The sequence below is a fragment of the Actinopolymorpha pittospori genome (assembly GCF_014873875.1).
Lineage (GTDB): Bacteria > Actinomycetota > Actinomycetes > Propionibacteriales > Actinopolymorphaceae > Actinopolymorpha > Actinopolymorpha pittospori.
On sequence record NZ_JADBEM010000001.1, the window covers coordinates 4276307 to 4504421 of the forward strand.

Annotated in this window: 209 protein-coding genes, 3 tRNA genes, 4 pseudogenes and 2 riboswitches (2 of these 218 cut by a window edge); of the genes and pseudogenes, 136 read left to right on the forward strand and 80 right to left on the reverse strand. The window is 69.6% G+C overall.

Features of this window, described 5'->3' with window-relative positions; all coding sequences use genetic code 11:
- The 7 genes from HEB94_RS20235 to HEB94_RS20265 all read left to right on the forward strand — a co-directional run.
- Positions 1-1700 carry the 3' portion of a glycoside hydrolase family 127 protein gene (locus HEB94_RS20235; RefSeq protein ID WP_192751349.1) on the forward strand. Its footprint begins 295 nt before the window's first position, so the window shows 1700 of its 1995 coding nt (coding positions 296-1995); its start codon lies beyond the left edge, outside the window; its stop codon occupies positions 1698-1700.
- 19 nt (positions 1701-1719) lie between these two features.
- On the forward strand, positions 1720-3144 hold the full coding sequence (locus HEB94_RS20240; RefSeq protein WP_192751350.1) for an ABC transporter substrate-binding protein: 1425 nt from the start codon (positions 1720-1722) through the stop codon (positions 3142-3144).
- A gap of 23 nt (positions 3145-3167) precedes the next feature.
- Positions 3168-4121, forward strand: a complete 954-nt coding sequence (locus HEB94_RS20245; protein ID WP_192751351.1) for a carbohydrate ABC transporter permease — start codon at positions 3168-3170, stop codon at positions 4119-4121.
- Positions 4118-5041, forward strand: coding sequence for a carbohydrate ABC transporter permease (locus tag HEB94_RS20250; protein WP_192751352.1), 924 nt, complete (start codon positions 4118-4120; stop codon positions 5039-5041). The genes HEB94_RS20245 and HEB94_RS20250 overlap by 4 nt, the downstream gene beginning before the upstream one ends.
- 81 nt (positions 5042-5122) lie before the next feature.
- Positions 5123-7069, forward strand: coding sequence for a glycoside hydrolase family 127 protein (locus HEB94_RS20255; RefSeq protein ID WP_192751353.1), 1947 nt, complete (start codon positions 5123-5125; stop codon positions 7067-7069).
- On the forward strand, positions 7059-8168 hold the full coding sequence (locus tag HEB94_RS20260) for a Gfo/Idh/MocA family protein (RefSeq protein WP_192751354.1): 1110 nt from the start codon (positions 7059-7061) through the stop codon (positions 8166-8168). The genes HEB94_RS20255 and HEB94_RS20260 overlap by 11 nt, the downstream gene beginning before the upstream one ends.
- A 58-nt stretch (positions 8169-8226) precedes the next feature.
- Positions 8227-9618 carry an ABC transporter substrate-binding protein gene (locus HEB94_RS20265; protein WP_192751355.1) on the forward strand — a complete coding sequence of 464 codons (1392 nt, stop codon included), beginning with the start codon at positions 8227-8229 and terminating at the stop codon, positions 9616-9618.
- Between the two features lie 151 nt (positions 9619-9769).
- Here the strand turns inward: HEB94_RS20265 and HEB94_RS20270 are convergent, their stop codons facing one another.
- Genes HEB94_RS20270 through HEB94_RS20295 form a run of 6 tightly spaced genes read right to left on the reverse strand, consistent with a single transcriptional unit; the run spans position 9770 to position 15417 of the window.
- Positions 9770-10465, reverse strand: coding sequence for an FCD domain-containing protein (locus HEB94_RS20270; RefSeq protein ID WP_192751356.1), 696 nt, complete (start codon positions 10463-10465; stop codon positions 9770-9772).
- On the reverse strand, positions 10462-11463 hold the full coding sequence (locus HEB94_RS20275) for a proline racemase family protein (protein ID WP_192751357.1): 1002 nt from the start codon (positions 11461-11463) through the stop codon (positions 10462-10464). The genes HEB94_RS20270 and HEB94_RS20275 overlap by 4 nt, the downstream gene beginning before the upstream one ends.
- Positions 11463-12386 carry a dihydrodipicolinate synthase family protein gene (locus HEB94_RS20280; protein WP_192751358.1) on the reverse strand — a complete coding sequence of 308 codons (924 nt, stop codon included), beginning with the start codon at positions 12384-12386 and terminating at the stop codon, positions 11463-11465. Before HEB94_RS20280 ends, HEB94_RS20275 begins: the two co-directional genes overlap by 1 nt.
- 10 nt (positions 12387-12396) lie before the next feature.
- Positions 12397-13860 carry an NAD(P)/FAD-dependent oxidoreductase gene (locus tag HEB94_RS52590; protein WP_273376031.1) on the reverse strand — a complete coding sequence of 488 codons (1464 nt, stop codon included), beginning with the start codon at positions 13858-13860 and terminating at the stop codon, positions 12397-12399.
- Positions 13853-14239 (reverse strand): (2Fe-2S)-binding protein, encoded by a 387-nt coding sequence (locus HEB94_RS20290; RefSeq protein ID WP_192751360.1) that lies wholly within the window; start codon positions 14237-14239, stop codon positions 13853-13855. The genes HEB94_RS52590 and HEB94_RS20290 overlap by 8 nt, the downstream gene beginning before the upstream one ends.
- On the reverse strand, positions 14236-15417 hold the full coding sequence (locus tag HEB94_RS20295; RefSeq protein ID WP_192751361.1) for an FAD-dependent oxidoreductase: 1182 nt from the start codon (positions 15415-15417) through the stop codon (positions 14236-14238). Before HEB94_RS20295 ends, HEB94_RS20290 begins: the two co-directional genes overlap by 4 nt.
- A gap of 44 nt (positions 15418-15461) precedes the next feature.
- Here HEB94_RS20295 and HEB94_RS20300 point away from each other — a divergent pair, with 44 nt between their 5' ends.
- Both HEB94_RS20300 and HEB94_RS20305 read left to right on the forward strand, forming a co-directional pair.
- Entirely contained in the window at positions 15462-17618 is a 2157-nt protein-coding gene (locus HEB94_RS20300; RefSeq protein WP_192751362.1) for a S9 family peptidase, read from the forward strand.
- 140 nt (positions 17619-17758) lie between these two features.
- A complete protein-coding gene (locus tag HEB94_RS20305) occupies positions 17759-19537 on the forward strand; it encodes a gamma-glutamyltransferase family protein (protein WP_192751363.1) in 1779 nt (592 codons plus the stop codon).
- Positions 19538-19649: 112 nt separating this feature from the next.
- Here HEB94_RS20305 and HEB94_RS20310 read toward each other — a convergent pair whose 3' ends face one another.
- Positions 19650-21389 carry a GH39 family glycosyl hydrolase gene (locus HEB94_RS20310; protein WP_192751364.1) on the reverse strand — a complete coding sequence of 580 codons (1740 nt, stop codon included), beginning with the start codon at positions 21387-21389 and terminating at the stop codon, positions 19650-19652.
- Between the two features lie 181 nt (positions 21390-21570).
- Here HEB94_RS20310 and HEB94_RS20315 point away from each other — a divergent pair, with 181 nt between their 5' ends.
- Positions 21571-23298: an IlvD/Edd family dehydratase gene (locus tag HEB94_RS20315; protein ID WP_337917844.1), complete on the forward strand. Its 1728-nt coding sequence runs from the start codon at positions 21571-21573 to the stop codon at positions 23296-23298.
- Between the two features lie 41 nt (positions 23299-23339).
- Complete coding sequence (locus tag HEB94_RS20320; protein ID WP_192751365.1) at positions 23340-23918, forward strand: alpha/beta fold hydrolase; 579 nt, start codon at positions 23340-23342, stop codon at positions 23916-23918.
- Here the strand turns inward: HEB94_RS20320 and HEB94_RS20325 are convergent.
- The 4 genes from HEB94_RS20325 to HEB94_RS20340 form a co-directional block, all read right to left on the reverse strand.
- Positions 23869-24348, reverse strand: coding sequence for a DUF2269 family protein (locus HEB94_RS20325; RefSeq protein ID WP_192751366.1), 480 nt, complete (start codon positions 24346-24348; stop codon positions 23869-23871). The two genes, HEB94_RS20320 and HEB94_RS20325, sit on opposite strands and share 50 nt — an antisense overlap.
- 80 nt (positions 24349-24428) lie before the next feature.
- Positions 24429-25403 carry an ABC transporter permease gene (locus tag HEB94_RS20330; RefSeq protein ID WP_238361579.1) on the reverse strand — a complete coding sequence of 325 codons (975 nt, stop codon included), beginning with the start codon at positions 25401-25403 and terminating at the stop codon, positions 24429-24431.
- Positions 25400-26185, reverse strand: a complete 786-nt coding sequence (locus tag HEB94_RS20335; protein WP_192751368.1) for an ATP-binding cassette domain-containing protein — start codon at positions 26183-26185, stop codon at positions 25400-25402. The genes HEB94_RS20330 and HEB94_RS20335 overlap by 4 nt, the downstream gene beginning before the upstream one ends.
- A complete protein-coding gene (locus tag HEB94_RS20340; protein ID WP_192751369.1) occupies positions 26182-26772 on the reverse strand; it encodes a cupin domain-containing protein in 591 nt (196 codons plus the stop codon). The genes HEB94_RS20335 and HEB94_RS20340 overlap by 4 nt, the downstream gene beginning before the upstream one ends.
- Positions 26773-26984: 212 nt before the next feature.
- Between HEB94_RS20340 and HEB94_RS20345 the strand changes: the two genes are divergently transcribed.
- From HEB94_RS20345 to cobC, 8 genes are all read left to right on the forward strand, one after another.
- On the forward strand, positions 26985-28193 hold the full coding sequence (locus HEB94_RS20345) for an MGDG synthase family glycosyltransferase (RefSeq protein WP_192751370.1): 1209 nt from the start codon (positions 26985-26987) through the stop codon (positions 28191-28193).
- Positions 28190-29356, forward strand: a complete 1167-nt coding sequence (locus HEB94_RS20350; protein ID WP_192751371.1) for a glycoside hydrolase 5 family protein — start codon at positions 28190-28192, stop codon at positions 29354-29356. Before HEB94_RS20345 ends, HEB94_RS20350 begins: the two co-directional genes overlap by 4 nt.
- A 67-nt stretch (positions 29357-29423) precedes the next feature.
- Positions 29424-29608, forward strand: a riboswitch (cobalamin riboswitch).
- A gap of 117 nt (positions 29609-29725) precedes the next feature.
- The gene (locus HEB94_RS20355) at positions 29726-30739 is read left to right on the forward strand and encodes a cobalamin biosynthesis protein (protein WP_192751372.1); all 1014 of its coding nucleotides are present in this window, start codon (positions 29726-29728) and stop codon (positions 30737-30739) included.
- Positions 30736-32253: a cobyric acid synthase gene (locus HEB94_RS20360; protein ID WP_192751373.1), complete on the forward strand. Its 1518-nt coding sequence runs from the start codon at positions 30736-30738 to the stop codon at positions 32251-32253. Before HEB94_RS20355 ends, HEB94_RS20360 begins: the two co-directional genes overlap by 4 nt.
- A gap of 2 nt (positions 32254-32255) precedes the next feature.
- Positions 32256-34448: a putative cobaltochelatase gene (locus HEB94_RS20365; RefSeq protein ID WP_192756568.1), complete on the forward strand. Its 2193-nt coding sequence runs from the start codon at positions 32256-32258 to the stop codon at positions 34446-34448.
- Positions 34448-35074 carry a cob(I)yrinic acid a,c-diamide adenosyltransferase gene (gene cobO / locus HEB94_RS20370; protein WP_192751374.1) on the forward strand — a complete coding sequence of 209 codons (627 nt, stop codon included), beginning with the start codon at positions 34448-34450 and terminating at the stop codon, positions 35072-35074. The genes HEB94_RS20365 and cobO overlap by 1 nt, the downstream gene beginning before the upstream one ends.
- On the forward strand, positions 35068-36450 hold the full coding sequence (locus HEB94_RS20375) for a cobyrinic acid a,c-diamide synthase CobB (protein WP_192751375.1): 1383 nt from the start codon (positions 35068-35070) through the stop codon (positions 36448-36450). Before cobO ends, HEB94_RS20375 begins: the two co-directional genes overlap by 7 nt.
- Positions 36447-37976, forward strand: a complete 1530-nt coding sequence (gene cobC, locus HEB94_RS20380; RefSeq protein WP_337917846.1) for an Rv2231c family histidinol phosphate aminotransferase CobC — start codon at positions 36447-36449, stop codon at positions 37974-37976. The genes HEB94_RS20375 and cobC overlap by 4 nt, the downstream gene beginning before the upstream one ends.
- Positions 37977-38013: 37 nt before the next feature.
- Here cobC and HEB94_RS20385 read toward each other — a convergent pair whose 3' ends face one another.
- Genes HEB94_RS20385 through HEB94_RS20395 form a run of 3 tightly spaced genes read right to left on the reverse strand, consistent with a single transcriptional unit; the run spans position 38014 to position 40657 of the window.
- Positions 38014-38436 (reverse strand): Rieske (2Fe-2S) protein, encoded by a 423-nt coding sequence (locus HEB94_RS20385; protein WP_192751376.1) that lies wholly within the window; start codon positions 38434-38436, stop codon positions 38014-38016.
- Positions 38437-38472: 36 nt separating this feature from the next.
- Positions 38473-39534 (reverse strand): amidohydrolase family protein, encoded by a 1062-nt coding sequence (locus HEB94_RS20390; RefSeq protein ID WP_337917847.1) that lies wholly within the window; start codon positions 39532-39534, stop codon positions 38473-38475.
- Positions 39535-39562: 28 nt separating this feature from the next.
- Entirely contained in the window at positions 39563-40657 is a 1095-nt protein-coding gene (locus tag HEB94_RS20395; protein ID WP_192751378.1) for an amidohydrolase family protein, read from the reverse strand.
- Between the two features lie 314 nt (positions 40658-40971).
- Between HEB94_RS20395 and HEB94_RS20400 the strand changes: the two genes are divergently transcribed.
- A complete protein-coding gene (locus HEB94_RS20400; RefSeq protein WP_192751379.1) occupies positions 40972-41859 on the forward strand; it encodes an NAD-dependent epimerase/dehydratase family protein in 888 nt (295 codons plus the stop codon).
- 92 nt (positions 41860-41951) lie between these two features.
- On the opposite strand, the gene HEB94_RS20405 is transcribed toward HEB94_RS20400, so the two are convergent.
- Both HEB94_RS20405 and HEB94_RS20410 read right to left on the reverse strand, forming a co-directional pair.
- Positions 41952-43376: an HNH endonuclease signature motif containing protein gene (locus tag HEB94_RS20405; protein WP_192751380.1), complete on the reverse strand. Its 1425-nt coding sequence runs from the start codon at positions 43374-43376 to the stop codon at positions 41952-41954.
- 127 nt (positions 43377-43503) lie between these two features.
- Positions 43504-45516, reverse strand: coding sequence for an ABC transporter substrate-binding protein (locus HEB94_RS20410; protein ID WP_202896457.1), 2013 nt, complete (start codon positions 45514-45516; stop codon positions 43504-43506).
- A 328-nt stretch (positions 45517-45844) separates the two neighbouring features.
- On the opposite strand from HEB94_RS20410, the gene HEB94_RS20415 reads away from it, so the two are divergent.
- From HEB94_RS20415 to HEB94_RS53645, 3 genes are all read left to right on the forward strand, one after another.
- A complete protein-coding gene (locus tag HEB94_RS20415) occupies positions 45845-47074 on the forward strand; it encodes a LacI family DNA-binding transcriptional regulator (RefSeq protein WP_192751381.1) in 1230 nt (409 codons plus the stop codon).
- Positions 47019-47936 carry a Gfo/Idh/MocA family oxidoreductase gene (locus tag HEB94_RS20420; protein ID WP_202896458.1) on the forward strand — a complete coding sequence of 306 codons (918 nt, stop codon included), beginning with the start codon at positions 47019-47021 and terminating at the stop codon, positions 47934-47936. The genes HEB94_RS20415 and HEB94_RS20420 overlap by 56 nt, the downstream gene beginning before the upstream one ends.
- A gap of 62 nt (positions 47937-47998) precedes the next feature.
- Positions 47999-49063, forward strand: coding sequence for a DMT family transporter (locus tag HEB94_RS53645; protein ID WP_337917849.1), 1065 nt, complete (start codon positions 47999-48001; stop codon positions 49061-49063).
- Here the strand turns inward: HEB94_RS53645 and HEB94_RS20430 are convergent.
- Complete coding sequence (locus HEB94_RS20430; protein WP_192751383.1) at positions 49049-49651, reverse strand: hypothetical protein; 603 nt, start codon at positions 49649-49651, stop codon at positions 49049-49051. The two genes, HEB94_RS53645 and HEB94_RS20430, sit on opposite strands and share 15 nt — an antisense overlap.
- Positions 49652-49970: 319 nt before the next feature.
- Here HEB94_RS20430 and HEB94_RS20435 point away from each other — a divergent pair, with 319 nt between their 5' ends.
- From HEB94_RS20435 to HEB94_RS20445, 3 genes are all read left to right on the forward strand, one after another.
- Entirely contained in the window at positions 49971-51212 is a 1242-nt protein-coding gene (locus HEB94_RS20435; protein WP_192751384.1) for a sensor histidine kinase, read from the forward strand.
- Positions 51209-51862, forward strand: a complete 654-nt coding sequence (locus HEB94_RS20440; RefSeq protein ID WP_192751385.1) for a response regulator — start codon at positions 51209-51211, stop codon at positions 51860-51862. The genes HEB94_RS20435 and HEB94_RS20440 overlap by 4 nt, the downstream gene beginning before the upstream one ends.
- A 78-nt stretch (positions 51863-51940) precedes the next feature.
- Positions 51941-52330, forward strand: coding sequence for a TIGR03618 family F420-dependent PPOX class oxidoreductase (locus tag HEB94_RS20445; protein WP_192751386.1), 390 nt, complete (start codon positions 51941-51943; stop codon positions 52328-52330).
- 37 nt (positions 52331-52367) lie between these two features.
- Here HEB94_RS20445 and HEB94_RS20450 read toward each other — a convergent pair whose 3' ends face one another.
- Together HEB94_RS20450 and HEB94_RS20455 are read right to left on the reverse strand one after the other, a co-directional pair.
- Positions 52368-52997 (reverse strand): TetR/AcrR family transcriptional regulator, encoded by a 630-nt coding sequence (locus tag HEB94_RS20450; protein WP_192751387.1) that lies wholly within the window; start codon positions 52995-52997, stop codon positions 52368-52370.
- Entirely contained in the window at positions 52994-54622 is a 1629-nt protein-coding gene (locus HEB94_RS20455; protein WP_192751388.1) for an FAD-dependent monooxygenase, read from the reverse strand. Before HEB94_RS20455 ends, HEB94_RS20450 begins: the two co-directional genes overlap by 4 nt.
- 272 nt (positions 54623-54894) lie before the next feature.
- Here HEB94_RS20455 and HEB94_RS20460 point away from each other — a divergent pair, with 272 nt between their 5' ends.
- Positions 54895-57510 carry a hypothetical protein gene (locus HEB94_RS20460; protein WP_192751389.1) on the forward strand — a complete coding sequence of 872 codons (2616 nt, stop codon included), beginning with the start codon at positions 54895-54897 and terminating at the stop codon, positions 57508-57510.
- 3 nt (positions 57511-57513) lie between these two features.
- Here the strand turns inward: HEB94_RS20460 and HEB94_RS20465 are convergent, their stop codons facing one another.
- Entirely contained in the window at positions 57514-59424 is a 1911-nt protein-coding gene (locus tag HEB94_RS20465) for an FAD/NAD(P)-binding protein (protein WP_192751390.1), read from the reverse strand.
- 317 nt (positions 59425-59741) lie between these two features.
- Here HEB94_RS20465 and HEB94_RS20470 point away from each other — a divergent pair, with 317 nt between their 5' ends.
- The 6 genes and pseudogenes from HEB94_RS20470 to HEB94_RS20495 all read left to right on the forward strand — a co-directional run bounded on the left by HEB94_RS20470 (position 59742) and on the right by HEB94_RS20495 (position 67090).
- Positions 59742-60959 (forward strand): LLM class flavin-dependent oxidoreductase, encoded by a 1218-nt coding sequence (locus HEB94_RS20470; protein WP_192751391.1) that lies wholly within the window; start codon positions 59742-59744, stop codon positions 60957-60959.
- Entirely contained in the window at positions 60956-62332 is a 1377-nt protein-coding gene (locus HEB94_RS20475; RefSeq protein WP_192751392.1) for an NtaA/DmoA family FMN-dependent monooxygenase, read from the forward strand. The genes HEB94_RS20470 and HEB94_RS20475 overlap by 4 nt, the downstream gene beginning before the upstream one ends.
- A 55-nt stretch (positions 62333-62387) precedes the next feature.
- Entirely contained in the window at positions 62388-63107 is a 720-nt protein-coding gene (locus HEB94_RS20480) for a GNAT family N-acetyltransferase (protein WP_337917850.1), read from the forward strand.
- A gap of 443 nt (positions 63108-63550) precedes the next feature.
- A pseudogene (locus HEB94_RS20485) lies at positions 63551-63946 on the forward strand (flavin reductase family protein); the annotation flags it as partial.
- Between the two features lie 338 nt (positions 63947-64284).
- Entirely contained in the window at positions 64285-65106 is an 822-nt protein-coding gene (locus HEB94_RS20490) for a phytanoyl-CoA dioxygenase family protein (RefSeq protein ID WP_192751394.1), read from the forward strand.
- A gap of 31 nt (positions 65107-65137) precedes the next feature.
- A complete protein-coding gene (locus HEB94_RS20495) occupies positions 65138-67090 on the forward strand; it encodes an ABC transporter substrate-binding protein (protein ID WP_192751395.1) in 1953 nt (650 codons plus the stop codon).
- A 66-nt stretch (positions 67091-67156) separates the two neighbouring features.
- Here the strand turns inward: HEB94_RS20495 and HEB94_RS20500 are convergent, their stop codons facing one another.
- Positions 67157-68188 carry a phosphotransferase enzyme family protein gene (locus HEB94_RS20500; protein WP_192751396.1) on the reverse strand — a complete coding sequence of 344 codons (1032 nt, stop codon included), beginning with the start codon at positions 68186-68188 and terminating at the stop codon, positions 67157-67159.
- Between the two features lie 141 nt (positions 68189-68329).
- On the opposite strand from HEB94_RS20500, the gene HEB94_RS20505 reads away from it, so the two are divergent.
- Positions 68330-69421, forward strand: coding sequence for a phosphotransferase (locus HEB94_RS20505; RefSeq protein ID WP_192751397.1), 1092 nt, complete (start codon positions 68330-68332; stop codon positions 69419-69421).
- Here HEB94_RS20505 and HEB94_RS20510 read toward each other — a convergent pair.
- The gene (locus tag HEB94_RS20510; RefSeq protein WP_192751398.1) at positions 69418-70296 is read right to left on the reverse strand and encodes a ribosomal RNA small subunit methyltransferase A; all 879 of its coding nucleotides are present in this window, start codon (positions 70294-70296) and stop codon (positions 69418-69420) included. The two genes, HEB94_RS20505 and HEB94_RS20510, sit on opposite strands and share 4 nt — an antisense overlap.
- 403 nt (positions 70297-70699) lie before the next feature.
- Here HEB94_RS20510 and HEB94_RS20515 point away from each other — a divergent pair, with 403 nt between their 5' ends.
- Positions 70700-71101, forward strand: coding sequence for an NUDIX domain-containing protein (locus tag HEB94_RS20515; RefSeq protein ID WP_202896459.1), 402 nt, complete (start codon positions 70700-70702; stop codon positions 71099-71101).
- A gap of 2 nt (positions 71102-71103) precedes the next feature.
- Here HEB94_RS20515 and HEB94_RS20520 read toward each other — a convergent pair whose 3' ends face one another.
- Complete coding sequence (locus HEB94_RS20520) at positions 71104-71556, reverse strand: YdeI/OmpD-associated family protein (RefSeq protein ID WP_192751400.1); 453 nt, start codon at positions 71554-71556, stop codon at positions 71104-71106.
- Between the two features lie 80 nt (positions 71557-71636).
- Positions 71637-72395 carry an aminoglycoside phosphotransferase family protein gene (locus HEB94_RS20525; RefSeq protein ID WP_192751401.1) on the reverse strand — a complete coding sequence of 253 codons (759 nt, stop codon included), beginning with the start codon at positions 72393-72395 and terminating at the stop codon, positions 71637-71639.
- Between the two features lie 57 nt (positions 72396-72452).
- Between HEB94_RS20525 and HEB94_RS20530 the strand changes: the two genes are divergently transcribed.
- Positions 72453-73127 carry an HNH endonuclease signature motif containing protein gene (locus HEB94_RS20530; protein WP_192751402.1) on the forward strand — a complete coding sequence of 225 codons (675 nt, stop codon included), beginning with the start codon at positions 72453-72455 and terminating at the stop codon, positions 73125-73127.
- Between the two features lie 124 nt (positions 73128-73251).
- Here HEB94_RS20530 and hisG read toward each other — a convergent pair whose 3' ends face one another.
- Entirely contained in the window at positions 73252-74082 is an 831-nt protein-coding gene (gene hisG, locus HEB94_RS20535) for an ATP phosphoribosyltransferase (protein ID WP_192751403.1), read from the reverse strand.
- A gap of 207 nt (positions 74083-74289) precedes the next feature.
- Between hisG and HEB94_RS20540 the strand changes: the two genes are divergently transcribed.
- The 4 genes from HEB94_RS20540 to HEB94_RS20555 all read left to right on the forward strand — a co-directional run bounded on the left by HEB94_RS20540 (position 74290) and on the right by HEB94_RS20555 (position 80315).
- Positions 74290-75414 carry an alpha/beta hydrolase gene (locus tag HEB94_RS20540; RefSeq protein ID WP_192751404.1) on the forward strand — a complete coding sequence of 375 codons (1125 nt, stop codon included), beginning with the start codon at positions 74290-74292 and terminating at the stop codon, positions 75412-75414.
- A gap of 148 nt (positions 75415-75562) precedes the next feature.
- The gene (locus HEB94_RS20545) at positions 75563-77293 is read left to right on the forward strand and encodes an N-acyl-D-amino-acid deacylase family protein (RefSeq protein WP_192751405.1); all 1731 of its coding nucleotides are present in this window, start codon (positions 75563-75565) and stop codon (positions 77291-77293) included.
- Positions 77294-77368: 75 nt separating this feature from the next.
- Entirely contained in the window at positions 77369-78583 is a 1215-nt protein-coding gene (gene ligD / locus HEB94_RS20550; protein WP_192751406.1) for a non-homologous end-joining DNA ligase, read from the forward strand.
- A 157-nt stretch (positions 78584-78740) separates the two neighbouring features.
- The gene (locus HEB94_RS20555; protein ID WP_192751407.1) at positions 78741-80315 is read left to right on the forward strand and encodes a sensor histidine kinase; all 1575 of its coding nucleotides are present in this window, start codon (positions 78741-78743) and stop codon (positions 80313-80315) included.
- A 105-nt stretch (positions 80316-80420) separates the two neighbouring features.
- Here the strand turns inward: HEB94_RS20555 and HEB94_RS20560 are convergent, their stop codons facing one another.
- On the reverse strand, positions 80421-84302 hold the full coding sequence (locus tag HEB94_RS20560) for an ABC transporter ATP-binding protein (RefSeq protein WP_192751408.1): 3882 nt from the start codon (positions 84300-84302) through the stop codon (positions 80421-80423).
- A complete protein-coding gene (locus tag HEB94_RS20565; protein WP_192751409.1) occupies positions 84299-84793 on the reverse strand; it encodes a MarR family transcriptional regulator in 495 nt (164 codons plus the stop codon). The genes HEB94_RS20560 and HEB94_RS20565 overlap by 4 nt, the downstream gene beginning before the upstream one ends.
- Positions 84794-85027: 234 nt before the next feature.
- Between HEB94_RS20565 and HEB94_RS20570 the strand changes: the two genes are divergently transcribed.
- The 6 genes from HEB94_RS20570 to HEB94_RS20595 all read left to right on the forward strand — a co-directional run bounded on the left by HEB94_RS20570 (position 85028) and on the right by HEB94_RS20595 (position 91873).
- Positions 85028-85597 carry a GNAT family N-acetyltransferase gene (locus tag HEB94_RS20570; RefSeq protein ID WP_337917855.1) on the forward strand — a complete coding sequence of 190 codons (570 nt, stop codon included), beginning with the start codon at positions 85028-85030 and terminating at the stop codon, positions 85595-85597.
- A 78-nt stretch (positions 85598-85675) separates the two neighbouring features.
- Positions 85676-86482 carry an AAC(3) family N-acetyltransferase gene (locus tag HEB94_RS20575; protein ID WP_192751410.1) on the forward strand — a complete coding sequence of 269 codons (807 nt, stop codon included), beginning with the start codon at positions 85676-85678 and terminating at the stop codon, positions 86480-86482.
- Between the two features lie 29 nt (positions 86483-86511).
- A complete protein-coding gene (locus HEB94_RS20580; RefSeq protein WP_192751411.1) occupies positions 86512-87045 on the forward strand; it encodes an NUDIX hydrolase in 534 nt (177 codons plus the stop codon).
- A 145-nt stretch (positions 87046-87190) separates the two neighbouring features.
- Positions 87191-89131 (forward strand): ABC transporter ATP-binding protein, encoded by a 1941-nt coding sequence (locus HEB94_RS20585; protein ID WP_337917857.1) that lies wholly within the window; start codon positions 87191-87193, stop codon positions 89129-89131.
- Positions 89124-90905, forward strand: a complete 1782-nt coding sequence (locus HEB94_RS20590; RefSeq protein WP_192751412.1) for an ABC transporter ATP-binding protein — start codon at positions 89124-89126, stop codon at positions 90903-90905. The genes HEB94_RS20585 and HEB94_RS20590 overlap by 8 nt, the downstream gene beginning before the upstream one ends.
- Before the next feature lie 95 nt (positions 90906-91000).
- Entirely contained in the window at positions 91001-91873 is an 873-nt protein-coding gene (locus tag HEB94_RS20595; protein ID WP_192751413.1) for an alpha/beta fold hydrolase, read from the forward strand.
- Positions 91874-91903: 30 nt separating this feature from the next.
- Here the strand turns inward: HEB94_RS20595 and HEB94_RS20600 are convergent, their stop codons facing one another.
- A complete protein-coding gene (locus HEB94_RS20600) occupies positions 91904-92848 on the reverse strand; it encodes a MerR family transcriptional regulator (RefSeq protein ID WP_202896460.1) in 945 nt (314 codons plus the stop codon).
- Positions 92849-92975: 127 nt separating this feature from the next.
- On the opposite strand from HEB94_RS20600, the gene HEB94_RS20605 reads away from it, so the two are divergent.
- Entirely contained in the window at positions 92976-93788 is an 813-nt protein-coding gene (locus HEB94_RS20605) for a maleylpyruvate isomerase family mycothiol-dependent enzyme (RefSeq protein ID WP_192751415.1), read from the forward strand.
- A 107-nt stretch (positions 93789-93895) separates the two neighbouring features.
- On the opposite strand, the gene HEB94_RS20610 is transcribed toward HEB94_RS20605, so the two are convergent.
- Positions 93896-94111, reverse strand: a complete 216-nt coding sequence (locus HEB94_RS20610; protein WP_337917858.1) for a DUF397 domain-containing protein — start codon at positions 94109-94111, stop codon at positions 93896-93898.
- Positions 94108-95139, reverse strand: a complete 1032-nt coding sequence (locus HEB94_RS20615; RefSeq protein ID WP_192751416.1) for a helix-turn-helix domain-containing protein — start codon at positions 95137-95139, stop codon at positions 94108-94110. The genes HEB94_RS20610 and HEB94_RS20615 overlap by 4 nt, the downstream gene beginning before the upstream one ends.
- Positions 95140-95165: 26 nt before the next feature.
- Between HEB94_RS20615 and HEB94_RS20620 the strand changes: the two genes are divergently transcribed.
- Together HEB94_RS20620 and HEB94_RS20625 are read left to right on the forward strand one after the other, a co-directional pair.
- On the forward strand, positions 95166-95498 hold the full coding sequence (locus HEB94_RS20620) for a hypothetical protein (protein WP_192751417.1): 333 nt from the start codon (positions 95166-95168) through the stop codon (positions 95496-95498).
- The gene (locus HEB94_RS20625; RefSeq protein ID WP_192751418.1) at positions 95495-95833 is read left to right on the forward strand and encodes a hypothetical protein; all 339 of its coding nucleotides are present in this window, start codon (positions 95495-95497) and stop codon (positions 95831-95833) included. Before HEB94_RS20620 ends, HEB94_RS20625 begins: the two co-directional genes overlap by 4 nt.
- Here HEB94_RS20625 and HEB94_RS20630 read toward each other — a convergent pair.
- The 5 genes from HEB94_RS20630 to HEB94_RS20650 all read right to left on the reverse strand — a co-directional run bounded on the left by HEB94_RS20630 (position 95823) and on the right by HEB94_RS20650 (position 100411).
- Positions 95823-96833 carry a phosphotransferase enzyme family protein gene (locus HEB94_RS20630; protein WP_192751419.1) on the reverse strand — a complete coding sequence of 337 codons (1011 nt, stop codon included), beginning with the start codon at positions 96831-96833 and terminating at the stop codon, positions 95823-95825. The two genes, HEB94_RS20625 and HEB94_RS20630, sit on opposite strands and share 11 nt — an antisense overlap.
- A gap of 67 nt (positions 96834-96900) precedes the next feature.
- Positions 96901-97887, reverse strand: coding sequence for a serine hydrolase domain-containing protein (locus HEB94_RS20635; protein ID WP_192751420.1), 987 nt, complete (start codon positions 97885-97887; stop codon positions 96901-96903).
- A 64-nt stretch (positions 97888-97951) separates the two neighbouring features.
- On the reverse strand, positions 97952-98371 hold the full coding sequence (locus HEB94_RS20640; RefSeq protein ID WP_192751421.1) for a VOC family protein: 420 nt from the start codon (positions 98369-98371) through the stop codon (positions 97952-97954).
- 179 nt (positions 98372-98550) lie between these two features.
- Positions 98551-99525 (reverse strand): aldo/keto reductase, encoded by a 975-nt coding sequence (locus tag HEB94_RS20645; protein WP_192751422.1) that lies wholly within the window; start codon positions 99523-99525, stop codon positions 98551-98553.
- Positions 99526-99589: 64 nt separating this feature from the next.
- On the reverse strand, positions 99590-100411 hold the full coding sequence (locus tag HEB94_RS20650) for an LLM class flavin-dependent oxidoreductase (RefSeq protein WP_192751423.1): 822 nt from the start codon (positions 100409-100411) through the stop codon (positions 99590-99592).
- A gap of 405 nt (positions 100412-100816) precedes the next feature.
- On the opposite strand from HEB94_RS20650, the gene HEB94_RS20655 reads away from it, so the two are divergent.
- The 9 genes from HEB94_RS20655 to HEB94_RS20695 all read left to right on the forward strand — a co-directional run bounded on the left by HEB94_RS20655 (position 100817) and on the right by HEB94_RS20695 (position 109340).
- Positions 100817-102022: a Gfo/Idh/MocA family oxidoreductase gene (locus tag HEB94_RS20655; RefSeq protein ID WP_192751424.1), complete on the forward strand. Its 1206-nt coding sequence runs from the start codon at positions 100817-100819 to the stop codon at positions 102020-102022.
- Positions 102019-102594 (forward strand): VOC family protein, encoded by a 576-nt coding sequence (locus HEB94_RS20660; RefSeq protein WP_192751425.1) that lies wholly within the window; start codon positions 102019-102021, stop codon positions 102592-102594. Before HEB94_RS20655 ends, HEB94_RS20660 begins: the two co-directional genes overlap by 4 nt.
- A gap of 5 nt (positions 102595-102599) precedes the next feature.
- Positions 102600-103733 (forward strand): mandelate racemase/muconate lactonizing enzyme family protein, encoded by a 1134-nt coding sequence (locus tag HEB94_RS20665; RefSeq protein WP_192751426.1) that lies wholly within the window; start codon positions 102600-102602, stop codon positions 103731-103733.
- A complete protein-coding gene (locus HEB94_RS20670; RefSeq protein WP_192751427.1) occupies positions 103730-104830 on the forward strand; it encodes an NAD(P)-dependent oxidoreductase in 1101 nt (366 codons plus the stop codon). The genes HEB94_RS20665 and HEB94_RS20670 overlap by 4 nt, the downstream gene beginning before the upstream one ends.
- Positions 104827-105702 carry an amidohydrolase family protein gene (locus HEB94_RS20675; protein ID WP_192751428.1) on the forward strand — a complete coding sequence of 292 codons (876 nt, stop codon included), beginning with the start codon at positions 104827-104829 and terminating at the stop codon, positions 105700-105702. Before HEB94_RS20670 ends, HEB94_RS20675 begins: the two co-directional genes overlap by 4 nt.
- Before the next feature lie 65 nt (positions 105703-105767).
- Positions 105768-106064, forward strand: a complete 297-nt coding sequence (locus tag HEB94_RS20680; protein WP_192751429.1) for a putative quinol monooxygenase — start codon at positions 105768-105770, stop codon at positions 106062-106064.
- On the forward strand, positions 106061-107083 hold the full coding sequence (locus HEB94_RS20685; protein WP_238361581.1) for a fumarylacetoacetate hydrolase family protein: 1023 nt from the start codon (positions 106061-106063) through the stop codon (positions 107081-107083). Before HEB94_RS20680 ends, HEB94_RS20685 begins: the two co-directional genes overlap by 4 nt.
- A complete protein-coding gene (rhmD, locus tag HEB94_RS20690; protein ID WP_192751430.1) occupies positions 107080-108291 on the forward strand; it encodes an L-rhamnonate dehydratase in 1212 nt (403 codons plus the stop codon). The genes HEB94_RS20685 and rhmD overlap by 4 nt, the downstream gene beginning before the upstream one ends.
- The gene (locus HEB94_RS20695) at positions 108288-109340 is read left to right on the forward strand and encodes a Gfo/Idh/MocA family protein (RefSeq protein ID WP_192751431.1); all 1053 of its coding nucleotides are present in this window, start codon (positions 108288-108290) and stop codon (positions 109338-109340) included. The genes rhmD and HEB94_RS20695 overlap by 4 nt, the downstream gene beginning before the upstream one ends.
- Positions 109341-109350: 10 nt before the next feature.
- On the opposite strand, the gene HEB94_RS52605 is transcribed toward HEB94_RS20695, so the two are convergent.
- Positions 109351-109752: a helix-turn-helix domain-containing protein gene (locus HEB94_RS52605; RefSeq protein WP_273378137.1), complete on the reverse strand. Its 402-nt coding sequence runs from the start codon at positions 109750-109752 to the stop codon at positions 109351-109353.
- 57 nt (positions 109753-109809) lie between these two features.
- A pseudogene (locus tag HEB94_RS52610) lies at positions 109810-110271 on the reverse strand (AraC family transcriptional regulator); the annotation flags it as partial.
- A gap of 150 nt (positions 110272-110421) precedes the next feature.
- Between HEB94_RS52610 and HEB94_RS20705 the strand changes: the two are divergent.
- Entirely contained in the window at positions 110422-110982 is a 561-nt protein-coding gene (locus HEB94_RS20705) for a DJ-1/PfpI family protein (protein ID WP_337917859.1), read from the forward strand.
- Between the two features lie 193 nt (positions 110983-111175).
- Complete coding sequence (locus HEB94_RS20710; protein WP_192751432.1) at positions 111176-112591, forward strand: FG-GAP-like repeat-containing protein; 1416 nt, start codon at positions 111176-111178, stop codon at positions 112589-112591.
- Between the two features lie 24 nt (positions 112592-112615).
- On the opposite strand, the gene HEB94_RS20715 is transcribed toward HEB94_RS20710, so the two are convergent.
- Both HEB94_RS20715 and HEB94_RS20720 read right to left on the reverse strand, forming a co-directional pair.
- Complete coding sequence (locus HEB94_RS20715) at positions 112616-113167, reverse strand: pentapeptide repeat-containing protein (protein ID WP_192751433.1); 552 nt, start codon at positions 113165-113167, stop codon at positions 112616-112618.
- Between the two features lie 256 nt (positions 113168-113423).
- Positions 113424-114083, reverse strand: a complete 660-nt coding sequence (locus tag HEB94_RS20720; protein WP_192751434.1) for a hypothetical protein — start codon at positions 114081-114083, stop codon at positions 113424-113426.
- Positions 114084-114324: 241 nt separating this feature from the next.
- Between HEB94_RS20720 and HEB94_RS20725 the strand changes: the two genes are divergently transcribed.
- The 3 genes from HEB94_RS20725 (at position 114325) to rpmB (ending at position 117574) form a co-directional block, all read left to right on the forward strand.
- Entirely contained in the window at positions 114325-115401 is a 1077-nt protein-coding gene (locus tag HEB94_RS20725; RefSeq protein WP_192751435.1) for an NlpC/P60 family protein, read from the forward strand.
- A 174-nt stretch (positions 115402-115575) separates the two neighbouring features.
- Positions 115576-117186, forward strand: a complete 1611-nt coding sequence (locus HEB94_RS20730) for a glycoside hydrolase family 76 protein (protein WP_337917860.1) — start codon at positions 115576-115578, stop codon at positions 117184-117186.
- Between the two features lie 175 nt (positions 117187-117361).
- On the forward strand, positions 117362-117574 hold the full coding sequence (rpmB, locus tag HEB94_RS20735) for a 50S ribosomal protein L28 (protein ID WP_192751436.1): 213 nt from the start codon (positions 117362-117364) through the stop codon (positions 117572-117574).
- Positions 117575-117623: 49 nt separating this feature from the next.
- Here the strand turns inward: rpmB and HEB94_RS20740 are convergent, their stop codons facing one another.
- From HEB94_RS20740 to HEB94_RS20750, 3 genes are all read right to left on the reverse strand, one after another.
- Positions 117624-118784, reverse strand: coding sequence for a serine hydrolase domain-containing protein (locus HEB94_RS20740; RefSeq protein ID WP_192751437.1), 1161 nt, complete (start codon positions 118782-118784; stop codon positions 117624-117626).
- A gap of 141 nt (positions 118785-118925) precedes the next feature.
- A complete protein-coding gene (locus tag HEB94_RS20745; protein ID WP_192751438.1) occupies positions 118926-120596 on the reverse strand; it encodes a sensor histidine kinase in 1671 nt (556 codons plus the stop codon).
- A gap of 85 nt (positions 120597-120681) precedes the next feature.
- Positions 120682-121608 (reverse strand): nitroreductase/quinone reductase family protein, encoded by a 927-nt coding sequence (locus tag HEB94_RS20750; protein WP_337917863.1) that lies wholly within the window; start codon positions 121606-121608, stop codon positions 120682-120684.
- A gap of 146 nt (positions 121609-121754) precedes the next feature.
- Between HEB94_RS20750 and HEB94_RS20755 the strand changes: the two genes are divergently transcribed.
- The 3 genes from HEB94_RS20755 (at position 121755) to HEB94_RS20760 (ending at position 123821) form a co-directional block, all read left to right on the forward strand.
- Positions 121755-122228: a MarR family winged helix-turn-helix transcriptional regulator gene (locus HEB94_RS20755; protein WP_337917864.1), complete on the forward strand. Its 474-nt coding sequence runs from the start codon at positions 121755-121757 to the stop codon at positions 122226-122228.
- Positions 122229-122371: 143 nt separating this feature from the next.
- Positions 122372-123451: a DUF222 domain-containing protein gene (locus tag HEB94_RS49390; RefSeq protein ID WP_238361582.1), complete on the forward strand. Its 1080-nt coding sequence runs from the start codon at positions 122372-122374 to the stop codon at positions 123449-123451.
- The gene (locus tag HEB94_RS20760) at positions 123441-123821 is read left to right on the forward strand and encodes an HNH endonuclease signature motif containing protein (RefSeq protein WP_238361583.1); all 381 of its coding nucleotides are present in this window, start codon (positions 123441-123443) and stop codon (positions 123819-123821) included. The genes HEB94_RS49390 and HEB94_RS20760 overlap by 11 nt, the downstream gene beginning before the upstream one ends.
- A 52-nt stretch (positions 123822-123873) precedes the next feature.
- Here the strand turns inward: HEB94_RS20760 and HEB94_RS20765 are convergent, their stop codons facing one another.
- From HEB94_RS20765 to HEB94_RS20810, 10 genes are all read right to left on the reverse strand, one after another.
- On the reverse strand, positions 123874-124836 hold the full coding sequence (locus tag HEB94_RS20765) for a MerR family transcriptional regulator (protein WP_192751440.1): 963 nt from the start codon (positions 124834-124836) through the stop codon (positions 123874-123876).
- A 61-nt stretch (positions 124837-124897) separates the two neighbouring features.
- Positions 124898-125413: an SRPBCC family protein gene (locus tag HEB94_RS20770; RefSeq protein WP_238361584.1), complete on the reverse strand. Its 516-nt coding sequence runs from the start codon at positions 125411-125413 to the stop codon at positions 124898-124900.
- Positions 125414-125537: 124 nt separating this feature from the next.
- Positions 125538-127427 carry a Na+/H+ antiporter NhaA gene (gene nhaA, locus HEB94_RS20775; protein WP_192751441.1) on the reverse strand — a complete coding sequence of 630 codons (1890 nt, stop codon included), beginning with the start codon at positions 127425-127427 and terminating at the stop codon, positions 125538-125540.
- A gap of 123 nt (positions 127428-127550) precedes the next feature.
- Positions 127551-128645, reverse strand: a complete 1095-nt coding sequence (locus HEB94_RS20780) for a hypothetical protein (protein WP_192751442.1) — start codon at positions 128643-128645, stop codon at positions 127551-127553.
- A 204-nt stretch (positions 128646-128849) separates the two neighbouring features.
- Positions 128850-129371 (reverse strand): pyridoxamine 5'-phosphate oxidase family protein, encoded by a 522-nt coding sequence (locus HEB94_RS20785; protein ID WP_192751443.1) that lies wholly within the window; start codon positions 129369-129371, stop codon positions 128850-128852.
- 164 nt (positions 129372-129535) lie between these two features.
- The gene (locus HEB94_RS20790; RefSeq protein ID WP_192751444.1) at positions 129536-130252 is read right to left on the reverse strand and encodes a glutamine amidotransferase; all 717 of its coding nucleotides are present in this window, start codon (positions 130250-130252) and stop codon (positions 129536-129538) included.
- Positions 130242-131471: a MurT ligase domain-containing protein gene (locus HEB94_RS20795; protein WP_202896461.1), complete on the reverse strand. Its 1230-nt coding sequence runs from the start codon at positions 131469-131471 to the stop codon at positions 130242-130244. The genes HEB94_RS20790 and HEB94_RS20795 overlap by 11 nt, the downstream gene beginning before the upstream one ends.
- Positions 131472-131764: 293 nt before the next feature.
- On the reverse strand, positions 131765-133900 hold the full coding sequence (locus tag HEB94_RS20800) for a galactose-binding domain-containing protein (protein WP_192751445.1): 2136 nt from the start codon (positions 133898-133900) through the stop codon (positions 131765-131767).
- A 170-nt stretch (positions 133901-134070) separates the two neighbouring features.
- Positions 134071-134406, reverse strand: coding sequence for a DinB family protein (locus tag HEB94_RS49395; RefSeq protein ID WP_202896462.1), 336 nt, complete (start codon positions 134404-134406; stop codon positions 134071-134073).
- A gap of 270 nt (positions 134407-134676) precedes the next feature.
- On the reverse strand, positions 134677-135264 hold the full coding sequence (locus HEB94_RS20810; protein WP_192751446.1) for a DUF488 domain-containing protein: 588 nt from the start codon (positions 135262-135264) through the stop codon (positions 134677-134679).
- A gap of 308 nt (positions 135265-135572) precedes the next feature.
- Between HEB94_RS20810 and HEB94_RS20815 the strand changes: the two genes are divergently transcribed.
- From HEB94_RS20815 to HEB94_RS53650, 4 genes are all read left to right on the forward strand, one after another.
- Positions 135573-135959, forward strand: a complete 387-nt coding sequence (locus HEB94_RS20815) for a helix-turn-helix domain-containing protein (protein WP_192751447.1) — start codon at positions 135573-135575, stop codon at positions 135957-135959.
- Between the two features lie 125 nt (positions 135960-136084).
- On the forward strand, positions 136085-137662 hold the full coding sequence (locus HEB94_RS20820) for an IS1380 family transposase (protein ID WP_420481595.1): 1578 nt from the start codon (positions 136085-136087) through the stop codon (positions 137660-137662).
- 273 nt (positions 137663-137935) lie between these two features.
- Complete coding sequence (locus tag HEB94_RS20825) at positions 137936-138883, forward strand: GIY-YIG nuclease family protein (protein ID WP_192751449.1); 948 nt, start codon at positions 137936-137938, stop codon at positions 138881-138883.
- 202 nt (positions 138884-139085) lie between these two features.
- On the forward strand, positions 139086-140237 hold the full coding sequence (locus HEB94_RS53650; RefSeq protein WP_192751450.1) for an ankyrin repeat domain-containing protein: 1152 nt from the start codon (positions 139086-139088) through the stop codon (positions 140235-140237).
- A 48-nt stretch (positions 140238-140285) separates the two neighbouring features.
- Here the strand turns inward: HEB94_RS53650 and HEB94_RS20835 are convergent, their stop codons facing one another.
- Both HEB94_RS20835 and HEB94_RS20840 read right to left on the reverse strand, forming a co-directional pair.
- A complete protein-coding gene (locus HEB94_RS20835) occupies positions 140286-141197 on the reverse strand; it encodes a GNAT family N-acetyltransferase (RefSeq protein WP_192751451.1) in 912 nt (303 codons plus the stop codon).
- A gap of 201 nt (positions 141198-141398) precedes the next feature.
- Positions 141399-143288 (reverse strand): ABC transporter ATP-binding protein, encoded by a 1890-nt coding sequence (locus tag HEB94_RS20840; protein ID WP_192751452.1) that lies wholly within the window; start codon positions 143286-143288, stop codon positions 141399-141401.
- A 404-nt stretch (positions 143289-143692) separates the two neighbouring features.
- Here HEB94_RS20840 and HEB94_RS20845 point away from each other — a divergent pair, with 404 nt between their 5' ends.
- Positions 143693-144946, forward strand: coding sequence for an IS110 family RNA-guided transposase (locus HEB94_RS20845; RefSeq protein WP_337917869.1), 1254 nt, complete (start codon positions 143693-143695; stop codon positions 144944-144946).
- Between the two features lie 17 nt (positions 144947-144963).
- On the opposite strand, the gene HEB94_RS20850 is transcribed toward HEB94_RS20845, so the two are convergent.
- Positions 144964-146697 (reverse strand): ABC transporter transmembrane domain-containing protein, encoded by a 1734-nt coding sequence (locus tag HEB94_RS20850; protein ID WP_192751453.1) that lies wholly within the window; start codon positions 146695-146697, stop codon positions 144964-144966.
- Positions 146698-146951: 254 nt separating this feature from the next.
- The gene (locus tag HEB94_RS20855) at positions 146952-147812 is read right to left on the reverse strand and encodes a Tat pathway signal sequence domain protein (protein WP_192751454.1); all 861 of its coding nucleotides are present in this window, start codon (positions 147810-147812) and stop codon (positions 146952-146954) included.
- A 197-nt stretch (positions 147813-148009) separates the two neighbouring features.
- Between HEB94_RS20855 and HEB94_RS20860 the strand changes: the two genes are divergently transcribed.
- Both HEB94_RS20860 and HEB94_RS20865 read left to right on the forward strand, forming a co-directional pair.
- Entirely contained in the window at positions 148010-148606 is a 597-nt protein-coding gene (locus tag HEB94_RS20860; protein WP_192751455.1) for a helix-turn-helix transcriptional regulator, read from the forward strand.
- Positions 148603-149799, forward strand: a complete 1197-nt coding sequence (locus tag HEB94_RS20865) for an FAD-dependent monooxygenase (protein WP_192751456.1) — start codon at positions 148603-148605, stop codon at positions 149797-149799. Before HEB94_RS20860 ends, HEB94_RS20865 begins: the two co-directional genes overlap by 4 nt.
- Here the strand turns inward: HEB94_RS20865 and HEB94_RS20870 are convergent.
- Genes HEB94_RS20870 through cobT form a run of 3 tightly spaced genes read right to left on the reverse strand, consistent with a single transcriptional unit; the run spans position 149789 to position 153093 of the window.
- The gene (locus tag HEB94_RS20870) at positions 149789-150601 is read right to left on the reverse strand and encodes an ECF transporter S component (RefSeq protein WP_192751457.1); all 813 of its coding nucleotides are present in this window, start codon (positions 150599-150601) and stop codon (positions 149789-149791) included. The two genes, HEB94_RS20865 and HEB94_RS20870, sit on opposite strands and share 11 nt — an antisense overlap.
- Before the next feature lie 6 nt (positions 150602-150607).
- Positions 150608-151420 (reverse strand): adenosylcobinamide-GDP ribazoletransferase, encoded by an 813-nt coding sequence (locus tag HEB94_RS20875; RefSeq protein WP_202896463.1) that lies wholly within the window; start codon positions 151418-151420, stop codon positions 150608-150610.
- Positions 151417-153093 (reverse strand): nicotinate-nucleotide--dimethylbenzimidazole phosphoribosyltransferase, encoded by a 1677-nt coding sequence (cobT, locus tag HEB94_RS49405; RefSeq protein WP_238361585.1) that lies wholly within the window; start codon positions 153091-153093, stop codon positions 151417-151419. The genes HEB94_RS20875 and cobT overlap by 4 nt, the downstream gene beginning before the upstream one ends.
- An 84-nt stretch (positions 153094-153177) precedes the next feature.
- Positions 153178-153374, reverse strand: a riboswitch (cobalamin riboswitch).
- Positions 153375-153483: 109 nt separating this feature from the next.
- Between cobT and HEB94_RS20885 the strand changes: the two genes are divergently transcribed.
- Positions 153484-154353, forward strand: coding sequence for an aldo/keto reductase (locus HEB94_RS20885; RefSeq protein WP_192751459.1), 870 nt, complete (start codon positions 153484-153486; stop codon positions 154351-154353).
- A gap of 13 nt (positions 154354-154366) precedes the next feature.
- Here the strand turns inward: HEB94_RS20885 and HEB94_RS20890 are convergent, their stop codons facing one another.
- On the reverse strand, positions 154367-154807 hold the full coding sequence (locus HEB94_RS20890) for a TIGR03667 family PPOX class F420-dependent oxidoreductase (protein WP_192751460.1): 441 nt from the start codon (positions 154805-154807) through the stop codon (positions 154367-154369).
- A 90-nt stretch (positions 154808-154897) separates the two neighbouring features.
- Here HEB94_RS20890 and HEB94_RS20895 point away from each other — a divergent pair, with 90 nt between their 5' ends.
- Complete coding sequence (locus tag HEB94_RS20895) at positions 154898-155296, forward strand: MerR family transcriptional regulator (RefSeq protein ID WP_192751461.1); 399 nt, start codon at positions 154898-154900, stop codon at positions 155294-155296.
- 57 nt (positions 155297-155353) lie between these two features.
- The gene (locus HEB94_RS20900; RefSeq protein WP_192751462.1) at positions 155354-156493 is read left to right on the forward strand and encodes a pyridoxal phosphate-dependent aminotransferase; all 1140 of its coding nucleotides are present in this window, start codon (positions 155354-155356) and stop codon (positions 156491-156493) included.
- 1 nt (position 156494) lies between these two features.
- Here HEB94_RS20900 and HEB94_RS54650 read toward each other — a convergent pair whose 3' ends face one another.
- The 4 genes and pseudogenes from HEB94_RS54650 to HEB94_RS20915 form a co-directional block, all read right to left on the reverse strand.
- Positions 156495-156716 (reverse strand): hypothetical protein, encoded by a 222-nt coding sequence (locus HEB94_RS54650; protein WP_420481596.1) that lies wholly within the window; start codon positions 156714-156716, stop codon positions 156495-156497.
- A gap of 443 nt (positions 156717-157159) precedes the next feature.
- A pseudogene (locus HEB94_RS50850) lies at positions 157160-157591 on the reverse strand (ABC transporter ATP-binding protein); the annotation flags it as partial.
- The gene (locus tag HEB94_RS20910; protein ID WP_202896464.1) at positions 157588-159003 is read right to left on the reverse strand and encodes an ABC transporter permease; all 1416 of its coding nucleotides are present in this window, start codon (positions 159001-159003) and stop codon (positions 157588-157590) included. The pseudogene HEB94_RS50850 and the gene HEB94_RS20910, both read right to left, overlap by 4 nt.
- A gap of 205 nt (positions 159004-159208) precedes the next feature.
- Entirely contained in the window at positions 159209-160288 is a 1080-nt protein-coding gene (locus HEB94_RS20915) for an iron ABC transporter substrate-binding protein (RefSeq protein ID WP_192751463.1), read from the reverse strand.
- 150 nt (positions 160289-160438) lie between these two features.
- On the opposite strand from HEB94_RS20915, the gene HEB94_RS20920 reads away from it, so the two are divergent.
- Entirely contained in the window at positions 160439-161071 is a 633-nt protein-coding gene (locus tag HEB94_RS20920; protein WP_192751464.1) for a sulfotransferase family protein, read from the forward strand.
- Positions 161072-161375: 304 nt separating this feature from the next.
- Here HEB94_RS20920 and HEB94_RS20925 read toward each other — a convergent pair whose 3' ends face one another.
- Positions 161376-162026, reverse strand: coding sequence for a hypothetical protein (locus tag HEB94_RS20925; RefSeq protein ID WP_192751465.1), 651 nt, complete (start codon positions 162024-162026; stop codon positions 161376-161378).
- 456 nt (positions 162027-162482) lie between these two features.
- On the opposite strand from HEB94_RS20925, the gene HEB94_RS20930 reads away from it, so the two are divergent.
- Positions 162483-163898 carry a sugar porter family MFS transporter gene (locus tag HEB94_RS20930; RefSeq protein WP_192751466.1) on the forward strand — a complete coding sequence of 472 codons (1416 nt, stop codon included), beginning with the start codon at positions 162483-162485 and terminating at the stop codon, positions 163896-163898.
- Positions 163899-163945: 47 nt separating this feature from the next.
- Here the strand turns inward: HEB94_RS20930 and HEB94_RS20935 are convergent, their stop codons facing one another.
- Together HEB94_RS20935 and HEB94_RS20940 are read right to left on the reverse strand one after the other, a co-directional pair.
- A complete protein-coding gene (locus tag HEB94_RS20935) occupies positions 163946-164866 on the reverse strand; it encodes a TIGR03619 family F420-dependent LLM class oxidoreductase (protein ID WP_192751467.1) in 921 nt (306 codons plus the stop codon).
- Positions 164863-165363 (reverse strand): nucleoside deaminase, encoded by a 501-nt coding sequence (locus HEB94_RS20940; RefSeq protein ID WP_192751468.1) that lies wholly within the window; start codon positions 165361-165363, stop codon positions 164863-164865. The genes HEB94_RS20935 and HEB94_RS20940 overlap by 4 nt, the downstream gene beginning before the upstream one ends.
- Positions 165364-165456: 93 nt before the next feature.
- Between HEB94_RS20940 and HEB94_RS20945 the strand changes: the two genes are divergently transcribed.
- Positions 165457-166020: a YceI family protein gene (locus tag HEB94_RS20945; protein WP_192751469.1), complete on the forward strand. Its 564-nt coding sequence runs from the start codon at positions 165457-165459 to the stop codon at positions 166018-166020.
- 95 nt (positions 166021-166115) lie between these two features.
- On the opposite strand, the gene HEB94_RS20950 is transcribed toward HEB94_RS20945, so the two are convergent.
- Complete coding sequence (locus HEB94_RS20950) at positions 166116-166319, reverse strand: hypothetical protein (protein ID WP_192757201.1); 204 nt, start codon at positions 166317-166319, stop codon at positions 166116-166118.
- Positions 166320-166521: 202 nt separating this feature from the next.
- On the opposite strand from HEB94_RS20950, the gene HEB94_RS20955 reads away from it, so the two are divergent.
- The 5 genes and pseudogenes from HEB94_RS20955 to HEB94_RS20975 all read left to right on the forward strand — a co-directional run bounded on the left by HEB94_RS20955 (position 166522) and on the right by HEB94_RS20975 (position 170366).
- Positions 166522-167010 (forward strand): DUF222 domain-containing protein, encoded by a 489-nt coding sequence (locus HEB94_RS20955; protein WP_238361586.1) that lies wholly within the window; start codon positions 166522-166524, stop codon positions 167008-167010.
- Positions 166899-167393 (forward strand): DUF222 domain-containing protein, encoded by a 495-nt coding sequence (locus tag HEB94_RS20960; protein WP_192756583.1) that lies wholly within the window; start codon positions 166899-166901, stop codon positions 167391-167393. Before HEB94_RS20955 ends, HEB94_RS20960 begins: the two co-directional genes overlap by 112 nt.
- 94 nt (positions 167394-167487) lie before the next feature.
- Positions 167488-168720 (forward strand): annotated as a pseudogene (locus tag HEB94_RS20965) (IS4 family transposase).
- Between the two features lie 192 nt (positions 168721-168912).
- Positions 168913-169122, forward strand: a complete 210-nt coding sequence (locus HEB94_RS20970) for an HNH endonuclease (RefSeq protein WP_192751470.1) — start codon at positions 168913-168915, stop codon at positions 169120-169122.
- 320 nt (positions 169123-169442) lie between these two features.
- On the forward strand, positions 169443-170366 hold the full coding sequence (locus HEB94_RS20975; protein WP_192751471.1) for an acetamidase/formamidase family protein: 924 nt from the start codon (positions 169443-169445) through the stop codon (positions 170364-170366).
- Between the two features lie 18 nt (positions 170367-170384).
- Here the strand turns inward: HEB94_RS20975 and HEB94_RS20980 are convergent, their stop codons facing one another.
- Together HEB94_RS20980 and HEB94_RS20985 are read right to left on the reverse strand one after the other, a co-directional pair.
- Entirely contained in the window at positions 170385-171329 is a 945-nt protein-coding gene (locus HEB94_RS20980) for a GNAT family N-acetyltransferase (protein ID WP_192751472.1), read from the reverse strand.
- A gap of 118 nt (positions 171330-171447) precedes the next feature.
- Entirely contained in the window at positions 171448-172995 is a 1548-nt protein-coding gene (locus tag HEB94_RS20985) for a DUF4832 domain-containing protein (protein ID WP_192751473.1), read from the reverse strand.
- Between the two features lie 340 nt (positions 172996-173335).
- Here HEB94_RS20985 and HEB94_RS20990 point away from each other — a divergent pair, with 340 nt between their 5' ends.
- The gene (locus HEB94_RS20990) at positions 173336-176146 is read left to right on the forward strand and encodes a sugar-binding protein (protein ID WP_192751474.1); all 2811 of its coding nucleotides are present in this window, start codon (positions 173336-173338) and stop codon (positions 176144-176146) included.
- Positions 176147-176416: 270 nt separating this feature from the next.
- Positions 176417-177430, forward strand: coding sequence for an NAD-dependent epimerase/dehydratase family protein (locus tag HEB94_RS20995; RefSeq protein ID WP_192751475.1), 1014 nt, complete (start codon positions 176417-176419; stop codon positions 177428-177430).
- 24 nt (positions 177431-177454) lie between these two features.
- Here the strand turns inward: HEB94_RS20995 and HEB94_RS21000 are convergent, their stop codons facing one another.
- The gene (locus HEB94_RS21000) at positions 177455-178927 is read right to left on the reverse strand and encodes a glycoside hydrolase family 32 protein (protein WP_192751476.1); all 1473 of its coding nucleotides are present in this window, start codon (positions 178925-178927) and stop codon (positions 177455-177457) included.
- 120 nt (positions 178928-179047) lie between these two features.
- On the reverse strand, positions 179048-180049 hold the full coding sequence (locus HEB94_RS21005; protein ID WP_192756584.1) for a Gfo/Idh/MocA family protein: 1002 nt from the start codon (positions 180047-180049) through the stop codon (positions 179048-179050).
- A 649-nt stretch (positions 180050-180698) separates the two neighbouring features.
- On the opposite strand from HEB94_RS21005, the gene HEB94_RS21010 reads away from it, so the two are divergent.
- From HEB94_RS21010 to HEB94_RS21020, 3 genes are all read left to right on the forward strand, one after another.
- Positions 180699-181673, forward strand: a complete 975-nt coding sequence (locus tag HEB94_RS21010) for a TerC/Alx family metal homeostasis membrane protein (protein ID WP_192751477.1) — start codon at positions 180699-180701, stop codon at positions 181671-181673.
- Positions 181674-181891: 218 nt separating this feature from the next.
- Positions 181892-183379 carry a diguanylate cyclase domain-containing protein gene (locus tag HEB94_RS21015; protein WP_192751478.1) on the forward strand — a complete coding sequence of 496 codons (1488 nt, stop codon included), beginning with the start codon at positions 181892-181894 and terminating at the stop codon, positions 183377-183379.
- Positions 183380-183433: 54 nt separating this feature from the next.
- Positions 183434-184195, forward strand: coding sequence for a metal-dependent hydrolase (locus HEB94_RS21020; protein ID WP_192751479.1), 762 nt, complete (start codon positions 183434-183436; stop codon positions 184193-184195).
- A gap of 50 nt (positions 184196-184245) precedes the next feature.
- On the opposite strand, the gene HEB94_RS21025 is transcribed toward HEB94_RS21020, so the two are convergent.
- The 4 genes from HEB94_RS21025 to HEB94_RS21040 all read right to left on the reverse strand — a co-directional run bounded on the left by HEB94_RS21025 (position 184246) and on the right by HEB94_RS21040 (position 186981).
- Complete coding sequence (locus HEB94_RS21025) at positions 184246-185124, reverse strand: TIM barrel protein (protein WP_192751480.1); 879 nt, start codon at positions 185122-185124, stop codon at positions 184246-184248.
- Positions 185121-186170, reverse strand: coding sequence for a Gfo/Idh/MocA family protein (locus HEB94_RS21030; RefSeq protein ID WP_192751481.1), 1050 nt, complete (start codon positions 186168-186170; stop codon positions 185121-185123). Before HEB94_RS21030 ends, HEB94_RS21025 begins: the two co-directional genes overlap by 4 nt.
- A gap of 110 nt (positions 186171-186280) precedes the next feature.
- Positions 186281-186490, reverse strand: a complete 210-nt coding sequence (locus tag HEB94_RS21035; RefSeq protein WP_192751482.1) for a hypothetical protein — start codon at positions 186488-186490, stop codon at positions 186281-186283.
- A complete protein-coding gene (locus tag HEB94_RS21040) occupies positions 186391-186981 on the reverse strand; it encodes a hypothetical protein (protein WP_192751483.1) in 591 nt (196 codons plus the stop codon). The genes HEB94_RS21035 and HEB94_RS21040 overlap by 100 nt, the downstream gene beginning before the upstream one ends.
- A gap of 371 nt (positions 186982-187352) precedes the next feature.
- Here HEB94_RS21040 and HEB94_RS21045 point away from each other — a divergent pair, with 371 nt between their 5' ends.
- On the forward strand, positions 187353-187499 hold the full coding sequence (locus HEB94_RS21045) for a hypothetical protein (RefSeq protein ID WP_192751484.1): 147 nt from the start codon (positions 187353-187355) through the stop codon (positions 187497-187499).
- A gap of 129 nt (positions 187500-187628) precedes the next feature.
- Here HEB94_RS21045 and HEB94_RS21050 read toward each other — a convergent pair whose 3' ends face one another.
- A complete protein-coding gene (locus HEB94_RS21050; protein ID WP_192751485.1) occupies positions 187629-188510 on the reverse strand; it encodes an LLM class F420-dependent oxidoreductase in 882 nt (293 codons plus the stop codon).
- A 407-nt stretch (positions 188511-188917) separates the two neighbouring features.
- On the opposite strand from HEB94_RS21050, the gene HEB94_RS21055 reads away from it, so the two are divergent.
- The 7 genes from HEB94_RS21055 (at position 188918) to HEB94_RS21085 (ending at position 192865) form a co-directional block, all read left to right on the forward strand.
- On the forward strand, positions 188918-190138 hold the full coding sequence (locus HEB94_RS21055) for a glycerophosphodiester phosphodiesterase family protein (RefSeq protein ID WP_192751486.1): 1221 nt from the start codon (positions 188918-188920) through the stop codon (positions 190136-190138).
- A gap of 140 nt (positions 190139-190278) precedes the next feature.
- Positions 190279-190351: transfer RNA gene (locus HEB94_RS21060), tRNA-Thr, on the forward strand.
- Positions 190352-190394: 43 nt separating this feature from the next.
- A tRNA-Met gene (locus tag HEB94_RS21065) sits at positions 190395-190470 on the forward strand.
- Between the two features lie 98 nt (positions 190471-190568).
- Positions 190569-190739 carry a 50S ribosomal protein L33 gene (gene rpmG, locus HEB94_RS21070; protein WP_192751487.1) on the forward strand — a complete coding sequence of 57 codons (171 nt, stop codon included), beginning with the start codon at positions 190569-190571 and terminating at the stop codon, positions 190737-190739.
- A gap of 156 nt (positions 190740-190895) precedes the next feature.
- Complete coding sequence (locus HEB94_RS21075; protein ID WP_192751488.1) at positions 190896-191345, forward strand: MaoC family dehydratase N-terminal domain-containing protein; 450 nt, start codon at positions 190896-190898, stop codon at positions 191343-191345.
- Positions 191342-191767 (forward strand): MaoC family dehydratase, encoded by a 426-nt coding sequence (locus HEB94_RS21080; RefSeq protein ID WP_192751489.1) that lies wholly within the window; start codon positions 191342-191344, stop codon positions 191765-191767. Before HEB94_RS21075 ends, HEB94_RS21080 begins: the two co-directional genes overlap by 4 nt.
- A 57-nt stretch (positions 191768-191824) precedes the next feature.
- Complete coding sequence (locus HEB94_RS21085) at positions 191825-192865, forward strand: UDP-N-acetylmuramate dehydrogenase (protein ID WP_192751490.1); 1041 nt, start codon at positions 191825-191827, stop codon at positions 192863-192865.
- A 31-nt stretch (positions 192866-192896) separates the two neighbouring features.
- On the opposite strand, the gene HEB94_RS21090 is transcribed toward HEB94_RS21085, so the two are convergent.
- The 3 genes from HEB94_RS21090 to HEB94_RS21100 form a co-directional block, all read right to left on the reverse strand.
- Complete coding sequence (locus HEB94_RS21090; protein ID WP_192751491.1) at positions 192897-193874, reverse strand: phosphotransferase family protein; 978 nt, start codon at positions 193872-193874, stop codon at positions 192897-192899.
- Between the two features lie 68 nt (positions 193875-193942).
- On the reverse strand, positions 193943-195028 hold the full coding sequence (locus HEB94_RS21095; protein ID WP_337917874.1) for an adenosine deaminase: 1086 nt from the start codon (positions 195026-195028) through the stop codon (positions 193943-193945).
- 174 nt (positions 195029-195202) lie between these two features.
- Positions 195203-196468: a pyridoxal phosphate-dependent aminotransferase gene (locus tag HEB94_RS21100; RefSeq protein WP_192751492.1), complete on the reverse strand. Its 1266-nt coding sequence runs from the start codon at positions 196466-196468 to the stop codon at positions 195203-195205.
- 192 nt (positions 196469-196660) lie between these two features.
- Here HEB94_RS21100 and HEB94_RS21105 point away from each other — a divergent pair.
- The 39 genes from HEB94_RS21105 to map all read left to right on the forward strand — a co-directional run.
- Positions 196661-196733: transfer RNA gene (locus tag HEB94_RS21105), tRNA-Trp, on the forward strand.
- A gap of 158 nt (positions 196734-196891) precedes the next feature.
- Entirely contained in the window at positions 196892-197152 is a 261-nt protein-coding gene (gene secE, locus HEB94_RS21110; protein ID WP_192751493.1) for a preprotein translocase subunit SecE, read from the forward strand.
- 74 nt (positions 197153-197226) lie between these two features.
- Entirely contained in the window at positions 197227-198093 is an 867-nt protein-coding gene (nusG, locus tag HEB94_RS21115) for a transcription termination/antitermination protein NusG (RefSeq protein ID WP_192751494.1), read from the forward strand.
- 46 nt (positions 198094-198139) lie between these two features.
- A complete protein-coding gene (gene rplK, locus HEB94_RS21120; RefSeq protein ID WP_192751495.1) occupies positions 198140-198571 on the forward strand; it encodes a 50S ribosomal protein L11 in 432 nt (143 codons plus the stop codon).
- Positions 198572-198674: 103 nt separating this feature from the next.
- Positions 198675-199385 (forward strand): 50S ribosomal protein L1, encoded by a 711-nt coding sequence (gene rplA, locus HEB94_RS21125; RefSeq protein ID WP_192751496.1) that lies wholly within the window; start codon positions 198675-198677, stop codon positions 199383-199385.
- A 266-nt stretch (positions 199386-199651) separates the two neighbouring features.
- Positions 199652-200275, forward strand: coding sequence for a TcaA NTF2-like domain-containing protein (locus HEB94_RS21130; RefSeq protein WP_192751497.1), 624 nt, complete (start codon positions 199652-199654; stop codon positions 200273-200275).
- Complete coding sequence (locus HEB94_RS21135; protein WP_192751498.1) at positions 200272-201225, forward strand: hypothetical protein; 954 nt, start codon at positions 200272-200274, stop codon at positions 201223-201225. Before HEB94_RS21130 ends, HEB94_RS21135 begins: the two co-directional genes overlap by 4 nt.
- A gap of 400 nt (positions 201226-201625) precedes the next feature.
- Positions 201626-202246 (forward strand): 50S ribosomal protein L10, encoded by a 621-nt coding sequence (gene rplJ / locus HEB94_RS21140; RefSeq protein WP_192751499.1) that lies wholly within the window; start codon positions 201626-201628, stop codon positions 202244-202246.
- A 51-nt stretch (positions 202247-202297) separates the two neighbouring features.
- Positions 202298-202687 (forward strand): 50S ribosomal protein L7/L12, encoded by a 390-nt coding sequence (gene rplL, locus HEB94_RS21145; RefSeq protein WP_192751500.1) that lies wholly within the window; start codon positions 202298-202300, stop codon positions 202685-202687.
- Between the two features lie 548 nt (positions 202688-203235).
- Complete coding sequence (gene rpoB, locus HEB94_RS21150; protein WP_420481597.1) at positions 203236-206640, forward strand: DNA-directed RNA polymerase subunit beta; 3405 nt, start codon at positions 203236-203238, stop codon at positions 206638-206640.
- 88 nt (positions 206641-206728) lie between these two features.
- Positions 206729-210607 (forward strand): DNA-directed RNA polymerase subunit beta', encoded by a 3879-nt coding sequence (locus HEB94_RS21155; protein ID WP_192751502.1) that lies wholly within the window; start codon positions 206729-206731, stop codon positions 210605-210607.
- Positions 210608-211403: 796 nt separating this feature from the next.
- Entirely contained in the window at positions 211404-211778 is a 375-nt protein-coding gene (gene rpsL / locus HEB94_RS21160; RefSeq protein WP_192751503.1) for a 30S ribosomal protein S12, read from the forward strand.
- Positions 211778-212248 (forward strand): 30S ribosomal protein S7, encoded by a 471-nt coding sequence (gene rpsG / locus HEB94_RS21165; RefSeq protein WP_192751504.1) that lies wholly within the window; start codon positions 211778-211780, stop codon positions 212246-212248. The genes rpsL and rpsG overlap by 1 nt, the downstream gene beginning before the upstream one ends.
- A gap of 100 nt (positions 212249-212348) precedes the next feature.
- On the forward strand, positions 212349-214454 hold the full coding sequence (gene fusA, locus HEB94_RS21170; protein ID WP_192751505.1) for an elongation factor G: 2106 nt from the start codon (positions 212349-212351) through the stop codon (positions 214452-214454).
- Positions 214455-214534: 80 nt separating this feature from the next.
- Positions 214535-215731, forward strand: a complete 1197-nt coding sequence (tuf, locus tag HEB94_RS21175) for an elongation factor Tu (RefSeq protein WP_192751506.1) — start codon at positions 214535-214537, stop codon at positions 215729-215731.
- Between the two features lie 494 nt (positions 215732-216225).
- A complete protein-coding gene (gene rpsJ, locus HEB94_RS21180) occupies positions 216226-216534 on the forward strand; it encodes a 30S ribosomal protein S10 (RefSeq protein WP_020575534.1) in 309 nt (102 codons plus the stop codon).
- 11 nt (positions 216535-216545) lie between these two features.
- Positions 216546-217226, forward strand: coding sequence for a 50S ribosomal protein L3 (rplC, locus tag HEB94_RS21185; RefSeq protein WP_192751507.1), 681 nt, complete (start codon positions 216546-216548; stop codon positions 217224-217226).
- Positions 217223-217918, forward strand: a complete 696-nt coding sequence (gene rplD, locus HEB94_RS21190) for a 50S ribosomal protein L4 (protein ID WP_192751508.1) — start codon at positions 217223-217225, stop codon at positions 217916-217918. Before rplC ends, rplD begins: the two co-directional genes overlap by 4 nt.
- The gene (gene rplW / locus HEB94_RS21195; protein WP_192751509.1) at positions 217915-218220 is read left to right on the forward strand and encodes a 50S ribosomal protein L23; all 306 of its coding nucleotides are present in this window, start codon (positions 217915-217917) and stop codon (positions 218218-218220) included. Before rplD ends, rplW begins: the two co-directional genes overlap by 4 nt.
- Positions 218221-218235: 15 nt before the next feature.
- Positions 218236-219069 carry a 50S ribosomal protein L2 gene (rplB, locus tag HEB94_RS21200; protein ID WP_192751510.1) on the forward strand — a complete coding sequence of 278 codons (834 nt, stop codon included), beginning with the start codon at positions 218236-218238 and terminating at the stop codon, positions 219067-219069.
- A 14-nt stretch (positions 219070-219083) separates the two neighbouring features.
- Complete coding sequence (gene rpsS / locus HEB94_RS21205) at positions 219084-219365, forward strand: 30S ribosomal protein S19 (RefSeq protein WP_192751511.1); 282 nt, start codon at positions 219084-219086, stop codon at positions 219363-219365.
- Between the two features lie 20 nt (positions 219366-219385).
- On the forward strand, positions 219386-219775 hold the full coding sequence (rplV, locus tag HEB94_RS21210; RefSeq protein WP_192751512.1) for a 50S ribosomal protein L22: 390 nt from the start codon (positions 219386-219388) through the stop codon (positions 219773-219775).
- Positions 219775-220617, forward strand: coding sequence for a 30S ribosomal protein S3 (gene rpsC, locus HEB94_RS21215; RefSeq protein ID WP_192751513.1), 843 nt, complete (start codon positions 219775-219777; stop codon positions 220615-220617). The genes rplV and rpsC overlap by 1 nt, the downstream gene beginning before the upstream one ends.
- A 2-nt stretch (positions 220618-220619) precedes the next feature.
- Positions 220620-221039: a 50S ribosomal protein L16 gene (rplP, locus tag HEB94_RS21220; RefSeq protein WP_192751514.1), complete on the forward strand. Its 420-nt coding sequence runs from the start codon at positions 220620-220622 to the stop codon at positions 221037-221039.
- Complete coding sequence (gene rpmC, locus HEB94_RS21225) at positions 221039-221287, forward strand: 50S ribosomal protein L29 (protein ID WP_192751515.1); 249 nt, start codon at positions 221039-221041, stop codon at positions 221285-221287. Before rplP ends, rpmC begins: the two co-directional genes overlap by 1 nt.
- A complete protein-coding gene (rpsQ, locus tag HEB94_RS21230; RefSeq protein WP_202896466.1) occupies positions 221284-221598 on the forward strand; it encodes a 30S ribosomal protein S17 in 315 nt (104 codons plus the stop codon). The genes rpmC and rpsQ overlap by 4 nt, the downstream gene beginning before the upstream one ends.
- A 113-nt stretch (positions 221599-221711) precedes the next feature.
- Positions 221712-222080 (forward strand): 50S ribosomal protein L14, encoded by a 369-nt coding sequence (rplN, locus tag HEB94_RS21235; RefSeq protein ID WP_192751516.1) that lies wholly within the window; start codon positions 221712-221714, stop codon positions 222078-222080.
- 3 nt (positions 222081-222083) lie between these two features.
- A complete protein-coding gene (gene rplX, locus HEB94_RS21240) occupies positions 222084-222458 on the forward strand; it encodes a 50S ribosomal protein L24 (protein ID WP_238361587.1) in 375 nt (124 codons plus the stop codon).
- Positions 222458-223027: a 50S ribosomal protein L5 gene (gene rplE / locus HEB94_RS21245; protein ID WP_192751517.1), complete on the forward strand. Its 570-nt coding sequence runs from the start codon at positions 222458-222460 to the stop codon at positions 223025-223027. The genes rplX and rplE overlap by 1 nt, the downstream gene beginning before the upstream one ends.
- A gap of 1 nt (position 223028) precedes the next feature.
- Positions 223029-223214, forward strand: a complete 186-nt coding sequence (locus tag HEB94_RS21250; RefSeq protein ID WP_192751518.1) for a type Z 30S ribosomal protein S14 — start codon at positions 223029-223031, stop codon at positions 223212-223214.
- Between the two features lie 88 nt (positions 223215-223302).
- Positions 223303-223710, forward strand: coding sequence for a 30S ribosomal protein S8 (rpsH, locus tag HEB94_RS21255; RefSeq protein WP_192751519.1), 408 nt, complete (start codon positions 223303-223305; stop codon positions 223708-223710).
- 28 nt (positions 223711-223738) lie between these two features.
- Positions 223739-224278, forward strand: coding sequence for a 50S ribosomal protein L6 (gene rplF / locus HEB94_RS21260; RefSeq protein ID WP_192751520.1), 540 nt, complete (start codon positions 223739-223741; stop codon positions 224276-224278).
- Positions 224279-224281: 3 nt separating this feature from the next.
- Positions 224282-224665, forward strand: a complete 384-nt coding sequence (gene rplR / locus HEB94_RS21265) for a 50S ribosomal protein L18 (RefSeq protein ID WP_192751521.1) — start codon at positions 224282-224284, stop codon at positions 224663-224665.
- A gap of 27 nt (positions 224666-224692) precedes the next feature.
- The gene (gene rpsE / locus HEB94_RS21270; protein ID WP_192751522.1) at positions 224693-225295 is read left to right on the forward strand and encodes a 30S ribosomal protein S5; all 603 of its coding nucleotides are present in this window, start codon (positions 224693-224695) and stop codon (positions 225293-225295) included.
- Positions 225295-225477: a 50S ribosomal protein L30 gene (gene rpmD, locus HEB94_RS21275; protein ID WP_192751523.1), complete on the forward strand. Its 183-nt coding sequence runs from the start codon at positions 225295-225297 to the stop codon at positions 225475-225477. The genes rpsE and rpmD overlap by 1 nt, the downstream gene beginning before the upstream one ends.
- 2 nt (positions 225478-225479) lie before the next feature.
- Entirely contained in the window at positions 225480-225977 is a 498-nt protein-coding gene (gene rplO, locus HEB94_RS21280; RefSeq protein ID WP_192751524.1) for a 50S ribosomal protein L15, read from the forward strand.
- A gap of 211 nt (positions 225978-226188) precedes the next feature.
- Positions 226189-227490 (forward strand): preprotein translocase subunit SecY, encoded by a 1302-nt coding sequence (secY, locus tag HEB94_RS21285; RefSeq protein WP_192751525.1) that lies wholly within the window; start codon positions 226189-226191, stop codon positions 227488-227490.
- A complete protein-coding gene (locus tag HEB94_RS21290) occupies positions 227490-228053 on the forward strand; it encodes an adenylate kinase (RefSeq protein ID WP_192751526.1) in 564 nt (187 codons plus the stop codon). The genes secY and HEB94_RS21290 overlap by 1 nt, the downstream gene beginning before the upstream one ends.
- Before the next feature lie 9 nt (positions 228054-228062).
- Positions 228063-228115, forward strand: the start of a protein-coding gene (map, locus tag HEB94_RS21295) for a type I methionyl aminopeptidase (protein WP_192751527.1). Its footprint extends 775 nt past the window's final position; only the first 53 of its 828 coding nucleotides appear in the window; it begins with the start codon at positions 228063-228065; the stop codon falls past the right edge of the window.

Below are 228115 nucleotides of genomic sequence, written 5' to 3' on the forward strand. Positions count from 1 at the left end.
ACTCCGACCTCTACAAACAGCTGGAGGCGGTCGCGTGGGACGTCGGGCGGATCCCCGACCCGGCACTGGCGGAGTTCATCACCGCCTCGGCGAAGTTGCTTACCGACGTGCAACTGGACGACGGATATCTCAATTCCTACATCCAGACGGTCGACCCGCGCGGTCGGTACGAGAACCTCTCGTTCACCCACGAGATGTACTGCGCGGGCCATCTCATCCAGGCGGCGGTGGCCAGTGCCCGCGTCGGCGGCGACCCGCAGTTGCTGGAGGTCGCGCGCAGGTTCGCCGACCACCTGGTCGAGGTCTTCCTCCGCGGTGAGCACCCTGGTATCGACGGCCACCCGGAGGTCGAGACGGCGCTGGTCGAGCTGTACCGACTGACCGGCGAGCGCGCCTACCTCGATCTCGCCTCGCGGTTCGTCGAACGCCGTGGTGTCGGTTCGATCGGTGACCCGCCGAACCGGAACCGCGGTGCCCGCTACCTGCAGGACCACCTGCCGGTGCGGGAGGCGGACACCCTCGTGGGTCACGCGGTGCGGGCGCTCTACCTCGAGGCGGCGATCGTCGACCTCTACCTCGAAACCGGTGACGAATCCCTGTTGGAGTGCTCGGTTCGACGGTGGGAGGACATGGTCGCCACCAAGACCTACCTCACCGGCGGCCTGGGGTCGCGACACGCCCAGGAGGCGTTCGGCGACCGCTACGAGCTTCCACCCGACCGGGCGTACGCGGAGACCTGCGCGGCGATCGCAAGCATCCACTGGAGTTGGCGGCTGCTGCTGGCCACCGGTGAAGCGAAGTACGCCGACCTCATCGAACGCACGCTCTACAACGCGTTCGCGGCCTCGACCTCGGTCGACGGCCTGCGCTTCTTCTACGTCAACCCGCTCCAGCGCCGACCAGACCACTACGAGGCCGACGATCCCGGTCGGCGTCGGGAGTGGTTCGAATGCGCCTGCTGTCCGCCGAACATCATGCGTCTCGTCTCCTCACTCGGCCACTATGTCGCCACCCACACCTCGGGTGCCGTCTACATCCACCAGTTCGTGCCGGGTACCGTCCGGGCGCCACTGTCCTCCGGACCGGTCGAGCTCACGGTGCGCACGGACCTTCCGTGGTCCGGGCAGGTGACGATCACCGTCGACCAGGGGCCGGAGGGCGAGTGGACCCTCGCGCTCCGGGTGCCTTCCTGGAGTACGACCACACGGGCCCGGGTCGGCGACGAACCCGCACCCGTCGAGCCCGACGAGCACGGCTACCTCCTCCTGACCAGGGACTGGCAGCGCGGTGACACCGTCACCTTCGAGCTCGATCTCACCCCACGACTGGTTCATCCCCATCCCCGTATCGACGCCGTGCGCGGCACTGTCGCGCTTGAACGCGGCCCGCTGGTCTACTGCTTCGAGCAGGTCGACCAGCCTGACGGCATCGAGGTCGCCGACCTCGCCATCGCACCCGGGGCGCGACTACGCCCCGTCGAGGCCGAGCACGGGGGTGTCGGCCGGACGGTCGTGATCGAGGTCGAGGCGACGGCTCTCGCCGGAGACCCCGTCGCCGGCCTTCCCTACCGGTCGGGTCCGCGCGACGCGGATCGACCCGGCCGCGAGGTTGTCGCGACCGCGATTCCGCACTTCCAGTGGGACAACCGTGACGGTGGCGCCATGCGGGTGTGGATGCCCCGGCTGCCCTTCCACGGCTGAACATTCGTACTCAGGAGAAATGATGCGACCAGAACTCACCGGCAACCTGCGGCGGCCGAGCCGCCGGGACATGCTGCGGATGGGTGGCCTCGCGGCGACCGCGGCGATGGTGCCAGGCCTCGCTGCCTGTGGTGGTGGAGGAAGCGGCACCAGCGGCTCGAAGTCGGAGGCGAAGCTGCAGTTCATGTACTGGGGCTCGGCGTTCGAGAAGACCGCCATCGAGAAGATGCTCCAGGACTTCGATGCCAAGCACGACGACGCCGCCGTGCAGGCGGTGCACGTGCCGGGCGACTACCAGACGAAGGTCAACACACTCGTCGCGAGCAACTCGCTGCCCGACGTCGCCTACATGGACGCCCCGACGGCCTACCGGCTCGCCGAGCAGGGCAAGGTCGTCGACATCTCGAAGTACATCAAGAAGTACCCCCAGCTGTCGGGCCGCAAGCCGGACAACTTCTTCTGGTACGACGACGGAAAGACCTGTGGAACGCCGGGCGCGAGCGAGATCACGCTGCTCTGGTACAACAAGGACATCTTCTCCGGCGCCGGCGTCGACCTACCCCCTGCCGAGGCCAGCAAGGCCTGGTCGTGGGACCAGCTCCTCGAGACGGCGGACAAGCTGACGCTCGACCAGTCCGGCAAGCGGCCGAGCGACTCCGGCTTCGACTCCGAGAAGATCCGCCAGTTCGGCATCTCCGCGCCCATGTCCACGCAGTGGACGTGGTACCCGCTCGTCCGGAGCAACGGCGGCGACATCGTCGATGAGTCCGGCAAGAAGTTCACGCTCAACAGCCCCGAGTGCGTCGAGGTCTTCCAGAACCTCCAGGACCTCATCTACAAGCACCGGGTGGCTCCGAGCCCGGCCCAGCTCGGTGGCGGTGACACCGGCAGCAACGCGCCGACCACCACGGTCCAGCTGCAGACCAAGCGTGTCGCGATGGCGATCGACGGCCAGTGGGTCCTGCTGGACATGGCGAAGAGCAACCTGAAGTACGGCATCGGTGTGCTCCCGTCCTACCACGAGCCGACGACGATGCAGGCGGGTAGTTGCCGCGTCCTGTCCGCCGCCACGAAGTCGCCCGAGCAGGCGATCGAGCTGTACGTCTACAGCGTCGACGGACAAAACAGCGACCTGTTCCAGCAGGGCCTGTGGATGCCGGTCGAGACGAAGTACTACGCCGACGACAAGAGCATCGACTCCTGGATCAAGAACGACGCGCACCCGCCGGAGTACCGTACGGCCGCGGTCGACTACCGCATCAACAACGCGGTCCGCGACTACAGCCAGGGTCTTCGGAACATGCCCGCCATCAGCGAGGTGCTCACTCCCGCCCTGCAGCAGATCGAGACCGGAAAGGTCCCGGCCAAGAAGGTGCTCGACGAACTCAAGGACAAGGTGGAGCCCCTTCTCCAGGGTTGGTACCCCACGCCGTCGAGCCTGTGAGTGGAGCCGAAAGGACTGACACGATGTCCGCAACGATCACGAGGTCGCATCGGTCCGGTGAGCGGCACTCGGGACGAAACCAGCTGTCGGGTCAGGCGCGCCTGGAGCGCCGGTGGGGCCTCATTCTGGCCCTGCCGGCGGTCCTCGGCTTCCTGATCTTCACCCTGGGCCCGATGGTCGCGTCGTTCTTCTTCAGCCTGACCGACTGGATCATCGGGTCCTCGCCGTCGTTCGTCGGTCTTGGCAACTACCAGCGGATGTTCACCGAGGACGATCTGTTCCTGAAGTCGTTGGGTGTCACGACCTACTACACCCTCGGCGCCGTCCCGCTCACCATGATCGTGGGGTTCGCGATCGCTCTGCTGCTGAACAAGCAGGTCCGGGCCCTCGGTGTGTTCCGTACGATCTACTACCTGCCCACGCTGGTGCCGAGCGTCGCGAGCGCGGTGCTGTGGATCTGGATCTTCAACCCAGACTTCGGTCTGCTCAACTCCTCCCTGCGCAGCGTCGGGTTGCCGACCTCCAACTGGATCTACAGCGAGACCGCGGCGGTTCCCTCCCTCGTCATCATGAGCGTGTGGGGGTTCGGGAACATCATGGTGATCTTCCTCGCCGGGCTCCAGGGCGTGCCGAGGCATCTGTACGAGGCCGTCTCCATCGACGGTGGCGGTGCCTGGCAGCAGTTTCGGCACGTGACCCTGCCGATGATGACGCCGATCATCTTCTACAACCTGGTCACCAGCGTCATCGGGACGTTCCAGGTGTTCAACCAGGCCTACATCATGACGCAGGGCGGGCCCAACAACGCCTCGCTCTTCTACATCTACTACCTGTACCAAACGGCGTTCACCAAGAGCGAGATGGGTTACGCGAGCGCGCTCGCGTGGCTGCTCTTCATGATCGTCATGGTCATCACGGTGCTGCTGTTCCGGAGCGCGCGCCGCTGGGTCTACTACGAGATGGCAGGTGCCCGATGAGTGCGCTGTCGGGAGTCAGGACGACCGCTCCGGTCGACGGTGCCGGCACTCCGCCGGACGGGGCGCGGGCGGCTGGACAGCCGAAGCGACGCCAGTGGCGCCGGCTGGTGTGGTACGTGCTGCTGATCGCGGGCGCCGTTCCGACGCTGCTGCCCTTCGTGTGGCTCGTGCGCAGCGCGCTCATGGACACCAACCAGATGTTCGTGGCGCCGCCGGAGTGGATCCCGAACCCGTTCATGTGGTCCAACTTCACCGGAGCGCTCACGGCGCAACCGTTCGCGCACTACCTCCTCAACACGATGATCATCGAGGTCTTCGTGGTGGTGGGAACCGTGCTCACGTGCTCGGTCGCGGCGTTCAGCTTCTCACGGCTGCGGTGGCGGGGTCGCAACGTCGTCTTCGCGATCCTGCTCAGCAGCCTGATGCTGCCCTACGCGGTGACGCTGATCCCGACGTTCCTGATGTGGCAGACCGTCGGCGCGCTGAACACCTTCGTGCCGTTGACCGCGCCCGCGTGGTTCGCCGGTGCGGCGGGCGGCGTCTTCAACGTCTTCCTGTTGCGGCAGTTCTTCCTCACGATCCCGTTCGAGTTGGACGAGGCCGCCTACATCGACGGAGCCTCGCCCTGGCGGGTCTTCTGGCAGATCATCATGCCGTTGTCGAAGCCGGCCATCGTGGTGGTCACGATCTTCACGTTCATCCACGTGTGGAACGACTTCCTCGGCCCACTGGTCTACCTCAACGACGACCGCAAGTTCACCTTGGCGCTCGGCCTCGCGTCGTTCCAGGGCGTCTACAACGCTCAGTGGGGCTTCCTGATGGCGGCGTCGGCAGCGGTGATCGCCCCGATCGTGGTCTTGTTCTTCGTCGCCCAGCGCTACTTCATCGAGGGCGTGACCCTCACCGGCATCAAGAACTGACAACCAGCGCTCCTTCCTCGGAGCCGGTTGGGCCGGAGTTTGCGATCGCCCGGGAGGGCGGGAAAGGTCAGGAACCTTCCGATGCAGGCCAAGGAGCAGACGTGCGGACCGGTGGTGCCGACCGCGCAGGCGTGCGCGGTCGAGCGGCCGCTCGGCGTTCCCGACGTACGGATCACCGGCGGGCCGTGGGCGCGGTGGCAGACGGTCAACCGGGACGTGAGCTTCCCGCTCGGGCTCGCCCGGCTCGAGAGCGAGGGCAACTTCGGCAACCTCCGGCTGGCCAGCGGGGAGACCACCGGCGAGTTCCGCTCGCCGGTCTTCATGGACGGCGCCGTTCACAAGATGCTCGAGGCGGCGGCCTGGGAGGTGGTCCGGGAGCCGAACGACCGGCTCGAGGTGTTCCTCACCCAGGCCGGTGAGCTCCTGGAGCGCGCCCAGCAGGACGACGGCTACCTCAACTCCTACTACCAGGTGGTGCGGGTGGGTGAGCGTTACACCCAGCTCGACCGCAGCCACGAGATCTACCTCGGCGGCCTGCTCGCCCTGGCCGGTGTGGCGCGGGTGCGTGGCGGCGGCGAGGGTGCCCTGCCCCGGGTCGCCCGCAGGTTCGCCGACCACCTGGTCGAGACGTTCCTGCACAGTGACGGGCCCGGGTTCGACGGCCATCCGGGCGCGGAGCTGGCCTTCGTCGAGTTGTACCGGCTGACCGGCGAGACGGCGTACCTCGACTACGCCCGGAAGATGGTCGAGGACCGCGGCCACGGCATGCTCGGCAAGGGTCACGGCGGGCTCCGGTACTTCCAGGACCACCAGCCGGTCCGGGAGGCCGAGACCGTCGTCGGGCACGCCGTCCGGGCGATGTACCTCGAGGCCGGCATCGTCGACCTCTATCTCGAGACGGGCGACAGGACCCTGCTGGACGCGTCCGTGCGTCGCTTCGACGACATGGTCGCGACGAAGATGTCGATCATCGGCGGCATCGGCTCCCGACACCGGGGCGAGGCGTTCGGCGACGGCTACGAGCTTCCGCCGGACCGCGCCTACAACGAGAGCTGCGCGGCGTTCGCGGCGATCTTCTGGTGCTGGCGGCTGCTGCTCGCCACCGGCGAGGGACGCTACGCCGACCTGCTCGAGCGGCTCCTGTTCAACGCCTTCGCCGCCTCCACCTCCCTCGACGGGTCCCGCTTCTTCTACGTCAACCCGCTGCAGCGTCGCGAGGACCACTTCGAGGCAGACGACCCAGGCCGCCGCTGCGAATGGTTCGCGTGCCCGTGTTGCCCGCCCAACATCATGCGGCTCGTGTCGTCGCTGGGCCACTACCTCGCGACGACCAACGCCGACGGGATCCACCTGCACCAGTACGCCGCGAGCGAGATCCACGCGCCGGTGGGTGACGGCGAGGTCGTACTCACCGTCGACACCGACTACCCGTGGTCGGGTTCGGTGGCGGTCGAGGTGCGGGAGACGCCCGCGGGGGAGTGGACGCTCGGGTTGCGCGTTCCCGGTTGGTGCGACAGTGCCCGGCTCGTCGTCGCCGGCGAGGAGGTGGACGCGACCTCGGACACACAGGGGTACGTCCGGCTGACCCGGGAGTGGCGCGAGGGCGACAAGGTGAGCCTGGACCTCGACATGCCGGCCCGGCTGGTGCGGCCCGACCGCCGGATCGACGCGCTGCGCGGCTGCGTGGCGCTCGAACGCGGGCCGCTCGTCTACTGCTTCGAGCAGGTCGACCAGCCCGCTGGTGTCGCGCTCCCGGATCTGGTGGTGCCCTCCGAGGCCGCCGTACGGGTCGTCGACCACCCGGACCACCCCGTGCTCGGGCGTACGGTCACCGTCGAGGTGGCGGCGGGTGTCCTGCCCGTGCCCGCCGCGACCGGCCTGCCGTACACCTCGGCGCCGGCCCCGACCGACCCGGCCGAGCCCACCACGGCCGTCGCCGTCCCCTACTTCCAGTGGGACAACCGCGACGGCGGGGGCATGCGGGTGTGGCTGCCCGAACTCGAGGACGGTGTCGCGCATGGCGGCTGAGGATCGACAGATCAACGTCGCCGTCGTCGGCCTGGGCTTCGGGTCGTCGTTCGTGCCGATCTACGCCCGGCACCCCCACGTGGGCGAGGTGACGATCTGCGACATCTCCTCCGAACGACTGCACAGCGTGGGCGACCGGCACGCGATCACACGGCGGACCGTGGACTTCGAGGAGATCCTCCGCGACGACTCCATCGACGCGGTGCACCTGGTGACCCCGATGCCGTTGCACGCCGAGCAGAGCGTCGCGGTGATGGAGTCGGGGAAGCACTGCGCGTGCGCCGTGCCGCTGACGACCAGCCGCGCGGACGTCGACCTCGTGGTCGCCGCGCAACGCAGGACGCGGAAGAACTACATGATGATGGAGACCGCCGTCTACACGCGGGAGTTCCTGTTCGTGCAGGAGCTGGTGCGCTCGGGTCAGGTCGGACGGATCCAGTTCGCGCGCGGGGCGCACTACTCCGACTACGAGAACTGGCCGCGCTGGAAGTGGTACGCGCCGATGCAGTACGCCACCCACGCGGTCGCGCCCCTGCTCGCCCTGACCGGTACCCGCGCGAAGAGCGTGACCTGCCTCGGCTCCGGATGGATGCCGGCGGAGCTGTCGCAGCCCTACGGCAACCCGTTCCCGGTCGAGACCGCCATCTTCGAACTCGCCGGGCAGGACCACCCGACCGCCGCCGAGGTCACCCGGACGATCTTCCGCACCATCCGACAGGAGCTCGAGAGCTTCGACATCTACGGCGAGCACCTGAGCTTCGAGTGGTCACGCCGCAGGGGAGACGAGTCGACCCTGTTCCGCGTCGACCACGCGGCGACGATGTCCGGACGACACCCGGTCGTCGTCGCCGACGCCGCACAGCCCCCGGATCGTTCCGAGCTGCTGCCGGCCAAGCTGCAGGAGTTCACCAGCGGTGGCCACGGCGGTTCGCACCCGCACCTCGTGCACGAGTTCGTCAGCAGCATCGTGGACGAACGAAGCCCGGCGATCGACGTCCACGTCGCGGCCGACTGGACCACTCCGGGCATCTGCGCACACGAGTCCGCCCTCGCGGGTGGGCTCCCGGTCGCGATACCCGACTCCCGTACGAACACCTGAGCTCCATCAGGCTTCACCACCAGTTCGCCCACACCAGAGGAATTGACGGGAGACGACGATGGGGCGCATCGGACTTCGCGACTGCAGGCTCACCCGCCGGGACCTGCTGTGGCTCTCGGCGTCGCTCACCGCGGGCACCGCCCTGTCGGCATGCGGCGGAGACGGCGGTGGCGGTGGCACCTCCTCCACCGAGCTGCAGTACATGTACTGGGGTTCGGCCTTCGAGAAGCGCGGCATCGAGAGCATGCTGACGAAGTTCTCCCAGAGCCACAAGGGGATCGGGGTGAACCCGATCCACGTGCCCGGGGACTACGAGACCAAGGTCAACACGCTCGTCGCGAGCAACGACCTGCCCGACGTCGCCTACATGGGTGCGGCGACCGCGTACCGGCTCGCCGAGCAGGGCAAGTTGCTCAACCTGCACGACCACATCAACAAGTATCCGCTGTTGAAGGAACGCTCGCCGGGCAGCTACTTCTACTGGGGCAAGGACAAGAACCTCGGTACGCACGCCTCGAACCAGATCATCCTGCTCTGGTACAACAAGGCGATCCTGGCCGAGGCGGGAATCGAGAAGCCCCCGGCGGAAGCGGCCAAGGCCTGGTCGCTGGAGCAACTCGTCGACATCGCCGACCAGCTCACCCTGGACGACGAGGGCCGTCATCCGAGCGAGAGCGGGTTCCGGCGCGAACGCGTACGGCAGTTCGGGCTCTCGGTGCCCATCACGCACTGGTATCCGCTGGTCCTCAGCAACGGCGGCGACATCGTGGACAAGACGGGGATGAAGTACACCCTCAACAGTCCAGAAGCCGTCAAGGTCCTGCAGGACATCCAGGACCTGATCTACAAGCACCGGGTGGCGCCGAGCCCCGCCCAACTGGGCGGCGGTGACACCGGCAGCAACGCGCCGACCACCACGGTCCAGCTGCAGACCAAGCGGGTCGCGATGGCGGTCGACGGCCACTGGACGCTGCTGGACATGGCTCAGAGCGACGTCGACTACGGCATCGGCGTCCTCCCGTCCTACCAGGAACCGATCACCCAGCAGAACCGTACGCCCCGGGTGATCGCCGCCAACACCGAGAACCTCGACGAGGCCTTCGAGCTCTACGTGTTCGCGATGAACCCGGAGTACGTCGACCTGTACTCCAAGGGACTGTGGATGCCGGTCGACGAGAAGTACTTCACCGATCCGGCGAGCATCGCGAAGTGGGTGAACGACGACGTTCACCCGCCGGAGTTCAAGACCGCCGCGATCGACTACCTACGCAACAACTCCGTACCCGGGTTCGCCGAGCGGCTGAAGAACGTCACCGCGATCAACGAGGTGCTGGTGCCGGCGCTGCAGGAGATCGAGACCGGGAAGCGGCCGGCCAAGGTGATCCTCGACGAGCTCGAAGGCAAGATGCAGCCGCGCCTGCAGGGGTGGTACCCGACCACGGAGAGCTGAGGCTCGCCGTCCTGCCCGTGGAGAACCGCCGTGGCGACGACCTTGGGTGGTCGTCGCCACGGCCGTTCAGCGCGGCTTCCGCGGCGCGTGGATCATCTCGTCCATCCGCGGGAACATGCCGGGACTCCGCGGCGCCCGGCCGGAATGCGGGCTACTGCTCCGGACGCCCGGCCCAGCTGCCGCGTACGTGGCTCAGGTGGTGGCGCATCAGCTCTCCCACCGCGTCGGCGTCTCCGCTTCGGAGCAGGTCGAGCAGGCCGAGGTGTTCCTCCGCCGAGGCGAGCAGTCGGCCGTGCTCGGCGAGCTGGGTGAGGCCGTAGAGCCGGGCCCGCTTCCGTAGCTCCCCGACCGTGTCCACGAGGCTGGCGTTACCGGCCAGGGCGAGCAGGTCGAGGTGGAATCTGCGGTCCACCTCGACGTAGTCGATCAGATCGCCCCGCTGGGCGGCGTCAACGATGTCCTGCGCGAGCGGGCGGAGGCGTTCGAACGCGTCCGCGGGTACGCCGTCCGCCAGCCGGGTCACGGTCGGGATCTCGATCAGCTGCCGCAGCTCGGTGATCTCGTCGAGCTCCTTCTCCGACAGCTCGGTGACGCGGAAGCCCTTGTTGCGGACGACCTCGACCAGCCCCTCCTTCGCGAGGTCGAGCATCGCCTCGCGGACGGGGGTGGCCGAGACGTTGAACCGCCCAGCGAGGGCCGGCGCGGAGTAGACCGCGCCGGGCCGCATCTGGCCGGCGACGAGCGCTGCCCGCAGGGCGTTCGCCACCTCCTCCCGCAGAGAGCGGTAGCCGGGCAGGGACGGGAGGTCAAGCGCCGCGACGGACTCCTCGGGTCTGGCCGGGCTCACAGCAGGAACCCCTGTGGGAAAGGGTCCTCGGGGTCGAGGAAGTACTGTGCCGTGCCGGTGATCCAGGCCCGACCGGTCACCGTGGGCAGGACCGCGGGCCGGTCGCCGACCGTGGTCTCGCCGACGAGCCGGCCCACGAACGACGTACCGATGAACGACTCGTTGACGAAGTCCTGGTCCAGCGGGAGTTCACCCCGCGCGTGCAGCTGGGCCATCCGCGCACAGGTGCCGGTGCCACACGGTGAGCGGTCGAACCAGCCGGGGTGGATGGCCATCGCGTGCCGGGAACGCTTCGCGTCCGAGCCCGGTGCCGCGAGATAGACGTGGTGGCAGCCCCTGATCTCGGGATTCTCGAGATGTTGGGGCGGCGCCTGTTCGTTGATGGCGGCCATGATCGCGAGCCCGGCGTCAAGGATGCGTTGCTTCTCCGCGCGGTCGAAGGGCAGGCCGAGCTCCTCGATCGGCAGGATGGCGTAGAAGTTGCCGCCGTAGGCGAGGTCGTAACGGACGTCGCCGAGGCCCGGCACGTCCACCCGCTGGTCGAGCGCGTGGGCGTAGGCGGGGACGTTGGCCAACGTCACCCGCCGTGCGACGCCGTCCCGCACCTCGACGTCGACCACCACGAGGCCGGCCGGGGTGTCGAGCCGGACCTTGGTCACCGGCTCGGTCACCGGGACCATACCGGTCTCGACCAGCACGGTCGCGACACCGATCGTCCCGTGCCCGCACATCGGCAGGCAGCCCGAGACCTCGATGAAAAGCACGCCGTAGTCGGCGTCTGGTCGGGTCGGCGGCTGCAGGATCGCACCGCTCATCGCGCTGTGCCCGCGGGGTTCGTACATCAGCAGCGTGCGCAGATGGTCGAGATGCTCGACGAAGTGCTGCCGGCGTTCGAACATCGTCGCGCCCGGGATCACCCCGACGCCGCCGGTGATCACCCGGGTGGGCATCCCCTCGGTGTGGGAGTCGACCGCGTGGAAGACGTGCCGGGACCGCATCAGACCTGCTCCGCCAGGGCCGGATCGCTGTCGAGGGCGGCCACCACCTGTTCGGTCGCCTTGCGGACGAGCGCCTCCTGCTCGCTCGTCAACGGCAACCGGGGCGGGCGGCAGGGTCCGCCGCGCCGGCCGACGATGTCCATGGACAGCTTGATCGCCTGCACGAACTCCGTCTTGGAGTCCCAGCGCAGCAACGGGTGCAGCAGGCGGTAGAGCGGCAGCGCGGTCGCCAGGTCACCCGCGACCGACGCTTCGTACATCCGGACGCACACCTGCGGCAGGGCGTTCGGGTAGCCCGCGACCCAGCCCACCGCGCCCGCGATTCCGAGTTCGAGCGCCACGTCGTCGGCACCGATGAGGACGTCGAGACCGGGAGCGAGCTCGCCGATCTGGTAGATCCGGCGTACGTCACCGCTGAACTCCTTAACCGCGGCGATGTGCCCCTCCGCGTGCAGCCGGGCCAGCAGCGACGGCGTGAGGTCGACCCGGGTGTCGTGCGGGTTGTTGTAGGCGACGATCGGCAGGCCGGCCTTGGCCACCTCGGCGTAGTGGGCCACGACGATCCGCTCGTCCGCGCGGTAGGCGTTCGGGGGGAGCAGCAGCACCGCGCCCGCGCCGGCCTCGGCGGCGTCCTCGGCCCACCTGCGGGCGGTGATGGAGCTGTACGCGGAGACGCCCGGCACGACGGAGCCGCCTTCGGGCATGGCGGCGACGGCGGTGCGCAGGACGCGGGAACGCTCCTCGTCGGTGAGGGACTGGTACTCGCCGAGGGAGCCGTTCGGCATGACACCGGCGCAACCGCTGTCGACGAGCCAGCGAACGTGGTCGGCGAACGTGTCGTGGTCGACGGTGAGGTCGTCGTGGTAGGGCAGCGCGGTGGCCACCATCACGCCGTGCCAGGGCTTGCGGGTCGCGGTGGTCATGGTTCTCCTGTCAGTGGTCCGAAGGGGGAGTCGGTGGGGTGGGCGGGTCGTCCTCCACGCCGGTGAGCGCGGCGAGGACGCCGAGCGGGACGGGCTGGGCCAGCGGGCGGCGCACCATCGCGGTGACGTCCTCCACGCTGGGCAGCCGCGCGGTCAGCTGCGCGGTCATGGCCAGCGTCGTGGCCGCGCAGATCCGGCCCTGGCACCAGCCCATGCCGGCCCGGGTGAACAGCTTGACGGCCCGCGGGTCGGTCGCACCGAGGTCGCGAACGGCGTGGCGGACCGCGCCCGCGGTCACCTCCTCGCAGCGGCAGACGAGGGTGTCGTCCGGCAGGGCGGCGAGCCAGTCCGCGGGGAGCGCGTGTACGTCGTCGAGGACGGCGGCGAAGGAGCGCAGGGCGGCTCGGCGTGCGCGCAGCCGCCGGATCCGTGCCTGCTCGACCGGGACGCCGCGAGCCGCCACCACGGCGAGTCCGGCGAGTTCGCCCTCCACCTGGGCGAGTCCGGCCCCGCCGACGCCGGTCGTCTCTCCGGCCGAGTAGACGCCGTCGACGCTCGTGCACTGGTCGTAGTCGACCCGGACCGATGCGGCACCGGAGGCGTCGACGTCGAGCTCGCAGCCGAGTTCGACGAGGAGGTCCAGCTGCGGGCTGAAGCCGTACCCCACGGCGATGACGTCGCAGGGGAGGAGTCGTTCGCTGCCCGGAACGGGACGACGGTCCGCGTTCAGCCGGGCGATCGTGACGCCGGTGACCTGGTCGGTGCCGTGGGCGGCGACGACCGCGTGGCCCACGCGGTAGGGCACGCGGTGGCGGGCGAGCCTGCCGGCGTACGCCGCGGCCTCGGCGAACCTGCGCGGGTGCCGGGCGAGGACCCGCGTGTGGGCGAGGTAGCGGGTCGGGTGGGCGGCCTCGTACACGCCGACCACGGTGGCACCGCCCTCGGCCAGGCCGGAGGCGACCGGCAGCAGGAACGGCCCGGTGCCCGCGACGACGATCCGCCGGCCGACCAGGACTCCGCTGCCCTTCAGCAACGCCTGGGCGCCGCCGGCGGCCACCACGCCGGGAAGATCCCAGCCAGGGAAGGGCACGTGCCGGTCGTGGGCACCCGTCGCGACCAGCAGCGCGGCGGCGGTGGTCGCCCATGGCCGGGGTTCGCCGTCGGACTCGTCCAGCGCGTGGACGCGGTAGCCGGCGTCGGTGCGTTCGAGCGTCCAGACCTGGTGCCGCGGCCGGTGGACGAGGTCGCCGCTCGCGACGTAGCCGGCGAGTGCCGAGCGCAGGGCCCGGAACCCGACGCCGTAGGAGTCGGCGGACGCGTCGTCGTGGTGACGGAAGTACTGCCCGCCGGGGCGCGGACCCGCGTCGAGCAGGACGACGCGCAGGCCACGTCCGGCCATCGTGGTCGCCGCGGTGAGACCGGCCGGACCCGCACCGACGACGGCGACGGCGACGTCGTACGCCGGCTCAGCCATCGGTGCGCCTCCCGTGGTGGACCGGTGTGTCGACCGAACTCCCGACCGACCCATGGACCGACTCTTCGACCAGCGCGTCGGCGGGCACCTCAGCAGACGGATCAGCGGGCACCTCGGCAGACGCCGGCTCCTGGTCCGGCCTGCCTGTCGTCACCACGTCACCCGGTCGGGCCGGCACGAGGCAGGCCCGCACCGACCCTCGACCGTTGACCGTGACCAGGCAGTCGAAGCACACGCCGATCCCGCAGAAGAGGCCGCGTGGGCGGCCCTTTCGGGTGGTCCGCCAGGACCGGATGCCCGCGGCCAGCAGCGCGGCCGCCACGGTCTGGTCCGGCCCGACGGCGACCGGCCGGCCGTCGACCAGGATGGTGTCGCTCATGCGGACACCGCCGTCGACTCGAAGCGGTCCGGACGGAACGGCCGCAGGTCGAGTCCTGGATCGGTGCCGGTCAGCAGCGCGGCGGTGAGGACACCGGTCACCGGCGCGAGGCCCACGCCGGCGCCCTCGTGTCCGCAGGCGTGGAAGAGGCCGGGTGCGCGTGGGTCGGCGCCGATGACGGGCAGGTGGTCGGGGGCGTAGGGCCGGAAGCCGCGGTAGGTCCGGATGGCGGAGACGTCGGCCAGGACCGGGAACAGCCGGATCGCCTGGTCGGCGAGGCGCTGCAGGACACGGAGGGAGAGGGTGCGGTCGAAGCCGACGCGTTCCCGGCTGGCGCCGATGAGGATCGTGCCAGACGCGGTGCCCTCGACGACGGCCGACGTCTCCAGGTCGGCGGAGCTGCTCGCGACGTTGGCGACGTACTCCGCGCCGTAGACCTTGTGCCGCACCAGCACCGGCAGTGGTTCGGTGACCAGGATGAAGCCGCGTCGCGGCATGATCGGCAGCTCCACGCCGGCCAGCGCGGCCACGCCGGCGCTCCAGGTGCCGGCGGCGTTGACGACGGCGCCGGCGGTCACGGTGCCGCGACTCGTTCGGACGCCCGTCACGCGTCCGTCCGGCGTGCGGTCGATCCCGGTGACGCGGGTGTGTGGATGGACCGTCGCTCCGGACCGCTGGGCGGCGCGTAGCAGCCAGGCGGCGGCGAGCATCGGCTGCACCTGCGAGTCCTGCGGGTAGAGGACGCCACCCGGCAGGCCGGGGGCGAGGTGGGGTTCGAGGCTCGCGAGGTCCTTGTCGGTGACGGCTTCGGCGACGACTCCGGCGGCCCGCTGGGTGGCGGCGAAGGCCAGCAGGGCGTCGTATCCCTGCGGCGACTCCGCGACGACGACGCCGCCCTTCGGTTCGTACTCGATGTCGGCGTCCGGGCCGAGTTCGGGCGTCAGCTCGCGCCACAGCGCGGTGGATCGCAGCGCCAGCTCGAGTTCGGGGCCGGGCTCCTTGTCGGAGACGAGAAGGTTGCCCTCGCCCGCGCCGGTCGTGCCGCCCGCGACCGCACCAGCGTCGACCACGGTGACCCGAAGACCGGCGCGCGCGGCGTAGAAGGCGCAGGCGGCGCCGACGACCCCGGCACCGACGACGACCACGTCGGCGGACGCTCGGTGGAATTCGGAAGACACGTCAGTACTATGTCACATACCTCAGCCTCGGAAGGCGGTACCGCATGCCGAAATCTCCCGAAGTCGCCACAGCCACCGACTACGCGCGGGCCGAGAGTTTCCTTCCCTGGCACGTCCGGTCGCGCGTCTTCGGCGCCGGCATCCACCCACGGTGGGAATCGGACGACCGGTTCTCCTACGACGTCGCGACCCGCGAGGGCAAGCGGTTCGTCTCCGTCGACCCGGCCACCGGCTCCCGTGAGGTGTCGGACTCCCCGCCCGACGCGGACCCCACGCCGGACGGCGACGCGACGGTCGTGCGCTCTCCGGACGGCCGAAGGGTCGCGTTCGTACGCGACCACGACCTGTGGGTGCGCGACGTCGCGACCGGCGCCGAGGTCGCGCTGACGCACGACGGTGAGGAGTCCCGCCCCTACGCGACGCGGCTGCCCTCCCCACTGGTCGCCGCCGGCCTGCTCCCCCGCGACTCCGAACCGCAGGACCGGCCGGTCGTGCTCTGGTCGCCGGACAGCAGGCGACTCCTGACGCACCGCCTCGACTCCCGCGGCGCGGGGGAGTTCACCCTGGTCCAGTCCGCACCGCCCGACGGCGCGGTCCGGCCCAGGCGGTTCACCTACGCCTACCCGCTGCCCGGTGACGAGGTGGTGCCGACCGCGCTGCTGCTGGTCGTCGACGTCGAACAGGCCACGGTGACATCGCTCGACCTGCCCGCCGACGAGCTTCTCTACTACGGCACGCCCCTCCCGACCGACCCGAACGCACGCGGCGCGCGGTCGATCTGGTGGCACGGCGACGGTGCGCGGTGCTTCGTGCTGCGCAGCGCCCGGGGCAACCGCACCCTGACGTTGTGGGAGGTGGACGCCGCGACGGGCGGTACGCGCGTCCTCGTCGAGGAGACCGACGAGACACCCGTCGACTCCAACCTCACCGTCTCCGGCGCACCCAACGTGCGGGTCCTGGCCGACGGTGCCCAGGTGCTGTGGTACTCCCACCGCGACGGCTGGGGGCACCTGTACCTCCACGATCTACCGGCGGGCACCGTCCGCCAGGTCACCTCCGGCCCGTGGGCCGTCGCCGACATCGTGCGCACGGACGAGGCCGGGCGCGCGGTCTACGTCACGGCGCTGGGGCGTGAGCCCGGCCGCAACCCCTACGACCGGTTGCTCTACCGCGTTCCGCTCGACGGCGGCGAGCCCGAACTGCTCACGCCCGGCGACGGCAGCCACCTGATCTCCATGTCCCCCTCGGGGAAGTACTTCGTCTCGACCCGGGCGCGGGTCGACTCCGCGCCGGTGACCGAGCTTCACCGGGCCGACGGCAGCCTCGTGACGACCCTCGAGACCGTCGACGTCGCCGACCTGACCGACGTGGGTTGGACATTTCCCGAACGCTTCACCGCCACCGCCCGCGACGGGGTCACCGAGATCACCGGCATCCTGATCCGGCCGACGAACTTCGACCCCGACGTCCGCTATCCCGTCGTCGACGCGATCTACGGCGGACCACAGACCAACCAGGCGCCGGGATCCTTCGCCGAGGTCACCCAGGAACGCGGGGCGGGCTTCTGGCAGGCGCAGGCGATCGCCGAACTCGGCTTCGTCGTGGTCATGATCGACGGGCTCGGCATGCCGTACCGTTCCAAGGAGTTCCGGGACGTGTCGTACGGCAACCTCGCCGACGCCGGACTCCCCGAGCACGTTCTCGCGCTGCGCGAGCTCGCGAGGACCCGGCCCTACCTCGACCTGGACCGGGTGGGCATCTACGGCCACTCGGCCGGCGGCTACGCATCCTGTCAAGCCCTGCTTGCGCACCCCGACTTCTACAAGGTCGGCGTCTCCTCGGCGGGCAACCACGACCATCGTCAGGACAAGGCCTGGTGGGTGGAGCGGTACATGGGCTGGCCGGTCGGTGAGCACTACCGCGAGCAGGCCAACCGCACGTCGGCCCACCGGCTGGAGGGCAAGCTGCTGCTGATCCACGGCGAGATGGACGAGAACGTCCACGTCGCCTCGACGCTCGCCCTCGTCGACGCGCTGGTCGAGGCCAACAAGGACTTCGACCTGCTGATCCTGCCCAACCGTACGCACGCGTGCGGCAACGATCCCTACTTCGTCCGGCGGCGTTGGGACCACTTCGTCCGGCACCTCGCGGGCGGTACCCCGGCGCCCTACCGCGTGACCGGTGACGAGGAGTCGTCCTGAGCCGCACGGCTCCTTCGGCCCTCGACCACCTGTCACTGATCGGGCACCGTGCCCGATCGCACGCCTGACAGCGCAAGCCCTGACATCGCAGGCCCCCTGACATCGCAGGCCCCCTGACATCGCTTTAGCGAGGAGCGCGGATGCTGACCACTCGACCTGAGCTCGTCGGTGACTTCGGCATGGTCGCCAGTACACACTGGCTCGCCTCGAGCACCGGGATGAGCGTGCTGGAACGCGGCGGGAACGCCGCCGACGCCGCGGCCGCCGCGGCGTTCGTACTCCAGGTCGTCGAGCCCCACCTGAACGGCCCCGGCGGCGACGCCCCGATCCTGCTCTGGGACGACAACGCGAACGCCGTGTCGGTGATCTGCGGGCAGGGCGTGGCGCCGCAGGCCGCGACCATCGGGCGGTTCGACGAACTCGGCCTCGACCTCGTGCCGGGCACCGGGCTGTTGCCCGCGGTCGTGCCGGGCGCCTTCGGTGCCTGGACCCTGCTCGTCGAACGCTGGGGGTCCTGGACGCTGCGTGACGTACTCGAGCCCGCGGTGCATCTCGCCGAGGCCGGGCACCCGTTGCTGCGCAGGGTGTCCGCGGCGCTGGGCACCGTCGAGGAGATGTTCCGCCGCGACTGGCCCACCTCGGCCGCCACCTGGCTGCCCGACGGGAAGGTGCCGGCGCCCGGCGTCCGGTTCCGCAACCCGGTGTTGGCGGAGACCTATCGTCGCGTCGTCGCCGAGGCGGAGGCCCGTACGACGGAGCGCGCCGGCCAGCTCGCCGCCGCGCGGGACGTCTGGTACCGCGGGTTCGTCGCCGAGGCGATCGGGGACTTCTGCGCGAACAACGAGATCATGGACACCTCCGGGCGCCCGCACCGCGGCCTGCTGACCGCGCAGGACCTCGCCGACTGGGAGCCGGCGGTCGAGGAGCCGACGACGTTCCAGTACGGCGACTACACCGTCGCCAAGACCGGTCCGTGGGGTCAGGGGCCGGTGTTCCTGCAGCAGCTCGCCCTCCTGGCCCAGACGGACCTCGCCGACACCGAGCACCTCTCGGCGGACTGGGTGCACACCATCACCGAGGCGAGCAAGTTGGCGTTCGCCGACCGGGAGGCGTGGTACGGCGACCCGCGCTTCGTCGACGTTCCACTCGCCGACCTGCTCGACCCGGCGTACAACGTCGAACGCGCCCGGCTGATCGGTGCGAAGGCCTCCATGGACAACGTCCCGGGCCGTCCGGGTGGCCGCACGCCGGTGATGCCGACCCGGTGGTCGACACCGGACGGCAGCCGGCCCGCGGCCGGCGCCGGAGAGCCCACCATCGCGCCGAACGGCGACACCCGCGGCGACACGTGTCACCTCGACGTCGTGGACCAGAACGGCATGATGATCTCGGCGACGCCGAGCGGTGGCTGGTTCCAGAGTTCGCCCACGATTCCGGGGCTCGGCTTCTGCCTGAGCATGCGGGGACAGATGTTCTGGCTGGAGGAGGGTCTGCCGAACAGCCTGCAACCGGGCAAGCGGCCCCGGACGACGCTCACGCCCTCGTTCGCGCTGCGTGACGGCAAGCCCTGGATGGCGTTCGGTACGCCGGGCGGTGACATGCAGGACCAGTGGACCCTGCACTTCTTCCTCAACGTCATGCACGGAGGGCAGAACCTCCAGGAGGCCATCGACGCGCCGGACTTCCACTCGCTGCACATGGCGAGCTCCTTCTACCCGCGCACGGCCGAGCCGGGTCGGCTGCTGGTCGAGGAACGCCTTGGTGCGCAGGCGATCGCGGAGTTGCAGCGGCGTGGGCACGACGTCTCCGTCGTCGATCCGTGGTCGCTCGGCCGGGTGAGCGCGGTGGCCCGCGACGGCGGCTGGCTGAAGGCCGGATCCAACCCGCGCGGTGCGCAGGGCTACGCCGCCGGCCGCTGACAGCCCGGGTGCCCCCGCATCCCGGCCGGCGGCTCTCCCTCGTCGGCTGCCGAACGTTCGCCGCTCGACAACCGACGCGGGGGAGGTGCCGCCGGCTGCTGGTGCGCTGGACCTACCGGACCGGAGTGAGGACGAACAGCGAGACGGAGGGGAGCGGGAGGTCGGTGCTCAGCTCGACCCGAGCGCCGGCCACCGTGACCCGCCGCGGCGACTCGTGGCGTTCCAGGCCCGCCCGCTCCCTGATCGCGGCCACCTGCTCGGGTGTCGGGCCCTGCGGCGCGCCCAGGCCCTGCCAGACGGTGTGGGCGTTGCTGTGGTCGTGGTCGATCCGCCAGTGGTCGACGTCGAAGCCGGCGACGTCGGCCGGAACGTTCTCCAACCGCACCGTCACCGCAGTCGGCCCTTCTGCGGTGGCGTACTGGTCGTCGACGTGCCGCCAGACGAGCACACTCACCTGTCCGTCGTCGTCCCTGGTCGCGAGGACGTCGACCTCCTCCGCCATGCCGGTGCCCGCGTCGTCCAGCGCGGAGAGGGGCCAGGAGGCGCTGGACGTCGCGGCCAGGCGTTCGTCGCCCAACCGGGCGAACATCCGGTAGGCGTTCAGCACCGGCTTGTCGATGCCCGAGGTGGTCACCAGCGCGCGGGTGCCCTCGAAGTAGCGCTCGCCCTCGAAGTAGAAGCTCCAGGTCGTGGCATGGGACACCTGCGCGGGTGACACGGCGTTGAGGTCGTGCAGCTTCTTCATCAGCTTGGCCTGGAAGACGGCGTAGTACTCCGTGTTCCGGTAGCCGAAGTTCGCGTTGTCGTAGACGCCCCAGTGCGCGGGGACCGAGGCGTCGCACTCGTCGACGACGCACGGCAGGTCGGCGTACTGCGGGAACTCGCCCACCACGTCGAGTAGCCGGCGAACCTCGCGGAGCATCTTCAGGGTCGACGGACTCTGGCGTTCCGGAGCGGGCGCACCGAGCGGTCCGTAGACCCGCCAGGGCCGAAACGCCGAGCCCTTGGTGTGGAAGGAGACGAAGTCCAGGGCCGCCCCCGACTCGGCGCAGTGGGCCAGGAAGCCACGCAGGAACGGCACACCGCGCGAACCGCCGGTGACGGTCGGCCCACCGACCCTGGCCTCCGGCAGCACCTGGCGGATCGCCCGGCTGGTCACGTCGTACAGCTCGTAGAACTGTTCGGGTGTGCCCCGCCAGTAGAAGATGTCCGGCTCGTTCCACAGCTCCCACAGCCACTGCGACACCTCCTGTGCGCCGTAGCGCTCCAGGCAGTGCGTGGCGAGTGCCGCGACCAGCTCACCCCAGCGGGCGTAGTCCTTGGGCGGGTAGCTCCACCAGCCCGCCTCGTACCCGCTGTAGGCGGTCGGGCTGTTCTCGAACGGGAACTCCCGCTTCGCCTCCTCCGGCACCAGGTCGAGCGGGGTGAAGGCGAGCTCGACCAGTGGGTGGTGACCGGCACCCACGATCGCGTCGTAGACCTGGTCGGCGATCGCGAAGTCGTAGGAGGGGTTGCCGTCGGCGTCCTCGTGGTAGACGTTGCCGTTGCCCCAGTGCGGGAGTCCGAATCCGGTGCCGCTGCAGAAGACGTAGTGCGGCCGCACGTGGTACGGACGGTCACCGAAGCCGCCGATCTTCGTCAACGTCTGCTTGCCGGTGGGTGTGTAGGTCCAGTTGATCTCGTCGTACCCGAAACTCGTCCACATCCGGCTCATCGGGCCCACACCGGTGGAGCAGTCGACACTGACGCTCGCCTCGCCCACGAGGGCTGGATGCTCACCCGGCAGGGCGTGCGGTGGATGCGACTCGGGGGCGGCGGATCGGGAACGAGCGCGGTCAGCTTCTACCGTCATGTGTCAACCCTTCGGGCCTGGTCGGCTGGCTCACCAGCCTTGTCGTCCCGTTTCGCGGCTGTCAAGATCGGATGATCAGATGACCAATAGGTGACAGACGGCTTGACCCGGGACCCGTGACGGCCGGGTGGCGGAGCACACTTCTCTCAGCACTGATCCGAACCGAACAGGGAGTCAAGGCGTGGTTGACAGTGTGGAAGGTATCCGGCGCAGCGAGAGCTTCTTCGGCGAGCCAGGTGTCGCGGGCTTCACCCACCGTGCCTTCACCAAGTCGATGGGGCTGGACGACGAGGACCTCGCCCGTCCGGTCATCGGGATCTGCAACACCTACAGCGAGCTCAACAACTGCCACCGTCACTTCCAGGAGCTCTGCCGGGCCGTGAAGTACGGCGTCCTGCAGGCGGGCGGCACGCCCCTGGAGTTTCCCACGATCTCCCTCGGCGAGATCTTCCAGTCCCCGACGTCCATGTTGCACCGCAACCTCGCCGCCATGGACACCGAGGAGATGATCCGGAGCCAGCCGCTCGACGGGGTGGTGCTGCTCACCTCCTGCGACAAGACGACGCCCGCGGCGCTGATGGGAGCGGCCAGCGCCGACCTGCCCGCGATCATCGTGAGCGGTGGCCCGATGCTCGACGGCTACTTCCAGGGCCAGACGCTCGGCGCCTGCACGGACTGTCGCCGGCTGACCGCGGAGCACCGCGCCGGCACTCTCGACGATGCGACCTACCGTGCGGTCGAGGACGGCATCGTCCGCAGCGCGGGGCACTGCATGGTCATGGGCACCGCGTCGACGATGAACTCCCTGACCGAGGCGCTCGGCATGGCGCTGCCCGGCAACGGCGCGATCCCGGCCGTCGACTCCCGCCGGCTGCGGCTCGCGCAGGCCTCCGGCCGGCGCATCGTGGGCATGGTCGCCGAGGGACTGCGACCCTCGCACATCCTCACCCGCGAGGCGTTCGAGAACGCCCTCACCCTGCTCGCCGCGCTCGGCGGCAGCACGAACGCGGTCGTCCACCTGCCCGCCATCGCGGGCCGCTGCGGTGTCGACCTGCCGCTCGACCTCTTTGACGAGATCAGCAGGCGTACGCCGCTGCTGGCCAACATGCGCCCGATCGGCGCGTACCAGATGGAGAAGTTCTTCCACGCCGGCGGCGTACCCACGATGCTGCGGGAGTTGCTGCCGCTCCTGCACGGCGACCAGCTCACCGTCACCGGCGCCACCCTCGCCGCCAACGTGGCCGACGCGGCCCCGGCCGACGGCGACGTCATCCGGTCGCTCGCCGAGCCGCTCCAGCCCGAGGGCGGGCTCGCGATCCTGCGCGGCAACCTCGCGCCCGACGGAGCCGTCATCAAGCACGCGGCGGCCAGCCCCGAACTGCACCGGCACCGGGGCCGTGCCGTGGTCTTCCAGAATCTCGACGACCTGCGGGCCCGTATCGACAGCCCGGACCTCGACGTGCGCCGGGACGACATCCTCGTCCTGCAGAACGTCGGACCCGTCGGAGGGCCCGGCATGGCGGAGGTGGGCAACTTCCCGGTGCCGGCCCGGCTGCTGCGGGAGGGTGTCCGCGACATGGTCCGGATCTCCGACGCGCGGATGAGCGGAACGGCGTTCGGCACGGTCGTCCTGCACGTCGCACCCGAAAGCGCCGTGGGTGGGCCACTCGCGCTCGTCCAGGACGGCGACGAGATCGAACTCGACATCCCCGAGCGCCGACTGCAACTCCTGGTTGACGATGCCGAACTCGCCGCGCGGCGAGTTCGGTGGCAGCCGCCGGCTCCCGCGTACAGCCGCGGCTACGGTCGACTGTTCCTGGACCACGTCAACCAGGCGCCGCTCGGGTGCGACTTCGACTTCCTGGTCGGATCGGACCCCACCGGCGTCGACCAACAAGCAAAGTTCTGAGTCGCTCGGCTCGGTGGTGGCTGGGCCTATAGTTCGCGGGCATGTCGGACTATCGAGTGCCCCTGGAGACCACGAGGTACGACGGCGACCCGCGACGGGTGGCGATCATCCTCCCGGGCGGGCAGTACACGCCCGCGGCCCCGTTGCTCCACTACGCCCGCGCCGTCCTGCTCGCCCGCGGCTGGACCGTGCAGGAGATCTGGTGGGGTGACGCGCCCCGCCAGGGACGAGGGGAGTGGGTACGGCAACACGCACTCACCGCCCTCGCCCGGGAGAACGCCGAGGAACTCCTCCTGGTCGGCAAGTCCCTCGGGACGCTCGCCGCGCCGGTCGCGACGGAGCGGGGGCTGCCGGCGGTCTGGCTCACCCCGCTCCTCACCGAACCAGCCGTCGTCGACGCGCTGACGCGGGCTTCGCGGCCTCGCCTCCTCGTGGGCGGGACCGCGGACCCGCTCTGGGACGCGGACGCGGCGCGGCGGACCGGCGCGGATCTGCTGGAGGTGCCCGGCGCCGACCACGGGATGGAGGTCGACGCCGATCCGGTCCGGTCGGTCGAGATCCTCCGCGAGGTCACGGTGGCGATGGAGCGGTTCGTCGGAGGGCTCGCCGGCCGGGCTTGACGACGGCGAGCACGGTGGCGGTGAGGAGCATCACGCCCTGGACCAGCAACAGGACCAGGAAGGTCCGGTGGCTGCCGGTGAGGTCGGTGGCACTCGGCGCGCCCCGCAGCACCGGGGCGATGAAGAGACCGCCGGTGAGGAGGATCCCGAGCTGTAGGACGAGTTTGGCGAGCACCCACCCGTGGCGCAGCCCCCAGCCACCGAACAACGCGAGGACGAGCCCGCTCACCAGCGAGATCAGGCTGAACGGCACCCCACCGGCGAAGACCATCAGCGTGGTGAACCCGAACGCCGTTCGTCCGACGGCGAGTGACCCGGACCGCAGTGCGTCCAGGTGCATCAGCGCGAGCCCCCAGACGTCCCCCAGGACCGCGACTCCGGCGACGATGTGGACGATCTTCACGATGCGGCGGGTCGGTCCGGACAACATGCCGTCATCCTTCCCCACCTCCCGGGAGGGCACGTCCGGCACGAAGCGGCACTCGACCTACGTTCGGTGACGTACGACGGTCAGCGGGTGCGTTCCCGGTGGACGAAGAGCGCTGCGCCGGCAAGCAGCAGGACCACGAAGAGTCCGGTGACGACGGCGAGGTCGGTGGCCGCGCCCGCGACGACGACCTGCGCGTACCCGTCGGTCCCGGCGTAGTACGTCTCGCGGGTGAGTCCGACGGCGTAGCGCAGCGGCATCGCCCACGCCGCGACGTCGAGGGACGTCGGCAGGTCCCGCAGCGGGACGAGGACCCCGGCCAGTACGTACTGCGGAATGATCAGGAACTGGAACACCTGCATGGCCGCACGCTGGTTCGGCAGGGCCGCGACCGTGGCGAGCCCGAACGCCGCACCGAGCAACGCGCAGGCGAGGCAGGGCAGCACCAGCCGGGCGAGCTGTCCCGTCCCGAGATCGACACCGAAGAGCACGGCGAAGACCACGACTCCACCGGCCTGGACGAACGCGACGCACGTCTCGCCCAGGACCTTCCCGCCGACCAGGGTGAGCCGGGAGACGGGCGCGACGAAGAGTTCGCGGGAGAAGTCGTTCTCGCGGTCCTCGACGACGGAGATCATGCCGGCCGCCGCCGACTGGAAGAGCGTGGCGGGGAGTACGCCGGTAAAGGCCAGGGCGACGGCGTCCAGACCGGTCACCTCGCCCACGGTGGACTGCAGGACGCTGCCGAGTCCCGCGATGAGCATGAGCGGGAACAGCAGGCTGACGGCCAGTCTGGCCCGGTCCCGGAGGAGCTTGGTCACGTCGCGCTGTGCGATCGCGAGCAGGGCCGACAGCTCGTGTCGTGCGCCGGTGGAAGCGCTCGCCGTCGGAGCGGAGGAAGCCGACGGGGCCGTCGGAGTCGACCCAGCCGTCGGAGTCGACCCAGCCGCCGGAGTCGACCCAGCCGCCGGAGTCGACCCAGCCGCCGGAGTCGACCCAGCCGACGGAGTCGACCCAGCCGACGGAGTCGACGGCGCGGACGGAGCCGGCACGGTCATGCGACGGTGTCCTGTCCGGCTTGCTGGAGCAGGGCCAGGTAGGCGTCCTCGAGGGTCGGCTCGACCAGTCGGCTGCGGGCCTTCACCTGCGCGGGCCGACCGGCCTCGATCACACGGCCGCCGGCGAGCACGCACACGGTGTCGGCGGCCTCGGCCTCCTCGAGGTAGTGGGTGGTGAGGAGGATCGTGGTGCCGCGGTCACGTCGGATCCGGTGCAGGTAGGCCCACAGGTCGCGCCTGCTCTCCGGGTCGAGTCCGGTCGTCGGCTCGTCCAGGAACAGCACCCGCGGCCGGTGCGTCAGGGCGCGGACGATCTCGAGCTTGCGGCGCGTGCCGCCCGACAGGGACCGGGTACGCCGGCGCAGGACGCCGGAGATCCCGAGCAGTGCGGCGAGCTCGGCGACCTCCCGCCGGTAGTCCGCGGGCATCAGCCGGTAGAGCGGCCGCCACGGGTGGAGCCCGTAGAGGACGGCGTGCAGTCGGACGTTCTCCTCGGCGGTGAGGTTCAGGTCGAGCGAGGGCTGCTGGAAGACCACGCCCAGTGCCCGGCGCACCTCCCGCTGCTCGGTCCCGAGGTCGTGGCCGGCGATCCGCACCTGGCCCGAGGTCGGCGCGAGCGTCGTGGTGAGGATCGAGACCGTCGTCGTCTTCCCGGCGCCGTTCGGTCCGAGCAGGCAGTACAGCTCACCGTCGTGGACGTCGAAGGACACGTCGTCGACCGCGCTCACCTCGCCGCCGCGGTAGCGCTTGACGAGGTGTCGCACCTCGATCGCAGCCGTCACGTCCGACTCCGCGAACGCCGGTACCGCTGGTCCAGCCCGCACCCGCGAGCCAACCAGGCGAGGGGACGGACCACGCCGCGCACCAGGAAGGTCGGGAGGTACGGCGCACGCACCTCACGCTCGAACTCGCGCATGAACAGCGCGAGTTCGAGCGGGCGTGGCAGCCGCCGGGCCCGCCGGTGCCGGCGGGCGAGCGCCGCCGCGGTCTCCAGCAGGTCCTGCATCGCGAGCGCGGGCCGGGTCTCGACCAGGACGTGGGCGGTGTCTGGTCCGGCGTTCGCGAACCTGTGCACCGCTCCGGGCGGAACCCGCACGGTCATCCCGGGACCGACGGTCATCGAGCGGAGCCCGACCCGAAAGCGCATCGTCCCGGAGAGCATCCGGAAACACTCCTCCTGCACCGGGTGTGCGTGGGTGCTCGGCACCCGGCCACCCGGTGCGAGGAAGAGCTCCCACACGAGGAGCTCCCCGCCGGTCTGCTCCGCCGTCGTACGGACGACGATCCGCTCCCCGCTGGCCGGGTTCTCGATCACCGCGTGGTGATCGGTGACCGGATGCTCGCTGGCCGATGGCCCGGTGTACGCCATCACGACTCCTCGACAGATGAGCGGTGTCTCGGGCTTCCCGCGCCCTGGCGACATCGTGTCAACGGCAGCGACCCGTGGTCGTCCGTCACCGGGACGGCTTCGGCCTACCGCCTGCGGCGTGCCTGGCGGTCTCGGCGTACGTCGGGTGGCGTAGGCCGGAATACCGCCCTGACGCAACGACACGGCCCGAGGCTGAACGCCAGGCTTGCCCCGTGACTCGATCGGGAGGTGTCGCGGCCGACGGTGGGCCCGCGCCGTTGCTCTTCCTTCTCGCCGACACCGGCGGCGGGCACCGCTCGGCGGCGCGTGCCGTGGCGCAGGCGCTCGACCACGCGTTTCCGGGCCGGTTCGCGCCGGTGACGTGTGATCCGTTCACCGGCCCGGAGGCGTCCCGGCTGCTGCGTTTCGTCAGCGGCGGCTACGGTCCGGTGGTTCGCCGAGCCCCGTGGATCTGGGGTGCGGCGTACTACGCCACGTCCTCGCGTTCCGCCCTGCGCTTCCTGCGGTCGACGTTGCTCACCGCGGCCGACCGGGCGGTGGCCGAGGCCGTCGTACGACACCGGCCGGAGGCGATCCTGTCGTTCCATCCTCTCGCCGGTTGGGCCGCCGTCCGGGCCAGCCGGACCGTGGACACCGGTGCGGAGCGCGGCCGCCCTCCGGTGGTGACGGTCGTGACGGACCTGATCACGGCGCATCCGGCGTGGCGGTACGCCGAGGCGGACCACGTCGTCGTTCCCACCTCCGCGGTCCTGGGCCGATGTCAGCGAGACGGCACGCCAGCGCGGTGCGTCGAGGTCGGCGTTCCCGTGACGGCGGAGCACTGGGACGGTCCGCAGCACCGGGTTCGCCGGCTGGCGCTGCGCCGGTCGCTCGGCGTCGCGGCGGACCGGTTCCTGATCGTCCTCACCGGTGGCGCCGAGGGCACGGGCGGGATCGGTCGCCGTGCGATCGCGTTGCTGGAGCGGTTCGACGACGTGCACGTGGTGGCCGTCTGCGGGCGTAACCACGCGGTGCGAGAACGCCTTGCCAGGTTCGATCACGCACCGGGCCGGCTGACGGTGCTGGGTTTCGTCGACAACCTGGCCGACTGGCTTGGATGTGCCGACGTCGTGGTCTGCAAGGCCGGGCCGAGCACGGTCGCGGAGGCCACCTGCCTCGGTGCACCGCTCGTCCTGACCTCGCATCTGCCCGGACAGGAGAAGGGCACCACCGAGTACGTCGTGCGAGCCGGCGCCGGGCGCCACGCCGCGGGGGTCCGCGACCTGATCGAGGTGGTCGACCAGCTGCGCCGGAACCCGTTCGCCGTCGAGGCCATGCGCGCCGCCTCGGCACGGCTCGGCCGGCCCTGGGCCGCCGCCGAGATCGCCGCGCTGGTCGGACGGCTGACGCGAACAGGTGCGGGCGCGAGGAGAGCGGGATGAGTCGGACGGGCTTTCGCAAGGCGGCCTTGACGATCGGGGCGGCGGGTGCCGTCCTGCCGGTGCTCTGCGAGGTTCGCCTCGCCCGGGCCGCACGCCCGCTGAGCGACCGGTGGCGGCGGGTGCCGGTCGAATCCCGCGGGTCGACGCGGCTCGGGATCAGCTTCCGGCCGCTGCAGGCGGCGGCCCTTGGCCTGGACCCGGAGGCGGCGCTGCGCGAACTGCTCGCCTTCCCGTTCGAGGTGATCCGGCTGGCCGCCTACTGGGACCGGATGGAGCCCGCACCCGGAGTCTTCCGCGCCGACGAACTCGACCGGGAGATCGTGGCGGCCGAGCGGGCCGGTAAACGCATCGTCGTCTGCCTCGGCCCGGTGAAGGCGTACGGCTATCCGGAGTTCTTCGTACCCTCGCACCACCTGCGGCCCCCGCTGCGCGAGGGCGTCCTGGTCGATCCCGCCGACCGGCCCGCCCTGCTGGAGGCCGCGCTCGGGTTCGTGAGGCGGGTCGTGGAGCGCTACCGCGACCGGGAGTCGATCCTCGCCTGGCAGGTCGAGCACGAGGCGGTCGATCCGCTCGGCATGGAACACTCCTGGCGGCTGTCGACGGCGTTCGTCGACCGGGAGGTCGCGGCGGTCCGCTCGGCCGACCCGACCCGGCCGGTCATGATGAACGGCTTCCTGCCCACCTCGCTCCCGGTACGACTGCAGCAGTGGTGGCGGACACGGGACCAGGGCGACTCGCTGGACGTGGCCGCCCGCCTGGCCGACATCGTGGGCGTCGACTTCTACCCGCGGCACGCGCTGGTGACGATGGGTGGCACGACGGTGTACCTCGACGGCAGCAGGCGTCCCTGGCAGCAACGCCGGCGCCGGAGGCTGTTCGACTGGGCGGCCGCGCAGCCCGGTCGGCAGCTGATGATCAGCGAAGGTCAGGCCGAGCCCTGGGAGACCGTGACCGTACCGCCCGATCCGCGTTCGCGCGGGATGTACAGCTGCCTGCCCGAACAGCTGGTGGACAACTACAACCAGTGCATGCGCTGGAACCGCGAGGCCCGCACGGCGGCGACCGCGTACCTCTTCTGGGGCGCGGAGTACTGGCTGCTCCGCCGCGACGGTGGCGACCGCGGCTACCTGGACGCCTTCGCGCGGGTCCTCGAGGAGTCCTGATCCCGCGTTCCCGGCGTCCCCGTCGCGACGGCGCGCCCGCGAGTGGGGCCGGCTTGACCCTCTCCGGCCGGCTGTGGTGTGCTTCGGTCGTTCGACGACGGCACGTGGAGGAAGTCGGTGCGAATCCGACGCGGTCCCGCCACTGTCACCGGGGAGCGAACCTCACGAAGGCCACGACCGCATGCGGTGGGAAGGCCGAGGGAAGCCTCGATCCGGGAGCCAGGAGACTCCAGCCGTCGGTCCCTTGACCCGGGGCGTGGATACCCCGAGGAAGGTCTGATGGCGTATGGGTTCTGCACCAGCGCGGGCACGGTCCGCATCGACCACCCGGGCGTCCCTGCCTGAGCGCGCCGCCGCTTTCGCGCAGCGGTGACCAACCCGAAGTCCGGCCTCTGGCTCGGGCTGCTGCTCGGAGCGGGTCTGGACGCCCTGGTCGGCGATCCGCGACGAGGGCATCCCGTCGCCGCGTTCGGCCGTACCGCCACGGCCGTCGAGTCCCGCCTGTGGGCAGACAACCGGGTCCGTGGAGTCGCGCACGTCCTCGCCTGTGTCGGTACGACCGCGGTCGCCGGAACGCTGGTCGCGAAGGCGAGCAGGTCCGCGCCGCTGCGGGTCACGACCGTCGCGCTCAGCACCTGGGCCGTCCTCGGTGGCACCTCACTCGGCCGCGAGGGAGCCGCGATGGGAGCCCTGCTCGAGCGCGGCGACCTCGCCGGTGCCCGTGAACGGCTACCCCATCTGTGCGGCCGAGACCCCGCCGCGCTCGACGCTCCCGAACTCGCCCGCGCCACCGTGGAGTCCGTCGCCGAGAACACCTCCGACGCGGTCGTCGCGCCACTGTTCTGGGGTGCGGTCGCCGGTGTGCCGGGGCTGCTCGCCTACCGCGCGGTCAACACCCTGGACGCCATGGTCGGGCACCGCAACCCCCGCTACGAACGCTTCGGCTGGGCCGCCGCCCGGCTCGACGACCTGGCCAACCTGGTGCCGGCCCGGCTCACCGGACTCCTCGCGGTGGCGCTCGCCCCGCTGGTCGGCGGGAACCCCACCGTCGCGCTGCGCACGATGAGACGCGACGGAGCCAAGCATCCGAGCCCGAACGCCGGCCGCTGCGAGGCCGCGTTCGCCGGAGCGCTCGGCGTCCGGCTGGGTGGGCGGAACGTCTACTACGGCGATCGGGTCGAGGAGCGTGGCCTGCTCGGCGACGGTTCGCCGCCGGAGACCGCCGACATCGCCCGGGCGGTGCGGCTCTCCCGCGCCGTCGGCGTCGCGTCGGTGGTGCTCGCGGCGGGCGCGTGCTGGCTGCGGTCGTCCCGCCGTTCCCGTGGGACCGAAGGGTCGCGGGCACGCCGCGGCCCCTGGTGGTCGAGGAGGTCGGCGGCATGAGTGGCGCACTGCTGGTCGCGGGTACGACGTCGGACGCCGGCAAGAGCGTGGTGACCGCCGGCATCTGCCGCCACCTCGCCCGCCGCGGCGTGAAGGTCGCGCCGTTCAAGGCACAGAACATGTCCCTCAACTCGATGGTGACCCGAGACGGCGCGGAGATCGGGCGGGCCCAGGTGATGCAGGCGGCCGCCGCCCGGGTGGAGCCGGAGGGGGCGATGAACCCCGTCCTGCTCAAGCCGGGCAGTGACCGGCGCAGCCAGGTCGTGCTGCTCGGGCGCCCGGTCGCTGAGGTCGACGCGATGTCCTACCGCGCGCTCAAGGAGCGGCTGCGCGAGGCGGTGCTCGCGTCCTTCGCCGACCTGCGGACCCGCTACGACGTCGTGGTGTGTGAGGGCGCCGGCAGCCCGACCGAGATCAACCTGCGGGCGCGCGACATCGCCAACATGGGCCTCGCCCGCGCCGCGGACCTCCCGGTCGTGGTTGTCGGAGACATCGACCGCGGCGGTGTGTTCGCGTCGATGTTCGGCACCCTCGCACTCCTCGACGCGGCCGACCAGGCGCTCGTCGCGGGGTTCGTCGTGAACAAGTTCCGCGGGGATCCGGCGTTGCTGGAGCCGGGGCTGGCCATGTTGCGCCGGCTCACCGGCCGTGAGGTGCTCGGGGTGTTGCCCTGGCTGCCCGGTCTTTGGCTCGACGTCGAGGACTCCCTCGACCTGGCCGACCGGGGTTCCCTGGGCTACGACGGGTCCCTCCCGCCGCGAGGCGAGGACGTGCTGCGGGTCGCCGTGGTGCGGTTCCCGCGGATCAGCAACTTCACCGACATCGACGCGCTCGCCGCCGAACCCGGCGTCCTCGTCCGTTTCGTCACCCGGCCGGAGGAACTCGCCGACGCCGACCTCGTCGTCCTGCCCGGCAGCCGTGCGACCGTGTCCGACCTCGCCTGGCTGCGCGAGCGCGGACTCGCGGACGCGGTGGTCCGCCACGTCTCGCGGGAGCGACCCCTGCTCGGAGTCTGCGGCGGCTACCAGATGCTCGCCCGGGAGATCCACGACGAGGTGGAGAGCCGGGCCGGTGTCGTGCCGGGGCTCGACCTGCTGCCGGCGGTGGTCCGCTTCGGTGCGGAGAAGGTGCTCGGCCGGCCGCGCGGAACCGCGTTCGGCGAGGTCGTCGACGGGTACGAGATCCACCACGGCGTGGTGACCGCCGAGGGCGGCGAGCCGTTCCTCGACGGCTGTGCGGTGGGCGCGGTTCGCGGCACGACCTGGCACGGGGCGTTCGAGAACGACGGCTTCCGGCGCGCGTTCCTCGCGAGCACCGCGAACGAGGCCGGCCGACGCTTCGTCCCCGCCCCGGACGTCTCCTTCGCCGACGTCCGCGAACAGCGGCTCGACGCGCTCGGCGACCTCGTGGCGGACCACCTCGACACCGACGCCCTCGACAGGTTGATCGAACACGGCGCACCGGCCGGACTGCCCTTCGTCCCACCCGGTGCACCCGGAGGAACCCAACTGTGAGCATGAACGCCTCGGTCTTTCCGTTCAGCGCGGTCGTCGGCATGGACGACCTGCGACTGGCGCTGGTGCTCAACGCCGTCTCGCCGGCGGTGGGCGGCGTCCTCGTCCGCGGCGAGAAGGGCACCGCGAAGTCCACGATGGTGCGGGCGCTGGCGGCGATCCTGCCCCCGGTCGACGTCGTCGCGGGCTGCCGCTTCTCCTGCGACCCGGCCGCCCCCGACCCGGCCTGCCCGGACGGCCCGCACGAGGTGGACGTGGCCGGCGGGACCCGGCCGGCGCGGCTGGTGGAGCTGCCGGTCGGCGCGAGCGAGGACCGGCTGGTTGGTGCCCTGGACATCGAGCGCGCCCTCACCGAGGGCGTGAAGGCCTACGAACCCGGACTGCTCGCGGCCGCGCACCGCGGCGTGCTCTACGTCGACGAGGTCAACCTGCTGCACGACCACCTCGTCGACCTGCTGCTGGACGCGGCGGCGTTGGGCACGTCCTACGTCGAACGCGAAGGTGTCTCCGTCCGGCACGCGGCACGGTTCCTCCTGGTCGGGACTATGAACCCGGAGGAGGGCGAGCTGCGCCCGCAGCTGCTCGACCGCTTCGGGCTCACGGTCGAGGTCGCCGCCCCCCGTGAGGTCGGCCCGCGTTCGGAGGTGGTCCGCCGCAGGCTCGCCTTCGAGGCGGACCCGGCGGGCTTCGCCGCCCGGTGGGCGCGGGCGGAGGCCGACCTCGCGGCCCGGATCGCCGACGCCCGGCGCAGGTTGCCCGCCGTCGAGCTGTCCGACAGCGCGCTGCGCCAGGTCGCGTCGGTCTGCGCGGCCTTCGACGTGGACGGCCTACGGGCCGACCTGGTGACCGCGCGGGCCGCGATCGCCCACGCCGCGTGGGCGGGGCGTACCGAGGTGAGCAGTGAGGACGTACGGGTGGCGGCCCGACTCGCGTTGCCGCACCGTCGGCGGCGGGATCCCTTCGACGCGCCCGGTCTCGACGAGGACCAGCTGGACGAGGCGCTGGAGGCCGCCCGGCAGGACGAGGGCGACGGACCCGACGACGGCTCGGACGGCCCCGACGACAGCCCGGACGGCAGCGGACCGGACCGCCCCGACGACGGTCCTGGCTGCGGTCGGCCGGACGGTGGCCCGGACGGAGGGCCACCAGCCGACGGTGGTGGGGACGACGACGCGCCCGCGGCCGACAGAACTCCGCCGGAAGGTACGCCCGAGGACCCCGAGACCGGCGACCAGCCGCCCGCCGGCGCCGGAGCGCCCGCGCCGGACCGCCCCGCCGCGACGCCGGACCAGCCGTTTCGTGCCCGGCGGCTCGAGGTGCCGGGCCGGGGCAGCGGTGCGGCCGGTCGGCGCTCCCGGGCGGAAACCTCCTCCGGGCGGGTCACCCGGGCGCGGGTTCCCGACGCCGGCCCGGTGAGCCGACTGCACCTCCCAGCGACGCTGGTGGCCGCCGCGCCGCACCAGGTCGCTCGCGGCCGGACCGGTCGGGGCCTCGTCCTCCACCGGCAGGACCTGCGCGAAGCGGGCCATGAGGGGCGCGAGTCGAACCTCATCCTCTTCGTCGTCGACGCGAGCGGTTCCATGGCGGCCCGGGCCCGGATGTCCGCCGTGAAGGGCGCCGTGCTCAGCCTGCTCCTCGACGCCTACCAACGCCGGGACAAGGTGGGGCTCGTGACCTTCCGCGGCGCCGACGCGACACTCGCGCTGCCGCCGACGTCGTCGGTGGAGGCCGCGGCCGCCCGGTTGTCCGCGCTGCCGACCGGTGGCCGTACCCCGCTCGCCGCCGGGCTGCTCCGCGCCCACGAGACCCTGCGTACCGAACGGCTCCGCGACCCGCGTCGCCGCCCGTTGCTCGTCGTCGTCACCGACGGCCGGGCGACCGGTGTCCGAGGCGCGGACCATCTGGGGCAGGCGCACCGCGCGGCCGACCTGCTCGCCGCGTCCGGCGTCGCCTCGGTCGTCGTCGACTGCGAGTCCGGTCCGGTGCGGCTCGGGCTGGCCGGGCAGCTGGCGTCCGCGCTGCGGGGAGAGGTGCTGCGCGTCGACGAGCTCGCCGCCGACCCTCTCGCCGCGTCGGTCCGCGACCGTACGGTCGACGCGCGCACCGCTCGCTCCCGGACGACGCGACCAGCGACGCGACCGGCCACGTCGCGGCCTCGCCCCAGCGGTCCCCGGCGCGCGCGGGGGGTGGCCTGATGCCGAAGGGCAGGCCGACGACAGTCCCCGACGACGGTCTGACGACCCGGCAACGCCGCAACCGGCCGCTCGTCGTCGTCCACACCGGGGAGATGAAGGGCAAGTCCACCGCGGCGTTCGGGCTGGCGCTACGGGCCTGGAACCAGGGCTGGCCGATCGGTGTCTTCCAGTTCGTCAAGAGCGCCAAGTGGAAGGTCGGCGAGGAGGCCGCGTTCCGCGCGCTCGGCAGACTGCACGAGGAGACCGGCGAGGGTGGCCCGGTGGCGTGGCACAAGATGGGCTCGGGCTGGTCGTGGATCCAGCGCCCGGGCACCGGGATGGGCCCCGAATCCGACCACGCCGCCGACGCCCGCGAGGGCTGGGAGCAGATCAGGCGCGACCTCGCCGCCCAGACCTACCGCCTCTACGTCCTCGACGAGTTCACCTATCCGATGAAGTGGGGCTGGGTCGACGTCGAGGACGTCGTCACCACCCTGCGGGAGCGCCCCGGTGACCAGCACGTCGTCATCACCGGCCGGGACGCCGACCCGCGGCTGCTGGATGCCGCCGACCTCGTCGTCGAGATGACGAAGGTGAAGCACCCGATGGACGCCGGTCAGAAGGGTCAGCGGGGGATCGAGTGGTAAGCGTCCCGCGGGTCGTGATCGCCGCACCGGCGTCCGGCCACGGCAAGACCACGGTCGCCACCGGGCTGATGGCGGCGCTGCGTCGACGAGGCCTCGCCGTCTCGCCGCACAAGGTCGGCCCCGACTACATCGACCCCGGCTACCACGCCCTCGCCACCGGCCGCCCGGGCCGCAACCTCGACCCCGTGCTGTGCGGCGAGGACCTGGTCGCGCCGCTCCTCCTCCATGGCGCCCGCGGTGCCGACGTCGCCGTGGTCGAGGGCGTGATGGGGATGTACGACGGCCGCGGCACCACGTCGTACGGCTCGACCGCGCACGTGGCTCGGCTGCTCGACGCCCCGGTCGTCCTGGTCGTGGACGCCGCCGCGCAGGGCCGCTCGGTCGCCGCGGTGGTCGCCGGGTTCGCGGCGTACGACAGCCGGGTCCGGATCGGCGGGGTGGTGCTCAACCGGGTCGGGTCCCCCCGCCACGAGGAGATCCTGCGGACCGCGCTCGACGACCTCGGCGTTCGCGTGCTCGGTGTGCTCCGGCGCGACGAGGCGGTGGCCACGCCGGCCCGCCACCTCGGCCTGGTCCCGGTCGCCGAACGGGCGGCCGAGGCGACGACGACCGTGGACCGGCTCGGTGCGCTGGTTTCGGCGTCGGTCGACGTCGACGCGGTGCGCGCCCTCGCCCGCTCCGCCGGCCCACTCGCGGCGTCCGCCTGGGATCCCGACGCCCAACTCGCACCTCCCGCGGCGGAGCGGCCGGTCGTCGCCGTCGCCGGCGGCCCGGCGTTCACCTTCTCCTACGCCGAGACCGCCGAACTCCTCAGTGCCGCCGGAGCGCAGGTGGTCACGTTCGACCCGCTGCACGACGAGGCGCTGCCCGACGGCACCCGCGGGCTGGTCATCGGCGGGGGATTCCCCGAGGTGTACGCCGAGACGCTGTCGGACAACGCCCCGCTGCGTGCCCACGTCGCCGAACTCGCTCACCGGGGCGCGCCGATCAGCGCGGAGTGTGCCGGCCTGCTCTACCTCACCCGCGAACTGGACGGCCACCCCATGTGCGGTGTGCTCGACGCACGGGCCGAGATGACGGGGCGGCTGACCCTGGGCTACCGCGAGGCGGTCGCCGCGACCGACTCGGTGCTCGGCGAGGCGGGGACCGTCGTGGCCGGCCACGAGTTCCACCGGACCGTCGTCCAACCAGTCCACGGCGACGCAGCGCCCCTCTCGGCATCCCGGCCCGCCTGGCGGATCGACCACCGGCTGGAGGGTTTCGTCCGGGGCAACGTCCACGCGTCGTACGTCCACCTGCACTGGGCCGCGCGACCAGAGATCGCCCGGCGGTTCGTCGAGGCCGCGCTGGCCGTCGACGTCGCGGCCCGCACGTGACGCGACACGACACGGTCCGCGCCGGCGAGCAGGCGACGAAGGTCGTCGTGGGGGTCGGCGCACGCCGAGGCGCGACGGTCGACGAGGTGGTCGCGCTCGTCCTCGCCGCACTGGACGAAGCTGGACTGTCGCCGCAGTCGGTCACGCAGCTCGCCACGGTCGAGGCGAAGGCCGGCGAGCCCGGCATCGTGGCGGCGGCCGCGAGGTTCGGCTGGCCCCTCCTCACCCATCCGGCGGACCGGCTCGCGGCCGTGGACGTGCCCGGTCCGGGTACGGCGAGTCTCGCCGCCCTCGGAACCGCGAGCGTCGCCGAGGCCGCCGCCCTCGTCGACACCGACACCCTGGTCGTCTCCAAGCGCACGTCGGCGACGGCGACCGTCGCGATCGGCGTCGCGCGACCGGACGGCCGCCGCAGACCAGCCCCGCACAGGCGAAACCACGATCCCCGGGACAGCACCGTGACCGACAGCACCGTGACCAACGACACTCTCGATCCCGCCACCCGTGCGGACGTCGACCTGCGCCACCACGGCGACAGTGAGGTCGGTCCGGGCCTGGTCGACCTCGCCGTCAACGTGCGCGCCGGTACGCCTCCGACCTGGCTGCGCGACGTGCTCGTCCGGTCTCTGGAGGAGGTGGCGGCCTACCCGGATTCGACGACGGCCCGCGCGGCGGTCGCCGCCCGGCACGGCCGGCCGGTCGAGGAGGTCCTCCTCACCGCGGGCGCGGCGGAGGCTTTCGTGCTGCTCGCCCGGGCGCTTCGGCCTCGCCGACCGACCGTGGTCCATCCGCAGTTCACCGAGCCGGAGGCGGCGTTGCGGGCGGCCGGTCACGACGTCGACCGGGTCCTCCTCCCGCCGCCGTTCCACCTCGATCCCGCGCTCGTCCCGGACGACGCCGACCTGCTCGTGGTCGGCAACCCGACGAACCCCACCTCGGTACTCCACCCCGCGCGGACCCTCGCCGCGCTCGCTCGTCCGGGGCGGACCATCCTGGTGGACGAGGCGTTCGCGGACTGCGTGCCGGGCGAGGCCGAGTCGCTCGCCGGCCGTCGGGACCTGCCTGGCGTGGTCGTCGTCCGGAGCCTCACCAAGACGTGGGGGCTCGCCGGTCTACGAGTCGGTTACGTCCTGGCCGACGCGTCTACCGTGGACCGGCTCGCCGCCGTCCAGCCGTTGTGGCCCGTCTCGGCACCCGCCCTGGCCGCCGCGGCGGCCTGTGTCGGCGAGCGGGCCGTGGCCGAGGCGGACGCCTGGGCACGGGTTCTGGCCGGGGACCGGGACTACCTCGCTGGCCTGCTGCGGGACGTGCCAGGCGTCGACGTGGTGCCGGAGAGCAGCGCGTCGTTCCTGCTGGTGCGGATCGCGGACGCCGCGGCGGTACGCGTCGCGCTGCGCGAGAGGGGCTTCGCCGTACGCCGGGGCGACACGTTCCCCGGGCTCGGGACCGACTGGCTCCGCCTCGCGGTCCGCGACCGGCGTACGTCCCACGAGTTCGTCGGTGCCCTGCGCGACGTGCTGACCTGACCCGCCGATCCGCCGACCCCGCTCCGCCGCCGGCGGTTCACACGTCGATGACGACGTACTCCCGATCGACCTCGACCCGGTAGGTCTCCGCCTCGTAGGGCCCCTTGACGTACCCCGTGACGGCGTCCTGCGGTTCGACACTCGTCTCGTAGGCACGCACCCGCGTCTTCGCCGGATCGAACCACGACTGTCCGGTCCGAACGTCGAACTCCCACTGGTGCCAGGGGCAGCGGACGATCTCACCGCGCCGGATGTAGTCGTACTCGCCCGGCACGTCCGACCGCACCAGGCCCGACAGGACGCCCTCACACAGCGGGCCACCCTCGTGCGGGCACTGGTTGCGGATCGCGTAGTAGTCGCCGTGGATGTTGAAGACGCCGATCGAGCGCCTCTCCACCGTGACGATCTTGCGCTGGCCGGGCGGGATCTCGTCGACGGTCGCGACGACGTACTTCGGCATGCGGTGTCCTTTTCGCTGTCCTCGTCGCCGCGTGGCTCAGGAGAGCCCGTACAGGGCCTTGGCGTTGTCGGCGAAGATCTTCGCCCGGTCCTCCTCGGGTAGCCGCACCCGGAACGCGCGGTCGGGATCGTCGTAGTCCCAGTGCGGATAGTCGGTGGAGAACATCACCCGATCAGAACCGCCCAGGTGCTCGAGAACCTGCATGATGTGCCGGGGGTTGTGCGGCTCCTCGATCGGCTGCGTGGTGACCCACATGTGCTCGCGGATGTACTCCGACGGCGCGCGCTTCAGGTGAGGCACCTCCTCCTTCAGCCTGCGCCAGTGCTTGTCGAGGCGCCACATGAGCGGCGGCAGCCAGGCGAAGCCACCCTCGATGAGGACCACCCGCAGCCGGGGGAAGTGTTCGAAGACTCCCTCGCAGACCATGCTCACCACGTGCGCCTGGAACGCCTGCGCCATGTCGGTGTGGTCCTCGATGTAGTACGACGGCCAGCCGGACGCGGTGACGGGCACGCCGCGGGCACCGCCGCCGAAGTGGATGCCGACCGGGAGATTGTTGCGTTCGGCCGCTTCGTAGAGCTTCCAGTACTTCCGCCGGCCGAGTGGCTCCGCGGTCCGGGCCGCGAGCAGGACCTGGACGAAGCCGGGGTGGTCGGCGTACCGGTCGATCTCGACCGCCGCGAGTTCGGCGTCCTCGTACGGCACCGACACACCGGCGCGCAGTCGGGGCTCCTTCTCCAGCCACTCCGCGATCTGCCACTCGTTGGTGGCGCGGGACAGGGCGGCGGAGTACTCCGCGTTCAGCTGGGTGCCCGCCCCTCCGAGACAGTTGAGGACGCCGTACTCGATGCCCTCGGGGTCGAGGTGCTGCTCGCGCATGAACTCGAGGTCGCCGCCCGGCGGTCGGCCCGAAGGCGGCCAGGCGTCGTGCCGCGCCGCCGAGGGAGCACCCTTGGGGTACATCGATCCCGGGTGGGAGCGGGAGCCGAAGAGCTCGCCGTGCCGGCGCCAGCGCTTCGAGAGGTACGGCGTGAGCGCGCCGGCCCAGACCGAGTTGTGGATGTCGCAGTCGACGACCGGACCTCTGTTCCTTCTCACTGTCGCGACCATGGCGCCGTCTCCAGGGCTAGAACCGGTAGGTGGCGATTGCGTTCGTGGCGAGGATCGCGCGTTCCAACTCGGGCGACAGCCCCGACGGAAGCACTCCCTCGTCGTCGTCGAACTGCCAGTGGGGATAGTCGGTGGCGAACAGCAGCATGTCGTCGCAGCCGAGCTGTTCGATCGTCTCGACGAGCTGGCGGGGTTCGGCGGGTTCGTCCAGCGGCTGCGTCGTCAGCCGGATGTGGTCACGGATGACCGACGACGGTTCCCGGGAGACCCACGGGACCTCGCGCCGCAGTCCCTTCCAGTTCTTGTCGAAGCGCCACATCAGCGCGGGCAGCCAGGTGAAGCCGCCCTCGATGAGGACCACACGCAGTCCCGGGAACTTCGCGAACACACCCTCGGAGACCAGGCTCACCACCTGCGCCTGGAAAGCCTGGGTGAGTCCGACGTAGTCCTCCAGGTAGTACGACGGCCAGCCGACCGGCGTCACCGGGTTGCCGCTCACACCGCCGGCGTAGATGCCGACGGCGAGGCCGTGGCGTTCCGCGGCGGCGTAGATCGGCCAGTACCTCCGCTTGCCGAGCGGCGCCTCGGCGCGCACCGGGAGCAGCACCTGCACGAACCCGGGATGGTCGCCGATCCGGTCGATCTCCTTCGCGGCGTAGTCCGGATTCTGTGCCGGTACGACGATCGAGGCCCGCAGCCGGGGTTCCGGGTCGAGCCACTGGGCGGCCTGCCAGTCGTTGACCGCACTGGCCATCGCCAGAGCCCAGTCGTCGTTGTGGATCGCGGAGATCTCGAAGCCGCAGTTGACCACGGCGTACTTCAGCTGCCAGTGGTCGAGCACCTGCGCGCGGATGAGGTCGAGGTTGCTGCCGGGTGGCCCCTGCTCGGGAACGGCTCCGGGCCGCGCCGACAGCGGCGAGCCCTTGGGGTACTGCGCCGGGTCGATCGAGCGGACACCGCTCTCGCTCATGTAGTCACGCCAGCGCTGGTCGAGATACGGCGCCAGGTGCTCGACCGAGGGGACGGTGATCTGGACGTCGCAGTCGACCACGTCGGCTGCCGCCCACCGTGCGAGCCGCCCTGGCTCCGGGGTTCCGGACCTGTCGCTCATGCCGCGGTCCTTGTCCTCGCCTGGATGCGGATAGGAAGTACTGAGATTGACTGCCGGAAAATGAATTCCACGATGCGACATAGTTAAGGAGATCGGGGAACTGTCGTCAAGTCTCGCGCGGGAGCGGGCGGGGTGGGTCGCACGCCATGGCCGTTTGTGGCCCTGGGCGCGTCGGCACCGCCGGAAGTACTGTCGACGACGGCCGAACGCGGGTGCCGTTCCGGTTGTGCGCATCCTTGGCCTGGGTGTGTGGCCTGGTGCGTGGTCCGAGCCTCGCGGGAGGGCGCCCCATCGAACCGTCGGAAGGAACAACGATGCGGATCCTGGTCACAGGCGCGAGCAGCAACATCGGGAAGGGCATCGTCGCTCGGCTGCGCGCGGCCGGCCACAGTCTCGTCCTGTCAGACCTCGATCCGCTGCCGGACGAACCGCAGTTCGCCGGACTGGAGTTCGTGCAGTGCGACATCCAGGTCGGCTTCGGCCTGGAGGGGGCGGCGCAGGGGTGCGACCTGCTCCTCCACCTGCCGGCCTGGCACGGTATGCACTCGCGGGTGAAGACGGAGGCCGACTTCTGGCGCCTCAACGTCGACGGGACCTTCTGGGTGTTGCAGGCCGCCCGGTCGGCGGGCGTCCGCAGGTTGGTGTTCCTCTCGTCGCAGACGTGGCACGACCACTACGGCAAGTACGGCTTCACCAAGCGCGTCGGTGAGGAGCTGTGCGAATATCACCGCCGCAACCACGGAATGCGTTACGTCTCCGTCCGCCCGCACGACTTCACGCCGTGGGGCGCGGACTATCTGAACCGCTATGGCGCCAGGCTCCTCTACGGCGGTGTCGACCGCGAGGACATGCTCGACTGCGTGCAGGCCTCGGTCCGCCACCTGGAGCCTGACCTGCCGGCCGGTGCCGAACCCGAAGCGGTGGTCGTCGACGCCGTACGCCCCGACGTCTTCACCGAGGAGGCCCTCGAAGGGTGGGAGGACGACCCGCTGGCGGCGTGCGAGCGGATCTTCCCGGGCTCGCGTGAGCTCCTCGAGCGGTATGCCATCGACATCAGCCGCCGCCCGTCCGTCGTTCACGGGATCGGCGCGGAGGCGATCGGGTACGCGCCACGGCGACACTTCGGCACCTTCCTCGAGGAGTTGCGGACCCTGGACGCCAAGGGGGAGCAGGCCGTCGCGGCGATGCGCTGCCCGTACTGAGCCCTCGCGTTTCGAAGCGGCGAGGTGTTGGCGCGGGGTGGCGCGGCGCGTCCCTGGGTTGCCGGCCGCGCCGCGCCCCCGCCCAGCGGCGCTCACCGCCGGATCAGCGTGGTGTCGTTGGGTCGGATGACGTTCTGGTAGAGATCCACCCAGGGCGGCGGGATGTATTCGGGGTGCCCGTCGCTGCTCATGCGCACGGTCCAGCCTTGGGTGTGGATGACGGTGTGGTGGTGTTGGCAGAGGAGGACGCCGTTGTCGATGTCGGTTGCTCCTCCGTCCACCCAGTGCTTGATGTGATGCGCTTCGGTCCACTTCTCGGGTCTTCGGCAGTCGGGGAAGTGGCAGAAGTAGCCGTCACGTTCGGCGAGGGCGTGTCGTTGCGAGGACGTGAACAGGCGGGTCCCTCTGCCGAGGTCGAGAACCGCCCCATCTCCACCAAGCACCACGGGGATGATCTCCGCGTCGCACGCCAACTGCCGCACCAGCGTCGCTGACAACGGAGGCCCCGTGATCCGGTAGCCGATCAGGGTCTGCCAGGCGGTACCGGTGCTTACCTCGCCGCTCCCGTCCTTGTCGGCCTGCGTCTGCACCTTCAGGTGGGTGGGTCCGGAGTCGGTGAGGACGGAGTTGAGGGTGCCGTAGCCGAGCCGGGCCACGAGTTCGTCGTGGTTCATCGTCACGGTGAGGCGTGGCCGTGTGCCGCCGCGGGTGGGCGCGCTGGCTGCTGCCTGGGCCAGGGCGACGAGTTCGGCGAAGGCGTCTGCCTGCCGTCGTTCGCTGCTGCGCAGGTCGGGCCCGTCAGGACCGGTCGGCCGAGGCCGAGCCAGCGGATCCAGCAGCGCCTGCAGAACCGCGAGAGTAGGCACGTCGAGGCGCATGAACATGGTGCCCATCCCGTCGCGGACCGGCCCGAAGCTCAACGTGCGGTTCTCCCTGGCGCGGCGTTCCTGCTCCTCCAACTGCTTGCCGATCCGGCGTTCGGCGTCCTCGGGCGCGACCACCTCATACAAGTGCTTGCCGGCCTTGTCCAAGTCGTCGACATCAAGTGCCTGCGCGCTGTCCAGCAGGAACGCTTCCGCCTCCGCCCGTACGGCGGCGTCGACGTCGTTGGGGAGGCGGCGGATCGCGCGTTCGATGACCTGCGCCTGACCCAGCGAGATCTCGCCCTCGCCAAGAGCGCGACCGGTCGCTTGGAGCGTCTGGTCCAGCGCCTTCGCGAGCCGAACTGACACCGACGTCTCACGCCGCCCCATCCGCGTCACCTGCTGCACCCACCCGGCCGTGGTCGCAGCACCGGTCAGCTTCCTGACCTCGTTCAGCTCGGCCTGCCGCGTCAGAGACAACCGCAACGAAGCGAGCTTCGCCTCGCAGACAGCGACCTGCCGTAGCGCCGACTCATACTCACCCAACGGCAACGACACTGTCGGGCACTCCACCGCACCTTCGATCTGCTCACCCACACCGGTAAGCCAAGCCAGCAACGGATGCGCGAAGCCCGCACCGGTGTCGATGTCCATGACCAAACCCTAGACCCGACCACCGACAACAATCCCTGTAAAACAAGGGACTCTGAGTCTGTCGTCGAAACGGATTCCGACTATTTTCTAAGGCGCGGTAAGGCACGCGGGCGTCGCCTACGCGCGGCTAGCGACGCGTGGTGAAGTACTGCTCCGGATTCGACGGACCGGGTTCGGGATAGTCGGACTCGATCATCATCGTCGTCGGCACGTTGTGGAAGTCGGTCCGCTTGATCCCGTATCCCTTCGGTGGCAGGCTGATCCCGATCACGTAGAACTGCTCACGGGCCATCGTGATGACCTGGCGGAGGAGACGGTCCTGCTGCGCGGGGTCGCCGGCCGTCGCCATCTGGTCGTACAACCGCATCTGCTCCCGCACCGCGGGCGGTGGCTGCTCTCCAGCCTCGCCGTGCGACTGGTACCACGCCGCCCAGGGGATGGCGAAGTTCGACTCGTCGCGGTAGGGCATGTAGTAGCGAGGCTCGAGTCGCGGGTCCATTCCTCCGACGTCGCCCTGCCACACGACGGCGTCGCAGAGGTTCGCGTCCTTGCGTTCGTAGAGGAGTGAGGCGTCCTCGGACCGGACACTCGCCTCGATCCCGACCTCGCGCCAGTATCCACGCACCATGTCGGCCACGGCCGCCCAGGCGAAACCGTAGTCGCGGGTGGCGATCTCGACCGTGAACCTGATCGGCTGCCCGTTCGGGCCGAGCCGCACGCCGTCCGCGTCGCGTTGGGTGTAGCCGGCCTGGTCGAGGTGTCGGTTGGCCAGGTCGACGTCGTACGCCGTGTACTGCGTCGCGAGCACCTCGTCGTAGAAGTCGGACTCCGGCCGGGGCGCCGCTTGGTACGGCTTGCCCTGCCGCTGGTAGGCGGCGACGATGATCTCCGGCCGGTTGATGGCGTGGGAGAGCCCGATCCGGAAGTCCTTGTTGCGGAAGATCTCGCGCTTCACCGGATCCTTGTGGCAGAGGTTCAACGAGAAGATCGCGGTGTTCATGTTGGCGTTGACCATCTCGAAGAACTCGTAGCCGCCCTTGTCCCGGCTTCTCGCGAGCACCGGCTTGTTCCGCAACGAGTTGATGGTGCGGGTCTGCATGTCGAACTCGCCGTTGGTGGCCTTGAGCAGCATGACCTCGGGGTCGGAGATGAGCTCGTTGACGAAGGAGTCGATGTAGGGGAGTTGGCTGCCGTCCGGATCGACCTTCCAGTAGTACGGATTGCGTTTGGCGACGAACTGCGTGCCCTTTCCGATCGGCTGGGTGACCATCCATGCCCGAAGGGTGGGCAGCTCGGGGTTGGCCCAGACGTCCCGCTTGGCGTCGAACAGTTGGCGCCAGTCGTCGAACTTCTCCGCCTTGGCGAGGTCGTCGGCGTTGTCGGCGAAGTCGGCGTGGAACCTGGACAGGTAGTGCTTGGGGTGGACCACAAGATCCAGGCCGTACGCCTTGGTGGCCATGCGCTGGGCGAACAGCGCGTTGGGGGAGGGGAACGTCAACCGGACGGCGTAGTCGTCGATCTTCGCCATGGTGCCGGGGCCCTCGCCGGTCGTGTAGGCGGCGGCGAGGACGGGGGAGAGGTCCTCGTTGCGGAGGATGTCGTTGAAGGCGAAGAGGACGTCGTCGGCGGTGAACGGCTCGCCGTCGGACCAGCGGGTGCCTTCGCGGAAGCGGAAGACGTACTCGGTCGCTTCGTCATTGACCTCGAAGGACTCCGCGACTCCCGGCAGCAGCTGGTCGCGGCCGAAGCTGCGCGCGTCGGTTCGCCACCGCAACAGCGGGTCGTAGCCGAGCGTACGGTCGAGCCAGGAGGTGTCGGACGGTCCGAGCATCGCCGCGCGCCAGGTGCCGCCGTAGCTGCCCGCCCGCTCCGCCGGATGGACGACGAGTGGTTTCGTGGGCAACCGTTCGTTGACAGGTGGCAGATCGCCGGCCTTCACCCGGGCGGCGAGTTCCGGCGCCTCCTTGCCCTTGGTGGTCGCCGCGTCGCCGGGTCCGGAGCGCTGCCGCTGGGTGCTGGGATCTGTCGACAGCAGGCTGCAGCCGGTCGCGGTCATGCCGGCGAGGATCGAGACGCCGCCGACTCCGAGGAGCCTTCTGCGGCTGAGCGCATCGGTTTCTGGCTTCTTCTGCCCACCCATGTCGTGCTCCTCTCCGGGAGGCTCCACCGGATGCGGCGGCCCGGACGGCGAACGTCCGTCGAGCGCGTGGATCGCTGCACTGTAACGATTTACCGGGGGAGCGACAAGACATCGAAGCAGCCCTTCGAAGCAGCGCAGCCGAGAGTGGCCTGGCAACCGGTTCGACTTCCTCAACCGGCCACATCCGTTGTGAGGAAAGCCGTTCCGCGCCCGTTCACACCTGCACACTGGATGGGTCGGTTGTTTCGCCCCACCGTGACGAGACGCCGGGTCGGTGAGTGGGACGCGGCTGGCACGACCTGACCGACCGCGTCGGCCTGGTACGACGTTGAATCGCGAACCCGCCCGCACGGGAGGTGTGGTGGACGGCGCGAAGGTGAGTCTGCACGACGTCGCCGCGCGTGCCGGCGTCTCGCCGAGCACCGTGTCCAACGTGCTCAACGGCAGGCTCGGCCGGATGCGCCCCTCCACGAGGGACCGCGTACGCCAGGCCGTTCGCGACCTCGGCTACGTTCCCAACCAGCTTGCCCGGCAGTTCCGCACCGGCCAGGTCCGCACGATCGGTCTGATCGTTCCGTCGGTGGCCAACCCGTTCTGGGGCCTCGTCGCCCGACGGGTGGAACAGGCGGCCAGTGAACGCGGCTACCAGGTCCTGCTCTGCAACTCCGAACGTGATCCGGGGCGGGAGGCGAGGTACGCGGAGACCCTGCTCGACTCCGGCGTACGTGGGCTGATCTTCGGCTCGTCGCCGCTCTCGTTCGACCACCTCGCCACGTTTCGATCCCGCGGCCTGCAGATCGTGGCGTTCGACCGATCGCTCGCGGGCGCCGGCGCACCCGTGGTCGGCAGCGTCGAGATCGACAACGTCCTCGCCGCCAGGTTGGCGATCTCCCACCTCACCGGACTCGGGCACCGGCGGATCGGCTTCCTGTCCGGGCCCATCCGGACCGTGAGCCGCCGGGCCCGGTTGGCCGGCTACCAGGAGGCGCTCGCCGCCGCGGGGATCGAGCATGATCCGGCCCTGGTCTGGGAAGGCACGTCGGTCGCGACCTTCGGTGATGCCGACGGCGCCGAACTCGGCCGTACCGGCGCCCATCACCTGCTGAGCATGCCGGACCGGCCGTCCGCGCTCTTCACCATCAACGACATGTACGCCCTCGGTGCCTACGCCGGTGCCGGCGACCTGGGCCTCCGGGTCCCCGACGACGTGTCGGTGCTCGGCTTCGACGACCTGCCCGTGCTCGCGGAGGTGGCGATGCCGCCGCTCACGACCGTTCGTCAGCCCGTGCCGTCGATGATGCGCTTCGCGACGAGCCAACTGATCGGGCGGCTCGAGGGCGAGATGACCGGCGAGCCGCGGCACCTGACCGCGACCCCGGAGCTCGTCGTACGACAGTCGACCGCGCCGCCGAGTCCGGCCGGGCGGACCGAGAACCGAAGGGAGCCCTCGCGTGGGGAACGCCAGAATCGCGCTGATCGGACTGGGCGCGATGACACAACGCGTGCACCTTCCATCCCTCGCGTCGTTCGAGGACGTCGACCTGGTCGGGGCGTGTGACCTCGACGCCGAGCGCCTGGCCACGGTCGCGGACCGGTACGACATCCGCGACCGCTACAGCGGCTACCGCGCCATGGTCGAGGAGGTCGGTCCGGACGGGGTCTACGCGGTGGGCCAGCCGCACCTGATGTACGACGTCTGGACCTGGTGCCTGCAGCAGGGGGTCAACCTCTACATCGAGAAGCCGCTCGGGCTGAGCTGGCATCAGGCGCAGATGCTCGCGCACCTCGCGAGCGAACGCGCCGTGATCACCCAGGTGAGTCTGCAGCGCCGGACAAGTCCGCTGCTCGTGGCGATGCGCGACGCCTGCGTGGCGCGGGGGCCGGTGACCCATGCGGTGTGCGAGTTCTACAAGTGCGACCAGCGCGCGTTCGTCTCGCCGCGCGACCGGATGCTCGACGACGGCGTACACGCCATCGACACGCTGCGCTGGATCTGCGGCGGCGAGGTGGTCGGGGTCGAGAGTCACTGCCGGCGGGTCGGTGCGCCCGACATCAACTGGTTCACCGCGACGCTGCACTTCGACAACGGCTCGACCGGAATCCTGTTGGCCAGTTGGGCGAGCGGACGGCGGATCTTCCGGGTCGAGATGCATTCCGAGGGGATCTGCGCCGACGCCGATCCCGAAGGGCAGGCGCGACTGTTCGCCGACGGGAACACGGAGGGGACGACGTACGACACCCGCACGGTCGCGGGCAGCGACGAACTCCATGTCTATGGAGGTTTCCGGCGGAAGAACCGCGAGTTCGTCGACTCGCTGCTGGCCGGTGCGGAGCTGACCAGTTCGCCGTTCGGGGACGCGTTGAAGACGATGGAGGTCGCGGAGCAGATCCTCGCCCAGGCGGTCCTGCGCCGCTCCTAGATGCTCGCCGGCTCGGCGAAAGTTCGGTGCGGTCCGAACGATCCGACGCCTAGGGTGTGCCGGTGCGTTCTCCAGGCATCCTCCGACGACAGGCTCCCTCCGAGATTCCCGCAGGCGTTCCCGCAGGTGGTCCGGCCGACGCTCCTGCCGGTCACGCCGGCTACCTCCCGATCGCCGCGGCGGCGACGACCGAGCTCCTGTGGGCGGCGGCGTTCGTCGCGATCCGGCACGTGGGCACGGCGTTCTCGCCCGGCGCGCTGTCGCTGGGTCGGCTGGTGGTCGGCAGTCTCGTCCTGGGCGCCTTCATGCTGGTACGCCGGCCCGCCTGGCCACCGCGGGCGATGTGGCCGCGGCTGGTGGTCGTCGGCGTGCTGTGGTTCGGTATCTACAACATCGCCCTGAATGCCGGCGAACAGCGGGTGGACGCCGGCACCGCCGCGATGGTGGTCAACGTCGGGCCGATCCTGCTCGCGGTCCTGGCCGGGGCCTTCCTGGGGGAGGGATTCCCGCGGTCCCTCCTGCTGGGCAGCGCGGTCGCCTTCGCCGGCGTCGTGGTGATCGGTCTGGCGACCTCGGTGGACGCGAGCGCGGACGCGGTGGGTGTCCTGCTCTGCGTCGTCGCCGCGGTCGCGTACGCCGTGGCGGTGGTGGCCCAGAAACCGCTGCTGACCCGGCTGCCGGCGCTGCAGGTCACCTGGCTGGCCGCCACGATCGGAGCCGTGAGCTGCCTGCCGTTCGGTCCGAGCCTGGTCCGCGAGGCGGCTGCCGCTCCGCCGTCCATGCTCGCCTGGGTCGTGTTCCTCGGCGCCTTCCCGACGGCACTGGCGTTCACCACGTGGGCGTACGCGCTGTCCAGGACGAGTGCCGGCCGGATGGGCGCGACGACCTACCTCGTCCCGCCGATCGCCGTCCTGCTCGGCTGGGTCCTGCTCGGCGAGACTCCGGCCACCCTCGCCCTGGGCGGTGGCGTGTTGTGCCTGATCGGCGTTTTCCTGACCCGCCGCACCCCTCGCCGCACCCCTCGCCGCACCGGTCGCCGCAAGGTCGCCGCGGACGTGGACGCGGACGCGGCCGCGGACACGGTCGCGGCGGGCGCACCCGGCCGTGGAAGGTCAGGGGACCAGTGAGGACGCGCCCCTGCTCGGGCGCTCCGCACCACCCACGTCGAGCGACCCCCGCGGTGCCGGCAGCTCCGTAGGCCACCGGCCGAGCCGTGTCTTTCCCCACGGCTTGTAGACCGAGAGGACCGTGGCGAGGACGAGCATCGCGAGGTGCGCCACAGACAGGCCGAGCAGGAGGGTCGTCGGTGCTGTCGCGAGGTCCAGGATCGGGTCACCGCCGGCCACGGCGCCGGCCGAACCCCTGGTCGTTCCAGTTGCGGCCTGGGCGGCCTGGGCGAGCCGGTCGGCGAGCAGGACCGCGGTCCCGATCACACCCACGGTCAGTGCCAGCTTCGTCGCCACCCAGTAGTGCCGCAGCAGGCCCCACTTCGTTCCCAGCGACAGGGCCACGCCGGTGACCACCGTCGCGACCGCGAGTGGGCGAAAGGCGATGTTCAGCACGTCCATCGCGGTGAACCTCGCCATCGCCACCACGGTGGCGACCGAGGAGACCGCCGCGATTCCGAGGACCAACTTGGCGGCCACGATGCCGAGCCAGGCGACGGAGACGATGAGGTGCACGGCGACCAGGAACCTGTACGTCGAAGGCGACACGCGCCGCCCCCGGCCGCCGTTCCTTCGCGAACGCTCCGGCTGGTTCACGTCCCACCCTCCCGGTTCGGTGCCGTCGGCTCCGGATCCGCTCCGGACGCCCACCTCACGGTCCCGGGTTTCCGCGCGTCGAGCGTCCGGTCGGGTGCGACATCACAGCTACGCTCGCCCACGTAGGGGGACGCCGAGCGCCCGTGTCAGTGCCGTCGTTTCGCGGGACCCGGCCTACGTCGGGTGACGTAGTGGCGGGGTCGCTTCCGGACCGATGTCGGCGGCCCGCTCGTGCCGGACGCTTTCGGTATGGCCGGAGGAGGGTGGGCACATGACGGTGTCGACGTCGCTGCGCAGGGACGCCGCCTTCGCGGTCGGCCTCGCCGTGGTCGCGACCGTCTGGACGTGGGCCGCCGCGCCCTACCTGCAGCAGGAGCGGCCGATCGACGTCCAGGGGTTCGCGATGATGGTGGGTGCCGCTCTCGCCCTGACCCTCCGACGGCAGTGGCCACTGCTGGCCCTGGCGGTCACCGCGACGCTGACCTCGGCGTACCTCGTGGTCGGCTACCCCTACGGCCCGATCATGGTCGCGTTCCTCGTCGCGGTCTACACGGTCGCCCGCTACCTCCCCCTCCGCCGGGCGCTGCCGTCGTGCGCCGCGGCGCTGGCGGTCTTGTTGCTGCACGTGTTCACCAACGACGCCGCCCTTCCCGGGCTGCTCGGTGTCATCCCCGGCTCGGCGTGGGTGGTGGTGCCGTGCGCGGTCGGCGTCAGCGTTCGGGCGCGCAGGGAGTACGCCGAGCGGACCAGGGCGGAGGCGGTCCGTCAGCATGTCCTGGACGAGCGCCTGCGGGTCGCCCAGGAGGTGCACGACGTCGTGGGCCATGGCCTCGCGGCGATCAAGATGCAGGCAGACGTCGCCCTCCACCTGCTGGCGAAGAAGCCTGAACAGGCCGAGGCCGCACTCGACGCCATCAGCCGTACGAGTACCGAGGCGCTGGACGAACTCCGGGCCACGTTGGCGGTCGTCCGGCGAACCGACGTCGAGTCCCCGCGCGCACCCGCGCCCGGGCTCGGCCGGATCGAGGACCTGCGCCAGCGCATGAGCGAGGCGGGGCTGGTCGTCGAAGTCGACGTCACCGGACGTCGGCGTCGCCTCCCGCCGGCCGCCGACCTGGCGGCCTACCGCGTCGTCCAGGAATCGTTGACGAACGTACTCCGGCACGGCCAGACGAAGGTTGCGACCGTGCGGATCGGTTACGAGACTGGCGGCGTGACGCTCGCGATCTCCAATCCCGCCGACGCGGTGTGGGCCCGGGAGGACGGCCTCGGCATTCCGGGGATGCGGCAACGCGTGACCTCCCTGGGTGGTGAGTTCAGTGCCGGGCGGTCGTCGCGGGGTCTCTTCGAGGTCTGCGCCACCATTCCGGTGGCCGAGGAGATCCCCTACGACGAGGAGACCTCCGAGGCCGACGAGACGTCCCACGCCGGAGAGAGGTCCCACGCCGGCGCAACGTCCGACGCCGGCGAGCTTCCGTCCGGCGACCACACGACAACGGGGGACCGCTCGTGATCTCGGTACTCATCGTCGACGACCAGGACCTCGTCCGCCTCGGACTCCGCACCCTGGTCGAGAACGAGGACGGTCTGCGGTTCGCCGGAGAGGCGGGCGACGGCCTGGCCGCGGTCGCTGCGGCGAAGGAACACCGCCCCGACATCGTCCTGATGGACATCCGGATGCCCGGTGTCGACGGACTCGAGGCGACGCGCCGGATCGGTGCCGACCCCGACCTCGCCGACACCAGGGTCATCGTGCTGACGACGTTCGAGCTGGACGAGTACGTCTTCGACGCCCTGCGTCACGGCGCCAGCGGCTTCCTGTTGAAGGACACCAAGCCGGCCGAACTGCTCCAGGCGATCCGGCTCGTGGCCGACGGCGGAGCCCTGCTCTCACCGTCGGTGACCCGCCGGGTGGTCCGGGAGTTCGCGGCCCGGTCGGTGCGGACGGTGAAGCCGCATCCCCGACTCGACTCGCTCACCGACCGTGAGCGCGAGGTCGTCGGACTGGTCGGGGAGGGGCTCAGCAACGACGAGATCGCCGAACGCCTCGTGGTCAGCCCCGCGACCGCCCGTACCCATGTCAGCCGGGCCATGACGAAGTTGGCCGCGCGTGACCGGGCACAGCTCGTCGTCTTCGCCTACCAGTCCGGTCTCACGAGCTGATCGATCTCCCGGGTCCCGTCCCTGGCCGGGGACCACGCCCCCTACAGTGGCGACGTTCCCCCGGACGAAGGAGTACTCGTGCCCAAGCCGCCGATCCCCGCTGACGTTGTCGAAATGCTGAAAAGGCCCAACCCGGCGGTCATGGCCACCGTGCGCGCGGACGGTACGCCGGTCTCGGCGGCGACGTGGTACCTCTGGGACGACGGTCGCGTTCTGCTCAACCTCGACGCCGGCCGCAAGCGTCTGGAGCACATGCGTGCCAACCCGCACGTGACCCTGACCGTGCTGGACGGCGAGTCGTGGTACCGCACCGTGACCGTGCAGGGGACGGTGACGTTCGAGGACGACACCGACCTGGTCGCCATCGACCGGCTGTCGAAGCACTACAGCGGTGAGCCGTACGACAACCGCGAGCGGCCGCGCGTCACCACCTGGCTGAACGTCGACACCTACCAGGTCTGGGGCTAGGCAGTCTTCTGGACACGGCCTGTACCGCCGGCGTGGCTCAGCGGGGGAGCAGCCCCGCCTGGCGGTACAGCGCTCGAAGGTAGCGCCGCATCTCGGCGGCGTCGGGCGGATCGGGCTGGAATACGCGGTAGGTGACGGCGCCGGCCATCATGTCGGTCAGCACGTCCAGGTCCGCGTTTTCCGGCACCGTGCCGATCGCCTTCGCCCGCTCCAGCAACGCGCTGGTCAGCCTCCGCCGCGGCAGGATGTTGTGCTTCCAGTACGTCGCCAACAACGCCGGATTGCTGACCGCCGAGCCCAGCACCCGGGAGACGAGCGCGCGGAACTCCGGACTGGCCGCCGCCTCGGCTGCCGACGGTAGGGCGCGCTCGATGAGCTCGTGGGGCGAGACGGTCTCGATCTCGTCGTTCGTCGGCCACCGGTCCTCATCGTTCACCAGTGACTCGATCGCCTGGACGAGCAGGTCCTCCTTGGTGGACCAGCGGCGGTAGACCGTGAGCTTGCCCACTCCGGCCCGCTTGGCGATCTGCTCGATGCTCGCCCCGTCCACACCGCGTTCGAGGAAGAGCTCCAGCGCTGCCCGCAGGATCGCGTCCTCGACCTCCGGATCGCGGGGCCGGCCGCGACCGCGCGGCGCGGGGGCGGTGTCGGGGTTCGCTTCGGTCATCGGGTCGGCCGTTCCTCCACCAGTGCGTTCCGCAGCCACCGATCCAGACCGGCGGAGTCGGCCTCGCCGCGCCACGTCACGTGGGCGTCCGGTCGTACGAGCACCACGTCATCCAACCCCACGTCGCCCAGTCCCACGTCGTCCGGTTCCGTGTCGTCCAGTCCCCCCGTGCCTGGTGAACCGGAGCCGCGGCGTAGCGGTGTCACGCGCTCTCCCAACCACCGGCGCGCCGTGGCGAGGCAACCGTCCGCGGCTCCGGCGGGGACGAGGAGCGCCCAGTGCGTGCCGAGTTCGGTGTGCAGGCGGGACGGCGTGCCGTCCGCGCGCAGACAGGCCAGGTCCGCGATCCGGTCCCCGGCCCGCGGCCGTCGTCTGGGCCATCCTCTGGGCAACCCGCTGGGCAATCCGCCGCGTCGTCCGCTGTCGGCGAGTGGTCCGCGCCGGTAGCTGACCCACAACTGTGACGTCGAGTAGGTCGCCCATCGCTGGATCGCGGAGACGTTGAGGAGAGGAACCACGATCCGGTCCCGGAGGAACCGACCGACGGGGCCACTGGTGATGTTCACCCGAGTGGTCGCGGTGCTGCCGCGCAGCACCTTGGCCGCGAGCGGGCGGCGTTCGGACTGGTAGGTGTCCAGTAGAGACTCGCGTGCCTGGCCGGACACGACGAGTGCGAGTTTCCAGGCGAGGTTCTCGGCGTCGCCGATACCGGTGAGCATGCCCTGTCCGCCGAAGGGCGCATGCGCGTGGGCCGCGTCGCCGGCCAGCAGCATCCGGCCACGTCGGTAGCTGTCCGCCAGTCTGCGGTGCGCGCTGAACGCCGACGCCCAGGTCGCGTCCCGGATCGGTCCTGTCGAGTGTCCGGTCCGTTGCGAAAGGATCTCGTGGACGCGATCGAGGATCTGCCGCTCCGTGGGCTTCCCGTCGTGTTCTCCCGGGTCGTAGGCGAGGATCCGCCACAGGTCGTCCGGGCCGCCCGGTTCGGGTATCGGCATCGGCATCGCGCCGACCATCCCGTCGGGATGGACCCACCCGGTCGTCCCGGTTCGGTCGAGATCCCAGTTCAGGTGGACGTCGGCCAGCAGGAACCGCTCGCTGACCCGCGCGCCCGGGAACCCGATGCCGGAGAGCTCTCGGGTGGTGCTGGCGGTGCCGTCGCAGCCGACCAGCCAGCGGGCTCGTACCGGTTGCCCGTCACCGACGACGGCGGTGACTCCGTCCGCGTCCTGGCTGGCGTCGAGCAGCGGGGTGGCCCATTCGGGCTGACCGCCCAGTGTGGCCAGCCGGGCTCTCAGCGCCGCCTCGACCCGGGCCTGCGAGATCAGCATCGGGGGAGCGGCGGTCCTCATGCCGACGTCACCGAACCGCAGCCTTGCCACCGGGCGGTTCCCCACGTACGTCGTGATCGTCATCGCCTTCAATGCCTCGCTCGGCAGCGTGCCCAGCGCTCCCAGCCGGCTCAGTACTTCCGAGCCGCGGGCGTGCAGGAAGTTCGCCCTCGACGTGGCGGCGGGTCCGGCCGACCGGTCCACCACGCGCACCGAGACGCCCTGCGACAGCAGGCCGCAGGCCAACGCGAGCCCGGTCGGGCCCGCGCCGACCACCAGGACATCCGTCGTCCGCATCTCAACCCCCAGTTTGTTAACGGTACGGCCCCGTAAACAAAATAGGCGAGAGGTGGTCCGATGTAAACCTATCGGCGGACAGTCCTGCGTCGCCGTCAGGACCGCCCGACTCCGGCCGTAGGTCGAGCGGGTGGCTGGCCTATGACGGACGCAACGGTTCTGAGTGGGCGTTGGTGATCCTAGGGTGGGGCGATTTCCCTTGCCAGGTTGACGAATCCCGATGACTCGGTGACGCGCCCGGCGCGGCCCCGAGACGGCTGGAGGATCCCATCGTGATCGCACCCGAGCCCACCCCCGGGCGCGGCGACATCCACAGTCGTAGGGCACTGCTGGGCGGCGTCGCCGGCGCGGCCGCCCTGGCCGCGCTTCCCGGCCACGCAGGTCGGGCCGCCGCTGCGGGACCGGCGACATTGGCGCGAGGGATCACGAAACCGACCACCGATCTCCTCGCGGTCACCGGCCCCGGACAACCGCGCTGGCTCTCGGTCCCGATGAGTCGCATCGTCGCCAATCCGTACGACTTCAACCAGACCACCAGTGAGGTCGTCCAGAACAGCGGACCCGAGCTTCCGCTCTCGGCTGGGTACTACGCACACGACGAGGCGAACCGCGTGCCCTCCATGCTCATGCTCTTCCGGCGGCCACCAGGGGAGCCGCACCCCGAGCCGCCGCCGGTCGCCTTCGACGACGACTTCGACGAGCTCGCACCCGAGTGGGAGGCCGAGCCAGGCGTGTCGGCGCAGGTCGTCGACTCGCGGCTGACGATGGTGCTTCCGGACGACGCGCCGAACGCCTGGGGCGCCCTGTCGCACACCCTGACCGTCGACGTGGACGCCTTCCCGGTGGTGACGATCGAGGTGCCGAGCGTCGCCGGGGCCTGGGCACTGAAGGTCAACGACGGGTCCGCCCCGGTCGACACCGTGCTGCAGGGCGACACCTCAGGCGCTGGCTCGTTCAGCTACGACCTCACCAAGGCGACCGGCTGGTCCGGTGTCCAGACGTTCTCCCTGCGGCTGTTCGTGGTGCAGAAGAACGCTCCACTGGTCGTGGACCGGATCACGGTCCAGGGGCAGCCGACGTCCTGGCTCGAGCCGGCGGAGCGGTTCTCCACCACCTGGCGGCCCGAGGCGCTGGAGTTCTCGGCCAGCTACGCCGGAGGGGGTGCCGTCCGGGGGCGGGACCAGTTCCACGACGCCGGGAGCCTCACCCGGGTCCTCACCGTGGACGGGCTGGGCGTCGGCGGGGCGTCCCTGCAGCTGGCCGGACGCTACGTCGGCCAGGTCTCCCACGAGCCGGACCGCGGTGTGCTGACGGTCAGCACGGACACGTTCAGCTACTCGATCTGCGTCGGAGCCCGCCGGACGGTGGAGTTCTTCGCGAGTGAGACCGACCTGCGAGCGGGCGGCCCGACGGTCTCGCCGGCGCCGCCGTCCGGGTACTGGAGCGTCCGAGCCCCGGCCCGGGACACCACCGTCGTCGGCGTCGGCTTCGTCTACCGTGGCGAGGATCCTGGAGTCTCCGTGGCCCGGGCGCTCGCCGCGTCCGAGCCCGCTGTCGCGGGCAGGGACCTGCGGCGTTGGCGGGACTACTGGAACTCCGTCCTCGCGCGCGTACCCCACCCACGGGACTTCGCCCTTCCCGCTGTCGCGGCGGACGGCGTGACAGCGGAGGACGTCGCTTCTACCTACTACCGGGCATGGCACTTTCTCGCGGCCAACCTGCTGCCTGCCGGCCCCGAGGTCGGTTTCTCGTACCCGCAGGTGGCGACCGGAAAGCCGTCGATGTGGAACTTCGGCGCGCCGGGCTCGCGGCCGTCGGCGAGCTGGGACAGCCTGCTCGGGATCCAGTACCTCGCCTACCTCGACGCCGATGCGGCGTGGGGAGCCTTCCAGGGCCTGATGTCTCTGGTGGACGAGAGCGGAAAGCTCGGCGGTGAGAGCCTCCCGAGCCGCAAGGCCCAGACCGCCTGGATCCTCTCTTCCGTCACCGGTGACCAGGGGAGGTTGGCCGCGATCTACGCGGATCTGCGCCGCTATCTCCTGTGGGCGGAGGCGAATCCGCGTTGGATCTTCGGCGACCACGACATCCCCGACGAGCGGGACGCGGAGTTCGTGGCGTCCCTGATCATCGACTTCGGCTACGCCGAGCGCATCGCCGCCGCCGTGGGTGCCGATGCGGACATCGCCTTCTGGCGTCGGCACGCCGCCGACCTCACCCGCGACTACCTGACCTGGTTCTTCCCGACGACGGGCACGAACCGGACGCTGCAGTACCACTATCTCGACGGCAGCCATGCCGACAGCGCCGGCAACACCCTGTGGGTGTGCACCGGCCTCCACCTGCGGAACCTGCCCGAGGGCGAAAGCCGCCTCCTACGGGACCGCTTCCTCGCTGGCTTCGACCCGACCGCCACTCTGGCCGGCTGGGGTTTCCCGGACGTGAAGGCGCCGGACGTGACCTTCACGGCCTACGGTCTCCTGGAATCCGGCCTGACCGAGCAGGCGGACGTCTTTGTCCAGGCGAACGTCCGGGACATCGTGCGCGCGGGCATGTTCGCCGAGGTGTACGACGATCCGCCGGGCGGCCCCGTGGGCACGGGAGTCCGGCCTTCGATGTTCGGGGCGGTCAACCTGATCGACTTCGTCTGGCTCCGCAACGGGTACCGCGCCGATGACGGCGAGCCGTTGTTCGTCCGGCTCCCGTCCGCCGACGGAGGTGTGTCCGGCCTCACCCACGCCGGCGACACGCTCAACGTCGACCTCGACGAGATGGCCGGACTTGTCCTGCTGTCCGGCCGAGCCGTGCGGGGTGGGCAGGACTGCCGCCGGCTGGCGGTGCCGATCGGGGTGTCGACAGCCATCCCGGAAGGCTGTCGTCGCGAGGGCTGAGCGTCAGGAGGATTCGCTGATCCCGAGCGCGGCCCGGGCGAGGGCGTCGTTCTGGCGGAAGAACGGTGCGTTGAGCCGAGGCCGCGGGAAGGCGCCCGCGCCGATCGCACCCGCCACCCAGTACCCCGCCGCGAACCGGTCCGGGTCGGGTGTGCCGTCCGGGCGGATGATCCGGAAGTCGCTGCGCTGCACCCGGAGTTTGCCGGAGTGCCAGTCCCTGCCGCTCGGGTCGGTCAGGACGTGCTCGGTCGCGGCGCCCCGGGCCAGCAGGTTTCGGACGACCGTGTCGGTGGTGCGGGTCACGTCGGGGCGGGGGAGCCGCGCCTCGATCAGCCAGCGCGCCTCGACTGGTTCGGGCACCGACGAGCTCGAGCCCACGAAGACGCCGCGTGGGTCGCTGTCCACGAGCATGTCCGCGCCGAGGAAGCGGACGATCCCGGCACGGGAGAGGGCGAGGAGCTCCTCGAGCCGTTCGCCGGGCGGGCCGCTGGCGAAGTAGCTGAAGAAGCCGTGCCACCACCGGTCGATGTCGACGACCTCCGCGCGGGCGGAGACACCCCCTTGGGCCAGTACCGCAGCGAGGGTGCCGTAAACCACCAACATCGCCACGAACGCGGCACCGTCGGCGCTGTGGTAGTGGTCGGCGCGCCGGTCGATGTCCGCGCGGATGTAGTCGCGCATCCAGTCCTGGAACACCTCGTGGTCCGGGAACCTCTGTCCGGACAGCGGCTGGTCAAGGCTGGTGAAGTCCAGCCGGTCGTTGTGCTTGGGGACGGACGCCGCGACCAACTCGGTCAGTTCGTCGTCCTCCCAGGACAGCTCGGCGTACTTCGCCGAGAAGTCGGCCCACGTCAGGTTGACCCGTTCCGGATGCGCGGTGAAGAGCTCGCGGTAGTAGGCCCAGCCGATCTCCTTGCACATCAGGGGGAACAGGTGCTCCCAGAAGTCGAGTGAGCCGTGCTCGGTACGAAGCCGTCGACAGGCCTCGAGGGTGAAGAACCTCGGCGCGGACGGCGGACCCATCGCGTAGGCGACCTTGGAGTGGTAGGGCACACCGCGCCCGGATCCGGCCACCAGGAGAGGTTCCCGGCCCGACGGAAGGTACGTCAGCTCACCACCACGGCGTTCGAACCGCCCTCCACGCCCTTCCGCGAGCAGCACCATGTAGTCGACGAAGGCGAGCCCCAGGCCGCGTACCAGCACCGTCTCGCCGGCAGGCACCTGATCGAGGGGCAGGTCGGCGGTGTAGCCCGTCGAGACGTAGCCGAGGCCGTGGTGGCGGGCGAAGGTCGCGAGGGTCGTCTCCTCGGCCGTGGGACCACCGTCAAGATGCCCTTGCGCGAGGACCACCCGGTCGGCGGTGAGGGGTGCGTCCTCGTGGTCCAGCCACACGAGCTGCCGGCCGGACGACACGTCGCTGGTCAGGTCACGCGCCCGGGTGGGGTGCACCGTGATCCGGACGCGGTCGGGCACCGAGGCCCGGACGCGATCGAAGACCCAGCGCAGGTAGGCGCTCTGCAGCCGACGGGTGGCGAAGGACAGCGGACCCAGCCGGCGCGCCTCCACCCCTACCGGGTCGTCGGCCGGAAGGAGCCGCGCGACGTCCCTCGTCCACTCCCACAACGACGGGCCACCCACGACCGGACCCGCGCACCGGACCGACTCGTCCGGGAATGTGGTGACGTCGGCGAGGGTGGAGTTCATCCAGAGCAGTGCCGGCTGGTCGTCGCGCCAGACGCGTCCGGCGCCGGGCGGGAAGGGATCGACCAGGTGGACCTCCACCCGCCGGTCGCTTTCCAGGTCGTCGAGGTTGGCCACGAGGCGTTCGAGAACGGACGTGCCCCGCGGTCCGATTCCGATGAGACAGATGACCAGGGGCGTGTCCGGACCGACCGGCTCCGGATCGACTGGCATGTCGTGGCCCCTTCCACGCCCAGGACGCCGTGGCCCGGCGTATGCCCGATTCAGCTGACAACTGGGAACCCGCGCCCGAGATTCCCGCGGCGCGCGTACCTGATCGTCGAAACTATCCCTACTTTTCAACTAGGAATCGAATCGACCAAGCGGTCGTCCATGGTGTGGACGGTTCGTGGGCGGACATTCCTACCGGCTCGGCCGGAATACCGGGCGGTGCCCATGGGTTGGCACAAGAACGTGCCGCGGTGGGCGCGGCAACCGCCTGCCCGCCTCGCCGGCGACCGCCCGAAGGACGCTCCAGGAGAGGAGAGCTGATGGCGGCATCGTCCGTACCGCATCTCGCCGTGGCGCTGGAGGGCGCCGGCTGGCATCCCGCCGCGTGGCGGGAACCCGAGGCCCGCAGCGACGAACTGTTCAGTCCCGCGTACTGGACCGACCTGGTGCTCGAAGCCCAGTCGGCCGCCCTGGACTTCGTGACGTTCGAGGACTCGTTCTCCGTGGCGACGTCCCAGGCGACCACTCCCGTGACCGCGACCTCCCTCCCGGACTCCGACATGCCCGTGCGCCCCGACCGGGTGGCCGGACGGCTCGATGCCGTACTGCTCGCCGCTCGGGTCGCGCCGCGGACGCGCGGCATCGGGATCGTGCCGACCGCGACCGTCACCCACACCGAGCCGTTCCACCTGTCCAAGGCCATCGCCACCCTGGACTACGTCACCTCCGGCCGTGCGGGTTGGCGGGTCAGGGTCTCCGCCAGTGAACGTGAGGCCGCGGAGTTCGGGCGACGGGACCTCCACGAGCCGACGAACGACCTGTTCGACGAGGCCGCCGACTACGTCGACGTCGTACGCCGACTCTGGGACTCCTGGGAGGACGACGCCGAGATCCGCGACACCGCCACGGGTCGGTTCGTCGATCGCGACAAGCTGCACTACATCGACTTCGAGGGCCGCTGGTTCAGCGTCAAGGGCCCCTCGATCACATCGCGCCCACCGCAGGGACAGCCGTTGGTCACGGCGCTCGCGCACGGCAGCGTCGGCTACCGCCTCGCCGCGCGTGCGGCCGACATCGTCTTCGCGACGCCCAACGACGTCGAGCGGGCGGGCGGGATCGTGGCGGAGGTTCGCGAGGAGCAGGCCGCGGCCGGCCGGGAGGGCGAAGGCCTACACGTCTTCGCTGACCTGGTCGTCTTCCTCGACACCGACCCCGCGCGGGCCGCGGACCGGCGGGCCAGGCTGGACCAGCTCGCCGGAGCCCCGGTGAGCTTCGACGCGCCGGTCTTCACGGGTACGCCGGAAACGCTCGCCGACCTGCTGCTCGAGTACCACCGGGCCGGGTTGACCGGCTTCCGGCTGCGTCCCGGGACGATCCCGCACGACCTGGAGGCGATCACCCGCGGGCTCGTACCCGAGCTACGTCGGCGCGGCGCCTTCCGGCACGACTACGACGCGCCCACGCTACGGGGCCTGCTCGGCCTCGCCCGTCCCGCCAACCGCTACGCCGTCGCCTCCGGATCGAGGACGTCACGATGAGCAAGCCGCGCAAGCAGGTCCATCTGGCCGCCCACTTCCCGGGCGTGAACAACACGACGGTGTGGAGCGACCCTCGTTCGGGCAGCCACATCGAGTTCGAGTCGTTCGCCCACTTCGCGCGGACGGCCGAACGCGCGAAGTTCGACTTCCTCTTCCTGGCCGAGGGCCTTCGCCTGCGTGAGCAGGGCGGGAGGATCTACGACCTCGACGTGGTCGGACGGCCCGACACCTTCACGATCCTCGCCGCGCTCGCGGCGGTCACCGAGCGGCTCGGGCTCGCCGGCACGATCAACTCGACGTTCAACGAGCCGTACGAGGTGGCCCGGCAGTTCGCGACCCTCGACCACCTCTCGGCGGGCCGGGCCGCGTGGAACGTCGTCACCTCCTGGGACGCGTTCACGGGTGAGAACTTCCGCCGAGGCGGCTTCCTGCCGCAGGACCAGCGCTACGACCGCGCCGAACGGTTCATGCGGACGACCTGGGAGCTCTTCGACTCCTGGCGCGGTGACGAGATCGTGGCCGACAAACGCTCGGGCGTCTTCCTCGCCGACCCGAACGCCGGCTCCTTCGAACACCACGACGCGCACTTCGACATCCGGGGCCAGTTCAACGTGCCGCGCAGCCCGCAGGGCCGGCCGGTGATCTTCCAGGCCGGGGACTCCGAGGAGGGGCGCGAGTTCGCGGCCGCCACCGCCGACGCGATCTTCACCCGGCACGCGACCCTGGACGCGGGCAGGGCGTTCTACGCCGATGTCAAGGGCAGGTTGGCGAAGTACCACCGCCGCCCCGAGCAGCTCGTCATCCTGCCGGCCGCGACGTTCGTGCTCGGTGACACCGACGCGGAGGCGCGGGAGTACGCCGACGTCGTACGCCGTCAGCAGGTCAGTGGGGCGACGGCGATCCAGTTCCTCGAGCAGGTGTGGAACCGCGACCTGTCCGACTACGACCCGGACGGCCCACTCCCCGAGGTCGACCCGCTACTCGGTGAGAACACCGTCGCCCGTGGCCGGGCCAGCGTGCGGATGTACCGTGATCCGGTGGAGACGGCGCGGCAGTGGCGAGAGGTCGCCGCGGAGAAGAAACTCTCCATCCGGGAGTTGATGATCGAGGTGAGCGGGCGGCAGACGTTCGTCGGTTCGCCCGAGACGGTCGCCGAGTCGATCGACGAGTTCGTCCAGCAGGACGCGAGCGACGGGTTCATCCTTGTCCCGCACATCACGCCGTCGGGACTGGACGAGTTCGCCGACAAGGTCGTGCCCCTGCTGCAGGAACGCGGCGTCTTCCGAACCGACTACACCGGTACGACGCTGCGCGACCACCTCGGTCTCACACCACTGGAGCGACCAGCCATCGGCAGAAGGAAGGCCTCGTGAACCCGCACCCCGGATGCGAACCCGCCCCACCCGCCCCGGACGAGGCGGGTGGGCGGTGACGTCGGCACTCGAGGGAGACGCTCACCCACTGGACAACCCCGTGTACGCGGCGCTCACCGGCCCGCACTCCCACCTCGCGGAGACCAAGGGCCGGGTGGTTCGGTACCCGCACGACGTCGCGCCGTTCTACGCGATACCTGGCGAACCCACCCAGGTCGACTGGGCCGATCTCGCCGCACTCGCCGGACCAGGCGGTGACGTGACGCTCACCTCCGCTGCCCCGCTCGAGCCGCCCACCGGCTGGGAGGTCGCGATGCGGCTCGGCGGCGTCCAGATGGTCGACGCGGGGATCGCCGCGGCCCCCGACCCCGAGGCGGTGCGGCTCGGGCGCGACGACGTACCCGAGATGCTCGACCTGGTGGCGCGTACCCAACCCGGCCCCTTCCGCACCGACACCATCGCACTCGGTACCTACCTCGGTGTCCGCGACGGCGGGCGGCTCGTGGCGATGGCGGGGGAGCGGATGCACCCGCCCGGCTGGACCGAGATCAGCGCCGTCTGCACCGACGAGGCCTACCGTGGTCGCGGCCTGGCCGGCCGGCTGGTCCGGGCGGTCGCGGCGGGCATCCTGGCCCGCGGCGAGACGCCGTTCCTGCACGCCGCCGCCTCCAACGCCGGTGCCGTGCGTCTCTACGAAGCGCTCGGACTCCGGCTGCGCCGCGAGACCTGCTTCCAGATGCTGCGCGCTCCTGCCGCGGGGGACGGCCGAGGTTGACCGGATCCACGATGACGTACGCCGGCACCCTCTCCGCCTGGGTCGGGGCGGGTGCCAGGCGGTCATCGTGTCCAATGCCTGGGACGGGGCTGTTTGTCTGGCGTTCCTACCGGAATAGTAGGAATATGCCTCGGCAGCTCCTCCTGACATCGCGGCGCGCGATCGACCTGATGCGCGTCGCCAGTGAGCTGTGTCTTCGCCTCCGGTGTCATCAGCCCCATGGAAGCCGCGTCCGTCGGAGCGCTTCGACGCTTCGTCCGCGGCCATCGGCTCACGGCGCCTGACGGAATCCGCGCCAGCGGACCTGCCAGGTCGTCTTCGTCCGCGCGGGGACACCGCCGACTCCGCGCACCATGACCGCGCCTTGCCCGCCACGGCCCGACCGGAGAAGCCGAGCCTTCCCGGTACCAGGTCTGGCGTACACCCAGGAGGTGGCGCAAAGAATGACCAGTTGTGTAGATGTCCCCACCGGAATCACGCCGGAACTGTTCCGTCGCGTCTTCCGCCACTACGCCGCGGGTGTCGTCGTCGTCACCGCCGAGGCCGGATCCGGTCCGGCGGGCTTCACCGCCACCTCGCTCGCCTCGGTCTCGCTGAACCCGCCGCTGGTGTCGTTCGCGCTGTCGACCGCGGCGTCGAGTTGGCCGACGATCGCCGCCACGGACAGCATCGTGATCAACTTCCTGGACGCGGAGCAACACTCCGTGGCCAAGAGGTTCGCGACCAGCGGGATCGACCGGTTCGCGGCGCCGACCAGGTGGTCCCGGCTGGCCACCGGCGAACCCGTCCTCGACGACGCGGTCGGTCAGCTCCGTGGCCAGATCGAGCACCGTTTCCCGGTCGGCGACCACCACCTGGTGGTCGTCCGGGTCACCAACGCCGCGACCCGCGACCACACCCCCTCGTCTACCACGCGGGCTCCTACAACACGGTCCGTCAGTTCCAGTCGGTCTGAGGCGCCGGGGGCGTTCGCGCGTTCGTTCGCGCGTTCGTCCCCGAACGCCGGCCGCATCGCCTCGGTGGGTGGAAACGCCTTGCGAGTGGGCGGATGCGGCGCCGAGTTCACGCTGTCGCTTCTGGGTCTGACCACGGGCGGTCAGACGATTGACGGTCTCCGGGCGGCCTGTTACCCAGGACGCATATCCGCGCATGCTGCACCCAGCCAAGGAGACCCCGCATGTCGGAACTGCGTCGCCAGATCGATGAACAAGGATATGTCGTGGTCCCCGGGGTGGTGCCGAAGGAAAACATCGACGCCGTGGTGGACGACATCTGGAAACACACCGGTGCCGATCCGGACCGGCCCGAGACGTGGTACGCGCCGGGTCGGATCGCCGGAACCGGCATGGTGGAGATGTACCACTACCAGTCGATGTGGAACAACCGGCAGTACGAAGGAGCCCACCGCGTCTTCGCCGAGATCTTCGGCACGGAACAGCTGTGGGTGAGCCTCGACCGGACGAACCTCAAGCCTCCGTCGGTGCCTGAGCACCCCGACTACCACCACAAGGGTTTCACCCACTGGGATGCCGACCTGGAGAAGTATCCGGACGTCCCGTTCGGCGTTCAGGGCGTGCTGGCGCTGGCTGACACGACCGCGGACATGGGGGGCTTCCAGTGCGCCCCCGACATCTACAAGAACCTACCTGCCTACATCGAGAAGTACGGCCGGTCGCGACAGGCGAACCTGACCGAGTATTCCGTTTCCCCCATTCCGATGAACGCGGGCGACATGGTTATCTGGACGACCCTGCTCGCGCACGGCAACGGAGACAACCTGACGGACCGCCCACGCCTCGCCCAGTACATCTCGATGGGTCCGGCGCGGGAGTCCGATGAGGAGTTGCGCGAGCAGCGCGTAGCCGCCTGGCAGGAGAACCGACCGCTGGCCTACCGGACCGCGTTCCCCGGTGACCCGCGCGGGATCGAGCAGGCGCGTGGCAAGCCGGCCGAGCTGACCCCACTGGGCCGGCGTCTCCTCGGCATCGACCGCTGGTAACCATGTGAGAGGGCCGACAATGAACGGTCATGTGACGAGGCGGGATGTGCTGCGGATCAGTGGCGTTGCCCTGACCGCGGCGGTGACGACAAGTGCCTGCGACCTGTTGTCGACGGAGCCGACCGGCGCGGGCGCGGGTGCGGGAACTTCGGGCGGGAACGGCGCGAAGAAGACCAAGGAGGCGCCGCAGCTCGCCGCCATGGTCAAGCAGGGAAAGCTTCCTCCGCTCGCGCAACGGCTACCGGCCGAACCCCTGGTCGTCCAGCCCAACGAGAAGATCGGCACCTACGGCGGTGACTGGCATCTCCTGATCGAGGGGGAGGCATACTCCAACGCGGCGACGATCTACGCCGTCGCGGGCTACGAGAACATGGTGCGCTGGGATCCGACGTTCAAGAAGATCATTCCGAACGTCGCGACCAAGTACGAGGTCAACGAGGACAGCACCGAGTACGTCTTCACCCTCCGCAAGGGGATGAAGTGGTCGGACGGCAAGCCGTTCACGGCCTCGGACGTCGTCTTCGCGGTCGAGGACGTCCTGATGAACAAGGAGCTGACTACGGCCCCGCCATTCGGTGAGATGGGTGCCGAACAGGTCGACGAGCAGACGGTGAAGGTCACGTTCGCCAAACCGAACGGGCTGTTCGTCAACTACCTCGCCACCCGGCGCGGCGCCTACCTGACCGACTATCCGCGCCACTACCTCGAGCAGTTCCACCCGAAGTACAACCCCGACCACGCGGCGGCAGCCAAGGCCCTCGACTTCAAGGACTGGCTCGCGGTGTTCCAGGACGTGAGCGGGTCGTGGAGCTTTGGCCGCAACGTCAAGAAGCCCACGCTGAACGCGTGGCTGCTCACCGCGGCGTCGGACACGAAGTCGCGGATCGTCGTCTCGCGCAACCCCTACTACTGGAAGGTCGACCCCGAGGGAAGCCAACTCCCCTACATCGACAACCTCGTCTACGAGGTGATCCCCGGGGAGGAGGCCGGCCTGCTGAAGCTCCTCAACGGTGAGGTGGAGTGGGGCGAGCCCGAACTCAAGGACAAGCCGGTCGTCTCGCAGTACCGCGAACGCGGGGACTACCGGTTGTACGACGTCGTTCCCGAGGCGATGAACGTCGCGTGCATCTACCCGAACCTCAACCACGAGAATCCGGTCAAGCGCGAGATCTTCTCCAACAAGAACTTCCGCATCGGCCTTTCGCACGCGATCAACCGGGCCGAGATCGTCAAGGCCGTCTTCCAGCGCCAGGGTGAGCCCTGGCAGGTGGCGCCGCGCAAGGAGTCGGTCTACTACGACGAGGAGATGGCCAAGCAGTACGTCGACTACGACGTGGCGAAGGCCAACGCCGCCCTCGACCAGGCGTTCCCGGACAAGGACTCCAAGGGGATCCGCCTCGGACCCGACGGCAAACCGATCTCCTTCACCGTCGACGTCGCCAACATCGTCCCCACCTGGGCGGACGTGATGAACCTGGTGGTGGGCTTCTGGCAGAAGGTCGGCGTCGACGCCAGGATGAACACCGGCAGCCCCGAACTCGTCGTCGAACGTGGCGAGGCCAACAAGCACGACATGTCCGTGTGGGCCGGTGAGGGCGGGCTCGACGGGGTTGTGCTCCTGAACCCCTACAACTATCTCCCGTTGCTCAGCCCGTACTCGTTCTTCGGGGTGCGGTGGGCCCAGTGGTACATCAGCCGCGGCAAGTCCGGTGAGGCGCCGCCGCCGGACGTGCGTCAGCAGATGGACCTGTACGACCAGGTGAACGCCACTGCCGACCAGGACCAGCAGGTACGCCTGATGAAGGAGGTCCTGAAGATCGCCAAGGAGCGGTTCCACGCCATCGGCATCAGCATGCTCCCGGACGGATACGGCGTGATCACCAACCGGGTTGCCAACTGGGGGAAGTTCACCACCCAGGGCGCCTGGGTCTACACCTCACCGGCGCCGACGAACCCGTTCCAGTTCTACATCACCAAGCCGTGACACCACGACGCCGCCGGCTCCGCTGTCCCGGAGCCGGCGGCGTCGCCTGTGTCCGGGTCACTCGGGTCACTCGAACACCGCTGACCAGAGGTCTGGCCGGCGGGCGATCTGCAGTGCCCGGCCCAGCGCGGTCGGCATCTCGGCGACGTACTCGCGGGCCTTCTCCTCCTCGGCGAGAGTGCCGATCCAGCCACCGATCTCCCACAGTGGCTGGCGCGCGAGAGCCCAGGGCAGTGCGGCGCGTTCGGCCGCGGTGAGCGGTGCGTCGAGGCCGGTCTCGTAGGCGTCGACGAGCGCGCGAAGGTTGCCGGCGCGGGCGTCGATGTCCAGGAGCGGTGGCGCGAGGTCCGCGAAGTAGAGAGTGAGCGCCAGATCGTCGACGCGGGCGCGTTCGCCCATGAAGTCGAAGTCGGCGACCATGACAACCTGGTCACCACGGAAGAAGACGTTGTTGTCCCAGAAGTCGCCGTGGACGAGTTGCCGAGGCAGCTTCGGCCAGAGGTCGCGTTCGCCCGCCGACACCAGTGCCGCGAGTTCGTCCGCGAGGTCGGCGACGCCTCGCTCGGCCGGCGTCGGAGCCCAGCCCCGGATCCGGGTGGTTGCCCGCGTCGTGGCCGCGAGCGCGTCCTCGGGCTGGATGTGGTTGGCGTACCGGGAGGCGCGACCGGCCGCGGACACCTCCAGGGTTCGGGTCACCGAATGCAGTCGGCCCAGCAGCGGGAGCCCCTGTCGTAGCCGCTCGCTCGTCTTCATGTATCCGTCGTGGTCGACGAACCGCTCGACCTCGACCAGGGACTCACCGAGGATCGTCCAACCGGCGCCGTCGCGGGTGGGTAGGTGCCGCGGACAGGGAACGCCGGCCGCGGTGAGGCTACGCCGTACGTCCTGGATCGCGGTGAGACGGTCAGGCGTGACGTAGCGCAGGTAGGCCCGCGCGACGTAACGGCCGTCCTCGGCGTCGACCAGGACGTTCAGGTTCACCCCGCCAAGGTCTGCGACCTTGCGGACTCCCAGCCCGTAGCCGACGCGGAGTACGTCGATGAGTTCCGACGTCGGCACGGGCCTGGTGCCCCGATCGCCGCCCTGCACGTCGTTCATCTGGTCACCGTAGCCAGCGGCATGCTCACCGTTCGACCTGTTATCGGTGCCAGGGAGGCGTCAGGGCCATGTTCAATAATGGTCAACGGTCTCCGTTATTCGCTCGCGGCCGCGAGCGAGCCTTTGGCAGGCTGGATCGCCGTGGCCCTCGAATCGGATGCCGCGCACCATCGTCGATCCCCTTCAACGTGCACCGCGAGCCGCGAGCGAGCGTGCGAGGTCGGTGACCTGTCCGCCGGCCGGACACGGGCGTGGGACGGTGCCTTCTGGCAGTCCCTGTGGCTGGTACCCGGCGACGTGATCCGGGTCGTTCGTGAGTGCTTCGACATCGCCGCGACCTCGGCTTCGTTGCTCCCCGAAGGGCTGCTCAACCAGTCCTGGCGGATCGGTGCCGGTGAGGAGACGTGGGTGTTGCGGGTCAGCAGGCCGGAGCGCTCCCGCGGTCAGGTGGCCTACGAACACGCGGTCATTCGCGACGTGCGGGAGGAGTTCGAGCTGGTCGTCGTTCCTCATGTCGGAGGCGACGGCGCGACAGTCCAGTACCAGCGCGGCAGACTCGTCTCGCTGTTCCCCCACGTCCACGGCGTCTCCGGCGCTGCGACGGCTCCGTGCGTTCGCGGTCCACTGGCGGCGAAAGCCCTCGCCCGCCTGCACCGGATCGGAGTCCGGCGTCCCGATCGTCCGCAGCGACCCGGATTCCGGTCGGTGCACGAGCGGCCACGGTGGATCTGGACCGCGGTGAGACCGGTGCTTGTCCATGCCCTCGCCGGGACGACGGACCTGGCCGACCTGCTCGCGATCCTCGACCGTGAGGTCGCCGAGTTGGACGCCTGGCTCGACGACCTCGCCACGTCGCGCCGGCCGCTCGTACGCGGTCTCGTCCATGGTGACTTCAACCCGCGCAACCTCCTCTTCGACGACGGCCGTCTCGTGGCGGTGCTCGACTGGGACGAGTGTCGGATGGACCTGCTCGCGTGGGAGGTGGCCCAGGTCGCCTTCGCCGCGGACGGGTTGTCTCCGCGCGCGTTCTGGGACGCCTACCTCGACGCCGGTGGCCCCCTCGGTGCCGAGGACCTCGACCTGTTGGGTGAATTCGCCCGGATGGGCGCGTTGTCGGGGGTCCAGTGGGCGGTCGATCACGGCCGAGCCGCACCGCACGCGTTGGACGTCCTCCGTGACGTCGCGAACGGGCTCGGCCGGCTCCGCGCACGGGCGAACGAACTCGGGATCTAACCGGCATCGGCCTGGTTGGTGGCGGATTGGTTGGTGGCGTCCGGCTGGTTGGCGGCGTCGGCGTGGAGGAGTTCGGCCATGAACAGCGACAGGTCGGCGGAGCGGAGTTCCTGCAGGCGACGTTGGTGGATCCGACGCGTCGTCGGCGAGGCACGGACGGCGGCGACGACCTCGTGCCGCCGGGGGAGCGAACCGAGTGCGGCACTGTCGTTCCGGAGCTGACGCAGCAGGTCCTTGACCCGGATTCCGCCCCGTCTGGAGAACGCGTCGTCGACCGCGGTCTCCAGGCCGGGTCGAGGTCGTCTCGGTACGAGGTGGAGCAGGCAGGCGGGTGTTCGGGTCGGCGGATGGAATCCGTTCGGAGCGATGGTCGCGACCATCGTCACGACGTACCTCGACTGGACGTTCAGGCTGACGCGGTTGTAGTGAGCTGCGCCGGGGCGGGCGACCGCGGCCCGACCGAACGACCGTCCCATGACGAGGGTCGCCGACGTGAGCCGGTCGAGTCGGCGAAGCCATCGCGGTAGGTGCTCGGTCAGCCGGAACGGCGGGTTCGCGACGACCTTCGTCACGTCGTCGAGGCGGATGTCGAGAATGTCGCCCCAGAGCACGTCCACGCGGGCGAACCGATGGGCGAGCGCGGCCAGGTACGGCCTGAACTTCGGGTCGATCTCCACGGCATGGATCCTGGTCGGAGCGCGGGCAGCCGGCTGGCTGGCCAGTGCCTGGGTGATGACGCCGGTGCCGGCGCCGAGGTCGGCGACCACGTCGTGGGCGGTCACGTCGGCCGTCTCCAGAAGCTTGCGTACGACGGCGGTGTCGCGCAGCAGATGCTGGTCGAGTCGATCGGTGTCGAGGACGAGTTCGGACGGCATGCAGGTGGGTGACGGTGCGTTCGCGTGAACCAGACGGCGACTCCTGGGTAGGCGGGAACCACCGACGACGCCCCGTGGAGGTGAGTGACCGACACTGATGCCGCGCGAGTGATCAAGGGCCACGGCCGGGCACCGGGCACACGGGTGCCCAGGGAGTGTGTGACGAGGCGTCGCCGGGACTCCGGCGGGTGGGCTCAGCTCGTGGAAGGCATCCGCGCGCACCCGAGGGCGGGTGAGCCTCGCCGGGTGTGGGTAGGCCGACGATCCGACCCGTGACCGCCACGGGGCGCTCGCCGCTACGGATGCCTATGTCGTCATGCGGGTAAGGCTAGAGAGCTGTCATGCTTCCGCAACTGAATTCCGCCCCCCGGCGGTGGCGACGGCGTTGGATACGCTCGTCGGCGTGCGGGAACTCGACCGGCCGGAAGCCATCATCGCGATCCTGCGGCGGGACGACCGCATCCTGGTCATCCGCCGCGGACCGCAGACGCGGCGGTGTGGCTATTGGGCGCCGTTGAGCGGCACCATCGAGCCCGGCGAGAGCCAGGAGATGACACTGGTGCGAGAGGTCCGCGAAGAAGTGGGGCTACTCGCGCGGCCGGTCGCGAAGGTCTGGGAGTGCGACACCGACGACGGCCTCTATCTCCTGCACTGGTGGCTCGCCGACGTCGAACCGGGTGAGATGACGCTCGAGCCTCGCGAGGTGAGTGAGGCACGCTGGATCAGACCGGAGGATTTCCTCCAGTTGGAGCCCACGTTCGAGAAGGACCGTGAGTTCTTCGAGCGGGTGCTACCCGGCCTGTGAGCTCAGCGCTGGCCCCGCCCCGACCGCAGCCGTTCGACGGCGGCCTCGACGCGGCGTTGCCGGGTTTCGGGCTTCTTGGCCGATTCGATTCCCTCGACGAACCATCGCTGCTGGCTGTACGACAGGCCGCCGAAGAACTCCTTGGCCTGTGCGTCGCCCTCGAGGGCGACGGCGAAGTCCGGGGGGACCGTGACCTCACGGGGTTCGGAGTCCAGCGCGAGTTCGACTTCGATCTCGTCGCCTGCGGCGATCCCGGCGCCGGCACGGTTCTCCGCACTGACCCCGATCATGAACGCACCGCTCATCACCGCGACCGTGCTGCGGTAGGTGTGCCCGTTGATGGTCACCCGCACCCGTGGCCGCTTGCCCGACCCGAGGGCCTCGACGACGTCGGCCGGAACCACTATGCCGGTGGCGGACTTGCCGTGTGACTCGAGTACGGCGTGGAACTTCATCGGTGCTTCCCCTCACTTCCCCCGAGGACGGGACCGCTCCGGATCATACGACGCTCGCCCGGAAGAGGACCATGAGTCGGTCACGTCAGGAGGTCGAGGAGACGCTCGGCCTGGAGTTCGAGCGTGCCTGGCGGGTTGCGGTGCACGGAGGGGCCGCCCGGCAGCAGCATGTGGAGCCACAGGGCCGCCGCCAGCCGCCTGCCTTCGAGGAGGCGCTCCTGATCGACGCCGAACCGTGCGGCGAACTCCGTCCAGTCGGTGCCCCGCGCACCGAGGTGTTCCATCAAGGTCGCCATCTCATACGCCGGATCGGAGCGTCCGGCGTCCTCGAAGTCGACGATCCGGACCCGGGAACCGTCCCACAGGTAGTTGCTCAGGTTCGGGTCGCTGTGGCCGAGAATCGGGTCTGCGTGATCGGCCAGCGGAGTGAGCCGCGCGAGATAGGCCCGTACGGTTTCCACGGCAGCGCCGACCACGCCGTCGAACCGTCCCACGGTGGCGAACCGCGTACGCGCGACGGCGAGGGCCTCCGCTGGTGCGAACCGACGCGGCGGCAGCGTCCGCACCGGGACGGACCAGAGTTTGCATAGGGACTTCTCCAGACCGGTCAGCTGTGCGTCGGTGAGCGCGCCGGACATCGGCTCGCCCGGTACGACGGCCATCGTCAGCGTGGGCGGGACGGCATCGAGACAGGCGCCCAAGGGCTCCGGCACCAGGTCGGCCGTGTGTGCGTGGACGAGAACGAGTACCGCCCATTCGCGGCGATGTTCGTCGCGTTCCCAGGAGGTGTACCGCTTGAGCAGTCGGTTCCCGCTCGGCACCAACTCGTGTGTCGCCATGGTCACTCCTCTCGCTTCGAGCACGTCGACGCGACCCATCCTCTGCTGGCAGATGGCTTGAAGGTAAGTGAACGGATCGCTAGGCGCCTGGTCGGCCTCGCTCAGGCCGCCGGGAACGCTCCCACCCGGGGTGGGACCAGGCCGCGGATCACCGCCACGATCCCCTTCCAATACCTACGCGACCTGTACGGGCACGGCGTCATCCACACCACCCTCCAAGCCACCGCAACCCTCAACCCCGACGGCGGCTGCGAGGCGTGCGTCACCGGGTGCGGCGACGCGGAGAACGGCGGCGCGGATGGCAGCGGTCCGAAGGTCGGAGCGTTCGGGAAAGTCCCCGACGGGATCCCGGTCTCCGCACGATGGCTGCGGATGCTGGTCTGCGACGCCGAAATCCTCCCCGCCGTCCTGGGCAGCGACGGAGCCATCCTCGACCTCGGCACCGGAACGAGGCTGTTCACCAGCAACCAGCGTCATGCGATCGGGGAGCGGGACGGGCACCACTGCAACTTCCCCGACTGCCAAGCACCAGAAAAATGGTGCCACGCCCATCACATCGTCCACTGGGTAGAGGGCGGGCCGACGAATGTAGGAAACGGGGTCCTGCTCTGCCCCACCCACCACCACCTGATCCACCACGACAACTGGACCGTACGCATGAGCGATCACGGCCACCCCGAATACATCCCACCCCCATGGACCGACCCCACCCAACACCCCCTCCGCCGCTGAACATCGCAAGCGCCCGACCCCTCCGCCTCCGCGCGCGGAGGCGCGCGCCCACGGCAACCTGCCGCGCAGCGGACGCAAGCCTGCGTTGACGGACGGAGCTCCGAGCTGCCTGAGGAGACGTAGCTCAGGCCAACACTGCCTCCGGTGCGAGTGCCACGATGCTCGTCGCGCCCAGGCGGCGCAGCTCCTCCAGACGGACCCAGAGCTCATCCGCCCCCACGACGAAATGAATGGCGACCATGTCGTCGCGTCCGGCAAGGGGGAGGACGGTCGGTGCGGCCAGGCCGAAACGCATCTCGGTCAGCTCATCGACGTTATCGGTCGGCAGATGCGCCATGACATAGCGCTGCCGGCGGGCCGCGACGACGGCCTCGACGCGGAGTACGAGGCTGTCGAGTCCGCCGCTGTCACGTCGTACGAACTGCGCCTCGCAGGGACGAATGACGTCGAGCACCCGAAGTCGGTTGGAGGCAAGGCTCGAGCCCGTCTCGCGAAGGTCGACGATCGCGTCCGCGATCCCCGCGGCACAGACGCCTTCCAGCGCACCGCCCATCTCCAGCACCCGCACGCGGACGTGGTGTTCGGCGAAGTACTTCTCCGCGATCCTCGGTAGGTGGGTGGCGACCACCGCGTCGTCCAGGTCGGCGACGGTTTTCCGGCCGTCGTCATCTCTGCTCGCCACGACCAGGGTGCTGCGGGCGAATCCCAACGGTGTGGAGGCCAAGCCGTCCAACTCGTGTTCGGCGACGATGTCGGTCGAAAGGAACCCGGCGTCCAACTGCCCGACCGACAGCGCGGCGGCGGCATCGCGCGGCCGCATCTCGATGAACTCGACGCCCTGCACGGTCGCCCACGCACCAGACCGGCGGAAGACACTGCTCGGGTAACCCGCATGAGCCAACAGGGCCAGGCATTCGTCACGTAGTCGACCCCTCGACGGCAGCGCAACTCGCATCGGTGACCCCCTCAGCTTCTGGTCGGGAACCGTTCCTCCGACATCCTTTCGCCCAGCACCACACGGGCGCAATCGAGTTCCGCGCACCGCGGGGCGTAGAAGGCATCGCGCTGGTCCGGATTGGTCACGTGGACGTGGGTTCAGCGCGCGCGGAACGGCGTTCGGAACCGTAGGCTCGCAACCGCACCCACGCCGAGGAGGTTTCAGATGACCGCAGGTACGGACGATTCGAAGCCCGCTCCGTCCAATGTACGTGGCGCGGCCTACCCCCGGATCCACGCCGATTTGAGGGTGACGTTCCAGGTGTCCGTACCCACCGCGACCTCGGTCCGGCTGCAGCCGGGCGGGCACGAGAGTGGACTCGGCTCCTCGACGATGGACCTCGCGCGGGGCGAGGACGGGACGTGGACCGTCACGACACCGCCCGTGCTGCCGGGCTTCTACTACTACTGGCTGCTCGTCGACGGGGTGGCGGTCAACGACCCGTCCAGCGAAACCTACTTCGGGCACGGCAGGTCCACCAGCGGACTCGAGGTGCCCGATCCGAGCGTCGACTTCTACCAGATCCGCGACGTCCGCCACGGCGAGGTCCGGACCCGCTGGTACCGATCGGAGACGACCGGAAGCTGGCGACGCTGCCTCGTCTACACACCGCCGGCCTACGACGACGACCACACGACGCGCTTTCCGGTGCTCTATCTCCAGCACGGCGCCGGTGAGGACGAACGCGGTTGGACGACCCAGGGCCGAGCCAACTTCATTCTCGACAACCTGATCGATGCCGGTGCGGCGAAGCCGATGATCGTCGTGATGAACAACGGCTACGCCCTCGAGCCCGGCGAGGTGCCGACGACTCCGCCGTACTCGCCCGAACAGACGGCCCGGTTGGCGGACTCCTTCCGCGACCTCATCCTGCGTGACGTCGTGCCCGTGATCGACACCGCCTACCGGACCGTCGCCGACCGGGAGTCCCGGGCGATCGCCGGCCTGTCGATGGGCGGACGCCAGGCGCTGGACGTCGGACTCAAAGGCCTGGACACCTTCGCCGCCATCGCCGGACTGAGCGCCGCCGTGTTCGACCCGATCGACCCGGACCGTGACTACGGCGGTGTCCTCGCCGACGCCGACGCGTTCAACGAGCGGGTCCGGCTGCTGTGGCTCGGTGCGGGCACGGGCGAACGCCGGTTCGACGAGGCGCTGGCCAGCATGGAGTCCGTTCTCACCAAGCAGGGCATCCGTCACCAGGCCTACCGTTCGCCCGGCACGGCGCACGAGTGGCAGACCTGGCGCCGGAGTCTGCAGGCACTGGCCCCACTGCTCTTCCGCGACTGATCCCGCGACCGATCCGGCGACCGATCCGGCGACTGATCCCGGCCGACCGGGAGGGATGACCGGGAGGGATGACCGGACCGGGCCAGCGAAACCGGCCAACGAGACGAGCGGGCCGCCTGATCGGTCGGCCGTGCCATGATCGCTTGGCATGACAGACGATGGTGGAGGTCAGCCGGTGGAGAGTGGGCCGCGAGCCACGGGGGAGGGGACCTCGAGCATCCTGATCCGCGGCGGTCTGGTGTACGACGGCACCGGCGCCCCGCCCAAACACCTGGACATCGTGGTGGAGGGTGGCCGCATCCTGAGCGTCACCAGATCCGCCCTGACCGCACGGCTCGACTCCGGGCCCTCCGGGCCGCCCGAGTCGCCCGCCCCGACCGAGCCACGGCCCATCCGGGAGCTGGGGCCGAACTCCTGGGTCATCGACGCGATCAACCTCGCGGTCGCTCCCGGCTTCATCGACATCCACACCCACTCCGACCTCAGCGTGCTGTTCGACGGTCGGGCGCAGAGCAAGGTACGGCAGGGCGTCACGACAGAGGTGATCGGCAACTGCGGCTTCTCGGCGTTCCCGATCGCGCCGGAACGTCTCCGCGACCACGTCGACCTCCTCGCCGGCATCGGCGACGACCCGCTGGATCCGTCCTGGACCGACGTCGACGGCTACGCGCGAGTGGCGGCGGAGACAGGGCTGGCGGTGAACGTCGCACCACTCGTCGGCCACGGAGCGCTCCGGATCGCGGAGATGGGGCTCGCCAACCGGGCGCCGACGGAGCAGGAACTCCGCGGAATGCGGTCGCGACTCGACGCGCTGCTGGAGCAGGGTGCGTTCGGGCTCTCCACCGGGCTCACCTATGTCCCGTCCCGGTACGCCGAGACGGCCGAACTCGTCGCGCTCTGCCAGACGCTGGCCGCTCGCGACCGGCTCTACGCCACCCACTCCCGTGGTGACCTCGCGGGCCTGTTCGACGCCGTTGACGAGTCGAGCGCACTCGGCCGGGAGACGGGCGTCGCCGTGCAGTACTCCCACGTCGCGATCAACGTCCCTGATCGGTGGGGGAGGGCGGAGGAGATGGTCGCCCGTTTCGCCGCCGCCCGTCAGGACGGGGTTGACATCGCCTACGACGTCTACCCGTACGACGCGTCGGCGTCGGCGCTCACGCAGTATCTGCCACCCTGGGTGCAGGAGGGCGGGGTCGAGGCGATGCGGAACCGCCTCGCCGATCCGACCGTCTTCCGCCGCGCGGAGGAGGATCTCGCCTCCGGCTGGGGCGACCCGCGGATCCCGTGGCTGTGGGATCGCATCCTCCTCGCCCGCACCGACGACCTGTTCGGAACCGTCGACGGACAGACCCTCGAGGAGGCGGCCGCCCAGGTGGGCAGGAGCCCGGCCGCGCTCGTCCTCGACCTGTGCCGCGAGGGCGGCAACCGCGTGCAGGTCGTCCTCCGCTACCGGACGGAGGAGGACATGCGCACCTTCCTCCGCTACGACCACGCCCTGATCGGTTCGGACGGCGCGGCGGTTCCCTTCGACCAGCAGGGCCGCCGACCGCACCCGCGCGCGTTCGGAGCACACGCCCGGGTGCTCGGACGGCACGTACGGGAGTTGGCCGACCTCGACCTCGCGACCGCCATCCATCGGATGACCGGCGCGGTGGCCGATCGGCTGCGCCTGTCCGACCGGGGCACCATCGCGGCCGGCCAGGCGGCCGACCTGGTGATCTTCGATCCGTCCAGCGTCGCCGACCGCGCGACCTTCCTCGATCCCGGCCAGCCACCCAGGGGCATCCATCGGGTACTCGTGAACGGCGAGATCGTGGTGGACGCGGACCGGCAGACCGATGCCCGACCGGGGCAGGTGCTACGGGCCGGCCAATGACGGCGCCGCGCCGAACCTCGGGATCGATGAGTGTTCGGCTCCCCCTCCTCCACCGTCGCGACCTATCGTGAGCGCATGTCGAAGTCGCGCATCCTGGAGGTCGCCGGACGCGAGGTGACCATCACCAATCCGGACAAGCTGGTCTTTCCGGATCGCGGCCACACCAAGCTGGACCTGGTGCGTTACTACCTCGCCGTCGCGGACGGTGCCCTGCGCGGGATCGCGGGGCGGCCGATGATCCTCAAGCGGTTCGTGAAGGGGATCGACCAGGAAGCCTTCTTCCAGAAGCGCGCGCCCGGCAAGCGGCCGGACTGGATCGAGGTCGCCGAACTCCGCTACGCCTCCGGCACCTCGGCGCAGGAGGCGGTCGTACGCGACGCCGCCGGCCTCGCCTGGATCGTGAACCTCGGCTGCATCGACCTCAACCCCCATCCGGTGCTGGCCGAGGATCTCGACCATCCCGACGAGCTCCGCATCGATCTCGACCCGGTGCCGGGCGTGGACTGGAAGCAGATCCTCGACGTCGCCCTCGTCGCCAAGGAGGTACTCGAGGACCACGGCCTCACCGGCTGGCCCAAGACCTCTGGGTCGCGGGGGTTCCACATCAACGCCCGCATCGACCCGCACTGGTCGTTCCGAGACGTCCGGCTCGCCGCGGAGACCGTCGCGCGGGAGGTGGAGAACCGCGCCCCCGACCTCGCGACCAGCAAGTGGTGGAAGGAGGAACGGCAGGGCGTCTTCGTCGACTTCAACCAGAACGCCAAGGACCGCACGGTCGCCTCGGCCTACTCCGTACGGCCGACTCCCGACGCCCGGGTGTCCACTCCACTTTCGTGGGCGGAGGTCCCGGACTGCCGGCCGGAGGTCTTCACGATGGACACCGTGCTGGAGCGGTACGCCGAGATCGGCGATCCGGGTGCGGGCATCGAGAACGCGAACGGGTCGCTCGAACCCCTGCTCGACCTGGCCCGGAGACTGGGGCCGGCCGAGAAGCCACCCAAGGGGACCGGCCGCCGTCAGCAGACGATGCCGCTCCTGGAGATCGCACGGGCCAAGACCAAGGGCGAGGCGATGGAGGGTCTGGAACGCTGGAAGGCCCGCCATCCGTCGGTTGTGGGTCATCTGCGGGCGCCCGACATCCTGGTCGACGGCATGCGCGGCCGAAGCTCGGTGTGGTACCGGATCCGGGTCAATCTCCAGCACGTACCCGAGGCCGAACGTCCACCGCAGGAGCCGCTCGAGGTCGACTACGACCCGTGGGCCAACCTGTCCGGTCCAGCGGAGCGTTGAACTCCGCACCGGGATCGGCGGCACCGGGTTGCTCACGGGGACCTGATGGAGTAGCGAAGGAGAGAGACCAGGCTCTGGCAGGGAGCCCGGTTGGAACGGCCACCGCGTAGCACCGCAAACGTGACGTCCAGGCGCAAGCGGGATGGGGGACGTGTCGATGGCTGAGGACGCCGACCCGCGGTTGCGGGACGCTCTGACACAAATCGCCCGGTCAGCCGCAGACCTCACCGGGAGCGCGTGTGCCGCGATCGTGCTCGTCGACGAGCGTCGGAACCTCACGCAGGTGGCGAGTTCCGGAGCGGACGGCGGGTTCCCGCCGGCCGCGGCGCTCCGCGACGCCGCACTGGGGGCGGTGCTGGACAGCGCGTCGGCCGGCCACCTTCACGACCTGCGCGAGGAGTCTGGTGTTCCTCCCGGTCGGCGCGGGGGCCTCAACCTGGTCGGTACGCGCGTTCCGAGTAGTCCACGCGCCCAGGCACGCGGCGTTCTCTTCCTGGGAGGGGGCAGCGGTGCGGCAGCTTTCTCATCGGCGCAGGAGAAGGCGGTCACGGTGCTCGCCGACGCGGCCGGGATGGCCGTCGAGCACGCTCAGATCGTGGAAAGGGAACACCGACACCACCAACTGCTCGAGACGACCGCGAAGGTGACCAGGCTGTTGTTGAAGCACGACGACCCGGGTCAGGCACTGCACGAGGTGGTCAGAAGTGGGATCCGCCAGGTGTGTGGAGCCGATGTCTCCGCGGTCTTCTGCGCCAAGGACGCGTCCGACCAGTTGCTGGTGATCGCGGTCGACGGACTGGGTCTGGACAAGGCGCCGGTCACCCAGATGTCGTCGAACAGCCTGGTCGGTCGTGTCCTCGACTCGGGCCGCGAGCTCCTCAGCGAGGACCTGACGTCCGTTCCGGGCTACAACCCACCGGAGGAGTGGCGGGAGGCGTTGTCGGTCATGGGTCCGGGGATGTTGGTGCCGCTGGTGGCGAACACCGTCGTGCTCGGTGTTCTGCAGGTGGGATGGCGGCGGGACTCGCCGAACGCCCGGAACGCCCTGTCGCAGCGGGGGATGGTGTGCGCGTTCGCCCACCAGGCCGCGCTCGCCCTGCAGCATCTACGGGCCGAGGACGAGCGCGCGAAGCTGCTGGTCCTGAAGGAACGTGACCGGATCGCGTCCGAGCTCGGCGACAGCGTGATCGAGTCCCTCTCAGCGGCGGAGCTGGATCTGCACAGCGCGGCCGGGCTCAGCCGGCAGGCGGAGGTCCGGCGCCGTGTCGACGCGGCGATCGGGTCGGTGGAGACGTCCATTCAGGTGATGCGGGACACCATCTTCCAGACGAGACCACCGAGCCAGCAGGGCGGGCTGCCGGTCTGGCAGCGCGTCCTGGACGAACTCGACTCCGTCTGCTTGGCGTGTGGAATCCAACCGCGACTGGTCCTCACCGGCCAGCTCGACCGGGAGAATGTGGCCAGCGCGCACACGGAGCTCGCCGCGGCGGTCCATGACACGCTCACGGTCGCGACGACGGAGACCTCCACGTCCGTCGAGGTGACCGTACGGGTCGCCGAGACGGAGTTGGTGTTGACCGTCACCGATGCCGGAAGGGGAGTGGGCGAGGAGATCCCGGCCGCCAAGCTCTCCGACCTGGAGCGGCGGGCCAGGAGCCAGGGTGGCTGGCTCGACGTACGCCGGGCGGACGGCGGCACGACCAGCATCGAATGGCACATCCCGGCGGCCTGAGCCGAAACCGAACCCTTGCCCGGACGCGGCCTGAGCCGGGACTGGAACTCGTCCATGCCCGGCTCAGGCGGTGGTGCGGTCGGTGCGGTTGGTGCGTCCCGATGGTCAGGCGGGGTCGACGATCGACATGACGCGTTCGCTTTCGTCGCGGACCGGGTGGTGGTCGGCCCCGATGTAGGACCGCCACAGCTGGGCGTACTTCCCGCCGGCCGCGAGGAGTTCGCTGTGCGTGCCGTCTTCGATCACCCCGCCGTGGTCGACCACGACGATGCGGTCCGCGCGTTCGGCCGTGGTCAGGCGGTGGGCGATGAGGAGCGTCGTCCGCTGCCGGGTGAGGGTCTCGGTCGCCTTGATGACCAGTGCCTCGGTGCCGGGGTCGAGGGCGGCCGTCGCCTCGTCCAGCAGCAGGATGTCGGGGTCGACCAGGTAGGCCCGGGCGAGGGCCAGCAGCTGGCGCTGTCCGGCGGACAGGTTTCGTCCGCGTTCCCCGACGATGTGGAGGTAGCCGTCCCGCATCCGGGTGATGGCCGCGTGGGCGCCCACCGCCCGTGCTGCCGCCTCGACCTCCGCGTCGGTCGCCTCGGGGCGGCCGTAGGCGATGGCGTCCCGAACCGTACCGGGGAAGAGGAACGACTCCTGGGGAACGTACCCGAGCCGGTGGCGGTAGGAGGCGAGGTCGAGGTCGCGCAGGTCCTGCCCGTCGACGCGGACACTCCCGCCGGTCGGGTCGTAGAAGCGGGCGACCAGCTTGACCAGGGTCGTCTTGCCGGCACCCGTCTCGCCCACCAGCGCGACCGTCTGTCCGGGACGCACCCGCAGGTCGATTCCCTGGAGCGCGTCGCCGGCGGCGTTCTGGTAGTGGAAGTGAACGTCGTCGAACACGATCTCGCCGGAGAGCTTCCCGACCGCCTTGGGGTTCTCCGCCTGCGGCGTCGAGGTCGGAGTGCGCAGCAGGTCGCGGATCCGTCGGATGCCGACAATGGCCTGCTGGTATCCGTCGAACACCTGGGAGAGCTGCTGGACGGGTGAGAAGAACAGGTCGAGGTAGAGCAGGTAGGCGATGAGCGCGCCGGCGGTCAACGACCCGTTGTGGATGAGTCCGGCGCCGATGCCGAGCACCATCGAAGCCGCCGCCAGGTTGAGGAACTGGACGAACGGGAAGTACAGCCCGATGTAGCGCTGGGCCCGGAGTCGGCTGACGCGGTAGGAGTCGCTCTTCTCCTCGAACCGATCCGCGTTGTGCTCCTCCCGGCCGAACGCCTGCGCGACCCGCATGCCCGCGACGTTCTCCTGCAAGCTCGAGTTGACGACGCTGATGCGTTCGCGGGCCTCCTGGTAGGCGGTCGCGGACTTCGCCCGGAAGATCAGCGTGGCCACCAGCAGGACCGGCATCAGCGCCAGCACCGCGAGGGCGAGTTCCCAGTTGATCCAGACCAGCGCGACGAACACCCCGACGAACTGCAGGATCGACACGACCGCGGTCAGCAGGGACGTCTGCAGGAACGTCGACAGGGCGTCGATGTCGGTGGTCATCCGGGTCATGATCCGGCCACCCATCTCGCGCTCGTAGTAGTCGAGCCCGAGGCGCTGCAGGTGGGAGAAGAGCTTGACCCGTAGGGCGTAGAGGACACGTTCGCCGGTACGGCCGGTGGTGCGGGTCTGGGCGATCTTGACGATCCAGTCGCCGAGCACGACCAGCAGCGCGACGCCCGCCGCCACGAGGATCACGGAGAACGCGTGCTGCTGGACACCGGAGTCGACCCCGTGCCGGATCAGCAGGGGCAGCGCCAGCGAGGCCGCCGCGTCGAGCGCGACAAGGACGAGCGCCAGCAACAGGACGTTGGTGAAGGGTCGCAGCGTCCGCGGGAGGGTGAAGCCCGGGTCGGGCTTCTGGGCCTCGGTCATGTCGACGTTGGGCACGTCGACGGCGGGCGGCAGTTTCGCCACCTTGGCCAGCAGGTCGGGGGTGGGTGGCATGCCGGACAGCCAGCCGCCGCCTCCGCCTCCACCGCCACCACCGAAGCCGCCTCCGCCACCGCCACCGAAGCCACCGCCGAGACCGGTCGGTGTCTGCACCCGCATCAACTGGCTGGGCTGGTCGGACTCACTGCGTACCCACATCGAGGGTGTGACACCGTCGATCCGCTCGTCGGTCTCCTCGCGGGCGAGGAAGCTCTCGAGGTCGCCGGCCTCGATCCCTTCCGCGTCCTCGCCGGGGCCGGACAGCAGCAACCGGTACAGCGGGCACCGGCTGGTGAGCTCCTCGTCGGTGCCCATGTCGATGACCCGGCCCGCGTCCAGGACGGCGATCCGGTCGGCCAACTGCAGCGTGGACTGCCGGTGGGCGATGATGATCGTCGTACGTCCGGCCATGACGTGGCGGAGCGTGGCGTGGATCTCCGCCTCGGTCTGGGGGTCGACCGCGGACGTCGCGTCGTCGAGGACCAGCAGGCTCGGGTCGCTGAGCAGCGCCCGGGCCAGTGCGACCCGCTGGCGCTGTCCGCCGGAGAGGGTGAGACCGCGCTCGCCCACCACCGTGTCGTACCCGTCGGGAAGTGCCTCGATGAAGTCCGTCGCCTCGGCGGCGCGAGCGGCGGCGCGGACCTGTTCGTCGGTCGCGTCGGGCCGGCCGTAGGCGATGTTGGAGCGCACCGAGTCCGAGAACAGGAAGCTGTCCTCGAAGACCAGACCGATCCGGGAGCGCAGGGACGCGAGGGTGAAGTCGCGTACGTCGTGGCCGTCGACGATGACCGAGCCGCGTTGTACCTCGTAGAAGCGGGGAAGCAGTTGGGAGATCGTCGACTTGCCCGAGCCCGCCGTACCGACCAGGGCCACGGTCTCACCGGGCTCGACCCGCACGGACAGGCCGCGGAGCACGGGGTCGGAGCGGAGGTAGCCGAAGTCGACGTCGCGGAGTTCGACCGCGCCGACACCGCGTGCTGGCTCCACCGCGTCGGGCTTCTCGGTGATCGTCGGCCGGGAGTCGATGACCTCGAACACCCGGATGACGCTGGCCCTCGCCTGCTGGCTCATGACCAGGAAGTTGGAGAGCATCCGGGTCGGTGCGATCAGCTGGCTGAGATAACTCGAGAACGCGAGGAAGGTACCGAGCGTGATGTGCCCGTTGACCGCGAGCCAGCCGCCGAGGGCGAGGATGCCGACCTGTCCGAGCAGCGGAACGGACTGCAGGGTCGGGCTGTAGCGGCTGGTGAGCCGGACCGCCCGCATGCGGGAGCCGAACAGGCGCCGTGCCTGGCGTTCGAGCCGGCCGAGTTCGCGTTGCTCCTGGCCGAATCCCTTCACGACCCGCACGCCGGTGACCGCCGCGTCGACGATGCCGGCGTTCTCGGCCGCCTGCTGCTGGGCGTCCCACGTCGCGGGGAACAGTCGGCTCCGGCTGTGGTAGCCGATCAGGAGCAGGGCGGGGGCCACGGCGAGCGCGATCAGGGTGAGCAGCGGCGAGAGCCAGGCCATGATGATGAGCGAGATGATGAACAACAGGATGTTGCCCATCATCATGGGGAGCATCTGAAGCAGGCCCTGGACCATCATGATGTCGCTGATGGACCGGCTGACGACCTGCCCGGTGTGGAGTTCGTCCTGGCGGGCCCCGTCCAGCCGGGACAGCGATCGGAACAGGTCGCCGCGGATCCTGTGCTGGACGTCCAACGCCAGCTTGCCGCCGAGATAGCGACGTACGAACCCTGAGCCGAAGGTCACCAACCCGAGCCCGAGCATCACCATGATCCACGGCAGCATCGGCTGGTCCTGCGCGATGATCACGTCATCGACGATCTCGCGTTGGACGAGCGGGACGAAGGCGCTCGCCGCCATGCCGACGATCCCACCGCCGAAGGCGGCGAAGACCAGGATGCGGGACTGCCAGCCATAGCGGGCGAGGCGGCGAATCCACTGATTGGCAGAGGGGACGTCGTCCGCGGGAACGTCGTCGGTTCGTGCGGGGGCTTCGGGACTGGTGGTTGTCATCTGCGTGCGGGCACCTCGGCGGTAGTCGGAGACGGGTCGACCTGACCGGCGGGGCCGGCCTGGCCGGAGGAGCGGCGGGCCCAGCGTGCGTCCAGGGCGTCGTCCACCTCCGCGAGTTGAAGGAGCAGCGCTGCCGGGTCGGAGATCTCCTCGAGGAGCGGTCGCAGCCGCTCGCCGTACGCCCGTTCGGTGTGGGCGAGTGCCTCCTCGCCCTTCGGCGTGAGGGCCAGCCGGACGACCCGACGGTCACCGGGCTGGCTGCTGCGGGTGAGGAGCCCGGCGGCGACCATCCCGTCGACGAGGACGGTGACCGCGGGTTTGCTCGTCGCGAGGCGGGTCGCGATCTGGGTCGACCGCTCGGTGCCACGGGAGACGAGTTCGAGGATGCGGAACTGCGCGAGGCTCAACCCCGCGTCGGCGCGCTCGAAGAGACGGGACAAACGGACGATCGCTCGCACAGCGCGCTCGACGGATGGTTGCTGCTCTTTCACAGTTAACAAGCTTAACCATCTTGTCGAGGGACGAGCCCGGCTCGATCAGGCCACACTCGGTCAGGCCCGGACAATGTGCGGCAACGGACGAGGTGCGGACGAGTGTGGAGAGTGCGGACAGTGCCGTTTCGCCCAGATCGCCCCGGAGTGCGCCGGCCGCCTGCGTGACGCGCCGATCACCCAGCGAACGCGCGCTGCCGACCCGCCCGGTGCGATCTCTTGTAAGGTCTGCGGGTGCCTGACGAACCTGTGCTACTGACCAGCCGTCTGTCGCTCCGTCGGTGGCGGGAGGCCGACCTCGAGCCGTTCGCCGCACTCAACAGCCACCCCGAGGTCATGGAGCACTTTCCGGCTCCGATGACCCGCGAGCAGAGCGACGACCTGGTACGCCGGATCGAGGCCGGGTTCGACGAGCGCGGCTACGGCCTGTGGGCGCTCGAAGTGCTGGCAACCGGGCAGTTCATCGGGTTCACCGGGCTGTCGAAACCCTCGTTCGAGGCGCACTTCACCCCGACCGTGGAGATCGGCTGGCGGCTCGCGCGATCCGCGTGGGGCAACGGATACGCCCCCGAGGCGGCGCGTGCGGCGCTCGCCTTCGGCTTCGACAAAGTGGGGCTGAAGGAGATCGTGTCGTTCACGGCCGTCCCGAACCTCAGGTCGCAGTCGGTGATGCGCAAGATCGGCATGACGCATGCTCCGGCGGACGACTTCGACCACCCTGGGCTGCGCCCCGACAGCCCGCTCCACCGGCACGTACTGTGGCGGATCACCGCCGAGCGGTGGCGGGCCGGGGAAGCGGAGTGACCGCCAGGTAGGGGTTCCACCTTCCGCCGGCCGGATATCCGGATGTGGGCGGTCGGTGCCGCGTGACATGCTCGCGGGGTGTCCGAAGCTGACGAACAGACCGAACCCCGCACCCGGGAGAGCCTCGCCGCCGACCTGCGACGCCTCGGCGTACGTCCGGGCAGCGTCGTGCTCGTCCACTCCTCGCTGTCCTCGCTCGGTTGGGTGTGCGGCGGCCCGGTCGTGGTGGTGCAGGCGCTCCTTGACGTCCTGGGCCCGGCGGGCACCCTCGTCGTGCCGACCCACACCGGCGTCAACTCCGACCCAGCCGGTTGGGTGAACCCGCCCGTACCCGAGTCGTGGTGGCCGGTGATCCGGGCACACATGCCGCCGTTCGACCCGGCCCTGACACCGAGCACGGCCGTCGGCATCATTCCGGAGACGGTTCGGAACTGGCCGGGGGCCGTACGCAGTGATCATCCGCGCACGTCGTTCGCCGCGTTGGGCGCCCGGGCGAAGGAGGTCACCGCCGACCACCGCCTCGACTCCGGGCTCGGCGACGAGTCGCCGTTGGGACGCGTCTACGCGCTGGACGGCGACATCCTCCTGCTCGGCGTCGGGCACGGGAACAACACCTCGATGCACCTGGCCGAGTACCGGACTCCGGAGTCTCCGGTGGCAGAGCACGCGGCGGCGGTTCGCACCGCGGCCGGCGAGCGGGAGTGGGCGACCTGGACCGAGATCGACGTCGACTCCGACGACTTCACCCGGCTGGGCGCCGACTTCGACGCGGCCCACCACCCCTCGATCGGCCTGGTGGGTTCGGCCCGCTGCACGCTCGCCCGGCAACGGGAGGTTGTCGACTTCGCGGTCGGGTGGCTCAAGGAGAACCGCCGCCGTACCTGACGGCTGCGGCCTGTGGTGGACTTGGAACCATGATCGAACCAGAGCCGCACGTCGAACTTCCAGACGATCTTCCGGTCCGGGAACGCGACGTGGTGCGGCTCGTGGTGCTCGACGCCAACGACGAGGTGCTGCTCTTCCACACCCACGACCCGACCTACCCGGAGCTGGGCCAGTGGTGGGAGTTGCCCGGAGGCGGCATCGAGTCGGGCGAGACCTACCGCGACGCCGCCGTCAGGGAGTTGCTCGAGGAGACGGGCATCGCCATCACAGTCGATTCTGTTGGTGCCGCCACCTGGTCACGCCGAGCTTCGTTCCGCTACCGCGGCACCCGGCACCTCCAGAACGAGGTGGTCGCGCTCGTACGCCTGTCTGGTTTGGGTCCTGCCGTCGACGGGTCGCAGCGCGTGGAGTTCGAGGACGATGACTACTTCGGCTTCCGCTGGTGGCCGGTGGCCGAGCTGATCAGCAGCCGCGAGCGGTTCTACCCCGGCAGGCTGCCGGAGTTGCTGGGAGCCCTGCTCGCCGGTGACTCGGTTGAGGAGCCGTTCGAGCTCTGGTCGTAGCCGGCCGGTAGCCGACCGGTTTCCCGCGTGGGTGGACGAATCTCGTTCCCGCCGACAGAATGTCCGGGCCTTTGATTCGCATGCCAGTACGACCCGATCCGAGGTCGTCCGGCATCCACGTCTGGCGTCGAGGTCTGGTCCGCAGGTGAGCTCCGACGTCTCCGCACCCGGGGGTGCTGTGGTCGCACGAGGGCAAGCTCGCACGGACGTCCTGACCCGACCACTACGACGGTGGCGGTCGCTCCTGCGGCTGCTCTGGCGGGCGGGTCCCGCTCATGTCGTGGCCCTCGGTGTTCTCGTCGTCGTCCTCGGTCTTCTCCCCACCGCGATCATTCTCGCGACGGGTGAGCTGGTCGGTGCACTCCCGGCGGCCGTCGAGCATGGGCTCGGCTCGGCGGACGGGACGACCGCGTTGCTCGCCCTGGCCGCCGTGATCGTGGGCTGGACGCTCCGGGCGTTCGGACACAACGCCGCGGGCTACCTCCGCCAGGTGTTGGACAGCGCCTTCACCAGCACGTTCCACGAGACGATCGCTCGGAGCGTTCTGGGCACCCGCGGTGTCGCCCCGCTCGAACGCCCGGAGGTGACCGGTGAGCTCGCCGCCCTGGAGGACGCCGAGCGGCGTGGCCAACTCCGCTCGACGGTCAGCACGATGTCGAACATCGCCATGAGCAGGCTCACCGGGCTCAGCGCGCTCATCGTCCTGTTGGGCCTGCGGTGGTGGGCGCCGCTGCTCCTCGCGTCGGTGTGGCAGCTGGTCAACCTGTCCTATCGGCGGGCCAGCGCCAAAGGCGTCACGGTCGGGATCAGCGAGGGCGCGTCGGAGGTGCGACGGTCGGAGTACCTGCGTGGCCTGGCGGTCGGTCCGGGTGCCGCAAAGGAGGTGCGGGTCTTCGGCCTGGCCGGGTGGGTGGTCGGACAGTATGCCGACGCATGGTCGAGCGTGCTCGGCGCGATCTGGCGTAGCCGGCGAGCCAACCGGCTTCTGACCGCGGTGGTGGTCGCCGCCATCCTGCTCGCTCACGGGTTGGTCCTGCTCACGTTGAGCCGGGACGTCAACCGCGGCGCCATCGGCGTAGGGGAGGTGGCCGTCTTCGTCCAGGCGGCCGTCGTCTCCTTCAGCTTCGGCTGGCTGGGCGACATGCAGTGGTGGTTGACCAGGTCGCTCGACGCCGTCGAACGCGTGGAGCGGCTGGGTTCGCTGCTCGCCACCACGGATCCGGTTCGCCCCACACCACCGGATCGGCGGCGTACGGACGGCGCGGTCGACGTACGCCTGCGCGACGTCAGCTTCACCTACCACGGGCGTTCACGTCCGACACTCGACCGACTGAACGTGCACGTCGCGGCCGGCCAGTCGACGGCGATCGTCGGTGCGAACGGCGCCGGTAAGTCCACCATGGTGAAGCTCCTGTGCGGCCTCTACGAGCCCGACTCGGGACGGGTCCTGCTCGATGGCCTGGACGCGGAGGTGGCGGCCAGGGGACGGGTCGCGGTCATCTTCCAGGACTTCGTGCGCTACGAACTCTCGCTTCGGGCGAACGTCGGATTCGGCAGCCTGACCACGGCGGACGACGACGTGCCGGTCGACGACACCGCGGTCGACCCGGTCGCGGCCGCGCTCCGCGACGCCGGCGGTGCCGAGCTGCTGGCGCGGCTCCCCAACGGGTGGGACACGGTGCTGGCCCGCGGCTACGACGGCGGCGTGGACCTGTCCGGTGGTGAGTGGCAGCGGGTCGCCCTCGCGCGCGCACTGGCCGCGGTCCGTGGCGGCGCCGGCCTGCTGATCCTCGACGAGCCGACCGCGAACCTCGACGTGCGTGCTGAGACCGAACTGTTCGAGCAGTTCCTCGATCTCACGCGGGGCACGACCACGATCCTCGTGTCGCATCGACTGTCCAGCGTGCGCCGCGCCGACCGCATTCTCGTCGTACACGACCGGCGAATCGTCGAGGACGGCTCCCACCAGGAGCTGATCGCCCAAGAGGGCCGCTACGCACGTATGTTCGCCCTGCAGGCGCAGCGGTTCGCGGTGGAGGAGCCGGCTGCGGTGCCGTCGGGACCGGAGGTGGTCCGCGATGCGTGACCGTTGGCGAGCGATCCGGATGCTGGCCAGGATGGCGTTCGCGACCGATCCGTGGCGCACCCTCGGCCTCCTGCTCGAACCCCTCGGTCAGCTGACCCCACCGATCATCGCCGTCTGCCTGAAGGTCATGACGGATGGCGTCCTCCACCACGATCCCGTGTCCGTGGTGGTCGGAGCCGCCGGCATCGCAGGCGCGCGGGCCCTGTGGTTCGTGGGTGCGTGGACGGGGTCCTGGCTCCGGGTGCGGCTCATGGAGGAGGTCGGCTTCGCCTTCGACCGGGAGATCGCGACACTGACCGCCTCGATCCCCGGCCTGGACCATCAAGAACGCGCCGACTACCAGGACCGGTTGGAGCTCCTCCGCCAGAGCCAGGGCCTGCTCGGCTACTCGGTGAACTCACTCATCTACACCGTCAACATCGTCGTCAGCGGACTGGCGACCCTCGTCACGCTGGCAGTCCTGAGCCCGTGGCTGCTGCTCCTCGTCCTCTTCGTGCTTCCCTCCATCCCGATCGCCGCCGCGCACCAGCGGTGGTCCCGCGCGGCGGAGGAACGCTCCGCCGCTCCCGCTCGGCTCGCCCGCCACCTCCGCGGCCTCACGACGGATCGAGACGCGGGGATGGAGCTTCGCGTGTTCGGTCTGCGGCGGGAGATCCTGGCCCGCTTCCGTACGGCGTGGACGGACTCGATGCGGGCGCGACTGACGACGGAACGCCGCGCGGCGGTCCTCGCCAACGTCCGCGACCTGATCTTCGCGGTCGGGTTCGGCGGCGCGATCCTGTTGGCACTCTGGCGGGCGGCCGCCGGTCACGGCACGATCGGCGAGGTCGTCATAACCGTCTATCGGTGCCAGCGCATGCAGGCGGCGGTGATGAGCCCCATCCAGGCGGTCGCGGCGCTCGGCAGCGTGCTGCGTGCCGCGGATCGGATGCTGTGGTTGCGCGAGTACGCGGGCTCGGTGGCAGCGCGGGGTTCGGGTAGCGGCCCCGCACCGGAACGGATCCGCGACGGGATCGCCTTCGAACGGGTGTCCTTCCGCTATCCCGGCACCGAGGCCTGGGCACTTCGAGACGTGTCACTTCACATCCCCGCCGGTACCGTCGTCGCCCTGGTCGGCGAGAACGGCGCCGGCAAGACCACGCTGGTGAAGCTGTTGTGTCGCATGTACGAGCCGACGAAGGGACGCATCCTGGTCGACGGAGTCGACCTGGCCGGCATCGACGTTCACCAGTGGCGGCAGCGACTCTCGGCGGCGTTCCAGGACTTCGCGCGACTCGAGTTCACCGCTCACCACACGGTCGGTCTGGGTGACCTGTCCCGGCTCGACGACGTCCAGGCGGTCGGGAGCGCGCTCGACCGTGCCGGTGCCTCCGACGTCCTGCCGCACCTGCCCGACGGCGCGGACACCCGGCTCGGCTCCAGCTGGGACAACGGCGTGGAGCTGTCGACGGGACAGTGGCAGAAGCTTGCCCTCGGCCGAGCCCTCATGCGGGAGCGACCGCTGCTCGTCTTCTTCGACGAGCCGACGGCCAGTCTGGATGCCCAGACCGAACACGGGTTGTTCGAACGGTACGCCGCGACCGCGCGCTCAGGATCGGACCGGGGCATGGTCACCGTGCTCGTGTCGCACCGGTTCTCCACCGTCCGGACGGCGGACCTCATCGTCGTGGTCGACGACGGTGAGATCTCCGAGGTCGGCAGCCACGAAGAACTCCTCGCGCGCACCGGCCCCTACGCCGAGCTCTACGACCTGCAGGCGCGGTCGTACCGATAGGAAGTCGTACCAGTTCGGAAGTTCGTAACCACCGCGGAAGTTCGGTACCACTGGGGAAGTCTGAACTGTCGGAGCGCAGTGGCACGATGCGCGCCATGGACGCCGGGGACGTTGACGAGGACATTGACGGAAACATCGACGGGGAAGGCGAGTTCGTCGACGTCGGGGAGGTCAGCCTCTACGTCCGCCAGCTCGGCGAGCCGGGGCAGGGCCCGCCACTGGTCGTCATACACGGCGGGCCGGACGTCGGTCACGCCTACCTCCTGCCCGGGTTCGAGCCGCTGGCTCGTGACCATCACGTGGTGCTGTTCGACTTCCGTGGCTGCGGCCGGAGTGGGCGAAACCTGCCCGAGGATCGTTACCAACCGGAGTACGTCGTCGAGGACACGCACCGGCTGATCGACCGGCTCGGGTTCGGCCAGGTCGACCTGCTCGGCTTCTCCACTGGCGGGCGCGCGGCGATGCACTTCGTGGACAAGCATCCCGACCAGGTACGCCGTCTGATCCTCGCCTCCACGACGACCTACCCTAGCGCTGACAGCGAGCCGTACCTCGCGGGCTGGGACGAATACCAGCGGCGCCGGCGAGCGGAGGAGGCGGAGGGCTGGGTCAGGCGAAACTCCACCATCTTCGTCTGGGATCTCGACCTCGCTCCGGCCTACCTCGACATGCTCAACGGGCTCGATCCCACGAGCGACTGGAGCTGGGAGCGGTACGTCGACGGGAGGATGCACCCCTGGTGTCCGGGCGACCCCGAGCACATCCTGCGCGCATGCGGCAAGCCGATCCTGATCCTGCACGGTGAGAAGGACATGGGCTTCCCGGTGCAGCTCGCCCATCGACTGCACGCCGCGCTGCCCGACAGCGAGCTGGCGATCGTTCCGGAGGCGGCGCACATGTGCCACTTCGAGAAGCCCGACGTCTGGTCCCAGCACATCCGGGAGTTCCTGGGCCGCACGGTCGGCTGACCCGCAGCTGGAGACCAGACTCCGACCCGACTATCCGAGCGCGGGAGGCGTACGAGGCGAGGTAGCGACGGAGGCGTCGAGGGCGTCGAGCAACCAGGCCTGAACCACCCCGGGGTTGTGCTCACCCGTCACCTCGGTCATGAGATGCCAGTACCTGCGGACACGAGGATCGCGATGCACGGCGACGCGGCCGACCAGCTGGCGTCGGAAGCCGGGCGTGTCTCGGGTGTTCCGCACTGCCGCGTGCGCCTCCACGAAATGGTCGAGTGCGCGCCCCGGTCCGGGCCGCTGACCCGCGAGCAGCAGCGGCTCGGCAAGCTCGAACGCCTCCGCCATCCCGGTCAGCAGTATGGCCTCGTCGGCGATGACCTGCCGCTCCTCCCTGGCGCGGTACAGGAGTTGGCGGGTGAGCGACCGGTCGGTGGTCAGCCTCACCATCTCGGCGTACGCGACCACCTGGGTCGGGGTGGGGTCAGAGGGGGCGTCCGGCACGCTCATCGTGATGATCGCGGTGGCCAGTTCCTCCGGAATCGGCGCCGCGATGGTCCGCCTCCAGAAGGACACCAGGGCGTCGTGAGCCGATCGGCCGTCCTCCACCGCGGCGAGCAGGTCGAGGCGTGCGGCCCGCTCAGCCGGGGCAGCCGTCTCCACGGCCCGTAGTGACGCATGGCGCCAGGCGAGTGCGGCCAACTCGACGTCGAGGGCCGCTCGTTCGGCCGCGACGACCTCGGCGAGAGATCGCCGGCCGGTGAGGACGTCGGTGATGGCGGGCAGGCTCAGGCCGAGACCGCGCAGGCGTCGCAGCAGGCTGAGCTGGTCGACGGCCGCCCCGTCGAACCGCCGATGTCCGCCTGTGCTGTGTTCGGACGCGAGGATCCCCTCGTCGCAGTAGAAGCGGATGGTGCGGACCGGCACGCCGGTCAGCTGTGCCAGCTCGCCGATTCCGAGTGTGCCGGCTGCTGTGGTCTCGCTCACTTTCGCTGGAACCTCCACCTGGGTGGACGTCCTAGCGTACGGACGCGTCAGGGGTGCACGCCGCGGAAGGTCCGCTCTCGCGACGACTCTGACCGACCTGAGCACCGAAGGGAGAGGAGCAGTTGCCATGACCACATCGGACGTCGACACAGGGGTACCGGGCATTCCGCGGCTTGCGGAGGGACTCCGGGCGCACACCGCCGCATTCGCCCACGCGCTGGAGGGTGCCGATCCGACCACCCACGTACCCACCTGCCCCGAGTGGCGGGTGCGGGACCTCGTCGCGCACATCGGTCAGGCTCATCGGTGGGCGGCCGAACTGGTGCGGAGCCGCGAGCCTGGCACCGTACCGGATCCGCGGGACGTGGATCCCGGTCCACGCGAGGGCTGGTCCGGCTGGCTGCTCGAGGGAGCAGAAGACCTCATCGCCGCGGTCGAGATCACCGGCGCAGACACCGCGGTGTGGACAGTCCTCGGACAGCGGCCCGCGGTGTTCTGGCTGCGTCGGATGCTGAACGACACCTCGGTGCACCTTGCTGACGCGGCGCTGCTGCGAGGTGCGGCGTTCGAGATCGCGCCGGACCTCGCGGCGGACGCGATCGGGGAGGGGCTGGAAATACTGTCCGCTCCAGGCCTGGAGGCGTTCCGACCCGACCTTGCCGTGCTCAGCGGCCAGGGCGAGACGATCGTGCTGCGAGCCGAAGGTCTCCGTGCTGGCTGGCGGATCACCCGTACGCCGGACGGGGTGAGGTGGGAACGCCTGGCGGCCGACGGCGACACCGGGGAAGGTGCCGTGGTGGAGCGCGACGTCGTGATGCACGGCTCCGTACGGGATCTGCTGTTGGTGTTCACCCGGCGGGTCGCCGTCGATGAGAGTGCCGTCACGGTTACCGGCGACCGGAGGATCCTCGACCACTGGCTGGCGAACACGGTGTTCTGAAAGGTGGAAGTGCCCGCTCCCGCGCGGGGGCGGGCACTTCCACCGACTGAATCTTCTGAGTGGGTGAATCTGGTGTCGCTTGTGCGTTGTCGCTTGTCGGTGTGGTCCTACCGGGGAAGGTCGAACTCGCCGGCCTTGACGCCGCCGAGGAAGGCGGCGAACCCCGTCCTGGTGACGGCAAGGGTGCCGCCGTCACGGTCCTTCGTGTCTCGGACACCCACGTGGGTAGCCGACGAGCCGACCTCCACGCAGTTGCTTCCTCCGTTGGAAGCGGTGGCCTTTCGCCAGCCACTAAGCTCCTCGTACCGCAGTTGCTTCTTCACGACCTGATCGTCCTTTCCAAATCGGCCGCTGCCTCCGTGAGAAGGTCGACGCTGTCCTCTGGAGACAGAGCCGCCTCGCGGAGACGGTTCCACAGTCGTTCGTATTGAGCGACCTCGCCCACATCGGCTAGCACGATGTCGGACGTCACAGTATCCACTGAGGCGATTACAGGATCGGTAGGATCAGGGTACGTGTATAGGGTGAAAGCGGAGTTTGGCACCCGATAGTTGTGCAGAATCGCGCCAATCGGCAGAACGCGGACAATCACGTCGTCCTGAGCGACTTTGGCCAGGTGCCGGAGTTGCTCGGCGAGGATGCCCGGCGGCGCGGTCGGCCGCCGCAGAACCAGCTCGTCGATGATGGTTTCGTACGACGGGCCACCCGGCAGCCGGAGCATCCGCTGACGTGTCGCGCGCGCTCGAACCATCGCGCTGGGCTCGAAATGGCCGTCGCCTGCGAGAACGAGGTCGTCGTGCTGGGCGATGGCCCGCATGAAGTCCGACGTCTGGAGCAGTCCCGGCACGAACGTGGTGTACTCCCGGATCGTCGCCGCGCCCTGCTCCAGGTCGGCGATGGCGGCCTGTCGCCGACCCATGTCGCGGGCTTGTTTCTCCCACCACCCGCGTTGGGCCGCGCCTTCGGTGAGGGTACGAAGCATCGCGGTTTCGTCGGGTGAAATGTTCAGCGCTTCCGCGATCGCGAGAACGTCGTCGACCGCGGGCCGCAGGTGGCCGTTCTCCAGCCGACTGATCTTCGGCTTGGACTCGCCACTCTTGCGCGCCAGCGCCTCGTGGGTCAGCCCGGCCCGCTTGCGGAAGCCGGCGAGCTCCCGGGCGAGGCGTAGTCGACAGACATAGGGGCTGATCACCTGTGCTCGCTCCCCGTGGTGGGCACCTGAGTCGCGCAAGTCTAGCTCTTGGGAAGATGCACGCTTTGTCATCACTTTCCGGGGCCGAAAAGCTTGCCGACGCCTGGAAACGCTGTCACTCTCAGGATCATTCGTTTCGACTGAATGATTCAGGTCCAACGAGTGTTCCGCGGGAGGGCTCCGGGATGATCGGAACGAGCTGGAAGCAGGAACGCGAGGCGATCGAGAGACGGATCGCGGCCTGCCGTGCGCAGGCCGGCAGGCGGGCCGCCGAGGCCGCCGACTGCTTCTACCGGGAAGGCGTCGAAGCCGCTCCCGCCTGGGACGCCACGCGGGAACGTTGGGGTGTCCGGATCATCGAACCGGCCAATGACGAACTCCACATGTACCTGTGGCTGGACAACGACCGCTGGCACTGGGTGCCTGGTTGCCCCTGGTCGGCCGGCGCAGAGGACTACGACAAGGTGGTCCGCTTCGCCGTCGCGTGGGTCACCGACCACAAGGTGCTTCTCGGATGAGCGCCCTCAGCTCGGGCCATCCGGAGCCCTCCGATTCCATGGCCGCGCCAGGCCCGTCCCCCCACACGGTGCGCGACGTCCTCCGCGAACGCGTCATCGCCGGCGACCTCGACCCGCGGGCCGTCGACGACGTGGCGCGTGACATCATCCGCCGTTACGCACCTGCCCGGACGCCGCTCGGCCTACGTCGCCGGCGCGGCCGTGGAACCACCGAAGACCTCCCCACCCAGTCACTCCTACGTCAAAGGGCTCGACAACGGAGCGGGTGGGGTTGGAAAGAGAAAGGCGCCCGAGCGTGGCTGTGGAAGGACACGCTCGGGGGCGTCACGTCCTGACGCGGATCTCGGGCCAGTTCCGCGTGACCGGGAGATAGCGATTCAGATAGTGCCAGTCGTTGGCCGCGTCCTCCGAATCGCCATGCGGGGTGCTGAATTCCTGGAGGTAGCCCGATATCTCGCTGAGATGCCACTCCGCCCGGAAGAGTTCCAGGACGAACGGGCGTGGTTCGAATGGACCCGCACCACGTTGATACGCGGCCAGCACCCCGGTGTTGTCGACGTCGAGCGGGAACTCGTGGCCGACGTACAGGAGCAGCCACAGATCCCGTTCGCGCGGAGCGAGCATCATCGCGTTGCAGTCGATGAGGTGGATCTCCTTGGCGAGGTCGAGCATCGTGTTGCCGCCGTGTGGTTCGCCGTGCGTGATCACCCACGGATCGACCGCCCGCCGGAGGCGGTGAACCAAGTGGCCCTGCAGGGCGAAGAGCTCCTCGATGCCTGACGCCGAGGTGGTGAAGAGGTCGTACGCCGCCTGTGCGTACGGACCCCGCGACCATGACCGGTCGCGTGTGGTCGCCAGTAGCTGCCGAAGTTCGGGTTGGCGGTAGCCAGGCTCCCAGCGCAGCGCCGGAACTGACGTCGGTGGGTGGGCATGTAGGCGTCCAAGGGTCTCGGCGATCTGCGCCCGCTCCGCGGCGCTGCCGTGGAAGTCCGGGTTCCTTCCGTCGATGAAGGAGAAGACGCCGATCTCCCAGGACGGTGACGCCTCCCGGCGCAACTGGCCGGAGCGATCGCGTACCGCGGCGTGCACAAAATCGAGACCGGCGTCGCGGAGTACGGCGGCGGTTTCGTACGTCGACAGGAAGAACGCGCTCGTGTCCTCGCCCTTACGGTCCGCCTTCACGAACCATTTCGTGGCGTCTGCGGCCAGGACGATCCAGTTGTGGCTTCCGTGGCCGACCGCGGCGTAGTCCACGTCGACGGGATCGATGCCCCACCACCTACGCAGTGCCGCCGAGATGTGTTCGGCGGTGAGGTCCTCCGGTGCTTCGAGCATTCCGCGGACGCTAGCCGCCACGCCCGTCAGCGCGCACGACTCGATCCGTCACCACGTCCGATTCAGGTCACTTCGGCCACGGGCCGGGGAGTCCCGTGCACTCCGTCAGGGCGTCGGCCAGAAGGTCGTCGGCGGCGCGCTCGCCGGCCTCGTCGTTGACGAGCATCGCCGCCGCGAAGCGATGCCGTGGCGCGATGAGTAGCAGGGATCGATGGCCGGAGCCGGGCCGAGTGCCGTGGTGGAAGGCGACTCCGTCCGCCACCTCCCAGCCGAGCGCGTACTGCGTCTTCGACGTCGAGCGCGTGGCGCGGGTCGTCACGGTCTCGGTGAGCGCAGGGTCGTCCAGCAGGAACTCCGCGAAGTTCATCAGGTCCTCGCTGGTGGACCACAGTCCGGCGGCGGGGCGTCTGGCGCGCGGCTCGTCCTCCGGCGGGACCGGTTCGCCGCCCGCGTGCCCGTCCGCGGCGTCGCCGGGTGTGGTGAAGCCTGTCGCGTGCATCCCGGCTGGGTCGAGGAGGACCTTCCGAAGGCCGGCCTCGAAGGTGTCCCCCCAGAGGCGAGCCAGCACCGTCCCGGCGAGGTAGTAGTTGCCGTTGTAGTACTGCCAGACGTCGCCAGGGGCCGCCGCCTGCGCGTTCTCCACCACCAGCGCGGCAGCACGCGTCAGCGCGTCGTCACCATCGCCCAGCGCGGCGAGCACCGGCCTGGTCAGGGATTCCTCGAGCAGCCCGGACGTGTGGCTCAACAGCTGGCGCGTGGTGACGTCCGGCGAGATCCTCCAACGGGCACGGAGTTCTGGCAGGTGCTCGACCACCGGTCGGTCCAACTCGTCCCGACTCGAACGAGAACTCATGGCCGCGGCGGTCGCCACGATCGGTTTGGTGATGGAGGCGACCTGCATCGCGGTGCCGCGCGAGATGGGCGTTCGCCTGCCCGCATGGGCAACACCCGCGGCTGCCCACTGCCTGACTCCCGCAAGTGAGACAGCCGCCGACGCGCCCACCAGTCGGTGTCGGTCTACGACGGATGCGAGCCGTGCCTGGAGGTCGAACATCCGAGAACCCTACGCAGGCTTGGTCAGTCGGCGAGAACACGCCCTGGCGACGGGGTGAGCGCCGCTACGGCGTGGCGCCAGGGTCGGACGGGACGGGCTTTCCGATGTCCCAGTGATGGCCGAACGGATCGGCCAGGCGTCCGGTACGCCAGCCGTGGTCGACGGAAACCGCCGCGATCTCCGTTGCTCCGGCGGCGACCGCCCGGTCGAACAGCGAGTCCGGATCCTCGACCGTCAGCACCATGCGCGACGCGCTGCCGACGGAACCGGGGCCGGCGTCGCGGTCTTCCTCGATCCAGAACCCCGCGCCGGCAACGGCAAGCTGGGCGACGACGATGCCTGCGTCGTCATCCTCGAGGCTGTAGACCAGATCCGCGCCGAAGGCGGCCCGGTAGTAGTCGACCGCTGTCCGCCCATGGTGCACCGACAGCCAGGGGGTGATCGTCGTGGTGGAGGGCTCGGGGGTTGGCGCCTCGCTGCGCATCGTGGCGGTCCTTCCCGTGGGCGCGAGCCCAGCAGCGAAGCTGGGCGCGGCGGTACGCGTTCGCAGGGACGAGTATGCGCGCCCGCCACGGCTGACACCACCACCGTGACGGGCGCGCATCGACCCAGACCGTCTCTGGGCGAAACCGCTGGAACGAACCCGGCGAAGCCCGGTCAGGCTCAGCGCAGCGAGAGCTGCTTCAGGGTGCTCTCGATCTCGGCCATCTCCGACTCGCTCAGCGGCCCGTGCGCGATCGCGCCGGCGTTGTCCTGTGCCTGCGCGACCGTGCGGATGCCGGGGATCGGCACGAAGGCCGGGGTCCGCGCGAGCAGCCAGCACAGCGAACCCTGCGCGAGGGTGCGGCCGCCGGAGGTGAGGACGTCGCGGATCCGCTCGAGCGCGTCCAGGGTGCGTCCCTCCTTGCCGGAGAAGTCGAACCGGCGGCGCACGTCGTCGTCGGCGAACGTCGTCTGGCGGTCGAACTTGCCGGTCAGGGCGCCCATGGCGAGCGGCCCACGGTTGACGCCCGCGAGGTTCTCGGACTCGATCAGGTCGACCATCGTCGCGTTGTCGTCGATGACGTTGGCGTGCAACTGGATGGCGGCGCAGTGCGGGCTGCGGGCGAAGACCCTGGCCCGCTCGGGGTCGTCGGTGCTCCAGCCGAACGACCGGATCTTGCCAGCCTCCACGAGCCCCTCGAGCGCGCCGACGACCTCCTCGGCCTGCACGGGGTCGTAGTCGCCGATGTGGAACTGGTAGAGGTCGATCACGTCGGTGCCGAGCCGGGCGAGGCTCGCGTCGCACTGCTCACGGATCGACGCGGGGGATGCGTCGCGGCCGACCGCCTGCTTGGCGTCCTCGTCGATGAGGTTGCCGAACTTCGTGGCGATGACCACGTCGTCCCACTTCCCGGCGAGTGCTCGGGCGAGCACCCGCTCGCTGTGGCCGGCACCGTAGACGTTGGCGGTGTCGAAGAAGGTCACGCCGGCGTCGAGGGCGGCGTGGATCGCGGCCACCGACTCCTCGTCGTCCACCTTGCCCCAGCCGATCGGGTTGCCGTCGCGGAACGCCGGGCCGCCGATCGCCCAGCAGCCGAAGCCGATGGGGCTCACCGCGATGCCGGAGCGTCCGAGGGTGCGCTTAGAGGTCGTCATGTCGTCTCCATCGGTCCGAGGTCTGTCGCCCCTTCTCTATCAGACCGACGTGACGTGTCCCGCTTCAGACGCGCGGGGGCCCCGACACGATGATCTCCCGGACGCGGCCCGGGTCTCCGGGCTCGATCCACCGGCCCCACCAGGTGGCCCCCGCCTCCGCCAGGCCGGCGATCTCGGCGGGATCGTCCGTCCCGCTGACCTTCACGTCGAAGCCCTCGGCGGTGCCGCGTTCCTGGGCGACGAGGGCGAGGATGCCACGAACGTCCTCAGGTGTGATCGCGACCCCGACCCCGTTGGCGAGACGTTTGTAGGCACAGCAGCCGTCCCAGCGCGCGATGCGACGGCGTACGGAGGGAACCAGGAGGTTGCCGCCGACCCAGATCGGTATTCGGGGCCGCTGGACGGGTGTCGCGGCGAGCCGCAGACCGTCGACGCGGTAGTGCGCCCCCTCGTGGTGGACCTCCTGTCCGCTCCAGAGCCCGGCGAGGATCGCGAGCCCTTCGTCGAGGCGTTCGGCCAGAACCCGAGGCTCGGTCGCCTCTCCCACCGCTGCCACACCTGGATCGCCCGCGTCTCCGGAGCCGACGCCGAGGATGGCGCCGGAGAGGTGGTCGAGGGAGACCGCCTCGCTCGCGAGCTTCCAGGGCCGGCGGCGTGGGAGTGGTGTCACGGTCGTCCCGAGCCGGATCCGCCGCGTCGTGGTGGCCATGGCCGCCAGGGAGATCCACGGGTCGTAGGTCGGGGTGTCCACCTGGCCCTGGTAGACGAGGTAATCCTCGAGCAGGAAGGCGTCCCAGCCGGCGTCTTCGGCCAGCGCCGCCAACTCCGCGAGGCCTGCCGGGTCGAGGCCTGGCCCGGCCGCACCGGTCGTCACCGAGAAGCGCATGCGCGCACGCTAGTGGCGCCCGCCGACAACAACACCGACAGCACCGACAGCACCGACAGCACCGACAGCACCGACATCGCCGCGGTGCTGGACGATCAGGGCCGTCGTCGAAGCGGTCCCTGGCCGGGCCGCCCGAGTGGATGACCGTTTGCGGCACGTGGCCTGTTCGGGCCGTTGACCTTCCTCACCCGCGCCAAGACGTGGACTCTGACACTGCGACCACCCCTGGCGACCTACCGATGGCGATCACGCAGTTCCCGCGACGCAGCAACGGCTGAAGCGACTCCGCTGATGGACAGGCCGCACCCCGCGGCCGTCTCCGCTTTCCCTCCTGGGAGTGAGGTCCTGCGAGTGAGATCACCAACGAGCAATCCCGGGCCCTCCGATCGGCTTCCCCTGTGTCTCGTGGGTTGCGGCGGTATGGGCCGGCGGCACCTGTCCGGCTACGCCGCGCTGGCCCGGTCGGGCCTGTGGCAGGGCGACCTGGTGGCGGTGTACGACCTCCGGGTCGAGGCCGCCCAGGCACTCGCCGACGACGCCGAGCGCCTGCTCGGTCGGCGTCCCGTCGTGCACACCGACCTGGACGGCGTACTGGCCGACGAATGGATCGCGGCACTCGACCTGGTCACCGACCCGTCGAGCCATCACGCGATCGCGGTCCCGGCGCTGCGCCGAGGCCGGCACGTGCTGTCGGAGAAGCCGCTCGGGCTCACCATGCGGGCCTGCCAGGCGATGCTGGACGCCGCCCGCGAGGGCGGTGCCGTCCTCGCGACGGCGGAGAACTACCGGCGCGGCGGGCCCAACCGGATGGCCCGCGCCGTCGTCGACGCGGGGCTGCTCGGGCGCCTCCACCTGATGGTGCAGCTCATGGTCGGCGGCAGCGACCGGGTCCTGATCACGCCGTGGCGGCACCTCAAGCAGAGCGGGTCGATCGCCCTCGACATGGGCGTGCATCTCACCGACCTGGTGGAGTTCTACCTGGGCCCGGTCGAGACGGCGTACGGCCGGGGCATCGTCGCCGAGCCGGTACGCCGAAGCGCCGAGGGTGACGCCGTGCACGCCACCGGCGAGGACTCGCTGCTCGCCCAACTTCGTACGACCTCCGGTGTGGAGGTGCAACTCGCGTACGTGCCGTCCGGGCCGGGCCTGCGTTACGTCCAACGAACGATCCACGGTTCGGCCGGCTCCATGGTGATTCCGCGGGACCGGACGGACGGCGAGGTCGAGGTGCACCGCGCCGACGGTGTCCTTCGTGGCGCGGATCTGCGCGCCGCACTCGGCGACGCGTTCACCCTCGACCAACGGACGGTGGCGCTGCTCGGTCCCGACGGTACCGGCGGGGACGTGGAGTTCGCCGAGATCGACGCCGGCTACCTCGCCGTCGAGATCGCCGACTTCGTGGACGCCGTGCTGACGGGTCGGCCGCCCGAGGTCGACGGGCTCGCCGGCGCGCGAGCGGTCGCCGGTGTCCTCGCCGTCCTCGAGTCCGGCGTCGCCGGCGCCCCGGTGCGGGTCGAGGACGTGCTCTCCGGCGCGGTCCACGCCTACCAGGACGAGATCGACGAAGGGCTCGACCTGCTCGCCGGATCGGGGGAGGTGGCGTCGAGGTGACCGAGCCGTCGAACCAGACCGAACCGTCGAACCAGACCGAACCGTCGAGCCAGACCGAGGCTCCCGGGCCGGCCGGGCTGTTTCCGGCCGCCGCGCCGTTCCGCCAGGTCGCCCTCGTCGTCCGTGACCTCGACGCCGCCGTACGCCACTGGGCGGGCGTCCTCGGCGTGGGTCCCTGGACGGCCTACACCCTCGCCCCGCCACGGCTACGCGACTGCGTCCACCGCGGCGAACGCGTCGACTTCTCCCTCCGGCACGCGCTCGCCTGGTCAGGCGACGTGCAGTTCGAACTCGTGCAGCCGCTCACCGGGCCGAGCATCTTCGCCGAGCACCTGGAGCGGCACGGAGAAGGACTCCAGCATCTCGGCACCTACGTCGAGGACCATCCCGCGGCCGTCCGCGACCACCTCGAACGCGGCTTCACCCCGTTGCAGAGCGCGCGGGGGTTCGGCGCCGAGGGCGACGGCGCGTTCGCCTACTTCGCCCCGCCCGGCGGCACCGGGATCGTCGTGGAGCTGATCGCGGCTCCGCGCGTGCGCGTCGAACCCGACTTCGTGTACCCGAAGGGATGAGGCAGATGCCAACGACCCGGATCGAGTCGGTCGAGACGTTCCCGGCGGGCGGCGCCCTGTACGTACGTCTCACCACCGACACCGGCATCACCGGGATCGGCGAGTCGACCTGCTTCGGCTGGCCGGGCGCCGTCGGCGAGGTCGTCGAGTCCTTCCGCGACTACCTGGTCGGAGCCGACCCGTTCGACGTGGAGGCCCACTGGCTGCACCTGTACCGGACGTTGTGTTTCCGCGGCATGGTCGTCGGGGGCGCGATCAGCGCCATCGACCAGGCCCTGTGGGACATCAAGGCACGGCACTTCGAGGTGCCGGTGTGGCAACTGCTCGGCGGCCGCAGCCGGCGCGCGGTCCGCGCCATGAAGGTCATCTCCGGACACTCCGCCGAGGAGGTCGCGACGGCGTGCGCCGACGCGGTCCGGGCCGGATACACCGCGGTGAAGGTGATCCTCTTCGGCCACGAACACCACGGGATGCGGCAGGCGCAGCGGATCGCCGACCTGGTCGGGCGGTTCACCGCGATCCGGGAGACGGTCGGCTGGGAACTCGACGTCGGCATCGAACTGCACCGGAACATGGCGCCGGGCGACTCGGTCCTGCTGTGTGAGGAGATCGCCCCGCTGCGGCCGCTCTTCGTCGAGGACCCGATCCCGCCGGACTCGGTGTACGCGTTCGGTGAGGTGGCGAAGAAGGTGCGGGTGCCGATGGCGGCGGGAGAACGCAACACCACGATCTGGGAGTTCGCGGAGTACGTCGAACAGGGCGGTCTCGCCTACGTCCGGCCCGACGTCGGCATCGCCGGCGGGATCACCCACGTCCGCAAGATCTGCGCCCTCGCCGAGGCGCGCCACCAGGGCGTCCTGCCGCACGCGGTACCGTCCGGCCCGGTCGCGACGGCCGCGCACGTGCACCTCGGGATCACGGTGCCCAACTGGGAGGCGCAGGAACACGTCGAGCAGGAGAACACGGCGGCCAGCGCGGTCGTGAAGAGCGTCGTACCGCTCGTCGACGGGTGGCTGTACCCGCCGGACGCGCCGGGCCTGGGCATGGAGCTGGACGAGGCCGGCCTGGCCAGTACGCCGGTCCGGACCCTCCGCGTGGGGGCGCCGGTCCGTGAGGACGGCTCGGTGGCGATCAGATGAGCGAGCCGAGCGCGACGTCCGGCCCTGTCGTGGCGGGGACGCCGGAGGAGCCCGGGGGTTCGGCGGCGCCAGGGAAGCGGCCGGTCGTCGGTGTCGCCTGCGACGCCGAGGTGCGCGAGCACTACCTCGCCCCGGACGACCTGGCGCGCCTCACCGCGATCGCCGACGTGCGCTACGCCGACTTCACCGGCCTGCGGTCGGTAGCCGCCCAGCCGCCGCCGGACGCCGACTCCGAAGCGGAGCTGGCGAAGTTCGCGGCCGGCCTCGACGCGCTCGTCGTGTGCCATGGAGCGCCCCGAGTGACCGAGCGGGTCCTGGCCGCCGCACCGGGGCTGGCGATGGTGGGCGAGCTCGAAGGTGACCGGTTCGCCGGACGTGTCGACGTCGACGCAGCCGACCGGTACGGCGTCCTGGTCGTGGACACCACCCACGGCTCGTCGTACCCGGTCGCGGAGTGGGCGCTCGCGCTGATGGTGCTGGGGATGCGGGACGTCGGCCGGTGGAAACGACGTACCGAGCTGACCGGTAAGCGCGTCGGCCTGATCGGGTTCGGCCACATCGCCTGGCGCCTCGTGGAGCTGGTCCGGCCCTACGGGGTCGAGGTGCTCGTCCACGATCCGTACTCCCCGCGTGAGCTCGCGGATGCGCTCGGCGTGACGTTCGCACCGCTGGACGCGGTGCTCGCGGGTACGGACGTGGTCGTCTGCCTGGCGCCGCTGACCCCACGTACGCGTGGCCTGCTCGGTGCCCGCGAACTCGGCCTGCTGGCTCCGGGCACGGTCTTCGTCAACGTCTCGCGCGGCGCGATCGTCGACTCGGTGGCGCTCCTCGCCCGGCTCCGTCGCGGCGACGTCGTCGCCTGCCTCGACGTCCACGACCCGGAGCCGGTACCCCCGGACGCCGAGATCCGCGCACTGCCGAACGTCTTCCTGTCCCCGCACGTCGCGGGCACCACCGTCGAGTCACGGACGCGCTTCTTCGGGCTCATGGTCGAGGAGATCGAGCGCCTCTTCCGTGGCACGGAGCCACGCGCCCTGCTGACCCGCCGGGTGGTGGCTATCCGCGACGGGCTCGCCCAACCCGGAGGTGCAGCGTGATCCTCGACAGTCACTGCCATGCGTGGCGACGCTGGCCGTACGACCCGCCGGTGCCCGACCCGGACACCCGGGGCAGCGTGGAGCAACTCCTGTTCGAGATGGACGTGCACGAGGTCGAGCGGGCCGCGCTGGTCTGCGCCCGGATCGGCGAGGGCGCGTTCGCGAACGAGGACAACAACGAGTACGCCGCGCAGGCCGCCCAGCGGCATCCGGACCGCATCGCCGTCATCGCGGACGTCGACTGCTCCTGGCGCCCCGAGCACCACACCCCGGGCGCGGCGGGACGGCTTCGGGAGACCGCGGAACGACTCGGGATCACCGGCTTCACCCACTACGTCCGGGCCACGAACGACGGATGGTTCCGTTCCGAGGAGGGACGGGAGTTCTTCGCCGCCGCGGCCGAACTCGACCTGGTGGCGAGCCTCGCCGTCGCTCCGGCGTGGCAGGCCGACCTTCGCGCGATCGCGCGGGAGTTTCCCACCCTGCCGATCCTCGTCCACCATCTCGGCGGAGTGTCGGCCAGGCGTCCCAGCTTCGAGTCCGATCTCGCCGAGGTGCTCACCTCCGCGCGGGAGCCGAACATGCTGGTCAAGGTGTCGGGCTTCCACTACCACTCGGCCCGCGGCTGGGACTTCGCCTACGACGATGCGCGGCCTGTGTTCGAGCGGCTCTTCGCCGCGTACGGGCCGCACCGGCTGTGCTGGGGATCGGACTTCCCGGCATCGCGGCACTTCCTCACCTACACCCAGTCGCTGGAGGTGGTCCGCTCCTACGCCGACTTCCTCGCGAAGGAGGACCTCGAACTGGTCCTCGGAGGCACCCTGGCGCGGGTGCTCGAGACCCGCCGACCCGTCCCGGTTCCTTCTCCCTAGCTGATCTCCCCATCTCCACAACCGATTCGACAACCGATCTCCACAACCGACGAAGGAGTCCGGCCATGGCCGTCACGCTGATCGCGAGGTACCACGTCACCGCCGGCAAGTCCGATGCTGTCAAAGAGGCATTGACGCGGATGGCCGAGCGGGTCAAGGCAGACGAGCCGGGCTGCCTGCTCTACCAGGCGAACAGGTCGACCGAGGTCGAGGACCTGTTCTGCCTGTACGAGGTCTACACCGACGAGGCGGCCCTGCTCGCCCACCGGGAGACGCCGCACTTCAAGGAGATCGTCGAGGGTGAGGTCGTGCCGATGCTGACCAAGCGCGAGCGCGAGGTCTACACCCAGGTCGTCGCATGAGGCTCGTCTCCTTCGAGATCGCCGGCGTGGCGGGCCGGACCCGCCACCTCGGCGCTCTCGTCGACGGCGACGCCGACATCGGCACCATGGTCGACCTCGGCGCCGCCGCCCGATGTCACCTCGCGCGAGCCGGCGCTACGCCTGAAGCCGCGCGGCGGATCGCCGCGGCCCTCGTACCGGCCAACGTCACTGCGTTCGTCGAAGGCGGTGCGCCCACCCTGGACGCGGCGCGCGAGGCACTGGCCGCGGCGATCGAGTCCGGTTGGGAGACCGACCCGACCGGTGCGCAGGTCCGTTACGACACGAGGGGCGTGGGCCTGCTGGCCGCGGTGCCCGAGCCGCCGCTGCTGCGCGACTTCATGGCGTTCGAGCAACACCTGCACAACGTCTATCCGCGTCTGGGCCGGGAGATCCCGGCGCAGTGGTACGAGCTTCCCGTCTACTACAAGGGAAACCCGACGGCCATGGGCGCGCACGGAGACGACATACCGGTGCCGTCCTACGCCGACGCCCTCGACCTCGAGTTCGAGATCGCGGCGGTGGTCGGGACCGGGGGAGTCGACATCGCCGAGGAGGACGCGCTCGACCACGTCTTCGGATGGACCGTGTACGACGACTTCTCCGCCCGAACCATCCAGTCCCAGGAGATGGCGGTCGGCCTCGGACCCGCGAAGGGCAAGGACTTCCTGCGTGGACACGTGCTGGGGCCGTGCCTCGTCACCGTGGACGAGGTTCCGGACCCGTACGCCCTGACGATGACCGCCCGGGTCAACGGTGAGACCTGGACGAACGGCAGCACCGCCGACATGCACTGGCGGTTCGAGCAGATGATCGCGCACGCCTCGCGGGGCGAGCGGATCCGCGCGGGCGAGGTCTTCGGCTCCGGGACCGTCGGTGGCGGTTCGGGCATGGAGCAGGACCGGAAGCTCGCCGTCGGGGACGTCATCGAGTTGGAGGTGGAGCGGCTCGGCCTCCTCCGCAACCGGATCGTGGCACCGACGACAAGGAGTGCATCGTGACAGCTGATCGCATCGTCGACGTTCGCGCGTCGTTCGTCGCCAAGCAGGAGTCGGCGACAGCGTCGGAGGGACGGCAACCCAACCGCCGCGACCACTGGTTGGGCGGCAAGGTCGCCAACCCGATGACGAAGTACGCCGAGTTCAGGGACAACCGCGACGCCGGGATCGGCGCGGCGGACGGTGGAACGATCGTCGTCGAGGTGGAGTCGGAGTCCGGGCAGGTCGGAATCTCCACGAGCACGGGTCTCGCCGCGGCGGCGATCATCGAGCAGCACCTCGCTCGGCTCGTCATCGGCGAGCGCGCCTCGGCGCACACCCGCATCTGGGACCGGATGTTCGGAAGCACCCTGCGCTACGGCCGCAAGGGCCTGGTCCTGCACGCGATCTCCGCCGTCGACCTCGCGGTGTGGGACCTGCACGGCAAGGTGGTCGGGGAACCCGTGCACGCGCTCATCGGCGGCAGGATCCGCGACGCCGTGCAGGTCTACGCCACCGGCCCGCGTCCGGAGACGGCCGCCGCGCTGGGATTCGCGGGGGCGAAGCTCCCGTTGGTGTGGGGGCCGTCGGAGGGGGAGGCCGGGTTCCGCAACAACGTCGCGGTCGCGCGGGAGGCCCGTGACGCCGTACCTGCCGACTTCCCGTTGATGTACGACTGCTGGATGGCGCTCGACGTCGACTACGCCGTACGCCTCGCCCACGCGGTCGAGCCCCTCGGCTTCACCTGGATCGAGGAGCCGTTGCCGCCGGACGACTACGCGGGGCTGCGCCGGATCCGGGACCGGATGCCGCCGACCATGACACTCAACACCGGGGAGCACGAGTACACCGCGGCTGGTTTCCGGTTGCTGTGTGAGGCCGGGGTCGACGTGATCCAGCCCGACCTCGGCTGGTGCGGCGGCATGACGGAGGTGCTCCGCATCGCCGACGTCGCCCGGGTGTACGGCGTCCGGGTGATCCCGCACACCTGCGGCATGCCCAACTACCACTTCGTGGTGACCCAACCCGGGGGAGACCTCGCGGAGTTCCCCGTACTCTCCGCCGACGGCGAGAGCGTCGCCCCACAGCACGCGCCGCTTCTGGAAGGTGAGGACATCCCCGACAAGGGCTGGTTGACAGTCGGTGACAAGCCGGGCTTCGGGCTGACCCTGGCCCCGTCGGTGGAACTCCTGCCGGCCGTACCATCCGCGCGTGAACGGCGCGAGCGATGAGTGCCCCGCGGATCGGGGTCGTCGGCACCGGCTGGTGGGCCACCACGGCACACCTGCCCGCCCTCGCCGAGTACGCGGGGGCGAACCTGGTGGCGGTCTGTGAGCCGCGTGCCGAGCGGGCCAAGGAGGTGGCCGAGCGGTTCGGGGTGGCACAGGTCTTCGGGGACGTCCGGGACCTCCTCGACGCGGACGTCGTCGACGGTGTCGTGATCGCGACGCCGCACACGACGCATCACGGGCTGGCCCGGGCCGCCCTACGCGCCGGCGTCCACGTGCTGGTGGAGAAGCCGATGACCACGAACGCGTCCGAGGCGTACGAGCTGGTCGACATCGCGGCGGCGTCCGGGCTGCACCTGTCCGTCGGCTACACCTACCACCACACCCCGGCCGCCGACTTCGCGCGGACCGCCGTACGCGAGGAGATCGGGGACCTGATCTGTGTGGCGGCGGAGTTCATCTCCGGGACCCAGACCCTCTTCGCCGGTGGGGAGGACCCGCTGGACCCCTCCCGGCCGCATCCGAGCACGTACGCCGATCCGGGGAAGTCCGGCGGCGGCCAGGGGCACACCCAGGTCACCCACCTGATGGGCACGGTGATGTGGGCGACCGGCCGGGAGGTCGAGGAGGTCTTCTGCTACATGGACCGTCGCGGCCTTCCGGTCGACCTGGTGGACGTCATGACGTTCCGGTTCGCCGGTGGGGGCATCGGGACGGTGACCTCGAGCGGGACCGCGGTGGAGGGCCAGCCGGCCCGGCACCGGGTCACCTACTTCGGATCGCGCGGGCGGGTCGAGTACGACATGCTCGCGGCACACGCGACGCTCCACCGCAACAAGGGAACGCGGGTCGAGTGCCTCCCGCCGACGGAGGGGCCGGCGTACCCGACCTTCGCGCCGGCGCGGTCGTTCGCCGACCTGCTCGCGGGCCGGGGGCCGAACCGTGCACCTGGTGGCGCGGCAGCCGCGACCGTGGCGTTCCTCGACGCGGCGTACCGGTCGGCCGCCTCGGGGAGGCCGGAACGGGTACCCACCCGCTCCGGCACCCGCTGAGGAGGATCTGTCAACGGGCGCTTTCGGGGGAGCAGAAGGTCGCACGGTAGGCGCTCGGCGTGGTCGCGAACGCCCGCTTGAAGTGCAGGCGGAAGTTGGCGCTGCTGCCGAGGCCGGTACGCCGTGCGACATCGTCGACGGAGAGGTCGGGCTCCTCCAACAGCCTGCAGGCGAGGCGTAGTCGCTCGGCGGTGAGCCAGGCGTGCGGGCTCATCCCGACGGCAGCCCGGAACGCCCGGTTGAAGGTGCGCGGCGCCTGCAGGGCTCGCTTGGCGAGGATGGCGACGGTGAGTGGTTCGTGCAGGTGCGCGCGCGCCCAGGTGAGCACGGGCGCGAGTTCGGCGCCGACGGTGGCGGCGCCCGGCGGGGTGAACTGCGCCTGACCGCCGGCGCGGTGCAGCGGCGTGACCATGTTGCGCGCCCGGTCGATGGCGGCGGCCTCGCCGTGGTCGCGGCCCAGCAGGTACAGGCACAGGTCGATCCCGGCAGCGACACCCGCGCTGGTCAGGACGTCACCCTCGTCGACGTAGAGAACGCTGGGGTCGACGTCGACGTCGGGATGGCGCCGGGCGAGTTCGACCGCGTGGGCCCAGTGCGTGGTGGCTCGTCGGCCGCGCAGCAGTCCGGCCTCGGCGAGGACGAACGCGCCGGTACAGATGGAGGTCACCCGCGCACCTCGCGCGTGTGCCCGGCGCAGCGCGGCGAGTGCCGCGACGGGCGCGGGCTCGCGCGAGTATCCGGGCACGACGACCGTGTCGGCGTGGTCCAGCGCCGTCAGGTCGGCCCGGACCTCGATGCCGAACCCGGAGGTGGTCGGGACCAGTCCGGGGTTCGGGGTGCACAGCGTGACCCGGTAGCGGCCGTGGCCCTCGTGGGCGAAGACCTGCACCGGGATGGTCAGGTCGAACGCCACCACGCGGGGCAGGGCGAGTACGACGACGTGATGCTGGCCGGATCCTCATGCACAGGGGCAAGTGTGCCACTCACGGCCGACTGGGAGCGCTCGGAAGAATCCACTCATGCGCATTGAGATCGTGGTCTTCGATGGATTCGACGAGATCGACGCCCTGGACCGTTCGAGGTGTTCTGCAACGCCGCCGGACGAGGCGCGCCGTTCGAGGTCGCGCTGGTCGGCGTCGACGGTCCAGCTGAGATCCAGGCACAGAACGGCCTGCGGATGCGGGTGAGCGAGGGGCTCGGCAGGCCGGACGCGGTGCTCGTCCCTGGCGGTGGCTGGGGCAACCGGGCCGAGCGGGGTGCGTGGGCGCAGGCCCGCCGCGGGGTTCTGCCGGAGCGGCTCGTCGCGCTGTCAGGGTCGCTTCGGTGGGTCGCCTCGGTGTGCAGCGGCGCGACGCTGCTCGCCGAGGCCGGGCTGCTGCGCGGCCGGACGGCAACCACCAACCGTGGCCTGCTCGCCGAACTCGCGGCATCGGGCGTCACCGTCGTGACCAACCGGGTCGTCGACGAAGGAACCGTCGTCACCGCCGGTGGGCTGACCGCGGGCCTCGACCTCGGCCTGTGGCTGGTCGCCCGGGAGGCCGGAGTGGAACTCGCCCAGCAGGTGGCGACGGGCCTGGAGTACGAACCGCGGGGCGAGGTGTGGCGGCACGGTGCCACCGAACCCGTCCTGCCGCCGACCTGACCCAGCCGACGCTCGCATTCTGCCGTCGTACCCATTCTGTCGTCGTACCGCGATTCGCCCGACAGAAAGATCGCCATTCACAATCGTCGTCACCTCCCACCGAGGAGAGAGTGTTCATGTCGTTCTAATTGGTCAAACCAGGCTGGAAGACTTCGCGAAAGCGGCACTGTCTGCGTTCGGCGGAGGTTTCGGAATGGCTCGAGTACGACAGCGGCGGAGGCTGATTCGCTCGGCGGGAACCACCTTTTTCTGCCTGGCACTCTCCCTGCTGGTCATCCCCGTCGGGTCGGCGTTGGCGGCGACCGCGAAACCTTCGGATTTCAACGGGGACGGCCATGTCGACGTGGGGATCGGCACGCTGGCGACCGTCCAGCAGCAGCCGTTCTCCGGCCTGGTGGCGGTGGTGTATGGGACCGGTACCACCCTGAACACGGCACGCCGGCAAAGGATTGACGAGTCGTTGCCGTGGGTGCCGGGAACCCCGGAGCAGGATGAGGCATTCGGAGCGGCACTCGCCTCCGCCGATTTCAATTCCGACGGATACGCCGATCTCGCCGTCTGCGCCCCGACACAGAAGGAGACCGCGTTCCTGTTCGTGGGCTCACTCACCATCTTGTTCGGGACTCCGAGCGGGCTGACCCGAGCCTCCCGGGTGATCGCCAACTGCGACGAGGTGGCGACCGGTGACATCAACCGCGACGGCCGGCCGGACCTCGCCGTGGTCGGTGGGGACCAGTCGTACGTGGTGTACGGCAGCGCCGGCCTGTCGAACCCCGGTGGAATCGTCCTGCGACGGTTCGGGCCGACGGGTCCGGACGTCTTCGCTCGGCGGGCTCTCGTCGTCGGAGACATCACCGGAGACGGATACGCGGACGTGTCCTTCGCGGCCTCCGTCCGCAACGGCGCACGGATCCTGCTTTACCGAGGCGGCCCGTCAGGCCTCAACACGAACCTGTTCCAGCAGCTGTCGACGCCACTCACGGAGTCCGCCAGCGCCGGCGACATCAACGGTGACGGCTTCGCCGACCTCGCCACCGGCAACCCGACCGCGACGGTGACCGGACACAAGGCCGCCGGTCAGGTGCGGGTCTGGTACGGCTCGACGAACGGGCTGCGCGGACTCACCATCCTCAGTCAGGACAGCGCCGGCATCCCGGGCGGTCCGGAGAACGGCGACCAGTTCGGTCTGAGCGTCGCGCTCGGCGACGCCAGCGGTGACGGCCGGGCCGACCTCGCGATCGGCGCGCCGTACGAGGACATCGACGCCAACGAGGACGCGGGCAACGTCACCGTCGTCATGGGCGGGAGCGCCGGCCTCGACTTCACCAGGGTCAGCGACATCAGGCAGAGCACCATCGGCGGGGGTGACACGAACGAACCGCACGACCTGTTCGGGTCCGCGCTGGTCTTCCGCGACCTCAACGGCGACGGCCGGGCCGAACTGATGGTGTCGTCGGTGGGGGAGAACAGCAGCCAGGGATCCGTCGCGATCCTCACGGGAACCCCTCAGGGCGTTGGTGGAATCACCACGTTCCCGCTGCTGCGACCGCAGTCGGTGGGGATTCCCACCACGTCGCCCGTGTACTTCGGCATCGCGCTGACCCGCTGAGCCGGGGCCGATCGCGGAGACCCGCTAGCGGGCCGGCGTGAGGTGACCCGCGCAGGACGCGCTGGCGCCACCCGACTTCCTTCCGTCCGGGCAGACGACGTCGGACCAGGTGACGCCCGTGAGGTTCGCGTCCTCCAGGTCGGCGCCACGCAGGTTCGAACTCACGAACGACGCGCCGCTCAGGTCGGCCTCACGCAGGTTGGCACCGCTGAGGTCGGACCGGGTGAACAGCGCCCGCCGCAGGTCGGCCTCCTCGAGTCGCGCGCGTCGCAGGCCGACGTCGGTCAGGGCGGCCCGGTCGGCGAGCATGACCTCCCGCAGGTCGGCCCCGGACAGGTCGACCTTGCGCAGGGTCGCCGCGCCGAGGTCGGCCCTGGTCAGGTCGGCGCCGGTCAGGTCGACGTTGGTGAGCACGGTGCTTCGCAGGCTCGCGCGGTGCAGGTTGGCCCGGATGAGCTTGACCTTGCTGAGGAACTCGTTGTCCAGGGTCGAGCCCTCGAGGATCGCGCATCGCATCGGGCGACCGGTCAGGTCGGCCCCGGACACGGATCGTTCGGACAGGTCGGTGCCTTTCATGTCAGTGCAGTTCCGACCGTGACTTTCTCCCGCGCATCCGGCCAGCAGGCTCCCGAGGACCACGACGGCCAGGGCGGACGCCAGGGCGCCCCCGGCGAACGCGCTGGTCCGCCGTGGAAGGTGACGCCGCGTGGGGCGTGGTCGCGCCCGGTGCTGCACAGGACCAGTATCCGGGCGGGCCGGGGTTCCTCACGGTGTTTCGGCCCATCCGGTGGCCGAGGCGGGTGCGGATCGGCCTCCGGCAGGGTCGGGCCGATCAGGGGAGCTTGGCGAAGATCTCGTTGGTGAACGTTGCGAAGGCCTCGGTCTTCGACTCCAGCGGCGCCAGGACCAGGACGCCGGAGATCCCGGCGCTGGTCTGTTTGGCGGCGGCGACGGCGGCCAGGCCGTGGCCGAACAGTTGGTCCCTGCTGATGCCGGCCGCCTCGCCCGCGCCCGGGACCTGCTCGTGCTCAGGGCCCAGGATCACGTCGACGAACGTCGCGGCGTCCGGCTGGCCGGAGGAGGGCATCACGGAGACCTTCACGATCTCCGCGGTCTGGCCGGGTGCCCAGCGGTAGGTGCAGTGCGCCACCGACCCGACGCCGGGGATGTCGGGTGTGCCGGCGTTCTTCGCGCCGCTGGTTTCGTCGATCGTGGGCGCCGTGGCCCGCCCGAAGATCTGCTGCACCCTGCTCGCCGGCACGAGGGCGCAGACGTCCAGCGTCGGTGGTGTCGTCGGTGTCGCTGACGGGGTGTCGGAGCCCGCGCTCGTCATGGGAGTCGCGGCGCCCGCCGCGGCGCGGGAGGGGCCCTCGAGGTTGGAGGGTTGGTAGCCGCCACCTGTTCCGCAACCACTCAGCAGCCCGACCGCGATCACCGTCGACGCGATCGCGGTTGTCGTACGACACACCGTCGACGCCCCACGGGTACGCATACGCCGACACTATCGGCCGGGCAGTCGCTCCCGTGATCATGATCCACAGGGCGCCAGGGGGACCGTCGCGGGCCGGCCCGGAGCCTGCCGGAGCAGCTTGCCGGGGCCGGACATGAAAGGCACGACAACGGCGGTTGACATCTGTGCACAACCATTTGTTCGCCTCTGGCCTTCTCAGTAGGCTCGGGCACGCCATCGACTGGATGGCTCGGGTGTGACCTGACGGGGTGGGATGTCTCGGATGGTGAAGCAGGCCTCGGTTCCCGCGCGCGTACTCCACCTTGTCCTGGCGCTCGTCACGGTCCTCACGGTGGGAGCGAGCATCCGCACGGCCGCCCCGCCCGCGCAGGCCGCATCGCTTCCCTGCGACGGTCCCAACCCCAGCCCGCCGGCCGCCACGCCGCACAAGCCCGACAACGGCTACAGCCGCACAGCCGCCGACCAGAACACTCCGATCACTCCCGACGAGGCGCTCGCCCGCGGCCGCGACTGGATCGACGCGGGCCTCAACTACTGCCAGAGCGGCGGCTACCCCGACCGGCACGGCACCACCTACCGCACCGACTGCTCCGGTTTCGTGACCATGGCCTGGCAGAGTGACCCGCCTGGCTACACCGCCTGGACGTCGATGTACGCGATCGCCGATCCGATCGGCTGGGGCGAGCTCCAGCCGGGCGACGCCGTCCACAACTCCGGTCACATCGAACTCGTCGAGACGGTGTCGCCGAGCCAGGTCACGACCCTCGGGTTCGGTCACACCCCGCCGGAGCGGGAGGTCTACTCCTGGGCGAGCCTCATGCTCGCCTACGACGAGCCGATCCGTTACAAGAAGATGCAGATCGTCTCCGACCAGATGGTCCTCGACTGGCTCAGAACGCATGTTCAGAAGCCGGTCGCCCACGTCCAGCCCGACAACGGCCGGTCGCTGGTCAACCTCGACACCATCTTCTGGGCGGACGACACGCCCTACCACCAGACGGTCACCCTCCCGGAGGCTCCGACGGTGCAGGTGGAGATCTGGGCCACGCCGACGGAGTTCAGGTGGGACTTCGGTGACCGGCGGCCCGACTCCAGGCGCACCACGACCGACGGCGGGGCGCCCTATCCCGACGACACGATCACGCACACCTACGCCGCCACCAGCCCGAAGGGCCAGCCGTTCCGGCCGAAGGTCGACGTCACGTGGGGCCGCATCCAGTGGCAGATCGTGGGGCAGAACGAGCGTCATGACGTGGCCACGACGTTCACGTTGAACGGCGCGGGCACACCGCTCACGGTGCTCGAACTCCGGGACGTCCTCAGCAGCTCCGACAAGTGACCGGAGCCGCTGAGGCGGTCCCTTCCCTGGGCGGTCGGACGCCCTAGCGGTCCATGGGCAGACGTATCCGCCTCCGGTCACGCCTTGCCGAAGATCTTGCCCGGCAGTCGGGTGGCGCCTAGATTCCCGTGGGTCCCCGGTCCGGGGGACATCCCCTGCTTTCGGGAGGACCCTGTGACACGGCACAGATCATCGCGCAGACTGCCCGTTCGGGCGCTGCTGACCGCCACCGGGACGCTCGTGATGGGGCTCGGCCTCATGGCCGGAACGGCGGCGGCGGGCACCTGGTCGGGCACGTCGGGTGTCGCGCCACCGACGACGCACCAGGTGGCGCAGCCGGAGACGCGATCGGCCGTGCGGCCGGAGCCGGCGCGTGCGCGGACGGCGAAGGTGGCGGCCGCGGTCGACGCCGTCGTCTGCGGGCGCCTGTGTGACGGCGCTCCGGTGAGCGAGGCCCGGGAAGATCGACTCGCCGACGGCGCGACCATCTTCGGCCGGTCGATCGAGTTGCACCTCAGCGACCGCGACGCGATGGGCTGGGCCAGCATCAACAACGGCGACCCCACCGACGAGGTGTGGCTCGACCGGTCCTTCGACGGCGGTGCGACGGTGCCGGACACCAAGCTCGGCGACGCCACGATCCCCGCCGGACAGCGCGGCACGACCACGACGATGTACAACCTCGACGACCCTGCCCAGAACCTCCACGGAGTTCTGCGGGCCTGTGGCAAGGCCGGCAACCGCGACGACGTCGTCTGCACCGAGTGGATCCAGGTCGAGAAGCCGATGACGCAGGGGACGCCAAGCAAGCGTGCCGTCGCCGCGCTGGTCAAGCTGTACGATGCGGACACAGGGCTGTGGAAGACCACCGGCTGGTGGAACTCCGCGAACGCCTTGACCGCGATGATCGACTACCAGCTCGCCACCGGCGACTCCTCCTACGAATGGATCATCGCCAACACCTACGAGATGAACCTGCACGCACAGGGCGGCAACTTCACCAACGACTACATCGACGACACCGGTTGGTGGGCCCTGGCCTGGATCCGGGCGTACGACCTGACCGGCGAACAGCGCTATCTCGACACCACGCGCTTCGACGCCGACTACATGTGGAGCACCCACGACGCCGTCTGTGGTGGCGGGGTCGTCTGGAACGTCAACCAGCGTTACAAGAACGCCGTGACGAACGAGCTCTTCATCAAGGTCGCGGCGAGCCTGCACCGCCGGATCCCCGGCGACACGGTCTATCTCGACCAGGCGCTGAACATCTGGCAGTGGTTCCGGGCCAGCGGGATGATCAACGACGACAACCTCGTCAACGACGGGCTCGACGCCGCCACCTGTGCCAACAACGGGCAGACCACCTGGAGCTACAACCAGGGCATCGTTCTCGGCGCACTGACCGAGTTGTACGCCGCGACCAACGACCGTGGCTACCTCGCGCAGGCGCAGGTCCTGGCCGACGCGTCGACGAGGAGTTCGTTCCTCAACCCTGGTGGGGTTCTCACCGAACCCTGTGAACAGAACGGTTGTGGTGGTGACGGCCCGACGTTCAAGGGCGTCTACGTGCGCAACCTCGGTGAGCTCAACGCGTCCCTCCGCAACCGCCCCTACCAGGCGTACCTGACCCGGCAGGCGAGCACCAGCTACCGCGAGGACCGCAACCGCTTCGACCAGTACGGCGTCCACTGGGCCGGGCCGATCGCGTCCATCAGCGCGGCCACGCAGCAGAGCGCGACCGAGGCGCAGATCGCACCCCTGTGGGGACGTGGCGAACGGTAAGGAGTGAGTGCGGGTCCGGGCCTCGCCCTGCCGTCACGCGCCCGGACCCGCACGCCCTTGGCGTTCACGGTTAAATGCTTCGCCTCGGCGGGGTGGACTCGGATACGTTCTCACCCGGTTACCGGTAACCACTTCTGGTGAGCAGTTTCGATGATCCGCCCGGAGGTGTGAGTTCGTGTCCGCAGTCTGCGACGTGTGTGGCAAGGGGCCTTCCTTTGGAAAGAAGCTGTCCCGCACCGGTAGAAAGGCGCTCAAACGCCGGGTTCGCAGCCGCACGCCGCGCAGGTTCAATCCCAACATCCAACGCGTACGCGCGAAGGTGGACGGCACTCCGACGCATCTGAACGTCTGTACGTCGTGCCTGCGAGCCGGAAAGGTCCAACGGTGAAGGCGATGCCGGCTCAGTAAGCGTTCGGCAGTTCGACACGGCGGTCGCGTCAGTCGTCGATCGCCTGGTAGACCGAGGTCCAGAAGTCCAGGTAGATCTCGGAGAACTGCGGAAACGCCAGGCGCTGTGTCATCAGGATCCCGACCAGGTCCTCGCGCGGATCGGAGAACCACGAGGTGCCAAGACCTCCGTCCCATCCGAACCGTCCGGGCACCGCCGACGTGTCGTCTCGTCGGGTGATCACACAGACGCCGAAACCCCAACCGCGGCTGTCGAAGTAGCCGGGATAGAAACCCGAGATCGCCTTCTGCTCCGGCGTGAGCTGGTCGGTGGTCATGAGTTCGACGCCAGGCCTGGAAAGGATGCGTCCCTTGCCGTACTTCCCCTTGTCCAACATCATCTGTCCGAAGGCGAGATAGTCGTCCAGGGTGGAGACCAGGCCGGCGGCGCCGGACGGGAATGCCGGCGGCCTGCTCCACTCTCCTCCACGAGCGGGGTCGTAGACCTGGAGCGCGCCTGTCTCGGGATCGGTCTCGTAGCTGACCGCCAACCTGTCCAGGTCTGCCGGCGGCGTGCTGAAGCCGGTGTCACGCATACCGAGCGGATCGAAGACGCGCTCCTGAAGGAACGCCTCGAGCGGTTGCCCGCTCGCCCGCGCGACGAGAACGCCGAGTACGTCGTAGGCGGTGTTGTACAGCCACCGTTCGCCGGGTTGGTACATGAGCGGGAGCGATCCGAGGCGACGCATCCACTCCTCAGGCTCCGGTTGCTCGGAGGGCCTTGGTGGTCCGAGGCCAAGCCCACGATCGCGGATGGCGCCCAGGATCGGGGCCACACTCGCGTCGGGCCCGAAGCTCAGACCGGTGCCCATACGGAAGGTGAGAAGGTCGCGTAACGTGATCGGCCGATCGGCCGGCACGGTGTCGTCGAGTGGACCGTCCCAGCTCCGCAGCACCCGCCGCTCGGCGAGCTCGGGCAGCAGTCGATCCACGGGCTCGTCAAGGCGGACCTTGCACTCCTCCACGAGGATCATCGCGGCCAACGCGACGACGGGCTTGGTCATCGAGGAGATGCGGAAGATCGTGTCGCGGCGCATGGGTGGGCTGGATCCGATGCCCGCGGAGCCGATGGCGTCGACGTGAACCTCGCCTCGGCGGCTGATGAGAGTGGTGAGGCCGGGCACGACGCCGCGCTCCACATGAGTCGCCATGACCTGGTGCATGCGGGAGAGCCGTGCCCGGGACAGTCCGCTCGCCACTACGACCGCTCACCTCCCGTGTAGCTTCCCAAACTACATCGATCGGCTACATCGATCGGCCCATCGAATGGAGAGCCGGCGTGGGCCGGCAGGTCATGGGGTGAGCGGTACCTGCCACGTCACCCTCGTGCCGACCGGCTCGACGCGGCGGACCACGGCCGATCCGCCCAGCTGGGCGACCCGCGTCAGGAGGTCCCTGCAGGCATCCCGGCCGGCGAAGGCCGTGCGATCCACGCCGTCGTCGGTGATGGTGAGCCGGAGCTGGTCCTCGTCCAGGCTGACCTCGACCTCGATCCCGCTCGGCCGGGAGTAGATCGCGGCGTCGGTGACGGACTTACGGATGGCGCGGACGAGGTCGCGGCGCAGTGAGATCGAGAGACGATGGTCGAGTGGACCCTTGACGACGAGGCGGGGTGTGAAGCCGAGGAGAGACCGGGCGTGGTCGAGTTCGTCGCGCAGGTGCTCACTCGTGGGCCGGTCATCGGGCAAGGTGGGGTTGCGGAGCTGGAAGATCGCGGCCCGGACCCCTCGCGTGGTCTGGTCGATGGCGCTGAGGGCCTCGTCGATTCGCTGCCGTACCTCGGGCTTGTTCGCCAGGTCGGCCGTGTCCTCCAGCCGGGTGCCGATCGCGAACAGGCGCTCGATGACGACGTCGCGGAGGTCGCGGCCGATCCGCGCGCGGTCCTCCAGGACGAGTCCCTTCGCCTGGAAGTGTTGCAGCGCGAGTGCGGCCTGCCCGGCGAACATCTCCACGAGCGCTACCTCGTCGGGGCCGACGCGGTCGACGGGGGACCCTCGTTCCCAACCGACCACGATGACGCCGAGCACCTCGCCGGAGACGGCGAGTGGGACGTACATGCCTGGGCCGAGCACGGCGAGATCATCGGCCACCTCCGGCGGCGGGTTGTATCCCTCCTCGTGGGTGATGTCCTCGCTCACGGTGGCCTGACCCGTCATGAGTGTCTTGGCCGCGAGGCCCTGCAGGCTCACGGGCATGCCGTCGAAGCGTTCCAGTCCGAGTCCGTCGATCCCCTCGAAGTAGACCGCGCGTTGCGGGGAATCAGGATCGAGGAGGACGGCGCAGGCGTAGGTTGCGCCGGCCACCTCCCGGATCTTCCTGACCACCAGGCGCAGGGCTTCGGTGCGGTCCTCCCCGCCGAGCAGGACCCGGGTGGTCTCCAGTGCCGCCCGGATCCACTGCTGGGCGCGGCGTTCGCGCCGGAACACGTTCACCTGGCCGAGTGCCGCGGCGGCGGACTCCGCGAAGGCGCCCGCGAGTTCCTGGTCCTCGCTCGTGAATCCCTCCTCGGAGGGCTTGTTGGCGAGGATCAACTCGCCGAGGTGGGCGCCGTCGACCTGGAGAGGGAGGCGCAGGAGGTTGGTGATCGCGGGGTAGTAGCGCCCCAGTGGGCCGTCACGAACGCCGTCATAGGTGAGGAAGTCGGGAATGTTCAGGACCTGGTCGGCCCCAGGGAGATACTGGTCGAGGTCGATGACCAGGGTGGCGAAGCCGGCCTGTTCGTCGACGTCGGCTCGTTCCTGGTGGGTGGTGTGCTCGACGAGGTCCGTGGCGAGCGGGACCGTGTGGTCTTCGTGAGTGAGAAGGAACGCCGCGAACTCCGCGTCGGTGAGGCGTCGTACCGCCGCCACCAACCGGTCGAGATCTGGGACCACGGACGCGTCGATCGCGGCCGTGGCTGGTGCGGATCGCGGTCGAGGCAGGCCGATGGGGCCATTGGTCCCCCAGACGTCGGCGTTGGCCATCCATCGATGCTAACGACGGAACTTCCCTTGTCGATGGGACAGCTGCGTTGATACCCGGCATAGCGGGCCGGCCAGTTCGGAGAAGTCACCCACTGGGCTGGCCTTCCGTCAGCGCTCGGACGAGTTGTTCCTCCTCGTGCGTGAAGTGTGCCTCGAGCTCTTCCGCCAGATGCTCGAGGCGTTTCCGTAGGGCATCGGCCTCGCCGGTGCCCGCGGCGAGGTCGGTGAGGATGGTCCGAAGCTCCGCGAGGGACTCGGCGACGACGTGGTGTTCGGCTCGGAGTCGGTCGAGCGTCGGCGCGAGGGCGGGAAACTGCTTCTCGAAGCTGGGAAACGCGCCGTCCTCGTTGGTGTGATGCAGGTGGAGCGCGTCGCAGAACGCCAGACAGTGCTGGCGAAGTTGTAGCCCGAGATCGGACGGGGTCGACGGGCTCTGCGAACTCGGCGGGCTCGGCGGGCTGGTCTGGTGCGCATCAGCCTCGACGCGGATGCGGGCGAGTTCGTCGCGGAGGTCGGCGTGGACCCTCAGCAGTTCGGCGGCGATCGCCTGGTTGCGCTCGGCGTCGGCGAAGTCGGGGCGCTCCAGCGCGACGACGGGGATGATCCGGGAGGTTCTGGTCTGGTATTCGCCGTACGCGGGAATGAGTTCGGCCTGGAGCCGGTAGAACCTTGCCCGTTCCGGATCCCGCAGGGATGTCGCTCTCGCGACAAAGGTCTCGATGGACTGATCGCCGGCGCCGATCTCGACGGTGATCATCGGATGGGCGAGCAGGTTGTGGTACCAGTTCGGGTTGTGGGGGAGACCCGCGTTGGAGGCGAACGCGAGCAGGCGGACCCCGTCGCGCAGATATCCGACAGGTGTGGTGTGGGGCCTGCCGGTCCTCGCCCCGATCGTGGTGAGCAGGAGCAGGTTGGCGCCTGCGAACATGCCGCCCACCCGCCCGCCGTTGGATCGGAACTCCTCGATGATCTGCTGGTTCCAGTCGCCGGGGCCGGCGGGCGCACTGGGCACCGCCGGTTTGATGGGAGTGGCGGCTTCGCTGGGGGCTGTCGGTCGTTGATCCATCATGGCGCGGACCTCGCTAGCATGGAGTGAAAGATGATTTGCTTTGAAAGCAAAATGACTATGCATGCAAAGCTATGTCGGAGGTGGTCGAGGTGTCAACAGGTAGCCGAGGAGGGCGCGGTGCGGGGCCCAGCGTCGATGACGGAGTTCGGGCACTCCTCCTGCTGATGCCGCGACTCGTCGGCCGGGTGAAGCGGATCCGCGTTCCGGAGGAGCTCGAGTCGTTGGCGTTGGCGCCGCGGCATCTGTCACTGCTGGCCTACCTGCTGTTCGACGGTCCGATGAGTGTCAACGCGTTGGCGTCCCAGCTCGAGGTCGCCCCCGCGACGGTGAGCCTGATGGTCAGCGACCTGAGTCGCAAGGGGATCCTCGAACGCCGTGAGGACGAGGCTGACCGGCGCCGCACGATCGTGAGCATCTCCGACGAGCACCGCCCGTCCATCGATGCGTGGTTGGCCAAGGGAGCGACGGCATGGCGGGAGGCGTTGGCCCCGTTGACCTCGGCCCAACGCAAGATGTTCGTCGACACGCTCAAGGCCTATGAGCGAGCCCTCGGCGAGGAGTAGCGGACCGCGGTCACAGGTGTTGGATCGTGCGTTGCGCTGGTCGCGAAAGCTGACGGAAAGGTGTCAGGAGGAGTTTCGTCGGTGGGGCTGAAGGCCCTTGTTTTACGGGGGTTGTTGTCGGTGGTCGGGTCTAGGGTTTGGTCATGGACATCGACACCGGCGCTGGCAGCGGGGGTACGGGTTTCGCGCATCCGTTGATGCGTTGGCTTGCCGATGTTGGTGCGGGTGTTGACGCGGCGATCGAGTGTCCAACGTTGTCGTTGCCGCTGGATCAGTACAAAGCGGTGATGGAGCAACTCGCCATCTGCGAAGCCAAGCTTGCGTCGTTGCGGTTGAGTCTGACGCGGCAGGCCGAGCTGAATGAGGTGAAGAAGCTCAGTGGTGCTGCGACCACGGCGGGGTGGGTGCAGCAGGTGACGCGGATGGGTCGTCGTGAGGCGTCGGTGTCGGTGCGATTGGCGAAGGCGCTGGACCAGACGCTCCGCGCCACGGGCGAAGCCCTCTCCGACGGTGAGATCTCGTTGGGTCAGGCGCAGGTGATCGAACGCGCCATCCGACGGTTGCCCAACGACGTCGACGCCGCCGTACGGGCGGAGGCGGAAGCGTTCCTCCTGGACAGCGCTCAGGATCTTGATGTCGATGATCTGGACAGGGCCGGGAAGCATCTGTATGAGGTGGTCGCACCGGAGGATGCCGAGCGTCGGATCGGAAAGCAGTTGGAGGAACAGGAGCGCCGGGCTCGGGAGAGCAGGACCCTCAGCTTCGGGCCGGTCCGCGACGGGATGGGCACCATGTTCGTGCGCCTGGACGTGCCCACCCTCGCGATCCTGCAGGCGCTCCTGGATCCGCTGGCTCGCCCTCGTCCCAGCGGTCCTGACGGGCCGGACCTGCGCAGCAGCGAACGCCGCTATGCAGACGCCTTCGCCGAGTTCCTGGGTGTCGCGCAGGCGGCAGCGAACGCACCTACCCGCGGGAGCGTCAGGCCGCGCCTCACGGTGACGGTGAACTACGACGACCTCGTGGCCCGGCTCGGCTACGGAACGGTCGACTCTGTCCTCACCGACTCCGGCCCCGCGCATCTGAAGGTGAAGACCCACGCCGGTGCCGGCGGCGGCTTGAACGGTGGCGGCACAACAGGCGGGCGCGGCGGGCAGGTGGTGATCGGATACCGGATCACCGGGCCGCCGCTGTCAGCGACGCTGGTGCGGCAACTTGCCGTGTGACGCGGAGATCATCCCCGTGGTGCTCGGTGGTGACGGCGCCGTCCTCGACCTCGGCAGAGGGACCCGCCTGTTCACCTACTCCCAACGACACGCACTCGCCGAGCGGGACGGCTACTTCTGCCACTTCCCGGGCTGCAGACGGCCCGAGAAGTGGCTTGAAGCGCATCACATCAGGCACTGGATAGACGGCGGAGCGACCGACCTGAACAACGGCGTCCTCCTCTGCCAACACCACCACACCACCATCCACACCCAAGGCTGGACCGTACGGATGGGATCCAACGGGCACCCCGAATACATCCCGCCACCCTGGATCGACCCCTACCAGGGCGTCATCCGCCCCAACGACCACACCCTGATCCGGCGCTGAGCAGACGCGCCGCCGGGCAGGGGCGCGGCCGGGCAGGGGCGCAACGCGCTCGCTAACGGCGCGCTCGTGCGCGCAGGGCCTGGATGCACCAGTCGAACTCCACCGCCGGACCAGCAGGGGCCTGCCAGCCGTTGATCACCGCGAGGAGTTCGAGGTAGCGCTCTCGGCGCGGATCGTTGACGGCTTCCAACTGGGCGAGAAGTCGGCCAGCATCAGCTTCAGCACCTGAGCCGGGCTCGGCGTCGAGACGCCCGAAGGCGTGGGCGTACTCAGATATCACCGCGGCAACGACTGGATCGGCGTCCGTCGAGAGCGGGTCGATTCCGGCCGTCACGGCCGGGCCGACATGGTGCCGCACGGCCGCGGTGACGTCCGGGCGCACCCGGCCTTCCCTGGCGCGCTCAGCACCCCACTCGGCCGCATGGTGTTCTGCCAGGCGTCTCATGACGTCGCGAAACTCCGGCGCCTGCGTGAGTTCGGCCAACTCCACCCACGCCTCGACCTGTTCGGGTTCGGGATCGTCGGGGAGTTCGGGAGTCATCGAGCGCATGATCCCGGCGAAGGCGGGCTGTGCGCCGAGGTCGCCGAACGCGGCGTCCAGGAAGTCGTCGATCAGACGTCGACGTTCGTCCTCGGAAAGTCTGGCCAGCTTGTGCATCAGATCGATCTCCTCGGGAGTGGAGCCGCGCCTGGCTACCGCCGTCAGCACCGCCTGCCGCAGGTTCAGCGTCCGAATCTGCACCCTCAGGGCCTCGGCATGCGCCGCGGCGACCTCGTGCAGCGGGGCCTTCCGCTCCACGACCTTGCGGATCGTCGGCAGGTCCAGCCCCAGCTCGCGCAGCGTCCGGATCAGCTCCAGGCGTGCGACGGCGTTGATGTCGTAGCGGCGGTAGCCGGCTGGACTACGGTCCGTGGGCGGCACGATCCCCCGGTCGGAGTAGAACCGGATGGTCTTGACGGACAGCCCGGTACGCCGGGCGAGGTCTCCGATCGAGTAGAGCGTGTCGCCGTTCATGCCCCCACCGTGGCAGCTCCCCCTGGGGGAGACTCAAGCGGCGCGCGTCAGGGCCTGCTTGTCAGCCGAGAGTCCGGGCGTACTCCTCGACCAGTTCCTCCGAGCGCTCCCACGGCGACCAGTCGATGGCCTGACCGTCGAGTTGGGCCTCGACCACCTCGAGTCCGGCGTGCCAGCCGGGGGCGTGCGCGGCGGCCGTACCCCGGTCACCGCTGATGTGGGTGAACACCAGCAGACAGCCCTGCTCTCCGGCCGGCGTGAGTTCCCAGCGCAGGACGTCCTGCTCCCAGGTGTACTCCAGCAGCCGGGGCGGGTCGACCGCGGTGATCTCTCCGTACGTCAGATCGTCGGGGCGCAACCCCAACCTGCGCCGCTGCTCGGAGGTCGGGGCGAAACACAGCTTGGCTCCTCGGGTCAGCTCGAACTCGACGACCGCCGGGAACCACGCGCGCAGCTGTTCGGCCTCGGTGATCGCCCGCCAGACCTTCGTGGGTGGATGGGCGAGCCTGCGCTCGAACGACAACGCGTGGCGGCCGTCCTCGGTCTCGTGCAAGGTCCCCTGCATGCTCCGTCGCATGGTCCGCGTCCTCGGGGTTGGTGGGTCGACAAGAAGATGCTGTGGCAGTCATATAACCATAGGCGTATGTACGGTGTCGACCGCTTCGCCGCGACCGACGGGGAGTCGCACCAGCGGAGTCGCGCTAGCTGGACTGGAGCTTCGCTCGACCTCGCGCCGCCCGCACGGCGGTGGAGAGGGAATCGATGTCGTACGCGCCATGATGCCGCCGGCCGTTGACGAAGAACGTCGGCGTGCCCGACACGTCGCTGAGGTCGGCTGAGTCGATGTCCTCCGCGACTCGGGTGGCGCCCGCGTGTCGGCGCAGGTCGTGCCGGAAGCGCTTCAGGTCCAAGTCGAGCTGTTCGGCGTATCCCAGCAGATCGGACGGCTTCAGGTTGCCCTGGTGGTCGAGGAGCAGGTCGTGCATGCCCCAGAAGGCACCCTGCTTGGAAGCCGCCTCCGACGCCTCCGCGGCGAGTTGCGCGTTCGGGTGGACGTCGGTGAGCGGCAGATGCCGCCAGACGTACCGTACGTCGCCGTAGTCGGCGAGCAGGTCGCGCACGATCGGCTCCGCCTGGCCGCAGTTGGGGCACTCGAAGTCGCCGTACTCGACCAACGTGACCGGGGCGTTCGCGGGACCCCGGATGTGGTCGCGTCGGGGATCGACCGCGGTGGCGAGGTCGACGATCGTCTCGGCGGCTCCGAGCAACGCACGAAGCCGCAGGTTCTGGGGAAGCAGCGCGGCGATCCGGAAGATCGTCCAACCCAGCACCGAGGCGACCAGGGCGGCGCTGATGATGCCGAGCTTCGCCTCCTCCAACTGCTGACCTCGAAACGCCAGGGTCGCGATCAGCAGGGACAGCGTGAAGCCGACCCCCGCGACCGCGCCGCCACCCAGGACAGCGGCCCAGCCGACGGGCGGGCGCAGGCGGCCACGGCTCACCCAGGTGACGAGGCCGGAGACGGCGGTGACCCCGACCGGCTTTCCGATCACGTAGCCGATGAGGATGCCCAGCGTGATCGGCGAGGTGAACGAGCGGAGGAGGAAGTCGGGACTGATCGTGATACCCGCGTTGGCGAGCGCGAACAGCGGCACGATCAGGTAGCTCGTCCACGGGTGGTAGAGGTGCTGCAGTCGCTCGTTCGGCGACAGCGCCATCCGGACGCCGACCCGGGCGGAGCGTGCCAGCTCCGGCGTCGGCTGTTCCCGGAAGAGGCGAAACAGGTCGGAGGCGCGTTCGAGGTCGACGCGTGAAGCCGGGTACGCGTAGATGAGCAGGCCCATGATCAGCCCCACGACCACCGGATCGACCCCGGAGTAGAAGAGGGCCACCCAGATCGCGACGCCGAAGACCGCGAAGAGTGGTGCGATGCGGACGTCCCTCGAACGGACCAGCAGCGCCACGGCGAAGATCCCGACCGCGGTCAGCAGCGCCGCCACGTTGATGTGTCTCGTGTAGCCGAGGGTGATGACGCCGAGGGAACAGATGTCGTCGACGACGAAGATCGTGAGCATGAACGCGCGCAGCCGGGCGGGGAAGCGTGGGCCGACCAGGGCCAGGACACCGAGCGCGAACGCCGTGTCCGTCGACATCGCGATTCCCCACCCCTGTGCGGACGGTCGACCGGCGTTCAGGGCGAGGTAGATCAGGACGGGGACGATCAGGCCGGCGACCCCGGCGAGCAGCGGGAGTGCGAGCCGGCGGCGATCGCGGAGTTCGCCCATGTCGAACTCACGGCGAGCCTCGAGCCCGAAGACGAAGAAGAAGAACGTCATGAGCCCGTTGTTGACCCAGCCGCGCAGGTCCTGTCCGAGCACACCGTCGCCCATCGCGATGGACAGGTTCGTCGTCCAGAACCCGCTGTAGGACGATGAGTCGACATTCGTCCAGACCAGTGCGGCGACCGCGGCGAGGAGGAGAATCGCCGCGCTTCCGGTCTCGGTCTGCAGGAAGTCGCGCAGCGGACTCGGCAGGCTCCGGGCCCAGGCGGTGCGGGTCGACAGCGGGCCGGTCGCTTCGGGTTCACTCACCCTTGGATTGTCGTCCAGGCGAGGACTGAGCTGGATGGCGGCGGGGCGCCCGTCTCGTCGCGCGGTCGCCTCGCGCGTGCGCCCCGCCGCCCGTCAATGGGTGGTTGGCGACTCTCTACCTCGTTATGGCCGCAAATACACCCTGCTGTAGTCCCATTCGAAGAACTTCCCGTCAAACGCCGACGCCGGCAAGGGGTGGTTGACGGAAGCGACCTGCGTGTGCCCCCAGCCCGCGTCGAAGATGAAGTTCATGTCGACGGGGGTGCCGCCCTCCACGCTTCCGAGGGTCCAGTGCATCGTCCCGCTCTGCACCTCGATGCCGTCGACGTACGCGCTGAAGGTGTTGTCCTTGCGGTAGAGCCACTGCCAGGTGTGGTACTCCGTCGCGTCGTAGGAGGTGATGCCGCGGGAGGCCATGGCCTCGGGCCAGGAGGAGTAGTCGACGTCGTTGGTCCCGAACCCGTCAGAGTGCCACAGGCGCCCATCGTAGTTGGTGAATCCGCCGCCGTTGTCGAAGCCGAAGCTCTCGATGAGGTCCATCTCAGCGCCGCGGTTCCACTGGTTACCGGAGTTCCACAGGGCGAACCAGAAGTAGGGCGGTGTGACGTAGCGGACGCGTGTCTCCCACAGGATGTCCTGGTTCAGCAGCGAGCCGCCGTTCGGCAGCTTCCACTTCGCCTGGAACGAGCCGTTGCCCGCGTTGTGCTCCTCGGGAGAGACCGTCGTAGCGCCGTCCAGCGGCACGAGGTAGGTCTTCATCGAGTCGGAGCAGACGTCCCGCACGGGGTGGTCCGGGTCCTCGACCGGCTGCCCGGGCAGCGCGTTGGCAGCGTCTGGTGAGACGATCAGCGCACCGTAGTTGGTCCCGTTGCCGATGGTGCCGAACTGGTCGTGGTAGTTGAAGTTCTGGCTCAGATCCGACATCGACTTGATCGTGCCGTGCCGACCGAAGTCCCAGTTCTTGACCAGAACGAAGTCGTCTCCGCCGACTCCCTCCGTCGGCGCCGGTCCATGTGCGCGACGGGAGAGGGTCCCGCCGCCGACCGTCTGCCGGCTCGGATCCTTGGCGTCGTCGTGCCCAGGTGTGCACTGGGAGGGTGCCGTGGGTCGGGGTGCTGCCTGGGCCGCACCTGGCGTCGCCAGTGCGAGTCCGACGAACAGGCTTGCCGCTACCGCCAGGACCGGGCGGGTCCATCGGCGGTGGTGTCGCACAACCATGCCTCAGCCTCTCTTCGCTCGAAGGAAGCACTCCGTGCGAAGAGGTACGACCGGGCCGGACCGGTGAGGTGTCGCCGGTTGGCCTGGTCGTACCGAAGGACCGGATGCGGTTGCAGTCTTCGCACGCGTGCGGATCGGAAGATCGGAAGATCGCGCTCGTGCGTAGTAGTGAAGCAGTGAACCGGTTTTGTGGTCCGTTCCCTGTCAGGAATCGGACGAAATGGCCCGGGCCGGCTCTTCCTGCCAGGTGAGGAGCCTGCCCTGTTCTCCGCCGGTGATGGCGAAGATGCCGTCGAGGATCCGTAGGCGCCAGGGCTCGAGCCGGATGACACCGAACCCCGGCGACGTCGGTCCGTCAGCCCACATGGGGATGATGGCCGGGTCGTACCCGACCGGTTCGGGTGTCGCCTTGAACCGCTCCCAGGTCTCTTCGCAGCTCGCGTCGTCGGAGAGCAGTTCGGCCCGGCACTCCGCCGAGCAGTCGTCCCGGGAGTCCGCGGTGAAGTAGGTGAGCGAGGCGAACGGCGTCCGGTCCAGGTGGGCACGCTTCACCGGCGTCAGCATGGTCGCGATCCAGCCCACGAGCTTCGTACCGTCCCACTCCCACATGGGGTGGACGACCCGCGTGCGTGGACGGCCCTGTCGGTCGACGGTGGCCAGCGTGCCCCAGACGATGGTGTGTGCCTTCTCGACGAATGCGGGTGCGGTGGTGGCCAGGTCGTTCATCTCGTGCCTCTCTCGGCTGCTCTGTCGGCTGCGCGGAGCTGTCCATCCGAGGCCAGGTCGTCCCGACCGGCCGGACGGTGCATCGAGTCGACTGTAACGGCATGTGGCCGCGACAGACCGCGCCCGTCGCCCCTGATCGTCGCCGCGAACGAAGCCGCGGCAGGTCAGGTCACGCCGATCGCGTTGAGCCGCTCCGCGCGCAGCCGCTCGTGCCAGATGTCGTCCAGCGGCTCGAGATCCTCCCGTCCGGTGGCCCACCGCAGCAGCAGGTCGGCCAGGGCCGGGTTCCGGGACAGGGCCGGTCCGTGCGCGTACGTGCCGAGCAAGCCCGTCGTCCAAGCGCCCTCGGTGTGGCCGTCGTTGCCGACACCCACCGCCACCGTCGCCAGCGGACGAACTCCCGGCCCGAGTCTGGTGCGACCACCGTGGTTCTCGAACCCTGTGAGGGTGGGCAGTCCGAGCTCGGCGTCGACCGTGCCGGCGAGCTCGCCGACGGCACGGCTCGCGCCGCGGTCCGAACGCAGGTCGAACAGGTCGAGTCCGGCGTACTCGCGGTCCCTCGCGGCGAAGGACTCACCCACGAGCTGGTAACCGGCGCACACCGCGAAGACGACGGCGCCGCGGTCGACAGCCCGCCGCAGCCCTCCGTCGGCGAGCAGTCGTTCGGCGGCGAGTGTCTGCGGTGCGTCCTCGCCACCGGCGAGCAGGTAGATGTCTCCCTCGTCCGGCACCCGCTGGTCCGAGCGGACCTCGTCGCAGCGCACGTCGATCCCACGCAGCTCACCGCGACGGGTCAGAATCAGCATGTTGCCTCTGTCGCCGTACGTCGACAGCAGGTCCGGATACACCCAGACGATCCTCAGAACGCTTTCACTGGACACGATTCAGCTCCGCTCTGATCTGCTGGAACGCGGTGTAGTTGGCGATCACCTCCATCCGGCCGTCCGGGAGCGCTGTCAGCGCGGCGCCGAATGACGGCACGTGGGTGAACGCCACACCGTTGACCGTGAGCCGGACTCCGAGGTCGTAGGCCCGATCTCCGGTGATCAGGACGCGTCGGCCCCGCAGGGAGGAGAAGTCGACGTCGTAGAGCCATGAGGTGTCGAGACCGTCAGGGTCGCGCGCGTTGATGGACAGCAGGGTCGGTGTGTGGTCGGCCATGTCGAACGCCTCGAGCCAGCCCGCCGGGTTCTTGGCGAGCAACAGGCGGATCGCCTTGCCGTCGCGTTCGACCATGGCGTACCTGCCGGCCACGGAAGTGATCTCGGCCAGCCTGGGCAGGGCGTCGCAGGCGCGGACGCCGAAGTGCTCGGCGACGGCCAGCGCCATCGCGGCGTTCGCACGGTTGACGCGTCCGGGCAGGCGCAGCTTGACGTCGTGGCGCTCTCCGGCCGGATCGACGACCGAGTCGCCGTCAAGCCACCATTGCGGCTGCGGGCGGGCAAGAGCGCAGCCGGTGCATCGCCAGTCGGTGGCGTCGCCGGTCTCCCCGATCACGCGGGCGATCGCGCTACCGCACTCGGGGCACACGGCGGAGTCGTCGTGCCAGCGTTGACCGGCCGCGACCCAGGTGACCTCCTGCGCGGCGGACGCGGCCCACACCACCATCGGGTCGTCGGCGTTGGCCACCACGTGGACGGGCCGGCCGCGCACGGTGTCCCGCCAGAGCTTGGCGAGCATCGCGACCTCCTTGGCCCGGTCGAGTTGGTCGCGGGTCAGGTTGAGCATCGCCACGACCATGGGCCTGGTGGCGCTCCACGCGTGTGGGAGGTAGTGCTCGTCGACCTCCAGTACGGCGTAGGGCGTGTCGCCCGCCTGGGCGAGCGCGGCCGCGTGGCCGTTGGGCAGGTTGGCACCGAAGGAGTTGGTCGCGACGGTACCGAGGACCCCGATCGCGGCCGCGCTCAGCCGGGTCGTGGTCGTCTTGCCGTTCGTACCGGACACCAGCGCGATCTGCCGGCCGGTCGCGAGCCGGGCGAGCAGCCCGGGATCGATGGCGAGGCCGATCCGCCCGCCGATGACCGAGCCGTCCCCGCGGCCGGTGGCGCGTGAGATCGCGGCCACCCCGCGGGACACCGAGACCGCGAGCTTCGCTCTCATGGGCAACTGCGTGGTCACGAAAAGTGACGCTAGCTGTGTCCGGCGAAATTCGAGGGCGGATTGAGTTCGACAACTAGCTCGGCGGTGAACTTCGCCGCGCTTTGGCGAGGATAAAGACGATGGTGGAAAGGCGTTCCTCTCGTCCGCTTTCAGGTCGGGGACGAGACGTGGCGATTCCGGCGTTCCGCCGAATTCTGCAAGCCCGATCGCGCCGTTCGGTTTGAATCGCGCATTGTCGAGTTCGAGCCGGATCCGGGGTTATTCGCCAGCTACGTTTCCCATGGCGTCCAGCGTCATTCGCCAGCGGGCGGATAGACCTCCAGTTCGTAGACGCGGGCGGTCTTCTCCGAGACGGAGTCCTCGACCGGCTTGGTGATGAGGAGGCGGACGTACCGTGCGGTGAACGCGGGAACCGTCCGATCCGTGACCGCGGAGCCGTTGCCGACCACGATGTCCCGGTTGGTCCACTGCGTGCCGTTGTCACTGGACTGGACGACGAAGTCGCGAGTGTTGAGAGCGGGGTCCAGGCCACCGGCCTCGGCGTGCCTGACCACGTAGCGGCCGATCGAGTAGCTTCGCCCGAGGTCCACGGCGAGTGATTTCGAGCCGTGAGCGGAGGAGTTGACCCAGGCGTCCAGGTCGGGATCGGAGACCTGGCCGTCGGTCGCGCGGTAGGCCGTGGAGTTGGCGGAGTCGGCCAGCGCCGGCCGGTACAACGCCAGGTTCGGGGGGCTGGCTCCGGCGTCACTGAGGACCTCGAACTCCAGGATGCGCGTGGTGTCGTCCGCGGTCTGGGTCGGCGTCGTGACGGACAGGCGGACGTAGCGGGCACTGACCGGCCTCGCCAACAGCCGATCGGTCAGGTTCTCGGTGTTGCCGGTGACGGCGTCGACGGTGCGCCACGGCCCGCCGGGCCGGTCCGACACCTCGACGCTGAAGTCACGGGTGTTGAGTGCGGTGCCGTGTGGGCTCCCGCCGTAGCCGGCGTGTTTGACCCGGTAGCCGGAGATCGCCCGGGTGGCGCCGAGGTCGACGGTCAGCCAGGCGTTCCGCGACACCGTCGCCTGCCAGCCGTCCTCCAGAACGTCCCAGGCGCCGTCCGTCGCCTTCGCCGCCGTGGTACGCCCGCGACTGGAGGTGGCTGGTCGCCCCGCCGCGACGTTGGTCGTCGCTCGCGGAGCGAGGGGCGTGGCTGCCGGTTGGTTCAGGTCGAGCCAGACGAACCGCGGGCGGTAGATCTCGGTCGTGAGTGGACTGTCGCCAGGCTTGTTGACGTTGTAGCTGACCAGGAGCTTGCCCTCCTCGGACAGGCTCGGATGCGCCTTGGCGTTGTAGCAGTAGGTGACACCCTCCGTCTGCGATCCGTAGATGTAGGGCTCGGGGCAGTTGTAGAAGCGAACACCGGCGGAGAACGGTCCGATCGGGGTGTCGCCCACGGCGTACTCCAGTGCGGCCGACTGGACCGCACGCGTGTAGACCAGCAGGTACTTCCCGGCGTACCAGCCGGTCGTGACGGGGGTGACGCTCCACTCCGTGGAGACGTCGGAGTGCAGGACCGCGGCGTCATGCTCGGCGACGGAGATGTCCGGGCTCCACTCGCTGCCACTCCAGAAACGCCAAGGCGAGCTTGCGTCGTCTCCCGGCCGTGGCACGTCGGCGAAGTCGGCCTTCGGCACCCGGGCCACGACGAGGTCCTTGCGTCCGCCGGCCAACGTGTTGCGGTAGCCGTAGGCGTAGACGTACCCGTCGACGCTGGAGTTGTCCATGATGCCCACGCCGAACATCACGATGTACCTGCTGTCGCGGACGAGCAGGCCGACGTTCTCGGTCCGCTCGACCGCGGCGTAGTCGGGTACGCCGCCGACGATCGGCATCGAGAACAGGTCCACCCGGGACGCGTTCCAGTTGGAGTCCGGGGCGAAGCCGGTGGCGTAAACGGTGTCCCCGATGGCGATCCCGTCGTTCATCCAGTCATGGCTGGCAAAGGCGCCGTTCTCCGGGGTGACGAAGCTCGCCCGTTCCGGGCTTGGCCGGTCGCCCTCCAACACGGCCGAGGAGTTGTTGAGGAAGCTGGTCTGGTCGTAGGTCAGGTCGATCGGATCGGCGGTGCCCACCCGGGTGTCGCTGAAGATGAACATGGTCCGCGACGAAGACGCCGCGTCACCGATGCCGTCCCTTCCGTCGAGGGGGACCGAGAAGATGCCGTCGGCGCCGAGCCATCCGGAGCGGCGGTCGAACAGCTGCGTCCACTCGTCCGCTCTGGTGGCGGCCAGCGGAACGGTGTCCGACCCGGAGGTTTCTGATCCGAAGGTGTCTGGCCCGGAGGTGTGGGATCCGGACGTGCCCGCCAGTGAGGGCGGGGCACCGACCCCGATGGAACAGGCGAGCAACGTCGCCGCGATCGTGGTGCCCCAGACTCTGGTCCGCATCCCGCCGTCTCCTTGCGCCGAAGAGGGAATGCCATCAGAGCACAGGACCCGCACCGGTGAGCCGCGACGACCGGCATCGGTCGCGTGCGTGGCAGCCCGCGCCGGTAGCCGGATCGCTCGCGTAGGAGGCGTTGCGAAGCCCCACTCGCGGGAGTTCTGGAGATAGGTCGCTACTGCTCGTGGACGTGCGGGTCTCGACCGAGCAGGGCGATCAGCCGGTCCTGGAGGTCATCGGAGTGCGTGTGCACCGGTGGGGCGACGATTCCAGAGCTCTGCCAGTGGGGGACGTTCTCGCTGGCGTAGGGCCAGAGCGCCGCCACGATCTCGCGGGAGAGCCGCTCCTCGAGTCCGGCGCCGCGGGCGAGGTCCCAGGTGTGCGCGATGGTGTCCAGCAGCAGCTGCCAGGCGTACTCGTCGGCGGAGGTGTCGCCGAAGGAGAGGTGAACGGTGACGTGGTCGGGACCCCTTCCCAGGCCGCGACGGACACCGCGCTCGCGGCGTCCCATGCCTCGACCGGGTTCGCACCGAGCACGTCGCCGGCGTAGACGTCACCGACCTCCTCGATCGTCTCGCCGATCAGCAGGTGCGGTGCCCACAGGTGTTCCGCCGTCACGTGGTTGACGAGCGCCCGGGCCGACCGGTCGGTGCACTGGGTCGGCACGGACCACCGGTTCGTGGGTACGGCGTGCACGCGTTGGGTGAAGCTGTCGGCCGCGTCGGGCATCAGTCGCCGGGCCAGCCCCTTCTCCCACTTCTTCCTCGACCACCTGGGCACGTCATGCCTCCCGCGCCGCCGGTGAATCGTCAGTCGGTGCGTCGTCGAAGGCGCTCAACTGTCCGTTGTCGTAGACCAGCAGCCCGTCCGGTCGGAGGCGAACTCCGGCGGTCGGCTGGTGGTCGACCAGCGTCCCGTCCGGCAACAGGTGGTGAACCTCGACACCGCGCGCGAGTTGGAGGAAGTCGGCGATCATCCTGCGGTGACAGCGCCACCACAGGCTCTCACTGCACATGATCGCCTCCGCTTCGGCCGCGGCGCCGGTGAGGAGCGCGTCGACGGCGACCAGGAAGTCCTCGGTCCGCATGTGTCCGGCATATGCACGGAAGGAGGAGTTGCGCCAGACCACATCGGGCGAGTCAGGGGCCAGCTTTCGGAAGCCGCCGAGCCGCTTCTCCCACCGGTAGGAGATCCCGTGGAGGGGGAGCCAGCGCTCGAGTTCGCCGCGACCGACGTGCGGACTGCGCCGGCTTCCCGGCGCCGTGCGCACGTCGACGACCGAGTGAACACCCGCGTGTGTGAGAAGAGCCGCGAGGTCTGCCTCGGTGGCGGTCCCGTGCCCGAACGTCGTGATCGACGGCGTATCCATCGCCCCCAGCTTCCGTGTCCCCACATTCGAGTATGCGCCGGACGGAGCGAGATCCGGTCGCGGCGGAACCCACGCATTCTTTCCCTAAAGAGGTCGACCGGAACCACCGCGGGAACACCGCGGCGGCGATCGCGGGTTGTCTTGTCGGACTTCGAAAGATGTGAAGGAGAGCTGCCACGACGTCTCGAGAGGAAGCTGTTCGCAGGTGCGTCACCTGCGGCGTCGAACTCCACCCCGAACGCGCGCAGAAATACGACTACTGCACCGCGCGGGAGTGCCAGAAACAAAACGCCAAGGGCCTGACGATCGTGGCGGTCGGCGTGAACAAGGCCGCCGACCAGTTCCAGGTGCTCGACGAGCGCACCCGCGAGGAGATGGCCAGCGGCAAGTACCACGACCAGCGCCGTGCGACGTTCGGCCGGCCCGCGCGTCCCGCGACGGTGACCCCGGCCCCGACCACACCGAGCCCACCGAAGTCGACGGCGACTCCGGCGACCCCGCCGACCTCGGCAACGTCGGCCCGGCCCGGACGGCCCGCACCGCGTCGTACGCCGTGGACGAGGTCGCAACAGCGGCTCACCCTGCTCTACAACGAGCAGGGGCTGCGACCCGACGACATCGCCCGGAAGGTCGGCCTGACCCGGTACGCCGTGACCCAGATCATCCTGGCCGCGAAGAACCGCGGAAAGCTCTGAACCACTAGCCCTTGACCAAGCGTGTCGGCTGGGCTGGATGGCCGTTTTCATAGGCAAAGGCCTTATCTTGCTGGGTTAGCGCTCACAACGCAGTCCGGCAAGAAAAGGCCTTTGTGGTGAAGAAGATATCGCATGTTCAGAGTCGGCGGAACGCGGCGCGTCGACGACGCCGGGTTGCGGCGCGTCACGGGTTGGCGGGGCACTGGGGCGAACAGCCGTCCCCGATGCTGGGCTCGGGGACTGTGTCCTATGAGGTCGGCGGGAACCTCGACGCGACTTGTTTCGGCGGGATCGCCGCGGTGCACCGGCTGGTGACCAAGCTGGGCCTGGTTGACCAGATCAACGAGGGTCTGCACCTGTTGAAGGTGCACCTGCCCTACCACGAGTCCGACCATGTGCTGAACCTGACCTACAACGTGATGTGTGGCGGCACCCGCCTGGAAGACATCGAACGACTCCGGCACGACACCGCCTACATGAACGCCTTAGGCGCGGACCTGATCCCAGACCCCACCACGGCCGGGGACTTCTGCCGCCGCTTCGCCGAGACCGATGTGGTGGAGTTGATGGAAGCGATCAACGCGGTCCGCCCACAGTTGTGGGCGGGTCGGGGAGGCGATCTGCTCGGCCCACTCGCCTACATCGACGCCGATGGCACGATCGTCCCCACCTCCGGGCGCCGTAAGGCCGGCATGGACATGTCCTACAACCGGATCTGGGGGTATGCGCCGCTGATCGTGTCGCTGGCCAACACCAAGGAAGTGCTCTACCTGGTCAACCGGCCCGGCAACGCCCCCAGCCACCAGGACGCGGCGACCTGGATCGACAAGGCCATCGACCTCGTGCAACCGCACGCACCACGGGTGTGTCTGCGCGGTGACACCGACTTCTCCCTGACCGCCCACTTCGACCGCTGGGCGGCCCGGGTCGACTTCGTCTTCGGCATGGACAACAACCACGCGCTACGAACCCGCGCCGAGGCGCTGGCCGAGACCTGCTGGACCCGGCTGCATCGAGACGCCACCGCCCAGAACGCCACCGCCCAGAACGCCACCGGCCAGAACGCCGCCGGCCAGAACGCCGCCGGCCAGAACGCCGCCGGCCAGATCCGGGCTCGCCGGGACAACCACAAGCAGGCCATCGTGGCCGAACGCGGCTACCTCAACCTGGAGCTCAACTACGAAGACGTCGCCTGCTTTGACTACCAGCCCGGCAAGTGCGACCGCTCCTACCGGGTGGTCGCGCTGCGCAAGAACATCAGCCGCAGCCGCGGTGAGCAGGTGCTCATCGATGAGGTCCGCTACTTCTTCTACATCACCACCCGCACCGACCTGAGCGCCGAACAGGTCGTGGCCTGCGCCAACCAGCGCTGCGACCAGGAGAACATCATCGCAAGCCTCAAGTCCGGCGTCGGCGCACTGCGGGTGCAGCTGCACGACCTGGTCTCCAACTGGGCCTACATGGTCATCGCCGCGCTCGCCTGGAACATCAAGTCCTGGTTCGCGATGATGATGCACCGCAAAGCTGACCGCCGCGACTACATCCGCATGGAATTCCGGCGCTTCTTCAACACCATCATCCTCATCCCCGCCATGGTGACCCGCCGAGCCCGCGCCATCACCATCCGACTCATCGGCTACAACCCCGCCCTGGACCGGCTCTTCACCGCCTGGAACACCACCGAACGAACCCGCTTCGGCTGACCCACCCCAACCCCCACCCCCGGCCCGACAGCGCCTCACACCGCCGACCACCACCGGCGGCGACCACGCCTGCCCAGACACCAAAAACCGGCGCCGAACACCCCCACACAGCCCCCGACCAGGCCACTCCGACCCCCCACCGACACCCTCAGACGTCCCACCGACACCCTCAGACGTCCCACCGACATGCCCGACACGACAGCCGACATGATCAAATCGCCTTCGGCCACCGCCATCGAGCCGACTCGCTTATTTGAGGACTAGCCTGGCTCGGTGCTGACGCCCGCGTCGACCGGCCCTCGACTTCTCGCCGCTCCGCTTCCGACCGGTCCGGGCGTCTACCGGTTCCGGGACGAGCGCGGGCGGGTTCTCTACATCGGCCGGGCGACCAACCTTCGGCGCCGGGTCGCCTCCTACGGTGGTGACCTGCGTGATCGTCGGCATCTCGCGACGATGGTGCGGCGTATCGCCGCCGTCGAGGCGGTCGCCTGCGACTCGGTCCACGAAGCGGCCTGGCTCGAACGCAACCTGCTCGAGCGCCGCCTGCCGTACTGGAACCGCACTCCTGGCGGAGCGGAGGTTCCGGTCTATCTGCGTCTGGACGCGAGAGTCGGCTCGGCCGGTCTGCGGGTCGTCCACACCGTGGCGGAGCGAACCGGCGTACGACACTTCGGTCCGTACCTCGGCGGCGTCAAGGTCAGGTTGGCGGCGTCCGCGCTGCACCGCATGCTGCCGGTCGCCTACGCGAACGACGGTCTGCGCGGGACCGGTCGTGAGCTCGCGCGGCTGGCCGGTGTCGACCCGGGGGACCGTGAGTCCCTGCTCGCCGCTGTGGCGGCGGTCCTGGACCGGGACCAGCTCGCCGTCACGAGCTTCGGCGAGTCGCTGGCCCGCCGTCGAGACGCCGCGGCGCGGGAACTCGCGTTCGAGTTCGCGGGCAAGCTGCAGGCCGAGATCGAGGCGGTCGCGTGGGTGGTGAGTGAGCAGAAGGTCACCTCGGCGCGGGCCGAGAACCTCGATGTCCACGGCTGGTCCGATGGCCTCCTGGTGAAGTTCGAGATCCGCGACGGCCGGTTGCAGGACTGGCGTCAGCGCCGCTGTGGGGAGGCCACGGCGCGCCGACATCTCGCCGGCACACCACCGGCCTGGACGGCGTTCGCCCAACGCAACGCCGAGCTCGCCGCCCGGCTGGCAGGGGAGGACGTGGTGGCCGAGAGCTGACCGGTGAGCCCGCGTACGGGCTGGTCGGGCGCGTCGGGACGCACGCTTGGCCGGTGGGCCGCGGCGATATACGGTGTGAGTGCGCTTCGGGGCGCCTCCGGTCCGCGGAAAGGGCAGAGCCCATCCGAGATTCCACTGGTGGCCGACACTCCTCCTTTTCGGCCCGAGCACGCGGACACCGGGCGTGAGAGAAGGAGGCCTCGTGCCTACTCGTCCCCTCCCTGACAACCCCAGCCTCGAGCATCTGAAGAACCAGGCGAAGTCTCTTCAGCGCGGCGTCCGAGCCGGCGATCCGGTCGCGACCGCGATGCTGGCGGAGTTCTTTCCCCGAGACGCCGACGCTCCCGCCCGGGCCGAGGCCGGCGGCGACGGTTGCAGCCTCACCGAAGCCCAGGTCGTCATCGCGCGCAGTTACGGCTTCGCCAGCTGGGCCAGGTTGCGTGGCCACCTCGACGTCGTCGCCACCTACTCCCGCTGGCCCGAACCCGTGGACGACCTTCCGGAGTCGCGGTCCGGCGACCCCGAGGCGCTCGCCGACCACTTCCTCAACCTCGTCACGCTGTCCTACACCAAGGACACCCCGGAGCGGGCCGCACACGGCGGGCGGCTGCTCGCGGCGCGCCCGGAGATCGCGAAGGTCGGTGCCCACACCCTGGCGGCGGTCGGTGACGTCGTGGGTCTGCGAGAACTCCTGCACCGAGATCCGGAGGCGGCACGGCGTACCGGTGGGCCCTTCGACTGGGAACCGCTGCTCTACCTGTGTTACTCCCGGTTCGCCGCGCGGGCGACCGGTGGCGGATCGGTGGCGGCGGCCGTCGTGCTGCTCGAGGCCGGAGCGGATCCGAACGCCGGCTACCTCTGGCGTGGCCTGACCTCACCGTTCACCGCGCTGGCCGGGGCGTTCGGCGGCGGGGAGCAGTGGCAGGCGCCCCACGAGGACAGCCTGGAGCTCGCCCGGGTCTTGCTGGCGGCCGGGGCCGATCCCAACGACAACCAGACTCTGTACAACCGGATGTTCGCTCCCGCGAACGACCACCTCGAGCTGCTCTTCCAGTTCGGGCTCGGTACGGACGTCGACAGCCCGTGGCGAGCCCGGCTGGGCCACACCTACCCGTCCCCGACGGGGATGGTCGAGGAGCAGCTGCGGTGGGCGGCCGCGCACGGGATGGAGGAGCGGGTACGGCTGCTGCTCGCACACGGCGTCGACCCGGACGGGCGGGGCTACCACCCGGCCTACGGCGACCGTACGGCCCTCGCCCTCGCACTCGGCTCGGGCCACCGGGAGATCGCCCGCGAGCTGCTCCGGGCGGGCGCCACGGCCACGGGGGTGGACGGGCTCGGCGACCTCGGCTAGGCGCCGTCGACAGGCCGCCCGTCAGTAGTTGGCCATTCGGCCAGACGGTCAGTCGGCCCCGCCCTTGGTCTCGGACGGGCGCAGCGGCCCGGCGACGCCCACCTGGTGCCCGTCGGGCAGCTCGAAGGTGAAGTCCCGCCGGTACCACGGCTGGTCGGTGAGCGGCGTGACCACGCCCAGCCCGGCCCGTACGGCACGGGCGTGCGCGTGGTCGGCCGGCGAGCCGACCTCGACGCTGATGCGGGTGGGGGAGAGGGTTCCGTCGGCCTGGACGACCTCCAGCCCGGGCGCTCCGGACCAGCGCGTCAGTGCCAGCTGGACGAACCGCGGTGGTTCGCCCAGCGCGAGGACCTGGTGCAGGCCCAGGATCTCCACCAGCAGCGCCGCCGTCGCCGGGACGTCCCGGACCGGCAGCACCGCGCGGACACCGAGCACGTCGGGGTCGCGAGGGACGGCGGCCCGGGCCATGACGACGTTCTGGGCGGTGCGGTCGGCGTACCCGCGGGGGAGGCGTCCCGCCTCGTCCAGTCGCGCCCGGCGGGCGACGCCGAGTGAGCGGGTGTTGCGGCTGTCGATCCACGCCTCCACTCCGTCGATCCCGGGCTGGGCGAGGAGGTGGTCCACGACGACCGGGGCGGCCTCGCCCATGAGGCCGCGGCCCCAGTGGTCGGGCCGCATCGACCAGCTCAGCCCGCGGATGGTGGTGCCCTGGTCGAAGAACAGCCCGATCGTCCCGATCGCCGCGTCGTACGGCCGCAGCCGAAGCACCCACGTCCAGCCGCCGTTCCCGGTGAGCACCTGGTGGAGCCGCTCGCGGGTCTCGGCGACGTCCCGCGTCGGCCCCTCGTCCACGTCGAACTCGTACGTCGCCGGGTCGGCGAGCATCGCGTGGAGGCTCTCGGCGTCGCGGTCGGGGTCCAGGGGGACCAGCTCGAGACGCGCGGTGCGCAGCGGGCGCATGGTCGTCCTCCCGATGAGGTGGCTGGTCCATCCACGGTGCCGACCGGCGTTCTGGTCCGCCAGGGGGTCCCGGTCCGCAGGGGGGCGGCAGGCAGGGGCAGGACTCGGAGGAGCCGGACGACCTCCGCGTGGGTCCGGTCGCACCAGGACGGTGCGCCGGACCCACGCGGTGGGTCGCCGGTCAGTCGCCGCGGTCGGCGATCAGTCCACTTCGGCGAGCGCCTGGGCGAACTGCGCGGCGTACAACCGGGCGTAGGCCCCGCCGCTGGCCAGCAGGTTCTCGTGCGTGCCCTGTTCGACGATCTGGCCGGACTCCATCACGAGGATCACGTCCGCGTCCCGGATCGTCGAGAGCCGGTGGGCGATGACGAAGCTGGTGCGGCCGGCCCGCAGCGACGTCATGGCGTGCTGGATGAGCACCTCGGTGCGGGTGTCGACCGAGCTGGTCGCCTCGTCGAGCACCAGGATCGACGGCTCGGTCAGGAACGCCCGGGCGATCGTGATCAGCTGCTTCTCGCCGGCGCTGACGTTCGAGCCCTCCTCGTCCATCACCGTCTCGTAACCGTCCGGCAGGGTGCGGATGAAGCGGTCGGCGTGGGTGGCCTGGGCCGCCGCCACGATCCGGTCGTGCGAGACGTTGTCGACGCCGTACGCGATGTTCTCGGCGATCGTCCCTCCGAACAACCAGGTGTCCTGCAGGACCATCCCGATCCGCCCGCGCAGGTCGTCGCGCGACATCTCCGCGATGTCCACGCCGTCCAGGGTGATCCGCCCGCCGCTGACCTCGTAGAAACGCATCAGCAGGTTGACCAGTGTGGTCTTGCCGGCGCCGGTGGGTCCGACGATGGCGACGGTGTGCCCGGGTTGGACGGTCAGCGAGAGGTCCTCGATGAGCGGCTTCTCCGGGTCGTAGCGGAAGGAGACGTTCTCGAACGCCACCCGCCCGGTCACCTGCCGCGGGTGCGACGGCGAGGCCGGATCGGGCTCCTGCTCCTCGGCGTCGAGCAGGTCGAAGACGCGCTCGGCGGAGGCGACTCCGGACTGCAGCAGGTTGGCCATCGAGGCGACCTGCGTGATGGGTTGGCTGAACTGCCGGGAGTACTGGATGAACGCCTGGACGTCACCGAGGGACATCGTGCCGGACGCCACCCGCAACCCGCCGAGGACGGCGACCAGGACGTAGTTGAGGTTCCCGATGAAGAACATCGCCGGCTGGATCAGACCGGAGATGAACTGCGCCCGGAAGCTCGAGGCGTACAACGCGTCGTTGTGCTCGGCGAAGGTCTGCGCGGCCTCCTTCTGCCGCCCGAACACCTTGACCAGCGCGTGGCCGGTGTACATCTCCTCGATGTGGGCGTTGAGCTTGCCGGTCGTCGCCCACTGCTTGATGAACTGCGGCTGTGCCCGCTTGCCGATGATCGCGACCACGACGACCGAGACGGGCACGGTCACCAGCGCGACGAGCGCGAGCAGCGGCGAGATCCAGACCATCATCGCGAGGACACCGATGATGGTGAGCAGCGAGGTGACGATCTGGCTGAGCGCCTGCTGCAGGGTCTGGGCGATGTTGTCGATGTCGTTCGTGGTCCTGGACAGGAGCTCACCGCGCGGCTGCTTGTCGAAGTAGCTGAGCGGCAACCGGGAGAGCTTGGTCTCGGCCTCCTCGCGCAGCCGGTAGGCCATCCGCTGGACGACGGTCGTCGTCATCCGGCCCTGGCCGAGGGCGAAGAAGGACGCGACGACGAAGATCGCCAACACGCCGAGCAGGACCATGCCGACCTGGTGGAAGTCGATGCCCTGGCCGGGTACGACGTCCATCGAGGAGAGCATGTCGGCGAGCTTGTCCTCGCCGCGCGCCCGCAGACCCTCGACCGCCTGCTCCTTGCTGGTGCCGGCCGGGAGTTGCCGACCGACGATGCCGGCGAAGATGAGGTTGGTGGCGTGGCCGAGGATCTTCGGGCCGAGCACCGAGAGCCCGGCACTGAGGATGCCGAGCGCCAGGACGCCGAGTGCGATCGCGCGTTCGGGACGCATCATCGCGAGGAGCCGGCGGCTGGAGCCACGGAAGTCCATCGCCTTCTCGGTGGACATTCCGCCACCACGGAAGGGACCCGCGCCTCCGGTCGGCCCGAGACCGCGCCGCGGCGGGCCGGACGGAGCCTTCTGACCACCTGGAGCGGCGTCGGCACCACCGGGACCGGGGCGCTCGCCGTTCGTGGCCGCCTGCGCCGGTGGTCCGGCCGGCCCGGGCCGCGTCGGATCGCCCGACTGGCGTTCCTTCATGCTCATTAGAGGACCATCCCTTCTGCAGCCCTCACGGGTAGGGTTGTGACCTCTCGGTCCCGGTGGGTGCATGGCCAGTAATGCGAGCTGTTCGACGGCCAGCATGAGTTCCGCCAGCCCCGCCGGGCCGAGGTCGTCTGATCGGCTTCAGGGACACGCCCCGCAGAGGGCCGATTAATGAGCTCCCGGCAGACGACCTCACCACCGGGCAGGTGCTCCTCGAACCGCCTTGGAGTACGACGCAGGTGTTCATCGGATGGGATTGGGCGAGCGAAACCCATGACGTGACCGTCATGGACGACACCGGCAAGCGCATCGACCGGTGGGAACCGGCCCACACCGAGGAAGGGTTCGCCAAGACCCTGGCCCGACTGCGCAAGCACGGCAACCCGGCCGGCCTGCCCGTGGCCATTGAGACCACCCGGGGCCTGGCCGTCGACCGGCTGCTGGCCGCCGGGCACCCGGTCGTGCCGGTCCACCCGAACGCCTTCCACGCGATGCGGGCGCGCTGGGGCGCTTCGAAGGCCAAGACAGATGCCGGCGACAGCATGAAGCTCGCCGATTACCTGCGCACCGACGGCCACTTGCTGCCGAGGCTGGAGCCCACCGAGCAGGCCACCCTCGACCTGCAGGCCCTCGCGCGTCAGCGGGCCGACCACGTCGAGGCCAAGGTCGCCGCCGTCAACCAGCTCGCCGCGCTGCTGGACGAGCATTGGCCCGGCGGCAAGACGGTCTTCGCCAGCCTGGACAGCGACATCGCCATGGCCTTCCTGGAGCGGTACCCCACCCCGGCCTCGGCCGCCAGGCTCACCGCGGGGCGCCTGGAAGCCTGGTGCAAGCGCCGCGGCTACTCCGGCAAGAAGCCCGGAAGCGTCCTGATCGAACGTCTGCGCGCCACGCCGAAGGCGGCCTCGCGTCTCAGCGAGGCGATAACCGGGCAGCTGGTCCGCGTTCAGGTCCAGCTCGTGCAGGGCATCCGCGGAACCATCCGCACACTGGACAAGGCCATCGCCGAGGCCACCGAAGCCCACCCCTACGCGCCGCTGTTCGCCACCATGCCGCGCATCGGCAAGGTCAGCCTCGGGCAGGTCATCGGGGAGATCGGCCCGATCCTGGAACGCGCTCAGACCTGCGAACAGCTCATCGCCGAGGCCGGTGTCGTCCCCGTCACCCGCGCCTCGGGCAAGTCCCGCACGGTCGCCTTCCGCTTCGCGACGAACCGCCGAGCCCGCGTCGCGCTGACCACCTTCGCCGACAACAGCCGCCACGGCAGTACCTGGGCAGCGAAGATCTACAACGACGCCAGAGCCCGCAAGAAGCGACACCCCCACGCGATCCGCATCCTGGCCCGCACCTGGCTGCGGGTGATGTGGGCCTGCTGGCGCGACGGCACCTGCTACGACCCCGCCACCCACCAGGCCAACAGGAAGATCAACACGCCCGCGGATAAGCCTCTCGCGACATAGGGGTTGACTCAGGAAACTCATGCGGCCTCCTGCTCGGTGAGCTGGGAGAGCACGATCTCCCGGTAGGTCTGGTTGTTCTCCATCAGCTCCGCGTGGGTGCCGGTCCCGACGACCTTGCCCTCGTCGAGGACGATGATCCGGTCGGCGTTGCGGATCGTCGACACCCGCTGGGCGACGATGACGACCGTCGCGTCACCGGTCTCCTCACGGAGCGCGGCCCGCAGCGCGGCGTCCGTCGCGTAGTCGAGGGCGGAGAAGGAGTCGTCGAAAAGGTAGACCTCGGGCCGCGCGACCAGGAGCCGGGCGATGGCGAGCCGCTGGCGCTGGCCACCGGAGACGTTGCTGCCGCCCTGGCCGATCGGCGCCTCGAGCTGCTCGGCCATGTCCTCCACGAAGTCGCGGGCCTGGGCGATCTCCAGCGCGCGCCAGAGGTCCTCGTCGGTCGCGTCCGGGTTGCCGTAGCGCAGGTTGGAGGCGACGGTTCCGGAGAAGAGGTACGGCTTCTGCGGTACCAGGCCGACGGTCCGGGCGAGGACCGCCGGGTCGAGGTCGCGGACGTCCACCCCGTCGACCAGCACAGTGCCGCCGTCGGCGTCGAAGAGCCGAGGAATGAGGTTCAGCAAGGTGGTCTTGCCACTGCCGGTGCTCCCGATGATCGCGGTCGTCTCACCCGGTCGGGCGACCAGGTCGACACCGGAGAGGACGAGCTCCTCGGCACCGGGATAGCGGAAGTCGACCTGGCGGAGCTCCAGCTGACCGTGCCCGCGCAGCTCCCGGACCGGCGACGGGGAGAGCCGGACGCTGGACTCGGTGTCGAGCACCTCCTCGATGCGCTCGGCACACACCGCGGCGCGCGGCACCATCACGAACATGAAGGTGGCCATCATGACCGACATCAGGATCTGCATGAGGTAGCTGAGGAACGCCGTCAGGGCGCCGATCTGCATCGAGCCGCTGTCGATCCGGTGCGCGCCGAACCACATGACGGCGACGCTGGAGAGGTTCATCACCACCATGACGATGGGGAACATCAGCGCCATCAGCTTGCCGACGCCGAGGGAGACACCCATCAGCTCGGTGTTGGCGCCGGCGAAGCGCTGCTGCTCGTGGCGGTCCCGGACGAAGGCGCGGATCACCCGGATGCCGGTGATCTGCTCGCGCATCACCCGGTTGACGGTGTCGATGCGTCCCTGCATGGAGCGGAACAGTGGGTGCATCTGCCGGATGATCAAAGCGACGGACACGATGAGCACCGGCACGACGACGAGGAGCAGCGCCGACAGCGGCACGTCCTGGTTCAGCGCCATGATGACGCCGCCCACACACATGATGGGGGCCGACACCATCAGAGTGAAGGTCAACAGCACCAGCATCTGCACCTGCTGGACGTCGTTGGTGGTGCGGGTGATCAGCGAGGGCGCACCGAAGCGGCCGACCTCACGTACGGAGAACTCCTGCACCCTGGCGAAGATCGCGGCGCGTACGTCCCGGCCGAGAGCCATGGCGGTCCGGGCGCCGAAGTAGACGGCGGCGGCCGAGCACAGGATCTGCAGGAGCGTCACCGCCAGCATGAAGCCGCCGGTGCGCATGATGTAGCCGGTGTCACCCTGGACGACTCCGTTGTCGATGATGTCGGCGTTCAGGGTCGGGAGATACAAGGTGGCGAGGGTCTGCACGAGCTGCAGCACCACGACCAGGAGGATGGTCCCGGTGTAGGGCCGCAGGTGCGCGCGCAGGAGTCGGATCAGCACGCGGGCCTTCCTGGGGTTGGTCGGGAGGAGACGGTCGAGGGCACGAGCCGTCGACGGCGGGCCGCGTCCTCGCGGCAATCTATGCGGTCAGGCGCGATGGGTCATTCCTTTTACTCGCTCATGGCTTTCACCGCCAGGGTCGGCGGCCAGGAAATAATGACCCGCCCGGCTGAGAGACCCCGCACAGATCGCTGTCAGGACGAACTCGTGGTGTGCTGCGACGACATCGCCTGGTGACCAGGCCGGCCGGCTGGTCAGAGGGTGGGCGTCGCCTCGGGTGCCTGGACCAGTTGGTAGCCGCGCATCCGGCGGATGAGCAGGTAGCAGTCTCGCAGGGACCCCGAGGTGTCGCCGAGAGAACGGTAGATGCCCCACTTGGGTCGCACCCGGTCGCCGAGGAACGTGTCGACCCCGTCGAGGCCGGCGTCCAGGACGGTCCGGCCGTCGCTTCGGATGATCCAGCGGACGCCGCCGTCGGTACCCTCGCCGATCCGGATCCGGTAGTCGATGTCGATCCAGCTGTCCTGCAGGGGTTCCAGGTCGGTCCGTCCGACCAGGAGATCCGGCTCGAAGATCTTGTGCTCGATCGTCTGGCGGCCCTCGACCCGGCGCAGCGAGGTCACGGTGATCGGTCCGGTACCGAGCCCCGGCATCTTCGTCTGCATGATGTGGGTGAAGGTCGTGGTGGCCCGCAGCGTGCTGGGGATGTACATCGCGTACGTCACCCGCCAGCTCTCGCCGAGCCGCCACTCCAGCTGGGGCCCGCCGGCGGGAGTCCGCATGCCGGTGACCTCCTGGCGCTGCCGGTCGGTCGAGGTGTCGCGGTCGACCAGGTGCATGTTCCACCGGAAGTTGTTCTGCTCGACGAAGATGTGCGGCGCCGCCTCCGGATGGGAGTCGGCCCGGTCGTCCTCGAGCGTCTCGAACGCCGCCAGCCCGTCGCGGGCCGGCTCGGGTGCCCATCGCAGCCGCCACCTGCCCGCGGCGCCGTCCGAGGCGTCGGGTCCGGCGGCTTCGGCCGCGGAGGGAAGGGCGGCCGACGACAGGGCGGCAGCGGCGACACCGCCCGCGGCCGCGCCGAGGACCGAACGCCGGGGAAGAGAAGAGTTGCTCACGACCTCACCTCACGAACGTCGTTCCGGTGCTTGGTAAGCGCTATCCGCAGCAGCGTAGTCGCCGTGGGTCGCCTCGGCATGGCCAAGAGCGACGAGGCAGGATGGCGCTCTAGTTGATGCTGGCTAGTTGACCTCAGCTAGTTGACTCTGGCTAGTTGCAACAGGATAGTTGATCCTGACTATGAGATGAGGATTTCGTGGAGAAGCGGCGCAAGGTGACCAACCCACTCGGACTCGCGGTGCTGGCCTGGTTGCTGGTCGGCCCCATGCACCCGTACGAGCTGGGGCGGCGCCTGCAGGAGAGCGGCAAGGACCGCACCATCAAGTACAACCGGGGATCGCTGTACATGGTGGTGGAGCAACTGCGCAAGGCCGGCTACGTCGCCGCGCAGGAGACCCTGCGCGACACGCAACGGCCGGAGCGCACGGTCTACGCCCTCACCGACGAGGGCCGGCGCGAGCTGTACGACTGGCTGGGTGAACTGGTCGCGGAGCCGCGGCGCGAATACCCGCAGTTCGGGGTCGCCCTGTCGCTGCTGAGCGTGCTCGCGCCCGCGGAGGCGGTCGCGTTGCTCACCCGGCGGCTCGCGGTCCTCGCCGGTGAGATCGAGGAGACCACCACCGTGATGCGCTCCGCCACCGACGCCGGTCTGGCCTGGGTCTTCCTCATCGAGGAGGAGTACCGCCTCGCGATGTTGGAAGCGGAGGCCCGTTTCGTCACGAAGCTCGTCGAGTCGCTGGAACAGCCGGACTACATCCGGGCCTGGCAGGAGACTTTCGGGAGTCAGACATGAACGCGGTCAGGACAGCACTTGTCATCGGGGGCGGCATCGCCGGGCCGGTGACGGCATTGGCACTACGCAAGGCGGGCATCGAGGCGACCGTCTACGAGGCGTACGCGAGCAGCGCGGACGGGATCGGCGGCACGCTCCAGGTCGCGCCGAACGGACTCGACTCGCTGCGGATCATCGGTGCGGACAAGGCGGTCCGCGAGGTCGGCCTGCCGATGGTCCGCACGGTGATGGCCGACGGGCGGGGGCGCCGGATGGCGGAGTTCTCCGGACTCACAGGGCTGCCGCCGAGCCGGGCGATGTCGCGTCCGGAGCTCTACCGGATCCTCCACGACCACGCCGTCGAGGCCGGGATCCGGATCGAGCACGGTAGGCGGCTGGTGGGTGTCGACGACACGTCCACGGGCATCACCGCGCGCTTCGCCGACGGCTCCACGGCGCACGGCGACATTCTGGTCGGCGCCGACGGCATCCGCTCCACCGTGCGCACGCTTATCGATCCGGGCGCCCCGCCGCCCCGTCACGTTCCCCTGCTGAACATCGGCGCCACCGCGGACATCGCCGCGCCGGGTGAGCCCGACGCGACGTACTTCGTCTTCGGCCGGCGGGCGTTCCTCGGCTACTGGCTGCAGCCCGACGGTCGCACCGCCTGGTACAGCAACCTTCCGCATCCGCACCCGATGTCGGTCGCGCAGGCCCGCGCGGTTCCCGCGGCCGACTGGCACGCGAAGCTGCGGGAGGTCTACGCCGACGACCTACCCGGTGCCGACCTGGTACGCCACACCCGCCCCGACGAACTCGTCGTCCTCGGCACCGTGGAGATGCTGCCGACCGTACGGCGGTGGCACCGCGGCCGGATGGTGCTGGTCGGCGACTCGGTCCACGCGCCCTCGCCCAGCTCTGGCCAGGGAGCCTCGCTCGCCACCGAGAGCGCGATCCAGTTGGCCCGGTGCCTGCGCGACATCGCCGACGTTCCGGCGGCCTTCACGGCGTACGAGCGGCTGCGTCGGCCGAGAGTGGAGAAGGTCGCCGCGGCGGCCGCGAGGGTCAACAGCAGCAAGGGCCTGGGGCCGGTGGCCAAGGCGATGATGAGCCTGCTGATGCCGGTCGCGACCCGGACCTTCCTCAAGCCGGAACGCACGTTCGGGCCGGTCCAGCGCTACCGGATCGACTGGGACGAGAAGGTCACCCGCTGAACGCCGCTCGTCGGGCGGCCCGGCGCAGGGCCAGCAGGACGGGGCGCCCGAGGAGGAGCACGAGGACGCCGTTGAGCACGGCGCGGGCGGCGTCCCAGCCGAGTGAGGTGGTGACGTAGAAGACGGCGTAGTGGCCGAGGTTGGTGAGGAACGACGCGCCCGGCGTGAACGACGACCCCGGCGGCAGGAACGTCGCGACGGGCCAGAACCACAGGTTGAGCAGGGCGCCGTACCCGAAGCCGGCCAGCGTGACGAACCCCGCGAGCAGCACGCGCTCCACGCGTCCCGTCGCCCGCGGCAGCACCCCGGCGAGCAGGCCGACCCAGGCCATCCCGAGCATCTGGAACGGCATCCAGGGCCCGACCCCGCCGGTCAGCAGGGCGCTGGCGACCAGGATCACGCCGCCCAGGGCGAAGCCGAAGCCTGGCCCGAAGACCCGGCCCGCGAGGACGAGCAGGAAGAACGCCGGGTCGAAGCCGCCGATGCCGGGGCTGAGGGCGGACAGGCCGGCGCCGACCGCGGCGAGCACGCCGAGCATCGCCACCGCCTTCACGTCCATCCCGCCGTCGCTGAGCTCGGCGTACACCACACCGATGACGAGGGGGAGCAGGACGACGAACAGGTACGGCGCGTCGTGGGAGTGTTCGCCCAGGGCGCTCGACCCGCTGACGACGAAGGGCCAGCCGAACGCCACGATCCCGATCAGCGAGGTGAGCGCCAGGGCAACCAGCGCCCTCGGCCGTACACCGACAGGGCGGCCGGAGCCGAGCGAGCCGGGGGAGCCGGCGCGGGTCAGGGCCATGGTGGCTCAGGCCGCCAGCGCCGCGGTGAGCAGGACGGCGACGGAGGTGAGCTCCACCACCGAACCGAAGACGTCCCCGGTGACACCGCCGAGCCGGCGTACGACGTGGCGCCGCCAGGCGACCGCCACCGCGAACCCGACCAGGCCCGCTCCGACCAGACCCAGGGCGGTACCAGGCCGCGACCACACGAGCGGAAGGGCGCCGAGGACGGCGACCGCGAGGGTGAGCAGGACCCGGGACCGCACGCCCGTCGTCCCGGCGACGAGCGCCCCGAACCCACCCGGCCGGGCCGACGGAACGCGCCGGCCGGCCGCGAGGACGACACCCAGCCGGCCCACCGACTCGGCCAGCACCAGCGCGAGCACGCCCCTCCACAGGGCGGATCCGGTCACGGCCGTGAGTGCGGCGACCTTCACCACCAGCGTCAGGACCAGGGTCACCACCCCGAAGGGCCCGATGTCGGGCTTGCGCATGATCGCCAGTGCCTGCTCCCGCGGTGCCGAGCTGCCCAGCCCGTCGACCGTGTCGGCGAGACCGTCGAGATGAAGGCCTCGGGTCGCGGCGGCGAGTGCCGCCACCGCGAGGGCCGATCCCAGCAGGGCCCCGGTCGTCCCGGTCCGCAGCGTCGCGGCGGCGAGCAGGGGGAGTGCGGCGAGTCCACCGAGGACGACGCCGACGAACGGCAGCCAGAGCACCGCCCGGCCGCAGACGGTCCGGTCGATACGCAGGTCGCCAGCACCCGGGATGGGCAGTGCGGTGAACATCGTGAACGCGACCACGAACCCCGACCCCGGACCGCGTTCGTCGACGCGCCTCACCGCAACCGCTGCGGGATGCCGGCGGTCAACAGCCACACCTCGTCGGCGGCCGCGGCGATCCGGGTGTTGAGGACGCCGAGGTGGTCGCGGAAGAGCCGGCCGGACCGGGTCGCCGGCACCACGCCGCTGCCCACCTCGTTACTGACCGCGATCACGGTCCGGTCGGTCGCCCGCCAGGCCTCCTCCAGCGCGTCGACCTCGGCGCGGATGGCCGCGTCCGCCTTCGCCGCGGCCTCCCCGTCGGTCTCCGCCTCGGGAGCGAACAGCCCGCGGGCGTCCATCGTCGCGGCCAGCCAGGTCGACAGGCAGTCGACCAACAGCGGCTCGGCCGCCTCGGCCTTGAGCAGGGCGACCAGGTCGTGGGTCTCGACGGTCGTCCAGGACGCCGGCCGGCGCTCGCGGTGCAGCCGGACCCGCTCGGCCCACTCGGGGTCGTCCGCCGAAGGCTTCGGCCCGGTCGCGACATAGGTCACCGGCCCGGACGTACCGGCCATCGCTTCGGCGGTGCTGGACTTGCCCGAGCGGGCACCGCCGAGGACGAGGATCCGACGGGGTCGACCCGCGCCGGTGGAGGCGCCCCGCAACTCCTCGAGGGTCGCGACCTCGCGGAGCGCCCGGGCCGCCGCGGTGAGGATCGGCAGCGCGAGTAGCGCGCCGGTCCCCTCGCCGAGCCGTAGATCGAGGTCGAGGACCGGACGCAGGTCGAGGTGGGACAGCGCGAGCCGGGCACCCGGCTCGGCGGAGAGGTGGCCGGCCACGAACGCGCTGGTCGCGTCTGGTGCGAGCGCCGCGGCCACGAGCGCGGCCGACCCCGCGATGACCCCGTCGAGCACGACCGGGACGCGATGGGCGGCCGCGGCGAGCAGGAACCCGACCGTCGCGGCATGCTCGAGGCCGCCGACCGCCGCCAGGACGCCGAGCGGGTCAGCCGGGTCCGGGCGATGGAGTTCGAGCGCTCGGCGTACGACCTCGACCTTGCGCGTCCAGGTGCCGTCGTCGATGCCGGTGCCGCGTCCGGTGGCCTGCTCCGCGCTGGCGCCGGTGAAAGCCGCGATCAGCGCCGCGGCGGGCGTGGTGTTGGCGATGCCCATGTCACCGGTGAGCAGGCAGCGGCAGCCCTCGGCGACCAGGCCGTCCGCGACCTCGATACCGACCTCGACCGCCCGGATCGCTTCCTCGCGGGTCATCGCGGGTCCGGTACTGAGGTCGCGCGTACCGCGACGCACCTTGCGGGCCAGCAGTCCGGGCGCCGGCGGAAGGTCCGCGGCCACACCGACGTCGACCACCCGGATCCGGGCGCCGACCTGGCGGGCGAACGCGTTGACGGTGGCGCCACCGGAGAGGAACACCGCGATCATCGCCGCGGTGATCTCCTGCGGCCAGGGGGAGACCTGCTGGCCGTGCACCCCGTGGTCACCGGCGAAGACGGCGAGTCCCGCGGGTTCGGGCAGCGGCGGCGGGCAGGTGCCCGCGAGGCCGGCGAGTCGTACCCCGAGGTCCTCGAGGACGCCGAGCGCGCCACGTGGCTTCGCCAGTGCGTCCTGCCGCTCCCGCGCCCGCGCGACGGCGGTGGCGGAGAGTGGCCGGATGGCCGCGAGAGTCTCGTCGAGCCTCGACCCGGGCGTCGGGTCAGTCGGGTCAGTCGGGTCAGTCGGGTCAGTCGGGTCAGGCATGGTCACGCGCCCACGTCCGTGCGGGCACGAACCAGTGACGGTCCGGCATGGCAGCCACATTCCTCTCCACAGGAGTCCTCGCCCTGGATGGCCGATTCGACGGCGGAGTGTCCTGGCTCCCAGATCGTCGCTTCCGCTCGGCCTTCCAACCGCGTGCGCGGCCGTGGCCAGGGTTCGAGAGGTCGCTTCCTGGTGACAGTGGCGGGACCGCCCCGGACTCGCACCGGGTTCCTCCGTTCCGTCGGCGACCAGAATGGCACACCTTCGGGGACCGCAAGCGGACACGGGGGCGGGCCGGACCGGGCGGGTGGGGTTGGCTGGCCGTGGTTCATCGGTGCTGGTCGCCCCTGGTTCGGGTGTGCCGGCTCACTGGGTGGAAAGCGAGGAGCGATGGAGTACACCGTGCTCGGACGGACGGGCGCGACGGTCAGCCGGATCGGTTTCGGCGGGGCGACGCTCGGCCTGACCAACTACGTCGAGGCGTTCGACGCGTACGACGCCCGGGACCGGACACGGATGTTCGAGGCGATCGAGGTCGCCCTCGAGGGAGGCATCAACCTCTACGACACGGCACCCGGCTACGGCGCCGGCGCCAGCGAGGAGGTGCTCGGCGAGGCGCTGCGCGGGGTGACGGAAAGTGGCGGCCACCCGCTGTTCCTCTCCACGAAGGTGGGGCTGGGCGCCGCCCACGACGTCCGCGCGTCGCTGGAGGCCAGCCTGTCCCGCCTGCAACGCCCGAGCCTGGACCTCCTGCAGATCCACGGCGACTCCTACACGACCGGACAGACCGACCAGATCCTCGGCCCGGACGGCATGGCGGAGCAACTCCTGGCCCTGAAGGAGGAGGGGCTGGTCCGCCACGTCGGCTTCACCACCGAGGACAACAACGACTCCGTCTACCGGCTCCTCCGCAGCGGCGTGTTCGACTCGATCCAGCTCTGCTACAACGTCCTCTACCAGCACCCCTACGACCCGAACCGACCGTTCGGCAGCCTCTTCGAGGCCGAGAAGCACGGTCTCGGGACGATGACGATGCGGACGACGACGTCGGGGACCTTCCAACGCTGGATCCAGCAGGTCAACCCCGACAACACCTTCGACTACGCCGCGGCACTGATCCAGTTCGTCCTGTCCAACCCGCTGGTCGACGTGGCCCTCGTCGGGATGCGGGACGCCGAGCGGGTCCGCCTGAACCTCCTCACCGCCGACGACCTGGCCGGCCGGATCAGCATCGACGAACTGCACCAGCGCTACGTCTGAGACGCGTCCTGGGTCAGGCCCGCAGCCTGGTCGGCGTGACGACGATCGCCTCGCTGAAGTCCTCCGCGAAGTCCCCCGGTGAGCCGTACCCGATCCGGCGCATGAGGTCGGCGTACTTCGCCACGTAGTCGGGCAGCGCGTCCAGGGCAGGGTGTGTCGGGACGTGGCGCGCCTCACCCTCCACCCGGACGACGTCGAACCCCGCCCTGGTGTCGTCCAGCGCCACCGTCGCCCGTGGATTGGTCGCGAGGTTGCGCAGCTTCGGTGTGTTCGGCCGGCTGTAGACGAGGATGTGCGCGTCGGCCCACAGGTACCAGACGGGCACGCTGTCGGGCTGGCCGCTTGGCCGTACGGTCGTGAGCCAGGCGATGACGTCGGTCTCCAGTCGCTTCTGGACGTGCGCGCGTCGTTCGGCGGCGAGGTCGGCCAGTCCGGGCAGCGTCGCGGCGGTCATGCTGGGTCCTCCGGTGGGTTGTCGAGCGGTACGTCGCCTCGCCAGACTCGCGGTTGAAGCGCACTTCAAGTCAATGGGGGAGCGAGGCACATGCGGACGCTCGACATCGGTGAGGTCGCTCGGCGAGCCCGGATGCGCCCGTCGGCGTTGCGCTACTACGAGCGCATCGGCCTGCTTCCCACCGCCGCGCGCTCGGCCGGGAGGCGCGTCTATCCCGCCACCACCGTCCGCCGGCTCGCGTTGATCAAGATGGCGCAGCGGGCCGGATTCAGCCTGGCCGAGATCCGGGAGCTGCTCGACGGCGCCGACGCCGGGCCTGGTGCGACCCGGCAGTGGCGCGAGTTCGCGGCGCGCAAGCTGCCCGAGCTCGACCGACTCGTGGAGACGGTGCGGGAGCTGCGTCAGGCCGTCGCGGACTGTCTCGCGTGCGGTTGCATGAGCTTCACGAACTGCCGGCTGCTCGCCGAGGACCGCGCGGGGAGTGAGTAGGCAGCCGGACAGCGCCTCGACGAAGCCGACGTGAACCCGACGCGAAGGAGTGGTCCGATGCCGATCTCGGCGACGCTCGCCATCAACCAGCTGACGGCGGCGAAGGTCGCGGCCGGACGCGACGTCCTCCCGCTCGGTTTCGGCGAGGCCGGGCTGCCGGTGCATCCGGAGCTGGTGGCCGCGCTGGTCAGCGCCGCGCCGTCGGGTGCCTACGGTCCGGTCGCCGGACTGCCGGCACTGCGTGAGGCGGCCGCGGGCTACTGGACCAGGAGGCGGTTGCCGACCGAGGCGGAGAAGGTGGTGGCCGGTCCGGGGAGCAAACCTCTCCTGTACGCCGTCCTGCGGGCGAATCCGGGAGCGGTCGCGCTGCCGCGGCCGAGCTGGGTGAGCTACGCCGCACAGGCGCGGCTGCTGGATCGGGCGGTCCACCACGTCCCGACTCCGGAGGGACAGGGCGCGGAGGTCGTGCGGGCGGTGTGCGAGGTCGCCCGGCGGCACGACCTGCTGGTGGTGTCCGACGAGATCTACCGCGACCTGGTGCACGACCCGGCCACGCCCTTCCTCAGCCCGGCCGAGGTCCTGCCCGAACGGACCGTCGTCACCACCGGCCTGAGCAAGAGCCTCGCCCTGGGTGGTTGGCGGATCGGCGTCGCGCGGATGCCGGTCGGACCGCTCGGCGAGCGACTCGGCGCGGAGGTCGCCAGCATCGCCAGCGAGGTCTGGTCGAGCCCGGCCAACCCGGTCCAGCAGGCAGCGGTGTGGGCGTTCACCGAACCCGCGGTGCTCACCGCCCGGATTGACGTCAGCCGGCGCCTGCACGCCGCGGTCGCCAGGTCCGTCGCCGACCGGTTCGAGCGGGCCGGAGCGAAGGTGCACCGTCCGACGGCGGCGTTCTACCTGTATCCCGACTTCACGCCGTACGCCGACCGTCTCGCCGACCGCTGGTCGGTGCGCACCGGCGCGGACCTCGCGCACCTGCTGCTGGAAAGGTTCGACGTCGCGACGCTGCCCGGGTCAGCGTTCGGCGAGCTTCCCGAGCGGCTGACCCTCCGGATCGCGACGAGCATGCTCTACGGCGACGGCGACGGCGACCGGCGCGAGACGGCACTGGAGTGTCCGGACCCGGTGCGGCTGCCCTGGATCGCCGCCCGGCTCGATCAGCTCGACGCCGCGCTCGGCGGGCTGCTGGACCGCTGAGTCACGCCGAAGCGTCGAGGTCGTCCACCGGGTACGCGATCGCCGTACCCGAGACGGTGAGGCGTACCCGGGTCCCAGGCGCCGGCGCGAGCCGTCCCAGGACGCGGGCGGTGACGGCGGTGTCGTCGGTGTCGTCGGTGTCGTCGGTGTCGTCCGTCCCGATCCGGAGCCGGACCGCCGCGTCATGGCCGAAGTAGCTGATACCGGTGACCTGCGCCTCCACCCCGACCTCGGCGGCCGTGTCGTGCAGGTGGATCTGCTCCGGCCGGATGAGTACCCGCGACCGACCGTGGCCGATCCCTCGGTGCCGGGTGCGCCGAGGGCTATCCGACCGAGTGCGCAGTCGGCCTGCCCGCCGCTGATCCGGGCGGCCAGCAGGACCGCCTCGCCGACGAAGCGCGCCACGCGGGTGTCGGACGGTGTGTCGTAGACCACCCGCGGCCGGTCGAGCTGGACGACCTGTCCCTCGCGCATCACCGCCACCTCGTCGGCCATCGACAGCGCCTCGGCCTGGTCGTGGGTGACGAGGACGGCCGTCGCCTTCGTCGCCCGCCGGGCCTCCGCGACGGCGCGCCGGGTCCCTTCGCGGAGTCCGGCGTCGAGGGAGGCGAACGGCTCGTCGAGGAGGACGACCGCCGGTTCGGGCGCGAGCGCACGGGCCAGCGCCACCCGCTGCTGCTGGCCGCCGGAGAGCTCGTGCGGGTAGCGGTCGGCGTACCCCGTGTCCAGGCCCACCACCTCGAGCAGCTCATCCACCCGCCGCCGGGCACGACGCGCGCTCCGGGGCAATCCGAAGGTGATGTTGTCGGCCACGGTCAGGTGTGGAAAGAGGGCGCCTTCCTGGGGCACGTACCCCACGCGGCGCAGCTGCGGCGGTGTGGACTGGCGCGGCCCCCAGACGATCCGGTCGTCGAACTCGATCGTTCCACCGTCGGGCGAGGCGAAGCCCGCGACCAGCCGGAGCAGCGTCGTCTTGCCACAGCCGGACGGTCCGAGCACCGCGATGAGACCCGCGGACGGCACGTGCAGGTCGACGCCGCGAAGGACGCGGGTCGAGCCGAACGACTTGGTGACGCCGCGGATGGTGAGTGCGGTCATCGAGCGGAGCCTCTCGTCTCTTTGGTGAGCAGGATGGTCGCCGGGGCCGACACGAGCACCATCAGCGCGGCGTAGGGCGCGGCGTCACCGTAGGCGATGCTGCTGCTGTAGACCCAGAACCTCGTCGCGAGGGTCTGCGTACCGATCGGCGCGAGCAGCAGTGTCGCGGTGAGTTCGGTCACCACACCGAGGAAGACGAGGGCGGCGCCCGCGCCGAGCCCCGGTGCGATGAGGGGCAGGGTGACCCGGCGCAGCGCGGAGAACCTGCGGAGCCCGAGCGTGTGCGCGACGTCCTCCAGCACCGGCGGAGCCTGCTGGAGCGCCGAGTGAACACTGACCATGGCGAGCGGCAGGAACAGGATCGCGTAGGCCACGAGCAGCATCAGCGTCGTCTGGTACAGCGCCGGGGTGAGCCGGATCGCGAGGGTCACCAGAGCCAGCGCGACGACGATCCCCGGCAGGGCGTTGCCGAAGTAGGTGCTGCGTTCGAGCAGGGTCGCGAACCGGCCACGATGGCGTACGGCGAGCCAGGCGGCTGGCACCGCCATGGCCGTGGTCACGACCGCGGCGACGGCGCCGAGACCGAGTGACGTCAGGGCGGTCGACGCGAGCGTGCCGAGGGAGAAGGCGTCCGTCGTACCCACCAGCAGCCAGTAGCCCAGGCTGCCGACGGGCACCCCGAGCGCCAGCGCGGTCAGGCCCCCGACACCGAGCAGCGCCGGCGCGGTGCGACGACGCAACCGGGTCCGTACGGCCGGGCGGGCGGCGCCTCCGCCGAGCCGGGCGTAGCGCGCGCGTCCGCGCAGCCGGAGTTCGGCCAGCAGCAGGAGCAGGCAGCACAGGACCAGGACGACGGCGAGCATGTTGGCGGCCGGCCCGTTGAACGACGAGCGGTACTGGTCGTAGATCGCGGTGGTGAACGTCGGGAACCGGAGCATCTGCAACGCACCGAACTCCGCGAGCAGGTGCAGGGCGACCAGCAGGGCTCCGCCCAGCAGGGCAGGGCGCAACTGGGGAAGGACCACCCGACGAAACGTCCGCCAGCCGCTCTGCCCGAGCGAGTGCGCGGTCTCTTCCAGCGCCGGGTCCAGACCGCGCAGGGCGGCGGCGACCGGGAGGTAGACGAGGGGGAAGTAGGACAGGGTGACGATGAGCAGGGCACCCCAGAATCCGCTCGCGCTCGGGACCAGCGAGGCCCAGGCGAAGCTGTTCACGAACGCCGGGATGGCGAGCGGTGCTACGAACAGGACGTTCCACACCCGGCGACCCGGGAGGTTCGAGCGTTCGACCAGCCAGGCGGTGGCGATGCCGAGGACCGCGCAGAGGAGGACGCATCCGCCGGTGAGCCGCGCGGTGTTCCACAGGAGCTCACCGGTGCGGGCCGGAAGACCAGTGCCTGGGTCTGGTCCCAACCGAGGCTGATCGTGTAGCCCACCACGAAGCCGAGCGGGATCAGCGCGACCAGCGCGACCAGCACCGCGATGACGAGCAGGGCGATCGGATACGACGCCCAGAAGCGGCGTACCGAGAAGGAACCATGTCCCTGGAGGGTGACGTCCCGGACCCCCTGCCCCGATGCGGGAGGAGGGGATCCGGGAACGGTCTGGGGCGAGCCGCTCAGAGCAGGCCTGCCTGCTGCATGAGCTCGACCACCTTGGGCCCGTTGAGCTTCGCGGCGTCCACGGCCGGAGCGTCGAGTTCGCTCAACGGCTTGAGCTCCTTGTTGGCGGGCACGTCGCTCGCGACGGAGTACTCCAGGGCGTCACTGTCGGAGAGGATCTGCTGGCCCTGCTTGCCGGTCAGGAACTTGATCAGCTCCTGGGCCTCCGCCTGGTGCTTGCCGTTCTTCAGCACACCGGCGCCGGAGACGCTCACGAAGGCACCGGGATCCTTGTGCCCGAAGAAGTGGAGTTCGGTGTTGGAGCTGTTCGCGCCGGACTCGGCGCGGTCGCGGTACCAGTAGTAGTGGTAGATGACGCCGGCCGAGATCTCACCGGTGTCGACCGCCTTCAGGACCGCGGTGTTGCCCTGGTAGACCTTCGCGTTGGTCTTCAGGCCCTTCAGCCACGCCTCCGTGGCGGCCTCGCCCTTGAGCGCGAGCACGGCACTCACGATCGCCTGGAAGTCGGCGCCGCTCGCGGCGATGCCGAACTTCCCCTTCCACTGCGGCTTCGCGAGATCCATGATCGACGCCGGCAGGTCGGCGGCCTTCAGCTGCTTGGAGTTGTACGCGAGCACGGTCGCGCGGGCGGCGAAACCGACCCAGTCGTGGTCGGAGGGCGTGTACTGGCTCGGCACCTGCCCGAGCGTTCCGGCGTCCACCGGGGTGAAGCCCTGCTTGGAGTCGACCAACACCATCGCGGGGGAGTTCTCGGTGAGGAAGACGTCGGCCGGCGACGCGGAACCTTCCTGCACGATCTGGTTGGCGATCTCGAAGTCGTCGCCGGACCGCATGTTGACCTTGATGCCGGTCTCCTTGGTGAACTCGTCCACCATCGCCTTGACCAGCTCTTCGTGCTGGGCGTTGTAGAGCGTCAGGGTCTTGGCCGACGCCTCCGGGCTCGCCTTGCCCGCGTCGCCGCCGCCGCCCGCGCCGCTGCCCTCGGCGTCCGCGCCGCCTCCGCCACATGCCGCCGCAACGAGCGCGACGAGTGCCGCCGCGGCGGCCACCGGCCGCACGCCCCTGGACCAACCCATGCCAACCTCACTCAGTTCCGGAACAGTTAGGTTAGGTATACCTCACTAACTATTGGGTGGTCTGACCAGGGGTGGTCTGACCAGATGGGTCGGCCAACCCGGTCAGGGCGAGAACCTCACAAATCGCCCGGTCACCGGAAGACTGGGGCCATGACGTTGCGCGTAATAGGAGCGGGCTGGGGGCGTACCGGTACGGCGTCGATGCAGATCGCGCTGGAGCGCCTCGGTTTCCCCTGCCACCACATGCGAGAAGTGTTCTCCCACCCCGAGCACTCCGGCCTCTTCCTCGAAGCGGCGACCACCACCGGACCCTTCGACTGGGAACGCATCTACGCCGACTACGCGGCCACCGTCGACTGGCCGGGATGCGCATTCTGGCGCGAGCTCGCCGTGGCCTATCCGGAGGCGAAGGTCGTCCTCAACGTGCGCGACCCACAGACGTGGTTCGAGAGTTACGCCGCCACGATCTACCGTCCGCTGACCCAGGACGATCCGGGCAACGAGGAGGCGGAGGCCTGGCACGCCATGACGGACGAAGTGGTCGTCCGGCGCAGCTTCGACGGCGACCCGCACGACCGTACGCACGTGACGACGGCGTTCCAACGCCACAACGAGGCGGTCCAGGCCGCGATCCCGGCGGAGCGACTCCTCGTCTACAGCGTCGCCGAGGGCTGGGAGCCTCTGTGCGCCTTCCTCGACCGGCCGGTCCCCGACGAGCCCTTCCCGCACGTCAACGACCGGGCGTCCTGGGAACGCCGCCGCGAGGCCGACGACGCGGACTGACGACGCGGACTGACGACGTGCGCTGACGACGTGCGCTGACGACGTGGACTGATCCGGGTCTCGACGCGACCGGGCGGGTTCGGCGTTTCTGCGAGTGTTCCGAAACGGTGCTACGGTCCAAAAACCGCCTTACCGAGGCGCACGTGCACCTACGGACCACTCACACCAGCCGAAGACAGGGTCGCTCACGGGGGCCTGATACCCGGAGGTCCAGATGCAGGGCAGCACCGTCGTTCTCATCCTCGCCGTCGTGGTCGTGGTCGCGCTGCTCGTCGTGGCCGTCGTCCTGGCGATGCGTAAGCAGTCACAGCGTCGGGCCGAGGAGCGCCGGATCCAGGCGCAGGAAGCTCGCGACCGAGCCGTCGAGGTCAGTCGCCGCGCGGCGCGGGAGGATGCCGAAGCCAAAGAGATCAGTGCCCGTGCGGGCGAGCTCCGCACGGCCGCGCAGGAACAGTTGGGGCAGGCACACAGCCTCGCCGAGACGGCTCGGCTGCGCGGAGAGAACGCGCGTTCGTCCAGGGCCGAGGTCGAGGAGGAGCTGCGCAGGGCCGACGAGCTCGACCCTGACCTCGACCCCGATCACGACCAGCCCGGTGACGCGCGTGGTCGAGCCGACGTCGACGCCGAACGCGACGCTGATATCCGCCGTGGCGTCGAGCGCGACACCGAAGACCGCAACACCGAACGCCGTCGCACCGATGACCGTCGCACCGATGACCGTCGCACCGATGACCGTCGCACCGATGACCGTCGCACCGATGACCGTCGCACAGATGACCGTCGCACCGATGACCGTCGCACCGATGACCGCAACACTCCGCGCGGTCGCGGCCGTGGCATCGACGAGCGTCATCCCACCCCCGTTCACCCGCCCACGCATGCCGCGGAGCCGGCGCCGGCCACCGCGCATCCCGGTGATGCCGTCGGGCCCGTCGAGCCCGCTCGAGGTAGTCACCGCGTGGAAAACAACCGCCCGGCGGCCGCGCCGGCCGACCCGTCGCAACCCGGTTCCGCCCGCGACGACCGACCCCGCAAGGCTCGGCCCGGGTCCTGACGTCCGCTGACGTCCGCCCGACCTGTCCCCCCGAATCCCGTCGGAACGGTCGTGAGACACAGAAGCGCCGTTTCGACGTGGCGGGGTGCCGCGGGTTCCGGCCATGGTGGGTCCCGGTCGTCATGTCCGCCATGACTCTCATGTCCGCATGCCTGTCATGCCTGGGCCATGTCGACCGAGGCTGCGCCGACCGCGTCCGGTCGGACCCGATCCGGGTCCGCCGGATCCTGGCCCGGCCCGCGACACCCCCCGCATCCAACGCGTACTGACTTCGGCGAGCCCGCTCTTTCGGTTCGGATCGCTGGAATAGTGAGGAACAGGAACCGCGTTCCGCGCCACTCGGGGGAGGAGGGCGGGATGACGACACCCGTTCCCGGGCGGCCGGAGCAGGCGGACTCGCCGAGTGGCGGCACCGCCCAGACCGTGCTCGTTTCCATGGTCGCGGCGCTCGGCGGCTTCCTCTTCGGCTACGACACCGCCGTCATCAACGGCGCGGTGGCGGCGGTGAGTGAGACCTTCCGGGCCGGCGGATTCATCCTCGGTCTGGCGGTCGCCGCCGCGCTGCTCGGGTCCGCGGTCGGTGCGTGGTTCGCGGGCCCGCTGGCCGGCGGAATCGGTCGTGTTCGGGTGATGGTGATCGCGGCCGGACTCTTCCTCGTGAGCGCCATCGGATCGGGGCTCGCGTTCTCCGTCTGGGACCTGGCGCTGTGGCGCTTCATCGGCGGCTTGGGCGTGGGCGCCGCGTCCGTGATCGCTCCCGCCTACATCGCCGAGATCTCGCCCGCGCACATGCGTGGGCGGCTGGGATCCCTTCAGCAGTTGGCGATCGTCAGCGGAATCTTCGTCGCGCTGCTGGTCGACTACGCACTCGTCGCCGCCGCCGGGACCGCGACGCGGGAGCTGTGGTTGGGCCTGGACGCCTGGCGTTGGATGTTCCTGTCCCTGCTGGTTCCGGCCCTGGCGTACGGCACCCTGGCGCTGCGGATTCCGGAGTCGCCGCGGTATCTGGTCGCCCGCGCGCGACTTGACGAGGCCGGCGCCGTGCTGCGCCAGTACATCGGCGGTGACGTGGACGCCAAGATCCGCGACATCCAGCGGACGCTCGCCTCTGCCCGCCGCGCCCGGCTGGGTGACCTGCGGGGGCCACGCCTCGGCCTGCTGCCGATCGTGTGGGTCGGCATCCTGCTGTCGATCTTCCAGCAGTTCGTCGGCATCAACGTGATCTTCTACTACTCCTCCGTGCTGTGGCAGGCAGTCGGCTTCAGCGAACGGGACTCGCTCATGATCACGGTGATCACCTCGATCACCAACATCGTGACCACGCTGATCGCCATCGCCACCATCGACCGGATCGGACGCAAGCCGCTGTTGCTCATCGGCTCGACCGGCATGCTGATCACCCTGGGAACCCTCGCCTTCACCTTCGGGACCGCACCGATCGTGCACGGGCGGCCGGCCCTGGAGGGTGTGATGTCACCGCTCGCGTTGCTCGCCGCGAACCTCTTCGTGGTGTTCTTCGGGTTGAGCTGGGGACCTGTCGTGTGGGTGCTGCTGGGGGAGATGTTCAACAACCAGATCCGCGCGCAGGGCATCGCCGTGGCCGCCGCGGCGCAGTGGCTCGCCAACTTCGCCGTGTCCACGACGTTTCCGGCGTTGCAGCAGATCGGGCTGGGTTTCGCGTACGGCCTCTACACGCTGTTCGCGTTGTTGTCGCTCATCTTCGTGTTGCTGGCCGTACGCGAAACCAAGGGTCGCGAACTCGAGTCCATGTGACCCGCGCTGCCGGCGAGGTTGCGTTCCCGACCGGCGAGTTCGACGGGTCAGCCCTGCGCCGGTGTGGCGATGCCCGCCTTGAACAGGGCCGTGACGACGGTCTCCAGCGTCCGCCAGTCCTCCTCCGGTGGGCGACGCTGCTCCGGCCCGAGATAGGGGTCGAGAACGACGTAGTCCGATCCCAGGTCGGCGAAGTCCTCGATGTCACCGAGCACCTGCCTCAGCGTTCCCTCGCCGGTCAGTCGGTCCGCGTCGTCGAGGGGTGAGGTGGTCAGTCGGATGCGGGTGCGCGGGCAGAGCCGGGGAACCTCCCGGCCGGCCCGGGCGGCGACCGCCCCGAGCGCGACCACGCCTTCGGCCCGCACCCAACCCGGACGCGGGTTGATCGGATGCCACGCGTCGCCGTACGTCACGGCCCGCCGCAGCGCCGCCCGGCTGGACCCGCCCACCCAGATCGGTGGGTGCGGACCGCGCTGCGGCCGTGGTCCGGTCCGGAGGTCGCTGAACCGAACGAACTCGCCCTCCTTCGAGGCCAGGTCGGAGGTCCACAGCTCCTTGACGGCGGCGAGGTACTCGTCGGTGATCGCTCCACGCCGTTCGAAGGGGACGCCGAGTGCGGCGAACTCCGGCTCGGACCAGCCGACGCCGACACCGAAGACGAAGCGCCCGTTGCTGAACCGGTCGATGTTCGCCGCCATCTGTGCCGTCAGGATCGGGTTGCGGTAGGGAACGATCGCGACCGTCGTACCGAGTTCGAGCCGGTCGGTGACGCCGGCCAGCCACGCCAGCGTGGAGAAGGGTTCGTAGAAGGGCGCCGGATACAAAGCGTCGACGTCCTCGGTGAGGGCGACGTGGTCGGACAGCATCGCCAGTGAGAACCCGGCTCGTTCCGCGAACGTCGTCCAACTCCGGAGCGCGTCCGGATCCGTACCGGGGCCGAAGTTCAGGATGTTGATGCCGACCTTCATCGCCGGCCCTCCGTCTTCTCGACGTACCGCCTGAACGGCGCGTCGGCGCCTGGCGTGGGCACGTGGCGAACCGTCCGCGGTGCCGCGCCGCGCAGCAGTGCCTGAAACTCGGTCAGAACGCCCGGGGTGGTGTCGAAGCCAGGTACCAACTCCTTCGGCGCCGCGTAGACGACCTGACCGATGCCGGCGACCAGGCAGGCGGTGTGGCACATGGCGCACGGTTCGCAGCTGGCCACGATGGTCGCGCCGTGGAGATCGAGGGTGTGGTGTGTCAGGCAGGCGTTGCGAACGGCGGCCACCTCGGCGTGTGCTGTCGGGTCGTCGTCCCGGAGGGCGGTGTTGACGCCGGTGCCCAGCACCGTGCCGTCACGGACCACCAGGGCCGCGAAGGGAAGCTGGCCCTCGGTCACGTTGTCGACCGCGAGGTCGATCGCCTGCCGGAGGAAGGGAAGGAGGTCCGACTGAGGCCCGTCGGGGTCGCTCGGGGAAGTCGTCATGCGCAGACGCTAAACCCTCACCTCGACCGGTCGCGTCCTTGGCGAGCCCTGGGCGGGGCAGGATGGAGAAGGGCAACGTCGGGGGGACTTGCGATGACGCGGAGACGCTGGGTCTTCGAACCCGGACATACCGGCGCGGAGTTCGTCGCCAGGCACATGATGGTGACGTATGTACGCGGCCAACTCAAGAACATCCAGGGGTTCGTCGAGGTCGACCCCGATGATCTCGACCAAACCCAGATCCAGGCGACGATCGACGCGACCCAGGTCTATACCGGCCAGCCGGAGCGGGACGCGCACCTGCGCAGCGCCGACTTCTTCGACGTCGAGAACCATCCGACGTGGACCTTCACGGGCGGGCGCGTCCAGCAGGTGAGCGCGACGGAGTTCGAGGTGACGGGTGAGCTCACCATCCGGGGTGTCACGCGGCTGGCGACCTTTCACACGACCTACCTCGGCCAGTGGGACACGCCATGGTGGGAGGGCGGCAGGGACCTCGGCCCCCGTCGGCGGGCCGGATTCGTGGCCAGGACGCGGATCAACCGGCACGACTTCGGTGTGAGCTGGAACGACCCGGTCGACCGCGGTGGCGTGGTCGTGGCGGACACGGTGGATGTGACGGTCGACGTCGAAGGCGTTCTCGACCCGGTGGCGTAGGAATGGAGCGCTGGAGAGCGCGGCTTGCGGGACGCGAGACCTGACGGAAAGTTGTCAGGAGGAGTTTCGTTGGTGAGGCTGGATGCCCTTGTTTTTCAGGGGTTGTTGTCGGTGGTCGGGTCTAGGGTTTGGTCATGGACATCGACACCGGCAGTGCCAGCGGGGGTGCGGGCTTCGCGAATCCGTTGATGCGTTGGCTTGCCGGTGTCGGTGCGGGTATTGACGCGGCGATCGAGTGCCCGACACTGTCGTTGCCGCTGGATCAATACGAAGGGGCGATGCAGCAACTCGCCACCCATGAAGCGAGGCTCGCGTCGTTGCGGTTGTCGTTGACGCGGCAGGCGGAGTTGAACGAGGTCAGGAAGTTGACCGGTGCCGCGAACACGGCCGGGTGGGTGGAGCAGGTGACGCGGATGGGGCGTCGTGAGGCGTCGGTGTCGGTCCGGTTGGCGAAGGCGTTGGACCAGACGCTCCGCGCTACCGGTTGCGCGCTTTCCGAGGGTGAGATTTTCGTTGGGTCAGGCGCAGGTCATCGAACGCGCCATCCGCCGCCTCCCCAACGACGTCGACGCCGACGTGAAGGCGGAGGTGGAAGCATTCCTGTTGGAGAGGGCACAGTTTCTCGACACCGATGACCTGGACAAGGCCGGCAGGCATCTGTACGAGGTGATCGCCCCGGAGAACGCCGAGCGCCGGATCGGGAAGCAGTTGGAGGAGCAGGAACGCAGAGCCCGAGAGAACCGCACCCTGAGCTTCGGGCCGGTCCGCGACGGCATGGGCACGATGTTCCTGCGCCTCGACGTCCCCACCCTCGCGATCCTGCAGGCACTCCTCGACCCGTCGCTCGCCCTCGTCCCTCGGGCCCCGACGGCCCGGACCTGCGCAGCAGCGAACGCCGCTATGCAGACGCCTTCGCCGAGTTTCTCGGTGTCGCGCAGGCGGCAGCGAACGCGCCCACCCGCGGGAGCGTCAGGCCGCGTCTCACAGTGACGGTGAACCACGACGACCTCGTGGCCCGGCTCGGCTACGGAACGGTCGACTCTGTCCTCACCGACTCCGGCCCCGCGCATCTGAAGGTGAGGACCCAGGGCGACGAGGACGGGAGTGGGGGACGGGCGGTGATCGGTTATCGGATCACGGGGCCTCCGTTGTCAGCGACGCTGGTGCGGCAGCTTGCGTGTGATGCGGAGATCATCCCCGTGGTGCTCGGTGGAGACGGCGCCGTTCTCGACCTCGGACGCGGCACCCGCCTGTTCACCTCCTCCCAACGACACGCCCTCGCCGAACGCGACGGCTACTTCTGCCACTTCCCCGACTGCAGACGGCCCGAGAAGTGGACCGAAGCACATCACATCACAATGCCGCTAAGTTAGCGAGTGCGTGCGTGGTTAGTTGGTATGGAAATCGGCGCGGAGTGTCGCTTCGGAAATCTGTGGGGCGCTACTTTCTTCTCAATAGTCTTTGCGCATGACGAACAGACGCCTTTCTTCGAGTGCTCAGTTGACGGATCGAATCTCGGTCGGTGTGTTGACTCAGGTGATTCGCCGGGACTTGGTTGAGGAGGTGGTGGCTGAGTGTGGCCGGAAGGAGAAACGCTCTCGACTCCTTCCGGCGCATGTGGTCGTCTCGGCGAAGGCTATGAAGAGGTGATGCGACGCCTCGTTGGCGGGCTGATGTTTCTGAAGAACTGGTCAAAGGACTGGTCGGTTCCTACCACGAGCGCTATCACGCAGGCTCGGGCTCGTCTGGGTGAGGAACCATTGAAGGAGTTGTTTCACCGGGTAGCCGTGCCGATCGCTCGGCGTGGGACGCGGGGTGCACAGTTTGGGTCCTGGAGGGTGATGGCGATCGATGGGGGTGATTCTCGACGTGCCTGACACTCCGGAAAACAATGCCGAGTTTCAACATTCGAGCGGAGCGCGAGGCGACAGCGCCTTCCCGCTCGTGCGACTCGTTGGACTGGCCGAGTGCGGGACGCACGCGATTGTCGCCGCCACCATGGGCAGTTGGAGCACAGGTGAGCGCACCCTGGTGCGCAGACTGCTCCCAGCACTGGAACCAGGGATGCTGGTACTGGCTGACCGGCGTTTCTATAGCTACAAGCTCTGGTGTGAGGTGCTGGAGGTCGGAGCGGATCTTCTGTTTCGGGTGACCTCGAACATGATCCTCCCGGTTCTTGAGGTGCTGCCTGACGGCTCCTACCGGTCGGTCCTTCTCGATTCGGACATCCAGAGCCAGGTTCGACGTCGAGCGAAGAGGCGAGCGCGACCAGGAGACGGACCACTCGGAAACCCAGAGGTAGTAGAGGCTGTTGGAACTCCGTGTCGGGTTGTCGAATACCACGTCGACAACGGAGACGGGCCCAGCGAAACATTCCGGCTGGTCACCACGATCCTTGACCACGAGGATGCGCCAGCAGTTGAACTCGCGGCCCTCTACAGCGAGCGATGGGAATTCGAGGTTGCCCTGGACGAGATTGAGATCCACCAGCTCGGACAAGGCCGCGTGCTACGGTCAAAGAGCCCTGAGATGGTGAGGCAAGAAATATGGGGAATTCTTCTTGCCCACTACGCGATACGACATCTGATGCACGAGGCGGCGGACACGGCGGACCTCGATACCGATCGGCTGTCATTCATCCGAAGCCTCCGCCTCGTACGCCGCCAAATCACTGGCCAGGCGCATTTTTCCCCCTCGTAGAATCCGGATGACTCTCAGAGCGGCGATCGAAGAGATCATCGCGATCCTCAACCCTAAACGCCGTCACCGCGCCTATCCCCGAGTCGTGAAACGCCACTTCGCCAAATACCACAGGGTCAAACGTGAAGGTGACACAGGCCGCAACCACCGGCGTCCAACCATCCACCTCCAGCGACACTTAACTTAGCGGCATTGCATCACATCAAGCACTGGGTGGACGGCGGAGCAACCGACCTGAACAACGGCGTCCTGCCGTGCCAACACCATCACACCGTCATCCACACCCAGCGCTGGACCGTGCGGATGGGACCCGACGGGCACCCCGAATACCTCCCACCAGCCTGGAGCGACCCCTACCAGAACGCCATCCGTCCCAACGACCACACCGTGATCCGACGGTGAGTGAGTGCGACGACGGAAGCACGGGCAGGCTCCAAAGTGCTGAGCAGCGTGCCGCGCCTGCGTCGAGCGCAGCTGCCGACCTCCGAGGCCGCGTTCGGCGGGCAGTTTCGGCGCACAATGAAGTCCCGGTCAGGTCCAGGTGGTGAGGCGGGTGGTGGCGATGCAGATGCCGACGAGGTGGCTCGTGATGCTGTGGCATGCGAGGATGTGGACGCCCGCGGACAGCTGTGGTCAGGCCATTCCTGCCGACCCCCAACCGCGTGTACGGTGCGGCGCAGGGACGGAGACGCCGGCTCCGCACAACCACGGGACGTGCTGCCTTGACCGAACATCGCCTCGACCCCACCCCCGGTGCCGTGACCGACGTCTTCGATCCGTCGATCCCGCCGGTACTCACCGTCGATCCCGGCGACACCCTGGTCGTCCACACCCTCAACGCCTCGGGTCATCTCGCCCGCAAGCAAAGCCCCGACGACGATCCCGAGCGGCTGATCCCGAACATCCGCGGCCACTGCCTGGCCGGTCCGATCGCTGTCCGGGGTGCCCGGCCGGGGATGACGCTGGGCGTCACCCTGGTGGCGCTCACGCCTGACGAGTGGGGATTCACGGTCGCCGGCAGCCGCGACACCCCGCTCAACCGACGGCTCGGAGTGGCCGGCGGGTCCCCGGCCTGGCTGCTGTGGGACCTCGACCGCGACAAGCTCACCGGGACCAACAACCTCGGGTTCACCGTCGACCTGGCGCCGTTCCTCGGCGTGATCGGGCTGCCTCCGGCCGAGCCGGGAGCGCACCCGACCGGCCCACCGCGCACCGTTGGCGGCGGCAACATCGACTGCCGCGACCTGGTGGCCGGCTCGACGCTCTACCTCCCGGTCACCGTGCCGGACGCCCTGCTGTGCGTGGGTGACGGGCACGCGGCCCAGGGAGACGGCGAGGTGTCCGGTACGGCGATCGAGTGTGGCATGACCACCGAACTCCGCCTCGATCTCACGACCGATCGACCCCTCGACTCGGTGCACGCGGAGACGCCGACGAGTCGGATCACGTTCGGGTTCGACCAGGATCTCAACGAGGCGATGGTCGCGGCGTTGGACGCCATGGTCGACTGGATGCGCTCGATCTTCGACCTGGACAAGGCCACCGCGCTCGCGCTCGCCAGTACGGTCGTCGACCTGCGCGTCACCCAGGTGGCCAACGGGGTCTGGGGCGTGCACGCCGTCCTGCCGAACTCCGCCGTCCGCTGACGCCGCCGCCACACGACGTCAGCGACGCATCGCGTACAGCGCGAACGGCGCGTCCGGCTGTACACCGTCCAGCCCTTCGACCAGGCCAGGGTGGGTGAACTCGCGTACGAAGCGCATCCCCAGGCGTTCCATCACCGCACGCGACCGCGTGTTGTGGCGTTCGGTGAACGACACGACCTCCCGCGCCCCGAGGTCGTCGAACGCGAAGTCCAGCCCGGCCCGCCCGATCTCGGTGGCGTACCCGGCTCCCCATCGGTGCTGCCGGAGGGTCCAGCCGAGTTCGAGCGCCACGGCCCCGTCGACGTTTCCGCGGGACAGTCCGCCTCGGCCGACCAGCTCACCGGTGCCGCGGTCGTAGGCGACCCACTTGTGGACGCCGTCGCGTTCCCAGGCGGCGGCCCAGTCGGTGACGGTCGCCCGCGCCGTCTCGAGGCTCCAGGTGCCGGCGTACCACTCCGCCACGGCGGGGTCCTGGTGCAGCGTCCACAGGTCGTCGGCGTCCTCGGGTCCGACCGGCTCCAGGCGTAGCCGCTGGGTGAGCCGGATGCGGGCGGCCTTGGCGACGATGTCGCGTAGCCTTCGGTCGCCGTCGGTGCGGCCCTCCGTCATGAGCTCGAGGTTGTCCAACCCGACCCAGGCGTACGCGTCGTGCTTGCCCTCTTCCAGCCGTGGCCGCGAAAGGTCCCCGTCGACCTCGACGAGATAGTCGAGCTCCCGGCGTACGACACCGTCCCAGGTCCACTCCCAGTCGGCGAGCGGCGCCTCGATCCGGCGGAGCTTCCAGCCGGTCTCCTCCTCGATCTCGCGGGCCAGCGTCTCCTCCGGCGTCTCGCCCGGTTCGACGTGCCCGCCCACGATGTCCCAGGTGCCCGGCAGCAACCGGCGGTCCGGTGAGCGGCGGTGGGCGTAGACGCGGTCGCGGGCGTCACGGATGAAGGCACCGACACAGGCTGGCTGACGCATCCCGGCAGGCTACCCAGCAGAACCGGCCGGCCGCGACGCGATTGCGTCGGCGACCGGCCGGTCCGGGTGACTTCAGAGATCGTCAGCGACTGTCAGCGCTTGTCAGCGCTTGCAGTGACTACCGCTTCGTCGGCTGCGGGTGAAGGGCGCCCCCACAGCTCGACGTCGACGCCTCGTGGGGACCGACGACCAGTGTCTGGCCGAGGTCGTTGTAGCCCGTCTCGGGCTGCCACACGCCGTTGTTGGCGAGCTGGATGGCGTAGGCGGAGTTGTAGCTCGCCGTACCACCCGGCATCGCCTGCTGGGAGTGCAGGCGCGACTCCGGGTCCGGCAGGTTGAGCATCAGCCGGTACTGCCCGGGCGGCACGTTCGCGCACACCTTCGCCGAGATCTCGGCGTCCGTGCCCGCCGCCCAGCGACGCGGGTCAGAGGGAACGTTGACGGTGTAGGACTTGTGCTCCCCGGCGAGGATCAGCTCGACCGACCGCGGGTTGTACGGCGATGCCCAGCCGTCGTTGTGCAGGGTCAGGTCGACGTCGAAGGAGTGGCCCGGACGGACGGCGTTGGTGAACTCACCCTCGGTGAGTCGGAACCGGTAGCCGAGTCGCTGCCGCGCCTCCTCGATGTTGTCGCCCCAGCTGTCCAGCACGCTGTGGTTGTAGTCGGTGTTGAGGTAGCTGTAGTGGTAGCGCGTCATCTCCGCCTTGGCGCTGTCCCACTCCGAGCGTGGCGCGTCGACGCCGCAGGTCTCACCACCGATGGGGACGAACTGCGTCTCCTGGGCGAGGTACTCCTGGTCCAGCGTGATCGGGTCGGACAGGAAGGTGCCGAAGTCGTCGGCGCTCGCGAGGAAGCAGTCGTTGTGGTGGCCGATCCGCGAAGCCGGGGAGCCGCTGAACGCCTCCTCGGCGGTGAGCGCACCTTCGGTGCCGCTGGGCCGGTCGAGGGTCTTCTGCTTCATCTGCATGGTGCGCACGTCGATGGTGCGGGTCTTGGGCAGGGCGCGCAGCAGCGCGGAGAACACGGCGCGACGGTTCGCCCAGTCGCGGCTCGTCAGGACCCCGGGATTGCTCGGGTCGGCGGCGAAGTAGTCCGTGTAGTAGCCCTCACCCCACAGGCCGATGAATCCGGCCTGGACCGTGGCGATGACGTCGGTGTTCGCCCGCAGGACCGGGGCGAGCTGGGAGATGTGCTTGAGCACCCGCTCGCGGGGCGCGTCACCGTACGGCGGTAGGTACGGGAAGTCGTCCTTCGGCTGGGCGTAGGCGAACCGGACGATCACCTTGAGCCCGGCCGCTCGCGCGGTCGCGAAGTCGGCGCGCAGCAGGTCGAGGTAGGCCGGGTCGATCTGGTCGGTGCCGGCGAACTTCTCGAGGTAGAACACCCGCAGGACCTGGGTGATGTGTTCCTGCTCCCGCCACTTCCGCAGCGTGTCGAGCTTGAACGGCGTGTACCCGCTTCCGTCAGCGCGGTAGTGCGTCTCCGTGCTGTGGTAGAAGCCCCGCTCGGGGTTGGCGATGTTCTCGGTGCTCGGTTCGTACGTCGTGACCGAGCGGTTGTCCGGGGCCGCCGCACCCGCCGTTGCCGCACCTGCCGGCGCGCCTGCCAGCCCGGCCAACAGCAGGCCGGCGCCGAGCGCCACCACGGCCGACAGCGTCCTCTTCATGGATGACCGCGCCGCTGGTCTCCCGGCCATGGATCTCACCACGGATTGCCTCACCAATGTTTCCTCTCGTGCTTGGTGCGTTGTGACGACGGCGGGTACGTCGAGACCCCGCCGCGATCGGCACGCTACTCGGGGACGATCTTGGGCACAGCGTCTGTCGAACGCGTTTCGACAAATCAGATGGCCACAATCGGCGCTCGCGCCGGACGGTGCGCGGCCGGCTACCGGCGACGCCCGCGAGCCCTCTTCCATCGAGACCAAGATCGCGGGACGATCACGGTCGCCCACCGTTGCCGGACGGCATCGGGGGTGGCAGTTGCGGCAAGTGTGGGAGGACAGCATGCAGTTCCTACCGTTCCGACGACGTGGTGGCGCGGGTGTCGCGCCGGGCCTCGTCGCGGCAACCCTCGTGGCCGGCGCTCTCGTAGCCGGTGCGGCCGGGCCCGCGGGGGCGGCGCCGCCGTCGTCGGGTGCCGGTTCGAAGCCAGCGTCGTCGTCGACGTCTGAGGGGAATCCGGTCGACCTCGGCGCCCTCTTCATCGGCGCCCACCCCGACGACGAGTCGGGCTCGCTGTCCACCTTCGGCCAGTGGGGTGAGCAGAACGACGTCCGTACCGGCGTCATCACCGTCACCCGAGGCGAGGGGGGCGGGAACGCCGTCGGCCCGGAGGAGGGGCCGGCGCTCGGCCTACTCCGTGAGGCCGAGGAACGCCGCGCGGTCGGCAAGGCGGGCGTCACCGAGGTGTTCAACCTCGACAAGGTCGACTTCTACTACACCGTGTCCGCCCCGCTGACCGAGCAGCTGTGGGACCAGGACGACACCCTGGAGAAAGTCGTGCGTCTGGTCCGCCAGACCCGCCCGGAGATCCTCGTCACGATGGATCCGGCGCCCTCTCCCGGCAACCACGGAAACCACCAGGAGGCCGCCCGCCTCGCGCTCGCGGCCTACTACGCGGCCGCCGACCCGAACGCCTATCCCGAGCAGCTCAGCAAGGAGGGCCTGAAGGCGTTCGCGCCGGCGAAGGTCCTGCTGAGCCGCGCTCGCGGCACCGGACCGAGCGGCCCGTCGTGCGTCGACACCTTCACCCCGGTCGACCCGACCCAGGACATCTACGGCGTCTTCTCCGGCGCCACGTCGCAGCGGCTCGGTAAGACCTGGGCGCAGGTCGAGCGGGAGGCGCAGCGCGAGTACGCCTCCCAGGGCTGGGCCGGTTTCGCCGACGCTCCCACCGATCCGGCGCAGCTCGGCTGTGACCGCTTCACCCAGGTCGTCTCGCGGGTGCCCTACGCCCAGGTCGGTACGCCGGCGGCCGCCGCGCCGTCGGCGATCCTGGACGGCGCCCTCACCCGACCGGCCGGGACCGTGCCGCTGGGTACACAACTCCACGTCGACAGCGCCTTCGACGTCGAGCCCGGTACGCCGGGCCAGGTCACGGTGCGGGTCCAGGCGCCGAAGGGCGCCAACCTCGGCGTTTCGTCGGTGGCACTTCGTGCCCCGGCGGGTTGGCAGGTCAGCGGCGACGGCGACCTCGGCAAGATCCGCCCCGGTCGCTCGGCGAGCGCGACGTTCACCGTGACCCCTCCGGCCACCGGCGCGGGCGACACCCGTGCGCGGCTCGAGGCGTTCCTGACCACGAAGGCGGGCACCGGCTACGCGGCGACCCAGGTCGAGGTCGCGTCGGAGGTGCGCACCGAGCAGCAGCCACTGCCGCAGGTGGCGTCGTTCGAGCAGTGGGCCCGCCAGGTCGGCGTACCCCAGCTGAGCGGCTTCGTCGTGCCCGTCCTCACGCTCCCCTCCGGTGGCTCGCGCCCGATCGACTACACCGTCACCAACACCACCGACACCGCGCAGTCGGGCACCGTTGCCCTCGACCTGCCGGACGGATTCGGCGCTGACGCGGCGAGCAGGCCCTTCGCCGACCTCGCACCCGATGCGAGCACGAAGGTGACGTTCACCGTCACGAACACCGACGCCTCGTTGCCCACCTCGAACGAGGGCGGCACGGACGGCGCGGACGCGGGCGACTACGCCTACACGGTGACCACGACGACGGCGGCGGGCGCGACCTCGGTCGCCAAGCCGGCGCTGGAACTCGTCCCCACCACCACCATCGAGGCGGCCGCCACCGCACCGACGCTCGACGGGACCATCGGTGCCGATGAGTACCCCGGCGAGGCGCTCGACATCTCCCGACTCTGGGAGGGCACCGCGTGCGGCTCCGCCGCCGACTGCTCCGGCACCACGCACCTCACGCGGAGTGGCGACACGTTGTACGTCGGCGTCGAGGTCCGCGACGACGTCGCCGGTACGCCACTGGCGACCGACGACTGCAAGCGCCACTGGCGTACGGACAGCGTGGAGATCGCCGTCGACCCGCGCGGCACCAGCGAGAACACCTCGACGACGTTCAAGCTCGGCGTGCTGCCGTTCACGGCCGAAGGTCCGGCGTGTGCGCTCCGCGACGCCGACAACCACCAGGGCCCGATCGCCGAGACCGCTCCGGGGGTGCGCTGGGCGAGCACGGTGAGTTCGCCGTACACCGGCTACACCGTCGAGGTGGCGATCCCGCTGGCCGAACTCCCCGCCTCGGTCGACCCTGACCAGCTGGGTGTGAACGTCCTCGTCTACGACTCCGACACGCAGGACAAGACCGGCCAGACCCGCATCGGCTGGTCCACCTGGGGTGGGGTGCAGGGCGACCCGTACCGCTGGGGCCGGGCTCGGCTCGCCGACTACCCGCGGCCCGCGGCCCGGCCGACCGCCGACCCGATCATCCCCAACACCGCGTTGACGAGTGTGGAGTCCCCGCAGACGCTGGAGCAGGCGGTACGAGTGCACGTGCCCCTGTCCGGTGGTGTGGTGGCGCCGGACGGCGACAGCGGCTGGCTCACCGGCGCTCGCCTTGGTCGAGCACCCGGGACGACCGTCAAGGTCGACCTGCGCGCGACCGGCGCGGGTGAGGCGCACGTGTTCGTGGTCGACGACTCGGGTACGGCGGGCAAGCTCGTCGTACCGGTCGCGGATGCCCGCCGGACCACGGTGACCGTTCCGCTGGACCGGGCGCTCGGGGCGAACCCGCGGGTGCTCGCCGGCTGGGTGGCGCCGGACGACGCGGGCACGCTCGCCTCGAAGGTGGCCCTGCGCCACTGAACCCGCAAGGGATGGGCTGACACCTCTCGGTCAGCCACGGCCGCGAACCCCTCGGGCTGCGCCGCAAGCGATTTCGCTCGCGGCGCAGCCCGATCGCTGTCAGCGCAATCGGCTGGCGAAGGTTCCGCGTAGCGCGGGAGGCTCGTCTCACCCGCGGTGCGGTCCGCGGGACAGGCGGGCGACCGGACGCGTGACCTGGTGAGCGACGAGATGAGCGACCAGGTAGGCGACCAGGTGCGCGACGCCTGAACGACGACGAGAGGTTCCAGCATGCGCGTACTCGTACTCGGCGGCACGGTGTTCCTGTCCAGGGCGACGGCCGCGCACGCGGCGGCCCGCGGCCACGAGGTGACCTGCGCGGCACGCGGCAGCAGCGGCGAGCCGCCGGCCGGCACGACGTTCGTGCGGGTCGACCGGGATGCGCCGGACGGCCTGGCGCCCCTCGCGGGCCGGGAGTTCGACGCGGTGATCGACGTGGCCCGCAAGCCCACCCAGGTCAGACACGCGGTCGCGGCCCTGGCGGAGGGCGTGAAGCACTGGACGTTCGTCTCGACGATCAGCGTCTACACCGACCAGGCGACGCCCGGCCAGAATGTGCGGACTGCTCTGGTGCACGAGCCGCTCGCGGCCGAGGCCGACGCGGCCGCCGAGGCCGACATGGAGAACTACGGCCCGGCCAAGATCTCCTGCGAGCAAGCGGTGACCGACGCGCTCGGTGACCGGGCCGCCGTGTTGCGCGCCGGCCTGATCGTCGGGCCCGGCGACCCGAGCGACCGCTTCACCTACTGGCCGCTGCGGCTGGCCCGGGGCGGTGAGGTCCTCGCTCCCGGTTCGCCGGAGGAGGCCGTGCAGATGGTCGACGTCCGCGACCTCGCGGCCTGGATCGTCCGCTGCGCCGAGGAGGGCGTGGTCGGCACCTTCGACGCGACCAGCCCGGCGTTCCCGCGGGCGGAGATGCTGGCCCGCGTCGGTGCCGGCGTCGGCGTCGAACCGGAGCTGACCTGGGTGGACCAGGACTTCCTGGCCGCCCAGCAGGTCAACGAGTGGTCCGGTCCGCGGTCGCTACCGCTGTGGGTACCGCTGCCGCAGTACGCCGGACACCTGAGTCACGACGTCTCCTCCGCGCTCGCCGCGGGCCTGGTCCTGCGTGACCTCGAGGAGACGGCCCGCGACACCCTCGCCTGGGCCCGGGAGACCGGGCGCGACCAGCAGCCGCTCCGCGCCGGCCTGACCGTGGCCGAGGAGTCGGAGGTGCTGGCCGCCTGGCGGTCACGTCCGGCGTAGTCGGACCCGGGTTCCGTTCAGCGCCTACCCCGCGGTGGACCCCACCGTGGAGCGTAGGCGCCAGACGGTGACCTCGCCGTCCACGGCCCCGCCCGGGTCGACCTGGAGCGTCCAGGGCGGGGCGCCGGAAGGATAGAACCGGGTGGTGAGCACCTGTCCGGTCGCGCTGAACAGCTCGCCGACCGAGCCGTCGACCAGCAGGCGCAGGTCGACCGAGCGTCCGTCCGTTCCGGTGGACACAACGGCGTCGTCCATCGTGAACGTGCCGCGATGCGAGCGCTCGTCCCGGCTCGCGGCGTCCCGGTCGAGCACCACGGTGCCGGCCTGCCAGTCGACCACCAAGGTGAGCTGTTCCGGTTGCTCCGCGTCCGTGTCGCTGTCTGCCGTGACGAGCCGGACCCGGGTGGGCGGGTGGTCCTGGCTCGGCGCGGTGAGGCGGAGTTCGAGTTCGAACTGCGCGGGCACGCCGTCGACGATGTGCGCCGCCGACAGCGGTCCCTCCACCCGGTCGACCCGCTCCGCGCGGAGTCCGACCAGCTCGGCCGGCGGGTGCCAGCGCGGCTCGCCGGCCTCGGTGACGGTCAGCACCCGGGGCAGCGTCAGCATGCCGGACCAGTCGGCCTCGATGGTGGCCGCCGTGTCCCGGCCCTCGGTGGCCCACCCCCAGACCAGGATCCGGCCGGTCGGGTCGCGCAGAACCGACGGCGCGTAGAAGTTCGGTCCGTGGTCGGCCTGCCGGGCCGGGCCCGGGTCGGTCAGGGCGTTCGCGCCGTCGCGGCCGGCGAGGGCGAGGACCCGCATGATCCCGTGGTCGGGGTGCCAGGCACCCACGAGCAGCACACCCCACTCGCCGAGCGGGGCGTACTGCGGGCACTCCCACATGATCCCGGTGTCGTCCGCCGTGCCGTGGTCTGTGCGCGGCCGGCCGGCGAAGGGGCCGACGTAGGTCCATTCGGACAGGTCCGTCGACTCGTACAGCCGGGCCTGCGCCAGGTCACCGCCGAGGCCGGCGCCGACGACCATGCACCAGCGGCCGTGGTGGTGCCACACGAACGGGTCCCGGAACTGCACCGGTTCCTCGTCCGGGCCAGGCGGCGCCACCATCGCGGTCGAGTCGGTGAAGACGAAGCCGTCCGCCGACTCCGCCCGGCGTACGGGCTGGAACCGGTCACCGCGGGTGAACGCCGAGTAGAAGGCGTACACCCGATCGTCGACGCGGACGGTGTTCCCGGACCAGCAGCCGCCCTCGTCCGGGGTGCCCGGTCCGGGGGTGAGGGCATGCGGGTGCAGCGTCCAGGACACGAGGTCGGGGCTGGTCGCGTGGCCCCAATGCACAGGCCCGACCCGTGGGGTGTCGAGCACGTGCTGGAAGTACAGGTGGAAGGTCCCGCCGTCCAGGAGCGGCCCGTTCGGGTCGTTGACGTACCCGGTGGGTGGTCGGACGTGGAAACGCGGCCGGTGATGGTCGTCTCGGCGCTCGCTTCGGTGTGTAGACATCGTGATCACGATGCTGTGCGCACGTCACCAGGTCAACGGACGCCCGTGAACCGCGCCGCGAGGCTCCGATTGTGGTCAGCCCCTGTCAGCCCCTGTCAGCACGGTCAGCCCTACGGCGCCTTACCCCAGGCGGACGACCTGCCCGGTCCGTGCGCTCTCGTGGATCGCGGCGACGACGGTGGTCACCCTGACCCCCTCGGCGACGGTGGGTACGTCGACCGGTCGGCCGTTGAGCAGGTCGGCGAAGTCGCGGGCGATCTCCGCGGCGACACCGACGACCCGTCCGCCTCGTTCCACCGTCGCGTGGTGGAGCCAGCGCAGCGACGGTCCGGCCAGCTGCACACCCTCGTCCGCGCCCTCCACCCGGACGGCCGCCTTGGCGCCGACGAGTTCGTAGCGGAAGTCGAAGACGCTCGGGTACGACTCGGGCAGCACCCAGTGGGACTGCAGGGCGAGCGTGCTGCCGTCGTCGAACGTGACGAGGGCATGGACCCCGTCGTAGGTGTCGATCCCGGCTCCCGCGAGCTCCCGCCGCAACCCGGTCGCGTAGACGGTGGCCGGAGTGCGCCCCGACAACCAGAGCGCCAGGTCGACGGTGTGTGGCATGAGGAACCACGCGGGCGTGGTCCGCCCGGCCCAGGACAGCATCTCCTGGGGCACGTAGCGGGTGTCGTTCAGGTGGGCGCACTGGAAGAGGACGTCGCCGAGGGCGCCGCTCTCGACCTGCTGGCGTACGACGACGAAGCGAGGGTTCCAGCGGTTCTCAAAGGCCACCATCGCGGGCACCCCCGCGGCGGCGATCGCGGCCTCGATCTCGCGTGCCTCTTCGACGTCGGTGGCGAGCGGCTTCTCGACCAGGAGCCCCACGCCTGCCTTGGCCGCGTCGACGGTGGCGTCCCGGTGCGCGAAGTCGGGCGTCGCCACGACCAGCCCGGCGAGGTCGTGCGCCGCGAGCAGTTCGCGGTGGCTCGGGTAGGCGGTGGCGCCGAGTTCGGCGGCGAGGTCGGCCCCGGCGGGGGAGGGATCGGCCACCGCGACGACGCGCACGTCGGGGAGTTGGCGCAGTGCGCCGGCGAACATCCGGCCGCGGATACCCGCGCCCACCACACCGATGTCGAGCATGGTCACCTCCGCTGGGTGTCTCGCGTCAAGGCATCCTTGACGACGGCGCGACTCTACCGTGCTCGACGATCACCGGTGACCGCGAGAGGCTCAGGGAACACGTTACGTGGTTGCGGGTGTGACGCCCCGGCCTCGGCGCGGCTTCTCCGTACCGGCTCGGTGGTCGTACGTACGCGGCGCCGGTGGGTGGCGACGTCGCCGTGCGTGGCCGGCCGGACCTCGGGGCGGGTGTGACCTGCGTTACTTCGACAGGGAAGGCGAAAACTCCCGTGGAAGGGTGGAGGCGGCGACGCGGTGCCGGATCGACCGGCGGCCGGCAGCGGACCGGATTGGCCGGAGCCGGCACGGGTTGGCCCTTTGCCGTTTCGTGGCGAGTTGCTTGCGAGCTGCTTACCGGTTCCTTACTGGCCAGCCCTGGCCAGGCGCTGGCCGGCGCTGGACGCTCGGGAACCTCGCCCCCTCCGGGGTGGCGGAAACGCAGGTCTAAACTGCTCGCGAGTTGGAGGGGAGTACTCCCTCGCGGTGGTGTCGTCATCACGGTTCGTTCAGTGTGCGAACCCGGTGCCATCGGTCCGCTTCGGTAGCCGAAGGGACGGAGGAGACCTCCGGCGGGTCGGCAAATACGTCCTTCGCCGGAGGTGTCTCGCACGTGCATGTCCCGTTGTGGGTCTGGTTCGTCACCGTTCTCGTCATCTGCGCCATCATCGTCGCCGACCTGGTCTACGCCGACCGGCGACCGCACACGGTCAGCATGCGCGAGGCCACGATGTGGGTCCTCCTCTACGTCGGACTCGCCGGTGTCTTCTGCCTGATCCTGCTCTTCACCGCGGGCTCCGGACCAGCCGGAGAGTTCCTCGCCGGCTACATCACCGAGTACAGCCTCAGCGTCGACAACCTCTTCGTGTTCGTCATCCTGTTGTCGCGCTTCGCCGTACCCGCGATCAACCAGCACAAGGTCCTGCTCATCGGCATCGCCATCTCGCTGGTGCTCCGCGCCCTCTTCATCGCCGCGGGCACGGCTGCCGTCAACGCGTTCGAGTGGATCTTCTACCTGTTCGGTGCCCTGTTGATCTACACCGCGATCAAGCTGGCGTTCCAGAACGAGGGCGAGGAGGCCGACTTCACCGAGGGCCGGATCGTCCGGCTCATGCGCCGGCTGGTGCCCACCACCAAGGAGTACGACGGGTCACGGCTCGTGACCACCGTCGACGGGCGGCGGATGTTCACCCCGATGGTGATCGTCGTGCTCGCGATCGGGGCCGCGAACGTCGTCTTCGCCCTCGACTCCATCCCGGCCATCTTCGGGTTGACCCAGGTGGGCTTCCTGGTCTTCGCCGCCAACGCGTTCGCCCTGATGGGTCTGCGCCAGCTCTACTTCCTGCTGGGCGGGCTGCTCGACCGGTTGCTCTACCTGAGCTACGGGCTCGCGGTCGTCCTGGCCTTCATCGGGGTGAAGCTGATCCTCGAGGCGATGGAGAGTGAGGGGCTCAGCGACATCGGTCCCGTCCACCTGCCGCACATCGGGATCATCGCCTCGCTGGTGTTCATCGCCGCGACCCTGACGGTGACCAGTGTCGCGAGCCTCGCCGCCTCGCGGCACCGGGCCGCGAGCCGGGCGAACTGACCGGCGCCCCCAGCCCTCGACCCAGCCGCCCGACCCAGCCGCCCGACCCAGCCGCCCGACCCGCCGACTCCGACGTCCGAGTGGTGACGGAACTTGGTGACGGAGAGGCCCGGAAGCGAAGCGCTCCGTGCACGCTCGGGTGAACGGGGGTGACACCGTGTGCGAAGGGTCCAGGCTAGGCTCCCTGCAGTGATCAGTACGACGGTCTTGGGGGCGCAGTGGGCGACGAGCACGGCCTGCGAGAACGGCTCGAAGCATTTCGGCGGCTGCACCGGGTCAGCCAGGAGCTCAACTCCGCACGTGACCTGTCCGCGACACTGCAGACACTCGTCGACAGCGTGGTGTCGAGCCTCGGCTTCGGCGTAGCCGCGATCAACGTCGTTCACGACGACCTGCTGCGCGTGGCGGCAGTGGCCGGTCCGGCCGACGTCCGCGCCACGCTCGAGGGCCAGACCGGCCCGCGGAGGGCCTGGGAGGAGGTCCTCGACTCCGCCGTCCGCTGGGGTGCGCTGCGCTTCCTGCCGCACGGTGTGCGGGACCTGCCCGAGGACGTGCCGACCTGGGTACCCGCCGAGGGCTCCTCGGAGGAGCCGGACGCCTGGCACCCCGAGGACATCCTGGTGGCGCCGCTCTACGCGCCGACCGGAGAACTCGTGGGAGTCCTGAGCGTCGACCTGCCGACCGACGGCAAGGTGCCGGGGGAGTTGCAGCGAGAACTCCTGGAGATGTTCGCCGCGCAGGCCGCGATCGCCGTCGACAACGCGCGGCTGCACGCGGAGGTCCTCTCCACGATGGACCGGCTGGAGCAGGAGCACCGCGCCCTTCGGGCCAGCGAGGAGAGCTTCCGTCAGGTCTTCGAACTCGCACCGAGCGGCATGGCGGTGACCAGCCTGCACCCCGCCGACGAGGGGGCGTTGTTGCGGGTGAACGCCGCACTGTGCGACATGCTCGGCTACTCCGAGGAGGAGCTGCTGCGTCTCGGCCTGCCCGCGGTCGTCGATCGAAGGGACCGCAACCTCCTTCCGCGTGGCGGCCGCACCTACCGCGGTGACCTGCGGCTGGTCTGCGGCGACGGGCGGGCTCTGTGGGTGTCCACGAACAGCTCCGTGGTGCTCGACGCCGCCGGCCGACCCGACTTCAAGCTCCTCCATCTGGTCGACGTGAGCGAACGCCACGACCGCGAGGAACAGCTCGCCCACCTTGCCGCGCACGACCCGTTGACCGGTCTTTCCAACCGGGCCGAGCTGCGGGCCCGCCTCGGCCAGTTGGTCTCCGACCGCCGACACGTCAGCGTGTTGTTCTGCGACATCGACCGGTTCAAGCGCATCAACGACCAGTTCGGCCACGAGGTCGGCGACCGCGTCCTGGTCGAGGTGGCCCGGCGGCTGCGCGTCCACGTGCGCAAGCAGGACGTCGTGGCCCGGGTCGGCGGGGACGAGTTCGTCCTCGCCCTGCGGGACACCACCGAGGAGGAGGCGGCGGCGTTGGCGCGCCGGCTCGCCGCCGACGTCCGCCGTCCCGTCCACTTCGACGAGCGCGACATCGAGGTCACGGTCAGCATCGGGCTCGGTGCGTCCTCCGCCGGTGTCGACAGCGTCGACGAGTTGTTGCGTACGGCGGACCAGGCGATGTACCGCGTGAAACTGCTGCGAACCTACGGCGAGGCCGAACCCGCCACGACCGAACCCACGACGACCTCCGCGTAGGAGGACGGCGGCCCGTGCCGCGGGAGGCAGCGACCCCGCGGCCGGATGTCGGCGGTGCATGAGATCGTTTCGGCGGTGATGGGACATACGCACGCCGTCTCCGGCCTCGCCGCCGGCGCCGTGACACTGCCGTTGATACCGCTCGATCGCCTGGCCGGGCAGCTCGCCTGGGTCGCCTGCTGTGGCGGCATGGCACTGCTACCCGACCTCGACCACCAGTCCTCCACGGTGACCAGGATGTGGGGCCCGCTCTCGCGCGCGCTCAGCGTCCTGGTCGTGTTCCTCGGCCGCGGTCACCGCGGTGGCACCCACGACTTCCTGGTCGCTCCGGTGTTCTGGTGGCTCGTCGTCTACTTCGCCGGGATGCAGAAGTGGACGCTCATGGTCGTGTTGGCGGTGGCGATCGGACTCGCCTTGCGCGCCTGTCACTTCGTCATTCCCGGCGAGTACGAGAAGTCCTGGCCCATCAACCTGCTCGTGTCGTTCGGCGCCGCGTGGTGGCTCGTCCAGCACGGCGCCACCGTCGACGCCGACTGGCTGCCCTACGCCGTCGCGCTCGGCGTCCTCGTGCACATCCTCGGTGATGCGCTGACCGTCGGCTCGATCCCGCTGCCGTTCAGCTGGCTGGACGGCAAGCCCAACCGGATGGGCTCGGGGCCGATGACCACAGGTCGGTGGTACGAACACGTCATCGCCGCCGGCATGGTCGGCGTCACGGTCGTGGGGCTGTACCTCCACGTGCCGACGATCAACGGTTTCGTCGACCAGGTGGGCAACGCCGTCGTGAGCACCGTCAACCCGGCCGATCCCGCCTGAGGGCGAACGACCGACCGCGAACCAGCCCGCGCCCCGCGCTCCGGGCCCGATCAGCCCGGGGCCGGGGCGTTGTCGTAGAGGAACCCGCGGACCCGCGCGACGTCGTCCTCGGCCGCGTCCTGGATGACGACGGGCACCGCGTGGGGGAGGCCGGCGTGCAGCCGGAGCACCAGGTCGTAGTCGAGCAGCCCGGTACCCGCGGCGGCGTAGCCCGCGGTCACGACGTCCTTGGCGTGCAGGCAGACGACGGAGTCGCCGAGTTCGTCGAACGCGGCGGAGAGGATGCGTTCCTGGTCGCGCGCGGTCGAGGGGTCGAGCAGGTTCGCCGGGTCCAGGACGATCCCGACCAGCGCCGCGTCGCCGCCGAGTTCGTCGAGCAGTCGGCGGGCACGCGCGGCGTCGGAGACGACGTTGCCGGCCTCCGGCTCCACGCCGAGCCGAACCCCGGCGGCCTCGGCCGCCGGGAGCAGCTGGTCGAGGGTCGCGCGCAGGTCCGTCCAGGCGTCCTCGCCGTCGTTGCCGGGATGGCGACGCCAGATGTCGTCTGGGTCCCGGGTACCGGTGCACAGCGTCACCACCTGGGCGCCCAGTTCGGCGGCGTGGGGAAGGTAGGCGACCGCGGCCGTGGTGCTCCGCCGCCGGGCGCTCGGATCGGGATGGATCGTGTTGTACGTCGCCGAGACGCCCCAGATCCGCACGCCTTCCGTCGCGAAGCTCGCCCGGATCGCGCCGTAGTCGATCGGCGAGCCCTGGGCGTCCCGTTCAGCGGCGGGGATCGTCGGCAACCCGAAGGCGGAGAGGTTCAGCTGGGTCAGTGCGAAGCCGGCGGCGCGGACGGCGGCCGCGACCTCGCTCGCCATCGCGCGGGGAAAGGTCCGGGCGAAGATGCCGATCTCGAGGTGGGAACCCGCGTGGCCTGGATCGGTCACGGGGTCACCGGCTTTCCGTCCCGGGCGACGCTGTCGCGTACGGCCTCGATGAGGCGCAGTGCCGCGACGCCGTCCGCGCCCGAGGGGTCCGTGGGGGTGTCGGACGCGATCGAACGGGCGAACGCCTCCAGCTGGCGCTGGTAGGGATCGCTGGCTCCGAACTCCGGGACGCGGGTCTCGCCGGTGCGTTCCAGATGCACCCGGACCGAGCTGGTACGCCGGAAGAACGGGAAGTAGGAGCGGATGCTGATCCGCCCGTGTTCGCCGTGGATCTCGATGCCCTCGGCGTACTCCGCGTGGATGTCGGCGGTGATCTCGAACGTCACCAGCCCGCCACCCGCGAGCCGGCCGGTCCCGTGCCAGCTGCAGTCGCGGCCGGAGTGGGCGAACTGCGCCCGCAGGGTGCCGAGCTCCCCGACCAGACCACGGAGCCCGTCGAACACGTGCGCCCCGTGGGTGTTGAGCAGGTAGTGCGCCCGGTCGGCCTTGAAGCCGGCCTCGGATCGGCGCACGTCGTCGTCGACGACCATCGCGGGAAACAGCGTCGCCTCGGTCGGCGGGCGGAGCTGCCCCTGGATGCGGTACCAGTTCGTGACGCTGAGCAGCTCGCCGAGTTCGGGTACGGCGGCCCGCGCGTAGGCGATGCCGGGGTCGTGCCGGCGCATCGAGCCGACCTGCAGCTTGCGCCCCTTCGCGGCGGCCAGGTCGACGAGCTCGCGCGCCTCGACGCTGGTGGCGGCCGCCGGCTTCTCGATCAGCACGTGCGCCCCGGCCTCCAGAGCGGCGACGCCGACGGGGTGGTGGAAACGGTCGGGTACGGCGATCAGCACCGCGTCCGGCCGCTGGGCGAGCAGGTCGGCGGTCTGGCTGTAGGCCGGGACGTCGTACTTCGCGGCGACACCGTGGGCGAGCTGTGCACTCGTGTCGCTGACCCCGACCAGTTCGACGGCGGCGGTCTTGGCGATCGCGGGCAGGTGGGCGGCCTGGCTGATCCGGCCGCAGCCGATCACACCGAGCCGGAGGGGCCGGTCCAGCTGGTCTGTCATGGTCGGGCCTTCCGCGTGGGCGCGTCGTGATCAGACTCTAGGCGCGTCCTGCCTGTGCCGCCCGGGTCACGGTGCGCAGCGTTCGCACCCGCGCCGCGCTCGAGGACGTGCTAGCTCCGCTGCCGGTTGAGCTCCTTGCCGAGCTTGGGGCCGAGCAGGCCGAGGATCCCGCTGCCGGGCTCGCCGCGTTCGGGGAGATCCTCGACGAACGACGCCGCGATCAGCTCGTCGACCTCGTAGTCGGTGTCGTACTCACGCTCCAGCGCCGCCAGGACGTTGCGGACCCGGGCGAGGTTCGGCTCCTGGCCGGAGCCGACCACTCGGTCAGCCGATCGATCAGCTCGCCCATGAACACGTGGGGGAGGAGTTCGTCGTAGGTCTCGATGTGCTCGTTGAGCTCCCCGGCGAGCGCGGGTTCGGCGGCGACCAGCCGGTGGACGGCGCGGTGCGTCGAGGTGGTCGACGGGCGCCGACCAAGCAGGCCACGCAGCTTCGGCCCGAGGTGGTTCCCGACCGAACCACGCGGATCGTCGTCGAGCGGAAGGTTCGCGAGGAAGGAGGCGGCGATCAGTGCGTCGATCTCGTCGTCGCTGCCGACCTCGGACTCGAGGAAGTCCAGCAGGCGCTGGAACTGTCCGGCACTGTCCGGGTCGGCCGACTGGTAACCGGCCGCGGTGACGAACGCGGCCGTCCGCAGGAACGCCTGCGGCGCCTGTTCGCCGAACCGCTGCCGGTGTTCGGACAGCATCGGCGCCAGGTCGGGATCGGCTTCGGTGAGCCGCTCCACCAGTGCTTCGACCTGCTGCGACATCAGGGGTGTCCACCGCCTTGTCTGTAGGCGTCTCTCAGTTCGTTGAACAGCTCCTGGGAATCATGTGGGACGTGACGGGGCAAGCCAGGGCGGATCGTCAGTTTGTGGACAACCTGGCCAACTGGCCGACTGTTACTCCTTCATCGGAGCTGACGGGCGACGCGCGCGCGGTCGGTCCGGACGTACGTCGTTCGGCCGTGAAGTCCGGCGTTGATCGATGAGAGAAATCTCAGACCTTGCGCAGCGCGAATCCGACCCGAATGTGGGGCCGAATTTTCACCCACCGCGGAGGATGTCGGTCCTGGGGGGTAAGACAACGCTCGTGCGAAAACCCACGGGTCGGTCCCGTGGTCTCCGGAAAGAGGTGCAGCATGGGATCCAGGTCCCGTCGGATGAAGGAGATGCGCGCGGGTTCGGCGCGTCGTCCCCGCCGTGCGCTCAAGGCAATGGGAATGGTGGTCGGCCTGATCTGTGTGGCGGCGGCCACCGCGGCGATGGCCAAGCGCTCCAAGCACTGAGCGCCCCGACCTCACCGGGCCCGCTCGACGGCCGCCAGTCGACGGTCGCGGAGGCGAACGCCGACCGGCGGTTGTCCGGGTGAGGCGGGTCCGGTGACGGGTCGGGGCGCGGGCGCTCCTGGCGAAGGCTCAGGCGCCCGCCTTCCCGAGGTCGATCGCGCTCGCGACCTCGCGGAGCAGGTCGAGGTGGTCGTCGACGCCCCGCAGGCCCGCGCGCATGGTGTTGACCGACAGGTGGGTCGCGCCCAACTTCCGCCAGGTCTCCACGGTCTCCGGAACCGAGCCAAGCGTGTCCCGGGTGACTGTGAGACGACCCTCCATGCCCAGGGACGCCGGTTCGCGGCCGGCCTCGCGCGCGCCCTGGTGCACGATCTCGATCGCGCGGTCGAGTTCGGGACCGGGCGCGAACTGCGGGAACCACCCGTCACCCAGCCGCCCGGCACGACGCAGTGCGCGGGGCGCGGACTGCGCTCCGATCCAGACCGGGATCGGCCGCTGCACCGGAAGCGGGAGAATGCCCGCGCCGGTCACCTGGTGATGGTCGCCGGTGAAGTCGACGACCGGCTCCGACCACAGCCGCCGGAGCAGCTCGATCTGCTCGTCGATCCGCCGGCCACGACTGGAGAAGTCCTCGCCGAGGGCTTCGTACTCCACGGCGTTCCATCCGATGCCGACACCGACGCGGGTGCGGCCGCGCGCCAGGACGTCGACCTCGGCGGCCTGCTTGGCCACCAGTGCCGTCTGGCGTTGCGGTAGCACGATGACCCCCGTCACCAGCTCAAGCGAACAGATGGCGGCGAGGTAGCCGAACAACACGAACGGCTCGTGGAACGGGTCCGTGTGGCTGTAGGCGCCTGACCAGCCGGGATGGGCGGCCGGGTCGGCACCGAGGACGTGGTCGTAGACGAGGACGTGGGTGTATCCGAGATCCTGGACGGTTGTGGCGTAGGTACGGATGTCGTCAGGATCGGCGCTCATTTCGATCTGCGGAAAGACGGCTCCGATTCGCATGACTCCCTCCTACCACAACCTGTTCGGTCGCTGTCCGACCTGATCACGGGCCCTCGAGGTGACGCGGCCCACGTCCTGCGACACCGACCGTTCGCCCTCCGTCCGCCACCCCGTCGCCGGGCGCGCGGACACTGCCGACGGCACCTCGTTCCGGTCCTGGCCGGCGCGTTCGCCCGAGCCACCGCCCGAGCCACCGCCCGAGCCACCGCCCGAGCCACCGCCCGAGCCACCGCCCGAGCCACCGCCCGAGCCACCGCCCGAGCCACCGCCCGAGCCACCGCCCGTGCCACCGCCCGCCTGGCCGGCACGTGAGCGCCGGCTGGACGCCGAGCCGGCAGGTCGGTAACGCTGGTGCCCGCTGGCCGCGCCCGCCCATGGGCGACACCCGTCGCAGGAGGAAACGTTCGATGCTCGATCAGTCCGCTGCCGCACAGGCCACGCAGAGCGCGCGGGAGGGGCGACGCGACGTGATCGTCGTCGGACACCGCGGGGCGTCCGGGGTGGCGCCGGAGAACACCGTGGCGGCCATCCGCGAAGCCGCCCGGCAGGGGGCCGACTACGCCGAGGTCGACGTCGTACTCAGCAAGGACGGCGTGCCCGTGCTCGTGCACGACAACACGCTGGCCCGCACCACGAACGCCAGGGAGGTCTTCCCGGACCGTGCGCCGTGGACGGTCGGCGACTTCACCCTGGCCGAGCTGCGGACGCTGGACGCGGGCTCGTGGTTCGACGAGAGCTTCGCCGGCGAGCGCGTCCCGACGTTCCGCGAGGCGCTCGAAGCCTTCGACCAGTACGGCATCGGCGTGTGGCTCGAGCTCAAGGGCGCCGGACGCCACCCCGACTTCGCGCCGGCCGTGGCGGAGGTCCCGCGCACCACGCCGGGAGGCTGGCTGACCGCACCGGACCGCGAGCGCCGGTTCGTCGCGACCTCGTTCGACTGGGAGACCCTCGCGACCTTCGCCGACCTGATCGACCATGCCGTACCGATCGGCGGCATCGCGGAGGCCGTCCCCGACGACGCGAAGCTGCGGGAGCTGTCGGGGTGGATGGACTTCTTCATCCCCCACTACCGCCGGCTGGCCCAGGGCGACATCGTCCGCATCCGGGCGGCGGGGCTGCGCCCGGCGTTCTGGACGCCGAACGACCCGGTGGCCGTGGCGTCACTGGTCGCGCAGGGCGCCGACGCGCTGATCCAGAACTACCCGGCGCTCGCCCGAGCCGTGGTCGACGGCCTTCCGCCGGTGCCGGGCCCGGCGAGCGTGGTCGTCGAACGCCTGGCCGGTGGATCAGGCGGCGGGAGCGGCGCGGACAGTGCCGCCGGTGCGACTTCGGTGGCCGCCGCCGAGACCAGCCGATACGTCGTCCTGCGCAACATCTCCGACGCCGCGGTGGACGTCGGCGGGTGGTACCTCCGGGACGATCCGGGCTATCGCCTGCCGATCGGCGCGGGCTACACGATCCCGGCCGGAGGTGCGCTTTCGGTGCATGTCGGACCCGGCACGAACGCCCCGGATTGCTACCACAGCGACCCTCCGGTGGTCGACTTCAGCCGCGGCCGGAACAGCGTCGCGCTGCACCGTGCCGATGGAGTGGTGGTCGACGTCGCGGGCGACGAGCCGACCGCGTAAGGTATCCCCGGCTGCTGAGGGAGATCCCAAGCTCGGTCCGTCGACGACGTCCTCGGACCAGGTCTGCACCAAGGTTTCCGCTTTGCGCGGTATCCCGGTGCCGATGGAGTTCGGGGCTCTTGTATCCTCGGTTGTCGCTCGCCCCAATAGCTCAGTCGGTAGAGCGTCTCCATGGTAAGGAGAAGGTCTACGGTTCGATTCCGTATTGGGGCTCTGTGGCCGGAGCCGCCCGGAACCGGGCGGCCACCGGTCCGGCGGCGGTGTAGCTCAGACGGTAGAGCAAGCGGCTCATAATCGCTGTGTCGCCGGTTCGAGTCCGGCCACCGCTACCAATCGGCCGGCCGGTGGTAGCCCACCGGCCTGGCCGCCTGTGCATTAGTGCGTACTATTACAGGACCTACCTGTCCCGAGCGATCACAAGAGGCATCCCGTGGCTAGCAAGAGCTCCGACGTCCGGCCCAAGATCACGTTGGCGTGCACTGAGTGCCGGGAGCGCAACTACATCACGCGCAAGAACCGGCGCAACGACCCCGACCGGATGGAACTCAAGAAGTTCTGCCCGCGCTGCCGCACCCACCGGGCGCACCGCGAGACCCGGTAGGTCCTCCGCAGCCCAAGATCGTCGTGGGCCGCTTCCACCGCCAGGTGGGAGCGGCCCACTTCTGCGTGCCCGGGCGCGGTGTCTCCGCCCGGCGCGAGGTCGCCACGCCGCCCTCCGCACATCCGATCGGCGGCCCGCTCCGGTACGGTCGCGTACATGCCAGTCGACTCCACCCTGGTCGGCCGAAACTACGCGACGAAGACTCCGTACGAGGTCGGCCGCGAGAAGATCCGGGAGTTCGCCGACGCGATCGGTGACCCGAATCCCGCCTACCGTGACCCTGACGCCGCCCGAGCGCTCGGCCACTCCGACGTGGTGGCGCCTCCGACGTTCCCGATCGTGGTGGCGTTCGGCCTGCTCAACCAGCTCTTCGACGACCCTGACAGCGGTGTGGCGCTGCACCGCGTCGTGCACGCCGACCAGAAGTTCAGCTACGCCCGCCCGATCCGCCCAGGCGACGAGCTCGTCGCCACGCTGACGATCGAGAGCGTGCGGCAGGTGGCGGGCACCGACCTGATCATGACCCGCACCGACATCAGCACCGTGGACGGCGAGCCGGTCTGCACGGCCCGGGCCAGCGTGGTCCACCGCGAGGAAGCGGCATGAGCGTTCCGGCGTACGACGCCGTGGAGAAGGGCACCGAGCTCAGGCCGGTGACGGTGAAGCTGCGCCGGGAGGACCTCGTGCGCTATGCCGGAGCCTCCGGCGACTTCAACCGCATCCACTGGAGCCAGCGGGTCGCCCAGGAGGTGGGGCTGCCCGACGTCATCGCTCACGGCATGCTCACGATGGGTGCTGGCGCCCGGGTGGTCACCGAATGGGTGGGTGACCCGGCCCGCGTCGTGGAGTACTCCGTGCGCTTCACCCGCCCGGTCGTCGTACCGGACACCGACGAGGGTGTCGCGGTCACGTTCGGCGGGAAGGTGGCCGACAAACTCGACGACAACCTGGTGCGGGTGGACCTGACCGCCCTCGCCGGCGGCGACAAGGTGTTCGGCGCCGCACGCGCCGTGGTCCGCCTCGACTGACCGAGCTCCACGATTCAGCTGACCTGGCCCCGCGCCACCGAACCAGACGGGCATCCTGTGCACGAACGCGCTGACGTCTCCCTGGCCGAGCTCACCACGCTCCGGCTCGGCGGCCCCGCCAAGCGACTGGTGGAGGTCGACGACGTCGACGCCCTCGTCGAGCTCGTCCGGGCCGGTGACGCCTCCGCCGAGCCCCTGCTCGTCCTCGGCGGCGGCAGCAACGTCGTGGTCGCCGACGAGGGTTTCCCCGGCACCGTGGTACGCCTGTGCACCCGCGGCGTCCGGGTGGAGTCGGCCGACACCTGCGGCGGCGCGGTCGTGCGCATCGCCGCAGGTGAGGAGTGGGACGGCTTCGTCCAGCGTGCGGTCGCGGAGGGCTGGGTCGGGGTCGAGGCGCTGTCCGGGATCCCGGGCCTCGTCGGTGCCGCACCGATCCAGAACATCGGGGCCTACGGCCAGGAGATCGCCCACACCCTCGCCCAGGTGCGGGTCTGGGACCGCGTGGACTCCGCCGTACGTACCCTCGCCCTCGCGGACTGCGGCTTCGGCTACCGCACGAGTCGCTTCAAGCGCGCGCCCGAGCGCTACGTCGTGCTGGAGGTGGTGCTCCAGCTACGGCTCGGCGACCAGAGCGCCCCCGTGGAGTACGCCGAGCTCGCCCGCACGCTCGGCGTCCAGCTGGGGGAGCGGGCCCCACTCGCCGACGTCCGCGACGCCGTCCTCGGCCTCCGGCGCGGCAAGGGGATGGTGCTCGACGAGTCCGACCACGACACCTGGAGCGCGGGTTCGTTCTTCACCAACCCGGTGCTCTCGGAGGACGCCGCGACCCGGCTGCCCGCCCTCGCGCCGCGTTGGCCCGCCGGCGACGGGCTGGTGAAGACGAGCGCGGCCTGGTTGATCGAGCACGCGGGGTTCGGGAAGGGCTACGGCACCGGTCCGGCGCGGCTGTCCAGCAAACACACCCTGGCCCTGACCAACACCGGCGCCGCCGCCACCTCCGACCTGCTGGCGCTCGCGCGGGAGGTTCGCGACGGAGTGCGGGCGCGGTTCGGCGTCGAACTCGTCAACGAGCCCGTCCTGGTCGGCTGCACGTTGTAGTCCGCAGGGCGGGCCGCGTCTCCGGTTCCGGCTACACGCCCAGGGCGGCTCGAACGTCGTCCCGGCGCAGTTGGGCCGCGCACCATTCGAAGTGCCCGTCCGCCCCGGCCGGGTCGTAGGCGCAGGCGCCGACGATCGCGTAGACGGCGCGGTAGAGCTGCAGCAGCGGCGCAGCGTACCCGAGTTCGGTGACGAACCACCTGGTCAGCGTCTCGTCGCTCGCTCGTGCCCGGGGCCTGTACATGTCGAAGAAGCCGGCGGCGAGACTCGCGTCGAAGGCTGGATCCCCGGCGGTGCTGAGGTAGCCCCAGTCGAGCACGCTCACCACCCGAAGCTCCTCGTCGACCAGGACGTTCGGTGGGCACAGGTCGCCGTGGACGACGCGGCCGCCGGTGCGGGGGAGAAGGGCCTGAACCCCCGCCACCGTCTGGTCGAGGAGAACGTCGAATCCCGGGACGGCGGCCCGGAGTGGGTCGGCGTACGCCTCGACCCGCCGCTCGAGCAGGCCGAGCAGCGCCTGCGGCCAGGACAGGGCGCTCTCGGTGTAGAACGCGTTCGGCTCGTCCATCACCGTCAGGTCCCTGGCCGCCGAGCCCGACTCGATCTCCCGCAGCGCGGCCACCACGCCCGCGAACGCACGCATCGCGTGCTCGGTCGGTCCGGCCGCGCCGATGAACTCCGACAGCGGCCGACCGTGCAGTCGGCGCTCGATCGTCACCGGCGTGCCCGCGACACTGCGCAGGTCATGGATGAGGGGAGTGGCGAACGGCAGGCCCGCGGCGGACAGTTCGGCGTAGAACGCCCGGAGCCGTTCCAGGCTCGGTGCGGTCTGCCGGCTCCACACCTTCACCACGGTGTCGGCGTCGAGCGCGTAGACCGTGCCGTCCATGCCGGCGCCCAGCCGGTTGGTGACGGCCAGGCCGGCGGCGTGGAGCCGGGTCACCGCGTCAGCGCCGTCCCCGCCTGCCCCGTGGCCATGTTCGTGATCGTGAAGGTTTCTGGTGCTCATATGACCGCCATCCTTCATGATCCAGGTCGTCGCCGCGACCGGACGGGAACCATCGCCGGATCCTCCGCTCAGGGAGACCACGGCTCCGGGGCGCCCTCGCCCGGCTCTGCCGCGAGCCAGTCGTCGATCCCGGTGAGGAGCCGGCTGCGTACGTCGCTCGGCGCGGTCGAGGCGCGCACGGACATCCGGGCCAACTCCGCGAGTTCCTCGTCGGAGAAGCCGAGCCGGCGCGCGAGCTGGTACTGGCCTACCAGCCGTACGCCGAACAGCAACGGATCGTCGGCGCCGAGCGCGATCTGCACCCCGGAGTCGAACAGCCGGCGCAGCGGTATGGCGTCCGGCTCCGGGTAGACGCCGAGCGCGACGTTCGAGGCGGGGCACACCTCCAGGGGGACACCCGCCGACGCGATCCGGTCCAGCAGTGCCGGACTCTCGGCCGACCGTACGCCGTGCCCGACCCGGGTCGCGCCGAGTGCGTCCAGGCAGCCGACAACACTGTCCGGCCCGCACAGCTCGCCGCCGTGCGGCATCGAACCGAGACCCGCCCTGGTGGCGATCCCGAACGCCTTGGCGAACTCCTCCGGCCGGCCACGGCGTTCGTCGTTGGACAGGCCGAACCCGACGACGCCCCTCCCGGCGTACTGCACCGCCAGCCGGGCGAGCGTGCGCGCGTCCAGGGGGTGCCGGGTGCGGTTGGCCGCGATCACGATGCCCACGCCGACGCCGGTGAGCGAGGAGGCGTCGCGGGCCGCGTCGAGGACGAGGTCGGTGAACGCCGTGATCCCGCCGAACCGGCTCGCGTACCCCGAGGGGTCCACCTGGATCTCGAGCCAGCCGGAGCCCTCCCGGGCCTCGTCCTCGACGGTCTCGCGGACCAGCCGGCGTACGTCGTCCACGGTGACCAGCGCCGAGCGGGCGAGGTCGTACAGCCGCTGGAACCGGAACCAGCCCTTCTCGTCGGTCGCGAGCAGGTGCGGCGGCCACTCGTCCCGCAGCGCGTCCGGCAGGGCGATGCCGTGTCGGACGGCGAGGTCGATCAGGGTCTCGTGCCGCATCGACCCGGTGAAGTGCAGGTGTAGGTGAGCCTTGGGGAGAGTGTCGAGCGGCCGCGTCGTCGCCCGGCTCGCCGCCGAGCCACCCACCGTCGTCGTCACGGCCGGCCTCCTCGTGGTCCGCGGACATCTGGGCCCGATCCGTCCATGGTCGCGGGCGTCGCCGGCGGCCCGAACGAGAGGACCCCCGCGACGGAATCTTCGTCGCGGGGGTCCTCGGAGACAAACAGGCGGGCCGCTCGGCGGATCATCGGAACCACGGTCACGGCCCAGGGGTCAGCTCTGGGCCTCCGACAGCAGCTTCTGGATCCGGGTGATCCCCTCGGCCAGGTCGTCGTCGCCGAGTGCGTAGGAGAACCGGAGGTAGCCGGGCGTACCGAACGCCTCGCCGGGTACGGCAGCCACCTCGGCCTCCTCGAGCAGCAGCTCGGCGAGTTCGGCGGAGGAGGCGGGCCGACGACCACGGATCGACTTGCCGAGAACGCCCTTCACCGACGGGTAGGCGTAGAACGCACCCTTCGGCGTGGGGCAGGTGAAACCGGGCACGTCGGACAGCAGGTCGACGATGGTCCGCCGACGCCGGTCGAAGGCCTCCCGCATCCGCGCGACGGCGGAGAGGTCGCCGCTCACCGCGGCGAGCGCGGCGCGCTGGGCGACGTTGCTGACGTTTCCGGTCGCGTGCGACTGGAGGTTGATCCCGGCCTTGGTCACGTCGGCCGGGCCGATCAGCCAGCCGACCCGCCAGCCGGTCATGGCGTAGGTCTTGGCGACGCCGTTGACCACGATGCAGCGGTCGGCGATCTCGGGCACCTCGACCGGCAGGGAGGTGGACGTCACGCCGTCGTAGGTGAGGTGTTCGTAGATCTCGTCGGTGATGATCCACAGGCCGTGCTCGTCGGCCCAGCGGCCGATCTCACGCAGCCGTTCGGCCGGATAGACGGCGCCGGTCGGGTTGGACGGCGAGCACATCAACAGCACCTTGGTGCGCGGGGTGCGGGCCGCCTCCAACTGCTCGACGCTGACGAGGTAGTCGGCGGACTCGTCGGTCATGATCGGGACCGCGGTGCCACCGGCGAGCGCGATCGACTCGGGGTAGGTGGTCCAGTACGGCGCGGGCAGCAGCACCTCGTCGCCCGGGTCGAGGAGGAGCGCGAAGGCCTCGTAGACGGCCTGCTTGCCGCCGTTCGTGACCAGAACCTGACCAGGAGTGACCTCGAAGCCGGAATCACGCTTGGTCTTCTCGGCGATCGCCGCCCGGAGTTCGGGCAGCCCGCCGGCGGGCGTGTAGCGGTGGTTACGCGGGTCGCGGGCCGCCTCGACGGCGGCCTCGACGATGTAGTCGGGCGTGGGGAAGTCGGGCTCACCTGCACCGAAGCCGATCACGGGACGCCCCGCCGCCTTCAGCGCCTTCGACTTCGCATCGACCGCCAGGGTGGCGGATTCAGCGATGGCGGCGATCCGGGCCGAAATCCGGGCCCGGTCCTTCGCGGTGGCGGCGGCGTGCGCGGTCGGCTCGTGCGAGCCGCTCTCGGGGCTGGTCATACGGGCTATCGTGGCACCTCGCGCGTGCGCGTGGCGTGCCGGGGCGACGTGTCGTGGAAAGGAACGTGCCGGGTCGGTTCGACCATTCCGACACTGACCCCGTACACTCGTGCACCTGGCGGTCCGAGGACCTCTCCGAAGTGTGCCCGGTGTGCGATCTTCGGGTGTGTGCGGTGAGGAAGTCGGCTCCGTAGGGCAGTGGCTCAATTGGTAGAGCACCGGTCTCCAAAACCGGCGGTTGGGGGTTCGAGTCCCTCCTGCCCTGCAGGCCTCGGCCAGCAGGCCGAAGCCGTGCGTGTCGCCCCCGGCGGACGATGCGCGGGAGCTAGCACTAACGGGGACGTTCGTTCGTTCCCTCAGTAGTGCGACCCTCTCAACCCGGCGGAGTGTCCGGCCGGGTCCGAAGACCGGTGAGGACGAACAGTGACGGAGACGCGCGGATCTACCGCGACCCCGGAGCGTGCTCGCCCGGACAAGAAGGGCGAAGGGCGCCAAAGCGCCGTCGCCCGTATCAGCCTGTTCTACCGCCAGGTCATCGCCGAGTTGCGCAAGGTCATCTGGCCCACGCGCGATCAGCTCACGACCTACTGGGTGGTGGTACTGGTCTTCGTGCTCGTCGTGATGGCGATCGTCTCGCTGCTCGACCTGGGGATCGGCTCGCTGATGTTCAGGATCTTCGGCTGACGCGATCCACCGCGACGCGTCACCACCGCCCCGCCGGACGATCAACAAACGCTGAAGAAAACGGAGTGCCAAGAGTGTCCGACCTCGACGACGAGATCCGCGGCCCGCAGGGTGCGGATTCGGAACAGGCAGCTGCCGCCGCCAACCCGGCCGGCCAGCCTGCCGACGAGGCCTCCGCCGACGAAACCAGCGACTACGACGAGACCGGGGCCGAGTCCGCGGCCGAGGGTTCCGAGGGAGCCGACACCGCGGCTGACACCGACCAGGACGCCGGAGCCGAGACGGAGATCGTCGACGGCGGCGAGCAGAGCGCGGCCGCGGAGGCCGAACCCGGCGAGGACGCCGAGCCGTCCGGGGAGGACGTGCTCGCGGAGTTCCAGGCGGCCCTTCGCTCCAAGCCAGGCGACTGGTATGTGATCCACACGTACTCGGGGATGGAAAACCGCGTCAAGGCCAACCTCGAGAACCGCATCCAGTCCCTCAACATGGAGGACTACATCTTCGAGGTGGTCGTCCCCCAGGAGGAGGTCGCGGAGATCAAGAACGGCCAGCGCCGCATGGTTCGGCGCACCGTTCTCCCCGGCTACGTGCTGGTGCGGATGGACCTGACCGACGAGTCGTGGTCCGCCGTACGCCACACGCCTTCGGTGACCGGCTTCGTCGGGCACGCCCACCAGCCGGTTCCGCTCGGCCTTGACGAGGTTGAGAAGATGCTGGCTCCTGTGGTCGTCGAGGCCAAGGAGCCGGACAAGAAGAAGAAGGCCGAGGTCGTCGACTTCCAGGTGGGCGACTCGGTCATGGTGGTCGACGGGCCGTTCGCGACGCTGCACGCGACGATCACCGAGCTCAACCCCGACGCACAGAGGGTCAAGGCCCTCGTCGAGATCTTCGGCCGGGAGACCCCGGTGGAGCTGTCCTTCACGCAGATCCAGAAGGTCTGACCGTCCGGCCGATCTCACCACCATTACCACCAGAGGACCCGACAGAATGCCTCCCAAGAAGAAGATCGCCTCCGTGCTCAAGCTCCAGCTGCAGGCTGGCGCCGCGACACCCGCCCCGCCTGTGGGTACGGTGCTCGGCCCGACCGGCATCAACATCATGGAGTTCACGAAGGCCTACAACGCCGCGACCGAGTCGATGCGGGGGAACGTCATTCCCGCCGAGATCACGATCTACGAAGACCGGTCGTTCAGCTTCGTCACGAGGACGCCTCCGGCGGTCGAGCTGATCAAGAAGGCGATCGGCCTCGACAAGGGCTCGCCCACCCCGCACACCGTGAAGGTCGCCTCGATCAGCCGCGACCAGGTGCGCGAGATCGCCGAGACCAAGATGCCTGACCTGAACGCCAACGACATCGAGGCCGCGATGAAGGTCGTCGAGGGCACCGCGCGTTCGATGGGCGTCACCGTCACCGGCTGAGACCGCGAGGTCCGCCCGGATCCGGCGTACGGATCCGATGTCAGGTGGGAGGGCCGAGCGCTGGCCCGTACCACGAACTCCCGCTTCCTTCCCAGGAGTGATCATGAAGCGCAGCAAGTCCTACCGCGCAGCGGCGGAGAAGGTCGACCAGTCGGCCCTTCACGACCCGCGTGACGCGATCGCGCTGGCCAAGCAGAACGCCAGCAAGAAGTTCGACGAGACCGTCGACGTCGCGATGCGGCTCGGGGTCGACCCCCGCAAGGCCGACCAGATGGTCCGCGGCACCGTCAACCTTCCGCACGGCACTGGCAAGACCGCTCGGGTCCTGGTCTTCGCCACCGGGCAGAAGGCGGAGGACGCCACCGCGGCCGGGGCCGACCACGTGGGGTCCGACGACCTCATCGAGCGGATCCAGGGTGGCTGGCTCGACTTCGACGCCGTGGTCGCCACGCCTGACCTGATGGGCAAGGTCGGCCGGCTCGGCCGGGTGCTCGGCCCCCGTGGCCTGATGCCCAACCCGAAGACGGGCACGGTCACCCCGGACGTCGTCAAGGCGGTGACCGAGATCAAGGGCGGGAAGATCGAGTTCCGCGTCGACCGGCACGCCAACCTGCACTTCATCATCGGCAAGGCGTCCTTCTCCGAGGAGCAGCTCGCGGAGAACTACGGCGCCGCGCTCGACGAGGTGCTCCGGCTCAAGCCGTCGTCGTCCAAGGGACGCTACGTCCGCAAGGTCACGCTCTCCACGACGATGGGCCCGGGCGTCCCGATCGACCCCAACAAGGTCATCGAGGCCGCGGAGGCCACCGCCTGACCGACGCCATCGCGTCCGAACGCCCCTGTGGCACCTCTGGTGCGCAGGGGCGTTCGTCTGTCTGGGGGATTCCCGACTCACGGGGACGGCCAGTGCGACTCCAGAGCCGGGCGAACCCGGAACGATGTCGCACCGCCGAGCAACCGATGGACGGTTCCCGTGCGTCAGACAGTCACGCTCAGGGCCTTTCGGGACATGGTCACTCGTGGTTACGCTAGTCGGGGCATTGGGCGCATCTAGGTGGGAACGGGGCGTTGAGGATTCCTGTGAGGGGCACGCGAGGGGTCCAAGCGGTCGCGGCCGGCGCGGCCGCGATCGGGTTGTTGCTTGCCGGGTGCGGTCCGGACGCACCGGAGCCGACGACGCTCGACACACCCGAGGCGTCCGAACCCGCGACGTCGCCGCCGGCCACACCCACCACATCGCCGACATCCACACCGTCGGCGTCGACCAGCCCGACCAGTCGGGGAACGATCATCACCGGCGGCTCGAGCGACGTCGACGACGCGACGAAGGCCGAGGTCAAGGCGTTCGTCGCCGACTATCTCGAAGCCCAGAACAAGGCCACCGGCAACGGCGACTTCTCCGCCGTCGACGACATGGTCCAGGGCTGCGGCGTCTGCGCCGCCTCGAAGCAGTACATCAGCGGCGCCTACCGGAGTGGCGGGAAGGTCGAGGGCGGCATCTTCACCGAGCCGACCATCACGGTGGGCGGTCAACGTTCGGGCGGCATCTACGTCACGGTGAACGCCGTGGTCAGCGCGTACAAGACGACGAACGGGTCGGGCAAGGTCGTCGACCAGGGGCCGGCCGAGCGGCAGCGTTACCAGTACTCCGTCGGCAAGGTGCAGGGCGGCTGGCGGATCGTCGGAGGGAGCGTCGTCCAATGAGACGGCTTGCGGTCATGACAGCGGCGGTTGCCCTGGTGGGTGGGCTCCTGGCGATGAGCCCGTCGGCGGCCGCACCGGCCTACGCCGGCCCGCAGGACGGAATCGGCTGGCAGTACAGCGAATCGGCGAACGGATACTGGCGGGCGCCGCAAGCCGACAGCGTACCCACCGGTGGAGACTCCGGACCGGCACTGGTCTGGGTCCAGCACAGCAGCACCAACGAGCTCCTCTGTCCGGAAACCGATCCGGCGTTCGCCTGTGCGGAGGACGATCCGGAGGCCTACATCCGGGGCATCACCTGCGGGACCGCTCTGCGGGGGCCTCGTGGCCTGCCACTCTTCGCCTGGATCCGGTGGGAGCGGAGGATCGGACCAGACGGCCAGCCCACGAAGTGGTCGGGGCAGGATGCCGACTGCGACGAGCCAGGTGAAGACGACTTCATTCCCATGGAAGAGATCTCCTGGGAGGTCAACTACAAGGTCTTCCAGGAACTCGAGAGGCCGGCGATCACGATCTCGCCCGCCGGCAGGACGCTCGTGAACCTCCCGACCATCGTCTCGACCGACTATCCGGCCGGCCTCGATCCCGAGATCGTCGTGGCGAACGACCCGCCGACGATCGAGATCCCGATTCACATCGACCGGCCCAACGGCGGCCTGGACGGGCAGATCCGGGCCCAGGCCGACCTGGTCTGGACCTTCGAAGGTGGTGGATCCGCGACGGGCCGTGGCAGGCCCTACGTCGAGGGGATCACGCCAGACAACCGGCCCGGTTACTACGTGACCAACACCTTCGAGCACCCCGGTCCCAAGAACGTCTCGCTCGCCGTGACCTGGACCGGGAGGGTCACCGTCGACCTGCTTGATCCCGAGGACATCGATCCGGTGGCACTGGCCCCGGTGACCCAGACCATCGAGGTAGCGGACTCGAGTCCGGTACTCGAGAGGTAGTCCGATTCGTCAGACTTGCCCGCATTCGAGCCGCCTGGCCGTCCCCGCACCCACCCGAGTGCGGGGACGGTCGTCTCTCCCGCGGAAGAGGCGGTGGAGCGGCGGGGGAGCCGAAGAGCCGCGCCGTGGGATGGCCGGCGAAATCCGATTTGGTGGAGCCGCTCCTCGTCCCGTACCCTGTTGGTTGCCGAAGACCGCTGGTTGTTGCTCCCCGGAGCAGCTGAAGGTCCCGCACTTGTGGGCGGCCCGCGCAGGTGAACGTGGAAGACCCAGCTGTTGATCGTCGTTCGTCGGTGATCAGGCCTGGTGTTCGCCCCGTGCGCTTGCGTACGGGGCTTTTCGCATTCTGGGTCCTTCTCCAGGTCGGCGCGTCCGAGGCCACCAGAGTGGAAGGAGACCCATGGCGAGGCCGGACAAGGCAGCCGCCGTCGCTGAGCTCACGGACCAGTTCCGTGACTCCGCCGGCGCGGTTCTGACCGAGTACCGCGGACTCACCGTGAAGCAGCTGCAGGAACTGCGGCGCTCGATCGGTGAGAACGCCAGCTACGCCGTGGTGAAGAACACGCTGACCAAGATCGCGGCGAAGGAGGCGGGTGTCGAGTTGGCCGACGAGTTGCTCGTCGGTCCCTCTGCCATCGCGTTCATCAGCGGCGACCCGGTCGTGGTCGCCAAGGGTCTGCGTGACTTCGCCAAGGCCAACCCGAATCTCGTCATCAAGGGCGGAGTGCTCGAGGGCAAGTCCCTCGCCGTCGACGAGATCACCAAGCTCGCTGACCTCGAGTCGCGCGAGGTCCTGCTCGCGAAGCTCGCGGGTGCGATGAACGCGTCGCTGGCCGGCGCCGCATCGCTGTTCCAGGCCCCGCTGTCGCAGGCCGCCCGGCTCGCCGAGGCGCTGCGTCAGAAGGTCGAGGCGGAGGGTCCGGCGGCTGGTGCCGCCGAGTCCAGCGCCGAGGCCGCCCCGGAGGCCAGCGCGGAAGCCAGCGCCGACGAGCCGAACACCGGCGAGTCCAGCGAGTCCTGACACCAGGACCAAACCGTCACCACAGCATCACACACGGAAGGTACGCCACTCATGGCTAAGCTCAGCACCGACGAGCTGCTCGACGCGTTCAAGGAGATGACGCTTCTCGAGCTCAGCGAGTTCGTCAAGCAGTTCGAGGACACCTTCGGCGTGACCGCGGCCGCTCCGGTCGCTGTTGCGGCCCCGGCGGCCGGCGGCGCCGGCGGCGAGGCTGCGGCCGAGGAGGAGAAGGACGAGTTCGACGTCATCCTCGACGCGGCCGGCGACAAGAAGATCCAGGTCATCAAGGAGGTGCGCACGCTCACCAGCCTCGGCCTGAAGGAGGCCAAGGACCTGGTCGAGGGCGCGCCGAAGCCGGTCCTGGAGAAGGTCAACAAGGAGGCCGCGGAGAAGGCCAAGGAGGCCCTCGAGGCCGTTGGCGCCAAGGTCACCCTGAAGTAAGTCTCGTCCAAGAGCGGCGCGCGGTAGGTCCGCGCAGGCGGGTTCGCGAGCCGCGATCTTGGTCCACGACGCCGAAGGGCGGTCATCCTCACGGGTGGCCGCCCTTCGGCGTTCGTGCCATCGACAAGCACGTCGTCCCGTGCGTCGCAGGCCAGAGGCTGGTGATCCTTCTGTCCTCCGGCGGAAAGATCGCCAAACCTCTGAAAGCCTCCTTGACGAGCTGGGGGGCTCCGGGCCATGCTCCAGGGGAGGTCGTGTGAGGGCTGGCCAGGGGATGTGGCCCGCCGATGGCGATGGCGCCTCGGCGGTGGACGCTCCGCGGATTTCCGAGGGACTAGACAGCAGTGAGCGACGGGGCTACACTGTCGCTTTGCCCTGCCTTCCGACCGTGCCTGGGAGCCCCCTTAGGTCGGTCCGGCATGTGAGAGACGAGTCCGCAAGCCTCGGAAGGACCCCTCTTGGCCGCTTCGCGTTCCACTGCGTCCACCACGTCCACCCGCCCGTCCGCCAATCGCGCCGCTGCACCACACCGCGTTTCGTTCGCGAAAATCAAGGAACCCGCCGAGGTCCCCGACCTGCTCGCTTTGCAGGTTGAGAGCTTCGACACCCTTGTCGGGAACGATCGTTGGCAGGCGCGTGCGGAAAAGGCCCTCGAAGAGGGTCGTACGGACGTTCCCGACCGTTCCGGTCTGGAAGAGATCTTCGAAGAGATCTCCCCGATCGAGGACTTCTCGGGAACGATGTCCCTTTCGTTCCGCGATCACCGGTTCGAGCCGCCGAAGAACTCTGTCGACGAGTGTAAAGACCGCGACTTCACTTATGCCGCGCCTTTGTTCGTCACCGCGGAGTTCATGAACAACGAAACTGGCGAGATCAAGTCCCAGACCGTGTTCATGGGTGATTTCCCGCTCATGACCGACAAGGGAACGTTCGTGATCAACGGCACCGAGCGTGTCGTGGTCAGCCAGCTCGTTCGTTCGCCCGGTGTCTATTTCGAACGCATGCTCGACAAGACGAGCGACAAAGATGTGTTCACCGCCAAGATGATCCCCTCGCGGGGTGCTTGGCTGGAGTTCGAAGTCGACAAGCGCGACACCGTCGGCGTCCGGCTCGACCGTAAGCGTAAGCAAAACGTCACCGTCCTCCTCAAGGCGCTCGGCTGGTCCGACGCGCAGATCCTCGAGGAGTTCGGCGAGTACGAGTCGATGCGCCTGACCCTGGAGAAGGACCACACGTCCGGCCAGGACGACGCGCTGCTCGACATCTACCGCAAGCTCCGTCCTGGCGAGCCCCCGACCCGGGAGGCCGCGCAGGCGCTGCTGGAGAACTACTACTTCAACCCGAAGCGTTACGACCTTGCCAAGGTGGGGCGCCACAAGATCAACAAGAAGCTCGGGTTGACGCTGCCGCACGACCAGTCGGTGCTCACCATCGACGACATCGTGGCCACGATCCGCTACCTCGTCGCGCTGCACGAGGGCCGGACCGAGCTGGAGGCTCCGCAGGGTCAGATCGTCGTCGAGGACGACGACATCGACCACTTCGGCAACCGCCGTCTGCGCACGGTCGGTGAGCTGATCCAGAACCAGCTCCGCACCGGCCTCGCCCGGATGGAGCGGGTGGTCCGCGAGCGGATGACGACCCAGGACGTCGAGGCGATCACGCCGCAGACCCTGATCAACATCCGGCCCGTCGTCGCGGCGCTGAAGGAGTTCTTCGGTACGTCCCAGCTCAGCCAGTTCATGGACCAGACCAACCCGGTCGCCGGCCTGACGCACAAGCGGCGTCTGTCCGCGCTCGGCCCCGGTGGTCTGTCCCGTGACCGGGCCGGCATGGAGGTCCGAGACGTCCACCACTCCCACTACGGCCGGATGTGTCCGGTGGAGACGCCGGAAGGACCGAACATCGGTCTGATCGGTTCGCTCGCCACCTACGGTCGGGTCAACCCGTTCGGGTTCGTGGAGACGCCCTACCGCAAGGTCGAGGAGGGTCGCGTCACCGACGAGGTGCAGTACCTCACGGCCGACGAGGAGGACCGCTTCGTCATCGCGCAGGCCAACGCACTACTCAACCCCGACGGCACCTTCGCCGAGGAGCGGGTGCTGGTCCGCAAGCGTCACGGTGAGGTCGACGCCATCGCCGCGGCCGAGGTCGACTACATGGACGTGTCGCCGCGACAGATGGTCTCCGTCGCGACGGCAATGATCCCGTTCCTCGAGCACGACGACGCCAACCGCGCGCTGATGGGCTCCAACATGCAGCGCCAGGCCGTGCCGCTGATCCGTTCCGAGTCGCCGCTCGTCGGCACCGGGATGGAGTTCCGCGCCGCGGTCGACGCCGGTGACGTCGTGACCGCGGAGAAGCCTGGTGTCGTCCGCGAGGCGTGCGCCGACTTCGTCGAGGTCGCGTGCGACGACGGTACGTACCAGACCTACCGGCTGGCGAAGTTCCGTCGTTCCAACGCCGGCACCAACATCAACCAGCGGCCGCTCGTCTCCGAGGGAGACCGGGTGGAGGCCGGTTCGGTGATCGCCGACGGACCGTGCACCGACGACGCCGAGATGGCGCTGGGCCGCAACCTGCTCGTCGCGTTCATGTCGTGGCAGGGCCACAACTACGAAGACGCGATCATCCTGTCCCAGCGGATCGTCCAGGAGGACATCCTCACCTCGATCCACATCGATCGACACGAGGTCGACGCCCGCGACACCAAGCTGGGGCCGGAGGAGATCACCCGGGACATCCCGAACGTCTCCGAGGAGATGCTCGCCGACCTCGACGAGCGCGGCATCATCCGGATCGGCGCCGAAGTGGTGCCGGGCGACATCATCGTCGGCAAGGTCACGCCCAAGGGTGAGACCGAGCTGACGCCGGAGGAGCGGCTGCTCCGCGCGATCTTCGGTGAGAAGGCGCGCGAGGTCCGCGACACGTCGCTGAAGGTTCCGCACGGCGAGAGCGGCACCGTGATCGGTGTCCGGGTCTTCGACCGCGAGGAAGGCGACGAGCTGCCGCCGGGCGTCAACCAGCTGGTTCGGGTCGACGTCGCCCAGAAGCGCAAGGTGCAGGACGGGGACAAGCTCGCCGGCCGGCACGGCAACAAGGGCGTCATCGCCAAGATCCTGCCGGTCGAGGACATGCCGTTCCTCGAGGACGGCACCCCGGTCGACATCATCCTGAACCCGCTCGGCGTACCGGGCCGGATGAACGTCGGTCAGGTACTCGAGACCCACCTCGGTTGGGTCGCGAAGGCCGGCTGGGAGATCGACGGTGACGACGAGGAGTGGAAGACCCGACTCAAGGGCATCGGTGCCGGCCAGGCAGATCCTGGCACCAACGTCGCCACCCCGGTGTTCGACGGTGCTCGCGAGGAGGAGATCACCGGCCTCCTGTCGTCGACGTTCCCCAACCGGGACGGCGGCCGCATGGTGGGTCCGGACGGCAAGGCGCCGCTCCTCGACGGCCGCTCCGGCGAGCCGTTCCCGGAGCCGGTGGCCGTCGGCTACATCTACATGCTGAAGCTCAACCACCTGGTCGACGACAAGATCCACTCCCGTTCGACCGGCCCGTACTCCATGATCACCCAGCAGCCGCTGGGCGGTAAGGCGCAGTTCGGCGGTCAGCGCTTCGGTGAGATGGAGGTGTGGGCGCTCGAGGCCTACGGTGCGGCGTTCGCGCTGCAGGAGCTGCTCACCATCAAGTCGGACGACGTCACAGGCCGCGTGAAGGTCTATGAGGCCGTCGTGAAGGGCGAGAACATTCCTGAACCGGGTATCCCGGAGTCGTTCAAGGTGCTCGTCAAGGAAATGCAGGCGCTCTGCCTCAACGTCGAAGTGCTCTCGAGCGACGGCATGGCCGTCGAGATGCGCGACAGCGAGGAGGACGTCTTCCGCGCCGCGGAGGAGCTCGGAATCGACCTGACCCGGCGGGAGCCGAGCAGCGTCGAGGAAGTCTGAGGTTACGTGCGGGCGCTGGCCTCACGGTCCAGCGCCCGCTCACCCCAGTTCTGAGTAGACCTTCAACAACTAAGGGGTTCGAGAACACGTGCTCGACGTAAACTTCTTCGACGAGCTTCGGATCGGCCTGGCCACGGTCGACGACATCCGACAGTGGTCTCACGGCGAGGTGAAGAAGCCGGAGACCATCAACTACCGCACCCTCAAGCCTGAGAAGGACGGACTCTTCTGCGAGAAGATCTTCGGGCCCACTCGGGACTGGGAGTGCTACTGCGGTAAGTACAAGCGCGTCCGCTTCAAGGGCATCATCTGTGAGCGCTGCGGCGTCGAGGTCACTCGCGCCAAGGTGCGGCGTGAGCGGATGGGCCACATCGAGCTGGCCGCGCCGGTCACTCACATCTGGTACTTCAAGGGCGTGCCGAGCCGGCTCGGATACCTGCTCGACCTCGCGCCGAAGGACCTCGAGAAGGTCATCTACTTCGCGGCATACATGATCACCCGGGTCGACGACGAGGCCCGTTCGCGTGACCTGCCCTCGCTCGAGGCGCGGATCGACGTCGAGCGCAAGCAGATCGAACAGCGGCGTGACAACGACGTCGAGCAGCGGATGAAGAAGCTCGAGGAGGACCTCGCCCAGCTCGAGGCCGAGGGTGCCAAGGCCGACGCCCGGCGCAAGGTGAAGGAAGGCGCCGAGCGGGAGATCCGGCAGCTCCGCGACCGCAACCAGCGTGAGCTGGACCGGCTCGAGGAGGTCTGGACCAGGTTCAAGAACCTCAAGGTCCAAGACCTCGAGGGTGACGAGATCCTCTACCGCGAGATGCGGTCCCGCTTCGGGAAGTACTTCGACGGCAACATGGGCGCGGCCGCGATCAAGCAGCGGCTGGAGTCCTTCGACCTCGAGGCCGAGGCCATCAACCTGCGGGAGATCATCCGCAGCGGCAAGGGACAGAAGAAGACTCGTGCGCTGAAGCGGCTCAAGGTCGTGTCGGCATTCCTCACGACCAGCAACAGCCCGCTCGGCATGGTGCTCGACTGCGTCCCGGTCATCCCGCCGGACCTGCGCCCGATGGTGCAGCTCGACGGTGGCCGGTTCGCGACCAGCGATCTGAACGACCTCTACCGCCGGGTGATCAACCGCAACAACCGGCTGAAGAGGCTGCTCGACCTCGGCGCGCCCGAGATCATCGTCAACAACGAGAAGCGGATGCTGCAGGAGGCCGTCGACGCGCTGTTCGACAACGGCCGCCGTGGTCGTCCGGTCACCGGACCGGGCAACCGTCCGCTGAAGTCGCTGTCCGACATGCTCAAGGGCAAGCAGGGCCGGTTCCGTCAGAACCTGCTCGGTAAGCGCGTCGACTACTCCGGTCGCTCGGTGATCGTGGTGGGCCCGCAGCTCAAGCTGCACCAGTGTGGTCTGCCGAAGGGCATGGCGATCGAGCTCTTCAAGCCGTTCGTGATGAAGCGGCTCGTCGACCTCAACCACGCCCAGAACATCAAGAGCGCCAAGCGGATGGTCGAGCGTGCCCGTCCGGTCGTGTGGGACGTCCTCGAAGAGGTCATCGCCGAGCACCCGGTGCTCCTGAACCGCGCGCCGACGCTGCACCGACTCGGTATCCAGGCCTTTGAGCCGCAGTTGATCGAGGGTAAGGCGATCCAGATCCACCCGCTCGTGTGTACGGCGTTCAACGCCGACTTCGACGGTGACCAGATGGCGGTGCACCTGCCGCTGTCGGCCGAGGCCCAGGCCGAGGCTCGGATCCTGATGCTCTCGACCAACAACATCCTGAAGCCAGCTGACGGCCGCCCGGTCACGATGCCGACGCAGGACATGATCATCGGCATCTTCTTCCTCACCATGAGCCGCGAGAACATGCTCGGTGAGGGACGGGCGTTCGGCTCGGTCGCCGAGGCGATGATGGCGTTCGAGCGCGGCGAGATCAACATCCAGAGCAGGATCAAGATCCGGCTCAAGGACATCGTCCCGCCGGCCAGCAAGGCGCTGCCGGAAGGCTGGGAGCCTGGTGCGCCGATCATCCTGGACACCACGCTCGGGCTCGCTCTGTTCAACGAGGTGCTTCCGCCCGACTACCCCTTCGTCGACTACGAAGTGGGCAAGAAGCAGCTCGGGGTCATCGTCAACGACCTCGCGGAGCGCTACCCGAAGGTCGAGGTGGCGGCCTGCCTGGACGGCCTGAAGGATGTGGGCTTCCGTTGGGCGACCCGTTCCGGCGTGACGATCTCCATCGGAGACGTCATCACCCCGGCGCGCAAGCCCGAGATCCTCGCTGGTTACGAGGAGAAGGATGCCCGGGTCCAGAAGCAGTTCGAGCGCGGCCTGATCACCGACGACGAGCGTCGGCAGGAGCTCATCGAGATCTGGACGCAGGCGACCAACGAGGTCCACCGTGAGATGGAGGAAGGTTTCGTCAAGACCAACCCCATCGTCATGATGGTTCACTCCGGTGCCCGCGGAAACATGATGCAGGTCCGGCAGATCGCGGCGATGCGTGGTCTGGTGGCCAACCCGAAGGGCGAGATCATCCCGCGCCCGATCAAGTCCAACTACCGTGAAGGCCTGTCCGTGGTCGAGTTCTTCATCGCCACGCACGGTGCCCGAAAGGGTCTGGCGGACACCGCGCTGCGTACGGCGGACTCGGGTTACCTGACCCGGCGTCTCGTCGACGTCAGCCAGGACGTGATCGTCCGCGAGGACGACTGCGGCAGCGAGCGCGGGCTGATCAAGCGGATCGCCGTGCGGCAGCCCGACGGAACCCTCCGCAAGGAGGAGAACGTCGAGACCTCCGTCTACGCGCGGGTGCTGGCCGAGGATGCCATGGGCGCCGACGGTCAGGTCGCGGCTCCGGCCGGGACCGACCTGGGCGACCAGGTCATCGAGCAGCTGGTACAGGCCGGCGTCGAGGAGCTCCGGGTGCGCAGCGTGCTCACCTGCGACTCGCGGGTCGGTGCCTGTGCGGCGTGCTACGGCCGTTCGCTCGCGAGCGGCAAGCTGGTCGACATCGGTGAGGCCGTCGGCATCATCGCGGCGCAGTCAATCGGTGAGCCGGGTACCCAGCTGACCATGCGGACGTTCCACACCGGCGGTGTCGCCGGTGAGGACATCACGCACGGTCTGCCTCGTGTGGTCGAGCTCTTCGAGGCGCGCCAGCCCAAGGGGAAGGCGCCGATCGCGGAGGTGTCTGGTCGGGTCCGCATCGAGGACTCCGAGAAGAGCCGCAAGCTCGTGGTCATCCCCGACGACGGCAGCGAGGAGAAGGCCTACCCGGTCTCCAAGCGCTCCCGGTTGCTCGTCGAGGAGGGCACCCGCGTCGAGGTGGGTCAGCAGCTCACGCACGGTACGCCGGACCCGCAGGACGTGCTCCGCGTTCTCGGTATGCGCGCCGTGCAGCAGCACCTCGTGGACGAGGTCCAGGAGGTCTACCGCTCGCAGGGCGTGGCGATCCACGACAAGCACATCGAGACCATCGTCCGGCAGATGCTGCGACGGGTCACCGTGATCGAGTCGGGCGACTCCAACCTCCTTCCCGGCGAGCTCGTCGAGCGGATCCGGTTCGAGGAGGAGAACCGTCGGGTCGTCGCCGAAGGCGGCACCCCGGCCTCCGGTCGTCCGGTGCTCATGGGTATCACCAAGGCGTCGCTCGCGACGGACTCGTGGCTGTCAGCCGCGTCCTTCCAGGAGACCACCAAGGTCCTCACGGAGGCCGCGATCAACGGCAAGAGCGACTCGCTGCGGGGTCTGAAGGAGAACGTCATCATCGGAAAGCTCATCCCGGCTGGTACCGGCATGGACCGTTACCGCAACATCCGGGTGGAGCCGACCGAGGAGGCGAAGGCCGCGATGTACTCCATGGTGGGCTACGAGGGCTACGACGCCGACTACTCGTTCGGCGCGGGCTCCGGCGAGGCTGTCCGCCTGGAGGACTTCGACTTCGGCGGATACACCAGCTGAGAGAAGTCTCGTCACGCCGCGGGCGGCGACCGTCCCTTTCGGAGATGGGTCGCCGCCCGCGGCCGTTTTCGGGCACGGGGTCGGGCACGCCCGGCGGGCCGAGGTGGGGGAGGCCGGAGTCGGCCCTGGCCGGGAGCGACCGGTCGAAGTGCCCCGGCGACGCCGCTCTCGTGTCCGCCAGGCGCCCGTCGGGGAATGTTCGGCCCGTGGACACCGTTGTCACACTCTGACACCCAGGATTGGACGGTCCGTTCGGATCGTCGCGTCCGTCCGGTCCACCGGGAGTTTCGGTGCCAGGAGGGGCCCTTCGGCCCGTGCGGGTTACCCGTTGCCTGGCGTTCGCCGTCCGTTTCGTTCCGTTCGCCGTCGCCTCCGCGGGGCGGGCTCGGGGCCCGACTGGGCGGGCGTCAGAGCTTCGTCCCATCGGCCCGCTTCGCCCGGGCCGGCGAGCGGTCGGGAGGCCGGCGCGGGCAGGGCGTGGCGCCGGGACGGGCATAGCATTCCGAGGGTGTGTAGGGTGTGCGATGGGGCCGGGAACGATCCGTTTTGACCTTCGACGGTCAGGCGGGTAAGGTTCGACGTCGTGCCCGGCTGTAGCTGGGCATTCACGTGTGCCCTGCCGGGATGCGCGTGAGGTCTTCAGATCCCGTCGCTCGAGACGATTTCGACGATTGGGGGCGCCCGACGACACACCCGACCGCGGGGGTCGTTCGGTGGGGCCACGAAACGTCGCCGCCACGAAGACAGTCCACACCGGAGAGACAAAAGTCCACCGAGAAGATAAGGGAACGACGCGGTGCCCACGATCCAGCAGTTGGTCCGTAAGGGCCGCAAGGACAAGGTGTCCAAGAACAAGACGCCGGCGCTCAAGGGGTCGCCCCAGCGGCGTGGCGTGTGCATGCGCGTCTACACCACCACTCCTCGTAAGCCCAACTCGGCGCTCCGCAAGGTGGCCCGTGTTCGCCTGACGAGCCAGATCGAGGTCACGGCCTACATTCCTGGCGTTGGTCACAACCTGCAGGAGCACTCGATGGTGCTCGTGCGTGGTGGCCGGGTGGCAGACCTTCCCGGTGTCCGGTACAAGATCGTTCGTGGCTCTCTCGACACCCAGGGTGTGAAGGGCCGCAAGCAGGCGCGCAGCCGTTATGGTGCCAAGAAGGAGAAGAGCTAATGCCGCGCAAGGGCCCGGCTCCGAAGCGTCAGCCGATCGTTGACCCTGTCTACGCGTCGCCGCTGGTGAGTCAGCTGATCAGCAAGATCCTGAAGAGCGGCAAGAAGCAGCTCGCCCAGCGCATCGTCTACACCGCGCTCGAGGGTTGCCGGGACAAGACCGGAACCGACCCGGTGATCACCCTGAAGCGCGCGCTCGACAACGTGAAGCCCACCCTCGAGGTGCGCAGCCGCCGGGTTGGTGGGGCGACCTACCAGGTCCCGGTCGAGGTGCGCCCCGCCCGCTCGACGACCCTGGCCATGCGCTGGCTGGTGAGCTACTCCCAGTCCAGGCGTGAGAAGGCCATGGCCGAGCGTTTGATGAACGAGATCCTGGACGCCTCCAACGGCCTCGGCGCAAGTGTCAAGCGACGCGAGGACACCCACAAGATGGCGGAGTCCAACAAGGCGTTTGCGCACTACCGCTGGTAGTCCGCCCGCACCTGATCACGGGCGGGAAGCCGCCCTTACCAGGCGCGGACCCCGCTCCCATCTGCCGATTGCCGAGACCCACGAGAGAACCGACAGCCTGATGGCGACCGACCTTCGCAGTGTCGACCTGGCCAAAGTCCGCAACATCGGAATCATGGCCCACATCGACGCGGGCAAGACGACGACAACCGAACGGATCCTGTTCTACACCGGAATCACCTACAAGATCGGTGAGGTCCATGAGGGCGCAGCCACCATGGACTGGATGGAGCAGGAGCAGGAGCGCGGCATCACGATCACGTCTGCCGCGACGACCTGTCACTGGAAAGACCACCAGATCAACCTGATCGACACCCCCGGACACGTCGACTTCACCGTCGAGGTGGAGCGCAACCTCCGGGTGCTCGACGGTGCGGTCGCGGTGTTCGACGGCGTGGCTGGTGTCGAGCCGCAGTCCGAGACTGTCTGGCGCCAGGCTGATCGCTACAACGTGCCGCGACTCTGCTTCGTCAACAAGATGGACCGGGTTGGCGCGGAGTTCCACCGTTGTGTGGACATGATCGTCAACCGGCTCAACGCGACGCCGGCGGTGCTGCAGTTGCCGCTGGGCGCGGAGGCCGACTTCATCGGCGTGATCGATCTCGTCGAGATGCGCGCCCTCGCCTGGCGTGGCGAGACCCAGAAGGGCGAGGACTACACCGTCGAGGAGATCCCGGCGACGCACGTCGATGCCGCGAAGGAGTGGCACGACCGCCTGGTCGAGACGGTGGCCGAGGCTGACGACACGATGATGGAGATGTACCTCGAGGGCGAGGAGCCCTCGACCGAGCAGCTCAAGGCTGGCATCCGTCGGGCGACCATCGCCGGCAAGATCACGCCCGTGCTGTGCGGTACGGCGTTCAAGAACAAGGGCGTGCAGCCCCTGCTCGACGCCGTGGTCGAGTATCTCCCCTCGCCGGTCGACATCGGTGCTGTCAAGGGTCACTCCCTCAAGGACGAGTCCGAGATCATCGAGCGCGAGCCCGAGGACGACGCGCCGCTCGCCTCGCTGGCGTTCAAGATCATGAGCGACCCGCACCTTGGCAAGCTGACGTACCTGCGGATCTACTCCGGCACGCTCACCGCCGGCACCCAGGTGCTGAACAGCACCAAGGACCGCAAGGAGCGGATCGGCAAGATCTACCGCATGCACGCCAACAAGCGTGAGGAGATCGAGCGCGCGTCTGCCGGCCAGATCGTCGCCGTGATGGGTCTGAAGCAGACCACCACCGGTGAGACGCTCTGCGGCCCCGAGGCGCCGATCATCCTGGAGTCCATGAACTTCCCGGCTCCGGTGATCTCGGTCGCCATCGAGCCGAAGACCAAGAGCGACCAGGAGAAGCTCTCCGGAGCCATCCAGCGCCTCGCCGAGGAAGACCCGACTTTCCAGGTGCGCACCGACCAGGAGACCGGTCAGACGATCATCTCCGGTATGGGCGAGCTGCACCTCGACATCCTGGTCGACCGGATGAAGCGCGAGTTCCGGGTCGAGGCCAACGTCGGTAAGCCGCAGGTCGCCTACCGCGAGACGGTCCGTAACAAGGTCGAGAAGGTCGAATACACCCACAAGAAGCAGACGGGTGGTTCGGGCCAGTTCGGTCGGGTCATCATCGACCTGGAGCCCACCGGTGGCGAGGGCGAGGGCGGCTACGAGTTCGTCAACGCCGTCAGCGGTGGCCGGATCCCGCGGGAGTACATCCCGGCCGTCGACGAGGGCATCCAGGAGGCCATGGAGTTCGGCGTACTCGCCGGCTACCCGATGGTCGACATCAAGGTCACGTTGCAGGACGGTGCCTACCACGACGTCGACTCCTCCGAACTCGCCTTCAAGATCGCCGGTTCGATGGCATTCAAGGAGGCCGCGCGCCGCGCCAAGCCGACCTTGCTCGAGCCGATCTTCAAGGTCGAGGTCACGACGCCCGATGACTACCTCGGTGACGTGATCGGTGACATCAACAGCCGTCGCGGGCACGTCCAGAAGATGGACGAGTTCGCTGGCAACCGGGTCATCACAGCGCTTGTGCCGCTGTCGGAGACCTTCGGGTACGTTGGCGACCTGCGAAGCAAGACGCAGGGCCGCGCCGTGCCGCACATGGAGTTCCACTCCTACGCCGAGGTTCCCAGGACCGTGGCGGAAGAGATTGTGAAGAAGGTACGGGGCGAATAACCCCGCCCACGCCATCAGTCCGTATAGTTCCGCGCCTAGTCCGAACGGCGTAGAAAGCAAGAAACCAGGAGGAGCCCGAAGTGGCGAAGGCGAAGTTCGAGCGCACTAAGCCGCACGTCAACATCGGCACCATTGGGCACATCGACCACGGCAAGACGACTCTCACCGCGGCGATCACCAAGGTGCTGCACGAGAAGATGCCGGACGTCAATCCCTTCTATGCCTTCGACCAGATCGACAAGGCGCCGGAAGAGAAGCAGCGCGGTATCACCATCACGATCGCGCACGTCGAGTACCAGACGGAGAAGCGTCACTACGCCCACGTCGACTGCCCGGGTCACGCCGACTACATCAAGAACATGATCACCGGTGCCGCCCAGATGGACGGTGCGATCCTGGTGGTCGCGGCGACCGACGGCCCCATGCCGCAGACGCGTGAGCACGTGCTGCTCGCCCGCCAGGTCGGCGTCCCCTACATCGTCGTCGCGCTGAACAAGGCCGACATGGTGGAGGACGAGGAGATCCTGGAGCTCGTTGAGCTCGAGGTTCGTGAGCTCCTCACGTCGCAGGAGTTCCCCGGCGACGACGCTCCCGTGGTCCGTGTCTCGGCGCTCAAGGCGCTCGAGGGCGACCCGGAGTGGGCCGAGAAGATCATGGAGCTCATGGCGGCCGTCGACGAGTCCGTGCCGGAGCCGGCACGCGAGATCGACAAGCCGTTCCTGATGCCGGTCGAGGACGTCTTCACGATCACCGGTCGCGGCACGGTCGTGACCGGTCGCGTCGAGCGTGGTGTTCTCAAGGTCAACGAGGAGGTCGAGCTGGTCGGTATCCGTCCCGGCCCGGCCCCCAAGACCACCGTCACCGCCGTCGAGATGTTCCGCAAGATCCTCGACGAGGCTCGCGCGGGTGAGAACGTCGGCCTGCTCCTTCGCGGCACCAAGCGCGAGGACGTCGAGCGTGGCATGGTTATCGTGAAGCCTGGCACCAACACTCCGCACACGGAGTTCGATGCTCAGGTCTACGTGCTGTCCAAGGAGGAGGGTGGCCGTCACAAGCCCTTCTTCAACAACTACCGCCCGCAGTTCTACTTCCGCACGACGGACGTCACGGGTGTCGTCCACCTGCCGGAAGGGACCGAGATGGTCATGCCGGGCGACAACACCGAGATGAAGGTCGAACTGATCCAGCCCATCGCGATGGAGGAGCAGCTTCGCTTCGCCATCCGCGAGGGTGGCCGCACCGTTGGTGCGGGTCGGGTCACGAACATCATCAAGTAACTCCACCTGTGAGCGGGGTGGACCGCGCACCGCGGTCCACCCCGCTTGCTGTGAGGCCCCGATTGGTCATCAGACGGGGACTCTGGCATACTGCTGCAGTTGCCTACGGCTGGCCGCCGGGGCGTGTCGTCGTGGGAGGGTTTTCCCACGGACGCCGCTGACACGGAGGCTTTGCTCCCGGTTCGTGGGAGTGCCTGGCGCCTTGATTCCTAGTGGATCAGGTGACGTGGACGCCGCAGGACAATGTTCGCGCTCGGTCCTTCCGAGCCTTCGCTTTTCCCTGCCGGGTTCCGCATTTCGTGGGATCCATGCGGTCGAGGTGTGCGACACACCCGACCGCGGGGGTCGGAGGTAGGCGAGACCGGAGGCGAATCCGTGAGGCTTCACCCGAAGCTTCGCGGCGCAGCCCAGGGCCGCGGCCAACCGGAGCACAGCCGGACAGGCACTCGGGGGCCCACCGCTCCCGGCGTACGAGAGAAGGACGCGAAACAGCCATGGCGGGACAGAAGATCCGCATCAGGCTCAAGGCCTACGACCACCAGGTCATCGACACGTCGGCGCGCAAGATCGTCGACACGGTGACCCGGACGGGCGCGAAGATCGCCGGGCCGGTGCCGCTGCCCACCGAGAAGAACGTCTTCTGCGTCATCCGCTCGCCGCACAAGCACAAGGACAGCCGCGAGCACTTTGAGATGCGGACGCACAAGCGGCTCATCGACATCATCGACCCCACGCCGAAGACGGTCGACTCGCTGATGCGACTCGACCTGCCTGCCGGCGTCGACATCGAGATCAAGCTCTGAGGGACGCACCTATGAGCAGCGTGAACAGTGTGAGCCAAGGCGCGGCCCGAGAGGTACGCGGCCTGTTGGGCGAGAAGGTCGGCATGACGCAGACCTGGGACGACCAGAACCGTCTGGTACCGGTGACTGTGGTCAAGGCCGGTCCGTGCGTGGTCACCCAGGTGCGGACGCCGGAGAAGGACGGCTACGCGGCGGTCCAGATCGCGTTCGGCGCGATCGACCCGCGCAAGGTCAACAAGCCCGACCAGGGCCACTTCGCCAAGGCGGGTGTGACGCCGCGCCGGTACGTGATCGAGCTTCGTACGGCCGACGCCGCTTCCTACACCACCGGCCAGGAACTCACGGCCGGGGTGTTCGAGGCCGGCGAGGACGTCGACGTCACGGCGACCAGCAAGGGCAAGGGCTTCGCCGGCGTCATGAAGCGGCACGGATTCTCCGGTCTGCGCGCGAGCCACGGTGTGGAGCGCAAGCACCGCTCCCCGGGCTCGATCGGCGCCTGCGCGACGCCTGGCCGCGTCTTCAAGGGCGTCCGGATGGCGGGTCGGATGGGCGGCGTCCGGGTGACCACCCAGAACGTCACCGTCCACTCGGTGGACGCTGAGAAGGGGCTCGTCCTGCTGAAGGGTGCCGTTCCCGGCGCCCGCGGCGGGATGGTCCTCATCCGCAACGCGGCGAAGGGAGCGGCCAAGTGACGGCGACGAGCATCGATGTCGTCGACCACGCCGGCACCAAGACCGGTTCGGTCGACCTGCCGGCCGAGATCTTCGACGTCCAGGTCAACATGCCGTTGATCCACCAGGTCGTGGTCGGTCAGCTGGCGGCGGCCCGGCAGGGCACGCACGCGACCAAGACGCGGGCCGACGTGGCCGGTGGTGGCGCCAAGCCCTACCGCCAGAAGGGCACCGGCCGAGCTCGGCAGGGTTCCCGCCGCGCTCCGCAGTTCGCCGGCGGTGGCGTGGTCCACGGACCGCAGCCGCGCAGCTATGACCAGCGGACGCCGAAGAAGATGAAGGCCGCCGCCCTGCGCGGTGCGCTGTCGGACCGGGCTCGGCACGGCCGCGTCCACGTGGTCAGCTCGCTGCTCGAGGGCGACGTTCCCTCGACGAAGCAGGCGGTCCTGGCGCTCGCGAAGGTCGCGACCGGCACTCAGCTGCTGGTCGTGCTGGACCGGGACGACGCGGTCACCTGGAAGAGCCTGCGCAACGTCGCGAGTGTGCACCTGATCGTTCCGGATCAGCTCAACACCTACGACGTTCTGACGTCCGACGAGGTGGTCTTCACCAGCGCCGCCTACCAGTCCTTCACCGGCGTCGAGTCGGCGGGGGAGCAGGCGGCCAAGAAGTCGGCGAAGAAGGCAACGGACGCAGGGGAGGCTGAGGCGTGAGCAACCTGCACAAGGACCACCGCGACGTGCTCATCGCGCCGGTGATCAGCGAGAAGAGCTACGGCCTCCTCGATCAGAACAAGTACACCTTCCTGGTGCAGCCAGGCGCCAACAAGACCGAGATCAAGATCGCGGTCGAGAAGGTGTTCGACGTGAAGGTGACCGAGGTCAACACGATCAACCGGCAGGGCAAGCGTCGCCGTACCCGCTACGGCTGGGGACACCGCGCGAGCACCAAGCGCGCGATTGTCACCGTGGCCGACGGCCAGCGGATCGACATCTTCGGCGGACCGGTTTCGTAAGGCGAGGACTGACGAATGGCTATCCGTAAGTACAAGCCGACGACTCCCGGTCGTCGAGGCGCGAGCGTCTCGGACTTCGCGGAGATCACGCGGACGACGCCGGAGAAGTCGTTGCTGCGCCCCCTTCCCAAGAAGGGTGGCCGCAACAACACCGGCCGAATCACGACCAGGCACCAGGGCGGCGGTCACAAGCGCGCCTACCGTCTGATCGACTTCCGTCGCTTCGACAAGGACGGCGTGCCCGCGAAGGTCGCCCAGATCGAGTACGACCCCAACCGCACCGCGCGAATCGCGCTGCTGCACTACGTGGACGGCGAGAAGCGCTACATCCTCGCTCCGTCCCGGCTCCAGCAGGGTCAGCGGATCGAGAGCGGTGTCGGCGCCGACATCAAGCCAGGCAACAACCTGCCGCTGCGCAACATCCCGGTCGGCACCACGGTGCACGCGATCGAGCTCCGCCCGGGCGGCGGCGCGAAGATCGGCCGCTCCGCCGGTGCGAGCGTTCAGCTGGTCGCCCGTGAAGGCGCGATGGCGTCGCTGCGGATGCCGTCCGGTGAGATCCGGATGGTCGACGTCCGCTGCCGCGCCACCGTCGGCGAGGTCGGCAACGCCGAGCAGAGCAACGTCTCGCTCGGTAAGGCCGGTCGTAACCGCTGGAAGGGCAAGCGGCCGTCGGTGCGCGGTGTCGCGATGAACCCGGTCGACCACCCGCTCGGTGGTGGTGAGGGTAAGTCCTCCGGTGGTCGCCACCCGGTGTCGCCGTGGGGTAAGCCCGAGGGCCGCACCCGCAAGAACAAGCCAAGTGACCGTTTGATCGTCCGTCGTCGCAAGAGCGGCAAGCAGCGGTAGAAGGAGCCTGAACGATGCCACGCAGCCTCAAGAAGGGCCCCTTCGTGGATGACCACCTGATGAAGAAGGTGGATGTCCAGAACGACAAGGGGAGCAAGCAGGTCATCAAGACCTGGTCGCGCCGCTCGATGATTGTGCCGGCGATGCTCGGCCACACGATCGCCGTTCACGACGGACGCAAGCACGTGCCGGTCTTCGTGACCGAAGCGATGGTCGGGCACAAGCTCGGCGAGTTCGCGCCGACGCGGACCTTCCGCGGTCACGAGAAGGATGACCGAAGGAGCCGGCGCCGGTGACCGCGACAAGGAGTGACGCCATGGAAGCGGCCGTGGAGGCCAGGGCCGTTGCGCGATTCGTCCGCATCACCCCGCGAAAGGCCCGCCGAGTCGTGGACCTCATCCGCGGCCGTAGCGCCGAGGACGCGGTGACGATGCTGCGGTTCGCGCCGCAGGCGGCGAGTGAGCCGGTGCGCAAGGTGCTGGAAAGCGCGATGGCGAACGCCGAGCACAACCTGCAGCTGGGAAGGAACACCCTGCGGGTTACTCGTGCGTACGTCGACGAGGGCCCCACGATGAAGCGCTGGCGAGCCCGCGCACAGGGGCGGCCCGGCCCGCTGGAGAAGCGGACCTGTCACATCACTGTGGTCGTCGAGCCCGTCCAGGAGCAGCCCGGGGCCGGCCAGAACAGGAACAGGAGGGCCCGATAGTGGGACAGAAGGTCAACCCGCACGGGTACCGCCTCGGCATCACCACCGACCACAAGAGCCGGTGGTACGCCGACAAGCTTTACAAGTCCTACATCGCTGAGGACGTGTCGATCCGTCGGCTCCTCACCAAGGGCATGGACCGCGCCGGCATCTCGAAGGTGGAGATCGAGCGCACCCGTGACCGGGTTCGGGTCGACATCTACACCGCGCGTCCGGGCATCGTGATCGGCCGTCGCGGCGTCGAGGCCGACCGGATCCGCGGCGAGCTCGAGAAGCTCACCGGCAAGCAGGTCCAGATGAACGTCCTCGAGGTGAAGAACCCCGAGGTCGACGCGCAGCTGGTCGCCCAGGGCGTGGCCGAGCAGCTGGCCAGCCGGGTGGCGTTCCGTCGTGCGATGCGTAAGGCGCTCCAGAGCGCGTCGAAGGCCGGCGCACTGGGGATCAAGGTCCAGTGCTCTGGTCGCCTCGGCGGCGCGGAGATGTCGCGGTCGGAGTTCTACCGCGAGGGCCGCGTGCCCCTGCACACGCTCCGCGCGGACATCGACTACGGGTTCTACGAGGCCCGTACGACGTTCGGCCGGATCGGCGTGAAGGTCTGGATCTACAAGGGCGAGGTGCCGGTTTCCCGCGCCGAGCGCGAGCAGAAGCAGATGGAGGCCCGCAGCGCTGCGCAGCGGCGCCCCGGCGGCGAGCGTCCCCCGCGTGGTGGACGTCGCGGCGGTGGCGAGCGGCGTGAGCGGCGCGACGGTGGGCGGCAGGCCGCGGCCTCCGCTCCCGAGGCCGGCGCGGCTGAGTCCGCCGGCGCGGCCTCCGGTACGACGAGCCCGGGACAGGAGGGCTGAGGATGCTCATCCCGCGGAAGGTCAAGCACCGCAAGCAGCACCACCCGAACCGGCGTGGCATGGCAAAGGGCGGCACTGCGGTGACGTTCGGTGAGTACGGCATCCAGGCGCTGGAGAGCCACTACATCACCAACCGGCAGATCGAGGCCGCTCGTATCGCCATGACTCGGCACATCAAGCGTGGCGGCAAGGTGTGGATCAACATCTTCCCCGACCGCCCGCTGACCAAGAAGCCCGCCGAGACCCGGATGGGTTCCGGTAAGGGTTCGCCGGAGTGGTGGATCGCCAACATCAAGCCTGGTCGGGTGATGTTCGAGCTCTCCTACCCCGATGAGGGCGTGGCTCGCGAGGCGTTGACGCGCGCGATTCACAAGCTGCCTATGAAGTGCCGCATCGTGAAGCGTGAGGCAGGTGAAGGCTGATGGCCACGACATCGAAGGCCACTGAGCTGCGCAACCTCGGCGAGGACGAGCTGGCCGACAAGCTTCGTGAGGCGAAGGAAGAGCTTTTCAACCTGCGCTTCCAGGGAGCGACCGGGCAGCTGGAGAGTCACGGCCGGCTGCGCATCGTGCGGCGCGAGATCGCACGGATCTACACCGTGATGCGCGAGCGTGAGCTCGGCATCACCGCCGCGGTCGACTCCGACTCGACGGCGGAGGGAGTCGCATGAGCACGAACGAAGAGGTGGGTTCGGTGGCCGCCACGCAGACGAGTGCGCAGACGAGCGAGAAGCGAGGCTTCCGCAAGTCCCGTGAGGGCCTGGTCGTCAGCGACAAGATGGACAAGACCGTGGTGGTCGAGGTCGAGGACCGCGTGAAGCACGCGCTCTACGGCAAGGTCATGCGGCGGACCAACCGGCTCAAGGCTCACGACGAGGCCAACGAGTGTGGCGTCGGCGACCGGGTGCTCCTGATGGAGACGCGCCCGATGTCGGCGACCAAGCGCTGGCGAGTCGTGGAGATCCTCGAGAAGGCCAAGTAAGGATTTCGAGCGAGCAACATGCCCGCTAAGAAGACAGCCGATCGGCCGCGCCGGTCGACGAGGCAGTTGGACAGCCGGCCAGGCCGGTTGCGTCGTCCGACAGGGAGACTGTGGTGATTCAGCAGGAGTCGCGACTGAAAGTCGCCGACAACACCGGTGCCAAGGAGATCCTGTGCATCCGGGTCCTCGGCGGCTCCGGTCGGCGCTACGCCGGGATCGGCGACGTGATCGTCGCCACTGTGAAGGACGCCATTCCCGGCGGCAACGTCAAGAAGGGCGAGGTCGTCAAGGCCGTCGTCGTGCGCACCGTGAAAGAGCACCGCCGTCCGGACGGGTCCTACATCCGCTTCGACGAGAACGCCGCCGTCCTCCTGAAGAGCGACGGCGAACCGCGCGGAACCCGTATCTTCGGGCCGGTCGGCCGTGAGCTTCGCGAGAAGCGGTACATGCGGATCATCTCGCTCGCGCCGGAGGTGCTCTAGACAATGGCGAATTCGCTGCACATCAAGAAGGGCGACCTCGTACGGGTCACCGTCGGCCGCGACCGTGGTGTCGAGGGCAAGGTGATCGAGGTGGATCCGACCAAGGGTCGGGTCTTCGTCGAGGGCGCCAACCGCGTGAAGCGGCACACGAAGGTCGTCCAGGGCGGCGGCCGTCAGGGCACGACCGGCGGCATCGTGACGCAGGAGGCATCGATTCCGGTCTCCAACGTCACCCTGCTGGTCGAGGTCGACGGCAAGAAGGTGCCGACCCGAGTGGGCTACGAGCGGCGTGAGGTCGAGAAGACCCGGGCCGACGGCACGACGTACAAGGGATTCCGCAGCGTGCGCATCGCGCGGAAGACCGGCGAGGAGATCTGATGACGGCTGCGACCCAGGAGCGCGTGCAGCCTCGCCTCAAGGCGCGCTACCGCGACGAGATCTCCGCCGCTCTGCGGCAGGAGTTCGGCTTCGCCAACGTGATGCAGGTCCCGACGGTGACCAAGGTCGTCGTCAACATGGGTGTCGGTGACGCCGCCCGGGACTCCAAGCTGATCGACGGTGCGGTCCGTGACCTGACGGCCATCACCGGGCAGAAGCCGGCGGTGACCAGGGCGCGGAAGTCGATCGCGCAGTTCAAGCTGCGGGAAGGCATGCCGATCGGCACCCACGTGACGCTGCGCGGTGACCGGATGTGGGAGTTCCTCGACCGGTTGCTGTCGCTCGCACTGCCACGGATCCGGGACTTCCGGGGCCTGTCGCCCAAGCAGTTCGACGGCCGCGGCAACTACACGTTCGGTCTCACGGAGCAGGTGATGTTCCACGAGATCGATCCCGACAAGATCGACCGGTCGCGTGGCATGGACATCACCGTGGTGACGACCGCTTCGACCGACGACGAGGGGCGCGCTCTCCTCCGACACCTCGGTTTCCCGTTCAAGGAGTCCTGACGTGGCAAAGACAGCCCTGATCAACAAGGCGAAGGCCAAGCCGAAGTTCGCGGTGCGCGCCTACACCCGCTGCCAGCGGTGCGGACGCCCGAAGGCCGTCTTCCGCAAGTTCGGGCTGTGCCGGATCTGCCTGCGCGAGATGGCCCACCGCGGCGAGCTGCCCGGTGTGACCAAGAGCAGCTGGTAGACCCACCGAAGGCATGGACACAGCCCTTCCCAACTAGTCGCCAAAGGTCCGGGGTGCCGGAAACCGTGGCGAGAAAGTGGCCAGACCTATGAGCATGACCGACCCGATCGCAGACATGTTGACTCGTCTGCGCAACGCCAACCGGGCGTATCACGACACCACCACGATGCCGTACAGCAAGCTGAAGGCCGGCATCGCGGAGATCCTCCAGCAGGAGGGCTACATCGCCGGCTGGCGGGTCGAGGAGCCCGAGGCGGGCGCGGTGGGCAAGACCCTGGTGCTCCAGCTGCGCTTCGGCCCCAATCGTGAGCGGTCCATCGCGGGCATCCGGCGGATCTCCAAGCCGGGCCTGCGGGTCTACGCGAAGTCGACCGGGCTGCCGAAGGTGCTCGGCGGACTGGGCATCGCGATCATTTCGACGTCGCAGGGTTTGCTGACAGACCGGCAGGCCAACAAGCGACGCGTGGGCGGCGAAGTCGTCGCCTACGTGTGGTAACGGGAACGGGAAGGAGGAAGGACACCGTATGTCCCGCATCGGCAAGCTCCCCATCCCGGTGCCTTCGGGCGTCGACGTGGCGATCGATGGCCAGACGGTCACCGTGAAGGGGCCCAAGGGAACCCTGACGCACACCGTCGCGGCTCCGATTCAGGTGGTCCAGGACGAAGGGCAGCTCTCGGTCAGGCGGCCTGACGACGAGCGCAAGAGCAAGCAGCTCCACGGCCTCACCCGGACGCTGGTCGCCAACATGGTCACCGGCGTGACCGAGGGCTACGAGCGCAAGCTCGAGATCGTCGGCGTCGGTTACCGCGTCGTCCCCAAGGGGCCGACCCAGCTCGAGCTCTCGCTCGGCTACAGCCACACGATCACGTTCGACGCTCCTGAAGGTGTGTCGTTCGCCGTGGAGAACGCGACGAGGTTCTCGGTCTCCGGGATCGACAAGCAGCAGGTCGGCGAAGTGGCCGCCAACATCCGCAAGCTGCGCAAGCCGGAGCCCTACAAGGGCAAGGGCATCCGTTACGCAGGTGAGCAGATTCGCCGCAAGGTCGGAAAGGCTGGTAAGTAACCGATGGCCGCCAGTCTCAGCACAAACAGGACGGCGAGCCCGAAGACGCGGGCGCGGTTGCGCCGGCAGCTGCGGGTTCGGAAGAAGGTCTTCGGTACGCCGGAGCGGCCGCGTCTGGTCGTCACCCGGTCTGCTCGGCACGTCGTGGCCCAGCTGGTCGACGACACCATCGGACGCACGTTGGTCTCCGCCTCCACTCTGGAGGCTGACCTGCGGTCGTTGGAGGGTGACAAGACCACTCGGGCGCGTGAGGTCGGGGAGCGGGTCGCGGATCGCGCGAAGGCCGCCGGCGTTTCCGCGGTGGTGTTCGACCGCGCGGGCAACCGTTACCAGGGCCGCATCGCCGCCCTGGCCGACGGCGCTCGCAAGGCCGGGCTCGAGTTCTGACGTTCGACCAGGAGAGAAGAGGTAACCATGGCTGGACCCCAGCAGCGCCGCGGAAGCGGCACTGGTGACCGCCGGGACCGCCGGGACGAACGTCGGGGCGGATCCGCGGCGGAGAAGACCGCTTACATCGAGCGAGTGGTCTCGATCAACCGTGTCGCCAAGGTCGTGAAGGGTGGTCGGCGCTTCAGCTTCACCGCGCTGGTCGTCGTCGGCGACGGTGACGGCACGGTGGGCGTGGGCTACGGCAAGGCCAAGGAAGTGCCGTCCGCGATCGCCAAGGGCGTCGAAGAGGCGAAGAAGCACTTCTTCAAGGTCCCCCGTATCCAGGGCACGATTCCGCACCCCGTGCAGGGTGAGAAGGCAGCGGGCGTCGTCCTGCTTCGCCCGGCTTCGCCCGGTACCGGTGTGATCGCCGGTGGCCCGGTGCGCGCCGTACTCGAGTGCACGGGAATCCACGACATCCTGTCCAAGTCCCTCGGGTCGTCCAACGCGATCAACATCGTCCACGCGACGGTCGAGGCGCTGCGGATGCTCGAGGCACCGGAGTCGGTGGCGGCACGCCGCGGCCTGCCGGTGGAGGACGTGGCTCCGGCCGCTCTGCTGCGCGCCCGCGCGGAGGTGAGCGCGTGATGGGCCAGCTCAAGGTCCGGCAGGTGCGGTCGGCGATCGGCCGCAAGCAGAACCAGCGGGAGACCCTCCGGTCGCTCGGGCTCAAGCGCCTGAACGACGAGGTTGTCAAGGAGGACCGTCCCGAGATCCGGGGCATGATCGCGACGGTGTCGCACCTTGTCGCGGTCGAGGAGGTCGACTGACGATGGCCGAGGCCAAGACGACGAAGGCGTCCGAGCAGGAGGGTCAGACCCGTGGCGGTACGCCGCTTCGGGTCCACCACCTGCGTCCGGCGCCGGGCGCAAAGACGGCCCGCACCCGTGTGGGCCGTGGTGAAGGCAGCAAGGGCAAGACCGCGGGACGCGGCACCAAGGGCAGCAAGGCGCGCGGAAGCGTGCCCGCTGTCTTCGAGGGTGGCCAGATGCCGCTGCACATGCGGCTGCCGAAGCTCAAGGGCTTCAAGAACCCGTTCCGGGTCGAGTACCAGGTGGTCAACCTCGACAAGTTGTCGGCGCTGTACCCCGACGGGGGCAACGTCACGGTCGAGGCGCTGGTCGCCCACGGCGCGGTCCGCGCTGGGCAGCCGGTGAAGATCCTGGGTACCGGCGAGGCCTCGGGAGCGTTCGAGGTGACCGCGCACGCGTTCTCCCAGAGCGCTCAGGAGAAGATCACCGCGGCGGGCGGAACGGTCACCAAGTTGTAGTTCTCCACACAGCGGCATGTGGGGCGCCTCGGGCGATATATGGTTCGGAAGGACCAGCCAGGAGCGCCCCACAGCGCTGTGCCGGGCCAGGCGGCCTGTATTGTCCGAGGAAGCGTCAGGGGTCCGAGGCGACGTCGCGTCGGCAACCCGTGGGGTTAAACCGACCACCGATCACGACGATCCGCCATGAGGCGGCACGCAGGAGGACTGGGTGCTCACCGCGTTCGTCAACGCGTTCAAGACGCCGGACCTGCGAAAGAAGCTGCTTTTCACGCTCTTCATCATCGCGTTGTTCCGGATCGGTTCGGTGCTGCCCACGCCAGGGGTCGACGCCGCTGCCGTTCGTCGCTGCTTGAACCCCGCGTTGCAGGGCAACAACGGCAACAGCATCTACGGGATGCTGAACCTCTTCTCCGGCGGTGCGTTGCTGCAGCTGTCAGTCTTCGCGCTGACGATCATGCCGTACATCACGGCGAGCATCATCATCCAGCTGCTCACGGTGGTGATCCCGCGCCTGGAGGCCCTCAAGAAGGAGGGTCACGCCGGCACGCAGAAGATCACGCAGTACACCCGGTATCTCACCATCGGTCTGGCGATCCTGCAGTCGACGACGATCGTCGCGCTGGCGCGTTCGGGCCAGATGTTCCCCGGCTGTAACGAGACGATCATCCCCAACACTGACGTCCTCACCCTGGCCACGATGGTCCTGGTGATGACCGCCGGCACCGGCGTGATCATGTGGTTCGGCGAGCTGGTCACCGACCGCGGCGTCGGCAACGGCATGTCGGTCCTGATCTTCGTCTCGATCGCGGCGGGCTTCCCGACGGCGCTGTGGAACATCCGCCAGACGCGTGGCTGGGTCACCTTCTTCGTGGTGATCCTCATCGGTCTGGTCATCATGGCGGCCGTCATCTACGTCGAGCAGGCCCAGCGACGGATCCCGGTGCAGTACGCCAAGCGAATGCTCGGGCGTCGCGCCTACGGCGGGAGCTCGACCTACATCCCGCTCAAGGTCAACCAGGCCGGCGTGATCCCGGTGATCTTCGCCTCCAGCCTGCTCTATCTACCGGTACTCGCGGCGCAGTTCAACCAGACCGCGCCATGGGCGGCGTGGATCAACACCAACATCGCCCGCGGCAGTCATCCGGTCTACATGATCGGCTTCTTCGTCCTGATCGTGGCGTTCACGTACTTCTACGTGGGCATCACCTTCAACCCGAAGGAAGTCGCTGACAACATGAAGAAGCACGGCGGCTTCATCCCGGGCATCCGGGCCGGTAAGCCGACCGAGGACTACCTGCAGTACGTGCTCTCTCGCATCACCGCACCAGGGTCGTTCTACTTGGGCATCCTCGCGCTCATCCCATTGATCGCCTTCGCGCTGATCGGGGCGAGCCAGAACTTCCCCTTCGGTGGCACCTCGATCCTGATCGTGGTGGGTGTCGGACTCGACACCGTGAAGCAGATCGAGAGCCAGCTCCAGCAACGGCACTACGAAGGGTTCTTGCGTTGATGCGCCTGCTCATCATGGGTCCACCCGGAGCGGGCAAGGGCACCCAGGCCAAGAAGATCGCCGACAGGCTCACGATCCCGGCCATCTCGACCGGAGACATCCTCCGTGGGAACGTCGAGGACCGCACCTTGCTCGGCCGTGAGGCGAAGCGTTACCTCGACGCCGGCGAGCTGGTGCCCGACGAGATCATCAACGGCATGGTGCGGGGCCGGCTCGACGAGCCGGACACCAAGAACGGCTTCCTGCTCGACGGCTTCCCGCGGACCCTGCCGCAGGTCGGGACACTCGACGACATCCTCGCCGACGAGGGCGTGGCGCTCGACCGGGTACTCGTGCTCACCGCCGACTCCGACGAACTCGTCAAGCGCGTGCTCAACCGCGCGAACGAGAGCGGCCGCAGTGACGACACCGAGGACGTCATCCGGCGCCGGCTCCAGGTCTACGCCGACCAAACCGAGCCGCTGCTCGACGTCTACGCCGGGCGTGGCGTGCTGGTCCTGGTCAACGGCATGGGCGAGATCTCCGAGGTCACCGACCGCGTGCTGACCGCGCTGGCCGACTAGGACGCGTCGGTGTTCCAGGATCGCAAGCTGCACCTGAAGAAGCCTGCCGAGATCGCGCTCAT

Bases quoted from the DNA above. Each gene is read 5' to 3' on its own strand.
- rplP (WP_192751514.1), top strand. From the start codon at position 220,620: ATGCTCATCCCGCGGAAGGTCAAGCACCGCAAGCAGCACCACCCGAAC.
- HEB94_RS20715 (WP_192751433.1), bottom strand. From the start codon at position 113,167: ATGAAAGGCACCGACCTGTCCGAACGATCCGTGTCCGGGGCCGACCTG.
- HEB94_RS20950 (WP_192757201.1), bottom strand. From the start codon at position 166,319: ATGGGTGGCGAGTTGCTGCATCGCCCCTTCGTATTGATCCAGCGGCAA.
- HEB94_RS20650 (WP_192751423.1), bottom strand. From the start codon at position 100,411: ATGCGCTTCTCGGTGACGACCGGTGCGGCCGGGCCAGGCCTCGACCCG.
- HEB94_RS20990 (WP_192751474.1), top strand. From the start codon at position 173,336: ATGCAGTTCCTACCGTTCCGACGACGTGGTGGCGCGGGTGTCGCGCCG.
- rpsG (WP_192751504.1), top strand. From the start codon at position 211,778: ATGCCGCGCAAGGGCCCGGCTCCGAAGCGTCAGCCGATCGTTGACCCT.
- rplF (WP_192751520.1), top strand. From the start codon at position 223,739: ATGTCCCGCATCGGCAAGCTCCCCATCCCGGTGCCTTCGGGCGTCGAC.
- HEB94_RS20645 (WP_192751422.1), bottom strand. From the start codon at position 99,525: ATGACGACCTCTAAGCGCACCCTCGGACGCTCCGGCATCGCGGTGAGC.
- HEB94_RS20915 (WP_192751463.1), bottom strand. From the start codon at position 160,288: ATGGGTTGGTCCAGGGGCGTGCGGCCGGTGGCCGCCGCGGCGGCACTC.
- HEB94_RS20435 (WP_192751384.1), top strand. From the start codon at position 49,971: ATGACGGTGTCGACGTCGCTGCGCAGGGACGCCGCCTTCGCGGTCGGC.
- HEB94_RS20920 (WP_192751464.1), top strand. From the start codon at position 160,439: ATGACGTTGCGCGTAATAGGAGCGGGCTGGGGGCGTACCGGTACGGCG.
- cobO (WP_192751374.1), top strand. From the start codon at position 34,448: ATGCCGAAGGGCAGGCCGACGACAGTCCCCGACGACGGTCTGACGACC.
- HEB94_RS20555 (WP_192751407.1), top strand. From the start codon at position 78,741: ATGGCTGAGGACGCCGACCCGCGGTTGCGGGACGCTCTGACACAAATC.
- HEB94_RS20470 (WP_192751391.1), top strand. From the start codon at position 59,742: ATGGCGGCATCGTCCGTACCGCATCTCGCCGTGGCGCTGGAGGGCGCC.
- HEB94_RS21045 (WP_192751484.1), top strand. From the start codon at position 187,353: ATGGGATCCAGGTCCCGTCGGATGAAGGAGATGCGCGCGGGTTCGGCG.
- HEB94_RS20770 (WP_238361584.1), bottom strand. From the start codon at position 125,413: ATGCGACGGAGCATGCAGGGGACCTTGCACGAGACCGAGGACGGCCGC.
- HEB94_RS20980 (WP_192751472.1), bottom strand. From the start codon at position 171,329: ATGCGTCAGCCAGCCTGTGTCGGTGCCTTCATCCGTGACGCCCGCGAC.
- HEB94_RS20870 (WP_192751457.1), bottom strand. From the start codon at position 150,601: ATGGCCCTGACCCGCGCCGGCTCCCCCGGCTCGCTCGGCTCCGGCCGC.
- HEB94_RS20310 (WP_192751364.1), bottom strand. From the start codon at position 21,389: ATGACGGTAGAAGCTGACCGCGCTCGTTCCCGATCCGCCGCCCCCGAG.
- HEB94_RS20725 (WP_192751435.1), top strand. From the start codon at position 114,325: ATGGTGAAGCAGGCCTCGGTTCCCGCGCGCGTACTCCACCTTGTCCTG.
- HEB94_RS20665 (WP_192751426.1), top strand. From the start codon at position 102,600: ATGCCAACGACCCGGATCGAGTCGGTCGAGACGTTCCCGGCGGGCGGC.
- HEB94_RS20785 (WP_192751443.1), bottom strand. From the start codon at position 129,371: ATGAACGACCTGGCCACCACCGCACCCGCATTCGTCGAGAAGGCACAC.
- HEB94_RS20500 (WP_192751396.1), bottom strand. From the start codon at position 68,188: ATGAACGACGTGCAGGGCGGCGATCGGGGCACCAGGCCCGTGCCGACG.
- HEB94_RS20300 (WP_192751362.1), top strand. From the start codon at position 15,462: ATGCCGAAATCTCCCGAAGTCGCCACAGCCACCGACTACGCGCGGGCC.
- HEB94_RS20385 (WP_192751376.1), bottom strand. From the start codon at position 38,436: ATGCCGAAGTACGTCGTCGCGACCGTCGACGAGATCCCGCCCGGCCAG.
- HEB94_RS20240 (WP_192751350.1), top strand. From the start codon at position 1,720: ATGATGCGACCAGAACTCACCGGCAACCTGCGGCGGCCGAGCCGCCGG.
- HEB94_RS20245 (WP_192751351.1), top strand. From the start codon at position 3,168: ATGTCCGCAACGATCACGAGGTCGCATCGGTCCGGTGAGCGGCACTCG.
- HEB94_RS21030 (WP_192751481.1), bottom strand. From the start codon at position 186,170: ATGACAGACCAGCTGGACCGGCCCCTCCGGCTCGGTGTGATCGGCTGC.
- rplC (WP_192751507.1), top strand. From the start codon at position 216,546: ATGAGCAGCGTGAACAGTGTGAGCCAAGGCGCGGCCCGAGAGGTACGC.
- HEB94_RS20620 (WP_192751417.1), top strand. From the start codon at position 95,166: ATGATCGGAACGAGCTGGAAGCAGGAACGCGAGGCGATCGAGAGACGG.
- HEB94_RS20895 (WP_192751461.1), top strand. From the start codon at position 154,898: ATGCGGACGCTCGACATCGGTGAGGTCGCTCGGCGAGCCCGGATGCGC.
- HEB94_RS20840 (WP_192751452.1), bottom strand. From the start codon at position 143,288: ATGTCCACCGAGAAGGCGATGGACTTCCGTGGCTCCAGCCGCCGGCTC.
- HEB94_RS49395 (WP_202896462.1), bottom strand. From the start codon at position 134,406: ATGGGACGCCGCGAGCGCGGTGTCCGTCGCGGCCTGGGAAGGGGTCCC.
- HEB94_RS20745 (WP_192751438.1), bottom strand. From the start codon at position 120,596: ATGGCCAACGCCGACGTCTGGGGGACCAATGGCCCCATCGGCCTGCCT.
- HEB94_RS21080 (WP_192751489.1), top strand. From the start codon at position 191,342: ATGAGCGTTCCGGCGTACGACGCCGTGGAGAAGGGCACCGAGCTCAGG.
- rplK (WP_192751495.1), top strand. From the start codon at position 198,140: ATGCCTCCCAAGAAGAAGATCGCCTCCGTGCTCAAGCTCCAGCTGCAG.
- HEB94_RS20465 (WP_192751390.1), bottom strand. From the start codon at position 59,424: ATGCCAGTCGATCCGGAGCCGGTCGGTCCGGACACGCCCCTGGTCATC.
- HEB94_RS20340 (WP_192751369.1), bottom strand. From the start codon at position 26,772: ATGGCGTACACCGGGCCATCGGCCAGCGAGCATCCGGTCACCGATCAC.
- HEB94_RS52605 (WP_273378137.1), bottom strand. From the start codon at position 109,752: ATGGTCACGCCGCTGCACCGCGCCGGCGGTCAGGCGCAGTTCACCCCG.
- HEB94_RS20560 (WP_192751408.1), bottom strand. From the start codon at position 84,302: ATGACAACCACCAGTCCCGAAGCCCCCGCACGAACCGACGACGTTCCC.
- HEB94_RS21135 (WP_192751498.1), top strand. From the start codon at position 200,272: ATGAGACGGCTTGCGGTCATGACAGCGGCGGTTGCCCTGGTGGGTGGG.
- HEB94_RS20330 (WP_238361579.1), bottom strand. From the start codon at position 25,403: ATGACCGTGCCGGCTCCGTCCGCGCCGTCGACTCCGTCGGCTGGGTCG.
- HEB94_RS20400 (WP_192751379.1), top strand. From the start codon at position 40,972: ATGCGGATCCTGGTCACAGGCGCGAGCAGCAACATCGGGAAGGGCATC.
- HEB94_RS20325 (WP_192751366.1), bottom strand. From the start codon at position 24,348: ATGTTGTCCGGACCGACCCGCCGCATCGTGAAGATCGTCCACATCGTC.
- HEB94_RS20405 (WP_192751380.1), bottom strand. From the start codon at position 43,376: ATGGACATCGACACCGGTGCGGGCTTCGCGCATCCGTTGCTGGCTTGG.
- HEB94_RS20940 (WP_192751468.1), bottom strand. From the start codon at position 165,363: ATGACGACTTCCCCGAGCGACCCCGACGGGCCTCAGTCGGACCTCCTT.
- HEB94_RS20765 (WP_192751440.1), bottom strand. From the start codon at position 124,836: ATGAACGGCGACACGCTCTACTCGATCGGAGACCTCGCCCGGCGTACC.
- HEB94_RS20625 (WP_192751418.1), top strand. From the start codon at position 95,495: ATGAGCGCCCTCAGCTCGGGCCATCCGGAGCCCTCCGATTCCATGGCC.
- HEB94_RS21000 (WP_192751476.1), bottom strand. From the start codon at position 178,927: ATGTCTACACACCGAAGCGAGCGCCGAGACGACCATCACCGGCCGCGT.
- rplV (WP_192751512.1), top strand. From the start codon at position 219,386: ATGGAAGCGGCCGTGGAGGCCAGGGCCGTTGCGCGATTCGTCCGCATC.
- HEB94_RS20490 (WP_192751394.1), top strand. From the start codon at position 64,285: ATGTCGGAACTGCGTCGCCAGATCGATGAACAAGGATATGTCGTGGTC.
- HEB94_RS21075 (WP_192751488.1), top strand. From the start codon at position 190,896: ATGCCAGTCGACTCCACCCTGGTCGGCCGAAACTACGCGACGAAGACT.
- HEB94_RS20630 (WP_192751419.1), bottom strand. From the start codon at position 96,833: ATGCTCGAAGCACCGGAGGACCTCACCGCCGAACACATCTCGGCGGCA.
- HEB94_RS20740 (WP_192751437.1), bottom strand. From the start codon at position 118,784: ATGGCGACTCATGTGGAGCGCGGCGTCGTGCCCGGCCTCACCACTCTC.
- HEB94_RS52590 (WP_273376031.1), bottom strand. From the start codon at position 13,860: ATGGCTGAGCCGGCGTACGACGTCGCCGTCGCCGTCGTCGGTGCGGGT.
- HEB94_RS20720 (WP_192751434.1), bottom strand. From the start codon at position 114,083: ATGCGTACCCGTGGGGCGTCGACGGTGTGTCGTACGACAACCGCGATC.
- rplJ (WP_192751499.1), top strand. From the start codon at position 201,626: ATGGCGAGGCCGGACAAGGCAGCCGCCGTCGCTGAGCTCACGGACCAG.
- HEB94_RS20320 (WP_192751365.1), top strand. From the start codon at position 23,340: ATGTCGGACTATCGAGTGCCCCTGGAGACCACGAGGTACGACGGCGAC.
- HEB94_RS20985 (WP_192751473.1), bottom strand. From the start codon at position 172,995: ATGAAGAGGACGCTGTCGGCCGTGGTGGCGCTCGGCGCCGGCCTGCTG.
- HEB94_RS20890 (WP_192751460.1), bottom strand. From the start codon at position 154,807: ATGACCGCCGCGACGCTGCCCGGACTGGCCGACCTCGCCGCCGAACGA.
- rpmD (WP_192751523.1), top strand. From the start codon at position 225,295: ATGGGCCAGCTCAAGGTCCGGCAGGTGCGGTCGGCGATCGGCCGCAAG.
- rpsE (WP_192751522.1), top strand. From the start codon at position 224,693: ATGGCTGGACCCCAGCAGCGCCGCGGAAGCGGCACTGGTGACCGCCGG.
- HEB94_RS20810 (WP_192751446.1), bottom strand. From the start codon at position 135,264: ATGGATACGCCGTCGATCACGACGTTCGGGCACGGGACCGCCACCGAG.
- rpsS (WP_192751511.1), top strand. From the start codon at position 219,084: ATGCCACGCAGCCTCAAGAAGGGCCCCTTCGTGGATGACCACCTGATG.
- HEB94_RS20605 (WP_192751415.1), top strand. From the start codon at position 92,976: ATGACCACATCGGACGTCGACACAGGGGTACCGGGCATTCCGCGGCTT.
- HEB94_RS20710 (WP_192751432.1), top strand. From the start codon at position 111,176: ATGGCTCGAGTACGACAGCGGCGGAGGCTGATTCGCTCGGCGGGAACC.
- HEB94_RS20260 (WP_192751354.1), top strand. From the start codon at position 7,059: ATGGCGGCTGAGGATCGACAGATCAACGTCGCCGTCGTCGGCCTGGGC.
- HEB94_RS20520 (WP_192751400.1), bottom strand. From the start codon at position 71,556: ATGAAGTTCCACGCCGTACTCGAGTCACACGGCAAGTCCGCCACCGGC.
- HEB94_RS20995 (WP_192751475.1), top strand. From the start codon at position 176,417: ATGCGCGTACTCGTACTCGGCGGCACGGTGTTCCTGTCCAGGGCGACG.
- HEB94_RS20265 (WP_192751355.1), top strand. From the start codon at position 8,227: ATGGGGCGCATCGGACTTCGCGACTGCAGGCTCACCCGCCGGGACCTG.
- HEB94_RS21040 (WP_192751483.1), bottom strand. From the start codon at position 186,981: ATGTCGCAGCAGGTCGAAGCACTGGTGGAGCGGCTCACCGAAGCCGAT.
- HEB94_RS20305 (WP_192751363.1), top strand. From the start codon at position 17,759: ATGCTGACCACTCGACCTGAGCTCGTCGGTGACTTCGGCATGGTCGCC.
- HEB94_RS20590 (WP_192751412.1), top strand. From the start codon at position 89,124: ATGCGTGACCGTTGGCGAGCGATCCGGATGCTGGCCAGGATGGCGTTC.
- HEB94_RS20685 (WP_238361581.1), top strand. From the start codon at position 106,061: ATGAGGCTCGTCTCCTTCGAGATCGCCGGCGTGGCGGGCCGGACCCGC.
- HEB94_RS21055 (WP_192751486.1), top strand. From the start codon at position 188,918: ATGCTCGATCAGTCCGCTGCCGCACAGGCCACGCAGAGCGCGCGGGAG.
- HEB94_RS20475 (WP_192751392.1), top strand. From the start codon at position 60,956: ATGAGCAAGCCGCGCAAGCAGGTCCATCTGGCCGCCCACTTCCCGGGC.
- HEB94_RS20290 (WP_192751360.1), bottom strand. From the start codon at position 14,239: ATGAGCGACACCATCCTGGTCGACGGCCGGCCGGTCGCCGTCGGGCCG.
- HEB94_RS20780 (WP_192751442.1), bottom strand. From the start codon at position 128,645: ATGGTTGTGCGACACCACCGCCGATGGACCCGCCCGGTCCTGGCGGTA.
- HEB94_RS20680 (WP_192751429.1), top strand. From the start codon at position 105,768: ATGGCCGTCACGCTGATCGCGAGGTACCACGTCACCGCCGGCAAGTCC.
- hisG (WP_192751403.1), bottom strand. From the start codon at position 74,082: ATGCGAGTTGCGCTGCCGTCGAGGGGTCGACTACGTGACGAATGCCTG.
- HEB94_RS20410 (WP_202896457.1), bottom strand. From the start codon at position 45,516: ATGGGTGGGCAGAAGAAGCCAGAAACCGATGCGCTCAGCCGCAGAAGG.
- HEB94_RS21050 (WP_192751485.1), bottom strand. From the start codon at position 188,510: ATGCGAATCGGAGCCGTCTTTCCGCAGATCGAAATGAGCGCCGATCCT.
- HEB94_RS21090 (WP_192751491.1), bottom strand. From the start codon at position 193,874: ATGAGCACCAGAAACCTTCACGATCACGAACATGGCCACGGGGCAGGC.
- rplL (WP_192751500.1), top strand. From the start codon at position 202,298: ATGGCTAAGCTCAGCACCGACGAGCTGCTCGACGCGTTCAAGGAGATG.
- HEB94_RS20580 (WP_192751411.1), top strand. From the start codon at position 86,512: ATGATCGAACCAGAGCCGCACGTCGAACTTCCAGACGATCTTCCGGTC.
- HEB94_RS49390 (WP_238361582.1), top strand. From the start codon at position 122,372: ATGGACATCGACACCGGCGCTGGCAGCGGGGGTACGGGTTTCGCGCAT.
- HEB94_RS20865 (WP_192751456.1), top strand. From the start codon at position 148,603: ATGAACGCGGTCAGGACAGCACTTGTCATCGGGGGCGGCATCGCCGGG.
- HEB94_RS20595 (WP_192751413.1), top strand. From the start codon at position 91,001: ATGGACGCCGGGGACGTTGACGAGGACATTGACGGAAACATCGACGGG.
- HEB94_RS20635 (WP_192751420.1), bottom strand. From the start codon at position 97,887: ATGTTCGACCTCCAGGCACGGCTCGCATCCGTCGTAGACCGACACCGA.
- rplE (WP_192751517.1), top strand. From the start codon at position 222,458: ATGACGGCTGCGACCCAGGAGCGCGTGCAGCCTCGCCTCAAGGCGCGC.
- HEB94_RS20695 (WP_192751431.1), top strand. From the start codon at position 108,288: ATGAGTGCCCCGCGGATCGGGGTCGTCGGCACCGGCTGGTGGGCCACC.
- HEB94_RS21100 (WP_192751492.1), bottom strand. From the start codon at position 196,468: ATGACCAGCCCCGAGAGCGGCTCGCACGAGCCGACCGCGCACGCCGCC.
- HEB94_RS20835 (WP_192751451.1), bottom strand. From the start codon at position 141,197: ATGCGCCCGCTGCGCACCGCGCGTCTCGAGCTGGTCCCCCTGGACCCC.
- rpsJ (WP_020575534.1), top strand. From the start codon at position 216,226: ATGGCGGGACAGAAGATCCGCATCAGGCTCAAGGCCTACGACCACCAG.
- HEB94_RS21290 (WP_192751526.1), top strand. From the start codon at position 227,490: ATGCGCCTGCTCATCATGGGTCCACCCGGAGCGGGCAAGGGCACCCAG.
- HEB94_RS20800 (WP_192751445.1), bottom strand. From the start codon at position 133,900: ATGCGGACCAGAGTCTGGGGCACCACGATCGCGGCGACGTTGCTCGCC.
- rpsH (WP_192751519.1), top strand. From the start codon at position 223,303: ATGAGCATGACCGACCCGATCGCAGACATGTTGACTCGTCTGCGCAAC.
- HEB94_RS20795 (WP_202896461.1), bottom strand. From the start codon at position 131,471: ATGAGAGCGAAGCTCGCGGTCTCGGTGTCCCGCGGGGTGGCCGCGATC.
- fusA (WP_192751505.1), top strand. From the start codon at position 212,349: ATGGCGACCGACCTTCGCAGTGTCGACCTGGCCAAAGTCCGCAACATC.
- HEB94_RS20360 (WP_192751373.1), top strand. From the start codon at position 30,736: ATGAGTGGCGCACTGCTGGTCGCGGGTACGACGTCGGACGCCGGCAAG.
- HEB94_RS20525 (WP_192751401.1), bottom strand. From the start codon at position 72,395: ATGGCGACACACGAGTTGGTGCCGAGCGGGAACCGACTGCTCAAGCGG.
- rpmC (WP_192751515.1), top strand. From the start codon at position 221,039: ATGGCCACGACATCGAAGGCCACTGAGCTGCGCAACCTCGGCGAGGAC.
- HEB94_RS20935 (WP_192751467.1), bottom strand. From the start codon at position 164,866: ATGAAGGTCGGCATCAACATCCTGAACTTCGGCCCCGGTACGGATCCG.
- HEB94_RS20640 (WP_192751421.1), bottom strand. From the start codon at position 98,371: ATGCGCAGCGAGGCGCCAACCCCCGAGCCCTCCACCACGACGATCACC.
- HEB94_RS20280 (WP_192751358.1), bottom strand. From the start codon at position 12,386: ATGACCACCGCGACCCGCAAGCCCTGGCACGGCGTGATGGTGGCCACC.
- HEB94_RS20250 (WP_192751352.1), top strand. From the start codon at position 4,118: ATGAGTGCGCTGTCGGGAGTCAGGACGACCGCTCCGGTCGACGGTGCC.
- HEB94_RS20540 (WP_192751404.1), top strand. From the start codon at position 74,290: ATGACCGCAGGTACGGACGATTCGAAGCCCGCTCCGTCCAATGTACGT.
- ligD (WP_192751406.1), top strand. From the start codon at position 77,369: ATGTCGAAGTCGCGCATCCTGGAGGTCGCCGGACGCGAGGTGACCATC.
- rpsQ (WP_202896466.1), top strand. From the start codon at position 221,284: ATGAGCACGAACGAAGAGGTGGGTTCGGTGGCCGCCACGCAGACGAGT.
- HEB94_RS20900 (WP_192751462.1), top strand. From the start codon at position 155,354: ATGCCGATCTCGGCGACGCTCGCCATCAACCAGCTGACGGCGGCGAAG.
- HEB94_RS20255 (WP_192751353.1), top strand. From the start codon at position 5,123: ATGCAGGCCAAGGAGCAGACGTGCGGACCGGTGGTGCCGACCGCGCAG.
- HEB94_RS20945 (WP_192751469.1), top strand. From the start codon at position 165,457: ATGACGCGGAGACGCTGGGTCTTCGAACCCGGACATACCGGCGCGGAG.
- HEB94_RS20885 (WP_192751459.1), top strand. From the start codon at position 153,484: ATGGAGTACACCGTGCTCGGACGGACGGGCGCGACGGTCAGCCGGATC.
- HEB94_RS20275 (WP_192751357.1), bottom strand. From the start codon at position 11,463: ATGCGGTCCCGGCACGTCTTCCACGCGGTCGACTCCCACACCGAGGGG.
- rplR (WP_192751521.1), top strand. From the start codon at position 224,282: ATGGCCGCCAGTCTCAGCACAAACAGGACGGCGAGCCCGAAGACGCGG.
- HEB94_RS20365 (WP_192756568.1), top strand. From the start codon at position 32,256: ATGAACGCCTCGGTCTTTCCGTTCAGCGCGGTCGTCGGCATGGACGAC.
- rplB (WP_192751510.1), top strand. From the start codon at position 218,236: ATGGCTATCCGTAAGTACAAGCCGACGACTCCCGGTCGTCGAGGCGCG.
- HEB94_RS20670 (WP_192751427.1), top strand. From the start codon at position 103,730: ATGAGCGAGCCGAGCGCGACGTCCGGCCCTGTCGTGGCGGGGACGCCG.
- HEB94_RS20930 (WP_192751466.1), top strand. From the start codon at position 162,483: ATGACGACACCCGTTCCCGGGCGGCCGGAGCAGGCGGACTCGCCGAGT.
- HEB94_RS20545 (WP_192751405.1), top strand. From the start codon at position 75,563: ATGACAGACGATGGTGGAGGTCAGCCGGTGGAGAGTGGGCCGCGAGCC.
- cobT (WP_238361585.1), bottom strand. From the start codon at position 153,093: ATGCCTGACCCGACTGACCCGACTGACCCGACTGACCCGACTGACCCG.
- HEB94_RS20395 (WP_192751378.1), bottom strand. From the start codon at position 40,657: ATGAGCGACAGGTCCGGAACCCCGGAGCCAGGGCGGCTCGCACGGTGG.
- HEB94_RS20450 (WP_192751387.1), bottom strand. From the start codon at position 52,997: ATGACCGAAGCGAACCCCGACACCGCCCCCGCGCCGCGCGGTCGCGGC.
- HEB94_RS20350 (WP_192751371.1), top strand. From the start codon at position 28,190: ATGAGTCGGACGGGCTTTCGCAAGGCGGCCTTGACGATCGGGGCGGCG.
- HEB94_RS21005 (WP_192756584.1), bottom strand. From the start codon at position 180,049: ATGCTCGACATCGGTGTGGTGGGCGCGGGTATCCGCGGCCGGATGTTC.
- rplA (WP_192751496.1), top strand. From the start codon at position 198,675: ATGAAGCGCAGCAAGTCCTACCGCGCAGCGGCGGAGAAGGTCGACCAG.
- HEB94_RS20455 (WP_192751388.1), bottom strand. From the start codon at position 54,622: ATGCGGACGACGGATGTCCTGGTGGTCGGCGCGGGCCCGACCGGGCTC.
- HEB94_RS20510 (WP_192751398.1), bottom strand. From the start codon at position 70,296: ATGCCGTCCGAACTCGTCCTCGACACCGATCGACTCGACCAGCATCTG.
- rplO (WP_192751524.1), top strand. From the start codon at position 225,480: ATGGCCGAGGCCAAGACGACGAAGGCGTCCGAGCAGGAGGGTCAGACC.
- rplX (WP_238361587.1), top strand. From the start codon at position 222,084: ATGGCGAATTCGCTGCACATCAAGAAGGGCGACCTCGTACGGGTCACC.